193 protein-coding genes, 8 tRNA genes, 1 pseudogene and 1 riboswitch (1 of these 203 only partly in view) are annotated in these 216947 nt (G+C 62.7%); of the genes and pseudogenes, 146 read left to right on the top strand and 56 right to left on the bottom strand.

What is annotated here, in order from left to right:
• The 3 genes and pseudogenes from H8S34_RS15530 to H8S34_RS02620 form a co-directional block, all read right to left on the bottom strand.
• A pseudogene (locus H8S34_RS15530) lies at nt 1–146 on the bottom strand (UxaA family hydrolase); the annotation flags it as partial.
• Between the two features lie 134 nt (nt 147–280).
• A complete protein-coding gene (locus tag H8S34_RS02625; RefSeq protein WP_101693930.1) occupies nt 281–1591 on the bottom strand; it encodes a nickel pincer cofactor-dependent isomerase, group 22 in 1311 nt (436 codons plus the stop codon).
• A gap of 84 nt (nt 1592–1675) precedes the next feature.
• The gene (locus tag H8S34_RS02620) at nt 1676–3031 is read right to left on the bottom strand and encodes a GntP family permease (protein WP_243207879.1); all 1356 of its coding nucleotides are present in this window, start codon (nt 3029–3031) and stop codon (nt 1676–1678) included.
• A 273-nt stretch (nt 3032–3304) separates the two neighbouring features.
• On the opposite strand from H8S34_RS02620, the gene H8S34_RS02615 reads away from it, so the two are divergent.
• The 8 genes from H8S34_RS02615 to H8S34_RS02580 all read left to right on the top strand — a co-directional run bounded on the left by H8S34_RS02615 (nt 3305) and on the right by H8S34_RS02580 (nt 16608).
• Complete coding sequence (locus tag H8S34_RS02615; RefSeq protein WP_186962951.1) at nt 3305–5089, top strand: sigma-54-dependent transcriptional regulator; 1785 nt, start codon at nt 3305–3307, stop codon at nt 5087–5089.
• A gap of 185 nt (nt 5090–5274) precedes the next feature.
• A complete protein-coding gene (locus tag H8S34_RS02610; RefSeq protein WP_186962950.1) occupies nt 5275–7746 on the top strand; it encodes an S-layer homology domain-containing protein in 2472 nt (823 codons plus the stop codon).
• 140 nt (nt 7747–7886) lie between these two features.
• Nucleotides 7887–9275 carry an undecaprenyl-phosphate glucose phosphotransferase gene (locus H8S34_RS02605; RefSeq protein WP_186962949.1) on the top strand — a complete coding sequence of 463 codons (1389 nt, stop codon included), beginning with the start codon at nt 7887–7889 and terminating at the stop codon, nt 9273–9275.
• A gap of 16 nt (nt 9276–9291) precedes the next feature.
• Nucleotides 9292–11739, top strand: coding sequence for an O-antigen ligase family protein (locus H8S34_RS02600; RefSeq protein WP_186962948.1), 2448 nt, complete (start codon nt 9292–9294; stop codon nt 11737–11739).
• A 132-nt stretch (nt 11740–11871) separates the two neighbouring features.
• Nucleotides 11872–12957 (top strand): hypothetical protein, encoded by a 1086-nt coding sequence (locus H8S34_RS02595; protein WP_186962947.1) that lies wholly within the window; start codon nt 11872–11874, stop codon nt 12955–12957.
• Nucleotides 12958–13133: 176 nt separating this feature from the next.
• Nucleotides 13134–14270: a glycosyltransferase gene (locus H8S34_RS02590; RefSeq protein ID WP_186962946.1), complete on the top strand. Its 1137-nt coding sequence runs from the start codon at nt 13134–13136 to the stop codon at nt 14268–14270.
• 78 nt (nt 14271–14348) lie between these two features.
• Nucleotides 14349–15023 (top strand): response regulator transcription factor, encoded by a 675-nt coding sequence (locus H8S34_RS02585; RefSeq protein WP_101693922.1) that lies wholly within the window; start codon nt 14349–14351, stop codon nt 15021–15023.
• Nucleotides 15013–16608 (top strand): sensor histidine kinase, encoded by a 1596-nt coding sequence (locus H8S34_RS02580; protein WP_186962945.1) that lies wholly within the window; start codon nt 15013–15015, stop codon nt 16606–16608. Before H8S34_RS02585 ends, H8S34_RS02580 begins: the two co-directional genes overlap by 11 nt.
• Nucleotides 16609–16695: 87 nt before the next feature.
• On the opposite strand, the gene H8S34_RS02575 is transcribed toward H8S34_RS02580, so the two are convergent.
• On the bottom strand, nt 16696–17637 hold the full coding sequence (locus tag H8S34_RS02575) for an immunoglobulin-like domain-containing protein (protein WP_186962944.1): 942 nt from the start codon (nt 17635–17637) through the stop codon (nt 16696–16698).
• Between the two features lie 214 nt (nt 17638–17851).
• Here H8S34_RS02575 and H8S34_RS02570 point away from each other — a divergent pair, with 214 nt between their 5' ends.
• From H8S34_RS02570 to H8S34_RS02555, 4 genes are read left to right on the top strand one after another with little or no spacing between them, the layout of a single operon-like run.
• Complete coding sequence (locus H8S34_RS02570) at nt 17852–19291, top strand: AAA family ATPase (RefSeq protein ID WP_186962943.1); 1440 nt, start codon at nt 17852–17854, stop codon at nt 19289–19291.
• The gene (locus H8S34_RS02565) at nt 19284–21569 is read left to right on the top strand and encodes a DNA internalization-related competence protein ComEC/Rec2 (protein WP_186962942.1); all 2286 of its coding nucleotides are present in this window, start codon (nt 19284–19286) and stop codon (nt 21567–21569) included. The genes H8S34_RS02570 and H8S34_RS02565 overlap by 8 nt, the downstream gene beginning before the upstream one ends.
• Nucleotides 21570–21587: 18 nt before the next feature.
• Nucleotides 21588–22631: a DNA polymerase III subunit delta gene (gene holA / locus H8S34_RS02560; protein ID WP_186962941.1), complete on the top strand. Its 1044-nt coding sequence runs from the start codon at nt 21588–21590 to the stop codon at nt 22629–22631.
• A gap of 27 nt (nt 22632–22658) precedes the next feature.
• On the top strand, nt 22659–23288 hold the full coding sequence (locus H8S34_RS02555; protein ID WP_101693916.1) for a ribonuclease M5: 630 nt from the start codon (nt 22659–22661) through the stop codon (nt 23286–23288).
• 51 nt (nt 23289–23339) lie between these two features.
• Here H8S34_RS02555 and H8S34_RS02550 read toward each other — a convergent pair whose 3' ends face one another.
• Nucleotides 23340–25214, bottom strand: coding sequence for a heavy metal translocating P-type ATPase (locus H8S34_RS02550; protein WP_186962940.1), 1875 nt, complete (start codon nt 25212–25214; stop codon nt 23340–23342).
• A gap of 142 nt (nt 25215–25356) precedes the next feature.
• Entirely contained in the window at nt 25357–25632 is a 276-nt protein-coding gene (locus H8S34_RS02545) for a metal-sensing transcriptional repressor (protein ID WP_101693914.1), read from the bottom strand.
• Between the two features lie 237 nt (nt 25633–25869).
• Here H8S34_RS02545 and H8S34_RS02540 point away from each other — a divergent pair, with 237 nt between their 5' ends.
• Nucleotides 25870–26412 (top strand): NADH peroxidase, encoded by a 543-nt coding sequence (locus tag H8S34_RS02540; RefSeq protein WP_101693913.1) that lies wholly within the window; start codon nt 25870–25872, stop codon nt 26410–26412.
• A gap of 613 nt (nt 26413–27025) precedes the next feature.
• Here the strand turns inward: H8S34_RS02540 and clpB are convergent.
• Together clpB and H8S34_RS02530 are read right to left on the bottom strand one after the other, a co-directional pair.
• Nucleotides 27026–29653, bottom strand: coding sequence for an ATP-dependent chaperone ClpB (clpB, locus tag H8S34_RS02535; RefSeq protein WP_101693896.1), 2628 nt, complete (start codon nt 29651–29653; stop codon nt 27026–27028).
• 44 nt (nt 29654–29697) lie between these two features.
• Nucleotides 29698–29892 carry a helix-turn-helix domain-containing protein gene (locus tag H8S34_RS02530; RefSeq protein WP_101693895.1) on the bottom strand — a complete coding sequence of 65 codons (195 nt, stop codon included), beginning with the start codon at nt 29890–29892 and terminating at the stop codon, nt 29698–29700.
• A gap of 94 nt (nt 29893–29986) precedes the next feature.
• On the opposite strand from H8S34_RS02530, the gene H8S34_RS02525 reads away from it, so the two are divergent.
• Nucleotides 29987–30202, top strand: coding sequence for a hypothetical protein (locus H8S34_RS02525; protein ID WP_186962939.1), 216 nt, complete (start codon nt 29987–29989; stop codon nt 30200–30202).
• A 21-nt stretch (nt 30203–30223) separates the two neighbouring features.
• On the opposite strand, the gene H8S34_RS02520 is transcribed toward H8S34_RS02525, so the two are convergent.
• Together H8S34_RS02520 and H8S34_RS02515 are read right to left on the bottom strand one after the other, a co-directional pair.
• A complete protein-coding gene (locus tag H8S34_RS02520; protein WP_101693893.1) occupies nt 30224–30652 on the bottom strand; it encodes an Hsp20/alpha crystallin family protein in 429 nt (142 codons plus the stop codon).
• 230 nt (nt 30653–30882) lie between these two features.
• Entirely contained in the window at nt 30883–32199 is a 1317-nt protein-coding gene (locus H8S34_RS02515) for an MATE family efflux transporter (protein WP_186962938.1), read from the bottom strand.
• A 298-nt stretch (nt 32200–32497) separates the two neighbouring features.
• On the opposite strand from H8S34_RS02515, the gene H8S34_RS02510 reads away from it, so the two are divergent.
• Nucleotides 32498–33874: an MATE family efflux transporter gene (locus H8S34_RS02510; protein ID WP_101693891.1), complete on the top strand. Its 1377-nt coding sequence runs from the start codon at nt 32498–32500 to the stop codon at nt 33872–33874.
• A 49-nt stretch (nt 33875–33923) separates the two neighbouring features.
• Here H8S34_RS02510 and H8S34_RS02505 read toward each other — a convergent pair whose 3' ends face one another.
• Nucleotides 33924–34496 (bottom strand): ECF transporter S component, encoded by a 573-nt coding sequence (locus tag H8S34_RS02505; RefSeq protein ID WP_101693890.1) that lies wholly within the window; start codon nt 34494–34496, stop codon nt 33924–33926.
• A 226-nt stretch (nt 34497–34722) separates the two neighbouring features.
• Between H8S34_RS02505 and H8S34_RS02500 the strand changes: the two genes are divergently transcribed.
• A complete protein-coding gene (locus H8S34_RS02500; RefSeq protein WP_186962937.1) occupies nt 34723–35979 on the top strand; it encodes a diaminopimelate decarboxylase in 1257 nt (418 codons plus the stop codon).
• A 73-nt stretch (nt 35980–36052) separates the two neighbouring features.
• On the opposite strand, the gene H8S34_RS02495 is transcribed toward H8S34_RS02500, so the two are convergent.
• The gene (locus H8S34_RS02495) at nt 36053–36358 is read right to left on the bottom strand and encodes a hypothetical protein (RefSeq protein ID WP_186962936.1); all 306 of its coding nucleotides are present in this window, start codon (nt 36356–36358) and stop codon (nt 36053–36055) included.
• A gap of 169 nt (nt 36359–36527) precedes the next feature.
• Here H8S34_RS02495 and pyrE point away from each other — a divergent pair, with 169 nt between their 5' ends.
• The 6 genes from pyrE (at nt 36528) to uvrA (ending at nt 43942) form a co-directional block, all read left to right on the top strand.
• A complete protein-coding gene (pyrE, locus tag H8S34_RS02490; protein WP_101693887.1) occupies nt 36528–37202 on the top strand; it encodes an orotate phosphoribosyltransferase in 675 nt (224 codons plus the stop codon).
• 3 nt (nt 37203–37205) lie between these two features.
• Nucleotides 37206–37883: a JAB domain-containing protein gene (locus H8S34_RS02485; protein WP_186962935.1), complete on the top strand. Its 678-nt coding sequence runs from the start codon at nt 37206–37208 to the stop codon at nt 37881–37883.
• 132 nt (nt 37884–38015) lie between these two features.
• On the top strand, nt 38016–39983 hold the full coding sequence (uvrB, locus tag H8S34_RS02480) for an excinuclease ABC subunit UvrB (protein WP_101693885.1): 1968 nt from the start codon (nt 38016–38018) through the stop codon (nt 39981–39983).
• A 39-nt stretch (nt 39984–40022) separates the two neighbouring features.
• Complete coding sequence (locus H8S34_RS02475) at nt 40023–40295, top strand: hypothetical protein (RefSeq protein WP_186962934.1); 273 nt, start codon at nt 40023–40025, stop codon at nt 40293–40295.
• 15 nt (nt 40296–40310) lie between these two features.
• The gene (locus H8S34_RS02470; RefSeq protein WP_186962933.1) at nt 40311–41075 is read left to right on the top strand and encodes a hypothetical protein; all 765 of its coding nucleotides are present in this window, start codon (nt 40311–40313) and stop codon (nt 41073–41075) included.
• 38 nt (nt 41076–41113) lie between these two features.
• Nucleotides 41114–43942, top strand: coding sequence for an excinuclease ABC subunit UvrA (gene uvrA, locus H8S34_RS02465; RefSeq protein ID WP_186962932.1), 2829 nt, complete (start codon nt 41114–41116; stop codon nt 43940–43942).
• On the opposite strand, the gene H8S34_RS02460 is transcribed toward uvrA, so the two are convergent.
• A complete protein-coding gene (locus tag H8S34_RS02460) occupies nt 43939–44169 on the bottom strand; it encodes a hypothetical protein (protein WP_101693881.1) in 231 nt (76 codons plus the stop codon). The genes uvrA and H8S34_RS02460 overlap by 4 nt on opposite strands.
• 103 nt (nt 44170–44272) lie before the next feature.
• Here H8S34_RS02460 and H8S34_RS02455 point away from each other — a divergent pair, with 103 nt between their 5' ends.
• The 10 genes from H8S34_RS02455 to H8S34_RS02410 all read left to right on the top strand — a co-directional run bounded on the left by H8S34_RS02455 (nt 44273) and on the right by H8S34_RS02410 (nt 54354).
• Nucleotides 44273–44494, top strand: a complete 222-nt coding sequence (locus H8S34_RS02455) for a hypothetical protein (RefSeq protein WP_186962931.1) — start codon at nt 44273–44275, stop codon at nt 44492–44494.
• A gap of 113 nt (nt 44495–44607) precedes the next feature.
• A complete protein-coding gene (locus H8S34_RS02450) occupies nt 44608–46014 on the top strand; it encodes a copper amine oxidase N-terminal domain-containing protein (RefSeq protein ID WP_180956905.1) in 1407 nt (468 codons plus the stop codon).
• A gap of 187 nt (nt 46015–46201) precedes the next feature.
• Nucleotides 46202–46681, top strand: a complete 480-nt coding sequence (locus tag H8S34_RS02445; protein ID WP_186962930.1) for a COG2426 family protein — start codon at nt 46202–46204, stop codon at nt 46679–46681.
• 45 nt (nt 46682–46726) lie between these two features.
• Entirely contained in the window at nt 46727–47071 is a 345-nt protein-coding gene (locus H8S34_RS02440; RefSeq protein ID WP_101693878.1) for a hypothetical protein, read from the top strand.
• 44 nt (nt 47072–47115) lie between these two features.
• A complete protein-coding gene (recD2, locus tag H8S34_RS02435) occupies nt 47116–49323 on the top strand; it encodes an SF1B family DNA helicase RecD2 (RefSeq protein ID WP_366485574.1) in 2208 nt (735 codons plus the stop codon).
• 135 nt (nt 49324–49458) lie between these two features.
• Nucleotides 49459–49635, top strand: a complete 177-nt coding sequence (locus tag H8S34_RS15285; RefSeq protein WP_145996911.1) for a type II toxin-antitoxin system antitoxin — start codon at nt 49459–49461, stop codon at nt 49633–49635.
• Nucleotides 49632–50285: a ComF family protein gene (locus H8S34_RS02425; RefSeq protein ID WP_186962928.1), complete on the top strand. Its 654-nt coding sequence runs from the start codon at nt 49632–49634 to the stop codon at nt 50283–50285. The genes H8S34_RS15285 and H8S34_RS02425 overlap by 4 nt, the downstream gene beginning before the upstream one ends.
• 158 nt (nt 50286–50443) lie before the next feature.
• A complete protein-coding gene (locus H8S34_RS02420) occupies nt 50444–51466 on the top strand; it encodes a rod shape-determining protein (protein WP_101693875.1) in 1023 nt (340 codons plus the stop codon).
• Between the two features lie 88 nt (nt 51467–51554).
• Nucleotides 51555–52733, top strand: coding sequence for an iron-containing alcohol dehydrogenase (locus H8S34_RS02415; protein WP_186962927.1), 1179 nt, complete (start codon nt 51555–51557; stop codon nt 52731–52733).
• A 178-nt stretch (nt 52734–52911) separates the two neighbouring features.
• Nucleotides 52912–54354, top strand: a complete 1443-nt coding sequence (locus H8S34_RS02410; RefSeq protein ID WP_186962926.1) for an aspartate ammonia-lyase — start codon at nt 52912–52914, stop codon at nt 54352–54354.
• Between the two features lie 62 nt (nt 54355–54416).
• Here the strand turns inward: H8S34_RS02410 and H8S34_RS15280 are convergent, their stop codons facing one another.
• Nucleotides 54417–54908 (bottom strand): BclA C-terminal domain-containing protein, encoded by a 492-nt coding sequence (locus H8S34_RS15280; protein ID WP_145996910.1) that lies wholly within the window; start codon nt 54906–54908, stop codon nt 54417–54419.
• Between the two features lie 292 nt (nt 54909–55200).
• Here H8S34_RS15280 and H8S34_RS02400 point away from each other — a divergent pair, with 292 nt between their 5' ends.
• Entirely contained in the window at nt 55201–55575 is a 375-nt protein-coding gene (locus H8S34_RS02400) for a serine proteinase (RefSeq protein ID WP_186962925.1), read from the top strand.
• A 101-nt stretch (nt 55576–55676) separates the two neighbouring features.
• On the opposite strand, the gene H8S34_RS02395 is transcribed toward H8S34_RS02400, so the two are convergent.
• The 3 genes from H8S34_RS02395 to H8S34_RS02385 form a co-directional block, all read right to left on the bottom strand.
• On the bottom strand, nt 55677–56582 hold the full coding sequence (locus tag H8S34_RS02395; RefSeq protein ID WP_186962924.1) for a C40 family peptidase: 906 nt from the start codon (nt 56580–56582) through the stop codon (nt 55677–55679).
• Between the two features lie 84 nt (nt 56583–56666).
• Nucleotides 56667–56957 carry a hypothetical protein gene (locus tag H8S34_RS02390; protein ID WP_101693870.1) on the bottom strand — a complete coding sequence of 97 codons (291 nt, stop codon included), beginning with the start codon at nt 56955–56957 and terminating at the stop codon, nt 56667–56669.
• Between the two features lie 224 nt (nt 56958–57181).
• Nucleotides 57182–58537, bottom strand: coding sequence for a putative hexosyltransferase (locus H8S34_RS02385; RefSeq protein WP_243207878.1), 1356 nt, complete (start codon nt 58535–58537; stop codon nt 57182–57184).
• 388 nt (nt 58538–58925) lie between these two features.
• On the opposite strand from H8S34_RS02385, the gene rpoB reads away from it, so the two are divergent.
• From rpoB to H8S34_RS02340, 9 genes are all read left to right on the top strand, one after another.
• On the top strand, nt 58926–62636 hold the full coding sequence (gene rpoB / locus H8S34_RS02380; protein WP_186962923.1) for a DNA-directed RNA polymerase subunit beta: 3711 nt from the start codon (nt 58926–58928) through the stop codon (nt 62634–62636).
• Nucleotides 62637–62661: 25 nt separating this feature from the next.
• Nucleotides 62662–66483: a DNA-directed RNA polymerase subunit beta' gene (gene rpoC / locus H8S34_RS02375; protein WP_243207877.1), complete on the top strand. Its 3822-nt coding sequence runs from the start codon at nt 62662–62664 to the stop codon at nt 66481–66483.
• 286 nt (nt 66484–66769) lie between these two features.
• Entirely contained in the window at nt 66770–67018 is a 249-nt protein-coding gene (locus H8S34_RS02370; protein WP_101694023.1) for a ribosomal L7Ae/L30e/S12e/Gadd45 family protein, read from the top strand.
• Between the two features lie 66 nt (nt 67019–67084).
• Nucleotides 67085–67519 (top strand): 30S ribosomal protein S12, encoded by a 435-nt coding sequence (rpsL, locus tag H8S34_RS02365; protein ID WP_101693868.1) that lies wholly within the window; start codon nt 67085–67087, stop codon nt 67517–67519.
• Nucleotides 67520–67729: 210 nt separating this feature from the next.
• A complete protein-coding gene (gene rpsG / locus H8S34_RS02360; RefSeq protein ID WP_180956904.1) occupies nt 67730–68200 on the top strand; it encodes a 30S ribosomal protein S7 in 471 nt (156 codons plus the stop codon).
• Between the two features lie 15 nt (nt 68201–68215).
• The gene (gene fusA, locus H8S34_RS02355; RefSeq protein WP_101693866.1) at nt 68216–70324 is read left to right on the top strand and encodes an elongation factor G; all 2109 of its coding nucleotides are present in this window, start codon (nt 68216–68218) and stop codon (nt 70322–70324) included.
• A 106-nt stretch (nt 70325–70430) separates the two neighbouring features.
• The gene (tuf, locus tag H8S34_RS02350) at nt 70431–71630 is read left to right on the top strand and encodes an elongation factor Tu (protein WP_186962922.1); all 1200 of its coding nucleotides are present in this window, start codon (nt 70431–70433) and stop codon (nt 71628–71630) included.
• Between the two features lie 161 nt (nt 71631–71791).
• On the top strand, nt 71792–72730 hold the full coding sequence (locus H8S34_RS02345) for a mechanosensitive ion channel family protein (RefSeq protein ID WP_186962921.1): 939 nt from the start codon (nt 71792–71794) through the stop codon (nt 72728–72730).
• A gap of 4 nt (nt 72731–72734) precedes the next feature.
• The gene (locus H8S34_RS02340; RefSeq protein ID WP_186962920.1) at nt 72735–73337 is read left to right on the top strand and encodes a hypothetical protein; all 603 of its coding nucleotides are present in this window, start codon (nt 72735–72737) and stop codon (nt 73335–73337) included.
• A 47-nt stretch (nt 73338–73384) separates the two neighbouring features.
• On the opposite strand, the gene H8S34_RS02335 is transcribed toward H8S34_RS02340, so the two are convergent.
• Nucleotides 73385–73861 (bottom strand): DUF4830 domain-containing protein, encoded by a 477-nt coding sequence (locus H8S34_RS02335; protein WP_101693862.1) that lies wholly within the window; start codon nt 73859–73861, stop codon nt 73385–73387.
• Between the two features lie 120 nt (nt 73862–73981).
• On the opposite strand from H8S34_RS02335, the gene H8S34_RS02330 reads away from it, so the two are divergent.
• The 15 genes from H8S34_RS02330 (at nt 73982) to trmFO (ending at nt 91775) form a co-directional block, all read left to right on the top strand.
• Entirely contained in the window at nt 73982–74719 is a 738-nt protein-coding gene (locus H8S34_RS02330; RefSeq protein ID WP_186962919.1) for a pseudouridine synthase, read from the top strand.
• Nucleotides 74720–74871: 152 nt separating this feature from the next.
• The gene (locus H8S34_RS02325) at nt 74872–75963 is read left to right on the top strand and encodes a PucR family transcriptional regulator (RefSeq protein ID WP_186962918.1); all 1092 of its coding nucleotides are present in this window, start codon (nt 74872–74874) and stop codon (nt 75961–75963) included.
• Between the two features lie 157 nt (nt 75964–76120).
• Entirely contained in the window at nt 76121–76810 is a 690-nt protein-coding gene (ftsE, locus tag H8S34_RS02320) for a cell division ATP-binding protein FtsE (RefSeq protein WP_101693859.1), read from the top strand.
• Nucleotides 76797–77684, top strand: a complete 888-nt coding sequence (gene ftsX, locus H8S34_RS02315; protein WP_101693858.1) for a permease-like cell division protein FtsX — start codon at nt 76797–76799, stop codon at nt 77682–77684. Before ftsE ends, ftsX begins: the two co-directional genes overlap by 14 nt.
• Nucleotides 77685–77703: 19 nt before the next feature.
• Nucleotides 77704–78972, top strand: coding sequence for a murein hydrolase activator EnvC family protein (locus tag H8S34_RS02310; RefSeq protein ID WP_243207876.1), 1269 nt, complete (start codon nt 77704–77706; stop codon nt 78970–78972).
• A gap of 79 nt (nt 78973–79051) precedes the next feature.
• Nucleotides 79052–80236, top strand: coding sequence for a S41 family peptidase (locus tag H8S34_RS02305; protein ID WP_186962917.1), 1185 nt, complete (start codon nt 79052–79054; stop codon nt 80234–80236).
• Between the two features lie 40 nt (nt 80237–80276).
• The gene (locus H8S34_RS02300) at nt 80277–80999 is read left to right on the top strand and encodes a hypothetical protein (RefSeq protein ID WP_101693854.1); all 723 of its coding nucleotides are present in this window, start codon (nt 80277–80279) and stop codon (nt 80997–80999) included.
• A 114-nt stretch (nt 81000–81113) separates the two neighbouring features.
• Nucleotides 81114–81593: a transcription elongation factor GreA gene (gene greA / locus H8S34_RS02295; protein WP_101693853.1), complete on the top strand. Its 480-nt coding sequence runs from the start codon at nt 81114–81116 to the stop codon at nt 81591–81593.
• Between the two features lie 20 nt (nt 81594–81613).
• Entirely contained in the window at nt 81614–83554 is a 1941-nt protein-coding gene (lysS, locus tag H8S34_RS02290; RefSeq protein ID WP_186962916.1) for a lysine--tRNA ligase, read from the top strand.
• 261 nt (nt 83555–83815) lie between these two features.
• Nucleotides 83816–85192, top strand: a complete 1377-nt coding sequence (locus tag H8S34_RS02285) for a TrkH family potassium uptake protein (protein ID WP_243207875.1) — start codon at nt 83816–83818, stop codon at nt 85190–85192.
• A gap of 16 nt (nt 85193–85208) precedes the next feature.
• The gene (locus H8S34_RS02280; RefSeq protein ID WP_101693748.1) at nt 85209–85859 is read left to right on the top strand and encodes a potassium channel family protein; all 651 of its coding nucleotides are present in this window, start codon (nt 85209–85211) and stop codon (nt 85857–85859) included.
• A gap of 11 nt (nt 85860–85870) precedes the next feature.
• The gene (locus H8S34_RS02275; protein WP_186962915.1) at nt 85871–86635 is read left to right on the top strand and encodes a TrmH family RNA methyltransferase; all 765 of its coding nucleotides are present in this window, start codon (nt 85871–85873) and stop codon (nt 86633–86635) included.
• A 62-nt stretch (nt 86636–86697) separates the two neighbouring features.
• Nucleotides 86698–87930, top strand: a complete 1233-nt coding sequence (dprA, locus tag H8S34_RS02270) for a DNA-processing protein DprA (RefSeq protein WP_186962914.1) — start codon at nt 86698–86700, stop codon at nt 87928–87930.
• 185 nt (nt 87931–88115) lie between these two features.
• Complete coding sequence (gene topA, locus H8S34_RS02265) at nt 88116–90455, top strand: type I DNA topoisomerase (protein ID WP_101693745.1); 2340 nt, start codon at nt 88116–88118, stop codon at nt 90453–90455.
• Nucleotides 90456–90464: 9 nt separating this feature from the next.
• Nucleotides 90465–91775 (top strand): methylenetetrahydrofolate--tRNA-(uracil(54)-C(5))-methyltransferase (FADH(2)-oxidizing) TrmFO, encoded by a 1311-nt coding sequence (gene trmFO, locus H8S34_RS02260; protein WP_186962913.1) that lies wholly within the window; start codon nt 90465–90467, stop codon nt 91773–91775.
• Between the two features lie 7 nt (nt 91776–91782).
• Here the strand turns inward: trmFO and H8S34_RS02255 are convergent, their stop codons facing one another.
• Nucleotides 91783–91995 (bottom strand): hypothetical protein, encoded by a 213-nt coding sequence (locus H8S34_RS02255; RefSeq protein ID WP_186962912.1) that lies wholly within the window; start codon nt 91993–91995, stop codon nt 91783–91785.
• 87 nt (nt 91996–92082) lie between these two features.
• On the opposite strand from H8S34_RS02255, the gene H8S34_RS02250 reads away from it, so the two are divergent.
• From H8S34_RS02250 to rsfS, 14 genes are all read left to right on the top strand, one after another.
• Nucleotides 92083–92313, top strand: coding sequence for a helix-turn-helix domain-containing protein (locus H8S34_RS02250; RefSeq protein ID WP_101693742.1), 231 nt, complete (start codon nt 92083–92085; stop codon nt 92311–92313).
• Nucleotides 92314–92395: 82 nt separating this feature from the next.
• Nucleotides 92396–92626: a helix-turn-helix domain-containing protein gene (locus H8S34_RS02245; protein WP_186962911.1), complete on the top strand. Its 231-nt coding sequence runs from the start codon at nt 92396–92398 to the stop codon at nt 92624–92626.
• A 41-nt stretch (nt 92627–92667) separates the two neighbouring features.
• The gene (plsX, locus tag H8S34_RS02240) at nt 92668–93708 is read left to right on the top strand and encodes a phosphate acyltransferase PlsX (RefSeq protein WP_101693740.1); all 1041 of its coding nucleotides are present in this window, start codon (nt 92668–92670) and stop codon (nt 93706–93708) included.
• Between the two features lie 135 nt (nt 93709–93843).
• On the top strand, nt 93844–94074 hold the full coding sequence (locus tag H8S34_RS02235; RefSeq protein WP_101693739.1) for an acyl carrier protein: 231 nt from the start codon (nt 93844–93846) through the stop codon (nt 94072–94074).
• 77 nt (nt 94075–94151) lie between these two features.
• The gene (gene rnc, locus H8S34_RS02230) at nt 94152–94826 is read left to right on the top strand and encodes a ribonuclease III (RefSeq protein ID WP_101693738.1); all 675 of its coding nucleotides are present in this window, start codon (nt 94152–94154) and stop codon (nt 94824–94826) included.
• Nucleotides 94827–94959: 133 nt separating this feature from the next.
• Nucleotides 94960–98538, top strand: coding sequence for a chromosome segregation protein SMC (smc, locus tag H8S34_RS02225; RefSeq protein WP_186962910.1), 3579 nt, complete (start codon nt 94960–94962; stop codon nt 98536–98538).
• 56 nt (nt 98539–98594) lie between these two features.
• On the top strand, nt 98595–98858 hold the full coding sequence (locus H8S34_RS02220; RefSeq protein WP_101693736.1) for a hypothetical protein: 264 nt from the start codon (nt 98595–98597) through the stop codon (nt 98856–98858).
• An 18-nt stretch (nt 98859–98876) separates the two neighbouring features.
• Nucleotides 98877–99785 (top strand): signal recognition particle-docking protein FtsY, encoded by a 909-nt coding sequence (gene ftsY / locus H8S34_RS02215; RefSeq protein ID WP_186962909.1) that lies wholly within the window; start codon nt 98877–98879, stop codon nt 99783–99785.
• Nucleotides 99786–99844: 59 nt separating this feature from the next.
• Nucleotides 99845–100564 (top strand): ribonuclease PH, encoded by a 720-nt coding sequence (rph, locus tag H8S34_RS02210; protein ID WP_101693734.1) that lies wholly within the window; start codon nt 99845–99847, stop codon nt 100562–100564.
• A gap of 1 nt (nt 100565) precedes the next feature.
• Nucleotides 100566–101156 (top strand): RdgB/HAM1 family non-canonical purine NTP pyrophosphatase, encoded by a 591-nt coding sequence (gene rdgB / locus H8S34_RS02205; protein ID WP_186962908.1) that lies wholly within the window; start codon nt 100566–100568, stop codon nt 101154–101156.
• 31 nt (nt 101157–101187) lie between these two features.
• Nucleotides 101188–101511, top strand: coding sequence for a ribosome assembly RNA-binding protein YhbY (gene yhbY / locus H8S34_RS02200; RefSeq protein ID WP_101693732.1), 324 nt, complete (start codon nt 101188–101190; stop codon nt 101509–101511).
• A gap of 38 nt (nt 101512–101549) precedes the next feature.
• On the top strand, nt 101550–102752 hold the full coding sequence (gene nadD / locus H8S34_RS02195) for a nicotinate (nicotinamide) nucleotide adenylyltransferase (RefSeq protein ID WP_235964160.1): 1203 nt from the start codon (nt 101550–101552) through the stop codon (nt 102750–102752).
• A 5-nt stretch (nt 102753–102757) separates the two neighbouring features.
• Complete coding sequence (locus H8S34_RS02190) at nt 102758–104317, top strand: LCP family protein (protein WP_186962907.1); 1560 nt, start codon at nt 102758–102760, stop codon at nt 104315–104317.
• A gap of 30 nt (nt 104318–104347) precedes the next feature.
• Entirely contained in the window at nt 104348–104710 is a 363-nt protein-coding gene (gene rsfS, locus H8S34_RS02185; RefSeq protein ID WP_101693730.1) for a ribosome silencing factor, read from the top strand.
• A 54-nt stretch (nt 104711–104764) separates the two neighbouring features.
• Here rsfS and H8S34_RS02180 read toward each other — a convergent pair whose 3' ends face one another.
• On the bottom strand, nt 104765–105202 hold the full coding sequence (locus tag H8S34_RS02180) for an iron-sulfur cluster assembly scaffold protein (RefSeq protein ID WP_101693729.1): 438 nt from the start codon (nt 105200–105202) through the stop codon (nt 104765–104767).
• Nucleotides 105203–105419: 217 nt separating this feature from the next.
• Here H8S34_RS02180 and H8S34_RS02175 point away from each other — a divergent pair, with 217 nt between their 5' ends.
• Together H8S34_RS02175 and H8S34_RS02170 are read left to right on the top strand one after the other, a co-directional pair.
• Nucleotides 105420–106553 (top strand): AI-2E family transporter, encoded by a 1134-nt coding sequence (locus H8S34_RS02175; RefSeq protein ID WP_186962906.1) that lies wholly within the window; start codon nt 105420–105422, stop codon nt 106551–106553.
• A gap of 99 nt (nt 106554–106652) precedes the next feature.
• On the top strand, nt 106653–106922 hold the full coding sequence (locus H8S34_RS02170) for a hypothetical protein (RefSeq protein WP_186962905.1): 270 nt from the start codon (nt 106653–106655) through the stop codon (nt 106920–106922).
• A 32-nt stretch (nt 106923–106954) separates the two neighbouring features.
• Here H8S34_RS02170 and H8S34_RS02165 read toward each other — a convergent pair whose 3' ends face one another.
• Nucleotides 106955–107464, bottom strand: a complete 510-nt coding sequence (locus H8S34_RS02165; RefSeq protein ID WP_186962904.1) for a hypothetical protein — start codon at nt 107462–107464, stop codon at nt 106955–106957.
• A gap of 198 nt (nt 107465–107662) precedes the next feature.
• Here H8S34_RS02165 and leuS point away from each other — a divergent pair, with 198 nt between their 5' ends.
• The 3 genes from leuS (at nt 107663) to H8S34_RS02150 (ending at nt 113362) form a co-directional block, all read left to right on the top strand.
• Complete coding sequence (gene leuS / locus H8S34_RS02160; RefSeq protein ID WP_101693724.1) at nt 107663–110086, top strand: leucine--tRNA ligase; 2424 nt, start codon at nt 107663–107665, stop codon at nt 110084–110086.
• A 179-nt stretch (nt 110087–110265) separates the two neighbouring features.
• Nucleotides 110266–110448: a 30S ribosomal protein S21 gene (gene rpsU / locus H8S34_RS02155; protein WP_101693723.1), complete on the top strand. Its 183-nt coding sequence runs from the start codon at nt 110266–110268 to the stop codon at nt 110446–110448.
• Between the two features lie 244 nt (nt 110449–110692).
• Nucleotides 110693–113362 carry a tetratricopeptide repeat protein gene (locus H8S34_RS02150; RefSeq protein WP_186962903.1) on the top strand — a complete coding sequence of 890 codons (2670 nt, stop codon included), beginning with the start codon at nt 110693–110695 and terminating at the stop codon, nt 113360–113362.
• A gap of 3 nt (nt 113363–113365) precedes the next feature.
• Here H8S34_RS02150 and H8S34_RS02145 read toward each other — a convergent pair whose 3' ends face one another.
• Nucleotides 113366–114142, bottom strand: a complete 777-nt coding sequence (locus H8S34_RS02145; protein ID WP_186962902.1) for a hypothetical protein — start codon at nt 114140–114142, stop codon at nt 113366–113368.
• 121 nt (nt 114143–114263) lie between these two features.
• Between H8S34_RS02145 and H8S34_RS02140 the strand changes: the two genes are divergently transcribed.
• From H8S34_RS02140 to H8S34_RS02090, 11 genes are all read left to right on the top strand, one after another.
• Nucleotides 114264–114767, top strand: coding sequence for a YqeG family HAD IIIA-type phosphatase (locus H8S34_RS02140; protein WP_328821007.1), 504 nt, complete (start codon nt 114264–114266; stop codon nt 114765–114767).
• Between the two features lies 1 nt (nt 114768).
• Complete coding sequence (locus H8S34_RS02135; RefSeq protein ID WP_101693720.1) at nt 114769–115629, top strand: TIM barrel protein; 861 nt, start codon at nt 114769–114771, stop codon at nt 115627–115629.
• Nucleotides 115630–115664: 35 nt separating this feature from the next.
• On the top strand, nt 115665–116729 hold the full coding sequence (locus H8S34_RS02130; RefSeq protein WP_186962901.1) for a M24 family metallopeptidase: 1065 nt from the start codon (nt 115665–115667) through the stop codon (nt 116727–116729).
• Nucleotides 116730–116828: 99 nt separating this feature from the next.
• Complete coding sequence (gene efp / locus H8S34_RS02125; protein ID WP_101693718.1) at nt 116829–117398, top strand: elongation factor P; 570 nt, start codon at nt 116829–116831, stop codon at nt 117396–117398.
• A gap of 109 nt (nt 117399–117507) precedes the next feature.
• A complete protein-coding gene (locus H8S34_RS02120; protein WP_101693717.1) occupies nt 117508–117963 on the top strand; it encodes a CD1247 N-terminal domain-containing protein in 456 nt (151 codons plus the stop codon).
• 172 nt (nt 117964–118135) lie between these two features.
• Nucleotides 118136–120577 carry a ferrous iron transport protein B gene (feoB, locus tag H8S34_RS02115; RefSeq protein ID WP_186962900.1) on the top strand — a complete coding sequence of 814 codons (2442 nt, stop codon included), beginning with the start codon at nt 118136–118138 and terminating at the stop codon, nt 120575–120577.
• A 12-nt stretch (nt 120578–120589) separates the two neighbouring features.
• Entirely contained in the window at nt 120590–120748 is a 159-nt protein-coding gene (locus H8S34_RS02110) for a FeoB-associated Cys-rich membrane protein (RefSeq protein WP_186962899.1), read from the top strand.
• A 132-nt stretch (nt 120749–120880) separates the two neighbouring features.
• Nucleotides 120881–121615 (top strand): NAD-dependent protein deacylase, encoded by a 735-nt coding sequence (locus tag H8S34_RS02105; protein ID WP_186962898.1) that lies wholly within the window; start codon nt 120881–120883, stop codon nt 121613–121615.
• Between the two features lie 539 nt (nt 121616–122154).
• Entirely contained in the window at nt 122155–122733 is a 579-nt protein-coding gene (locus H8S34_RS02100) for a DUF2975 domain-containing protein (RefSeq protein WP_186962897.1), read from the top strand.
• A 12-nt stretch (nt 122734–122745) separates the two neighbouring features.
• Nucleotides 122746–122955: a helix-turn-helix domain-containing protein gene (locus tag H8S34_RS02095; RefSeq protein WP_101693713.1), complete on the top strand. Its 210-nt coding sequence runs from the start codon at nt 122746–122748 to the stop codon at nt 122953–122955.
• Nucleotides 122956–122980: 25 nt separating this feature from the next.
• The gene (locus tag H8S34_RS02090) at nt 122981–123577 is read left to right on the top strand and encodes a hypothetical protein (protein ID WP_186962896.1); all 597 of its coding nucleotides are present in this window, start codon (nt 122981–122983) and stop codon (nt 123575–123577) included.
• A gap of 27 nt (nt 123578–123604) precedes the next feature.
• On the opposite strand, the gene H8S34_RS02085 is transcribed toward H8S34_RS02090, so the two are convergent.
• Together H8S34_RS02085 and H8S34_RS02080 are read right to left on the bottom strand one after the other, a co-directional pair.
• The gene (locus tag H8S34_RS02085) at nt 123605–124174 is read right to left on the bottom strand and encodes a xanthine phosphoribosyltransferase (protein ID WP_101693711.1); all 570 of its coding nucleotides are present in this window, start codon (nt 124172–124174) and stop codon (nt 123605–123607) included.
• A gap of 12 nt (nt 124175–124186) precedes the next feature.
• Nucleotides 124187–124870, bottom strand: coding sequence for a gamma-glutamyl-gamma-aminobutyrate hydrolase family protein (locus tag H8S34_RS02080; RefSeq protein ID WP_101693710.1), 684 nt, complete (start codon nt 124868–124870; stop codon nt 124187–124189).
• Between the two features lie 148 nt (nt 124871–125018).
• On the opposite strand from H8S34_RS02080, the gene H8S34_RS02075 reads away from it, so the two are divergent.
• Nucleotides 125019–125107, top strand: a tRNA-Ser gene (locus tag H8S34_RS02075).
• Between the two features lie 127 nt (nt 125108–125234).
• On the opposite strand, the gene H8S34_RS02070 is transcribed toward H8S34_RS02075, so the two are convergent.
• Nucleotides 125235–125396: a hypothetical protein gene (locus H8S34_RS02070; RefSeq protein ID WP_180956893.1), complete on the bottom strand. Its 162-nt coding sequence runs from the start codon at nt 125394–125396 to the stop codon at nt 125235–125237.
• Nucleotides 125397–125487: 91 nt separating this feature from the next.
• On the opposite strand from H8S34_RS02070, the gene H8S34_RS02065 reads away from it, so the two are divergent.
• The 6 genes from H8S34_RS02065 (at nt 125488) to H8S34_RS02040 (ending at nt 131901) form a co-directional block, all read left to right on the top strand.
• Nucleotides 125488–125691 carry a helix-turn-helix domain-containing protein gene (locus tag H8S34_RS02065; protein ID WP_101694014.1) on the top strand — a complete coding sequence of 68 codons (204 nt, stop codon included), beginning with the start codon at nt 125488–125490 and terminating at the stop codon, nt 125689–125691.
• 135 nt (nt 125692–125826) lie between these two features.
• On the top strand, nt 125827–126252 hold the full coding sequence (locus H8S34_RS02060) for a MarR family winged helix-turn-helix transcriptional regulator (RefSeq protein WP_180956892.1): 426 nt from the start codon (nt 125827–125829) through the stop codon (nt 126250–126252).
• 65 nt (nt 126253–126317) lie between these two features.
• Nucleotides 126318–128069 (top strand): ABC transporter ATP-binding protein, encoded by a 1752-nt coding sequence (locus tag H8S34_RS02055; RefSeq protein WP_186962894.1) that lies wholly within the window; start codon nt 126318–126320, stop codon nt 128067–128069.
• Nucleotides 128070–128076: 7 nt separating this feature from the next.
• Complete coding sequence (locus H8S34_RS02050; RefSeq protein ID WP_243207874.1) at nt 128077–129945, top strand: ABC transporter ATP-binding protein; 1869 nt, start codon at nt 128077–128079, stop codon at nt 129943–129945.
• Between the two features lie 64 nt (nt 129946–130009).
• A complete protein-coding gene (locus H8S34_RS02045; protein WP_101693692.1) occupies nt 130010–130684 on the top strand; it encodes a response regulator transcription factor in 675 nt (224 codons plus the stop codon).
• Nucleotides 130681–131901 (top strand): sensor histidine kinase, encoded by a 1221-nt coding sequence (locus H8S34_RS02040; RefSeq protein WP_186962892.1) that lies wholly within the window; start codon nt 130681–130683, stop codon nt 131899–131901. Before H8S34_RS02045 ends, H8S34_RS02040 begins: the two co-directional genes overlap by 4 nt.
• Before the next feature lie 86 nt (nt 131902–131987).
• On the opposite strand, the gene H8S34_RS02035 is transcribed toward H8S34_RS02040, so the two are convergent.
• The 9 genes from H8S34_RS02035 to H8S34_RS01995 form a co-directional block, all read right to left on the bottom strand.
• A complete protein-coding gene (locus H8S34_RS02035) occupies nt 131988–133718 on the bottom strand; it encodes a sensor histidine kinase (RefSeq protein WP_186962891.1) in 1731 nt (576 codons plus the stop codon).
• A 13-nt stretch (nt 133719–133731) separates the two neighbouring features.
• Nucleotides 133732–134400 carry a response regulator transcription factor gene (locus H8S34_RS02030; protein ID WP_101693689.1) on the bottom strand — a complete coding sequence of 223 codons (669 nt, stop codon included), beginning with the start codon at nt 134398–134400 and terminating at the stop codon, nt 133732–133734.
• Nucleotides 134401–134422: 22 nt separating this feature from the next.
• Entirely contained in the window at nt 134423–135067 is a 645-nt protein-coding gene (gene phoU, locus H8S34_RS02025; RefSeq protein WP_101693688.1) for a phosphate signaling complex protein PhoU, read from the bottom strand.
• 348 nt (nt 135068–135415) lie between these two features.
• Nucleotides 135416–136177, bottom strand: a complete 762-nt coding sequence (pstB, locus tag H8S34_RS02020) for a phosphate ABC transporter ATP-binding protein PstB (protein ID WP_101693687.1) — start codon at nt 136175–136177, stop codon at nt 135416–135418.
• A gap of 11 nt (nt 136178–136188) precedes the next feature.
• A complete protein-coding gene (pstA, locus tag H8S34_RS02015; RefSeq protein WP_101693686.1) occupies nt 136189–137052 on the bottom strand; it encodes a phosphate ABC transporter permease PstA in 864 nt (287 codons plus the stop codon).
• A 45-nt stretch (nt 137053–137097) separates the two neighbouring features.
• On the bottom strand, nt 137098–137952 hold the full coding sequence (gene pstC / locus H8S34_RS02010) for a phosphate ABC transporter permease subunit PstC (protein ID WP_235964190.1): 855 nt from the start codon (nt 137950–137952) through the stop codon (nt 137098–137100).
• Nucleotides 137953–138197: 245 nt separating this feature from the next.
• On the bottom strand, nt 138198–139064 hold the full coding sequence (locus H8S34_RS02005; protein ID WP_186962890.1) for a phosphate ABC transporter substrate-binding protein: 867 nt from the start codon (nt 139062–139064) through the stop codon (nt 138198–138200).
• Between the two features lie 247 nt (nt 139065–139311).
• Nucleotides 139312–139962, bottom strand: a complete 651-nt coding sequence (locus tag H8S34_RS02000; RefSeq protein WP_101693683.1) for an HAD family hydrolase — start codon at nt 139960–139962, stop codon at nt 139312–139314.
• A 74-nt stretch (nt 139963–140036) separates the two neighbouring features.
• On the bottom strand, nt 140037–140354 hold the full coding sequence (locus H8S34_RS01995; protein WP_243207873.1) for a sigma-70 family RNA polymerase sigma factor: 318 nt from the start codon (nt 140352–140354) through the stop codon (nt 140037–140039).
• Nucleotides 140355–140607: 253 nt separating this feature from the next.
• Between H8S34_RS01995 and H8S34_RS01990 the strand changes: the two genes are divergently transcribed.
• From H8S34_RS01990 to H8S34_RS01980, 3 genes are all read left to right on the top strand, one after another.
• Nucleotides 140608–140683: transfer RNA gene (locus H8S34_RS01990), tRNA-Thr, on the top strand.
• Between the two features lie 31 nt (nt 140684–140714).
• Nucleotides 140715–140798: transfer RNA gene (locus tag H8S34_RS01985), tRNA-Tyr, on the top strand.
• 135 nt (nt 140799–140933) lie between these two features.
• Nucleotides 140934–141299, top strand: coding sequence for a DUF6483 family protein (locus H8S34_RS01980; RefSeq protein WP_101693682.1), 366 nt, complete (start codon nt 140934–140936; stop codon nt 141297–141299).
• Nucleotides 141300–141377: 78 nt separating this feature from the next.
• Here H8S34_RS01980 and H8S34_RS01975 read toward each other — a convergent pair whose 3' ends face one another.
• The gene (locus tag H8S34_RS01975) at nt 141378–141755 is read right to left on the bottom strand and encodes a metallopeptidase family protein (protein ID WP_101693681.1); all 378 of its coding nucleotides are present in this window, start codon (nt 141753–141755) and stop codon (nt 141378–141380) included.
• Nucleotides 141756–141803: 48 nt separating this feature from the next.
• Nucleotides 141804–143963, bottom strand: a complete 2160-nt coding sequence (locus H8S34_RS01970) for a Tex family protein (RefSeq protein WP_101693680.1) — start codon at nt 143961–143963, stop codon at nt 141804–141806.
• Nucleotides 143964–144112: 149 nt separating this feature from the next.
• On the opposite strand from H8S34_RS01970, the gene H8S34_RS01965 reads away from it, so the two are divergent.
• From H8S34_RS01965 to H8S34_RS01955, 3 genes are all read left to right on the top strand, one after another.
• Nucleotides 144113–145084 (top strand): hypothetical protein, encoded by a 972-nt coding sequence (locus H8S34_RS01965; protein ID WP_186962889.1) that lies wholly within the window; start codon nt 144113–144115, stop codon nt 145082–145084.
• Nucleotides 145085–145139: 55 nt separating this feature from the next.
• Entirely contained in the window at nt 145140–146852 is a 1713-nt protein-coding gene (locus tag H8S34_RS01960; RefSeq protein ID WP_186962888.1) for a copper amine oxidase N-terminal domain-containing protein, read from the top strand.
• 201 nt (nt 146853–147053) lie between these two features.
• A complete protein-coding gene (locus H8S34_RS01955; protein ID WP_101693677.1) occupies nt 147054–148754 on the top strand; it encodes a C69 family dipeptidase in 1701 nt (566 codons plus the stop codon).
• Nucleotides 148755–149024: 270 nt separating this feature from the next.
• On the opposite strand, the gene H8S34_RS01950 is transcribed toward H8S34_RS01955, so the two are convergent.
• On the bottom strand, nt 149025–149444 hold the full coding sequence (locus H8S34_RS01950; RefSeq protein WP_101693676.1) for a hypothetical protein: 420 nt from the start codon (nt 149442–149444) through the stop codon (nt 149025–149027).
• A 243-nt stretch (nt 149445–149687) separates the two neighbouring features.
• Here H8S34_RS01950 and murI point away from each other — a divergent pair, with 243 nt between their 5' ends.
• From murI to rsmI, 10 genes are all read left to right on the top strand, one after another.
• The gene (murI, locus tag H8S34_RS01945; RefSeq protein ID WP_186962887.1) at nt 149688–150500 is read left to right on the top strand and encodes a glutamate racemase; all 813 of its coding nucleotides are present in this window, start codon (nt 149688–149690) and stop codon (nt 150498–150500) included.
• Nucleotides 150501–150600: 100 nt separating this feature from the next.
• Entirely contained in the window at nt 150601–151035 is a 435-nt protein-coding gene (locus H8S34_RS01940) for a YwiB family protein (protein WP_101693674.1), read from the top strand.
• A 62-nt stretch (nt 151036–151097) separates the two neighbouring features.
• Complete coding sequence (argS, locus tag H8S34_RS01935; protein WP_101693673.1) at nt 151098–152846, top strand: arginine--tRNA ligase; 1749 nt, start codon at nt 151098–151100, stop codon at nt 152844–152846.
• A 279-nt stretch (nt 152847–153125) separates the two neighbouring features.
• Entirely contained in the window at nt 153126–154400 is a 1275-nt protein-coding gene (locus tag H8S34_RS01930) for a glycosyltransferase family 2 protein (protein WP_366485557.1), read from the top strand.
• Between the two features lie 397 nt (nt 154401–154797).
• On the top strand, nt 154798–156042 hold the full coding sequence (locus tag H8S34_RS01925) for a homocysteine S-methyltransferase family protein (RefSeq protein ID WP_101693671.1): 1245 nt from the start codon (nt 154798–154800) through the stop codon (nt 156040–156042).
• A 322-nt stretch (nt 156043–156364) separates the two neighbouring features.
• A complete protein-coding gene (locus H8S34_RS01920) occupies nt 156365–157198 on the top strand; it encodes a methionyl-tRNA formyltransferase (RefSeq protein ID WP_101693670.1) in 834 nt (277 codons plus the stop codon).
• Nucleotides 157195–157836 (top strand): CatA-like O-acetyltransferase, encoded by a 642-nt coding sequence (locus H8S34_RS01915; protein WP_101693669.1) that lies wholly within the window; start codon nt 157195–157197, stop codon nt 157834–157836. The genes H8S34_RS01920 and H8S34_RS01915 overlap by 4 nt, the downstream gene beginning before the upstream one ends.
• Complete coding sequence (locus H8S34_RS01910) at nt 157833–158453, top strand: NUDIX hydrolase (protein ID WP_186962885.1); 621 nt, start codon at nt 157833–157835, stop codon at nt 158451–158453. Before H8S34_RS01915 ends, H8S34_RS01910 begins: the two co-directional genes overlap by 4 nt.
• Nucleotides 158440–159096 carry a methyltransferase gene (locus H8S34_RS01905; RefSeq protein ID WP_366485554.1) on the top strand — a complete coding sequence of 219 codons (657 nt, stop codon included), beginning with the start codon at nt 158440–158442 and terminating at the stop codon, nt 159094–159096. Before H8S34_RS01910 ends, H8S34_RS01905 begins: the two co-directional genes overlap by 14 nt.
• 23 nt (nt 159097–159119) lie before the next feature.
• Nucleotides 159120–159971 (top strand): 16S rRNA (cytidine(1402)-2'-O)-methyltransferase, encoded by an 852-nt coding sequence (gene rsmI, locus H8S34_RS01900; RefSeq protein ID WP_186962884.1) that lies wholly within the window; start codon nt 159120–159122, stop codon nt 159969–159971.
• 174 nt (nt 159972–160145) lie between these two features.
• Here rsmI and H8S34_RS01895 read toward each other — a convergent pair whose 3' ends face one another.
• Entirely contained in the window at nt 160146–160388 is a 243-nt protein-coding gene (locus H8S34_RS01895) for an AbrB/MazE/SpoVT family DNA-binding domain-containing protein (protein ID WP_101693666.1), read from the bottom strand.
• A gap of 281 nt (nt 160389–160669) precedes the next feature.
• Between H8S34_RS01895 and H8S34_RS01890 the strand changes: the two genes are divergently transcribed.
• From H8S34_RS01890 to H8S34_RS01855, 8 genes are all read left to right on the top strand, one after another.
• Nucleotides 160670–161293 (top strand): spore maturation protein A, encoded by a 624-nt coding sequence (locus tag H8S34_RS01890; protein WP_328821012.1) that lies wholly within the window; start codon nt 160670–160672, stop codon nt 161291–161293.
• Complete coding sequence (locus H8S34_RS01885) at nt 161278–161802, top strand: spore maturation protein (RefSeq protein WP_101693664.1); 525 nt, start codon at nt 161278–161280, stop codon at nt 161800–161802. The genes H8S34_RS01890 and H8S34_RS01885 overlap by 16 nt, the downstream gene beginning before the upstream one ends.
• A 111-nt stretch (nt 161803–161913) precedes the next feature.
• Nucleotides 161914–162918: an ATP-binding cassette domain-containing protein gene (locus H8S34_RS01880; protein WP_101693663.1), complete on the top strand. Its 1005-nt coding sequence runs from the start codon at nt 161914–161916 to the stop codon at nt 162916–162918.
• A 76-nt stretch (nt 162919–162994) separates the two neighbouring features.
• The gene (locus H8S34_RS01875) at nt 162995–163684 is read left to right on the top strand and encodes a methionine ABC transporter permease (RefSeq protein WP_408004142.1); all 690 of its coding nucleotides are present in this window, start codon (nt 162995–162997) and stop codon (nt 163682–163684) included.
• Nucleotides 163685–164135: 451 nt separating this feature from the next.
• A complete protein-coding gene (locus tag H8S34_RS01870; RefSeq protein WP_101693661.1) occupies nt 164136–165005 on the top strand; it encodes a MetQ/NlpA family ABC transporter substrate-binding protein in 870 nt (289 codons plus the stop codon).
• Between the two features lie 156 nt (nt 165006–165161).
• Nucleotides 165162–166088 (top strand): cysteine synthase A, encoded by a 927-nt coding sequence (cysK, locus tag H8S34_RS01865; RefSeq protein ID WP_101693660.1) that lies wholly within the window; start codon nt 165162–165164, stop codon nt 166086–166088.
• A gap of 273 nt (nt 166089–166361) precedes the next feature.
• Nucleotides 166362–167381: a 3-deoxy-7-phosphoheptulonate synthase gene (aroF, locus tag H8S34_RS01860; RefSeq protein WP_186962882.1), complete on the top strand. Its 1020-nt coding sequence runs from the start codon at nt 166362–166364 to the stop codon at nt 167379–167381.
• 3 nt (nt 167382–167384) lie between these two features.
• Nucleotides 167385–168257, top strand: a complete 873-nt coding sequence (locus H8S34_RS01855) for a prephenate dehydrogenase (protein WP_101693658.1) — start codon at nt 167385–167387, stop codon at nt 168255–168257.
• 238 nt (nt 168258–168495) lie between these two features.
• Here the strand turns inward: H8S34_RS01855 and H8S34_RS01850 are convergent, their stop codons facing one another.
• The gene (locus tag H8S34_RS01850) at nt 168496–169521 is read right to left on the bottom strand and encodes an LCP family protein (protein ID WP_186962881.1); all 1026 of its coding nucleotides are present in this window, start codon (nt 169519–169521) and stop codon (nt 168496–168498) included.
• A 131-nt stretch (nt 169522–169652) separates the two neighbouring features.
• Entirely contained in the window at nt 169653–169835 is a 183-nt protein-coding gene (locus H8S34_RS01845; protein ID WP_186962880.1) for a hypothetical protein, read from the bottom strand.
• 164 nt (nt 169836–169999) lie between these two features.
• On the opposite strand from H8S34_RS01845, the gene H8S34_RS01840 reads away from it, so the two are divergent.
• The 11 genes from H8S34_RS01840 (at nt 170000) to hpf (ending at nt 182791) form a co-directional block, all read left to right on the top strand.
• The gene (locus tag H8S34_RS01840) at nt 170000–171031 is read left to right on the top strand and encodes an ABC transporter substrate-binding protein (RefSeq protein ID WP_186962879.1); all 1032 of its coding nucleotides are present in this window, start codon (nt 170000–170002) and stop codon (nt 171029–171031) included.
• A gap of 353 nt (nt 171032–171384) precedes the next feature.
• Entirely contained in the window at nt 171385–172170 is a 786-nt protein-coding gene (locus H8S34_RS01835) for an ABC transporter permease (protein ID WP_101693655.1), read from the top strand.
• Nucleotides 172154–172735, top strand: a complete 582-nt coding sequence (locus tag H8S34_RS01830) for an ATP-binding cassette domain-containing protein (RefSeq protein WP_101693654.1) — start codon at nt 172154–172156, stop codon at nt 172733–172735. The genes H8S34_RS01835 and H8S34_RS01830 overlap by 17 nt, the downstream gene beginning before the upstream one ends.
• Before the next feature lie 98 nt (nt 172736–172833).
• A complete protein-coding gene (locus H8S34_RS01825; RefSeq protein ID WP_346728020.1) occupies nt 172834–174741 on the top strand; it encodes an LTA synthase family protein in 1908 nt (635 codons plus the stop codon).
• A 393-nt stretch (nt 174742–175134) separates the two neighbouring features.
• Complete coding sequence (locus H8S34_RS01820; RefSeq protein ID WP_186962878.1) at nt 175135–176304, top strand: cation diffusion facilitator family transporter; 1170 nt, start codon at nt 175135–175137, stop codon at nt 176302–176304.
• A 122-nt stretch (nt 176305–176426) separates the two neighbouring features.
• Nucleotides 176427–177119, top strand: a complete 693-nt coding sequence (locus tag H8S34_RS01815; protein ID WP_101693652.1) for a response regulator transcription factor — start codon at nt 176427–176429, stop codon at nt 177117–177119.
• The gene (locus H8S34_RS01810; RefSeq protein WP_101693651.1) at nt 177116–178549 is read left to right on the top strand and encodes a sensor histidine kinase; all 1434 of its coding nucleotides are present in this window, start codon (nt 177116–177118) and stop codon (nt 178547–178549) included. The genes H8S34_RS01815 and H8S34_RS01810 overlap by 4 nt, the downstream gene beginning before the upstream one ends.
• Before the next feature lie 31 nt (nt 178550–178580).
• Nucleotides 178581–179888, top strand: coding sequence for a S1C family serine protease (locus H8S34_RS01805; RefSeq protein ID WP_186962877.1), 1308 nt, complete (start codon nt 178581–178583; stop codon nt 179886–179888).
• A 187-nt stretch (nt 179889–180075) separates the two neighbouring features.
• Nucleotides 180076–181230: an amidohydrolase gene (locus H8S34_RS01800; protein WP_101693649.1), complete on the top strand. Its 1155-nt coding sequence runs from the start codon at nt 180076–180078 to the stop codon at nt 181228–181230.
• Between the two features lie 29 nt (nt 181231–181259).
• Entirely contained in the window at nt 181260–182102 is an 843-nt protein-coding gene (locus tag H8S34_RS01795; RefSeq protein WP_101693648.1) for a fumarate hydratase, read from the top strand.
• A 146-nt stretch (nt 182103–182248) separates the two neighbouring features.
• Nucleotides 182249–182791, top strand: coding sequence for a ribosome hibernation-promoting factor, HPF/YfiA family (gene hpf, locus H8S34_RS01790; RefSeq protein WP_101693647.1), 543 nt, complete (start codon nt 182249–182251; stop codon nt 182789–182791).
• A 407-nt stretch (nt 182792–183198) separates the two neighbouring features.
• Here the strand turns inward: hpf and H8S34_RS01785 are convergent, their stop codons facing one another.
• Both H8S34_RS01785 and H8S34_RS01780 read right to left on the bottom strand, forming a co-directional pair.
• Nucleotides 183199–184143: a hypothetical protein gene (locus H8S34_RS01785; protein ID WP_186962876.1), complete on the bottom strand. Its 945-nt coding sequence runs from the start codon at nt 184141–184143 to the stop codon at nt 183199–183201.
• A gap of 15 nt (nt 184144–184158) precedes the next feature.
• On the bottom strand, nt 184159–184629 hold the full coding sequence (locus H8S34_RS01780) for an RNA polymerase sigma factor (RefSeq protein ID WP_366485549.1): 471 nt from the start codon (nt 184627–184629) through the stop codon (nt 184159–184161).
• A gap of 165 nt (nt 184630–184794) precedes the next feature.
• Here H8S34_RS01780 and H8S34_RS01775 point away from each other — a divergent pair, with 165 nt between their 5' ends.
• The 10 genes from H8S34_RS01775 (at nt 184795) to H8S34_RS01730 (ending at nt 198375) form a co-directional block, all read left to right on the top strand.
• Nucleotides 184795–185529, top strand: coding sequence for an ABC transporter ATP-binding protein (locus H8S34_RS01775; protein ID WP_328821014.1), 735 nt, complete (start codon nt 184795–184797; stop codon nt 185527–185529).
• On the top strand, nt 185519–187981 hold the full coding sequence (locus H8S34_RS01770; protein WP_186962875.1) for a COG1361 S-layer family protein: 2463 nt from the start codon (nt 185519–185521) through the stop codon (nt 187979–187981). Before H8S34_RS01775 ends, H8S34_RS01770 begins: the two co-directional genes overlap by 11 nt.
• Nucleotides 187978–189315, top strand: a complete 1338-nt coding sequence (locus H8S34_RS01765; protein ID WP_186962874.1) for an ABC transporter permease — start codon at nt 187978–187980, stop codon at nt 189313–189315. Before H8S34_RS01770 ends, H8S34_RS01765 begins: the two co-directional genes overlap by 4 nt.
• Before the next feature lie 259 nt (nt 189316–189574).
• Entirely contained in the window at nt 189575–193999 is a 4425-nt protein-coding gene (locus H8S34_RS01760) for an S-layer homology domain-containing protein (RefSeq protein ID WP_186962873.1), read from the top strand.
• Nucleotides 194000–194165: 166 nt separating this feature from the next.
• Complete coding sequence (locus H8S34_RS01755) at nt 194166–194699, top strand: helix-turn-helix domain-containing protein (RefSeq protein ID WP_186962872.1); 534 nt, start codon at nt 194166–194168, stop codon at nt 194697–194699.
• Nucleotides 194689–196086, top strand: a complete 1398-nt coding sequence (locus tag H8S34_RS01750; RefSeq protein WP_186962871.1) for a replicative DNA helicase — start codon at nt 194689–194691, stop codon at nt 196084–196086. The genes H8S34_RS01755 and H8S34_RS01750 overlap by 11 nt, the downstream gene beginning before the upstream one ends.
• Nucleotides 196083–196964 carry a hypothetical protein gene (locus tag H8S34_RS01745; protein WP_186962870.1) on the top strand — a complete coding sequence of 294 codons (882 nt, stop codon included), beginning with the start codon at nt 196083–196085 and terminating at the stop codon, nt 196962–196964. The genes H8S34_RS01750 and H8S34_RS01745 overlap by 4 nt, the downstream gene beginning before the upstream one ends.
• Nucleotides 196965–196974: 10 nt before the next feature.
• The gene (locus H8S34_RS01740) at nt 196975–197316 is read left to right on the top strand and encodes a hypothetical protein (RefSeq protein ID WP_186962869.1); all 342 of its coding nucleotides are present in this window, start codon (nt 196975–196977) and stop codon (nt 197314–197316) included.
• Nucleotides 197313–197447 (top strand): XkdX family protein, encoded by a 135-nt coding sequence (locus H8S34_RS01735; RefSeq protein WP_101693637.1) that lies wholly within the window; start codon nt 197313–197315, stop codon nt 197445–197447. Before H8S34_RS01740 ends, H8S34_RS01735 begins: the two co-directional genes overlap by 4 nt.
• A gap of 82 nt (nt 197448–197529) precedes the next feature.
• Nucleotides 197530–198375, top strand: a complete 846-nt coding sequence (locus tag H8S34_RS01730; protein ID WP_186962868.1) for an N-acetylmuramoyl-L-alanine amidase — start codon at nt 197530–197532, stop codon at nt 198373–198375.
• Between the two features lie 381 nt (nt 198376–198756).
• On the opposite strand, the gene H8S34_RS01725 is transcribed toward H8S34_RS01730, so the two are convergent.
• Complete coding sequence (locus H8S34_RS01725) at nt 198757–199542, bottom strand: hypothetical protein (protein WP_186962867.1); 786 nt, start codon at nt 199540–199542, stop codon at nt 198757–198759.
• Nucleotides 199543–199773: 231 nt separating this feature from the next.
• Between H8S34_RS01725 and H8S34_RS01720 the strand changes: the two genes are divergently transcribed.
• A complete protein-coding gene (locus tag H8S34_RS01720) occupies nt 199774–200907 on the top strand; it encodes an IS3 family transposase (RefSeq protein ID WP_186962866.1) in 1134 nt (377 codons plus the stop codon).
• A gap of 207 nt (nt 200908–201114) precedes the next feature.
• Here H8S34_RS01720 and H8S34_RS01715 read toward each other — a convergent pair.
• From H8S34_RS01715 to H8S34_RS01685, 7 genes are all read right to left on the bottom strand, one after another.
• Nucleotides 201115–201190 (bottom strand) — tRNA-Lys (locus H8S34_RS01715).
• A gap of 14 nt (nt 201191–201204) precedes the next feature.
• Nucleotides 201205–201279: transfer RNA gene (locus tag H8S34_RS01710), tRNA-Gln, on the bottom strand.
• A 66-nt stretch (nt 201280–201345) separates the two neighbouring features.
• Nucleotides 201346–201422: transfer RNA gene (locus H8S34_RS01705), tRNA-His, on the bottom strand.
• Between the two features lie 40 nt (nt 201423–201462).
• Nucleotides 201463–201539 (bottom strand) — tRNA-Arg (locus tag H8S34_RS01700).
• A 3-nt stretch (nt 201540–201542) separates the two neighbouring features.
• Nucleotides 201543–201616: transfer RNA gene (locus tag H8S34_RS01695), tRNA-Gly, on the bottom strand.
• 152 nt (nt 201617–201768) lie between these two features.
• Entirely contained in the window at nt 201769–203124 is a 1356-nt protein-coding gene (locus tag H8S34_RS01690) for an MATE family efflux transporter (protein ID WP_101693635.1), read from the bottom strand.
• A 208-nt stretch (nt 203125–203332) separates the two neighbouring features.
• Nucleotides 203333–204007 (bottom strand): C40 family peptidase, encoded by a 675-nt coding sequence (locus H8S34_RS01685; RefSeq protein ID WP_279287823.1) that lies wholly within the window; start codon nt 204005–204007, stop codon nt 203333–203335.
• Nucleotides 204008–204128: 121 nt separating this feature from the next.
• Here H8S34_RS01685 and H8S34_RS01680 point away from each other — a divergent pair, with 121 nt between their 5' ends.
• Nucleotides 204129–204407, top strand: coding sequence for a FeoA family protein (locus tag H8S34_RS01680; protein ID WP_101693633.1), 279 nt, complete (start codon nt 204129–204131; stop codon nt 204405–204407).
• Complete coding sequence (feoB, locus tag H8S34_RS01675) at nt 204398–206539, top strand: ferrous iron transport protein B (protein ID WP_186962955.1); 2142 nt, start codon at nt 204398–204400, stop codon at nt 206537–206539. The genes H8S34_RS01680 and feoB (H8S34_RS01675) overlap by 10 nt, the downstream gene beginning before the upstream one ends.
• A gap of 66 nt (nt 206540–206605) precedes the next feature.
• On the opposite strand, the gene H8S34_RS01670 is transcribed toward feoB (H8S34_RS01675), so the two are convergent.
• Together H8S34_RS01670 and udp are read right to left on the bottom strand one after the other, a co-directional pair.
• On the bottom strand, nt 206606–206878 hold the full coding sequence (locus H8S34_RS01670) for a hypothetical protein (RefSeq protein ID WP_101693632.1): 273 nt from the start codon (nt 206876–206878) through the stop codon (nt 206606–206608).
• Between the two features lie 90 nt (nt 206879–206968).
• The gene (gene udp / locus H8S34_RS01665) at nt 206969–207742 is read right to left on the bottom strand and encodes a uridine phosphorylase (protein WP_101693631.1); all 774 of its coding nucleotides are present in this window, start codon (nt 207740–207742) and stop codon (nt 206969–206971) included.
• Between the two features lie 232 nt (nt 207743–207974).
• Here udp and H8S34_RS01660 point away from each other — a divergent pair, with 232 nt between their 5' ends.
• From H8S34_RS01660 to metK, 4 genes are all read left to right on the top strand, one after another.
• On the top strand, nt 207975–208673 hold the full coding sequence (locus tag H8S34_RS01660) for a hypothetical protein (RefSeq protein ID WP_186962864.1): 699 nt from the start codon (nt 207975–207977) through the stop codon (nt 208671–208673).
• Nucleotides 208674–208924: 251 nt separating this feature from the next.
• A complete protein-coding gene (locus tag H8S34_RS01655) occupies nt 208925–211048 on the top strand; it encodes a sodium-translocating pyrophosphatase (protein WP_235964170.1) in 2124 nt (707 codons plus the stop codon).
• A gap of 115 nt (nt 211049–211163) precedes the next feature.
• Entirely contained in the window at nt 211164–212408 is a 1245-nt protein-coding gene (locus tag H8S34_RS01650; RefSeq protein ID WP_186962863.1) for an adenosylhomocysteinase, read from the top strand.
• Nucleotides 212409–212493: 85 nt separating this feature from the next.
• A riboswitch (SAM riboswitch) is annotated at nt 212494–212609 on the top strand.
• Nucleotides 212610–212707: 98 nt separating this feature from the next.
• Nucleotides 212708–213892 carry a methionine adenosyltransferase gene (gene metK, locus H8S34_RS01645; protein WP_101693627.1) on the top strand — a complete coding sequence of 395 codons (1185 nt, stop codon included), beginning with the start codon at nt 212708–212710 and terminating at the stop codon, nt 213890–213892.
• 270 nt (nt 213893–214162) lie between these two features.
• On the opposite strand, the gene H8S34_RS01640 is transcribed toward metK, so the two are convergent.
• The 4 genes from H8S34_RS01640 to H8S34_RS01625 all read right to left on the bottom strand — a co-directional run.
• Nucleotides 214163–215218 (bottom strand): BMP family lipoprotein, encoded by a 1056-nt coding sequence (locus H8S34_RS01640; protein WP_186962862.1) that lies wholly within the window; start codon nt 215216–215218, stop codon nt 214163–214165.
• 476 nt (nt 215219–215694) lie between these two features.
• Nucleotides 215695–216111 (bottom strand): 4Fe-4S dicluster domain-containing protein, encoded by a 417-nt coding sequence (locus tag H8S34_RS01635; RefSeq protein WP_186962861.1) that lies wholly within the window; start codon nt 216109–216111, stop codon nt 215695–215697.
• A complete protein-coding gene (locus H8S34_RS01630; protein WP_101693624.1) occupies nt 216092–216415 on the bottom strand; it encodes a (2Fe-2S)-binding protein in 324 nt (107 codons plus the stop codon). The genes H8S34_RS01635 and H8S34_RS01630 overlap by 20 nt, the downstream gene beginning before the upstream one ends.
• Nucleotides 216412–216947: the final stretch of an NAD(P)/FAD-dependent oxidoreductase gene (locus H8S34_RS01625; RefSeq protein ID WP_186962860.1), read on the bottom strand. It continues 544 nt past the right edge of the window; 536 of the gene's 1080 nt are visible here — the last part of the coding sequence; its start codon lies off the right edge, out of view; its stop codon occupies nt 216412–216414. Before H8S34_RS01625 ends, H8S34_RS01630 begins: the two co-directional genes overlap by 4 nt.

Here is a 216947-nt window from a genome sequence, read left to right as displayed (position 1 = left end):
TCGCAGACAGCCAGCTTGTGATAGATGGTGATGTCCTGCCGGGCGGTGAGGGTCTTCTCCTCGTTGCCGCTGAGGTAGGTGACCGTGTCGCCGCTCTGAATGGCCTCAATGGCCACGGCTACATTGTCCTTTGGATCAATGATCATTGCATTACGCATAGTAACCTCCAGGCGCTCAAGCGCGTAAAATCAGAATAAAAGCTCCCGCTGCCGCATTTGGGTGGCCTGCTGCAACCATCCCCAAATGCGGCAGGGGAATGGAAAGGGAGCCGCAAAAGAAATTACCAGAGATTTCCCTTTTCATCAAAGGGCCATTCCTCCGGTTCGCCCTCCAACTCCATGTTGGGATGGGCCTTAACCTCGTCGATCAGCGCCTCGGAGACCCAGATGTGACCGATCTCCATGGTGTTGGCGATACGAACGATACGGGGGTGAGCCTTGTCGATCTCGTTGCAGATCCGGACAGCCAGCCGGATGGCACCCTGGTCGCTGTGGGAGAAGATGGGCATCTTTACCATGTTGACCAGAGTAGAGGTGAGGGCGTTGGGATATGTGATGTCCACGTCGGTCTTATCGACCAGACGCTTGGTGGTCACGTCGGCCACACCGATGCCGTTGGCATTGCCGTGGCTCTCATCCGTCAGGTCCAGAACCACCGTGCGCTGAGCGCAGATGGGACCGGGGACTTCATTGCGCTGACGTCCGGGGCTGCCGAAGGTACCGGAGACGTTGGGGTCCATGCCGTCGCCGGAGATGTTCTTGCCCAGACGGTCCACGACCAGGACGTCGGTCTTTTCGATCCAGAGACGACCCATCATACGATTGGCCTCCTGAAGCAGGGCGGGCTCCTGCTCCCAGATCTCCTGGGCGTCCAGCGCGGCGATCTTGTAGGTCTGGTCATAGGCGTTCTCGATGATACCGACGCCGGCCAGAATGTTGGTGTGGTCAAACACAACGCGGGCAAACTGGGGCATGATGCGGCCCATGTTCTGGAAGCCGGACTCATGGACCGACTCCGCGCCGTGCTGCTTGCCCATGCCGATCACAGCCATTTTCAGCAGGCCGCTCTCGTAGGGGCCGCGGAAGGAGGTGTGGGGCTTGATGCGGCCGCAGAGGATCACGCCGTCCGCCTCATGGGCATACTTGTCGCTGAAAACGGGCTTGCCTTCCACGGTATCGCCCAGGTAGACCGTCTCCATGGTCGCACGGATGGGGCAGCCCATGGTCTCCTCGGTCACATGATAGCTGCGCAGAACTTCCAGCTGGCCCTCGGGGGTGGCGCCGCCGTGGCTGCCCATGGCGGGGAAGACGAAGGGATTTGCGCCGCACTCCTTTACAAAGTCAACAATGGCGCGGACAATGATGGCAATGTTAGCGATGCCGCGGCTGCCGCAGGTGATAGCGATGGACATGCCGGGACGGATCTGCTTGCGGATGTTTTCCCGCTCCAGCTGGGCGTGAACTACCGCGGGGAGTTCCTCCGGCTCAAAGTGGGTAGAGTCAAACTTCTGGTGAACACGCACCATCTTGGGAAGGGAGACACTCTGACAGAGCTGTTCCACAACACTGTTCGGATTGCTTTCAAAGGCCATGATAAAGCTCCTTTCTGAAATCGTGGAGGGCGAGGGGCAGATTCGGCCACCTCCAAAGAGAGGTGGCCGAATGGAGGTAAATGATTATACCATGGGGAGCAGAAGAGCGCCCACAATGGCGGCAATCAGGGTAAACACGGTCACGGTGAAGATGGGCCAGGTGTAAGTCTTCAGACCGCCGGTGACGGTGAAGCCAGACAGGTTGGTGCAGACCCAGAAGCCGGAGTCATTGACATGGCCGATGGAAATACCGCCGGCCAGGCAGGCCATGGCGATCCACACGGGATGCACGGGCACGGAGGGGGCGATGGTGGACATGATGGTCATGGCAGTGATGCCGGCCACGGTACCAGAGCCCTGCGCCACACGGAAGATAAAGCCGATGAAGTAGGCAAAGAGCAGCACGCTCACCACGGAGCCGGTGCCGATGTTCAGGGCGCTGATGAGGGCGTCGCCGATGTTGGTGGCGGCGATCACGCTGCCAAAGGATCCGCCCGCGCCGGTGATGGCCAGCGCCACGCCAGCGGTACCCAGGGCGTTGTTGGCGGAGGCCTCAGCCTTCTTGCGGCCGATGTACTTCCAGGCCACGACGTAGGCCACCAGAACGGCCATGAGCAGGGTGAAGATCTTGTTGCTCAGCAGGGAGACCGCCAGAGAATCGGCGGGAGCACCGGTGGCCTGAAGCACGGAGCTGATCAGAATGAGCACAACGGGCAGCAGCAGAGGCACCATGGACAGAGCGAAGGAGGGCTGGGGCAGATCCTTGCGGTTGGCCTCGTGCTCCGAGAGGTTCTTGAGCACATCCACCTCGTGGTTGACGTCCTTCTCATCATTAAAGAGGCCGGCGTCCAGGGCCTTGGTGGTGATGAGCATGGAGGGGATCAGCACAATGACACCCACAATCAGGCCGACCACCATCTGGGTACCCAGGCTGTAGCCCAGCAGGTCGGGCGCGGCCAGCGGATTGGGCGTGGGGGGGATGTAGGTCTGGGCGATCACGTCGCCGATGATGAGGGCGGTGCTGACATAGGCCATGGGCTTATTGATCTCTTTGGCCACGGCGATGCCGATGGGGATCAGGATGATAAAGGTGATATCAAAGAACACGGGAATGGCGAGCAGGAAGCCGGCGCCAGCCAGAGCCCACATGACGAACTTGGAGGGAACGGCATGGACCAGGGTGGTGGCGATTTTCTGGGCCATACCGGTGTCGCTCATCAGCTGACCCAGCAGGACGCCCAGGCCGATGGGAAGGCCGATGCTGGTCATCATGCTGCCGAAGCCGGAAGCGATGGTATCCATAGTGGTGAGAACGCCAAGACCACAGGAAATACCCATGTAGGCACTGGCGATGACCAGGCTGACCATGGGGTTGAGCTTGGGGATGAGAATCAGGCCAATGATCAGCGCAATGGAGATGGCCAGATTCACAACTAACATAGTGCTATTCATTTACTTCTCTCCTCTTTGTAGTGATAGTGGGTACTTAGTTGATCAAAAAGGCAATCCCCTCCTTGTGTCCAGTCCCAACTGTGGAGACGTGGAAAATCTCAACAGTTTGATCAAGTCTATTGTAACGAAAACTGTCTATTCTTGCAATTGGAGCTAAACCGATATTTTGTTTCTTTTTGAAACGAGCGGAAAAAATATTGTCTCTATTTTGGTTATGTGGTAAAATTGATTTCAAAAAGAAACGGTGTAGGGGGGACATTGATGGAACAAAATGTACGGGTACTTGGAGTCGTACCCTATGAGGGAATGAAGACGCTCCTGTACAACCTGGCCGAGGAGTATCCGCAGGTGAGCATGGATGTATTTGTGGGGAACATGGAAAAGGGTGTGGAGATCGCGGAGCACTATTTTCACACCGACTATGATGTGATCCTCTCCAGAGGCGGTACGGCCAGTATTCTCCAGGGGAAAGGACTGCCTGTGGTAGAGGTGGAGATCTCGCTCTATGATGTGTTTTGCGCACTGCGCCTGTCCAACGGCATCCGGGGGAAGGTGGCCATGGTGGCCTATGCCAACATTACCATCAGTGCAAAAGTCCTGTGCGACCTGCTCAACTACCACGTGGATATTTTCACGGTGGAATCCCTGGATGCGCTGGAGCCAAAGCTGCGGGAATTGCAGACAGAGCAGTATGATACCGTGCTGTGCGATATGACGGCCAGTATCATTGCCCGGCGGCTGGGGTTCAATGCGATTCTGATCACGTCCGGGATCGAAAGTCTGCGAAAGGCATTGGAGCAGACGCTGAGCCTCTGCCGCAGCCATGAGCGCCTGCGGCAGGAAAACAGCTTTTTCCGGGAGATCCTGCGGGGACAGGCGGGAAAAATTGTGGTGCTGGACAACCAGAACGGCGAGGTGTTCTTTTCCACCATGGAGAATCTGGCACCGGAACTGCTCGAAGTATTGCGGGGGGCCCTCCTGCTGCCCGGCATGGAGGAGGAGCGGGGACTGACCAAGCACATCAACGCCATGCGCTACTCCATCCAGGCCAGACGTGTACTCTTTGGAAGCAAAAGCTATACCGCTTTCTTTGTGGAAGAGCGCCGGATTCCCCTGGGGCCGGCACAGATGGGGATCTCCTATCTCTCCCGGCAGGAGGCAGAGGATGCCATTGCCGAACGCATGCAGTGCCTGCCCGGCCATGAACTGCGGGAGCAGATCCGGTATTTTGCCGGGAATACCGCGCCGCTGGTTCTCTGCGGGGAAGATGGGACCGGAAAAGAGACCGTCGTCCACCTGCTATATGTGCAGGGACCCTATCGGGGAAGCGCGCTGGTATCCATCCACTGCGGTCTGCTCCATGAAAAGGGTTGGAATTTCCTGTTAGAACATCACAATTCCCCGCTGTTGGACAGCGGACATGTGATCCACATCGCACATGTCCAGTCCCTCTCTCCCGAGCGGAGAGACCAGCTGATCGGTGTGCTGAAGGAGACCGATGTGTGCCGGCGCAATCATGTCATCATTTCGTGTGTCTCGCAGGAGGGAGAGCAGATCTCCGCCGAGGGCGCACAGTGGCTCAATGGGTTGGGCGCACTCTCGCTGTATCTTCCGCCTCTGCGTATGATGCGCGGTGAGATTCCCACCATGCTGCACCTGATTCTGGGGCGGCTGAATGCCAATGCACCCCATCCTGTCCTGGGGGCGGAGGAGCGGGCCATTGAACTGCTTCAGGAATTTCATTGGCCCCATAACTACATCCAATTCCAGCGGATCGTGGAAGAGGCGGCCACCACTGCGCCGGGGCAGACCATCCGGGCCGAGGATATTCGGCGGGTTCTGCAAAAAGAGCGGTATGAGTGTGTGCTCTCGCCTGCCACAAAGGGGGTCTGTGCACCGCTGGACCTGAACCGCACACTGGCCGAGATCGACCAGGACATCGTATTCCGCGTCCTGGAAGAGCTGGACGGGAATCAGACCGCCGCCGCCAAGCGTTTGGGCATCAGCCGCACCACACTCTGGCGCTTGACCCGCACAGCCCACTGATACCTTATATATAAGGAAACACAGGGGGCAGGAGGAAATAAAACCGGATTCTGTTAGAAAGATTACGCTTGTGTTACGGATGCGGGAAATCTATTGACCTTTTTTTCTTTGACGTGTATAGTAGGAACGAACCCAAGGGAGAGCATTGCCTCTCCGAGGGAAAATGTTTAAAGGAGGAACTCCACATGAACAACCTGAAGCGAGTGCTCAGTGTTGGTATGGCTTCTACCATGGTTCTTGGTATGATGGCTACCGCCAGCGCTGCTAGCTTCAACGATTTCACCGATAAGGATGAGATCGTCAACAAGGACGCCGTGTCCATGGTCACCGAGCTGGGCATCATTGCCGGTCTGCCCGATGGCTCCTACGGCGCCACTCAGAACATCGACCGCGCTTCCTTCGCCCGCCTGATCTGCGTGACCCTGAACGGCGGTAAGGAGCCCACCCTGGGCAACCTGACCACCAGCTTCACCGACACCAAGGGCCACTGGGCTGAGAAGTACATCGCCTACTGCGTGCAGCAGGGCATCATCGCCGGCAAGGGCAACAACACCTTTGCTCCTTCCGCTCAGGTGACCGGCTCCGAGGCTGCTAAGATGCTGCTGGTGGCCGTGGGCTACAACACCACCTACGAGGGAATCGGCGGCGCCACTTGGCAGGTCAGCACTGACGTTCTGTCCAACCAGGTCGGCCTGTACAAGGGCCTGGAGACCATCAACACCTCCGCTGCCCTGACCCGTGACCAGGCTGCTCAGATGATCTACAACGCTCTGAACGCTGAGATGGTGAAGTACGAGATCGTTCCCGGTGTGAGCACCAACGGTCAGATCGTGGCTAACACCCAGCGTCAGGAGACCGGCGAGACCCTGCTGGAGAAGGCTTTCAAGGCCGTCAAGGTTGAGGGTGTCGTTCTGGCCAACGAGTACGCTGCTCTGAATGGCGCCGGCGTGCAGGACGAGGGCAAGACCTATGTCCAGCTGAACGACGCTCCCAAGGGCCTGAACAGCACTGGCGCCTTCAAGGTGTCCACTGATCTGGACATGGTTGGTAAGACCGTGACCATGTTCGTGCAGCCCGATGCCAACAGCACTCAGACCTCCAAGGCCGTCGTGCTGGGCAACGCTCTGGAGTCCGATACCAACAACGTGGCTGTCCTGACCGCTGGTAAGGACTCTGCGAAGAAGATCGCCGACTACCTGGACGACAACAACCTGAAGACCAACAGCAGCACCGAGTGGTATGTCAACTATGCCATCCGTACTACTGGCTCCGGCGACAGCACCAAGAACGATCCTCTGACCACCAACGAGGCTGGTAAGGAGCTGACCTTCATCGACAACAACGATGACGGTGTTGTGGATTATGCCCTGCAGCTGGTCAAGACCTTCGGTAAGGTCACCAGCTACAACGACAGCAAGGACGGCACCATCAACGTCAGCGCTGTCAACCCCGCTGATAGCATCACCTACAAGAGCCTGAGCAGCACCAAGGCTGCCAAGGACATCAACGGCTTCGCTGACGTGAAGAAGGACGACTATGTCTTCTTCTATAAGATCGGCAACAAGGAGTTTGTTGAGCCCGCCAAGTCCGTCGAGGTGACCGTCTCCTCCATCAAGGGCAACAAGGTCACTGCCGACGACACCACCTACGAGCAGTCTGGCCTGGTGAAGGGCGTCAACGAGGATGCCAAGAACCTGAACGAGGCTGTTGAGCTGGGCGACAAGGTTACCTTCTACCTGGACAACGCTGGCTACGTGGTTTACACCGACGCCGAGGCTGCTGCCGACGAGTACCTGAAGGTCCTGGCTGTGGATAGCTTCAGCAGCGTCAGCGGCTACGCCAACACCAAGATCCTGAAGACCGACGGCACCACCGAGGTTGTCAACGCCTACTATGACAACGCTGGCACCAAGGAGAAGCCCGACAACGGTAAGATCTACGCTTACAGCGTCAACTCCAAGGGCGTCTACAAGCTGGTTCTGACCGACCTGACCGAGAAGAGCATCAACAGCACCACCATTGAGAAGGGCAAGACCCAGATCAAGAGCGATGTTCTGGCCAATGCTCAGACCGTGTTCGTGATCGACCGCGGCAACGACGTCTACACCGTCTACACCGGTATCGCCAACGTGCCCAAGGAGATCACCGTTAAGACCGGTAGCGCTATTGTTGACAAGAACAACATCGCCAAGGCTGTCTTCATCAGCGACAGCGATATGACCGGTTCCACCGAGGGTGTCTATGTCCTGGACAAGAACCCCACCGTGACCGGCACCTCCGATGACAAGACCTACACCTACGATGTCATCTACAAGGGTGAGAAGACCACTCTGACCTCCGAGGACGGCAAGCTGTTTGCCTCCAAGGGCTACTATGACAACGTGTCCATCAACGGCACCGAGATCACCAAGGTCACCGGTTCCGCCATCCAGCCCAGCGAGGCCACTGTTGCTTCCAAGGGTCTGGTTGCCAACGCTCAGGGCACCTTCAGCTACAGCGATAGCACCAAGGTCCTGTACGTGGACGGCACCGACGTGTCCGAGTCCTCCATCGGCGCTATCACCGTGAAGGACGGCGGCATCAAGGGTGACAACATCCTGGTCATCAAGGACAGCGACAACGAGAACATCGCTGCCTACGTCCTGATCTGCAAGTAATTGCTGATTGACAGATCGCTGAAAAAACAATAAGTTTCACCCCCGGGGATTTCCCCGGGGGTGTTTTTATTTGACAGAACAGGCGGAAACGGGGTAAAATAGAACACTGTGATACCCAATGAAATGGACGGGAGTATGCCATGATCAAGGAAAATCAGGTTCTGCTCAACCGCCTGAATGTGATTTCTGACGGACTTATCATTTTTTTCACGCTGCCCATTGCCTTCTGGCTGCGTTTCTATGTGCTGCCCGGCGGTGTGATCAGTGTTCCCTTTTCTCAATATCTGATTTTGGCCGGCGTGTTGGTGGCGGTGCATCTGTTCACCTATGCCGCCTTCGGTCTGTACCGCTCGTTCCGGCAGACCAGGCTGCTGCGGGAGCTTCCAAAGCTCTGGTGGGCCAGTATTCTGGATATGACGGTGCTGCTCAGTGTGCTCTTTGTGCGGCATGATATCCATGTTTCCCGGTGGACACTGGCCATTTTCTTTGCCCTGAATCTGTTTTTGCTCAGCGCCAAGCGGGTACTGCTGCGCAGTGTCCTGCGCCATGCCCGGCAGCAAGGGTATAACCAGAAACATGTGATTCTGCTGGGGAGAGGCCCCATGGCCCGCCGCTATCTGGAGACCATCCGGCGGGAGCGGGAGCTGGGCTATCATCTGGTGGGGTATGTGGCCGCCGAGCATGAAAAAGCCTGGCAGGAGCTAAGTTATCTGGGGGATTATGAGGCACTGGAGTCGATTCTGGACCTCTACCGTCCGGATGAGGTGGTCTCGGCCGTGGATCTGGAGGATTATCCCCAGACCCCCCACATCATCGCTGCTTGTGAAAAGACCGGGACCAAGCTCTCCATCATTCCCTTTTATGCGGAATATATGCCCTCCCATCCCCAGTTTGATGATCTCAACGGAATTCCCATGCTCAACATCCGGCGTATCCCTCTGGACAATTGGGCCAACGCCTTTTGTAAGCGTGCCATGGATGTGGTGGGTTCGCTGGTGCTGCTGGTATTTACCTCTCCCATCATGCTGGTGGCTGCCATCGGGGTGAAGCTATCCTCCCCGGGACCGGTGATTTTCCGTCAAAAGCGCATCGGGCGGAATAAAAAGCCCTTTTATATGTACAAATTCCGCTCCATGCGGGTGAATGACCGGCAGGAGACCGGATGGAGCAGCTCCACCGACGACCGCAAGACCCGCTTCGGTGCACTGCTGCGGAAATGCTCCATTGATGAGTTCCCCCAGTTTTTCAATGTGCTCCGGGGAGATATGAGCCTGGTGGGCCCCCGTCCAGAGGTGCCCTACTACGTGGAGCAGTTCAAAGAGGAAGTTCCTCTTTATATGGTCAAGCACCAGGTGCGGCCCGGCATCACCGGATGGGCCCAGGTCAACGGCCTGCGGGGTGATACTTCCATTCAGGCCCGGATCGAGCACGATATCTATTATATCGAGCACTGGAGTCTGCTGTTTGATATTAAGATCTTGTGTTTGACGCTGGTGAAGGGATTCATCAACGATGAGAAATTACACTGATTGAGGAGATGGATGAATGGGTAAGCATAATACATCCACCCGCCGGACGGGGGTCGTTCCACGATCCAATGGGCTGTTTGCGCTGATCGGGATCGGATTCTTTTTCCTGTTGGCGGCCCAGGCGGGTGGTTCAGACAAGCATATTGCTGTGGCTGCAGTCGTGCTCTTTTTGGCCTGCTCCATCGGCCGCGCTCCGGCCCAGCGTCTGGGAGAGCGGCTGAGCATTCCGGTACTGGCGGTATTCGCCTATCTGCTGCTCAATGGGGCGGCCAGCCTATATAGCCGTTTCGGCAGCTTCGCAGGGACGGAGTTTTCCAAGATCCTGGCGGCGCTGTGTGTCTACGGTGTGGTACTGGTGCGCGCCAAGCGGGAGGACGCCCCCAGGCTGGCAGCCATGACCGCGTCGGTGACGGCGGCCTTTTCCCTGCTGAGCCTGGACGCCGCCGCGGGCAAGCTGCTGGCAGGCCCCTTCTTCCGCCTGATGGACGCGCTGGGCTGTCAGTTCCAGTATATGTCCACCGGATATGAGGAGGGTGTGCGTATCACCGGTATTTTGGGGAACCCCAACGTACTGGGCGGAATGCTGGCGCTGGGCGTGCTGCTCTCCTTCTATCTGGCTATGACGGCCCGGACCACCCGGAGCCGTGTGGGGACGAGCATGCTGCTGGGGATCAATACCCTGGGCTTTTTGCTGGCCTTCAGTATGGGCGCCATCGCGATGTTTATGGTGTCCGTGCTGCTCTATCTGCTGGCCGCCCCGGCCGGGAAGCGGCTTTCCCTCTTCCTGCTCATGGCCCAGGACGCGGTCGTGTCCCTGGTGATGATGTTTGTGGCCTTCCAGGGCCTGGGGAAGAGCGGAGCGTTGGGTATGCTTCCGGTCCTTGCTGCCGTGGCGGCGGGCGGACTGCTCTATGGGGTGCAGCGTCTGGTGGGGGACCGGTTGACTACGGTCCTCGCCTCCCACGGAAAGGCTGCCGGGATCACGGTGGCGGTGCTGGCGGTCCTGGCGGTCTCCTATGTGGTGCTGGGGTATCAGCTCTCCGGCGGGATCTCCCTGAACGCGGGTGAGGATCTGCGCCGTTCGGTCTATCCAGCCCCCGGTACCTATACGCTGGAGGGAAGCTGGGAGGGACCGGTCTCCGTTGTGGTGGAGAGCCAGAATGCTTCCCAGACCATCATGCACACCAGCACGGTGCTCTACTCCGGAGATCTGGAGGGGGCCTCCTTCACTGTGCCGGAGGATTCCAAGGTGGTCTACCTGAATCTCAGCGCACCGGAGGGGGCGAATCTGGAGAGCCTCTCCCTCTCCAGCGGAGAAAAGGTCCGGCTGGGTTACCTGCTGCTGCCCGAGTTTGCGGCAAACCGTATTCAGGGCCTCTGGGCCAACCAGAACGCCATCCAGCGTGTGGAATTCTGGCGGGATGGTCTGAAGATCTACCAGGAGAGCCCCATCATCGGAAACGGTCTGGGCTGTGTGGAGGGCATGGTCACCCAGGTCCAGAGCTTCTACTACGCCAGCCGCTATGTGCACAACCACTATATTCAGGTGCTGGCTGAGATGGGCATTCCCGGACTGCTGGTGTTCCTGACCATGCTGGGCAGCAGCGCCGTGATGCTGCTGCGCCGCCGCCGGGAGGGAGAGGAGGATCTGCTCCTGTCCACCCTGCTGGCCTGTCTGGCTATGCTGGCCCTCCACGGGGCGGTGGAGGCAGTCTGGTCCATCAGCGCCTATCAGGCCCTTGCGCTGCTGCTGCTGGGCGTGATGGCGGTCTGCTATGGCCGGCCGGTCGCCAAGCTGAGCGGAAAAGCGGCCGGATGGATCGCGCTGGGCGGACTGTGGCTCTTCCAGCTGGTCTTTGGCTGGTTTGTGTTCAACTATATTACCGCCAGCCGTCAGTATGAGGAGATCCAGGCTGGAGTCCGGGAACAGACCCCCTATACCATGAGCAATCTGGCCGCCCGGGATCACTACGGCTGGGCCCAGTACAAGCTGGATATGGCAGTCAACGCGGCCACATCTGAGGTGCCTGAATTCCGGGAGCGGGCGGCAGAGTATGCCCGGGAGCTGCGCCGCCTGAAGATCCATTCCGTCAATTACAGCCTGGAGAAGTACCACTATGCCGACCTGGGACAGTACGAGGAGCTCTTTGCAGCCTCACGGGAGGGCATTCCCCAGAAGGCGTCGGTGGTCGAGACCTGGCAGGAGGAATTTGACCTCTATCGGGAGATATTCCCCTGGAGTGCTGAGGAGGACAAAGACCGGATCGGACAGATCGACTGGTATGTGGACCAGATCCTCCTTACTTGGCAGATGCTGGAGGAGTACAATGCCGGACGCCTGGAGCAGATCACGCTCAGTGAGGAGAACCAGGCCTTTGTGGAGCAAATGAAAGCGCTGGATGAGACAGGAGTCACCGGAGAGGCGGCTCTGGCGCTGCTTGCGGCCATGGGCGCCCAGCCCTGAGCCCTGTGAAAATCATCGCTATACCGGATCGGCGGGCCCCTTTTTGGGGCCCGCCGATTTTTTCTGCCCGTTCCGTGTACGGAAACGTACAACATTCTGCCATGGGGAGGGATAGGGTAAGGAGGGATTTTGATGGCAAACGCATATACGCCCGGATTTCACCTCAACCAATGGGCAGCGGAGGACTCCTTTCTGCGGGAGGAATTCAATAACGACAATCGCATTCTGGATGAGACGCTCCTCGGTCTGACCGGTCGGACCGACCTGCTGGAGCGGCAGGTGAAGCCGCTGGGACTGGAGGTCTATAACCTCATGCTGCAAAACTACTATGAGGGGAAAGAGACCGGATATCGGCAGGCCCTGGCCTTTGACGGCTTTCAGGACGATAGCTTCCTCGCGTCCGTGACCCCGGGCGCCTACCATGATGCAGCCCAGAAGCAGATCCGGATTTTACCGGATGTCCCCAATTTCAGCACGGGATTTGCGGCGGAGCCTGGGTACGATGACAGGGGAGATTCGAACCGGGAGCGGTTTGTCTTTGTCAGCTGGCCCGGACCGCAATATGAAACCGAAGAGACAAGCTTTATCCCAACCGGCTTTGGTACGCTGCAGCAGATCAAGATGCGTCTGGCCTGCGGCAGCTATTCTTCCGAAAATCAGAATTTGCAGACCCGGGTGGAGATCAAGCTGGGGGAGGAAACGCTGGGGATCAGCGACATTCAGGTAGTCCCCAATACTGCGGTGGTTGAGCTGACCTACCAGTTTTCCGGCGGGATACGGGTCCAGCCCTATCAGAGTTATACGTTGGTTCTGCGCAATGTGGGGGGAAAATATTATATCAAAGCCACCCGGATCAAGGCGGACAATAACAGTGATATGGGCTATACCTGTATCTATACCCCGGACAGTCTGGCCAGCGGAACGGTGACCAGCAAGGACATCACGCTGACCCAGGATTACCGGAAGGCCATTGCCTGGGTGCGTCATACGGGAACGGTGGGCATCAAGGTACGAGACTCCGCCGGAGGCTATACGGATCTGGTACAGGAGAGCGTACGCAATACAGAGGAACTGAACGGGAACGCCTGCCAGGAGAGTACCTTCTCCGTTTTGCTGCCGGATGGGACCAAAAACACATCCACAGCGGTACAGATGGTCCTGACCCGGGGAAGCGATGGGACGGGCGTGCTCTACGACTACGGTGTGGCCTTCCTTTAACCGATTCCATAGAGCAATGAAAATCAGGGATACAGCAGGGACAGCGCCTGTTGTATCCCTGATTTTTTGATCATCATCGGTTGCTTTTTGCCGTTCCCTGTGGAAAAAGACGTCCTTTTCCAGTAGACGGGAGAGGGGAGGGTATGATATGCTGTGTGAAAAGAAGGTGATCGCATATGGGCCAGAAAGTACTCTTTACGGCCTCTACATATTCCCATATTCTGCATTTTCACCGCCCCTACCTGCGCCGTTTCCGGGAGGAGGGGTGGGTGGTCCATGTGGCCTGCGGCGGAGCACCGGCGTCCATTCCAGAGGCGGATGAGGTGATCCACCTGCCCCTGGAGAAAAAGATGACGGCGCCCGCCAATTGGGCCGCCGCCCGGATGTTGCGCCGGAAGATCCGGGCGGAGCGCTATGCCCTCATTGCCACGCACACCTCCCTGGCCGCTTTTTTTACCCGTATGGCGGTGAAGGGGATGCGGGAGCGGCCCAAGGTGATCAACATGGTGCACGGCTATCTCTTCGATGACGATATGGCGCCGGTGAAGCGGACCATTCTGCGTACGGCGGAGCAGCTGACGGCAGGAGAGACCGACCTGCTCCTCACGATGAACCGAGCGGACCTAAATCTGGCCCACCGGTACCACCTGGGAAAGGAGATCGGCTCGGTTCCCGGCGTGGGGGTGGATTTTTCCCGCCTGGATGGGACCTCCAGGGAGCAGGGACTGGCGCTCCGGGCCCAGTATGGGCTGAAGGAGGAGGACTTTGTACTGGTCTATGCCGCAGAGTTCTCCCAGCGGAAGAGTCAGGCCGTGCTCATCCGGGCCATGGCGGAGCTGCCGGAGCGGGTGCATCTGATTCTCCCGGGTGAGGGCGCACTGCTGGAGGAATGCCGGACGCTGGCGGCGGAGCTGGGGGTAGGGGAGCGGGTCCTGTTTCCAGGATACTGCACCCACATGGCGCCCTGGTATGCCGCCGCGGATGCGGCGGCTGCGGCCAGCCGGATCGAAGGGCTCCCCTTCAATGTGATGGAGGCCATGTATCTGGGGCTCCCGGTGGTCGCCAGCGCGGTCAAGGGACATGTGGATCTGATCGAAGAGGGCCAGAACGGATTGCTCTACCCCTATGGGGACAGCAAGGCCTTTGCCCGACAGGTGCGGCGTCTCCTGGAGGAGCCAGGGCTGCGGGATGGGATGGCGGCACGGACACGGGCATCCGTTTTGCAGTATGGCCTGGAGCAGGTGTTGCCTCAGGTCTGGGACTGCTATACCGCGCTGTTCCAGGAGAGCCGGGAGAAATATCCGGTCCGGTAAGACCGACCGTAGACAGAGTGGACTTTTTGCAGTTCAATTAGTATTTATAGATAAAAAAATAACAAGGAGGAATCGAATATGGGGCCTTTGATCCTCATTGCCGAGGACGATGCGGACATCCGCAGCCTGTTGCGCCTCTACCTGGAGGGGGAGGGGATGCGGGTACTGGAAGCGGCCGATGGGAATACTGCGCTGGAGCTGGCACGGGAGCACACTCCGGATATGGCCATCCTGGATGTCATGATGCCGGGACTCAACGGCTTTGAGCTGACCAGGGCCCTGCGGCAGTACAGCGATCTGCCCATTCTGATCCTCTCAGCCAAGAGTCAGGACAACGACAAGATCCTGGGACTCAATTTGGGGGCGGACGATTACATTGCCAAGCCCTTCAATCCGGTGGAGATCGCGGCGCGGGTCAAGGCCCAGCTCCGCCGGACCGCGCGGCGCAGCGGGAATGTGCTCACTGTGCGGGACCTGGCGCTGGATACCGCCAGCTTCCAGCTGACCAAGCGGGGAGAGCCCATCCTCCTCACACCCATGGAGTACAAGATCCTGGCCATGCTGATGCGCTCTCCCGGACGGATCTTTACCAAGATCCAGCTCTACGAAGGGGCCATCGGCACGTATTTTGAGGGGGATGACAACACCATGATGGTGCACATCTCCAAGCTGCGGGACAAGCTGGAGGATGATCCCAGACACCCGCAATACATCATCACCGTACGTGGATTGGGGTATAAGCTTGAAAAATAGAAGGGAAAGGGGCGGCCTCTTTGGACTCCTGGCCCGGAATTATCTGCTCTTCACCCTGGTGCTGCTCCTGCTGGCCGGCGGCGTCTTTGCCCTCTGGAATGCCTGGCTGCTCAACGTGTATCAGCCGGCCGACTGGCCGGGGCTGCTGGGGGATCATGCTCTGAGCGAGGGCAGCTATGAACGCCTGAGGCATTATTTGAAGGGCGCAGGAGATGCCTTTGCCGTGTATGGAGCGGACGGTAGACTGGTGTACGCCACGGAGGAGAACTTTGATCCACACTGCCCGCCAGAGGTTTTGGAGACCGTGGTACCCTATGGAAGCTCGGTGGAGACACAGGCCTTTGAGAAGCTTGCAGAGGACGGCAGCCGCCGCTTTCTGGTCATCCGACATTCCTATGGAGAGGGGGCGGACGGCCAGGAGGAGCGCGTGGATGCCGCCCTGCTGGACCAGGAGTACCGGGTCATCTTCGGCGGGCTGGGGGACGGACGCAGCCGTTATACCCCGGAGGAATATGCCTATCTCTCCGGCCGTCGTTTTCCCGAGGACCAGCTGATCCGGGCGGAGTTTACCGACACGCAGGGGGAGCACAGGACCATCCTGATGCGGGAGAAGCGGATGGGGACGGAGGAGTCCTACCAGTCCTATCTGGCGGCCCGATGGATCTGGCTGCTCTTTCTCCCACTCTATCTGGCAGCGGCGGGAGCCTTTATCGCCTGGATGAGGCGCAAGATCGGCCGTCCCCTCCGGCGGCTCAATGAGGCGGTGGAGGCGCAGGCCCGAGGGCAGACCGTACGGGTGGGAGACTGCGGCGGCCCCCGGGAGATCCGGCAGATCGGGGAGAGCTTTGACCGCTTCGCCGACCGCCTGGCCGAGAGTGAGGGGGAGCGAAAACGGCTGGATGAGGGACGACAGAAGCTCATCGCCGATATTTCCCATGACCTCAAGACCCCGATCACCGTGATTGCAGGCTATGTGGACGCCATCTGTGACGGCAAGGTGCCGCCCGGAGAACAGGAGCCCTATTTGCGGGCCATCCAGAGCCGGGCTCAGGGATTGACGGAATTGATCAATGCCTTCCACGAGTACAGCAAGGTGGAGCATCCGCAGTTTGTACTTCAACTGGAACGGACCGATCTGTGTGAATATCTGCGGGCCTATCTGGCGGGAAAATATGATGAGATCGATCTGGCGGGCTTTACGCTGGAGATATCCATTCCAGAGAGGGCGGTCTTCTGCGCACTGGACCGGATGCAGTTCCGGCGGGTACTGGATAATCTGCTCTCCAATGCGCTGCGGCACAACCGGCTGGGAACCATCTTGTTCTTTGATCTGACACAGGAGGAAAAAACGGTCCTCCTGCGCGTGGGGGACAACGGGGACGGCATCCCGCCCGAGCGGGCCCAGACCATCTTTGAGCCCTTTGTGGTGGGCAGTGAGGCACGGTCCGGAAAGGGAAGCGGCTTGGGTCTGGCCATCACGCGCCGGGTGATGGAGGGCCACGGAGGAGAGATCCGGCTGGAGCCTCATCCCCGCCCGGGGCGGAGCACGGAATTTGTTCTCACCCTGCCCCGTATGGAGGGATAGCAGGAAAAGCGATTGACAAGGAAAAAGATGCGGCCAGCCCTTTCACGGGGCTGGCCACATCTTTTTCTGTCAACAAAATCGAAACCGTTATCCGCTGCACCGAACGATACAGGTGAGTTCCTTACCGTCCACCTTGCAGATGAGGGTGGTGGTGCCTTTCCCCACCATGGAGACCAGGCCGCTGCTGTCCACCGTGGCCACAGCGGAATTGGCGGTGGACCAGGAGGGCGTGGACGTGGTGCCCGATACGCTCATCTGCACCGTGGTACCCTTGGGCATGGTGAAGTCGGTCTTATTCAGCACCGGATTGCTGGTGGAGGTGGATGTGCCGGGCGTGGAGGAGGGAGCAGTGCTCGCTCCGGCACCGGCCGGGGCATCAAAGCTGCACCGGACGATGCAGGTCTGGAAGATCTGCGTTCCCTTGAGGGTGGCCGTAATGGTCACGCTGCTCACGCCGCCGGACTTGCCCAGTCCCTTGACTGTGCCGTTTTCATCCACGCTGACCACATCGGGATTGCTGCTGGTCCACTCCAGATAGCCCACGCTGTCGCCGGGAGAGAAGGTGGCGTGGATGGTGTGGACCTGGCCGTAATTCTGCAGCGTGAAATCGCTCTGATCCAGCGTAAAGCCTGTGGCCGTCTGATCGGGAGGCACTGTGGGCGAGGGAGAGACCTCCGGCGAGGGGGAGACCTGCGCGCTCGCCGAGGGAGCGGGGGTGGCCGAGGTAAGGGGCGTGGTGTTGCCCCGGTCGATCATGGGCTTGACGATGGAGACCACGATGCAGACCGCGGCCACGATAAAGGCCAGGGAGACCACCGTGCTGATGATCTTCGCAGGGGTGGGGCCGCTGGAATAGCCGCCGCCCCGGGTGTTGGTGGCCATGCGCCGTCCCGCCCGGCGGGAAGGACGGCCATCCTCCTCCTCCGGCGGACGACCATCACAGAAGGGGCAGCGTTTATAAGTAGCGGCATAATCTTCGCCGCAGATATCACAGTGGATCATTTGATTGCGGGTGGGAGTCCGCGCCATAAAAAATCCCTCCGATTGACAAGTTTTATCCTCTCAGAACTTTATTTTACACGGGAATACAGGGTGCGTCAACGGTCGTGGGGAAATGTTCGGGAAAATTTAATAATCTGGGAGAATCCCAAGAGAGCGCCGGGAGAAAGGGCTCCCTCCTTGCATCTGACGGGGGATTCCAGTATAATCAAAAGATACGATAACCACGGAAGAGGTGGAGCAGATGAAGGGTTCCATGACCGCCGCGGCGGTACACAGACAATATGTGGATGGATTAAATGCGTTTTCCAGGCAGATCACCGATCCGGTCTTACGCGTGCGGCTGGGACAGGAGGCCGATGTGTTTTTCCGGGCCTGCGCCCTGGGGGTGTGGCAGAGGGATGGCGGAGCCCTATCTCCGCGGCATGTGGAGTACTACAATGCCATTTACCAGCCGGGAAAACCCGTCCCCTCCATCCTCTTCTGGGAACTGAGTACTGCCGTGAGCGAGTACCCCGGCTTCCGTCCCCTGGACTGCTTTGTGCGGATGCGCTCCTGTGACAAGGTGTCCGGCACTTCTCTGGCCAGAAGCTTTGTGGATCTGGTCACCCTGATGATCCTGCTCTTTGCGGCGGTGGACGACTGTGTCAGCCCGGAGGAGGCGTCCTTTGCCAAGGCCTGCGCCGATACCCTCTCCGCCCTGTGTGAGGGGGATGGCCTCAAAGCGGGGAAGGCGCCCCTGGACCCGATGGAATTTGTCACCCGCCATCCGGCGGAGGAAAAGCCGGCGTCTTCCCAGCCCGTCCCCCCACCGCCGCCGGAGGAGAAGAAGCCGGAGACGGAGGAGAACCTCCCCACCGTGGAAGAGCTGCTGGCGGAGCTGGACAGCCTGTGCGGCCTGGAGCAGGTCAAGGCCGATGTCAAGAGCCTGATCAACCTGGTCAAGGTGCGCAAGCTGCGGGAGGAACACGGCCTGCCGGTGCCTCCCATGTCCCTCCATCTGGTCTTCCTGGGCAATCCGGGCACCGGAAAGACCACGGTGGCCCGCCTGCTGGCCCAAATCTACCGGGCCATCGGGGTGCTCTCCAAGGGACAGCTGGTGGAGGTGGACCGGTCCGGCCTGGTGGCAGGATTTGTGGGGCAGACCGCCATCAAGACCCAGGAGGCGGTGCAGCGGGCCCTGGGCGGGGTGCTCTTTATCGACGAGGCCTATGCGCTGGCCGCCTCCGACCAGGCCAGTGATTTTGGGCGGGAGGCCATCGAGGTCCTGCTCAAAAACATGGAGGATCACCGAAAGGATCTGATCGTGATCGTGGCCGGGTATACCGAGGAGATGGGACGGTTCATTCACGCCAATCCCGGACTGGAGAGCCGCTTCAACAAGTATTTCTATTTTGACGATTACAGCGCCGACCAGCTGGTGGAGATTTTTCAGTCCATGTGCCGGAAAAATGGATACACGCTGGACGAGGACGCCCAGGCCTATGCAAAAGAGCTCTTTCAGGCCCTCTATGCCGAGCGGGATGAGAATTTCGGAAATGCCCGTGAGGTGCGCAATGTCTTTGAAAAAGCAGTGGCCCGGCAGGCCGACCGGGTGGCGCAGATGGAATCCCCCAGCCGGGAGGAGCTGATGGCCCTGTGCCGGGCCGATCTGGAAGAGGAGCGGGAGCGCGAGGGTGCGTAAGCTGGCCTCCTTTGCAGCACCCTGCTCAGGGGCCATCCTGCTCGCCGTTTTGCTGCTGCCGGAGCGATGGCTGCTGCCGCTGGGGATCGGGTGTCTGTGTCTGGGCCTGGGTCTGCTCCTGCGGGAGGGGAAGGGACGCATGCTGCTGGTCCGGCTGAGCTGTTTTGGACTGGCAGCCGGGTTCCTGTGGACGGCCCTCTATCAGGGCCGCACTCTGGCGCCTGCCCGGCAGATGAGCGGAAGCGCGCATACGTTCACGGCTGTGGTGACCGACTGGCCTGCCGCCACGCGGTATGGCGCATCGGTGGAGATTGCCCTCCCGACGGAGAACGGAACGGTGCTGGGGGCGGTGCTCTATGGAGATGAGTCGCTCCTGACCCTGCGGCCGGGGGACACGGTGCGGGGCAGTGCCGCGCTGGAACTGGCCCACACCGTGGGCGGAGAGGAGAGCGATACCTTCTATGCCAGGGGGATCTTTCTCACCGGCAGCCTCCGGGGTGCGCTGGAGGTGGACAGTCCGGAGCGGGTTCCCTTCCGGTACTGGCCCGCCTTCTGGGCGCGGCATCTGAAGGAACAGATCGCCCGCTCCTTTCCGGCCGATGTGGCAGGGCTGGTCTCCGGTCTGGTGACCGGGGACAAGAGCGGCCTGGATGATGCCACCTACACCGCTTTTCAGCGGACCGGGACGGCCCATGTGGTGGCGGTGTCCGGCCTGCATGTCTCCTTCCTGGCCGGGGTGGCCCTGCGCCTGCTGGGCCGGGGACGCCGCCGCACGGCGGTGCTGACCATTTTGCTCATGGCGGTCTTTGCGGGGATCGCGGGCTATACCCCCTCGGTGCTGCGGGCCGCGTTCCTCCAGACCATGCTGCTGATTGCACCCCTGGTGGAGCGGGAGGGAGATGGACCCACCTCCCTGTCGCTGGCCCTCCTCCTTCTGCTGCTCCAGAATCCCTATGCCGGAGCCGGGATCGGATTGCAGCTCTCCTTCGCCTCGGTGGCCGGGATACAGCTGTGCGCGCAGCGGCTCTATGAGTGCTGGACCTGGTGGCTGCCCCGCCGGGTCCGGGGACTGCGGCGCTGGGGAAAACAGGTCTTCCGGGTACTGGCGGCCTCACTGGCCACCACGTTGGGGGCCCTGCTCTTTACCACGCCGCTGCTGGTGATCTATTTTGGGGAACTCTCGCTGGTGGCGCCGCTGGCCAATCTGATGGGGCTGGGCGCGGTGGCGGTGTGCTTTGCGGGCGGCTTGGGTGTGGCGGTGCTGGGGACCTTTGCACCTGCCCTGGCCGGTTTTCTGGGAGAGGTGTTCGCGCTGCCCGGGCGGTATGTGCTGTGGGTGGTGCGTGGAATGAGCCGCTTCCCACTGGCCGCGGTGCCCCTGGACAGCGTCTATCTGCGGGGATGGCTCATCCTGCTCTATACCATGTTGATTTTGTGGGCGATTTTGCGGAGAGGGCCGGGGAGATACATCCGTCCGGTCATTCCACTGTGTACCGGAGTCCTCTCCCTGTGCGCTGCCCTGATGTGCGGCGCGGCCGAGCTGCGACTGGCCGGACTGACCCTCTCGGTTCTGGATGTAGGACAGGGGCAGAGTGTGGCCCTCTTCTCCCAGGGGCGCGCCGCGCTGGTGGACTGCGGCGGCAGCGGCTGGGACAACAGCGGCGATGTGGCTGCCGACTACTTCCAGAGCCGGGGCGTGACGCGGCTGGATGCACTCATCCTGACCCATTTTCACGCCGACCACACCAACGGAGTGGAGCAGCTGCTGGAGCGCATGGAAGTGGAATTGCTGATTGCACCCGATGTAGAGGAGGAGAGCCCGGAGCGGCAGGCGCTGCTCTCCGAGGCAGAAGCGCATGGGACCCAGGTTCTGCTGCTGGACGAGAACGCACAGCTCACCCTGGGACAGGCCGACATACAGATCTACCGTCCCATGGGAGACGGGGGAGGCAACGAGGAGGGGCTGTCTCTGCTGGCCTCCACGGACACCTTTGACGCCCTTCTGACCGGGGACATGAATACGGTCCTGGAGGAGCGGCTGGTGAAGTACGGCGCGCTGCCCGATGTGGATGTGCTGATCGCAGGACACCACGGCTCCAAATACGCCTCTTCGGAACGCCTGCTGGAGGCGGTCCGGCCGGAGTACGCCGTCCTCTCGGTGGGATATAACTCCTATGGACACCCCGCGCCCGAGACCCTTGCCCGGCTGGAGGCGGCGGGATGTGCCATTTACCGCACGGACTGGATGGGTACCATCACCTTCCGGGCACGGGAATAACAGAAAGGAGGGCGGCCCATGGCCCCCAAAGCAAAGGCGGACGACACCGCCTATAAACAGCTGAAAAAGGATATCGCCGCCGGGACCATCGGCTCCCTCTACGTGTTCCACGGGGAGGAGTCCTACCTGCGGGATTTCTATCTGGGGAAGATGCGCCAGAAGCTCCTGCCGGCGGGGATGGAGGAGTTCAACCTCCACACCCTGACGGGGAAGGAATTTGACGTAAAAAAGCTCCAGGAGATGGTGGACTGCCTGCCCATGATGAGCGAGCGCACCCTCATCGTGGTCAACGACTACGACATCTATAAGGGAGACAAGGAGGGCCTGATTCGGGTCCTCTCCGACCTGCCGGAGTATGTGTGCCTGGTCTTTGTCTATGACCTGATTGAGTACAAGGCCGACGCCCGCACCAAGCTGGCGGGGCTGCTCAAAAACCGGGGGAGCGTGGTCCCCTTCAACCGGCAGGGACAAAACGATCTGGTGGACTGGATCTCCCGCCGGTTCCGGGCGCTGGACCATGACATCGGTACCGAGGACGCCAAGTATCTGATGTTCCTCTGCGGGGATCTGATGAACGGCCTGATTTCGGAGATCGGCAAGATCGGGGCCTATGCCAAGGGTCACCGGGTCACCCGGGCCGACATCGACGCAGTGGCCACCCCCCAGCTGGACGCGGTGGTCTTTCAGATGACCGACGCCATCGCCGCGGGGAACTTTGACCGGGCGGCATCGGTGTTAGGGGACCTCTTCCACATGCAGGAGGCCCCCATCAAGCTGCTGGCTGTGCTGGGCAAGCAGATCCGGCAGCTCTACTCGGCCCGGCTGGCCCTGGAGCACCGGAAGGGGACCGCTTACCTCATGGAGCAGTGGGGCATGCGCAACTCCTATCCGGCGGAAAAGCTGATGAACGCGGCGCGGAAATTCTCCCTCTCCTGGTGCCGCCGGGCGGTCATCCGGTGCGGCGAGGTAGATCTGGCCATGAAGTCCACCGGCGCGGACGGAGAGGAGTTGCTCATCGGGCTCCTGATGGAGCTGGCTATGCCCGCCCGGGACCGGCGATAGGAGAACCCACAGAGAGGAGAACCAATTATGCTGCATATCCGGGAGGCCATCGTGGTGGAGGGCCGCTATGACAAACATACCCTGTCCCAGGTGGTGGACGCGCTCATCGTGGAGACCTCTGGCTTTGGCATCTTCAAGGACGGGGAACAGCTGGCCTTCCTGCGGAAGCTGGCAGAGGAGCGGGGGCTCATCATCCTGACCGACTCGGACGGCGCGGGATTTGTCATCCGGAATTTCCTCAAGGGGAGCATTCCGCCCCATCAGGTCAAGCACGCCTATATCCCGGACCGGTACGGCAAGGAGCGGCGCAAGCGCCAGCCAGGAAAAGAGGGCAAGCTGGGCGTGGAGGGGATGCGTCCCCAGGTCCTGGAGGAGGTCCTGCGCCGGGCGGGCGCGACCTTTCTGGACGGGACGGGAGAGGCTGCCCCGGCCGGGCGGCCGGTCACAAAGGCCGACCTGATGCGGGATGGGCTCACCGGGGGCGCCGGATCGGCCGAGCGGCGCCGTGCCCTCCAGCGGGCGTTAGACCTGCCTGAGCACCTCACCGCCAACGCGCTGGTGGAAGTGCTCAACCGACTGTACGGCTATGAGGCCTACCGCCGGGCGGTAGAGGCGCTGGACCGGGAGGGGCAGGAGAATCCTCCGAACGAGATATAAAAGACTGAGGGACGCGTACCAAACGCGTCCCTCAGTTGTTGTAAGAGGAGATTATTGGTCCGTTCCGTGCCACGGGAGGAGCAGGGAGGAGTTGAGGATCACCAGCACCGAGCCGGCGTTGTGGACCAGAGCGCCCACCACCGGGCTGAGATCCCCGTGGATGGCAAGGGCAATGGCAACAAAGTTCAGCGTCATGGAGAGAACCAGATTCCACCGGATCGTGCGCATCATGCGCCGGGAGAGGCGCAGCAGATGGGGGAGCTCATGGATGGCGTCATTGACCAGGGCGATGTCGGCGGCCTCCACGGCCAGGTCGCTGCCCACGCCGCCCATGGCAATGCCCACCAGGGCGGTTTTCAGGGCTGGGGCGTCGTTGATGCCGTCTCCCACCATACACACCGGCTGCCCGCTGGACTGATAGGCGCGGATCTGGCGGAGCTTGTCCTCCGGAAGACAGCCGGCGTGGACCTCCGTGATGCTGAGCTGGGCTGCGATTGCGTGGGCGGCCTCCGCGTGGTCGCCGGTGAGGAGCACAGGAGTACTGCCCGCCTGGCGGAGCCGGGAGATGGTATCCGCCGCATCCGGGCGGAGGGTATCGGACAGGGCCAGGAAACCAAGGACCGTCTGTCCGGAGGCCACATAGATGACGGTGCAGCCGGTCTGCTGCATCGCATGGGCTTCGGAGAGAAGGTGAGGCGGAAGGACACATCCGGCCCGTTCCAGAAGGAGCTGGTTACCGGCCAGGATTTCCTGACCGTCTACTGTGGCGCGGACTCCCTGACCCAGGACCATCTCAAAGGCGGCAGGAGGCGTGGGGAGGGGATTGCCGCGGGCCATCCACCCCTGTACGACGGCCTTGCCAAGGGGGTGTTCGGAGCGGCACTCCGCCCGGGCACAAAGGGCATAGAGGGCCTCTTCAGAGCAGGCATCGTCCAGCGGGCGGACCGCCGCCACAGAGAGGGTGCCGCGGGTCAGGGTGCCCGTCTTGTCAAAGGCGACCCGGGTGACGGTGGAGAGGCGTTCCAGCGCGTCGCCCTCCCGCACAAGAAAGCCGTGCCGGGTGGCGTTGCCAATGGCAGCCATAATGGCAGTGGGGGTGGCCAGCACCAGGGCGCAGGGGCAGAAGACCACCAGAATGGTGACGGCGCGGATGGCCTGACCGGTCAGTGCCCAGGTGAGGGCGGCTGCGGTCAGGGCGATCACCACGATCCAGGTGGCCCAGCGGTCGGCCAGCCCAACGATCTTGGCCTTTCCAGCGTCGGCAGACTGGACCAGGCGGACCATACGCTGGATGGAGCTGTCCTCGCCCACCCGGGTGGCAACCATGTCAAAGGAGCCGAATTGATTGACGGTGCCGCTGGAGACCGGATCGCCCGGTCCCTTGTCTACCGGGAGCGATTCTCCGGTCATGACCGCCTGATTGACCGCCGAGGCGCCGGAGAGAATGGTGCCGTCCAGGGGGATGGTTTCCCCGGGCAGGACCCGGAGGTGGTCGCCGATGCGCACCTCCTCCGCAGGGAGGATCTCCTCGGAACCGTCCAGGATTCGGCGGGCAGTGCGGGGGGTGAGATGGACCAGCTTCTCGATTCCGGCCCGGGCTTTGGCTACGGTGCGCTCCTCCAAAAGAGAGCCGATCTGCATGATAAAGGCCACTTCTCCTGCGGCAAAGATCTCGCCGATCAGGACGGAGGCGATCAGAGCCAGGGAGACCAGCAGGTCAGCCTTAATGTCAAAGCGGGTAAAGAGCCCCTCGGCGGCCTCTTTGAGGATGGGAATGCCGCACAGAAGGATGGAAAGCCAGGCGGGATCGATGGGGAGTGCGCCGGGAAACAGAAAGCTGACCAACAGAGCAGCGCCGGACAGGAGGAGAAAGAGAAGGGCACGCTTGCTCTCATCCAAGAGGATCGAAAGGGGAGAGGAACGCATATAAAATCGTCCTTTCTGAAAAGAAATGACCCGGGATGCCCTTATTATACCCATAGGGGTATGGGTAGTCAAGAAAAAAGAAGAGAGCCAGTCCGTTTGGACTGGCAGTCTCTCTTGAAAATGGGTATAATAGAAGGGAGCATCAGCTCATACGGGAGAAATGCTCGATGGCTTTGGCAAATTCCGCAATGGTCTTATCGGCATCTCCATGTTCGATGCCGTCACGCACACAGTGGTTCAGATGTCCCTCCAATACGACCTGCCCGACTTTGTGCAGAGCACTTTTGGCGGCATTGATCTGGACCAGGACATCCTCACAGGGAACATCCTCGTCCACCATTTTATCAATGGCCTGGAGCTGACCGATGATTTTTTTCAGCCTGCGGTGTAAATTGGCGGAGTCCATACATTGTTTCATGCGCTTACCTGCTTTCTGTCCGCGAAGATGATTCATTTTATCATAGAAAAAAGAAGGATGTAAAGAGATGGGCTGGCAAAGGACAGACGGGCATAAAAAATATTTTGGCAAAAAAGAAAAAAACACTTGACGAATGGGCAATTGCGTGGTATCTTAATAACTGTAAATGATAATCATTACTGATTATAAAGCACAACTGTTTTGGAGAAATAGAATTTTATTTAGGAGGAACATTTTATGAAGAAGTTTGTTTGCTCTGTCTGCGGTTACGTCCACGAGGGTGAGTCCGCTCCCGACATCTGCCCCATCTGCAAGGCCCCCAAGGAGAAGTTCGTTGAGCAGGCCGGCGAGAAGAGCTGGGCTTCCGAGCACGTGGTGGGCGTGGCTCAGGGCGCTCCCGAGGAGATCATGCAGGGCCTGCGTGAGAACTTCCAGGGCGAGTGCACCGAGGTCGGTATGTACCTGGCTATGGCCCGCGTGGCTCATCGCGAGGGTTACCCCGAGATCGGCCTGTACTGGGAGAAGGCCGCCTATGAGGAGGCCGAGCACGCCGCTAAGTTTGCTGAGCTGCTGGGCGAGGTCGTGACCGCTTCCACCAAGAAGAACCTGGAGATGCGTGTGGACGCCGAGAACGGCGCTACCCAGGGTAAGACCGACCTGGCTAAGCTGGCCAAGCAGCACAACCTGGACGCCATCCACGACACCGTGCACGAGATGGCTCGCGACGAGGCCCGCCACGGCAAGGCTTTCGAGGGCCTGCTGAAGCGTTACTTCGGCTAATCTATGAAGCAAGGGTTCCCCGGTCCAATGGACCGGGGAACTTTTTTGTCGTGGCGGGCCTCGTCACCGAGCGTTTTGGCGAAGCCAAAACCTCGATGCCGGGCGTATTCACTCCGCCCGAGCAAATGAAATCATTGGGGTCCCCATGGGACTTGTCCCATGGGGATTGCCCGCCACGGCAAGGCTTTCGAGGGCCTGCTGAAGCGTTGCTTCGGCTAATCCAAACCGGATAATCAAGCACTTTTCGAGAGGGAATCGGGAAACCGGTTCCCTCTCTTTTTGCGCTTGCGATGCCGAAGTGTGCAACTTGGTGTGCAACTTTTCCTCTCTTCACACTTTTTTGACATTCACAGGTGCAATTTACCAGACTTGTGTCAAGTTCTTATCTGAAATGTATGGCCTCTCACAGAGACAACGTAAAATCACAGCTTACTGTCCATAAATGGTAAAAAAAGTAAAAACAAAGCGAAAAATACCGTATTTTGAGACTGCGAAAATTTACAATACTATATCATGTGGAAAACATGGTGGACAATGTGGACAAGTGCAAAAAAACGGGAGACCGTACAGAGCGGTCTCCCGGGAGAGGGTATTTGCTTCAAATAGGAAAATATTAGGATACGATCTCGCCAGTGAGGATGGTTTTGCTGTCCACTTCCAGCGCGCCGTCCCGGACATCCACCGTGAGGGTGTCGCCGGGCAGGACCTGGTCGGCGATGATCTTGCGGCTGATGAGGGTCTCCACCGTATGCTGGAGATAGCGACGCAGGGGACGGGCGCCGTAGATGGGATCGTAGGCGGCGTCAATGATGAACTGCTTGGCCGCGTCGGTGAGGGTGCAGGAGAGCTGCTTCTCGTGCAGACGGTCGTTGAGCTCGTGGACCATCAGGTCGATGATGTGGGTGATGTTGTCCTTGGTGAGGGGCTTATAGAACACGATCTCGTCCAGACGGTTGAGGAACTCCGGCCGGAAGGAGCGCTTGAGCAGCTCGTTGACCTGCTCTTTGGCGGTCTCATTGATCTCGCCGTCGGAGCCGATGCCGTCCAGCAGGTACTGGGAGCCCAGGTTCGAGGTGAGGATGATGATGGTATTTTTGAAATCCACGGTGCGGCCCTGGCTGTCCGTAATGCGGCCGTCGTCCAGGACCTGGAGCAGGACGTTGAAGACGTCGGGATGGGCCTTCTCCACCTCATCGAAGAGGATGACGGAGTAGGGCTTACGCCGCACCGCCTCGGTGAGCTGACCGCCTTCCTCATAGCCGACATATCCCGGAGGGGCACCGATGAGGCGGGAGACCGAGAACTTCTCCATATACTCGCTCATGTCGATGCGCACCATGTTCTTCTCGCTGTCAAAGAGGGCCTCGGCCAGGGTCTTGGCCAGCTCGGTTTTACCTACGCCGGTGGGGCCCAGGAAGAGGAAGGAGCCAATGGGACGGTTGGGATCGGCGATGCCGGCCCGGCTTCTCAGGATGGACTCGGAGACCAGACGCACGGCCTCGTCCTGTCCCACCACCCGCTGGTGGAGGATGTCCTCCAGGTGGAGGAGCTTCTCCCGCTCGCCCTCCATGAGCTTGCTGACCGGGATACCGGTCCAGCGCTCGATGATGCGGGCGATCTCTTCCTCTGTGACCTTGTCCCGCAGAAGGGAGGCCTCCCGACCCTGCTGAGCCACGGCCTCCTCGGCCTCGAGGGCACGGCGGAGCTCGGGGATGCGGCCGTACTGGAGCTGAGCGGCCTTCTCCAGATCATACTCCCGCTGGGCCTTCTCCAGCTGGGCGTTGGCCTCCTCCAGCTCGGCCCGGAGCTGCTGGACCTTGCCGATGGCGTTCTTTTCGTTCTCCCACTGGGCCTTTTTCGCATTGAACTCGTCCCGCATCTCGGCCAGTTCCTTCTGGATCTCCTCCAGATGTTCCCGGGAGAGAGCGTCATCCTCCTTCTTGAGGGCGGCCTCCTCGATCTCGTGCTGGATGATCTTGCGCTGGATCACATCCAGCTCGGTGGGCATGGAGTCGATCTCGGTGCGGATCATGGCGCAGGCCTCGTCGATGAGGTCGATGGCCTTGTCGGGGAGGAAGCGGTCGGTGATATAGCGGTTGGAGAGGGTGGCGGCGGCGATGATGGCGCCGTCCTGGATCTTCACGCCGTGGAAGACCTCGTAGCGCTCCTTCAGGCCGCGGAGGATGGCGATGGTGTCCTCCACCGTGGGCTCGTTGACCAGTACGGGCTGGAAGCGGCGCTCCAGAGCGGCGTCCTTCTCGATATACTGGCGGTACTCGTTGAGGGTGGTTGCGCCGATGCAGTGGAGCTCACCCCGGGCCAGCAGGGGCTTGAGCAGGTTGCCCGCGTCCATGGCGCCCTCGGTCTTGCCGGCGCCCACGATGGTGTGGAGCTCATCGATGAAGAGGATGATGCGTCCCTCGCTCTTCTTGACCTCGTTGAGGACGGCCTTGAGCCGCTCCTCAAACTCGCCGCGGTACTTGGCGCCGGCGATGAGGGAGCCCATGTCCAGAGCGAAGATGGTCTTATCCTTCAGAGAGGTGGGCACATCGCCCTTTACGATCCGCTGGGCCAGCCCCTCGGCGATGGCAGTTTTGCCTACGCCGGGCTCGCCGATGAGGACGGGGTTGTTCTTGCTCTTGCGGGAGAGGATGCGGATCACATTGCGGATCTCGTCATCCCGGCCGATGACCGGGTCCAGCTTGTTCTGCCGGGCCCGCTCCACCAGGTCGGAGCCGTATTTCTTCAGGGCGTCGTAGGTCTCCTCCGGGTTGTCCGAGGTGACGCGCTGGTTGCCGCGGACGGCCGAGAGGGCCTGCAGGATCCCCTCCTTGGTCACGTTGTAAATGCGGAAAAGCTCCTTCAGAGCGGCGTTGGGGTGCTCCGCCAGCGCCAGGAGCAGATGCTCCACCGAGACATATTCATCTTTCATGGAGGCGGCGATGGACTCGGCGCTATTGAGAGCCTGGTCCACGTCCTGGGCCACATAGACCTTGCCCTGCTCCCGGCCGGAGCCGGTGACACGGGGCAGCTTTTCCACCTCGGCCTTGACCGCGGCGGTGAGAGAGGGGACAGTCAGGCCCATGTGGGTGAGCAGCTGGGGGATCAGACCGTTTTCGGCCAGCAGAAGGGCGAGCAGGATATGGGGCTGCTCGATCTGCTGATTGGCGTATTCGGTGCAGATGGCCTGGGCGTTCTGGATGGCCTCCAGGGATTTCTGGGTATATTTCTGAGCGTTCATAACGCAGTTCACATCCTTTCAAAAGAAACGGTGTTCCATTGGGGTCATTCCCGCCCCAATAGATAATCGGTGGTAACATGATAGTAGTCAGCCAGTACAGCCAGATGGCGCAGGGGCAATTCCCGCTTTCCGGTTTCGTATGTGCTATACACCCGTTGGTCAATCCCGAGCACTTCGGCTACCTGGCGTTGGGTCAAATCAAAATCTTCGCGCAATTCTCGCAGACGTGGTAGATACATGAAGCGTCACCTCATCTGCATTATATGCTACTATCATTTGATAGGGTTGATTCTACTATCAAACAATAGTAGAATAATAAATGAGGTGATAAATATGAAAACCACGCGCTACTACATGGTGGAGGCGGAGATATGTGGGACGTGCAAATATTACCACCAGCACTTCGTGCTGGGACGGGGCGAACGCTTTCACCCCCTCTGGTATGGGCACTGCGGCCGACGGGGAATGCCCCATCCCCAGCCGGGCGAGGTCTGCCCCCACTGGACCCCCGCGCTGAAAACGGAAGAGGAGCCGGCCAGTGTGGACTGACCGGCTCCCCGTCTGCGAGGTTTAGTCGATGGCGATGCGCTTAGCCTCGGGCACAACGGGGCGGGCCTTGGGGAGCCGGAGCTCCAGGATGCCGTCCTTATAGGCGGCGGTGATGCCGCTCTCGTCGATGCCGGTCACGTCAAAGCTGCGGGAGAAGGTGCCGTAGCGGCGCTCCCGCCGGATGTACTGGCCCTTCTGCGCCTTGTCCTCCTCACTCTCGCTGCGCTGGGCAGCGATGGTGAGGATGCCATCCTTCAGATCCAGTCGGATGTCCTCTTTGCGGAAGCCGGGCAGCTCGCATTCTAAAATAAAGTGCTCGCCGGCGTCCCGAATGTCGGTGCGGAAGGCGGGCATATTGGCGCCGCTCTCCCCGAAGAATTTGCGCTGGAAATTATCAAAGGTGTCGAAAAAGTTGTCATTTGTGCGCTCAAACGGAAGCATACCAAACATAATGAAGGTCTCCTTTCAGATTTACGGCGGAGAACAGAGATTAGCAATGAAAGAAAAGGACTGCTATTTCAGCGGTTTTCTCTCTGGTCTGAGCCGCTGTGAGGAGGTCCGGAGAACACCGGTTTGCCTTCTCACCTTGTTTTGTTGCCTCTAGTATAGAGCGAGTTTGTGAACAAATATACAATAAATTATGTCTAAATTGTAAACTTAGCACTCTGACATTAAGAGTGCTAATTCTGGGTTCGAAGGAATTCCCGGCGCTGGACGGCCGCACCGGCCAGGGCGGTCAGCAGCTCGGCGGCGGGGAAGGCCAGCCATACGCCGGTCAGACCGAAGAGCAGGCCGAAGCAGAGGGCCAGCACCACGATCCCCACAAAGCCCCGGAAAAAGGAGAGAAGGGAGGAGGGGAGGGGCCGCTCCGTGGCGCCCAGATAGGATGCGGTGATAAGGTTGAAGCCCACAAAGAGGAATCCGAGGAAGTACAGGTGCATCCCGCCCTCGGCCAGGGACTGGAGGGCCGGGTCCCCGGCGGAGTTGAAGAGGGCCACCAGGGGCGGGGAGGCAAAGAGACCCAGCGCGGTGATTCCCACGCCGAACACGGTGGCCAGGATCAGGGCCATGCGGTAGAGGGTGCGCTGCCGGGGCAGGTCCCCCCGGCCGCAGGCCTGGCTGACCAGGGGCTGGGTTCCGTTGGAGATACCGTTGAAGATACCCAGCATGACGAAGGCCAGATTGGCCACGATGCTGTACGCGGCCACCCCCAGGTTTCCGGCCAGGTGGAGGATCAGGAGATTAAAGACCACGAGCACCACACTGGTGGAACACTCGTTGAGGAAGGCCGCGCCACCCAGCGCGGAGAGGGAGAAAAGATGGCGGGGGCGCATGGGCTCACGGACCAGGCGGAAGCGGCTGCGCCCGGTGAGAATGTGGAGGGAGGAGAGGAGCAGACCCACCACTGGGGCCACGCCGGTGGCAAAGGCCGCACCGAAGATCCCCATATCCAGGGGATAGAGGAACACATAGTCCAGCACGATGTTGGTCAGGCTGCTGGTGAGCATGGCCGCCATGGCCAGCTTGGGGTTGCCGTCGTTGCGGACAAAGGCGGTCATGACCTGGTTGAGGATGAAGAAGGGCGCAAAGGAGAGCGCGGTGCGCAGATAGGTGGCGCACATGGGCAGGATATGCCCCTCGGCCCCCAGCAGCGCGGCCAGCGGGCGGGCAAAGAACAGTCCGCACAGGGCAAAGAACAGTCCAAGACCCGCGCCGGTCAGAAAGGCGATGGTAAAGGTGCGGTTGGCCTCCCGCTCCATGCCCTGGGCCTGAAAGATGGAGTAGCGCGCGCCGCCGCCGATCCCCAGCATCATGCCAAGACCGTTGAGAAGCCCGAAGACAGAGATGGCCAGATTGAGGGCGGTGAGTCCGTCGGCCCCCAGACGGCTGGCCACAAAAAAGGTATCGGCCAGAATATAACATGAGAGGCCCAGGGAACCCAGAATATTGAGGGTCACATAGGTGGTGAATTCTCGGTACAGAGCAGATTGTCTCATGGCGGCACATCCTTTGTTCAGAGAAATCGGACCGGGAGGGAGTATCCCGGACACAAAAAAAGCGCCTGCGGCATATCCCTTCAAAGACCTACGGGATATGTACAGGCACTCGGTCTCCAGACATCCGGTGATGCGCTGGAGCGAGGATTGACTTGACGCTGTCCAAGATACCAGATGGAATCCCAAACGTCAAGACTTTTTTGTGGTATTTGCGTTGGGTTTGACTCTTTACGCTCTCTGGAAAAAAGACTATACTATTCCCCATATGTACCACATTTAGAGAAAGGAGAAGGAGAGTATGAGACGGACCAACGACTTGGGACGTGACCCGGTAGGGAAGCTGGTGCTTCGCCTGGCCATTCCCACGATGCTGGCCCAGCTGGTCAACGTGCTTTACAGCATCGTGGACCGGATGTATATCGGAAATATCCCCGACATCGGGGGACTGGCACTGGCAGGGGTGGGTGTATGCGGACCCATCGTGACCCTGCTCAGTTCGTTTGCCAGTCTGGTAGGACTGGGAGGCAGCCCCATCATGGCCATGCGCATGGGAGAGGGCCGGAAAGAAGAGGCCCGGCGCATCCTGAACAACTGCTTTCTCATGCTGCTGGTTCTGTCCCTGGTGCTGACGGTGAGCTTCCTGCTGGCCAAGGACCATCTGCTCATGTGGTTTGGCGCCAGTGAGATCACCTTCCCCTATGCCAACACCTATATGACCATCTATACGGCGGGAACCTTTTTTGCCCTGATGGCCAACGGCATGAACAACTTTCTGATCTGCCAGGGATTTTCCGGGCTGGGCATGGCCACCGTGATGCTGGGCGCGGTGCTCAACATCATTCTGGACCCCATCTTTATCTTTGGACTGAAAATGGATGTGGCCGGTGCGGCACTGGCCACCGTGATCTCCCAGATGGCCTCCTGTGCCTTTGTGCTGGGAGCTCTGCTGCGTAAGCGCATGCCGGTGCGCCTGGGGTGGGGCGGCTTTGACGGGGCCATCATGCGCCGGGTACTGGTCTTTGGACTGTCCCCCTTCCTGATCATCGCCACCGACAGTGTGCTGCTCATCATCCTCAACACGGTGCTCCAGCGCTATGGCGGGCCGGGGCTGGGCGATACGCTGGTGACCTGCGCCACCATTGTGCAGAGCTATCTGCTCCTCATCACCATGCCCATGGGCGGGATGACCCTGGGGACCCAGCCGGTGGTCAGCTTCAACTTTGGGGCGGGTGCCCCTGAGCGGATCAAAAAGGCCATTCAGACCATCGTGATCCTGTGCCTGATCTTCTGCGGTGTGATGATGGTGGTCACCTATACGGTCTCTCCGCTCTTTGTGCGCCTCTTTACCTCAGACGGAGAGATCGCCGCCCGGTCGGTGCGCTACATCAAGATGTTCACCTGTATGATCATCCCTCTGGCGGTACAGTATCCGCTGGTGGACGAGACCACGGCCCTGGGCCGGGTGCGGCGGGCGCTGTTCTGCTCCCTGTTCCGCAAGAGCGTCTTTTTGGCGGGCCTCCTGCTGTTGCCCTATTTCTTTGGGGCGGAGGCCACCTTCTTCTCGGAGCCCATTGCCGATCTGGTGGCGGCCACTGTGACCACGATCCTCTTTGTGCGGGGCTTCCCCCAGGTGCTCCTGGAGTGCACCCATGGCGGAGAGCGGCGTGTCATATAAATCAAACAGCCCGGAGCGTCTTTCAAAGACGCTCCGGGCTGTTGCATGTTCAGGGCATCATCACGCCGGCGCGAAGAAGTGGGGGGCGGATCATCTCCCACAGGGGGACGGCTACCGCCACGGCCAGAATGGCGTTGATGGTAGAGGTCAGGCACTTGGTGGCCAGGAAGATCAGCATGGGCGAGCCGGGGGAGAGGCTGAACACAAAGGCGCCCATAAGCCAGCTCTTGCAGAAATAGAGGACCACATAGACCAGGGAGCCCACAATGGCGCCGGACAGGTTCCAGCGGAAGGAGAGGCTTTTGCGTCCATGCCAATGGGCGATCAGACCGGTGAAAAAGCCGATGAAAAATTTGTTGATAAAGGTGATCCAGGCCTCGGGGGCGTACATCGGGTTGGTCAGGTCGTAGAGGGCGGAACCGATGGCGCAGGAGAGGCCGCCCACGGGGCCCAGCAGCAGGCCGGAGAGGACGCACATGATGTTGCCCAGCTGGATGGCGGCGTTGTCCACCGAGATGGGGATCAGGATCCGGAAGCCGGAGAAGATGAGCACCAGGGCGGACATGAGGCCGATCAGCACGATTTTATGGGTGGTAAAGCGGGAGCGGGTAGAGATCTTCATAAGCAGACACTCCAATCAAGATAACAGACATGTCCCTCATTATAGCGCGCCGGGCTCCGGGATGCAAGCGGCCCAGAGTCGTGGAGAGGTTCTCCGGCGATGCTTGACGAGGGAAGGATGAAAAGAAAAAATGCTGAAACAGGCGGACTCCATTGACACAGGCCTGTCGATTTAGTAAGATAAAGCGACAGAATTTTTTATTCCAAAGAAATCAGGTGAGTCCACAATGAAGAAGCCCTTTGTCACCCAGGAGCAGCTCCAGAACATTGCCGCGCAGTATCCCACGCCCTTTCATCTCTATGATGAGCGGGGCATCCGGGAAAATGCCCGCCGGCTGAAGGCGGCTTTTTCCTGGAATCCCGGATTCCGGGAGTATTTTGCCGTCAAGGCCACGCCGACGCCCGCCATTCTCAAGCTCCTGCGGGAGGAGGGGTGCGGTGTGGATTGCTCCTCTCTGACCGAGCTGATGATGTCGGAGCGCTGCGGCTTTGGGGGAGAGGAGATCATGTTTTCCTCCAACGACACTCCGCCGGAGGAGTTTTCCATGGCTTACCGCCTGGGAGCCACTATCAATCTGGACGATATTACCCATATCGACTGCCTGAAGGAAACCTTGGGCACCCTGCCCGAGACGGTCAGCTGCCGGTTCAATCCGGGGGGCGTGTTCTCCATCGGGGCCTCCAAGGAGGGGTTCCAGGTCATGGATAACCCGGGCGACGCCAAGTATGGCTTTACCCGGGAGCAGCTCTTCGAGGGCTTCCGCCGGCTGAAGGAGCTGGGGGTGAAGTACTTCGGCCTCCACTCTTTCCTGGCCTCCAACACCCTGTCCAACGAGTACTATCCCACTCTGGCGGGCATCCTATTCCAGCTGGCCGCCGACCTGAAGCGGGAGACCGGATGCCACATCCGCTTCATCAACCTCTCGGGCGGCGTGGGCGTGCCCTACCGCCCGGAGCAGACCGCCAACGACATCTTTGCCATCGGCGAGGGGGTGCGCAGACAGTATGAGTCCATTCTGGTGCCGGCCGGGATGGGGGATGTGGCCATCTTCACCGAGCTGGGCCGGTTCATGCTGGCCCCCTACGGCTGCCTGGTGACCCGGGCCATCCACGAGAAGCACACCTACAAGGAGTACATCGGGGTGGACGCCTGCGCCGCTGATCTGATGCGCCCGGCCATGTACGGGGCCTATCACCACATCACCGTCATGGGGAAGGAGGACGCCCCCTGTGACCATATCTATGATGTGACCGGCTGCCTGTGCGAGAACAACGACAAGTTTGCTGTGGACCGCGCCCTGCCGCGGATCGACATGGGGGACCTGCTGGTCATCCACGACACCGGCGCCCACGGTCACGCGATGGGCTACAACTACAACGGCCGCCTGCGCTCGGCGGAGATCCTCCTGCGGGAGGACGGCTCTACGGAGCTGATCCGCCGGGCTGAGACGCCGGAGGACTATTTCGCCACCGTGGTGTGGTGAGCAAAAGCCGCCCTCCGTCCCTGCTGCACCGGCAGAGGACGGAGGGCGGCTTTTCCCATTCCGGAAAGAGAACTCAGGAACGGCGGGAGTCTTTGCGCTCCTGCCGCTTTCCAAAGTAGACGGCCAGGAAGATCACTGTGATGATGTTGACCGAGAAGAAGCCCAGCAGGCCCATGAGGAGAAGCTGGGCCCCTGCCTCACCGCCGGCGGAGGACTGGGCGATCAGTACCCCGGCCACGCCCAGAGAAAAGAGGAGGGAGAGGACGGGCAGGATGAGCCCCGGCCACCGGCTGGGGAGCGCGGACAGGACGCTTTGAAGGGCACACAGGGCGGCAAAGCAGGCCGCCAGCAGGACAAAACCCAGGACAAAGGGCAGCATGGAGACACTCCTTTTCACATAAAAACTGGATTGGAGATATTATAATGCCGGAAACAGGGAATTGTCTACCCTTGGAGCGGGAAAGAGGGGGCCCGGACTTGTAAGAATGGCCCGAAAATGGTATAATAATACGACTTTACAGCAACCGATTGAAGGAGAGAAGAGAGTTATGACTTACAAGGAAGAATTTATCACCTTCATGGTGCGCTCCGGCGTGCTGACCTTCGGCGACTTCACCACCAAGTCCGGCCGCAAGACCCCCTATTTCATCAACACCGGCAACTACAAGACCGGCGCTCAGGCTGCCAAGCTGGGCGACTACTACGCCGCCTGCATCCAGGAGAACCTGCCCGAGGGCGTGACCTGCCTCTTCGGGCCCGCCTACAAGGGTATCCCGCTGGCCGTAGCCGCCGCTTCCTCCCTGTACCGCAATTATGACCGGGATCTGCCCTACTGCTTCAACCGCAAGGAGGTCAAGGACCACGGCGAGGGCGGCTCCATGGTGGGCTACAAGCCCCAGGACGGGGACGACGTGGTCATCGTGGAGGACGTGGTCACCGCCGGTACCGCCGTGCGGGAATCCATCGAGCTCTTCAAGCACGTGGCCAAGGTGAACATGAAGGCCCTCATCGTCTCGGTGGACCGCATGGAGCGGGGCACCAAGGACTGCTCTACTCTGGATGAGCTGCGCCAGGACCATGGCATCGCGGTCTATCCCATCGTCACTGTGCGGGAGATCATTGCCTTCCTGCACAACCGGGAGATCGACGGCAAGGTCTACATTGACGACGCCATGAAGGCCCGCATGGAGGCCTATCTGGCGGAGTACGGCCCCCGGGCGTAATCCATGGGGATCCACGACGGACACCGGCAGCGGCTGAAACGCGAATTTCTGGCCCGGCCGGAGTCCTTCCCCGACCACAAGGCGCTGGAACTGCTCCTCTTCTATGCCAATCCCCGGAGCGACACCAATCCGCTGGCCCACGACCTGATCGAGCGTTTCGGTTCCCTCTCGGGGGTACTGGACGCCGCGCCGGAGGAGTTGGAGAAGGTCAAAGGAGTGGGAGAGCACGCCGCCGTGCTCCTCAAATGCGTCAAGGAGCTTTCCGGCCGCTATCTCACCTCCCGGGCCAGTCTGGACGGGATCGTGGAGGACACGCGGACGGCCTGCGCTCTGCTGCGGCCCTACTTCTTCGGGGCCAGGAATGAGCGCGTGTGCGTGCTGTGCATGGACGGCAAGCGCAAGGCGCTGGGCGTGCGGCCGGTGGGGGAGGGCAATGTGAACGCTGTGGAGGTCACCAGCCGCCGCATTGCAGAGGCCGCGCTGGCCCTCAATGCCACGGGGCTGATTCTGGCCCACAACCATGTCTCCGGCCTGGCCTTTCCCTCGATGGAGGACAAGCTCACCACCCGGCAGCTGGCGGAACTGCTGGCCCGGCTGGGGGTGGAGCTGGTGGACCACATCATCTTTACCGATGATGACGCAGTATCCCTGCGGGACAGCGGCTTTTTTGCCGTCATCTGACACTTGAATTAGAACGTGCGTTCTGATACAATGGACGTGCGGCGACCGCGGGGGGATGTGGATGCACGTCGCCCCGCGCCCTTTTTCCGGGGGAGAACACCCGGCAGATCACAAGAGCAAGGAGGAGGAGACATGCCTGATTTTCAGGTGGTATCGGAATACCGGCCCGCGGGCGATCAGCCGGAGGCCATCGAGGCCCTGGCCCGGGGCGTGGAGATGGGCTTGCAGGAGCAGACCCTGCTGGGAGTCACAGGCTCGGGCAAGACCTTCACCATGGCCAAGACCATTGAGCGCATCCAGCGCCCCACCCTGGTCCTGGCCCACAATAAGACCCTGGCCGCCCAGCTCTGCGCCGAGTTCCGGGAGTTTTTTCCCCACAACGCGGTGGAGTATTTTGTCTCCTACTACGACTACTACCAGCCGGAGGCCTATATCCCCCATACCGACACCTATATTGAAAAGGATGCCGCCACCAACGATGAGATTGACCGCCTGCGCCTCTCGGCCACCTGCGCCCTGCTGGAGCGGCGGGACGTGATCGTGGTCTCCTCGGTTTCCTGCATCTACGGCCTGGGCGAGCCGGAGGATTTCGCCAAGATGATGGTCTCCCTCCGGGTGGGCAGCACCCTGGAGCGGGACGAGCTCCTCCGGCGTCTGGTGGAGATCCGATATGAGCGCAACGACATTGCCTTTGAGCGCAATATGTTCCGGGTGCGGGGGGATACCGTGGAGATCTTCCCGGCCTACTGGAAGGACACCGCCATCCGGGTGGAGTTCTTTGGGGACGAGATCGACCGCATCAGCGAGATCAATGTGGTCACCGGGGCCGTCATCCGGAACCTAAATCACATCCCCATCTGGCCCGCCACCCACTATGTCACCCCGAAGGAGAAGATGGATGCCGCCATCGGGGAGATCTACCGGGAGCTGGAGGAGCGGCTCAAGTTCTTCCAGGACAACGAGCAGCTGGTGGAGGCCCAGCGCCTCAAGCAGCGGGTGCTCTATGACATCGAGATGATGCAGGAGCTGGGATACTGCTCCGGCATCGAGAACTACTCCCGGGTCATCGAGGGGCGGCCGGTGGGTTCCCCGCCCCATACCCTGCTGGACTATTTTCCCAAGGACTTTGTCCTCTTCATCGACGAGAGCCATGTGACCCTCCCCCAGGTGCGGGCCATGTACAACGGAGACCGGGCCCGTAAGACCACGCTGGTGGACTACGGCTTCCGCCTGCCCTGTGCATTTGATAACCGCCCGTTGAAATTTGAGGAATTTGAACAGAGAGTAAACCAAGTCATCTATGTCTCGGCCACGCCCGGGGAGTATGAGCGCACCCGCTCCGGCCAGATCGTGGAGCAGGTCATCCGGCCCACGGGACTCCTGGACCCCCGGATCGAGGTCCGGCCGGTGGAGGGACAGATCGACGACCTCATCGGCGAGATCAACGAGCGCACCGAGCGGAAGGAGCGGGTGCTGGTCACCACCCTCACCAAGAAGATGGCGGAGGATCTGACCACCTATCTCCAGGGAGCGGGCATCAAGGTGCGCTATATGCACCACGACATCGACACCATGGAGCGCATGGAGATCATCCGGGACCTGCGCCTGGGGACCTTCGACGTGCTGGTGGGCATCAACCTGCTGCGGGAGGGGCTGGACCTGCCCGAGGTGAGTCTGGTGGCCATCCTGGACGCGGACAAGGAGGGCTTCCTCCGCTCCGAGACCTCCCTCATCCAGACCATTGGCCGGGCGGCCCGCAACGCCGATGGCCTGGTGGTCATGTATGCCGACACCATCACCCCCTCCATGCGCCGGGCCATCGACGAGACCGAGCGGAGACGGGCCAAGCAGGACGCCTTCAATCAGGCCCACGGCATCGTGCCCAAGACCGTCATCAAGTCGGTGCGGGAGCTCATCCGCCTCTCGGAGGAGGAGAAGAAGGACCGGGAGGCCAAGCACGCGGGCAAGATGACCCGAAGCGAGCGGGAGGCCGCCATCAAGAAGCTGGAAAAGGAGATGAAGGAGGCCAGTTCCCGATTGGAATTCGAGTACGCCGCCGTCCTGCGGGACCGGATCATCGAACTGCGGGGGCAGTCCTGACACCGATCACACCGACCAAACGAGAAAGGGCGTGTTTGTATGAAAAAGAGAAAGGAATTCCTCTGTACCACCGCGATCTTCTCTGGTATTCTTCTCCTGCTGTTGGGCATCCTGTTTGCGGCGGTGCTCTCAGGGGACCCGGGCGCGGGCGCCTCGGTGGAAGAACAGGCCGCCGCACTGGGCTGGATGCGGGCCGGACAGGTCAACGCCGTGGTGGGAGCGATTCTCTTTGCCGTGGGTCTGGGCCTGCGGCTGTGGATGGGCCGCCAGCCCCGGCAGCGCCGCCGTCCCCGGGGAACCGGGCGCTCCTGAGAGGGGGGAGCGGGGATGAACCGTTGGAGAGCCCTTACCCCCTTCCCGCGGATCATGCTGTGCATCCAGGCCGGTCTGCTGGTACTCTTCACCATTCTCTATCCGCTTCTGGGGATGCAGCGGGGGATTGACTTCCAGGGGGAGTTCCTCCGCCAGGTGGAACGGGGAGAGGATACGGTCTATACCGGCACGCTGGACGGAAAAACAGTGGAGCTTACCTATACCCCATCGGGCGCCCTCTTCTACCGCTGGGGAGATGTGGAGTACGGCCCCTATACCTTGACCGAGGACCCTACCGCCCTTCCCCCGTCGGAGACCATGGGGCGTGTGACCGGCGTGGAGCTCCGCCTGGACGGGGAGATTCTCTTCCGGGGCGGCTACGGCGGGGACGGATTCTATCTGGTGAATGAGAACGGCACCAAGCTGAATGGTCTGGAAATCGTCACAAATGGGACGGCCTACGGCTTGGACGGAAGCCGGCAGATCTATGAAGAGGGCCTGTCCATCACCCAGGCCATCGGCCTGCTGCTGGAGCCGCCCGCGCTCCGCAGCCGTGTGGATGGAGAAGGATATTTCCTGGGGACCCTGGTGGTGGTCATCAATGCCGTCGCCATCCTCTTTGCCGATGAGCTCTTCCGCTGGAATCTGCGGTGGTCCATCCGCCACCCGGAACGGGCGGAGCCCTCCGAGTGGGAGCTCTTCAGCCGGGGCTTCAGCTGGGTGCTGCTGACCATTGTAGCTCTGATTGGATATATGATGGGACTGTCCGGCTCAGCGTAGCACTATTTTTCGCAACGAACAAAGGAGAAGCAAACACTATGCTCGACCATATTTTTGTCAAAGGCGCACGGGAAAACAACCTGAAAAACATTGACGTGGACATCCCCCGGGACAAGCTGGTGGTGCTCACCGGCCTCTCGGGCAGCGGCAAGTCCTCCCTGGCCTTTGACACCATCTACGCCGAGGGACAGCGGCGGTATGTGGAGTCCCTCTCCTCCTATGCCCGGATGTTTTTGGGGCAGATGGAGAAGCCCGATGTGGACTACATCGACGGACTCTCCCCCGCCATCTCCATCGACCAGAAGACCACCTCGAAAAACCCCCGCTCCACGGTGGGTACGGTGACCGAGATCTACGACTACCTGCGCCTCCTCTGGGCCCGAGTGGGCACGCCACACTGTCCCAAGTGCGGCAAGGAGATCATGCAGCAGACCATCGACCAGATCATCGACCAGGTCCTCACGCTGCCCGAGGCCACCCGCATCCAGGTCATGGCCCCTGTGGTGCGGGGGAAGAAGGGCACCCACCAGAAGCTGCTGGAGGACGCCCGCAAGTCGGGCTATGTCCGCTGCCGGGTGGACGGCTCCCTCTATGATCTGAGCGAGACCATCGAGCTGGACAAGAACAAGAAGCACTCCATCGAGATCGTGGTGGACCGCCTGGTCATCAAAAGCGACATCACCCGCCGCCTCACCGACAGCGTGGAGGTGGCCTCCAATCTGGCGGGGGGACTGGTGGTCATCAACGTGGTGGGGGAGGACCGGGACATCCTCTTCTCCCAGAACTACGCCTGTGAGGACTGCGGCATCTCCATCGAGGAGCTCTCGCCCCGGATGTTCTCCTTCAACAACCCCTACGGGGCCTGTCCCACCTGTACGGGCCTGGGCTCTCAGCGGAAGGTGGACCCCGACCTCATCATCCCCAACAAGGACCTCTCCATCCTGGAGGGGGCCATCACGGCCAGCGGCTGGAACAACATCAAGGGGGACGGCATCTCCCGGATGTACTTTGACGCCCTGGCCAAGCAGTACAAATTTAAACTCTCCACCCCGGTGAAGGATCTGCCCCCCGAGGTGATGGACGTCATCCTCTACGGCACGAAGGGGGAGAAGCTCAAGCTCACCTATGAGCGGGAGAACGGCAAGGGCACCCTCATGCAGGCCTTTGAGGGCATCTGCAACAATCTGGAGCGGCGCTATCAGGAGACCCAGTCGGACGCGGCCCGGCGGGATCTGGAGGAGTGCATGAGCGACCGGCCCTGTCCCGACTGCGGCGGACGCCGCCTGCGGAAGGAGGCACTGGCTGTCACGGTGGGGGGCATCGACATCGACACCTTCTGCCGCAAGTCGGTGACCGACGCCCTGGACTTTGTGGAGCACCTGGAGCTGAGCGAGCAGAAAATGCGCATTGCCGCGCGGATTCTGAAGGAGATCAAGTCCCGCCTGGGCTTCCTCCAGAGTGTGGGCCTCCAGTACCTGACCCTCTCCCGCTCGGCGGCCACCCTTTCGGGCGGCGAGAGCCAGCGCATCCGCCTGGCCACCCAGATCGGCTCCTCCCTGATGGGGGTGCTCTACATTCTGGACGAGCCCTCCATCGGATTGCACCAGCGGGACAACGACATGCTGCTGGCCACCATGAAGCGCCTGCGGGACCTGGGCAACACCCTGTTGGTGGTGGAGCACGACGAGGACACCATGCGCGCGGCCGACTACATCGTGGACATCGGCCCCGGGGCCGGGGTCCACGGCGGACAGGTGGTGGCGGCGGGCACCGCGGAAGAGGTCATGAACACCCCCGGCTCCATCACCGGAGACTACCTCTCGGGCCGGAAGAAGATCCCGGTCCCCGCCCAGCGGCGAGCGGGCAGCGGACAGTTCCTCACCGTCCGGGGGGCGGCCGAAAACAACCTGCAAAATGTGGATGTCTCCATCCCCCTGGGTACCTTTACCTGTGTCACCGGTGTGTCCGGCTCGGGCAAATCCTCCCTGGTCAATGAGATCCTCTATAAGCGCCTGGCGGCCGACCTGAACCGGGCCAAGACCCGGCCGGGCAAGCACGCGGGCATCGAGGGGGAGGAGTTTTTGGACAAGGTCATCGACATCGACCAGTCCCCCATCGGGCGCACGCCCCGCTCCAACCCGGCCACCTATACCGGACTCTTCAACGATATCCGGGAGCTCTTTGCCTCCACCCAGGACGCCAAGGCCCGGGGCTATGGCCCGGGGCGGTTCTCCTTCAACGTGCGGGGCGGCCGGTGCGAGGCCTGCTCCGGAGACGGCCTCATCAAGATCGAGATGCACTTCCTCCCCGACATCTATGTGCCCTGCGAGGTCTGCAAGGGCAAGCGGTACAACCGGGAGACCCTGGAAGTGAAGTACAAGGGCAAGAATATCCACGAGGTGCTGGAGATGACGGTGGAGGAGGCGCTGGGCTTCTTTGAAAACCTGCCCCGCCTCTACAACAAGATCCAGACCCTCTACGAGGTGGGACTGGGCTACGTGAAGCTGGGCCAGCCCTCCACCACACTTTCGGGCGGCGAGGCCCAGCGGGTGAAGCTGGCCACCGAGCTGGCCAAACGTTCCACCGGGAAGACCATCTATATCCTGGACGAGCCCACCACGGGCCTCCACACCGCCGATGTGCACAAGCTCATCGAGGTGCTCCAGAAGCTGGTGGATGTGGGCAACACGGTGGTGGTCATCGAGCACAACCTGGACGTGATCAAGACGGCCGACTATGTGATCGACCTGGGGCCCGAGGGCGGCGACGGCGGCGGAACTGTCGTTGTGACCGGCACCCCGGAGGAGGTGGCGGACTGCCCGGCCTCCTACACGGGACGGTACCTGAAACGGATGCTGGAGGGTTAATCCGGGTCCGATCGGAAGCTCTCGGCCAGACCCAGGCCGGTGCGGAGACCCAGCAAAAAGGCCTGAAGGGAGAAAAACTCCCGGCTCTTGGCATAGTTCCTCCGGTCCTCCGGGACCAGGTTGGACTCCAGAAGGGAGAGCTCCATCTCATAGCCGCTCCCCAGAACGTGCTCCTCCTGGTAGGGGTAGATGTAGCGGGTGTAGAGCCAGGGCAGAAATTCTTCCATTGAAATCACCTCGAAAAATATTTTAGCATATTCAACGATAATGTCAATATGGATAATTTGAGACAAAATATTGCGATTGATTTTTTGACTGGAGGACGAAGGTGTGGCAACTTCTCAAAATGCAGTAAATAAATATCGCCAGAAGAATTACTATACCTTCTCTGTTTCTGTGCCTGCACAGTACCGGGAGACCATCAAAGCTGCCGCGGCGGCCCGGGGGGTATCGGTGTCCCGGCTGGTGTGCGATCTGCTGGGGAAGGAGCTGGGGCTGGACCTGACGCTGGACGGCATTTTTCCCGGCGGAAAAACGAAAGAGAATTCTTAAACTTTCCTTAAAAAGGTATCTTTTGCATTGACATTTCACCGGGTGGATGGTGTAACATGGTGCTATGGAAAAGTGCCGGGATTCCCACCGGCGCTGGAAAAGGAGGTTTCTGTATGAATCGAATCTGTAAACGTCTGGGCGCGGTGGGCAGCGCTGCGGCTCTTGCGGCCACCCTGGCCGTCCCCGCCCTCGCCGCGGAGAACACCGCCGGCATCGCCGTCCAGCTGGACGGCCAGAATGTGGCCTTCACCGACGCCGCCCCTGTGGCCAAGAGCGGACGCACCTTCCTGCCCTTCCGGGCCGTCTTTGAGGCCATGGGCGTTCAGGTGACCAGTGAGGGAAAGGAGATCACCGCCGTCCGGGGGGACACCACCCTGCATATGACCATCGGTTCTTCCACCGCCACCCTCACGCAGGGGGATAAGACCTCCACCATTTCCATGGATGTGGCGCCCTATGTGGACAGCGCCACCTGGCGGACCTATGTGCCCGTCCGCTTTGCCGCCGAGGCCTTCGGCTGCAACGTGGGCTGGGATCAGGACGACCAGACCATCCTGATCGTGGATGTGGATAAGCTCCTGGGGGATGCCACCTTTACCAAGATGGACCAGTATATCTCCAATCTCTATGAGAAGCAGGCGGAGCAGAACCAGGCCACCGACGGCACCTTCTCTATGGGGCTGACCATGGATTCCAGCCTCACCGGGACCGAGAAGGACGTGGAAATGAAGGTGGACGGCACCGTCACCGGCGTGAGCAGCATGACCGCCGCCCAGCTGGCCATGGAGATGGACCTCTCCGACCTGGCTACCCTGATCGCCTCTGACCCCGCCGCCATGACTGCGGAGCAGCTGGCCGAGCTGAAAAATTCCCTGGCCAAGACCGAGCTGGAACTGCGCATGGATCTGGAGACCGGCATGTACTACATCTACGCCCCCATCCTGGCGCAGCAGAACGGCGGCAGCGGCTGGTACTCCATGGATCTGAACAACCTCTTCCAAATGAGCGGCATGGACCTGTCCCAGCTGATGGGCCTGTACAAGGACTTCAGCCTGGAGGACACCCTGCGCTCCACCCTGGCCTCCATGCCTCTCAGCGACCGTGACACCGCCTATTCCATGCTGACCATGAGCGCGGACAGCTATGTGAAGCTCTTCAGCGACGGCGCCCTCAAAAAGGACGGCGATACCTACAAGGCCACCTACACCCTGAATGAGGGCGGCGTGGAAAACATCACCTACACCACCGTGCTTACCGAGCGGGATGGGGAGATCGTCTCCATGCAGGTGGACATGGCGGTCGCGGCCAGCGCCGAGGGCGTGAATCTGTCCACCACCGCTAAGATCTATGCCGACAGCACCAAGAGCACCATCGACATGAAGATGGATCTGCCCGGTATGATGAACCTGACCCTCCAGATGGACCTGGGCTACAAGCCCACCGACAAGGAGCCTGAGACCGGTCTGCCCGCCGGCGTCACCGCCACGCCCCTGGATATGGGAATGACGGTCATGCCCTAACGGGATCGGAGCGGCTCTGACCTGTTTCAATACGCTGCGGCCCCCCGCTTCGGCGGGGGGCCTTTTGCACATGCGGTGGGAAAACAGTTCTGTTTTCTTTTGACCGAATATGTTACAATCATAGAGATAGAAACCGGACAGATCCGGTTTCAAACGAATGAATCGGAGGATTTTAAGATTGGATCTTATGTCGTGGCTTACCGGGAACCAGGCGGGTGAGGTGGTCTTCACCATGCTGGTATCCATGCTGCCCATCATCGAACTGCGGGGCGGCATCCCCTTCGGCGTGGCCCTGGGACTGAATCCCTGGGTGGCCTTCGTGGCCAGTGTGGTGGGCAATCTGCTCCCGCTCCCCTTTATCGTGGTCTATATCCGGCGGATCTTTCAGTGGATGCGCCGTCATATGCCGCGGCTCAACGCCCTGGTGGACCAAATGGAGAAAAAGGCCCACCTGAAGGGCCGGAAGGTGACCCGGTACAAATATCTGGGTCTGATGATCTTTGTGGCCATTCCCCTGCCGGGGACCGGCGGGTGGACCGGCGCGCTGGCTGCCGCTTTCCTGAACATGCCCCTGCGCAAGGCCATGCCCGCCATGACCGCCGGGGTGTTCATCGCGGGATTTTTGGTGACCTTCCTCACGTATGTGGTGAAGATGACCATGATCTGAACCATTTTTCCATTTCCGCATAGGATGCTCTGGAGGTGAGCGGGAATGGAATCTTTTCTGCAGGCGATGGTGGCCCTTCTGGCCGCCACGGGACTTTTGGCTCTGGCATGGCTGTGCTTCGGCAAGCTGCTCCTGCCGGTGAGCGGCGGAGCAGGGGGCGGGGCAGTCTACGCGGTGCTGCCCGTCCAGGGAGAGGCCGAGACGCTGGAGCACGATGTGCGGGGCCTGTGCTGGCTCCGGGGCGGGCAGGCCGCCCGGTTTACCATCATCATCGCCGACGCGGGACTCACGCCCCGGGGCCGCGCGGTGGCCCTTGCTCTGATGGGAGAGCAGGGAGGAATGGTGCTCTGTCCGCTGGAGCGGCTGGGGGAATACCTCCGCCAGCCGTGAGCGGCCGATGAGATTGAGACAAAAGGGTGATTCCGGTGGAACAGGTGGAAGAACAGCTCCTGATCGAGGGGACGGTGGATGCGGTCATCTACCAGAATGAAGAAAATGGATATACGGTCCTCCGGGTCGACGCCGGAGAGCAGGGCGGCATCACCGTAGTGGGCTGTATGCCTGCCATCGCCCCGGGAGAGAGTCTCTCGGTCCAGGGCCGGTGGATGCGCCATGCCTCCTACGGCGAGCAGTTCAAGGCCGAGGTCATCCAGCGCCGGATGCCCGCCGGGGAGAAGGCCATCTTCGAGTATCTGGCCTCCGGCGCGGTCAAGGGCATCGGCGCAGCCACCGCCCGGCGCATGGTGGAGGAGTTCGGAGAGGACGCCCTCACGGTCCTGGAGGAGCAGCCCGAGCGCCTGACCCAGATCAAGGGGATCACCCGCAAGCGGGCGCTCGCCATGGGGGAGGCCTTCCGGCTCCAGATGGGGATGCGCCGCCTGCTGGACTTCCTGGGGGAGCACGGCGTGGCCCTCCAGCTGGCCATGCCCCTCTACCGGCGCTACGGGGACCGGGCTCTGGAGGTCATCCGGGGCAACCCCTACCTGCTGGTGGACGAGGAGCTGGGGGTGGAGTTCGCCGTGGCCGACCAGCTGGCCCTGGAGATGGGCATGGACGGGGAGGACCCCCAGCGCATCGAGGCCGGGATCCTCTTCGAGCTCTCCCACAATCTGATGAACGGGCACACCTTTCTGCCCCGGAAAAAGCTGCTCCTGGCCACTGCCCAGCTCATCGGGGTGGAGGCCGAGAGCCTGGAGGACGGGCTGGAGGCCCTCCTCGAGCGGGGCGAGGTGGTGCAGGAGGAGGTGGCCGGGGAGACCGCCTGCTACCTCGCCGAGCTCCAGGAGGCGGAGGAGTATGTCTCGGCCCGGATGACCGAGATGGCCTGGCAGGAGCTGCTGCCCCCCGACGGCCTGGAAGAGATTTTGGAGCAGATCCAGCGGGAACAGGGCATTACATACGCCCCCCAGCAGCGGGAGGCGGTGCTTCTGGCGGCCCGGCGGCAGGTGATGCTCCTCACCGGCGGCCCGGGCACCGGAAAGACCACCTCCCTGCGGGGAGTGCTGGCCCTCTTTGACGCCCTGGGGCTGGAGACCGCCCTGGCCGCCCCCACCGGCCGGGCGGCCAAGCGCCTGGGGGACCTGTGCGGGGTGGAGGCGGCCACCATCCACCGCCTGCTGGAGACCCAGTTCGATCCCGGCACCGGGCGGTTGGTCTTTGCCCACGACGAGAGCGAACCCCTGCGGGCTGACGCCGTCATCGTGGATGAGACCTCCATGGTGGATATCGCCCTCATGCGGGCGCTGCTCTCCGCCCTGCGGAGCGACTGCCGCCTGGTGCTGGTGGGAGACCCGGACCAGCTGCCCAGCGTGGGGCCGGGGAACCTCTTCTCTGACCTCATCCGCAGCGGGGCCATCCCCACGGTGCGCCTCACCGAGATCTTCCGGCAGGCCGCCCAGAGCGGCATCGTCATGAACGCCCACGGGGTCAACCGGGGGGAGCTCCCCGACCTGCGCAACCGGAGCTCCGACTTCTTCTTTCTGCGCCGGAAGGAGCCCGCCCGGCTGGCCGACACGGTGGTGGAGCTGATCTCCCACCGTCTGCCCGAGAACATGGGTATCCCGCCCGAGCAGATTCAGGTGCTCTGTCCCACCCGCAAGACGGTGGCGGGGACGGCCTCCCTCAACCGGGCCATTCAGGAGGCCATCAACCCGGCGGTCCCCGGCAAGGGCGAGCGGCGCTTCGGGGAGTATATCTTCCGGGAGGGAGACCGGGTCATGCAGGTGCGCAACAATTACGACCTGATGTGGAAAGACCGGGATTCCCTCACCTCCGGCATGGGGGTGTTCAACGGGGACATCGGCCAGATTCTGGAGGTGGACAACCGCAACGAGCTCATTACGGTGGATTTTGAAGGCCGCATCGTGGAGTATTCCCCCGATATGCTGGGGGAGCTGGAGCCCGCCTATGCCGTCACCGTCCACAAGGCCCAGGGCAGCGAGTACCGGGCGGTGATCCTGGCGGTGAGCAAGGCCACGCCGCTCCTGCTCACCCGTGGGGTGCTCTATACCGCTATCACCCGGGCCAGAGAGCTGCTGGTGCTGGTGGGGGACGAGGAGGCGGTGGCCCAGATGACCGCCAACAACCGTCAGCAGCGGCGCTATTCCGGCCTGCGCTGGCGTCTGGCCCAAAATAATGGATAAAAGTCAGAGATTTGACCGAAAGCAGAGAATCCCACAGAACAAAATATCTTGCACTGATAATGCACTAAGTTTAAACTAAAAATAAGTGAAAACGGATATGCTCTACTCACCATAAAGATGGAGTGTAGAGCATAGATGGAAGAGAAAAAGCATCTGAGTATCCGTATGGACGGGGAACTGCACAATAAACTGCAATTTGTTGCGGCTTATGAGGGGCGTTCCATGAGCCGTCAGATACTGTACCTCATTAACCAATGTGTCCGCGAGTTTGAAAAGGAGCACGGCCCCATCCGGCCGGAGGACCTGGATTGAGCCGGTGGAGGCAGGTCCTTCTGGATCTCCTCTTTCCGCCCCGCTGCGTCTTCTGCGGCAGGCTGCTGGAAGAAGGGGAGGGCATCTGTCCCCACTGCGTCCGGGCGCTGCCCTATACCCATGGGACGGGGGCGGAGCAGCGGGGCGAGGGGATCACCCTGGCGGTCTCGCCCCTCCGGTACGAGGGGGAGGTGCGCCAGTCCATCCGCCGCTACAAGTTCGAGGGACGCAGATGGTATGCCCGGACCTATGGCGGGCTGATGGCCGCGTGCGTCCGGGAGCATCTGGACGGGCGCTTTGACGCGCTGACCTGGGTGCCCCTGTCCCAGCGCCGCCGGAAGGAACGGGGCTACGACCAGGCCCTCCTCCTGGCCCAGGCCGTGGGGGAACACCTGGGGATGGAGCCGGAGGAAGTCCTGTGCAAGGTACGCCACACCCGGGCCCAGTCCGGCCTCTCCGATGGGGAGGAGCGGCGGGCGAACGTGCGGGATGCCTACCGGTGCATCCGGCCCGAACGGGTGGCCGGGCGGCGTTTTCTGCTGGTGGACGACGTGATCACCACCGGCTCCACACTGGCCGCCTGCGCGGCGGTATTGCGCCAGGCGGGTGCGGCCGATGTGGTCTGCGTCACGGCGGCCCGTGCCCATTGACGGAAGAGTGGTTGAAATATCCGAAAAACTTATGAAAAATCCTGTTGAAATACGGGGGAAATGTCTTTATAATGTTAGACAGACTTTAAATAGGTGATTTAGGAATGGAATTTTGGGCAAACTTAAAAGAAGAGTTCAAGAGACTTCGAGGTGTGGGTATGTTCAGCAAGGATATCGGCATTGATTTGGGTACTGCGTCTATTCTGGTATATGTGGCCGGCAAGGGCGTTGTGCTCCGCGAGCCCTCTGTGGTGGCCCTGCACAAGGACACCGGCAAGCTGCTCAAGGTGGGCACCGAGGCTCAGCAGATGCTGGGCAAGACCCCTGGCAATATTGTTGCCATCCGTCCCCTGCGGGAGGGCGTCATCTCCGACTATGATATGACCGAGCGGATGCTCAAGGAGTTTATCCGCAAGGTGACCTCCTTCCGGCTCTTCAAGCCCCGTATCGTCATCTGCGTGCCCTCCGGCATCACTGAGGTGGAGGAGCGCGCCGTCATCGACGCGGGCATCCAGGCCGGTGCCCGCCGGGTCTACCTCATTGAGGAGCCGGTGGCTGCTGCCATTGGCGCGGGCATCGACATCACCCGTCCCGACGGCCATATGATCGTGGACATCGGCGGCGGTACCTCCGATATCGCCGTCATCTCCCTGAGCGGCATCGTGGAGTCCACCTCCATCAAGATCGCCGGCGATCAGTTTGACGAGGCCATCATCAAGTATATCCGCCGCAAGCACAACGTCCTCATCGGCGAGCGCACTGCGGAGGAGCTGAAGATGAAGATCGGCTGCGTGTTCCCCCGTCCCGAGGAGCAGTCCATCGAGATCAAGGGCCGCTGCCTGATGACCGGCCTGCCGAGAGTGTTCACCGTCACCTCCAGCGAGATGATCGAGGCCTTTGAGGAGCCCGCCACCCGCATTCTGGAGGCCATCCACGGTGTGCTGGAGCGCACGCCCCCCGAGCTGGTGGCCGACATCGCCACCAACGGCATCGTCATGACCGGCGGCGGAAGCCTGCTGTGGGGCTTTGACAAGCTGATCGAGTCCCACACCGGCATCGAGACCTATGTGGCGGACGACGCCATCTCCTGCGTGGCCTACGGCACCGGCAAGAGCCTGGAGACCATCGGCGACATGCAGGACGGCACCATCAACCTGTCTCGCCGCAAGCAGATGAACTAAAACTGACCAGAAAGGGCGCCGTACAGGGGTATGGCGTCCTTTTTGCCCTTTCAACACATACCGTCCAGATCAAAGGAGGAACGCCATCATGCAAAACTTTACGTACTACACCCCCACCCGAGTGGTCTTTGGCAAGGGAGAAGTGGAGCGAGTCGGGGAGCTGCTGCGCGCCGAAGGGGTCCGCAAGGTCCTCATCCACTACGGCGGGGAGAGCGCCCGCCGCTCCGGTCTGCTGGAGCGCGTGGAGCGGGCTGTGAAGGATCAGGGGATCGACTTTGTCTCTCTGGGCGGCGTGGTGCCCAATCCCCGGCTCTCCAAGGTGCGGGAGGGCATCACCCTGGCCCGGGCGGAGGGCGTGGACTTCATCCTGGCTGTGGGCGGCGGCAGCGTCATCGACTCGGCCAAGGCCATCGGCTACGGCATCCCCTACGAGGGGGACGTGTGGGACTTTTACAGCGGTACGGCTCAGCCGGAGCGGGTCTGCCCGGTGGGTGCGGTGCTCACCCTCTCGGCCGCCGGAAGCGAGATGAGCAATTCCTCCGTCATCTCGGACGAGGAGAATGGGCTCAAGTGGGGGCTCAACAACGACATCTGCCGCTGCCGCTTCGCGGTGATGGACCCGGAGCTCACCTATACTCTGCCGCCCTATCAGACGGCCTGCGGCGTGGTGGACATCCTCATGCACACCATGGAGCGCTACTTCACCCATGAGAAGGATACTGCCCTTACCGACGAGCTGGCCGAGGGTCTGATGCGCACTGTGATGGACTGTGGGCGCAAGGCCCTCCGGGACCCGAAGGACTACAATGCCCGCGCCCAGATCATGTGGGCGGGCAGCCTCTCCCACAATGGCCTGACCGGCTGCGGCACCGTGGGGGACTGGGCCAGCCACCGCATGGAGCACGAGCTCAGCGCCCTGTTCGACGTGGCCCACGGCGCGGGACTGGCCGCCATCTGGGGGAGCTGGGCCCGGTACGTCTACCGGGAGGAGCCCGAGCGCTTCGCCCAGTTCGCGGTCAAGGTGATGGGCTGTCCCAATGACTTCCGTGACCCGGAGAAGACCGCCCTGGCCGGCATCGAGGCCATGGAGCAGTATTACCGGGAGATCGGCATGCCCACCTCGGTGCGGGAGCTGGGACACGACCTCAATGAGAGCGAGATCCAGCTGCTGGCCGAGAAGTGCGCCCGCCGCAACCCCCATCTGGGTGGCTTCAAGACCCTGAGTCAGGACGATATGATCCAGATTTTCCGCATGGCCCGCGGATAAATCGGTTACAATACCATCGTTTCCCTGGAGTTTTTCCGGGGAAACGATTTTTTTCTTGCGTATGGTGGAAAACTTGCAAAAATAGCTTGCATTTTGCAAGTGAACGTGCTAGATTAGAGGCAACGAAAGAAAACCTGCATCTGAAGTGCAGGAAAACAGGAAGAGGAGCGAGTATTCCATGACAGATAAGCAGCGTGTGGAGTTCGAGCATGGGCCCTACCGTTCGGAGCATGACTCCATTGGCGAGCGTGCGGTCCCCCGGGATGTGTACTACGGCGTGCAGTCCCTGCGGGCAGTGGAAAACTTCCCCATCACCGGACTGACCATGCACCGGGAGATCATCAACTCCATTGCCGAGATCAAGAAGGCATCCGCCATCACCAACTATGAGATCGGCCTGCTGGACAAGAAGGTGGCCGACGCCATCGTCCGGGCCTGTGAGGAGATCGTGGAGGGAAAGCTCCATGAGGAGTTCATCGTGGACCCCATCCAGGGCGGCGCGGGCACCAGCCTGAACATGAACGCCAACGAGGTCATCGCCAACCGGGCCATTGAGCTGCTGGGCGGGGAGAAGGGTGACTACACCCTGGTCAACCCCAACGACCACGTAAACTGCGGCCAGTCCACCAACGACGTGTTCCCCTCCGCCGGAAAGCTGGCAGTGCTCAAACTGCTGGTCCGGGCTCAGATCCAGCTGGAGCGTCTGTACACCGCTCTTCTGCAGAAGGCGGAGGAGTTTGACGACGTGATCAAGATGGGCCGCACCCAGATGCAGGATGCCGTGCCCATCCGCCTGGGCCAGGAATTCCGGGCATACAGCGAGGCCATCCGCCGGGACATCGCCCGCTTCGAGCGGGCCATGGACGAGATGCGCTGCCTGAATATGGGCGGCACCGCCATCGGTACCGGCCTGAACGCCGACGAGCAGTATCTCCGCCGCATCGTGCCCAACCTCTCCAAGGTGTCCGGTCTGCGGCTGGTCCAGGCCTTCAACCTGATTGACGCCACCCAGAACCTGGACGAGTTTGTGGCGGTCTCCGGCGCGGTCAAGACCTGCGCCGTGAACCTCTCCAAGATGTCCAACGACCTGCGGCTCATGTCCTCCGGTCCCCGCTGCGGATTCGGGGAGATCAACCTGCCGCCCCGCCAGAACGGCTCCTCCATCATGCCCGGCAAGGTCAATCCGGTCATCCCCGAGGTGGTCAATCAGGTGGCCTTCAACATCATGGGCAACGACCTGACCATCACCATGGCCGCCGAGGCCGGCCAGCTGGAGCTCAACGCCTTTGAGCCCATCATCTTCTGGAACCTGACCCACGCGGTGGAGTTCCTGACCTATGCGGTGAGCACGCTGGTGGACAACTGCATCCAGGGCATCACCGCCAACCGGGATCGGTGCCGGGAGATGGTGGAGAACTCGGTGGGCATCATCACCGCCATCTGCCCCCATGTGGGCTATGAGGCGGCCGCCAATGTGGCCAAGAAGGCCATCCAGACCGGCCGCAGCGTCCGGACCATCACCATTGAAGAGGGCCTGCTGGACGAGGAGACCCTGAACAAGATCCTGGATCCCTACGCCATGACCGAGCCCGGCATCCCCGCCAAGGAGCTGCTGGACTAAGCGTCTCTCATTGGAACAAACGAAGCGCCTCCCCAGCCGGGGAGGCGCTTTTGTGTCTTGGCTCAGCTCAGCTTGTGAATCAGGATGGAGCCGTTGGTAAAGGTGGTGTTGGCCGTGTTGGTGACCAGAGTCAGCGTGGTAGTGCCGGGGATGGTCAGGGCCGTGGTATTGGCGAGCAGTACCGGGTTTCCGCTGGTGGCAATGGAGTTGGTCGCCAGGGAGCCCGGGACAAGGGTGCCGTTGGCATTGAGCTGTACACTGGCCAGCGTGGGGGCGTCCGAAGAAGCCGCGTTGACCGTGTAGTGCACCTCATAGCTGCCAGGCTGGGTGAGGATGAAGTCACCGGAGCCGGCCGTATGGGTGATCTCGGTCCCCAGAACCATCTGGTTGGTGGGGAAAGTGAGGGAAGAGCCGGCGGAGGCCGGCGTCTGAGCCGCCGGCGCGACGGCGTAGAGGGCCTGAGGCGCTGGCGCGGTTCCGGTGGGACCGGTAGGCCCGATGGGGCCGGTGGGGCCCGTGGCGCCGGTAGGACCGGGAACCGGAACGATGCTCACCGTGCACGGCTCCGGCCCGGGACAGGGACAGGGCGGAGGACAGCACGCGGGCGGACAGACAGGGGGAGGACATCCGAAACGGAAGTCTTTGTTCTGGTATACATTCATTGGGCATAACCTCCGCAGTATCCTATGCTCCGGTGTGCAGAGAGGTGCCAGCCGGGAAAGGGGGGCGGTATGACCGGTCCGGGAGGAGGCTTAAATATTCCTTAAATCCAGAGGGAGCTACTTGCGCAGATAGGGCAAAAGGTATAAAATGGAGCCAGTTTAAGGGAACAGGAGGTCATGATATATGGCGCTTTTGGATGATTTGAAGGTAAAAGCGGTGGAATTGACCCAGGTTGGCATGGCCAAGTCCAAGCAGCTGGCGGAGATCGCCCGGCTGAGCCTGGCCAACACTGGCGAGGAGGACAATATCCGCAAGGCTTATATTGAGATCGGAAAACTTTACTATGCAGAGCGGGGAATGGCGCCGGAGGCCGCTTACAAGTCGCTGTGTGAGAAGATCACCGCGGCCAAGATCAACATTGAGGAAAACAAGGCCCGGATCGCCCAGCTGAAGGAAGAGGGGAGCATCAAGGACAGCGAGGTCGCCGCCGTGGTGGAGACTGAGATTCCCGCGGAGGAGCCTGTCATGACGGCAGAGCCCGAGAAGGAAGAGGAGTAAGCACCCTTCCAACAGCCAAGAAGAATTCATAGAAAAAGCGCCTGATGGAGTACCATCAGGCGCTTTTTAAACAGATTCAGACGGAATGGAAGAAGAGGATGTTACAGGATGTGGCGGCCGTAGACATAGACGCGGCTGTAATAGCCGGAATTCAGGTTGTCGATCTTGACCGTGTATGTATTGGTGGAGGCGTGGATGAACTGGCCGCCGCCAATGTAGATGCCCACGTGGGAGACCGGCTTGGTGGTGTTGGCCTTGAAGAAGACCAGATCGCCGGGCTGAAGCTGGCTCTTGGAAACGGCAGTGCCGTTGGCCAGCTGATCGGTGGCGGTGCGGTTGAGGGTCACGCCGAAGTGGGCATAGACATACTTGGTGAAGCCGGAGCAGTCAAAGGAGTTGGGGCCGTTTCCACCGTACACATAGGGGGTGCCCAGGAACTGCTTGGCATAGGCCACCACCTGCTCTCCCATGCTGGAGGAGGAGGTCGCCGTGGTTTCATTGCCGCGGGAGGTGGTCTCCTTGGTGGTGATCATATACTCACTGCTGACATAGCCGGTCTTGCCGTTATAGTCGACCTTATACCAGCTGCCATCCACACCGATGATCTTGACGACGGTGCCGTCAGCCAGAGAGGCGACCTTGGAAGCAGAGGTGGAGGGCGCGCTGCGCATATTCAGGGTAGAGCCGCCGGCGCTCACCTTGCCGTAACCGATGGCGGCGTCCGCCTTCTGGGAAATGGTGAGGTATTCGCCGGACATATAGCCCTGCACAGATTCATAATCGACCTTGTACCAGTTGTTCCCGGCGTCTTCCAGCACGATGACGGCGTCGCCCTTGGAGGCGGTGGCCAGGATCGCGGAGTCGGTGCTGGCGGCGGAGCGCAGGCGGAGTGCGTCGGCCTGAACGGTGCCGACACCCATGCTGGCGGCGGCAGCGCTGACCAGACAGGCACAAGAAACCGCCACGGTGACGGCCATAACGCGCAGGAACTTCACAGGCTGTATCATCGGTATAATCCTCCATTCAGTCAAATGCTGCCCGAAGGCAGTCCGTTTATCTTCTCATTCGTTTGGCATTTGGGTGGGTGGGGGTTATTTGTTGGAGAGGGCACGCTCCAGCCAGACGGCGGCCACATCCATGGCGGCGTAGAGGCTGTCCTTCTCGCTCTTCTTGACGACGCGGTCCCGGCTTTTCAGGTCGGGATCGGTGAGCTGGAGCTGGACCACGACCTTGTTGGCCACATCCAGATCCTTGACCTTTTTGGTGCTCATGACCTGCATCATGATGATATATTTATCGGCCATGCTTCCGTAATAGATCAGATTATCTTTCCGGCGAAGGGGATGGCCCTTGTAGACCAGAGGAAACTTTTCGTCTGCCATTCTGTGCCTCCTGAAAATAAATTAAAAATTAAAAACTGTAACCGAATTGTAACACATTGTTTCCGAGTTGTCAAATTCTTATTTTATGTCAAGCATACCGGTAGGAGAACAGACATTACTTGAAGACCCAGCAGAAGCGGGAAAAAAGGCGAAATATTATGTCAATAAAAAAAGAACGCGGCCTCTTCCCAATTGGGCGGAGCCACGTTCTTTTTGGGGCAAAGTCAGCGCCTGAAATCGTCCCTCCGGCGGAGCAGAGCGCCCAGCGACAGGAGCAGGGCGGCGAGGATACACAGCGCTTCCAGCGCCATGGTCCAGGTCTGTCCGAAGAGGTGGACGGGCATTGTGTATTGCAGGCGCAGATACACGCAGTAGGAGCTGAGGGAGGCCAGTTGGGTCAGCAGGGCGATGGGAATACGCCGGCGGTCCCACACCGCCCAGACCAGGGTGACCACGTCGGCCAGGAAAAAATAGCGCTCGTGCATATAGGGGAGAAGAAAGGGGACCCCCAGTGCCAAAACGGCGGCAGCCGCCAGAAATTGTGCACCGGAGAAGCGGCTGCGGTGGAAAAAGAGCCATCCCAGCACAAAGAGACACAGGGCAAAGGCCGCCAGAATCCCGGCCCGGGCCAGGGGCTGCTGCGCCACATCCACCCCGTAGGGGATCAGGGCGAAGAGGGAAGGGGCGTTGAACACCAGAGCATAGCTGTACTGTCCCGCCTGCTTGAAATAGACCCCCAGGATGTCGGCCAGCGGCTTGCCCAGCAGCAGGGCCGGGAGGACAGCCACCGCATAGGCGGCCGGAAAGACCAGCAAGTGGGAGAAGCGGAGCTTCCGCACCAGCCACAGCCCGCCCCAGAGGGGGATGAGGAAAATGGTCTGGAGCTTGAAGGAGAAGGCCACGGCCAGCAGTGCCACCGAGGTCTTGGGATGGTCCTCCCAGGCGGAGGCCATGGCGTGGAGGACCAGCGCGCCGTACAGGGCGTCGCACTGTCCCCAGAAGGAGCCGTTGAGGACCACCGTGGGGAGGAGCAAAAGGAGAAGATAGGCCGTCAGGGGGGCGGGACCATCTTTCCGGCCGGACAGAGCCCCGACCAGCCGCAGGCCGCCCCAGGCCAGAATCCCGTCAAACAGGATGGAAAAAAGCTTGATGGCATAGAGATCCGGGAAGGGGAGATAGGAGATGGCGGCCATGAAGTAGAGATAGGGCGCGTTGTAGTCGCCCACAGGTTCTTTGATCGCGGCAAAGCCGCCGTTCTCCCGGAAAAAGGCGGCCCACTGGGAGAGAAAGTCCCGGTAGTCATAGGTGATATGATCCAGACACATTGCCCGCAGCAGCGCCGCCAGCGCCAGGACCAGAAAGGCCAGAGCCAATTTATTTCCCCCATACCCCGCCCGGCGGAGGGGGAGAAGGGCCAGCCCGGTCCACAGGAGCAGACAGAGACCAGTGATCCATCCGACGGCCGGTCCGCCCAGTGCCAGGGAAGAGCAGCGCCAGAGGACTCCGGCCAGCAGGAGCGCACCCGGGAGCCAGGGGAAAAGAAGCTGTGCCCGGGGCGCGGGAGAGGGGATTTTCGGCATAATATCACCTCAAAAACAGAAAAAAGTCCGGAATTTCTCCGAACTTTACAGATATAAAAATTGACTCTTTTGTACATCCGTGGTATAATAGAGCGCTATTACAAATAGAGCATCCGATTTCGATACCATCCCATGTTATAGTGAGTATAACAGTTTCCACGGTGCTCCGCAAGGGGCGGTGGAACACAATTCGCCAACAACTCCGTGTGTGTCATTTTGGAGGCGGGGCCTCCGCTTTGGCGGAAATGACGGAGTGAGGACGAGAAAAATCGGAACCTGACGCAGAAACAGGGCTCTCCGGTCCTCTGGGGCGGGGAGCAGGTACGAAAAGTTTGGACGGCTGTCCGAACGACCGCCAGATGCTAAGGGAAAGGAATGGTCATTCAGAATGGTCACAGACAGGATCAAAGACGTCTACTATGGCAAGACCCTCCGCAAGAGCTTTGCCCGCCACAAGGAAATCCTGGAGATGCCGAATCTGCTGGAGATCCAGAAGAAGTCCTACCAGTGGTTCCTGGACAAGGGACTGCGGGAGGTCTTCAAGGATGTCTCCTGCATTACCGACTATGCCGGTAATCTGGAGCTGTCCTTTATCGACTACTCCATGGACGAACCCCCCAAGTACAACGTGGAGGAGTGCAAGGCCCGGGACGCCACGTACGCCGCTCCCATCAAGGTCCGTGTGCGCCTGCGCAACAAGGAGACCGAGGAGATCAAGGAGCAGGAGATCTTCATGGGTGACTTCCCCATCATGACCCAGGGGGGCACCTTCGTCATCAACGGCGCCGAGCGCGTCATCGTCTCCCAGATCGTCCGCTCCCCCGGCATGTACTACTCCCGCACCGCCGACAAGGCCGACAACGTCACCTACGCCACCACCGTCATCCCCTACCGGGGCGCCTGGCTGGAGTATGAGACCGACCTGTCCGACGTGTTCTATGTCCGCATCGACAAGAACCGCAAGCTCCCCATCACCTGCCTGATCCGTGCCGTGGGTCCCAAGACCGACGCCGAGATCATCGAGATGTTCGGCGAGGATCCCCGCATCCTGGCCACTCTGGAGAAGGACACCTGCAAGACCTATGAGGAGGCCCTGCTGGAGATCTACCGCAAGCTCCGTCCCGGCGAGCCCCCCACGGTGGACTCCGCTGAGAGCCTGCTCAACGCCCTCTTCTTTGACCCCCGCCGCTACGACGTGTCCGCCGTGGGCCGCTACAAGTTCAACAAGAAGATGTCCATGGGTCCCCGTCTGACCAACCAGAAGCTGGCCCTCCCCGTGGTGGATCCCACCACCGGCGAGATCATCGCCGAGCCCGGCGAGGTCCTCACCCGTGAGCGGGCCCATGAGCTGGAGGACAAGGGTGTCAACGAGGCCGTGGTGGATGTGGACGGCACCATGGTGCGCGTGTTCGGCAACCACATGGTGGACATGTCCAAGTTCGTGGACTTTGACCCCGAGGAGTGCGGCGTCACTGAGCGGGTGCGCTACACCGTGCTCATGGAGCTGATGAATCAGTTCTCCGGCGAGGAGCTGAAGGACGCCATCAAGGATCACCTGGACGACCTGATCCCCAAGCACATCATCGTGGACGACATCATGGCGTCCATCAACTACCTCAACGCCCTGGCCTTCGGCGTGGGCACCCCCGACGACATTGACCACCTGGGCAACCGCCGCCTGCGCTGCGTGGGCGAGCTGCTCCAGAACCAGTTCCGCATCGGCTTCAGCCGCATGGAGCGCGTCATCCGTGAGCGCATGACCATCCAGGATCTGGACATCGTCACCCCCCAGTCCCTCATCAACATCCGTCCTGTCACCGCCTCCATCAAGGAGTTCTTCGGTTCCTCCCCCCTGAGCCAGTTCATGGACCAGACCAACCCCCTGGCCGAGCTGACCCACAAGCGCCGTCTGTCCGCTCTGGGCCCCGGCGGTCTGAGCCGTGACCGCGCCTCCTTCGATGTGCGAGACATCCACTACTCTCACTATGGCCGCCTGTGCCCCGTTGAGACCCCCGAAGGTCCCAACATCGGCCTGATCTCCTACCTCTCCGCCTATGCCCGGGTCAACCGCTTCGGCTTCATCGAGGCGCCCTACCGCAAGGTGGACAAGGAGACCGGCCGGGTCACCGACGAGATCCACTATATGACCGCCGATGTGGAGGACGAGTTCACCATCGCCCAGGCCACCGAGCCCATGGACGAGAACAACTGCTTCATCAACGAGCGTATCACCTGCCGTCACCGCAACGAGATCGTCTCGGTGGCCGCCAACCAGGTGGACTACGTGGACGTGTCCCCCCAGATGATGTTCTCCGTGGCAACCGCCATGATCCCCTTCCTCCAGAACGACGACGCCAACCGTGCTCTGATGGGCGCCAACATGCAGCGTCAGGCCGTGCCTCTGCTGACCACCCAGGCCCCCATCGTGGCCACCGGTCAGGAGCACAAGAACTGCGTGGACTCCGAGGTCGCCATCCTGGCCGAGGAGGACGGCGAGGTCGTGAAGGTCTCCGCCCAGTATGTCTCCGTGCGCTATCAGAACCTGGGCCTCAAGGAGTATAAGCTCATCAAGTTCCTGCGCTCCAACCACGGCACCTGCATCAACCAGCGTCCCATCGTCAAGGCCGGCCAGAAGGTCAGCAAGGGCGAGGTCATCGTGGACGGCCCCTCCACCTGCAACGGCGAGATCGGCCTGGGCAAGAACATCCTCATGGGCTTCATGACCTGGGAAGGTTACAACTACGAGGACGCCATCCTGCTCAACGAGCGCATGGTCAAGGAGGACGTCTTTACCTCCATCCACATCGAGGAGTATGAGACCGAGTCCCGCGACACCAAGCTGGGCCCCGAGGAGATCACCCGGGACATCCCCAACGTGGGCGAGGACGCCCTGAAGGACCTGGACGAGCGCGGCATCATCCGCGTGGGCGCCGAGGTCCGCTCCGGCGACATCCTGGTGGGTAAGGTCACCCCCAAGGGCGAGACCGACCTCACCGCCGAGGAGCGCCTGCTGCGCGCCATCTTCGGTGAGAAGGCCCGCGAGGTCCGTGACACCTCCCTGAAGGTGCCCCACGGCGAGAGCGGCATCATCGTGGACGTGAAGGTCTTCACCCGCGAGGCCGGCGACGAGCTCTCTCCCGGCGTCAACGAGGTGGTCCGCGTCTACATCGCCCAGAAGCGTAAGATCAGCGTGGGCGACAAGATGGCCGGCCGCCACGGTAACAAGGGTGTTGTCTCTCGCATCATGCCCCAGGAGGATATGCCCTTCCTGCCCGACGGCACCCCGCTGGACATCGTTCTGAACCCCCTGGGCGTGCCTTCCCGTATGAACATCGGTCAGGTGCTGGAGGTCCATCTGGGCTACGCCGCCAAGACCCTGGGCTGGAAGGTGGCCACCCCCATCTTCAACGGCGCCGACGAGAAGGACATCGCCGAGGTCCTGACCATGGCCGGCCTGTCCCCCGACGGCAAGAGCTGGCTGTACGACGGCCGTACCGGCGAGCGGTTTGACAACCGCGTCACCGTGGGCTATGTGTACTTCCTCAAGCTCCACCACCTGGTGGATGATAAGATCCACGCCCGTTCCACCGGCCCCTACTCCCTGGTCACCCAGCAGCCTCTGGGCGGCAAGGCCCAGTTCGGCGGCCAGCGCTTCGGCGAAATGGAGGTGTGGGCTCTGGAGGCGTACGGCGCGGCCTACACCCTGCAGGAGATCCTCACCGTCAAGTCGGACGACGTCACCGGCCGTGTGCGCACCTACGAGGCCATTGTCAAGGGCCACAACGTGCCCAAGCCCGGCGTGCCCGAGTCCTTCAAGGTTCTGGTCAAGGAGCTGCAGTCCCTGTGCCTGGATATGAAGGTGCTGGACGAGAACGGCGCTGAGATCGAGCTCAAGGATGACGAAGAGGACAACTACCAGCCCGATCGCATCCGGGACGACGACGACTTCTACAGCTACCGCGAGGGCGACGCTGAGTCCGAGTTCGCGGCCGCCGGCTTCACCCTGAAGGCCGAGAGCGACGACGACGACCTGGCTGTGAGCGACGACGAGAGCGTCGCGTCTGACGACGACGCGTTCCTGGACGACCAGGACATGTAAGAGAGAGGGAGGAACGATCTATTCTATGAGTTACGCTGAGTTTGACGCCATCCAAATCGGCATTGCCTCCCCGGAGAAGATCCGTGAGTGGTCTTACGGCGAGGTCAAGAAGCCGGAGACCATCAACTACCGCACCCTCAAGCCCGAGCGCGACGGCCTGTTCTGCGAGCGCATCTTTGGCCCCACCAAGGACTGGGAGTGTCACTGCGGTAAATATAAGAAGATCCGCTACAAGGGCAAGATCTGTGACCGCTGCGGCGTCGAGGTGACCCGTGCCAAGGTCCGCCGTGAGCGCATGGGCCACATCGAGCTGGCCGCCCCTGTGTCCCACATCTGGTACTTCAAGGGTATCCCCTCCCGGATGGGCCTGCTGCTGGACATCTCTCCCCGTATTCTGGAGAAGGTGCTCTACTTCGCCAGCTATATCGTCACCGATCCCGGCTTCTCTCCTCTGGCCAAGAACCAGATCCTCTCCGAGAAGGAGTACCGCGACATGCGGGAGAAGTACGAGGACGACTTCGAGGCCGGCATGGGCGCCGAGGCCGTGAAGAAGCTCCTGCAGGACATCGATCTGGAGCAGCTCTCCGAGCAGCTCCGGGCCGAGCTGAAGGACGCCTCCGGCCAGAAGAAGATGCGCATTGTCAAGCGCCTGGAAGTGGTGGATGCCTTCCGGATCTCCGGCAACAAGCCCGAATGGATGATCATTGACGTGCTGCCCGTCATTCCCCCGGAGCTGCGCCCCATGGTGCAGCTGGACGGCGGCCGCTTCGCCACCTCTGACCTGAACGACCTGTATCGCCGGGTCATCAACCGCAACAACCGCCTCAAGCGCCTCATCCAGCTCAACGCGCCCGACATCATCGTGCGCAACGAGAAGCGGATGCTCCAGGAGGCGGTGGACGCCCTCATCGACAACGGCCGCCGCGGCCGTGCCGTCACCGGCGCCAACAACCGCGCCCTCAAGTCTCTAAGCGACATGCTCAAGGGTAAGCAGGGCCGCTTCCGCCAGAACCTGCTGGGCAAGCGCGTGGACTACTCCGGCCGTTCCGTTATCGTGGTCGGCCCCGAGATGAAGATCTACCAGTGCGGTCTGCCCAAGGAGATGGCCATTGAGCTCTTCCGTCCCTTCGTCATGAAGAAGCTGGTGGAGGACGGCGTGGCCAACAACATCAAGTCCGCCAAGAAGATGGTGGACAAGGGCAAGGCCGAGGTGTGGGACGCCCTGGAGTTTGTCATCAAGGAGCATCCCGTCATGCTCAACCGCGCCCCCACGCTGCACCGCCTGGGCATCCAGGCCTTTGAGCCCGTGCTGGTCGAGGGCCGCGCCATCAAGCTCCACCCCCTGGTGTGTACCGCCTTTAACGCCGACTTCGACGGCGACCAGATGGCCGTTCACGTCCCCCTGTCCGCCGAGGCCCAGACCGAGGCCCGGGTGCTCATGCTCTCGGCCAACAACCTGCTGCGGCCCCAGGACGGCGGCCCCGTCACCGTGCCCACCCAGGACATGGTGCTGGGTTCCTACTACCTGACCTTTGAGCGCTATCCCGCCCACGACAGCGAGGAGGTCTATGAGGACTGCGCGGCTGTCCGCGCTGCCCTGGCCGAGGGGAAGATCACCGTGGCCGACATGGTGTGGGTGAAGAATCCCGGCTCTCTGGACGACATCCCCACCGTGGCCGACATCGCCGCCAACACCCCCGACGGCGAGCTCCCCCGGGAGTGCCTGCCGGTGTACGGCAGCGACAATGAGGCCCGCCTGGCCTATGACGAGGGCGAGCTGGAGCTGCACGTGCCCATCATGGTCCGCCGCAGCATGGAGGTCGACGGCGTGGAGCAGCACAAGATGGTGCGCACCACCGTGGGCCGCCTGATCTTCAACGAGGGCATCCCCCAGGATCTGGGCTTTGTGGACCGCACCAACCCCGAGACCATGTTCGAGCCCGAGATCAACTTCATCACCGGCAAGAAGCAGCTGGGTAAGATCATCGACAAGTGCATCACCAAGCACGGCTTCACCGTTTCCGCCGGCGTGCTGGATACCATCAAGGCCAAGGGCTACAAGTTCTCCACCCGCGGCTCCCTGACCGTCTCCATCTACGACATGACCATCCCCGAGAAGAAGTACGGCATGATCGCCGATACCGAGAAGGAGATCGTCAAGATCGAGCGCCAGTACAAGCGCGGCTTCCTGACCAACGAGGAGCGCTACCGCCTGGTGGTGTCCGCCTGGGAGAAGACCACTGCCGACGTGTCCAACGCCCTGATGGAGGGCCTGGACCGCTACAACCCCATCTGGATGATGGCCGACTCCGGCGCCCGTGGTAGCTCCGCTCAGATCCGTCAGCTGGCCGGTATGCGCGGCCTGATGGCCGATACCTCCGGCCGTACCATCGAGATCCCCATCAAGTCCAACTTCCGTGAAGGTCTGTCCGTGCTGGAGTACTTCATCTCCGCTCGAGGCGCCCGTAAGGGTATGGCCGATACCGCTCTGCGTACCGCCGACTCGGGTTACCTGACCCGCCGTCTGGTGGACGTGTCCCAGGAAGTGATCATCCGCGAGCACGACTGTGGTACCGACGACGGCATCATGGTCTCCGAGATCAGCGAGAACGGCCAGGTCATCGAGACCTTCGGCGAGCGCCTCAAGGGCCGCTATCCCGTGGAGGACATCTGCGATCCCAAGACCGGCGAAGTCCTCATCTCCAAGGACCGCATGATGGTGCCCGACGACGCCGCCATGCTGGAGGAGCACGGCATCCACGCCGTGAAGATCCGCTCCGTGCTGACCTGCCGCGCCCGCAGCGGAGTATGTTCCAAGTGCTACGGCATCAACCTGGCCATCGGCGAGCCGGTGGGCGAGGGCGAGGCCGTCGGTATCATCGCCGCTCAGTCCATCGGTGAGCCCGGTACCCAGCTGACCATGCGTACCTTCCACACCGGCGGCGTCGCCGGCGGCGATATCACCCAGGGTCTTCCCCGCGTCGAGGAACTCTTCGAGTCCCGTCGGCCCAAGAAGATGGCCCAGCTGGCCGAGATCGGCGGCCGGGTATCCATCGAGGAGACCAAGCGCAATTCCATGTGCAACCTGAGCATCACCGCCCCCGACGGCGAGGTGGTCACCTATCCGCTGCCCTACAGCGCGGGCATCCGCGTGAAGGACGGCGAGACCGTGGAGAAGGGCTTCGCGCTCACCGAGGGCGCCCTCTATCCCCAGGACGTCATCCGCATCCGGGGCGTCCACGCGGTGTACGACTACCTGATCCGCGAGGTCCAGAAGCCCTACCGTCAGCAGGGCGTTGACATCAACGACAAGCACATCGAGGTCATCTGCCGTCAGATGATGCGCAAGGTGCGGATCGAGGACGCCGGCGATTCCAACCTGCTCTCCGGCTCCACCGTGGAGCTCATCGAGTTTGAGGACGCCAAGGAGGCGGTCCAGAAGCGTATCGACGCCGGCGAGACCAACGACGGCATGGAGCTGCGTCTCCCCACCGCCACCCGCCTGCTGATGGGTATCACCAAGGCCTCTCTGGCCACCGAGTCCTTCCTGTCCGCCGCCTCCTTCCAGGAGACCACCAAGGTCCTCACCGAGGCCGCCATCAAGGGCAAGGTGGACCACCTGCTGGGCCTGAAGGAGAACGTCATCATCGGTAAGCTCATCCCGGCCGGCTCCGGTCTGTCGGTCTACCGCAAGTATGACAAGATCGAGGACGAATGCACCTGCGGCTGCGAGCATGAGCACAGCCACGAGGAGAGCGTCCCCGAGCAGGCCGATGAGATCGTCGGCATCGCCCCCAAGGAGGAGGAGATCCTCTCCATCACCATGGATGAGGGCGCGGAGGACTGATCGCACAGCCCATTGATCTGACTGTTTATCAAAAGGCTCCGGAGCCATGCTCCGGGGCCTTTTGTCCGTCTTGAAAAGACGCATGGGTCGCCCAAAGAGAGAAAGAACACTCCATCCGGCGATTTGACGGGGAAAAGCGTGGAAAAAGGAGAAAAAAACAGAGCTTTTTTGCTTGACGGATGGGGTTTCCTATGCTATAATTCAAAATCGCGCAGGTGTACCTGCCGCAGACAGGAAATACCCCTTTGTGCGGTGTTTCCAAGTGCAACGACAGGAGGCGTGCATGGTGCTGACTCAACTGAAAACAGGCCCCAAGGTCGTGGGTGTGAAGCAGACCAAGCGCGCGCTGGGCGATGGCAGAGCGGCCAGAGTTTTTCTGGCAGAGGACGCCGATCCCCGTGTCATTGAACCGGTAGAGACCCTCTGCCGGGAGCGCGGTGTACCTGTGGAGCGCGTGCCCCATATGAAGGAACTGGGCACGGCCTGCGGCATTGCGGTGGGTTCCGCCGTGGCCGCACTATTAACTGGGTTTTAACGGAATCATCTTCGGAGATTCGGTTAAAATAATACAATCAACCCATTAAGAAAGGAGGAACTACTCATGCCTACTTTTAATCAGCTCGTGCGCAAGGGACGTCAGGCTGCGACCTACAAGTCCAACTCTCCCGCCATGCAGTACGGCCTGAACACCCTGAAGAATCGTGAGACCGATCTGCCCTCTCCCCAGAAGCGAGGTGTCTGCACCGCGGTCCGTACGGCTACTCCTAAGAAGCCTAACTCCGCTCTGCGTAAGATCGCTCGTGTGCGTCTGACCAACGGCTACGAGGTCACCGCCTACATTCCCGGTGTCGGCCACAACCTGCAGGAGCACTCCGTGGTCATGATCCGCGGCGGCCGTGTTAAGGACCTGCCCGGCGTTCGTTACCACATCATCCGCGGCACTCTGGATACCCAGGGCGTCAATGGTCGTATGCAGGCCCGTTCCAAGTACGGCGCCAAGCGTCCCAAGGCCGGCAAGGGCGGCGCGAAGAAGTAATCTTCCGCAGGGATGCATGCACACCGGCGCGGAATGCGCCACATTTGAATTGCATTGTGCGCTTACGCGCAAGGCAAATCGCCTTGCCGAGCGTTTACCATATAGGGGTAGACCTCGGACAGGCACTGGACAAGCAGGCACTTGTCTTTACACGGGCCGCATGAGCGGTTCGAGTACCTATGAAATCATACTATGAAGGAGGGAAGCAAAGTGCCCAGAAGAGGTAATGTACCCAAGCGGGAGGTTCTGCCTGATCCGCTTTATAACTCCGTCCTGGTGACCAAGCTCGTCAACAGCATCATGCTGGATGGCAAGAAGGGCGTGGCCCAGAAGGTGGTCTACAGCGCTTTCGATATCATCAAGGAGAAGACCGAGAAGGATCCTCTGGAGGTCTTCACTGCCGCTCTGGAGAACATCATGCCGTCCCTGGAGGTCAAGGCCCGTCGTGTCGGCGGCGCCACCTATCAGGTGCCCATCGAGGTTCGTCCCGAGCGCCGTCAGACCCTTGGTCTGCGCTGGCTGACCAATTACTCCCGCGCCCGCAGCGAGAAGACCATGAAGGAGCGTCTGGCTGGCGAGATCATGGACGCCGCCAACAACCTGGGTTCCGCTGTCAAGAAGCGCGAGGACACCCACAAGATGGCCGAGTCCAACAAGGCCTTCGCTCACTACCGCTGGTAAGGAGGGTAACAGCATATGGCTAGAAAGGTTACCCTGGAAAATACCCGCAACATCGGCATCATGGCTCACATCGATGCCGGTAAGACCACTACCACCGAGCGCATCCTGTTCTACACCGGTGTTAACTACAAGATCGGTGAGACCCATGATGGTACCGCCACCATGGACTGGATGGCTCAGGAGCAGGAGCGCGGCATCACCATCACCTCCGCTGCTACCACCTGCTACTGGAAGGGTTCCAAGGATCAGTTCCCCCAGACCCGTATCAACATCATTGATACTCCGGGTCACGTGGACTTCACCGTCGAGGTGGAGCGCTCCCTGCGCGTGCTGGACGGCTCTGTGACCGTTATGTGCGCCAAGGGCGGCGTTGAGCCCCAGTCTGAGACTGTGTGGCGTCAGGCCGACCACTACAAGGTCCCCCGCATGATCTACGTCAATAAGATGGACATCATGGGCGCTGACTTCTACAACGTGCTGAACATGATCCACGACCGCCTCAAGTGTAACGCCGTGCCCATTCAGCTCCCCATTGGCTCCGAGGATACCTTCAAGGGCATCATCGACCTGGTGGAGATGAACGCCGACATCTACTACGATGATCTGGGCAAGGATATGCGCGTGGAGGAGATCCCCGCTGACATGCTGGAGCTGGCTCAGGAGTACCGCACCAAGCTCATCGACGCTGTCGCTGACATCGACGACGAGATCATGGAGCTGGCCCTGGAGGAGCAGCCCGTCCCCGTGGAGAAGATCCGCGCTGCCCTGCGCCACGGCACCATCGAGAACCTGCTGGTTCCCGTGACCTGTGGTACTTCTTACAAGAACAAGGGTGTGCAGAAGCTGCTCGACGCCATCGTCGACTTCATGCCCTCCCCCCTGGACATCCCCGCCATCAAGGGCGTGGATCCCGACACCGAGGAAGAGGACGAGCGTCCCGCCGACGACTCCGCCCCCTTCTCCGCGCTGGCCTTCAAGATCATGACTGACCCCTATGTGGGCCGTCTGTCCTTCTTCCGTGTGTACTCCGGTACTCTGAGCACCGGTTCTTCCGTGCTCAACTCCACCAAGAAGCAGAAGGAGCGCATCGGCCGCATCCTGCAGATGCACGCCAACCACCGCGAGGACATCGAGGTTGTGTACTCCGGCGACATTGCCGCCGCCGTGGGTCTGAAGAACACCACCACCGGTGATACCCTCTGCGATGAGAAGGCTCCCATCATTCTGGAGTCCATGGAGTTCCCCGAGCCCGTTATCCGCGTCGCCATCGAGCCCAAGACCAAGGCTGGTCAGGAGAAGATGGGCCTGGCGCTGGTGAAGCTGGCCGAAGAGGACCCCACCTTTAAGACCTACACCGATGAGGAGACCGGTCAGACCATCATCGCCGGCATGGGCGAGCTCCACCTGGAGATCATCGTCGACCGTCTGCTCCGCGAGTTCAAGGTCGAGGCCAACGTGGGCGCGCCCCAGGTTGCCTACAAGGAGACCATCAAGAAGTCTGTCGAGCAGGATACCAAGTATGCCCGTCAGTCCGGCGGTAAGGGCCAGTACGGTCACGTCCGCATCAAGATCGAGCCCAACGAGCCCGGCAAGGGTTACGAGTTCCTCAACGAGATCACCGGCGGCGTCATCCCCAAGGAGTATATCCCCGCGGTCGACGCCGGTATCCAGGGCGCCATGCAGGCGGGTATCCTGGCCGGTTACCCCGTTGTGGACGTGAAGGTCCACCTGACCTTCGGCTCCTACCACGAGGTCGACTCCTCTGAAATGGCGTTTAAGATCGCCGGTTCCATGGCCTTCAAGGAGGCCTGCCGCAAGGCTGACGCCGTGCTGCTGGAGCCTGTGATGAAGGTTTCCGTCATCGTGCCCGACGAGTATCTGGGCAACGTGATCGGCGACCTGACCAGCCGCCGCGGCATGATCCAGGGTCAGGAGAGCCGTCCCGGCGCCACCCAGGTGGATGCCCTGGTGCCTCTGGCCAGCATGTTCGGCTACGCTACGGACCTGCGTTCTTCCACTCAGGGCCGCGGCCAGTACTCCATGGAGCCTCACAGCTATGTGGAGATTCCCAAGAGCATTGCTGAGAAGATCATTGCTGAGCGCGGCCGCAAGGACGCTGAGTAAGCAGGTCTAAAAATGAGGTTGCATTTTATCCATTCCTAGGATAAAATAGCATCATCATCCCATCTTTTTCAATGTATTTGATTTGAATTTAAGGAGGATATCAAACATGGCTAAGCAGAAGTTTGAGCGCACTAAGCCCCATGTCAACATCGGCACCATCGGCCACGTTGACCACGGCAAGACCACCCTGACCGCCGCCATCACCAAGTACCTGGCTCTGAAGGGTCAGGCTCAGTACGAGGACTACTCCAGCATCGATAAGGCTCCCGAGGAGCGCGAGCGCGGCATCACCATCAACACCGCTCACGTTGAGTACGAGACTGACGCTCGTCACTATGCTCACGTTGACTGCCCGGGCCACGCCGACTATATCAAGAACATGATCACCGGTGCTGCCCAGATGGACGGCGCTATCCTGGTTATCGCTGCTACCGACGGCCCCATGGCTCAGACCAAGGAGCACATCCTGCTGGCCCGTCAGGTCGGCGTGCCCGCCATGGTCGTGTTCCTGAACAAGTGCGACCAGGTCGACGACGAGGAGCTGCTGGAGCTGGTTGAGATGGAGGTCCGCGAGACCCTGTCCAGCTACGAGTTCCCCGGCGATGACATCCCCGTCATCAAGGGTTCCGCTCTGAACGCTCTGACCTGCGAGGGCGGCGTGGACGATCCCGACTACAACTGCATCAAGGAGCTGATGGACGCTGTCGACAGCTACATCCCCACTCCTGACCGTAAGGCTGACCTGCCCTTCCTGATGCCCGTCGAGGACGTCTTCACCATCACCGGCCGCGGCACCGTGGCCACTGGCCGTGTTGAGCGTGGCCAGATCAAGATGGGCGAGGAAGTCGAGATCGTGGGTCTGTCCGACGAGAAGAAGAAGACCACCGTTACCGGCATCGAGATGTTCCGCAAGCTGCTGGACTACGCTGAGGCTGGCGACAACATCGGCACCCTGCTGCGCGGCATTGCCAAGACCGACATCGAGCGCGGTCAGGTTCTGTGCAAGCCCGGCTCCATTCACCCCCACACCAAGTTCGTGGGCCAGGTGTACGTCCTGAGCAAGGACGAGGGCGGCCGTCACACCCCCTTCTTCAACAACTATCGTCCTCAGTTCTACTTCCGTACCACCGACGTGACCGGCGTCATCACCCTGCCCGAGGGCACCGAGATGTGCATGCCCGGCGATAACGTCGACATGAAGGTCGAGCTGATCACCCCCATCGCCATCGAGAAGGGCCTGCGCTTCGCTATCCGCGAGGGCGGCCGTACCGTTGGTTCCGGCGTCGTCATCGACATCGAGGAGTAATTTAAGCTCTTTCAGAGCGGCGGTCCTTAGGGACCGCCGCTCTTTTTTATGGGGCGGCTAGGTGGACAGACTTTGACAGAAACTTGCCCTTTCCATCAAATTATGATACACTGTGTTTCCTGGAAATCAGATTATGAGTCTTTGGAAAGGAGTCGAATCAGATGTCTGCTACACCCATTCCATCGCCCAGTGCAACCGCTGGACCGGTGGATGAGATTTTGGATACCGCAGGAAGTTCCGTCACCGATGTGATCAATGAAGTGGTTGATTCCACCGGACTGGCGCCCATCCTGAAGGATTTTACCGGACTGACCCCTGCAAGGCTGATCTCCTTGGCACTCCTGATCGTATGCTGTCTTGCCGTGATCAAGGTGATCCAGCATTTTCTGAATCGGATTTTGGAGCGCGGGAAGATCGAAAAGAGCCTGCATACCTTTTTGCGGACCAGTGTGAACATCCTGCTCTGGTTCCTGTTTGCGCTGATTGTGGCCAGCGCCCTGAACATCGACGTGACCTCTCTGGTGGCGGTGTTGAGCGTGGTAGGCCTTGCCATTTCCCTGGCCGTACAGGGGAGCTTGTCCAATCTGGCGGGAGGGATCCAGGTCCTGCTGTCCAAGCCCTTTAAAGTGGGGGACTACATCGAGACCAACAGCGTCAGCGGAACGGTGGCGGAGATCAGCATGTCCCACACCAAGCTGGTGACGGTGGATAACAAGATCATTTTTGTGCCCAACAGTGAGATCTCGGCGGCCAAGATCGTCAATTATAACGCTCAGGAGAACCGCCGGGTGGATCTGACCTTCAATACCTCCTATGATGACACCACGGAGGCGGTGATCGGGGCCATTCGGGGTGTGATCGATGCCCATCCGATGGCGCTCTCCGATCCGGAGCCCTTTGTGCGCCTGTCGGCCTTCCGGGACAGCTCGGTGGAATATACGGTGCGGGTCTGGTGCCGGACGGAGGATTACTGGTCTCTCTATTTTGACCTGCTGGAGCAGGTACGTGCGGCCTTTGACCGCGCGGGGATTGATTTGACCTATCCGCACTTCAACCTCCACGTGCTGGAGGGGAAGAGCGGATCGGAAAGGAGTTCATAATCACATGACAAAAAATCGCGCCCTGAACCAGGGATTGCAGCTGCTGCTGGCGGCGGAAGGGCTTCAGCTCCTGCTGGGCCTGGCCAATCTGGTGGGATTGAGCCAGCTGTTCTTCTCCGGATTTTTGAGCCTGGGATGCATGGCGATGACGCTGGCGGGGCTGTACACCCTGCGCAGTGTTGACGGGTCCTATCAGCTGGCTTTCCACTTTTCCATTGCCAATGTGGTTGTGGTCTTTGCCGGTTCGATCGCGGCCTCCATTTTGGGAGTGATGATCACCCTTGAGATCCTTCCGGTACTGGTGCTCCTCCTCAGCTGCATCGCACAGATCCTGGTCTGTCTGGTGGTCCGCTTCTGCTGCCGGGCCACGTGCGGACAGCTGATGGAGCGGAGAGCGGACGGCCTGGCGGCACAGGGAGAGCAGGCGGCGCTGCTCTATATCATCGTAACCGCTGTGGCGGTCTTCAGCTATGTGCTGAGCCTGCTGCCCACGCCGGCCGGCGTCATGCGCTTTGTGACCATCCTGGCCAATGTGCTGCTGCTGACGGCCATGGGAATGTACGTCAAATTCCTCTTTTTGAGCATGAAGACCCTTGCGGTGGAATAGAAAAATGTTCCAGGAACTCGTTCCTGGAACATTTTTTATGGGATTTTTCAGGTGGGCATGGTCAGACCGTGGATAAAGCCGCCCAGTGCGTTGGACAATACGTCCCCGCCGATCACGGTGTTTCGATAGAGGAGCAGACCGGCCTGAACACCGCTCTCTCCCGTTGGGTAGTTGGTGACGGCATACGTATAGCGTTTGACCCGCTTTCCGCGGTATTTGGTCAGGTCAAAGCCCTGTTGTGCCTGAAGATCCAGATATTGGGTGTATGTGTCGTCAAATTCTTCCGGGATCTGCAGTTCCTCCACCGAGATGGGCTCGGGGGAGACCTCCCAGCCATAGGAGGCCAGATAGGCGATCCGATCCTCGTTGGTTTTGATCCCCTTGCCGCTGACCGTGGCGGAGGCCTCCGCATCCTGTGTCTGCAAAGCCGCCACACCTGTCAGCACACAGCCGCAGATCAGCACGGCGGCCGCAACGCCGGCGACGATGCGCCCCCGGCTGAGCCGAGTCGTCCAAATAAACACAGCGCAACGCTCCTTTCCATTCTTTGTCTCTATGGATATGTGCACCCGGAAAAAAATATGATACAATAGCACCGATTGGATCTCGCGCCGGAAGGCGATGGAAGAAACGGAGCAAGGAACATGGAACGACTGGATAAGATCCTCTCTGGCACGGGACGCTGGTCCCGGCGGGAGGTCAAAGAGCTGGTGCGCGCCGGCCGGGTGACGGTGAATGGAAGCAAGGCGCGCTCTGCGGAGGAAAAATACGACCGGGAGGGGCTGGTGCTGGAAGTGGACGGCCTCCCGGTCTCCGGGGAGAAGTATACCTATCTCATGCTGCACAAGCCGGGAGGGGTGGTCTCTGCCACCGAGGACCCACGGCAGAAGACCGTGCTGGATCTGCTGCCGCCCCACCTGAAGCGGATTGGGCTCTTTCCGGCCGGGCGGCTGGACCGGGATACGGAGGGACTGCTGCTGCTGACCAATGACGGGGCCCTGGCCCACGATCTGCTCTCCCCGCGCAAGCATGTGGACAAGACCTACTTTGTGCGGGTTGACGGGGTCCTGAATCAGGAGGACTGCGCCGCCTTTGCCGCCGGGATGAAGCTGGAGGATGGACTGGAATGCCTGCCCGCCGGTCTGGAGCGTCTGGAGCGCCCGGATGAGGGGATCGTCACCCTGCGGGAGGGAAAGTACCACCAGATCAAGCGGATGCTGGAGGATCGGGGGAAGCCGGTGGTCTATCTCAAGCGCCTGACCATGGGGCCTCTGGTGCTTGACCCGTCGCTGGAGAAGGGACAGTGGCGCCCTCTGTCAGCGGAGGAAGTACAGGCACTGCGGGAGCATGGGCCCCGCGCGGGCAGAAAGGAAACGCTGTAGTTCGGCATTTTCCACAAAAAACTTTACACAACCTATTGAAAAGAGAAAAAAAAGCCGCTATAATAGTTCCATATGAGTGAAATGGTAGAAATGCGTGTGAATTTTTGAGAAGGGTTCCCAACGCAAGTACAAAGTTTAGGGGGGCATTGTAAATGTCTAGCAGGATTTTTCAAAGCGTCGTTCTCCAAATGAAGGACAGCACGGACCGGGCCATCGGCGTGATCGACTCCGAGGGAACGGTGGTCGCCTGCAACGAGCTTACCTGCATTGGCGAGCGTTGGCCTGGTGTGGTAGAGGCGGTCAACAGTGGTGAGGGCAACGCCGTGGCCTATGAGGGCCGCACCTTCAAGACCCTGACCGGCTGGGGCTCCCAGTTTGACTATGCCGCCTTTGTCCGTGGAGATGACGCCGAGGCAAAGCTGGTGTGCTCCATGGCGGTGGTGGCCCTCAATGGCGCCAAGACCTATTATGAGGAAAAGCACGACAAGGCGACTTTTATCAAGAATATTATTTCGGACAACATTCTTCTGGGCGATATCTATGTCCGGGCCAAGGAGCTTCATTTTGTCTCCGAGCTGCCCCGGGCCGTGTTCCTGATCCGTCAGGTGGAGAGCAATGATGTGGCCGCCATTGACGTGGTGCAGAATCTCTTCCCCGACAAGCAGACCGACTTTGTGCTCTCCATCAGCGAGACCGACGTGGCCCTCATCAAGCAGCTCAACGAGGGGACCGAGGGCAAGGACCTCTACAAGATCGCCAAGCAGGTGGAAGAGGCCATCACCGAGGAGCTCAACATCAAGGTGGTCATCGGTATCGGCACCATCGTGGGGCACATCCGGGATCTGGCCCGCGCCTACAAGGAGGCCCAGGTGGCCATCGAGGTGGGCAAGGTCTTTGACACTGAGAAGTCCATCATCAACTATGAGAACCTGGGGATCGGCCGCCTGATTTATCAGCTGCCCACCACCCTGTGTGAGATGTTCCTGCAGGAGGTCTTTAAGAAGAATCCCATTGACGCGCTGGATCAGGAGACACTCTTTACCATCAACAAGTTCTTTGAGAACAACCTGAACGTGTCCGAGACCGCCCGGAAGCTCTTCGTCCACCGGAATACCCAGGTCTACCGCCTGGAGAAGATCAAGAAGCTCACCGGTCTGGACCTGCGGGAGTTCGACGACGCCATCACCTTCAAGGTGGCCCTGATGGTCAAGAAGTACCTCATCTCCCGCGGCATCGACAACTGAGCATGAGAAGTCTGCGGACCGCTGCGGCGTGACAGCGCCCGGGATCCGCGGCAATACCGGCAGAGCCGGATATGGAACGATGCAGAATACAGAAACACAGGAGCACTCTGTATTCTGCATTCTTCTTATACAGTTCCTTTACATAAAAGAGGTAGTTATGATTCGTTTTATCGATATCTATAAGGCCTATGACAATGGGACCAAGGCATTGAAGGGCATTTCCATGCGCATTGACGACGGGGAATTTGTCTTTCTGGTCGGCCCCTCCGGTTCGGGAAAGTCCACCATCATCAAGCTGATCACGGCGGAGGTGGCCCCCACCGATGGACGTCTCATGGTCAACGGCTATAACCTGAACACCATCCGGCCCAGACAGGTGCCCTATATGCGCCGGACTCTGGGCGTTATCTTTCAGGACTTCCGCCTGATCGAGAAGAAGAGTATCTACGACAATCTGGTCTTTGCCATGCGGGCCGTGGGCGCCTCCCCCCGGGAGATCAAGAAGCGCATCGCCTACGTGCTGGAGCTGGTGGGACTGGACACCAAAGCCGACCGGCGGCCGGATGAGCTCTCGGGCGGCGAACAGCAGCGCGTGGCCATCGCCCGGGCGCTGGTCAACAATCCCAGCATGATCATCGCGGACGAGCCCACGGGAAACCTGGACCCCCAGCGCTCACTGGAGATCATGATGCTGCTGGAGAAGATCAATGAGCTTGGCACCACCGTGCTGGTGGTCACCCATGAGAAGGAGCTGGTCAACCGCTTTGCCAAGCGGGTGATCGCCATCGAAAACGGACGGATCATCAGCGACGGAATGGGCGGGTATTACGACAATGAGACGATTTAATATTGGTTACTTTTTTGTAGAGGGCTTTCAGAGCATCTTTACCCATGGACTGATGTCCTTTGCGGCGGTGTGTATGATCATCTGCTGTCTGCTGATCATGGGTTCCTTCTCTCTGGTGGCGGTCAACCTGGACAATATGCTGGGGGACTTCGAGAAACAGAATGAGTTTCTGGCCTACATCGACGAGACCTACACCGAGGAACAGGCCCGTGCCCTGGAGGAACAGATTCTGGCGATACCCAATGTGGCGTCGGCAGAATTTATGAGCCGGGGGCAGGCCAAAGAGGAATTTGCCGCCAAGCAGGAGGAGACCGAACTCTTTGAGAGCCTGCCCGATACGGTGCTGCGGGACCGCTTCCGGATCCATGTGAACGATCTCAACCAGCTTCGACAGACGGTGGAGCAGGTGAAGGGGATTACCGGCGTGGCGGAGACCAGCGCGGCCTATGAGGTTGCGGAGGGCTTCACCGTGGTGCGCAACGTGGCAAGCGGCGTGGCGGTGATTCTGGTGGCCATTTTGCTGCTGGTCTCTCTCTTCATCATCACCAACACCATCAAGCTGGCCACCTTCAACCGCCGGGAGGAGATCGCCATCATGAAGATGTGCGGCGCCACCAACGGATTTGTGCGCTGGCCCTTTGTGTTTGAGGGATTGATCCTGGGACTGGTGGGCGCGCTGCTGGCCTACCTCATCCAGTGGGGCGTGTATACCCTCATCGGAAAGGCCATCAATGCGTCGGACACCATGCAGCTCATCACCATTCTGCCCTTTGAGCAGATGGCCATGATGGTGCTGGGCGTCTTCCTGGGCACCGGTTTTGTGATCGGTGTGGGAGGAAGCTTGATGGCGATTCGTAAGTTCCTTCAGGTTTAATACAAGGAGTAATATGTCTATGGCGAAGCAGACAAGAAAGAAACCGGAAAAGGAGAAGTGGGGCGTTCACCGCGTGGTGGTGGCAGGGCTTGCGCTGCTGATGGCGGCGCTGATGATTCTGCCCATGGTCAGCATGATCGTCAGCGGCACGGCCGGCGCAGTGAGCCAGTCGGAGATCGACAAGCTCAAGCAGGAGCAGCAGGCCTCCAAAGACCGCCAGGAGGAGCTCAAGCAGGAGCTGAACGACCTCAAGAACGATCAGGCGGATGCCCGGGCCAAGCGGAACATCCTTCAGCAGCAGCTGGAGGCCATCAACACGGAGCTGACCAACATCCAGAACCAGATCACCTATTATGACGGCGAGATCGCCCAGAAGGAAGCCGAGCGGGTGGAGGCTGTGGCCCGGGAAGAGGCCCAGTACGAGCTCTTCTGCCAGCGGGTGCGGGCCATGGAGGAGGGCGGAAATGTCTCCTACTGGTCCATCATCTTCCAAGCGGAGGACTTTACCGATCTGCTGGACCGGATCAACATGGTCGATGAGATCATGAGCTATGACCAGGCCGTCATGGACGAGCTGGTGGCCACCCGTAAGCAGATCGAGACCCTCAAGGCCGATCTGGAGACGGCCCGCGCCGAGCAGGAGGCCAAGAAAGCAGAGCAGGAGGCCAAAAAGGCCGAGCAGAAGCAGAAGGTGGCCGAGGCCCAGGCACTGCTGGATCAGATCAACGCCGACGCCGCTGAGGTCAACCGTCAGCTGGAGGCTGAGAGCGCGGCGGCCGCTGAGATCCAGAAGGAGATCGTGGCCAAGCAGAAGAAGCTGGAGGAAGAGCGCAAGCAGAACAACATCGTTCTGGACCCGGGCGGCGACTATCTGTGGCCCCTGCCCGGCTACTATAAGCTCACTTCTGCCTTTGGCTACCGGATCCATCCCATCACCCATCGGCCCCAGAGCCACACCGGCATTGACATCCCGGCGCCCGGCGGCACGGCCATCAAGGCCTGCAAGGGCGGACAGGTGGTCACGTCGGCCTATCACAGTTCCTACGGAAACTATGTGGTCATCGACCACGGCAACGGCAACTCCACCCTCTATGCCCACATGAGCAGCCGGGCGGTGTCCGAGGGACAGATGGTGAGCCAGGGACAGGTCATCGGCTATGTGGGGACCACGGGTTCCTCCACCGGAAACCATCTGCATCTGGAGATCCGGGTCAACTACACCCGGACCGACCCGGAGAAGTGCTTCCCGGGACTGTATAACTCGTTTGTACGCGCATATAACTGGTAAGCTGTCATAGAATAGAGCACGAAGGAGGGGAGCGCGGGATCCGCGCTCCCCTCTGTTTCATCCGGCAAGGAGGTCCGCTATGGAAGAAAGAAGAAAGCAGAAAAAACGCTTTGGCGTGGGCGCTCTCATCGGTACGGCTGCCGTCACGCTGGTGGTGACGCTGATCGGGCTGGGATGCGCGGTATGGCTGGTGCTGGGACGGGATGGACTCTCCCTGCTCCAGGGGATCACGCTGGTCAAGACCCAGTTCGTGGGGGAGAAGACGGAGGAGGTGACCGATCAGGCCCTGTCCGGCATGATCGAGGGCCTGGGAGACCGCTGGTCCTATTATCTGGACGAGGAGGCATACCAGGCCGAGCAGGAGCGCCGGGCCAATGTCTATGTGGGCATCGGCGTCACCGTGGACTACACCAGCGAAGCGGGACTGACCATCCGCGCCGTGGTGCCGGGCGGCTCAGCCGAAGAGGCGGGGCTGGTCGAGGGCGAGATCATCACCGCGGTGGACGGCGAGGATATTGCCGGAGAGGCGCGGTATGAGGCCCCCGACCGCATCGCGGGAGAAGAGGGGAGCACCGTCCGTCTCACCGTCCAGGGCTTCGATGGGAACCGTCGGGAGGTGGAGCTGGTGCGCAAGAGCATCCAGACCGACCCGGTCTCCTACGAGTACCTGGAGAACGGCGTGGGCTATGTCAAGCTCTCCAACTTCTTTGCGGGAAGCGCCGACCGGGTGAAGGAGGCCGTCACCGACCTTCAGAGCCAGGGGGCCACCGCGCTGGTCTTTGATATGCGGGACAACGGAGGCGGCTATCTGGATGAGCTCATTCCCATGCTGGATTTCCTGCTGCCGGAGGGCCCCATCTTCCAGACCCGCAGCCACACCGGCGCGGAAAAGATCTATGAATCGGACGCGGCATGTGTGGACCTCCCCATGGCGGTGCTGGTCAATGAGAATACATACAGCGCGGCGGAGATCTTTGCCGCCGAGCTCCAGGAGGAGGGGGCGGCCGTAGTGATCGGGACCCCCACCAGCGGAAAGGGGTACTCCCAGCAGCTCTTTCCCCTGCTCAACGGGGGCGCTCTGGGGATCTCCACCGCTGAGTATTTTACCGGCAACGGTGTGAGCCTCATCGGAACCGGACTGCACCTGGACCGGGAGATCGCCCTTTCCGAGGAGGATCAGGCCGAGTTCACGGCCGGGGTGCTGCCTCTGGCGGAAGACGAGCAGTTCCAGGCGGCTCTGGAGCTGCTGGGGATCGCGGCATAAGATGAGATTTTGCTGCATACCCTCCCTCTGAGGTGAGGGTATGATCGGTTGGATGGTCCTGGAAGAGCGGCGGGGCTGGAGAAGTACCGTGGAAGAGGTGCGCCTGGAAGGACTGCGGGTATGCCGTGCCGGTATACCCGCGCCCGCCGCGCTCTCCCCCGCGGCCCGGAACCGGCGGGTGAAGCGGGGCGCGCAGCTTCTGCGGAAAGCGGGCTGCCGCCGCTGCCTCACGCCGCCGGGCTTCCCGCTCTGGGACCTTTTGCACGAGAGCGGCTTGCAGGCGGTGGACCCCGGCGGGCTCTGCCAGGCCCTGGCCGCCCGGCTGGCGGGGACCTACCTGGCGGAGCACGGGGTCCCGGAGACCGGGGCCACGGTGGTCCTTCTGGGCAGCCGGGTGGACCGGAGCCTCTTTGACGCGGCCTGCACCCTGGTCCCCCGGGTCCGCCGTCTGGTGATCCGGGCGGGCGAGGAGGGACGGGAGCTGGCCCAGTGGCTGGAGCGGGAGTACGGCATCCCGGTGCTGGAGAACGGAAGGGGCGCCCAGGTGCGCCTCTGGTTCACGCCGCCGGAGGGGGAGACCGGACCGGAGGATCTGGTGCTGTGCGCCCCCGGGTTCTCCCTGGGCGGACTGGAACTCCATCCCGTGCGTCCGATACCGGATGAAGTGGAGGTACACGCCTTTGCGGCGCTGCTCTGGGAAGAGGGGCGGCTTGCGCTGGAGGACATAGAAATATCTTCCAGTGCGGCGGCGCAAATGACTTGACAGGACCGGACAAACTACATATAATGTATAAACACAAAATGATAGTCTGGAGGACTGCGAGCCGGAGACGGCTCATTTCTCATATTTCCGGCGAAAAGAAAGGTGTGCACGGCAATGGCAAAAGAATATAAGCTGAGCCCCGAGCGCTTTGAAAAGCTGAAAGAGGAGCTCAATTATCTCAAGACGGTGCGTGAGAAGGAAGTGGCCGATCAGATCAAGGAGGCCCGCTCCTTCGGCGACCTGTCCGAGAACAGCGAGTACGACGAGGCGAAAAACGAGCAGGGCAAGCTCTACTCCCGCATTGCGGAGGTGGAGAACATCCTGGCCAACTGCATCGTCATTGAGGACGAGCACAGCGACGACACCACCATGGTCCGGCTGGGCAGCCGCATCACGGTGCTGGACAAGGAGTTTGAGGAAGAGGTCCAGTATGAGGTGGTGGGCTCTCAGGAGGCCGACCCCATGAACGGCCTGATCTCCGAGGACTCCCCCTTCGGCAAGGCGCTGCTGGGCAAGGCCGTGGGCGACGAGGTGGAGGTGGAGGCCCCCGCCGGCACCCTGTACTATAAGATCCTGAACATTCAGAAGGCATAAAAGAGAGGAAGAACAGACGCATGAGTGAAGAGAAGAAGAATCCCCAGCAGGAGGAGCCCTCTCTGTCTGAGCTGCTTCAGATCCGGCGCGCCAAGCTCAAGGAGCTCCAGGACGCCGGCGAGGATCCCTTCCAGCAGACCCGCTTTCCGGTAACTGCCCACAGCACCGAGATCCGGGAGAATTTTGAGGCGATGGAGGGCCAGATCAAGGCCATCGCCGGACGTCTCATGTCCAAGCGCGGCATGGGCAAGGCCGTGTTCTGCGACCTGCAGGATGGACAGGGCCGCATCCAGATCTATGTCCGCATCGACGAGCTGGGCGAGGAGGCCTTTGCCAAGTTCAAGAAGGTGGATATCGGCGACATCGTGGGCGTGGAGGGTGAAGTGTTCCGCACCAAGCGGGGCGAGATCTCCGTGAAGGCCCACTCGGTCACCCTGCTCTCCAAGTCCCTGCTGCCCCTGCCGGAGAAGTTCCACGGTCTGACCGACCGGGAGACCCGGTACCGTCAGCGCTATGTGGACCTCATCATGAATCCCGAGGTGCGCCGGGCCTTTGTCATCCGCTCCAAGTTCATTCAGCATGTGCGCAGCTTCCTGGACAACCGGGGCTATATGGAAGTGGAGACCCCCGTGCTCAACACCATCTCCGGCGGCGCCACGGCCCGTCCCTTCATCACCCATCACAACACCCTGGACATCGACATGTACATGCGCATCGCCACCGAGCTGCCCCTCAAGCGCCTGGTGGTGGGCGGCATGGAGCGGGTGTATGAGATCGGCCGCATCTTCCGCAACGAGGGCATGGACCCCAAGCACAACCCCGAGTTCACCACGGTGGAGCTCTATGAGGCCTATGCCGACTTCAACGATATGATGGACCTCTTTGAGGACCTGCTCTCCTCCGCCGCGGACAAGATCCTGGGCACCTACGATGTGGAGTGGCAGGGAGAGAAGATCTGCCTGGCGCCCGGCTGGCCCCGCCTGACCATGGCCGAGGCGGTCAAGAAGTACACGGGCCTTGACTTTATGGCGGTCTCCGACGACGCCGAGGCGGTGGCCATGGCCAAGTCCATCGGTGTGGAGCTGCCCGAGACGGCCGATCCCACCTGGGGCAACGCCCTCTACGAGTGCTTTGACCAGAAGGTGGAGGAGAAGCTGATCCAGCCCACCTTTATCACCATGCATCCCGTGGACGTCTCCCCCCTGGCCAAGCGCTCCCCCAAGGACCCCCGCCTCACCGAGCGCTTTGAGCTGTTCATCTGCCACAGTGAGATGGGCAACGCCTTCTCCGAGCTCAACGATCCCATTGACCAGCGCGGCCGCTTCCAGAAGCAGGTCGAGCTGCGCGCCAAGGGCGACGATGAGGCCGGCATGATGGATGAAGACTATATCACCGCCCTGGAGTACGGTCTGCCCCCCACGGGCGGCCTGGGCATCGGCATCGACCGCTGCGTGATGCTGCTGACCAACAGCGATTCCATCCGGGACGTCATCCTCTTCCCCACCATGAAGCCCCTGGATAAGAAGGACACCTCCGCCAAGGCCGAGAAGCGGGCCGAGCCGGTGGTGGTCACCGACGAGAAGATCGATTTCTCCAAGGTGGAGATCGAGCCCCTCTTCCAGGATTTCGTGGACTTTGAGACCTTTGCCAAGTCCGACTTCCGGGCCGTCAAGGTCAAGGACTGCACCGCGGTGCCCAAGAGCAAGAAGCTGCTGAAGTTCGTTCTGGACGACGGCACCGGCACCGACCGGGTGATCCTGAGCGGCATCCACGACACCTATGAGCCGGAAGAGCTGCTGGGCAAGACCCTCATCGCCATCACGAACCTTCCGCCCCGGAAGATGATGGGGATCGACTCCTGCGGCATGATCATCTCTGCGGTCCATCATGAGGAGGGCGTGGAGAAGCTCCACTGCCTGATGGTGGATCCGCACATTCCGGCGGGCGCGAAGCTCTATTAAGGGTGCGATGATCCGGTCTCTGAAACGGCGGGGGATGGAAACGAATGACGATCACATACGCATAGGAGTACTTCCCACCATGAAGCATCTGGACAGATTCAGAGATTCTGGAGGCCGTGCCCGGTCCCGGGTGCGGCCTTTCGTCGGTATGGGCGCAGGACATGCTCCCATACCGCGACTAAAGCGGCCTGTCGGTGTGTGTGGACAGGCCAGTGCGGTCCAGGCTGTGCCGGACCGGGAGAGAAAGGCCGATCAGATATTATGAGTATTACCATTCGCGCACGCAATCTGCTGCTCAGCAAACGAGGGATGAATCCCACGCGCATCGTGGCAGCATCCTTTGGGTGCATCATCCTGCTGGGCGCACTGCTGCTGACCCTTCCCATCGCCTCGCGCAGCGGGATGAGCGTCGGTTTTTTTGACGCACTGTTTACCGCCACCTCAGCCACCTGCGTCACCGGACTCATTACCGTGGATACCTGGGTCCAGTGGAGCCTCTTTGGGCAGATCATCATCATTATGATGATTCAGCTGGGGGGCCTTGGCTTTATGACCCTCATCACCATGGTGTCCTTTGCGCTCCACCGCCGCATCGGCCTGTCGGAGCGGCTCATCATGGTGTCCACCTTCAACCTCAACGATCTGGATGGTGTGGTGCGCATGGTACGCCATGCGCTCATGGGCACCTTTCTGATCGAGGGGGTGGGGGCGGTGATCCTCTCCATCTGCTTCATTCCAACCTTTGGACTGCTCCGGGGGATCTGGCATGGCATCTTCCACGCCATCTCCGCGTTCTGCAACGCGGGCTTTGATCTGATGGGCGGAGAGTACGGCCCCTTTTCCAGTATGATCGGGGCGAACCATCACCCGGTTGTACTGCTCACCACGGCCGCCCTCATCATCATCGGCGGCCTGGGATTTTTCGTCTGGGAGGATGTGGTGCGCAGCCGGTGCTGGCGCAAGCTCTCCCTGTACAGCAAGCTGGTGCTGGTGATGACGGCGGGACTGCTGCTCTTCGGCACCGTCTTTACCCTGCTGGCGGAATACCACAATCCCGCCACGCTGGGGAACATGCCCCTGTGGCAGAAACTGCTCAACGCCTTTTTCCAGTCCACCACCCTGCGTACAGCCGGCTTTGACGCGCTGGGACAGGGCGGGCTCCACGACAACACCAAGGCCATTTCGGTGGTGCTCATGCTGGTGGGCGGTTCGTCGGGCTCCACCGCGGGCGGTATCAAGACTGTGACGCTGGCGGTGCTCATGCTGGCTCTGCGGGCGGGGCTGAAGGGGAAGGAGCAGGTGACCCTGCGGGGCCGGGCTATCTCCTATCAGCGGGTCATCAATGCCATGACCCTGACGCTGGTGGTGATCACGCTGTTTCTGACCGGGTCCATCATCCTCTCCTCGGTGGAGAGCCTGCCCTACATCGACTGCGCCTTTGAGGTGGCGTCGGCACTGGGTACGGTGGGCCTGACCACCGGCATCACCGCGCATCTCTCCCGTTTTTCCCAGGCAGTGCTTGTCCTGTTTATGTATCTGGGCCGTGTGGGCGTGCTTTCGTTCTCCATCGCATTCCTGACCCGGCGTAAAAAACTGGCCAAGATCCAGTATCCCAATGTGGACATTATGATTGGATAAAAAAGAAGGGGATTGCATGAAAACATTTGTTGTCATCGGTCTGGGCCGATTTGGAAACGCTGTGGCCACCGAGCTGTGCACGCTGGGCCATGAGGTACTGGCCATCGACGCCGACCCGGAGAAGGTGCAGAAGGTGGTGGATCTGGTGACCCACGCTGTCACCGGAGACGCAAGAGATGCGGCGGTCCTGCGGGCGCTGGGCGTGCGCAACTATGACTGCGCCATCGTGGCCACCGGCAATGACGTGGGCAACAGCGCCCTCATCACCCTCAATCTGAAGGAAGTGGGGGTCAAGCAGGTGGTGTGCAAGGCCCAGAGCCATGTACATCGGAAGGTACTGGAGAAGATTGGAGCCGACCGGGTGATCTTCCCCGAGCATGAGATGGGACTGAAGCTGGCCCAGGGCCTCTCCAGCTCCAACGTGCTCAACTTTATTGAGCTCTCCGACGACTTCAGCATCGTGGAGCTGGCGGTGCCCAAGGTGTGGATGGGCAAGAGCATCCGGGAGCTGGACATCCGTGCCAAGCACCATGTCAACGTCATCGCGGTGCGCGGCCCGGAGGGCGTGCTGGACGTGGCCCCCGGCGGCGACTACCGGCTGGTCCAGGGCGGACGGATCGTGGTGCTGGGCCGTACCGAGTATATCAACCTGCTGCATAGCCTGTAAGGAAGATGAAGATGGAATCGATTACCAGCCGGCAGAATCCGCTGGCCGTCCACATCCGCAAGCTGGGGGCGGAGGGAAAGTACCGCCGGAGCCAAAAACAGTACCTCTGCGAGGGCGAAAAACTGGTGGGGGAGGCCCTGCGCTGGAGCGCCGGGGTGGAGACCCTGGTCTACGCCCGGGGAAAGACTCCCCCCGAGGACCTGCCCCAGGAGATCCGTCTGGTGGAGGTGCCTGAGGGACTCTTTGAGAGCCTCTCCACCGTGGAGACCCCTCAGGGCGTCCTGGCCGTGTGCCGCAGACCGGAGACGGCGCTGCCTGAGACCATGGCGCCGGGCGGGTATCTGGTGCTGGACGGACTCCAGGACCCGGGGAACGTGGGCACCATCTGGCGCACTGCCGATGCGCTGGGAGCAGCGGGAGTGGTTCTGCTGCCCCGCTGCGCCGACCCCTTTTCGCCCAAGACGGTCCGCTCCACCATGGGGGCCTGCTTCCGTCTCCCGGTGTGGGAGACCGATCTGGAGCACCTGTGTCCCCGGCTGGAGGCGGCGGAGATCCCCCTGTACGCAACCGCCCTGCGGGAGGATACGGCCGATGTGCGGGAGCTGCCTCTGGAGCGGGCGGCCGTAGTCATCGGCAGCGAGGGCAGGGGCATCTCCCAGGAGGCCCTGGCCCGGTGTGAAAAGACCATCCGCATCCCCATGCGGGAGCGGTGTGAGTCCCTCAACGCGGCGGCAGCTGCCACCGTGGTGCTCTGGGAGATGGCCCGCGGCCACTGAACAAAAGGGAAGAACGGATAGACGGAGTGAGATCCCGGTAGAGAAAGAGAGGGAGAAATTCCATGTCTGTGCTGAAGTATTGGCTGTGGCTCACCACCCGGCCCTCCATCCGGCCGGGGGAGGCGGCCGCCCTGGCCGAGCGTCTGGGCGGGGCCGAACAGGTCTATGTGGCCGACCGGGCGGAGTATGAGCTGCTGGGTCTGCCCTCTAAGCTCCGGGAGGAGCTCTGCCACAAGGAGATGGACTGGCCGGAGCGCATCCTGGAGGACTGCGCCCGGCGGAACATCCGGATTTTGACCATACAGGACGCCGCCTACCCGGAGCGTCTGCGCCAGATCGACGCGCCGCCCGCCCTTCTCTACGTGAAGGGGAAGAACCTCTCCTTTGACGAGCGGGTGGTCATCGGCGTGGTGGGCTCCCGCCGAGCCAGCCCCTACGGGATCGAGAAGGCGGCGGAGCTGGGCCGGGACCTGGCCCGCCGGGGCGCGGTGGTGGTCTCGGGCGTGGCCCAGGGAGTGGACGCCGCCGCCCTGCGCAGTGCTATCCGGGCCGGAGGGACCGTGTGCTCGGTGCTGGGCGGCGGGATCGACGTGGTCTATCCATCCTCCAGCGCGGACCTCTACCGGGTGGTGCCCCAGGTGGGCACCCTTATCAGCGAGTATCCGCCGGGGACCGCCACCGAGGGGTGGCACTACCCCATCCGCAACCGCATCATCAGCGGTCTGAGCCTGGGCGTGGCGGCAGTGGAGGCCAGCGTGAAGAGCGGCACCCTCATCACCGCCCGCACCGCGCTGGACCAGAACCGGGACGTCTTTGCCTTTCCGGGGTTAGCGGGAAATCCCGGCAGTCAGGGGACCAATCTCCTCATCCAGCGGGGGGAGGCCAAGCTCATCCAGTCGGCCGCCGACATCCTGGTGGAGTACGAGGGACTCTATTCGGCCCGCCTGCGGCCCGGCCCACCGCGAAAGCGGGAGAAAAGGGAACCAGGAGCGCAAGAGGCTCCCCAGCATCCCCGCCCCAAAGGGCCGGAGCCGGCCCCCCAGGCGGTTGACAACTCGGAAGGAAGGGCTTATAGTACCTTTCAAGAGCAGACCGGAGAGTTTACGGCCGAAGAGAAGGCCATCCTCCTGGCCCTGGGGGAGGAGCGGCTGCGGCCGGACGACCTGGTGGAGCGTACCGGCCTCCCGGCCAGCGGGGTGCTGGCCAGCCTCACCATGCTGACTATGCGGGGCATCCTGGCCCAGCGGCCGGGCAATTTCTTTGAAGCCCTGATCCTGCTGCGGGAGAAGGACTGAGCACCGGCGGGATCTCCCGCCCAAGGGCGTACCTGAACATCGGCAAACCAAACCCGGAGCGCGGTGGTTTGCCGATGATCAGATCCGCTCTGACGCCCACCAGAGGGCGCAGTTGGTCCGCCCAGGCGCGGACGAGAGAAGGGCCTCCGGAACAGAGACGGAGAGACCCAATTGGAGGTACTATTGTGGCGAAATCGAATCTTGTGATCGTGGAGTCCCCCGCCAAGGCCAAGACCATCGGAAAATACCTGGGTCCCGGCTATCAGGTGAAGGCGTCCATGGGACATGTGCGCGATCTTCCCAAGAGCAAGCTGGGCGTGGACGTGGAACACGGCTTCACGCTGGATTATCAGCCCATCAAGGGCAAGGAAGAGGTCATCGACGACCTGCAGAAGACGGCCAAGAAGAGCGAAAAAGTCTTTCTGGCCACCGACCCGGACCGGGAGGGCGAGGCCATCTCCTGGCACCTCAAGGAGCTGCTGGGGATCCCCGACGACAAGACCTACCGGGTCACCTTTAACGAGATCACCAAGAAGGTGGTCAACGAGGCTATCGCCGCCCCCCGTGCCATCGACCAGAATCTGGTGGACGCCCAGCAGGCCAGAAGAGTGCTGGACCGCATCGTGGGCTACCAGATCTCCCCCCTGCTGTGGAAGAAGATCCGCCGGGGCCTGAGCGCCGGACGGGTCCAGTCGGTGGCCACCCGCCTGGTGGCCGAGCGGGAGGCCGAGATCAAGGCCTTCGTGCCCGAGGAGTACTGGTCCCTGGATGTGGACCTGGAGCGCATCGCCCCCAACCTGGGCCAGTTCCGGGCCGCCTTCTACGGCCGGGAGAAGAAGATGGACCTGCACAGCGAGGAGGAGGTCCAGGCGGTGGTCTCCGCCGTTCAGGCCGACTCCTTCACCGTCCAGGGGGTCAAGCGGCAGGATAAGCAGCGCAATCCCGCGCCCCCCTTCACCACCTCCACCCTGCAGCAGGAGGCCAGCCGCAAGCTGAACATGACCCCCCGCCGCACCATGTCCATCGCCCAGCAGCTCTACGAGGGCGTGGACATCGAGGGCGAGGGGACCATCGGTCTCATCACCTATATGCGTACCGACTCCCTGCGCCTTTCGGACGAGGCCACGGAGGCTGCCAAAAACTTTATCCAGGGCCGCTACGGGGCCGACTACTACCCCGGAAAGCCCCGGGTGTTCAAGACCAAGTCCGGGGCCCAGGACGCCCACGAGGCCATCCGTCCCTCCAACGTGAACCTGACCCCCGAGCAGCTCAAGAAGGACCTGACCAGCGAACAGTACCGGCTCTACAAGCTGATCTGGAGCCGCTTTTTGGCCTGCCAGATGGCCCCCGCCGTCTATGACAGCGTCACCATCGAGGTGGAGAGTGCCGGCTACCGCTTCCGTGCCAACCACTCGGCCCTCAAGTTCTCCGGCTATACCGCCGTCTATGTGGAGGGCAAGGACGAGGACGAGGAGGTCCTCCGCCAGTCCCCCCTGCCCGACCTGCGGGAGGGGGAGGCCCTCGAGCTCCTCAAGAGCGAGCCGGGACAGCACTTCACCCAGCCCCCCAGCCGCTACACCGAGGCCACCCTCATCAAGGCCCTGGAGGAGAAGGGGATCGGCCGTCCCTCCACCTACGCCCCCACCATCTCCACCATCCTGGACCGGGAGTATGTGGTGAAGGAGGGGAAGAACCTGCGCACCACCCCCCTGGGCGAGGTGGTCAACGACCTGATGAAGGAGAAGTTCCCCGACATCGTGGACACCGCCTTCACCGCCCGGATGGAGGAGCTGCTGGACGAGGTGGAAGAGGGGAAGGAGAACTGGAAGGACATCCTCTCCGGCTTCTACGGGGACTTTGAGCGGGAGCTCCAGGCCGCCGAGCAGGACACTGAGCGCATCAAGGTGCCCGACGAGGTGTCCGATGTCATCTGCCCCCTGTGCGGGCGCAATCTGGTCTTTAAGTCCGGCCGCTTCGGCCGCTTCCTGGCCTGCCCCGGCTGGCCCGAGTGCCCCCACACCCAGCCCATCGTCATCGAGATGCCGGGCAAGTGCCCCAAGTGCGGCGGCAAGATTTTGAAAAAGACCTCCAAGCGGGGCTATGCCTACTACGGCTGTGAGAACAACACCAACAAGGATGAGAGCAAGCGCTGCGACTTCATGACTTGGGATGTGCCGGTCAAGGAGACCTGTCCCGAGTGCGGACACACCCTCTTCAAGAAGTCGGGCCGGGGCTTCAAGAAGCCCTTCTGCATCAATCCCGAGTGCCCCAACTTCCTGCCGGAGGATCAGCGGGGCTATAAGAAGAAGACCCCGGAAAACGCCAATCCCGCCGAGGGCGTGCCGCCCGAGGAGGAGAAAAAGACCGTCAAGAAGACCGCCGCGAAAAAGCCGGCGGCCAAGAAAACCGCGGCCAAAAAGACCGAGACCACCAAAAAAGCGGCGGCCAAGAAGACCACCGCCAAGAAGGAGCCGGCCAAAAAGACCACCGCGAAGAAGACGGCCAAGAAGACAGAGGAAGCGTAAGGAGAACACATGGAACCTGTTATCGTGATCGGCGCGGGCCTGGCCGGATGTGAGGCCGCGTGGCAGCTGGCCCAGCGGGGCATTCCGGTGGAGCTGCATGAGATGAAGCCCCGGAAAAAGACCCCCGCCCACCACTCGGACGACTTTGGAGAGCTGGTGTGCTCCAACTCCCTGCGCTCCGACCAGCTGGAGAATGCGGTGGGCCTGCTCAAGGAGGAGCTGCGCCGCCTGGGCTCCCTCATCCTCCGCTGTGCCGACGAGCACCGGGTGGAGGCGGGCGGCGCCCTGGCGGTGGACCGCCACGCCTTTTCCGGGGCCATCACCCGGGCGGTGAAGGAGCACCCCCTCATCACCGTGGTGGAGGGGGAGGTCACCGAGATCCCCGCGGAGGGAAATGTGATCGTGGCCTCCGGGCCCCTCACCTCCGAGGCCCTGAGCGAGCGCATCAAGGCCTTTTTCCCCGAGAGCCGATATCTCAACTTCTACGACGCGGCGGCCCCCCTGGTCACCTTTGAGAGCGTGGATATGACCTCGGCGTGGTTTGCCTCCCGCTACGACAAGGGCACGCCGGACTATATCAACTGCCCCCTCACGGAGGAGGAGTACGACGCCTTCTGGACCGAGCTGTGCGCCGCCCAGGAGGCCGAGGTCCACGGCTTTGAGGACAAACAGGTCTTTGAGGGCTGTATGCCCGTGGAGGTCATGGCCCGCCGGGGGAAGCAGACCCTCTGCTACGGCCCCCTCAAGCCCCGGGGCCTCAAGGACCCCAAGACGGGGAAGGAGCCCTTCGCCGTGGTGCAGCTGCGCAAGGACAACGCCGAGGGCTCCATCTACAATCTGGTGGGCTTCCAGACCCATCTGAAGTGGCCCGAGCAGCGGCGGGTCTTTTCCATGATCCCCGCCCTGCGCAACGCAGAATTCGTGCGCTACGGCGTGATGCACCGGAACACCTACCTGGATTCCCCCCGGATGCTGGACCGCTATTACCAGGTCAAGCATGAGCCCCGGGTGTGCTTCGCCGGGCAGATCACCGGCGTGGAGGGATATGTGGAGTCCACCGCCTCCGGCTTCCTGGCGGCGGTGGAGCTGGCCCGCAGACTTCAGGGCAAGCCCCCGGTGGACTTTCCCCAGGAGACGGCGGTGGGGGCGCTGGCCCTCTACATCAGCAACGAGACGGTGGGTGACTTCCAGCCCATGAACGTGAACTTCGGCATCATCCCGCCCCTGGGCTATAAGGTCAAGGGCAAAAGAAACAAGAATGCCGAGCTGAGCCGCCGGGCGCTGGAGATCCTGGACAAGCTGGACCCGGCAGAGCTGTAACCGCCCCTTACAGCCGGTGGAGGGCCAGTCCCAGCCGCAGGCCCCGGAGAAAGGCCGCCTCGGCGTCCAGCTGGGCGCACTCGTCGGCCGCGTCCCGGAGCTTTTCGCAGAAGGGATTGCCCATTTCCTCCCGGACCCGGCCCAGGTGCCGCTCCCGGAGGGCATAGCAGTCCGGGAGATCCCCGGCGTCCCGGTCCAGCCGGGCAGCGAGTTCATACAAGGCAAAGAGTAAGTTATCCACACCATCACCCCAATAAAACCATGATTGCAATATACACGGTTTTATTGGATATGTCAAGGGGGAGCCATGTACCATAACGAATTATTTGGTTTGCGCTTACGCAAGATGCGCAGTCACAACCATGAGACGCAACGGGAACTGGCGGAGGTTTTGGGTGTAAAGCCAAACCAGATCGGAGAAATGGAAAATGGCCGGGGTGCTACGACCCTTGCAAAATTAGCGCAGCTCTGTGCGCATTACAATGTCACGGCTGATTATCTTTTAGGTTTGACGGATGAGCCACGGCCATTGAGATGAGACAAGGAGTAACCCTGTCAATCAGAAGCAGGACCAAATGCAGTCAAAATGAGATTGTATCTGATCTGTGAGGGGGCAGCGTATGTTTGAGCGCGCTATTTTTTCGGCCCGGCTGAAAGAACTCATTCAGCGGCGGAACATGACCTATGCCGAGCTGGCCCGGGCGCTGGGGGTCTCCACCGCGCAGATCAGCGACATGGCCAACGGAAAAGCCGGGACCTCCATGGAGCGGCTGTATAAGCTCTGCAAGACCTTTGAGGTGTCTGCCGACTACCTGTTGGGTCTGACAGACGAGCCGCGGCCGTTGGCATAGGGCCGGTCCGGATGAGAACACAGAAAGAAGAGGGAAAAGTCATGAAGATCATCGTAGACGCCATGGGCGGCGACAACGCGCCCGCCTCAAACGTAAAGGGTGCACTGGCTGCCATCCGGGAGCAGGGAGTAGAGGTCATCCTGGTGGGCCGGGGGGAGGAGATCCTCCAGGTCCTCAACGAGGAGGGCATGAAGGAGCCCCCGGCAGGGATGGAGATCGTCCATGCCTCCGAGGTGGTGGAGATCTGTGACAATCCGGCCACCGCCTTCCGGGAGAAGAAGGACTCCTCCCTCACGGTGGGGCTCAATCTGCTCAAGGACGGCAAGGGCGACGCCTTTGTCTCGGCGGGCAGCACCGGCGCGCTGCTGGCGGCGGCCACCCTCATCGTCAAGCGCATCAAGGGCATCCGCCGGGCGGCCATGGCCCCGGTGGTGCCCACCGGAAACGGCGGGGCCGTCCTCATCGACTGCGGCGCCACCGCCGAGTGTACCCCCGAATACCTGCTCCAGTTCGCCTTCATGGGCTCCTACTATGCCGAGCGGGTGCTGGGCCGTCCGGAGCCGCGAGTGGGCCTCCTGAACATCGGGGCCGAGCCCTCCAAGGGCACCGAGCTGCAGCAGAAGACCTACGCCCTCCTGCAGGAGGCCGGGGAGCAGGGCCGCATCCACTTCACCGGCAACGTGGAGGGCAAGGAGGCGGTCTACGGCGCGGTGGACGTGATTGTCTCCGACGGCTACTCGGGCAACATCTTCCTCAAGACCATGGAGGGGACCGGCGGCTTCCTGGCCAAGCAGCTCAAGGCCATGTTCAAGAAGAACCTGATCACCAAGCTGGCGGCCCTTCTGGTCTCGGGCGGCATCCGCTCCTTCAAGAAGATCCTGGACGCCGGAGAGGTGGGCGGCACCGCCTTCATCGGCATCTCCAAGCCGGTCATCAAGGCCCACGGCTCCTCTGACGACTATGCCATCAAGAATGCCATCCGGCAGGCCGCCAAGTTTGCCGCCTCGGGCATCATTGAGGACATCACCGAGAATGTGGAGCACATGCGTCTCCCCGTGCAGGCGAAAAAGGAAGAGGGCTGATTGTGGGTTTTCCACGATTTTCCCACGGGGAGAGAAAAAATCAAAAATCCTATTGACAGCTTGCCTTATCTTGCCTATTATTTTAGTGCAATTACCGTTCCTGAATACAGAACGATATGATAGGAGAAGATAGATATGATTTTTGAGAAAATCGTGGCGCTGCTGTCCGAGCAGCTGGGCGTGGACGCCGAGAACATCACCATGGACACCTCCTTTGAGGAGCTGGGCGCCGACTCCGTGGACGTGGTCGATCTGACCATGGCGGTGGAGGAGGCCTTCAACCTGGAGGACCTGGCCGATGAGAACCTGTCCGACATGACCACTGTGGGAGACTTCGTCCGTTTCCTGCAGACCAAGCTGGATTGATCGTTTGCCTGCAAGCCCCGCCCACGGCGGGGCTTGCGTTTTGAATCGTATGGAACTGGAGAAGAGGAGGAACCACCATGCGCCATCTGGAAGAGACCCTTGGATATACCTTTCACGACCGTTCCCTCTTAGAGAACGCGCTCACCCACAGCTCCTATGCCAATGAGAACCGGTTCAAGGGCTGCCAGAGCAATGAGCGTCTGGAGTTCCTGGGGGACTCGGTGCTGGGCATGGTGACCGCCGACTATCTGTTCCGCACCCACCCCGACCTGCCGGAGGGGGACCTGACCCGCACCCGGGCCGCCCTGGTGTGCGAGGAGAGCCTGGTGGAAGTGGCTAAGGCCTGGGGACTGGGGGAATACCTCCGCCTGGGCAAGGGAGAGAACGCCGGCGGAGGCCGCCGCCGTCCCTCCATCCAGGCCGACGCGGTGGAGGCCGTGCTGGCCGCGGTCTACCTGGACGGCGGCATCGGCTCGGCCCGCAAGATCATCCAGAAATACATTCTGGACCGGGAGAGCGAGAAGGCCCGCAACCGGGACTACAAGACCGCCCTGCAGGAGCTGGTGCAGCGGGAGAGCGGCCAGGTCCTGCAGTACCGTCTGACCGGCTCCAGCGGGCCCGACCACGCCAAGATCTTCACGGTGGAGGTGGACCTGAACGGCGCCACCATCGGCCAGGGCGAGGGCCACAGCAAAAAAGAGGCGGAGCAGAACGCCGCCCGGGCCGCCATCGGCCATCTGGAGCATCCATAAACCAAAACACGCCGCGGAGGGGCTGCCGCGGCGTGTTTTTTGTGGGAAAGCGTTTGCAATGGCAGGGGGAAATTGATATAATACTTTATTACCATGTGATTTTGTGCCCTGTGGGGCGGTCGACGACTGAGAGGTGTCCGGTTTGTACTTAAAAGCGCTCGAGATCCAGGGGTTCAAGTCCTTTCCGGACAAGACCGTGCTGACCTTTGGGGAGGACATCACCGCCATCGTGGGCCCCAACGGCTCGGGCAAATCCAATCTGTCGGACGCCATCCGCTGGGTGATGGGGGAGCAGTCCACCCGGGCGCTCCGGGGCGGCAAGATGGAGGACGTGATCTTCGGCGGCACCGAGAAGCGCCGTCAGGTGGGCTTTGCCGAGGTCAGCCTGGTGCTGGATAACCAGGACCACGCCCTCTCCCTACCGGAGGACGAGGTCATGGTGACCCGCCGCTACTACCGCTCCGGAGAGAGCGAGTACTATATCAACCGCCGCACCGTCCGCCTCCGGGACGTGAACGAGCTCTTCATGGACACCGGACTGGGGCGGGAGGGCTACTCCATCATCGGCCAGGGCAAGATCGACGAGATCCTCTCGGTCAAGAGCGCCGACCGCCGGGAAATCTTTGAGGAGGCCGCGGGCATCTCCCGCTTCCGCCACCGGAAGGAGGAGGCCGAGCGCCGTCTGGAGCGGACCGAGGAGAACCTGGTGCGCATCCGGGACAAGATCGACGAGCTGGAGCTCCAGGTGGGGCCCCTCCGCCAGCAGGCGGAGAAGGCCCGGCGCTTCCTGCTCCTGCGGGATGAGATGCGCGGGCTGGAGATCTCCCTCTGGCTGGAGCAGCTGGACCGGGTACGTACCGCCGCCATCAAGACCAACGCCGCCTGCGAGCAGGCCCTCCGGCAGAAGGAGGAGGAGCAGCGGGAGCAGGAGCGGCTCTATGCCGAGGCTGAGGCCCTGGCCGGGGAGATGCGGACCCGGGAGGTGGAGGCCGAGGCGCGCCGGGCGGCCGTCATGCAGGGACAGAGCGAGGCCAACACCTTAGAGAGCGCCATCGCCGTCCTGCGCAGCGGGATCGCCCACAATCAGGAAAACGAGGGGCGTATCCGGCGGGAGCTGGAGCAGCAGACCGGGCGGGACGACGCCCTGTCGGCCCAGATCGCGGCCCGCCGGGCGCGTCTGACCGCCATTTTGCGCGACGGGGAAACCATTCGCGGGGAATTGGCGTCTAAAGAAAAAGAAGCCGGGGCGGCGGCCGGACAGGCGGGCGCTCTGGCGGCGGAGCTGGAGGCTCTGCGGCAGCAGGAGCGCTTGGACAGCGCCTCGGCCGCCGAGGCCCGTGCCCTCCTCTCCGCCCTGGCGGCGGCTGCCCAGGAGCTGCTGGACCGGGAATCCACCCTGCGCCGGGCCCTCGCCGAGGAGGAGGAGAGCCTGGGCAATCTGGAACAGGAGGCCGGGGAGAACGATACGGCCCTGAAGAGCGCCCGGTCCGACCGGGACGCCCTGGAAAACATCATCCAGGGCCATGTGCTGCGGGTGGAGGCCCGGGAGAAGAAGGCCGCCGCCGCCCGGGAGCGCGAGCGCGCGCTGGAGCTGGAGGACCACACCCTCCGCTCCCGCATCCACATGCTCACCGAGTTGGAGCGGTCCTATGAGGGCTATTCCAGAGCGGTCAAGCTGGTGATGGGGGAGGCCGAGCGGGGCCGCCTGAAGGGCGTACGGGGTCCGGTAGCCAGCCTCATCCGGGTGCCGGCCCCCTATGCCGTGGCCATCGAGACCGCCCTGGGCGGCGCCATGCAGCACCTGGTGGTGGAGCGGGAGGAGCACGGAAAGGCGGCCATCCAGTGGCTGAAACGCCGGGAGGGCGGCCGGGCCACCTTCCTGCCCATGGACACCATCCGTCCCGTCCCCTTTCGGGAGAGCGGGGTGGAGCAGTCCCCCGGCTTTGTGGGCATGGGGGACGCCCTGGTGGAGTGCGAGGCGGCCTATGGAAAGATCTGTGCCAACCTGCTGGGGCGCACGGTGATCGCGGAGGATCTGGACGCCGCCGTGGCCATCGCCGGTGCCTACGGCCACCGCTTTAAGATTGTCACCCTGGACGGACAGGTGCTCAATCCGGGCGGCTCCATGACGGGCGGCTCGGTGAGCCGTTCGGCGGGGATCCTGAGCCGCTCCAACGAGCTGCAGCAGCTCTCCGCCCAGGAGCAGGAACTTGCCGCCGCCCTGGAAGAGGCCAAGGCGCGGCAGTCCGAGACCGAGCGGGAGGCCACCGCCGGGCGCTATGAACTGGAGAGCGCCCGGGGGGAGCTGCGCCGGCACGAGGACCGCATCCTCCAGCTGGAGGAGCGGGCGGAGCGCCAGAAAGAACGCCTGGGTGAGCTGCACGCCCGCCTGGACGAGCGAAAGGAAGAACTGGCCCAGCTGCTCCGGCGGCAGGAACAGACCGAGGCGGACACTGCCCAGGCCCGCTCGCGCATCGAGACGCTGGAGGGCGCGGCCGAGGCCCTGCGCTCCGAGGCGGCCGGAAAAGAGGCGGGACAGGCCGCCGTCCGGCAGCGGGCGGAGGAGATCCGCACGGCTATGGACGCCCTCCACCGGCGTCTGGCCGGACTGGAGGCCGAGCGGGAGACCACCGAGAGCAGCCTCCGGGAGCTGGAGGCCCTGCGGAAGGAGCTGGCCGGAGACCGGGAGCAGCAGGCCGAGCGCCTGCGGGAATATGCCGGACAGAACGAGGCCATGGAGGCCGAGATCCGGGAGAAGGAGGCCGCCCTCCAGACCATCCGGGAGGAGAAGGAGGCCGCCGAGGCCGACATCCTCCGGCTCAACCAGGAGAAGCTGGAGCTGGAGGCCAGGCGCAACCGGGCCGACCGGGACAGCCGGGAGAAAAACGCCCAGCTCCTCCAGCTGGAGCGCACGGCCGCGGGCCTGGAGCAGAAGAAACAGGCCCACGCTATGGAGGAAAAGGGCCTTTTGGACAAGCTCTGGGAGAGCTATGAGCTCACCCACCAGGCGGCTCTCCAGCAGCGGGTGCCCCTGGAGAGCACCGCCCAGGCCCAGCGCCGGGTGGCCGAGCTCAAGCGGGGCATCGCGGGGCTGGGGAACATCAATCTGGACGCCATCGAGGAGTTCGAGCGGGTAAACGAGCGGTATACCTATCTGACCGAGCAGCGGGACGACGTGGAAAAGGCCAAGGCGGATCTGGCCGGGATCATCGCCGGCATCACCGCCGAGATGAAGCGCCTCTTCGGGGAGCAGTTCGTCCTGCTCAACGAGGCCTTTCAGACCACCTTCCGGGAGCTCTTCGGCGGCGGTCAGGCGGCCCTGGAGCTGGAGGACGCGTCGGACATCCTCAACTGCGGCATCGAGATCCGGGTCCAGCCGCCGGGCAAGGCGCTGAAGGTGCTCTCCCTCCTCTCGGGCGGGGAGAAGGCCTTTGTGGCCATCGCCCTCTATTTTGCCATTTTGAAGGTCCGGCCCACCCCCTTCTGCGTCATGGACGAGATCGAGGCGGCGCTGGACGACGCCAATGTGACCCGCTTTGCCCGCTATCTGCGCAGCGTGTCCAACAAGACCCAGTTTATCGTCATCACCCACCGCCGGGGCACCATGGAAGAGGCCGATGTGCTCTACGGCGTGACCATGCAGGAGCGGGGCGTGAGCCGGATGCTGACCATCAACCTCAACGATGTGGAGCGGGAGCTGGGCATCGAGTAAATTCCACAGGACCTACCGCGGAACGCAACCGATAAGAAAGAGAGAGGAAACAAGAGATGGATTATAAGAAAGCCTGGAAATACTCCAACCGGCTGACCGTGCTGGCGGTCTTCATCGTCATGCTGGGCGGCTACTTTGCCACCCGCTCCCAGATCCTGTTCTGGGGACTGGTGGGACTGGCGGTGGTGCTGGCGGCAGCCGGCTTTGTGGTGCACTTCAAGTGGTGCCGCTGTCCCCACTGCGGGGACCGGCTGCGGGTGACCGACTGGCTGATGCGTATGCCCAAGATGTGCCCGAAATGCCACAAGGAACTGAATTAACGAAAGGAACAGAAGGATATGGGCTTTTTTGATAAGATCAAGGCGGGCCTGACCCGCACAAAGGATAATATCTCCAACATCGGCCACTCCTTCGACCAGCTCTTTGCAGGGGAGCTGGACGATGACTTCTATGATGAGCTGGAGGAGACCCTCATCCTCTCCGACATGGGAGTGGAGACCGCCATGAAGGCGGTGGAGGAGCTGCGCCGCCGGGCCAAAGCGGAGAAGATCAAGAACGCCGAGGAGGGCCGGGAGTGCCTGCGCGCCATCCTCACGGAGTTTTTGGAGGTGGGGGACCTCTCCCTCAAGCTGGATACCAAGCCGTCGGTGGCCCTGTTCATCGGGGTGAACGGCGTGGGCAAGACCACCACCATTGGCAAGCTCTCGGCCCACCTGAAGGGAGAGGGCCGGCGGGTGCTCATGGCCGCCGCCGACACCTTCCGGGCGGCCGCCGCCGACCAGCTGGAGATCTGGTCCCAGCGCTGCGGGGTGGACATTGTCCGCCAGCACGAGGGGGCCGACCCGGCGGCAGTGGTCTTTGACGCACTCTCGGCGGCCAAGGCCAGAGGAACCGACGTGGTGCTGGTGGACACCGCCGGCCGGCTCCACAACAAGCAGAATCTGATGAACGAGCTCAACAAGATCAGCCGCATTCTGGACCGGGAGCTGCCGGGCGCCGACCGGGAGACCCTGCTGGTGCTGGACGCCACCACCGGGCAGAACGGGCTCATCCAGGCCAAGCAGTTCAAGGAGGCCGCCGGGATCACCGGCATCGTCCTCACCAAGCTGGACGGCTCGGCCAAGGGCGGCATCGTCATCGCCATCGCCCAGGAGCTGGGCGTGCCCGTCAAGTTCATCGGCGTGGGCGAGGGCATCGACGACCTGATGCCCTTTGAGCCCGCCGAGTTTGTGAAGGCATTCGTATAAAAGGGACCATTCGGAACAAACGGCCGCCCCGGCGGCCCACAGTCAGGAGGTTTTATACCATGGAAAGAATCGACGGCCGCCGCCCGGACCAGCTCCGGCCGGTGGAGATCATTCCCGGCATCAACCGGTTTGCGGAGGGCTCCTGCCTGATCCGCTGCGGCAACACCCATGTGCTGTGCACCGCCAGTGTGGAGGACCGCACCCCGCCCCACGTCCCCGAGGGGGAGGGTTGGGTGACCGCGGAGTACTCCATGCTCCCCCGGGCCAACCGGGAGCGCTCCAAGCGGGACATCGCCAAGCTCAAGCTCTCTCCCCGTTCGGCGGAGATCCAGCGGCTCATCGGCCGGGCGCTCCGGGCCGTGGTGGACCGCAAGGCCCTGGGCGAGCGCTCCATCACCGTGGACTGCGATGTGCTCCAGGGAGACGGCGGCACCCGTACCGCCTCGGTCACCGGCGGATTTGTGGCCCTGGCCCTGGCCTGCCGGAAGCTGATGGAGGAGGGCGTGCTGGAGCAGATGCCCCTGCGGGGCTATGTGGCGGCGGTCTCGGCCGGGATCGTGGGGGACACCCCCCTGCTGGACCTGTGCTATGAGGAGGACTCCTCCGCCCAGGTGGACCTGAACTGCGTCATGGACGGCAGCGGCCGCCTCATCGAGATCCAGGGCACCGGCGAGGGCCGCCCCTTCACCATCGAGGAGCAGCGCGCCCTGGTGGACCTGTGCGGCAAGGGCATTCAGGAGCTCCAGAAGCTCCAGGCCGACATCGTGGGGGTGCTGTGAGATGAAAATGGTATTAGCCAGCAAGAACCCCAAAAAGCTCCTGGAATTGCAGGCCATCCTCTCCGCCCAGGGGATCGAGGTGGTGCTGGAGTCCCAGGTGGGCATCGACGTGGACGTGGAGGAGACCGGCACTACCTTTGAGGAGAACGCCTTCCTCAAAGCCCATGCGGTGATGGAGGCCAGCGGACTTCCCGCCGTGGCCGACGACTCGGGCCTGTGCGTGGACGCCCTGAACGGCGCTCCCGGGGTCTACTCCGCCCGGTACGGCGGGCCGGGGCTGGACGACGTGGGCCGCTACCGGCTCCTGCTGGAGAACATGCGGGGCCAGCTGGACCGGCGGTGCCGGTTCGTCTCGGCCATCTGCTGCTGCTTCCCCAACGGGGACCGGGTGGAGGCCCGGGGCGAGTGCCCGGGCACCCTGGCCTATGCCCCCAAGGGGAGCGACGGCTTCGGCTATGACCCCATTTTCTTCCTGCCCGAGCGGAAAAAGACCTTTGCCGAGCTGACGGCGGAGGAGAAGAACGCCATCTCCCACCGGGGCAGGGCGCTGGAGGCCTTTGGCGAGAAGCTCAAGGCCTACCTGGAAGGCTGAACAACAAATCAAACACAAAGGAGATAGAACATTGGATCTGACAAGCAAGCAGCGGGCCCAGCTTCGGGGCCTGGCCAACAGCATCGACACCATCGTACAGGTGGGCAAGGACGGCATCGGGGAGAACCTGCTCAAGCAGGTCAACGACGCCCTGGAGGCCCGGGAGCTCATCAAGGGCCGGGTGCTGGAGAACTCCATGCTCTCCCCCCGGGAGGCCGCCGAGGAGCTGGCCGTCAAGGCCCGGGCCGAGGTGGTGCAGGTCATCGGTACCAAATTTGTCCTCTACCGGAAGAGCCACCGCAAGGATCTGAAAAACCCCATCGTGCTGGTGAAGGACACCAAAAAGCGGGGATAAACAATTAGGCCGGAATCCCGGCGCGGAAAGGGTGCGGTATGATGAAAATCGGTATTTACGGAGGAACCTTCAATCCGCCACATCTGGGCCATATGGCAGCGGCCCGCTTCGCCATGGACGCCCTGGGCCTGGACAAGCTGCTCTTTGTCCCGGCGGCCCTCCCGCCCCATAAGACGCTGCCGGAGGGGACGCCCCCTGCGGCGGAACGTCTTGCCATGACCGAATTGATGGCGGACAATCTCCTGCGCCCCGGACAGGTGGAGGTGGACGACCTGGAGCTCCACCGGACGGGGAAGAGCTATTCCTCCGACACCATCCGGGCGCTCCATGAGCGCTATCCGGAGGATGAGCTGTGGTTCCTCATGGGGACCGATATGTTCCTCACCCTCCAGAACTGGCACGAGCCGGAGGTCATCCTGCGCTACGCGGGGGTGGCGGCCTTTGCCCGCACCCAGTCCGACTGCGGGGAGATGCTGGAGATCCAGAGCAAGTATCTCCACGACACCTACGGCGCGCGGGTGTGCACCGTGCAGCTGCCCGAGATCGTGGAGGTCTCCTCCACCGAGCTGCGGGGTATGCTGGCCCGGGGAGAGGGGGGGACCTATCTGTGTCCCGCTGTGTACGGCTATATCCTGATGCACGGGCTGTACGGCACCCACGCGGATCTGACCAGGCTCACCGACGAGCAGCTGCGGGCCTGCTCCTATTCCATGGTACGGGCTAAGCGGATCCGGCACATCCGCGGGACGGAGGAGGAGGCGGTGCGCCTGGCCCTCCACTGGGGCGCGGATGCGGAGCTGGCCCGCAAAGCGGGCATCCTCCATGACTGCACGAAATATTTGGAGTTGGACGAGCAGTTGCATTTATGCGCGAAATATGGTATCGTTTTGGACGAATTGGAGCGGCGCGCGGTCAAGCTGCTCCACTCCAAGACCGGCGCGGCCATCGCCCGGGAGGTCTTCGGCATGCCGCAGGAGGTGTATGACGCCATCTACTGGCATACCACCGGCAAGGGGAATATGACCCTGCTGGAGAAGATCCTCTACGTGGCCGACTATATGGAGCCAAACCGGGATTTTGAGGGAGTGGAGCGGCTAAGGGAGCTGGCTTACAGCGACCTGGACGCCGCGGTGCTCCTGGGGTGTGAAATGAGCATCCAGGATATGGAGGAGCGGGGACAGCCCGTCCACTTCCGTACCCAGGAGGCCTATGATTGGTTGCGGAACAGAAAGCGAGACTAGACGGAATGGAAACAGATAAGAGAGAACACCGGCGGGGCGGCGCGCGGCTGCAGCATACTGCCTCCGGTCCCAGCAGGAAAGAGCCGGGCAAGCCCCGGAAAAACCGGTCCAAAGGGCCGAAAAAGCCATGGAAGCAGCTCAGAACGCAGGAGAAGGTCCTCCGGGTCCTTCTGATCGTGGCCGCGGTGCTGGCCGCGGTGCTGCTGGCAGCCTTCCTCTTTCTGCACTTCTTTATTCAAAAGCCCACGCTCCCCACGGAGCCCAAGGTCCCCATGCCGCAGGAGAGCGGGGAGCTGCTGGCCACAGACCGGCCCGGCCGCACCTCCGCCGACCGGAAGGAGGATTTCTTCACCTTCCTGGTGATCGGCCGGGATACCGGCGGCGGCGGCAACACCGATACCCTCATGCTGGCGGCCTACGATGTGCCCAATCAGAAGCTCAATGTCATGAGCATCCCCCGCGACACCATGGTCAATGTGCCCTGGGATATTAAAAAGATCAATTCGGTCTATAATTTCTACGGCGGCGGGGATGAGGGCATCCAGGCCCTGTACAAGGAGATCAGCCAGCTGGTGGGCTTTGTCCCCGACTACGAGGTCATCGTGGAGTGGGAGGCCGTGGGCGAGCTGGTGGATGCCCTGGGCGGCGTGTATTTCGACGTCCCCATCGACATGAACTATGACGATCCCACCCAGGACCTGCACATCCACATCAACAAGGGCTATCAGAAGCTCAACGGCGAGCAGGCCATGGGCGTGGTCCGCTACCGCCACGACAATATGGTCAACGGCAAGATGAAGGGCTACCCCAACGGGGACCTGGGCCGGATCGAGACCCAGCAGGCCTTCCTCACCGCCGTGGTGGAGCAGTGCCTCCAGATCCAGAACGTGACCCGCATCAATGAGCTGGCCAAGGTCTTTACCAAGAATGTGACCACCGACCTCACCGTCAACAACCTGGCGTGGTTTGCCCAGCAGGCCATTTTCGGCGGCTTGCAGATGGAGAACGTGAACTTCTGCACCATGCCCAACCAGGGAGAGATGGTGTGGAGCCGCAGCTACCACAACTACCAGTCCTATGTGACCCCCATTGAGGACGAGCTGGTGGATCTGGTCAACGAGTGCTTCAATCCCTATAAGGAAGATCTGGACCCCAGTGAGCTGGACATCATGAGCGTGGACGACAACGGCCGCCTCCATTCCACCACCGGACGGGTGGAGGACACCAAGGCCAACAGCTCCGGCGGCGGAAGTTCCTCTTCCAGCAGCCAGAGCGGGAGCAGTACCTCCAAGCCCTCCAGCACGCCCAAGCCCTCTGCGACCCCCAAGCCCGAGGTGACGGCCACTCCGACAACCAAGCCCAGCGAGGCCCCCACCGAGAGCGCGCAGCCCTCTCAGCCGGTGGAGAGCGCGACCCCCGCGCCCAGCACCCCGGTTGAGACAACTACCCCGGCGCCCAGCGCAGAACCCACTCCGGCGCCGACGGCCGCTCCCACGGCAGCGCCCACCGCTCCGCCCGCAGATGGCGGCGGAGAGGTCGTGCTCCCGCCCGAGGCGGTCAGTTAATCCACAAAAGAGAAAAAAGGAGAATCGTCTATGACGCCCAAAGAACTTGCGTTGGCCGCGGTCAAGGCCCTGGACAGCAAAAAGGGCCAGGACATCAAGGTCCTGGAGACCGGACACCTGACCACCCTGGCCGACTATTTTGTCCTGTGTACCGCCACCTCCACCACGCAGGTCAAGGCCCTGGCCGACACCTGTGAGAAGATGCTCAAGGATCAGGGGGAGATGCCCCACCATGTGGAAGGCCACCGGGACGGCGGCTGGATCCTGCTGGACTTCTCCTCCGTGGTGATCCATGTGTTCATGGAGGAGTCCCGGAAGTTTTATGATCTGGAGCGGCTCTGGTCCGATGCCACCGAGGTGGACATCAGCGACATCGTGCTGCCCAACGGCTAAAGAAAACGCCCCATCTCCGCATCGGAGATGGGGCGTTTTTGTGTACGGAGGAGCTCAGACCTCCTCGTCCGGAGTATCCTCCCCGTGGGGGTCGTCATAGACCTGGACCTCGTCCGGGGAGAGGATGCCCTGCCGGACATAGTAGTCCCCGATGGCGGCCTTGATGGCCTGTTCGGCCAGTACGGAGCAGTGCATCTTGTGCAGGGGGAGTCCGCCGAGGGCCTGGGCCACCTGGTCGTTGGTCAGGGTGAAGGCCTGCTCCACCGTGCGGCCTTTGATGAGCTCGGTGGCCATGGAGCTGGTGGCCACAGCGGCGCCGCAGCCAAAGACCTTGAATTTGGCGTCGGTGATGATGCCGTCCTCCACCCGCAGGGTGATCTGCATGATGTCGCCGCACTTGGGGTTTCCGGCCACGCCGACCGCGTCGGCATGCTCGATGGTGCCCAGATTGCGGGGATGATAAAAATGGTCCATGACCTGATCGGTATACATAGCAGGATCCTTTCCGGGCGCCCACAGGCGCACCAAACAGTTTAAAAGTCCTAATATGAATTATAAGAAGCAGGGTGGGAAAAGTCAAGACAGGGGCTTTTCATTGACGAACGGTTCGGGGAATGGTATAGTGGACAAAAAGCGGCATATTCTGCGAAGGGAAGGGCCGCACAGAAACCTGCTCCCGCCGGAATGGAGGGGCAGGAAAGGAGAACGTATGGATAAAAAATTACTTCGGAGCATTCTTCTCATCATCACCTATACCGTGTTGCTGGTGCTGGTGGTCATCAAGTTTGATGAGCTGATGCGGCTGTTTTCCTATCTGGTGGGGCTGCTCAAGCCGGTCTATATCGGGTTTGCGCTGGCCTTTATCCTCAACCGGCCCTGTCAGGCCCTTTACCGGCTCTATCACCGAGGGCTTGGCCGCACCAGAGCCGACGGACTCAGCCGCCCCCTGGCGGTGGCCTCCTCCTATGTGCTGCTGATCGCGGTGGTGACCGTCATCACCTCTTTCATCACGCCCAAGGTGGTGGAGAGCATCCAGATCTTTGCCTCGAACCTGAGCGGATACCTCTATAATCTGCAAAAGATATGCTGGGAACTCTCTCAGTATCTGCATCTGGAGAATCTGGCCCAGAGTCTGCCCAACATTCCCCAGCTCAGCACCTATCTGAAGGACATCCTGGATAACCTGGCTCAGGGACTGAGCAGCACCCTGCTGGGCGTGGTCTCCCTGACCAGCAGCCTGATCTCTATGGTGGTGACCGGCGTACTCTCCATCATTTTCTCCATCTACATGCTGGGCGGCCGGGAGAAGCTGCTGCCCCAGTGCCGGCGGCTGCTCCAGGCCTACACCCGGCCCCGCACGTCGGCGGCGGTGCTGGATGTGGTCCATCTGACGGCGGACACCTTCACGAATTTTGTCACCGGACAGCTCATCGAGGCCTGCATCCTGGGCGGTCTGTGCGCCGGGGGAATGCTCTTCATCCAGGCCGATTATGCCCCCCTGGTGGGCGTCATCATCGGCGTCTCCGCCCTCATTCCGGTGGCGGGCGCCTATATCGGGGCCATTCTGGCGGCCTTTCTGCTGGTGATGGTCTCTCCCCTCAAGGCCCTTATTTTCCTGATTTTCCTGTCCATCCTCCAGCAGATCGAGGGCAACGTCATCTATCCCCGGGTGGTGGGCACCTCCATCGGCCTGCCCGGCATCTGGGTGCTGACGGCGGTCACGGTGGGCGGCGGTCTCTTCGGCCTGCCGGGCGTGCTCCTCAGCGTTCCCGTGGCCTCGGTGCTCTATGCGCTGCTGAAAAAGGATGTGCGCAAGCGCCTCGCCGAAAGACATGATCTGTGATACACCCATTTCCCGGTCCAGTCGGACCGGGAAATTTTTTTGGAAAGACCGGTAACCTTTTCACGCCATAGGCCGTGTTATGAGTAGAAGGGCCAGGAGGTGACGGTCAACTGCGCGGGGGATCTGTTCCGCGCTCCGTGGCGCAGGCACAGCCGCCCGCTGGATGACGCGGATGGCCTCACCGCCCCGGAGCGGGAGGAGAGCGGCGTGCTGGACGCGGTGCTCTCCCTGCCCGAGCGGTACCGGGCGGTGGTGCACCCTGCAATACTGGTACATCCCCATCGGCTCCGAGGATACCGCTGGGCCGGGACACTGGCTGGAGCAATTGCCGAAATAGAGACAGAAAGCGCCGCTCCCGGACTGCTGTGATGGTCCGGGAGCGGCGCAGTTTGTGGAAAAGATCAGTCGTCGACCTGGAAATCCGGGTCAGCGGGACTTCCGGGCAGAAGTTCCAGCGAGAAGGATCCGCTGGTCTCATAGGCAGCCAGGACCACCCGGGTCTCCCCGGCAGGGAGCGTGAGGGTATTGTCCCCCGGCTCCAGATCGGTGAGGCCGCCCTCCGGATCGGAGAGGACCAGACGGTAGCCGGTACCAGGGTCCTCCACCGTATAGCGCAGGGTACAGGTCCCACCCTCCGGCAGGGAGAGGGTGCCCAGGGTGTCCCACCCGGTCATGGAGTGCCACTGAGCGGCATAGCCGCCGGGTAGGGTGTGGCCCATCCAAAAGGTCTGGCGATAGGAGCTGCTTCCCCCGCGCAGGTCCTCATCGGTAATATCGGCAAGACTGTGGATCGGATGGAATCCAAAGCTGTGGAGAAGGAAAAACAGGAGAGCCGCCGCAGCTGCCAGCAAAACCGCCGGCACGGCCAGAGCAATCACAAGGGCGTGGACTGAGATGCCCCGTTTTTTCATATGGGACCACCTCCTTTTGCCTCATTTTAGCATGGAGGGACGGATCAGGCAAGAAAAACACCCGCTCCGCCCGCTTTTGACGGGAGCCCCTTGCAATCCCGGCACTTTTTCGGTATAATAAAACAGATTCCGTAAAAAGCCGGTCCAAGGGCGTCAGCTGGGGCCGGAACCGATATTTTCTAGGAAAGCGTGATAGCGTTGAAGTACGATTTCGCATCCATTGAGCCCAAGTGGCAAAAGAAGTGGCAGGAGGCCGGCGTCTACAAGACGCCCGACCACAGCGACAAGCCCAAGTTCTACGCCCTGGTGGAGTTCCCCTATCCCTCCGGACAGGGCCTGCACGTGGGCCATGCCCGCCCCTACACCGCCATGGACGTGGTGGCCCGCAAGCGGCGCATGGACGGCTATAACGTTCTCTTCCCCATGGGTTACGATGCCTTCGGCCTGCCCACCGAGAACTATGCCATCAAGAACCACATCCACCCCGCCAAGGTGACCCACGACAACATCGAGAATTTCCGCAAGCAGCTCCAGATGCTGGGCTACTCCTTCGACTGGGACCGGGAGGTCAACACTACCGACCCCAGCTACTACAAGTGGACCCAGTGGATCTTCCTCCAGCTGTGGAAGAAGGGCCTGGCCTACAAGACCACCATGCCCGTGAACTGGTGCACCTCCTGTAAGTGCGTCCTGGCCAATGAGGAAGTGGTGGAGGGCGTGTGCGAGCGCTGCGGCTCCCCCGTCATCCGCAAGGAGAAGAGCCAGTGGATGCTCAAGATCACCGAGTACGCCCAGCGCCTCATCGACGATCTGGACGGACTGGACTTCATCGAGCGGGTCAAGACCCAGCAGAAGAACTGGATCGGCCGCTCCACCGGCGCGGAGGTCACCTTCAAGGCCACCACCGGGGAGGAGATCGTGGTCTTTACCACCCGTCCCGACACTCTCTTCGGCGCCACCTATATGGTGCTCTCCCCTGAGCATGCCCTGGTGAAGAAGTGGCTGGAGAACGGCACCCTCACCAACGCCGCCGAGGTGAAGGACTACCAGGCGGCCGCCGCCTCCAAGTCCGATCTGGAGCGCACCGAGCTCAACAAGGAAAAGACCGGCGTGTGCCTGGCCGGCGTGAAGGGCGTCAACCCGGTCAACGGGAAGGAGATCCCCATTTTCATCTCCGACTACGTCCTCTCCACCTACGGCACCGGCGCCATCATGGCCGTGCCCGCCCACGACGACCGCGACTGGGAGTTTGCCAAGAAGTTCGGCTGTGAGATCATCGAGGTGGTCTCCGGCGGCGAGGACGTGCAGAAGGCCGCCTTCACCGCCAAGGACGAGACCGGCATCCTGGTCAACTCCGAGTTCCTCAACGGCATGACCGTGAAGGACGCCATCCCCGTCATCACCAAGTGGCTGGAGGAGAAGGGCATCGGCCACGCCAAGGTCAACTTCAAGCTGCGCGACTGGGTCTTCTCCCGTCAGCGCTACTGGGGCGAGCCCATTCCCATGGTCTACTGTGAGAAGTGCGGCTGGCAGCCCATTCCCGAGGACCAGCTCCCCCTGCTCCTGCCCGACGTGGAGAGCTATGAGCCCACCGACGACGGCGAGAGCCCCCTCAGCAAGATGACCGACTGGGTCAGCACCACCTGCCCCTGCTGCGGCGGTCCCGCCCGGCGGGAGACCGACACCATGCCCCAGTGGGCCGGTTCCTCCTGGTATTTCCTGCGCTATATGGACCCCCACAACGACAAGGCTCTGGCCTCGCCCGAGGCCCTGAAGTACTGGTCCCCCGTGGACTGGTACAACGGCGGCATGGAGCACACCACCCTGCACCTGCTCTACTCCCGCTTCTGGCACAAGTTCCTCTACGACATCGGTGTGGTGCCCACCAAGGAGCCCTATCAGAAGCGCACCAGCCACGGCATGATCCTGGGCGAGGGCGGAGAGAAGATGTCCAAGTCCCGCGGCAACGTCATCAACCCCAACGACGTGGTGGCCCAGTACGGCGCCGACACCATGCGCCTGTATATCATGTTCATCGGCGACTTTGAGAAGGCCGCCGCCTGGAGCGACAACGCCGTCAAGGGCTGCAAGCGCTTCCTGGACCGGGTGTGGAACCTGGCCGAGCAGTGCGCCGACTCCATGGAGTACTCCAGCGCCAACGAGAGCGCCATCCACAAGGCCATCAAGAAGGTCTCCGCCGACATTGAAGCCATGAAGTTCAACACCGCCATCGCCGCCCTCATGGCGCTGGTCAACGACTTCTATCAGAACGGCTGCTCCAAGGGCGACCTGAGCGCCCTGCTGCTCATGCTCTCTCCCTTTGCCCCCCACATGGTGGAGGAGATGTGGGAGAACCTGGGCCTGGCCAAGGAGCGCGGCATGGCCTGCACCCAGAGCTGGCCCACCTACGACGAGAGCAAGACCGTGGCCAGCGAGGTCACCATGGCCGTGCAGGTCTCCGGCAAGCTCCGCGGCACCATCACCGTTCCCATGGACAGCGGGGAGGAGGCCGTGGTGGCCGCCGCCCTGGCCGATCCCAAGGTGCAGAAGTTTGTGGAGGGCAAGCAGATCGTCAAGACCATCCTGGTGCCCAACAAGCTGGTCAACCTGATCGCGAAGTAAGACGGCGCCCCGGTCTGAGCAGGATTTTTCCACTGCGTCCCGCCGGGATGTGGACAAAGGAAAATTTATAGCTTGACAAAAACAGAAAATTTGCATATAATATCTTATTGTTAAAGCCATAACTATCAGTATGTGGCCCTTTGGCGGCGTGACCGCCGCTTCGGAGGGAGGGGAAATCAATGTCGGAAGTCCGTGTGAAGGACGGTGAGTCCTTGGAGAACGCGCTCAAGCGCTTCAAGCGCAGCTGCGCCAAGTCGGGCGTCCTGGCCGAAGTGCGCAAGCGTGAGCACTACGAGAGCCCGAGCGTCAAGCGCCGCAAGAAGTCTGAGGCTGCCCGTAAGAACCGCAAGAAGTTTTATTAAAAGCAAGCTGGGCCCCGCACCACATCGGTGCGGGGCTTTTCTTGTCCGCAGACGGCGGGAAGGATGCCGGATTCTTGCAATGGGACGGGAAAAATGGTAGACTGGACCTGTTACGATGGAACTTTGGTTCCAGTTCAGCGGCGTCCCAGCCAGATCCGGGCGGGGGACGCTTTTCCATGAAGTACGGATCACAGAGACAGGGCGGGCCTGGGTGCTCTCCCCGAGAAGGAGGGCGGTTCACGCCATGATTTATCGATGCAGCCATCCGGGATGCTCCATGATCCTGGAACAGGAGGAGAACGGCGCGGTATGTCCGGAGTGCGGGCATTCCATGGCGGCGGTGAGCGAGGCCGCCCTCACCGGAAAGGACTGGGCCCTGCTGGGCAGCTGGTGGATCGAGGGTCCCCGGCGGGACGAGGCGCGGGCCTATGCCTGCTTCCGGCGCTCCGCCCAGGTGGGGGATCCCTGCGGCATCAGCAATCTGGGCTGGTGCCTGGAAAACGGCATCGGGGTGAAGGCCGACCCCAGACAGGCCGCGTGGCTCTACGAGCAGGCCGCCCTGCTGGACTACGTCCCGGCCATGTGCAATTTCGGCTTCTGCCTGCAAAACGGCATCGGCACCGGACGGGACCCGGAGCGGGCGGTGGAGTGGTACCGCAAGGCCGCGGAGATGACCTTTCCCCGGGCCCAGATCCTGCTCTCCCGCTGCTACCACGAGGGCATCGGGGTAGAGCGGGACGAGGCGGAATCCCTGGCCTGGCTGAAGGCGGCGGCCTTTCAGGGGGACCCGGGCGGACAGGCCGAGCTGGGCCGCCGGTATGAGTTCGGCGACGGGGTGGAGCAGTCCGCCGCCATCGCCGTGCGCTGGTACCGGGCCGCTGCCGAGCAGGGCCATGCGGACGGCATGTGCTGCCTGGGGGTGTGCTATGAGTACGGGGTGGGCGTGCCCGCCGACCGTGCCCGGGCCGCTCAGTGGTACCGGGCCGCCGCTGAGGCCGGAGACGTGCGGGCCATGGGAAACTACGCCTGGTGCTGTGAGACCGGCTCCGGAGTCCCCCAGGACCTGGAGACGGCCGCCCGCTGGTATCGCGCCGCCGCCGAGCGGGGCAATCCCCGGGGCATGTGCTGCCTGGGCTGGTGCTATGAGTATGGCACTGGCGTCCCAAGGGATATGAGCGAGGCGGTGCGCTGGTACCGTGCCGCCGCCGCCCTGGGCTATGCCCGGGCCCAGTGCAACCTGGGCGTGTGTCTGGAGCGGGGCGAGGGGACGAAGGCCGATGTGCCGGGGGCGGTGGCCCTCTACCGGGCCGCCGCGGAGCAGGACTATGCCCCCGGGCAGTGCTGTCTGGGCTTTTGTTACTACATGGGGATCGGTGTGGAGCAGGACTCGGAGGAGGCGGTGCGCTGGTACCGTGCCGCCGCCGAACAGGGCTATCCCCGTGCCATGCGGGAGCTGGGGGTGTGCTGTGAGACCGGCTCCGGCGTGCCCAAGGACCCGGCCGCCGCTGTGGAGTGGTACCGCCGGGCCGCCGAGCTGGAGGATGTGCCCGCCATGTGCAATCTGGGCTGGTGCTATGAGTTCGGCTCCGGCGTGCCCCAGGACGACGCCCAGGCCGTGGCGTGGTATGAGAAGGCGGCGAAGCAGAACTATCCCCGGGCCATGACCAATCTGGGGGTGTGCTATGAGCAGGGCCGGGGCGTCCCACAGGCCGACAGCCGGGAGGCCATGCGCCTCTACCGTGCCGCCGCCGAGCAGGACTATGGCCGGGCCCAGTGCTATGTGGGGATCAACTACTACTACGGGGACGGCGGCGTGGAGCAGGACGACGCCCAGGCGGCAGACTGGTTCCGCCGCGCCCTGGACAGCGGCTATGAGGAGAGCGCCTACTGGCTGGGTCTGTGCGCCTGGAACGGACGGGGCATGGCCGAGGACCGTACCGCCGCTGTGGACTGGTTCCGCCGTGCCGCCGAGGCCGGCGTGGTCCGCGCGGGCTTCTACCTGGGCCTGGCCGCCGAGCGGGGCTGGGGCGCGGAGCAGAGCGGAGAAGAGGCCGCGCGCTGGTACCGCTGGGCCGCGGAACAGGGGGACGCCTCCTCCCAGTACAATCTGGGCTGGCTCTACACCCGGGGCGAAGGGGTCCCGGCGGAGGAGGAGCAGGCCGTGGCCTGGTTCCGCCGTGCCGCCGAGCAGGGCGATCCCGACGCCATGTGCGTGCTGGGCCTGCGCTATGAGCGGGGCGAGGGCGTGGAGCAGGACTGGAGCACCGCTGTGTCCTGGTACCGCCGCGCCGCCGACCGGGGCAGCCTGACCGGCATGTGCAATCTGGCCTGGTGCTGCGAGCGGGGCCTGGGGATGGAGACCGACTATCCCCAGGCGATCCACTGGTACCGCCGGGCCGCCGAAGAGGGCAGCCTGCGCGGGATGAACAACCTGGGGGAGCTCTACCGGAAGGGAAAGGGCGTGGAGCGGGACTATGACGCCGCCCTGGCCCTTTACCGCCGTGCCGCCGAGCGGGAGGACGACACCGCCCTCTACAACCTGGGCGAGTGCTATGAGCTGGGGCAGGGGGTGGAGCCCGATCTGGAAAAGGCCCTCACCTACTACCGCCATGCTGCCAAGCTGGGGGAGGGCAGCGCCCTGTGCGCCCTGGGCCGGTTCTATGAGAAGGGCGTCCAGGTGACGGCCGATCCGGCCAAGGCCCTCTCCTATTACCGACAGGCGGCCGACCGGGAGGACGCCGAGGGGATGTACCGCCTGGCCCTGTGCTATCTGGAGGGGAAGGCGGTGGAGACCGACCCGGCCGCCGCCCGGGAGCTGTGCCGCCGCGCCCTGGAGAGCCAGGACCTGGAGAACGAGGGGGACGCCCATCTCCGGGAGGCACTAGAGGGCCTCATGGAGCGGCTGAAGGGCTGAGGGCTATTCCAGCAGCCCGGGCAGCAGGTCGTCCACCTGTGCGTAGGGAACAAAGGCATGGGAGATGCCCATCCGGGCGCCCAGCTGACATTTTTTCCGGATGGAGCCCGCATCGTCGAAGAGGACGAAGTGGGCTCCATCTGTTTTGGTCATGTAGGTGAAGTAGTGAGCGCACAGCTCGTGGGAGAAAAAGACCGAGCCGCCCCGCTCCTCCAGCTGCTCGGCCAGCGCCGGACGGGAGAGGGGGACCCCCTCTCCCGTGGGGGAGGGGAGGAGGAAATCCTGGGCCAGCCGCTCGATCCGGAGGGCCAGACGGGAGGGGCCGTACTGCTCGGCCGCCTCGGCCAGGCGCTGCTCCAGGGAGCCGCCCGACAGAGCCGTGGGGATGAGCACGCAGGCGTAGTCCGAGGCCGCCCCATAGCGCTCGGGCACATAGAGGGGCCAGCCCCGGCGCTGGAGTGCCTCCCCCAGCTCGGCCACCGCCCGCTGGAGCACGGGGATGGGCCGGTCGGGAAAGGCGCAGTATACCCCCTGAAAGCCCCGGGCCGAGCACTCCCGCAGGACCTCCTGGCAGAAGGCGGAGGGCTCCCCCCGGCCGTCGAAGCCCTCGCAGTCCATGGCCAGGATCCCGCCCCGGGCGGCCACGGGCAGATTGGCCCGGAACAGGTGGGGCCCGCCGCCCACCCGGTAGGCCAGATGGGCCGCGGGCAGGTTCTGTTCCCGGGCGGACCGCTCCAGGGCGGGCGGCGTGAGAAAAATGAGTTTGCAATCGGTAACCATGCTGAGGTACCCCCTTGTATCCATGGTGGAGCAATGTTATAATGCAAATTACGGCGTAAGCCGGTATAATGGACTCTATGCAGGGCAAGTTGGAAACAGTCCTGCGGAAAGGCGGTGGACCGTGGCGCTTTCCCTGCTGGCGGACCGGGTATTCCCCTCCGTACAAGCCATATCGCCCCGGTGGCTGGCGCAAGAGGGCATCACCCTCCTGCTGGCCGATCTGGACAATACCCTTTCAGCCTATGGCGTGCCCGAGCCGGACGAGCCGGTGCGGGCCTGGGAAAGGGCCCTGCGGGAGGCGGGCGTGACCCTCTTCATCCTCTCGAATAACCGCAAACCCGAGCGGGCCAGGCGCTATGCCCAGTCCCTGGGCGTGCCCTACATCGGACACGCGGGAAAGCCCAAGCCGGGCTCCTTCCACCGGGCCATGGAGCAGATGGGCGTGGGCCCCGGGCAGACTGCCATCGTGGGCGATCAGATCTTTACCGATATTCTGGGCGGGAAGCGGGCCGGGGTGCGCACCCTTTTGGTGGAGCCCATCCGGCTGGCGGGCAATCCGGGCCGCTATCTGCGCTACGCGGCGGAGTGGCCCTTCCGCGCCCTGGCCAAGCAAAGGAGCAAATAGCATGAGCGTATCATTTGGGCCCGCGGGCAATTCCGACTCCTTCTCCCGGGCGCACAAGTCCTCTCTGGCGGCCCCCGGCTGGATCCGGGCCTTTGGCCTGGACGCCTATGAGTACCAGTGCGGCAAGGGGGTCAACGTGGGGGAGGAGACCGCCCGCAAGCTGGGGGAGAACGCCCGGAAGGAGGGCATCCGCCTCTCCCTCCACGCCCCCTACTTTATTAACCTGGCCAATCCCGACCCGGAGAGCCTGCAAAAGACCATCGGCTATATCACCGCCGCCTGCCGGGCCGCCGACTGGATGGGGGCCGAACGGGTGGTCATCCACTCGGGCGCCCTCATGAAGCGGACGCGGCGGGAGGCGCTGGACATCGCGCTGCGCTCCCTGGAGGAAGTGGTGAAGGCCTGCGACGCCGCCGGATACGGACACATCACCCTCTGTCCCGAGACCATGGGCAAGATCAACCAGCTGGGCGATCTGGACGAGGTGCTGGAGCTGTGTCAGGTGGATGAGCGATTGCTCCCCACGGTGGACTTCGGCCATCTCTATGCCCGGAGCTTGGGCGAGGAGCAGGGGGAGGAGGCCACCGAGCGGATGCTGGACAAGCTGGAGCGCGCCCTGGGTGAGGACCGGGCCAGCCGCTTCCACAGCCATTTCTCCCGCATCCAGTTCACCCCCAACGGGGGCGAGAAAATGCACCTCACCTTTGAGCAGGACGAGTTTGGGCCCGACCATCTCCCGCTTATGCGGTCCCTGGCCCGCCGGGGGTGGAGCCCCACCATCATCTGTGAGTCGGCGGGGACCCAGGCGGAGGACGCCCTGACCATGAAGCGGGCTTATGAGCATTTTCTGGGGACGGACTGAGGGCCGCCCCCACGGATAGAAAGGAAGTCAGAACCATGAATCATCTGGAGAAGATCGCATCCAAACTGGATGCCTACGGTCTGGACGCCATGCTGGTGACCAGCGAGCCCGGCGAGTTCTACGCCATCGGCTTTCACGGCGAGGGCGCCGTGGTGGTGGGCAAGCAGGAGACGCGGTATTTCACCGACTCCCGCTACATTGAGGCCGCTGAGCATCAGGTGACCGGTGCCAAGATCACCATGACCACCCGCACCGTGAGCCAAAAAGCCATGGTGGTCCAGGCGGTGGAGGAGATGGGCATCCGCAAGCTGGGCATCGAAGAGGGCTACATGACGGTGCAGGACTATCAGAGCTATGAAAAGGCGCTCTCCTGCCAGCTGGTGCCCGCCCAGCAGCTGCTCACCGATCTGCGCGCCGTGAAGGACGGGGAGGAGCGGGAGGCCCTCATCCACGCCCAGCGCATCTCGGAGAAGGCCTTTGAGGAGATCCTCAAGTTCATCCGCCCCGGCATGACCGAGAAGGAGATTGCCGCCCGGCTGGTGTACGACATGCTCCGCTTCGGCGCGGAGAAGATGTCCTTTGACCCCATCGTGGTCTCCGGCCCCAACGGGAGCCTGCCCCACGGTATCCCCAGCGACAAGAAGGTGCAGGAGGGCGAGTTCATCACCATGGACTTCGGGTGCAAGTACCAGGGCTACTGCTCCGATATGACCCGCACCGTGGCGCTGGGAGAGCCCAGCGAGGAGATGAAGAAGGTCTACTACACGGTGCTGGAGGCCCAGAAGGCCGGCATCGCCGCGGCCAAGGCGGGGGTGCGGGGCTGCGACATCCACAACGCCGCGGCCAAGGTCATCGAGGACGCCGGCTACGGAGCGTACTTCGGCCACGGCTTCGGACACAGCGTGGGCATTGAGATCCACGAGTCCCCCAATGCCAATCACAGCAATCAGGACCCCATGCCCGAGGGGGTCGCGGTCTCCGCTGAGCCGGGGATCTACCTGCCGGGAAAATTCGGCGTGCGCATCGAGGATGTGATCCTTCTCACCCAGGATGGGTGCGAAGACATCACCCTGGCGCCGAAAGAGCTCATCGTTCTGTAAAAAACCTGAAAAACCCTTGCAAATATGGGGATAATGGAGTAAAATAGCTTAGCTAAAGTTCCATTCATATGAAATACCTTGTTTGGAGGATGAATACCAATGCCTACGATTACTGCCAGTGATTTCCGCAATGGCGTGACCTTTGAGATGGACGGCCAGGTCATGCAGGTGGTGGAGTTCCAGCACGTGAAGCCCGGCAAGGGTGCGGCCTTTGTGCGCACCAAGATGAAGAATGTCATCACCGGCGGCGTGACCGAGACCTCCTTCAACCCCACCGCCAAGTTTGAGCAGGCCTATGTGGAGCGCAAGGACATGGAGTACAGCTACAACGACGGCGATCTGTACTACTTCATGGACCCCGAGACCTACGATCTGGTGCCCATCGGCGCCGAGATGCTGGGCGACAACTTCCGCTTCGTGAAGGAAAACATGCCCTGCAAGATCAACAGCTACAAGGGCAAGATCTTTGCCGTGGAGCCCCCCACCTTCGTGGAGCTGGAGATCACCGAGACCGACCCCGGCTTCCGCGGCGATACGGCCACCAACGTGACCAAGCCCGCCACCCTGGAGACCGGCGCTGAGATCAAGGTGCCCCTGTTCATCAACCCCGGTGACAAGATCAAGATCGACACCCGTACCGGCGAGTACCTGGAGCGCTGCAAGGGCTAAGCGCTGAGCGCCTGAGAGCAGGCGCACAGCGAACCGCGCAAAGCGTGATACGCCAAGCGCCGTCCCTACCACAAGGCCCTTCGTGGCCGCCTGTAAAAAGGAGATTATTATGACTATTTCTGAGAAGGTCGCGTACCTGAAGGGTCTGGCCGAGGGCCTGAACATCGACACCGAGAAGTCCAAGGAGGGCAAGCTCATCTCCGTGATGATCGGCATCCTGGAGGAGATCGGCATGTCCATCGAGGACCTGGAGGAGAACACCGTGGCCCTGGGTGAGGAGATCGACGCCATCTCCGACGACCTGTCCGACGTGGAGAAGGTCGTGTTCGACGAGGACGACGAGGATGAGGATGACGAGTGCTGCTGCGACGAGGACGACGACTTCTTCGAGGTCGAGTGCCCCAACTGCAAGGAGACCCTGGTCATCGACGAGGACGTGCTGGAGTCCGGCGTGATCCAGTGCCCCAGCTGCAAGGAGAAGTTCGCTCTGGATCTCTCCGACGACTGCTGCTGTGAGGACGACGAGGACGAGTGCGGCTGCGGCTGCCACCACGACCACGAGTAAACCGAACATGGAAACAGCCGGCGGCCATAGGCCGCCGGCTGTTTTTGCGTGCGGAGCCGGTCCGTACGCTGCGCAGAGGTGCGGGCCGCTTGACAGGCCCCACAGGGCGATATATAATAGGCAGGCGTGTTAGTTACGACTAACAAATCAGCCGGTATAGGATGAATGACAGATGAAAACCGAGACAAAACGCGTACAGGGCACGCTGGAGGCGCTGGCTCCGGGGGAGCACGGCGTGATCCTGCGGGTAGGAAATGAACGAGGGCCGGTCAAACGCCGGCTGGTGGATATGGGACTGACGCCCGGGACGGAGATCTTGGTGCGCAAGATCGCCCCCTTCGGTGACCCCATTGAGGTCAACCTCCGGGGATATGAGCTCTCCCTGCGCCGGGAGGACGCCCGGCAGATCACCATGGCCATCGGGGAGGAGGCCCAGGCGGCCAGCCTGATCCGCAAAAAGCGGGTGGGCATGGTGCAGCGCATCCCGGATGAGGAGACCCTGCGCCGCATGAGCGACGACCACGACCATGAGAAGCGGGAGCACAGCGGGGTACCGGACTACGCCAGCCACGACACCCGGGAGATGAAGCTGGCCCTGGTGGGCAATCCCAACTGCGGAAAGACCACGCTCTTCAACGCGCTCACCGGTTCCAACCAGTATGTGGGCAACTGGCCCGGCGTGACGGTGGAGAAGAAGGAAGGACGGGCCCAGGTGGACGGAAAGCCGGTGACGGTGGTGGATCTGCCGGGCATTTACTCCCTCTCGCCCTACTCCATGGAGGAGATCGTGGCCCGGGACTTTATCGTGGGGGAGCATCCCGACGCCATCATCAACATCGTGGACGCCACCAATATGGAGCGCAACCTCTACCTGACCGCCCAGCTGCTGGAGCTGGAGCGCCCCATGGTCATCGCCCTGAACTTCATGGACGAGGTGGAGAAGCACGGGGACAAGATCGACGTGGAGGCCCTCTCCCGTTCTCTGGGCGTGCCGGTGATCCCCATCACCGCCCGCACCGGGAAGAATATCCAGACCCTGCTGGAGGTGGCCCACCGGCAGATGCACGTGGGCGTCACGGTGGAGCCCGACGATCTCTACGACGACTTTACCCATCAGATCCACCACAAGATGGGCGAGCTCATTCACGACAAGGCCTATGCGGCCGAGATCCCCGCCCACTGGGCCTCCATCAAGCTCATCGAGGGGGACCGGCTGGTGGAGCAGGCCCTGGGACTGGACGAGGCGGAAAAGGCGCGGGTGGAGTCCATCTGCTCGGAGTATGAGGGGGCCTATGTCCTGGGCGACCGGGAGACCCTGGTGGCCGACAGCCGCTATCAGTTCATCCAGTCGGTGGTCCACGCCTCCGTGCGGAAGGGACAGAAGCAGGGAAGCCTGACCCTGTCCGACCGGATCGACTCCATCGTGACCCACAAGTGGCTGGCCGTGCCCATGTTCCTCCTGATGATGCTGGGGATGTTCGCCCTGACCTTCGGGCCGGGGCAGGCCCTGTCCGATCTGGTGGAGAGCTTCATCAGCGGCCCGGTCTCCGACGGCATCCGGGCAGGGCTGGAGGCCGCGCAGGTGGCTCCCTGGGTGGAGTCCCTGCTGGTGGACGGCGTGGTCTCCGGCGTGGGCGGCGTGCTGGTCTTCCTGCCCCAGATCGCCCTGCTCTTTCTGGTGCTCTCCTTCCTGGAGGACTCGGGCTATATGGCCCGGGCCGCCTTCATCATGGACCGCCTGCTGCGGCGGTTCGGCCTGTCCGGCAAGGCCTTTATCCCCATGCTGATGGGCTTTGGCTGCACCGTTCCCGCCGTTATGGGAGCCCGCACCATGGAGAATGAGAAGGACCGCCGCATGACCATCATGCTGGTGCCCTTCATGTCCTGCTCGGCCCGGCTGCCGGTGTACGGCCTGCTGGCGGGGGCCTTCTTTGCCCAGTACAGCGGCCTGGTGGTCTTTTCCCTGTATGTGATCGGACTGTGCTTCGCCATCCTGTCCGGCATCCTGCTGCGCAAGACCATGTTCCAGGGAGAGCCCGCCGCCTTCGTGCTGGAGCTGCCCCCCTACCGTCTGCCCACCCTCAAGAATATGGCCATGCACGTGTGGGAGAAGGTGCGGGGCTTCCTGGTCAAAGCCGGTACCCTGATCCTGGCCATGAGCGTGGTGCTCTGGTTCCTCCAGTCCTTCGGCTGGTCGGGCGGCTTTGTCATGGTGGAGGACGCCTCCCACTCTTTCCTGGGCGCCATCGGCGGGGCCATCGCCCCCGCGCTGCGCCCCCTTGGCTTCGGCACCTGGCAGGCCGCCGTGGCCCTGCTCACCGGCCTGGTGGCCAAGGAGGCGGTGGTCTCCTCCATGAGCCTCTTCTACGGCTTCTCGGCCAGCGCCAGCGGCGCCACCGTGGCGGCGGCCCTCTCCGGGACCTTCCAGACACCGGTGGCCGCCTATGCCTTCCTGGTCTTTGTGCTGCTCTATGTCCCCTGTGTGGCGGCGGTATCCACCATCTACCGGGAGATGAACAGCCTGAAGTGGACCCTCCGCTCCATCCTGTGGCAGATCGGCGCGGCCTATCTGGGGGCGCTGGTGGTCTATCAGGTGGGTTCCCTCCTGTTCTGAGAAAGGAATGCTATGAAATACATCATCTATGGGGCCGTCGCGGCCCTGACGGTGTGGGCGGTCTGGTATGTGGTCCGCCAGATCAGCCGTCAGATCCGGGGGAAGGGCGGCTGCGGTTGTGGCTGTGGCTGCTCCTCCTGCGGGAAGGACTGCGCCCAGCGGAAAGAATGAGAAAAGGGCGTGTGCCGGAGGTTTTGTTCCGGTGCGCGCCCTTTTGCGCTGGGTCTTGCGGGTTTGGGACAGGGGGGTACAATGAGGAGGAAGGAACCAGATCCACGATTCATGGAACAGGGAGGCGCGCACATGGAAACAAGCAAGCTGGAAACACTTCAGGACTGGATCGACGGGAGCAGCCGCATCGTCTTTTTCGGCGGCGCGGGGGTCTCCACCGAGTCGGGCATCCCGGACTTTCGCAGTGTGGACGGGCTCTACAACCAGAGCTACCGCTATCCGCCCGAGACCATCATCAGCCACAGCTTTTTTGAGCAGGACCCGGAGGAGTTTTTCCGCTTCTACCGGGAGAAGATGCTCTGGCCCCAGGCCCAGCCCAACCCGGCCCACCGGAAGCTGGCCGAGCTGGAGCAGGCCGGGAAGCTGGACGCGGTGGTGACTCAGAACATCGACGGCCTGCACCAGGCGGCGGGGAGCCGGAAGGTCTATGAGCTCCACGGATCGGTCCACCGCAACTACTGCATGAAGTGCCACCAGTTCTACGGGCTGGAGGAGATGGTCCAGGGCACGGGCGCCCCCCGCTGCAAGGTGTGCGGCGGCATCATCAAGCCCGATGTGGTGCTCTATGAGGAGAGCCTGGACCAGCGCACCATCGAAGGTGCGGTGGAGGCCATCCGGAAGGCAGACCTTCTCATCATCGGCGGGACCTCTCTGGCGGTCTATCCCGCGGCGGGACTGATCCAGTACTACCGGGGGAGCCGCCTGGTCCTCATCAACAAGAGCGCCACCCCCTACGACCGGCAGGCCGACCTGGTGATCCAGGCCCCCATCGGCGCGCTGCTGGAGCAGATCCAGGTCCGTCCCTGATACAGCCAAGTCCCCGGGAGTACTCCCGGGGACTTGCGTGTCGAAAAATTTCAACACGCTTCTCAAAAATGCAAGCATTTTTTCGAGGGAAATGCAGGCCGCTGCGCGCACTTCGTCGGGTCAAAGTCCGCACCGTTCGCCCCGGCCTGACGGCCAGGGTTCACTCCGCTCCCTTGCCCCTCCTCTCCCAAACAAACCCGCTTCGCTGGGCTTTGTTTGGGTTCCCGGTTCGCACACTTGCAGCCTGAGAGGTGTGTTTTCCGACGTACACGCCGCCGGAAAACACACTTTGACCCTCTTCCGCCGTCTGCGAACGGCGGAACGCTGCGAGGCGTTTGCGGCAAAGAGTGCCGGAGTAAATAGTAGCGGTAGCTGAAATCCCCGGGAGTACTCCCGGGGACTTCTTACATGCTGCTATTTATTGAAAAGCAATAAATATAAATTGACTTTCAATAAGTGCGGCGCTATAATCAGAAAAAAGAGAGGGGAGAGCGGGGTGCGGAAGCAGGCGCCCGGAGAGAGACGAGGAGGTATGGAAGATGGACGTGGAAAAGCTGGCCCGGATCCTGAAACGATTGGTGAGCATCACCTTTGTATGTAATCTGCTGGTCCTTCCCCTGCTGGCCGGGCTGGCCCGGCTGCGGGGACTGGGGGAGCTGACCGGGGGAATCTCCTATTTCTCCATGCAGGGGGAGGGAGCGGCGGAGATCGTTCTGCGCCTGACCGGCTATTTTCTGGCCTCCTGGTGGGAGATCTGGCAGTTTGGAGAGCGGTATGCCCAGGTTCTGGCCCTCTTTCTCTTCTTCTGCGGCGTGTGTACCGCTGTCATCCTGTGGCAGGGGCGGCGGGTGCTGGACACCGTCCTGCGGGGGGAGACCTTTACCCGGGGCAATGCGGCCAACATGGGGCGGGCGGCGGTGTGCTGCTTCCTCATCTCGGGCGCGGCCCTTCTGCGGACGGTGTGGGGGCTCTTCCACTATGGGAGCATCGGGCCGCTGTTCACCTACAACACCCTCTTCATCCCCGTGTTTTTCATGGCGGGGCTGCTCTGCCTGATCCTGTCGGCCCTGGTCCGGCAGGCGGCCGAGCTGAAGGAAGAGAACGATCTGACCATATGAGGAGGGGATTGCGTGCCCATCGTAGTCAATCTGGATGTGATGATGGCCCGGCGCAAAATGAGCCTGAGCGAGCTGGCCGCCCGGGTGGATCTGACGCTGGCCAATCTCTCCATCCTGAAAAACAACCACGCCAAGGCGGTGCGCTTCACGACCCTGGAGGCCATCTGTAAGGCCCTGGACTGCCAGCCGGGGGATATTCTGGAGTACGTGCCCGAGGAATGAGACAGCCGGACAGGAGGGACGGAATATGAATCAGGGGAAGCTGAGGACCACACAGACCCGGCGTTTTTGCGCCTTTGCCTTAAACCATTTTCTCATTTCGGTGGTGAGTGCTCCGCTGGGCTTGCTTCTCTTCGTGGGATGGGTGGAGCTTCTGGAGACGACGGAGGCGGCCTGGTGGATCGCGATCGCATTTGACGCCTGTCTGATGCTCGCCTACGCGCTGGCGGGGGCCTGGGTGGCCCGGAAACAGCGGTGGGAGCCGCCCCGCTCCATCTGGGCTGCCCTCTGGTCACTGGTGGCCCCCATGCTGGTGGCCTGGGCCTGGGAGGCCCTGGTCCTGGTAGGGGCCGATCTGGAATGGGTGACGGTCTCCTACTATGCGCTCATGGTGGCCGTACCGCTGGCCTTCCCCTCCTTTCTGTTCGTGCTCCTCGGACTCATGGGCGGCATCTGGTGGGGAGAGGGGGGATGGGAGTTTTACCTCATGGCCTTTCTGGCCGGTGGATTGCCTCCGCTGCTGTTCTGGCTGGGCAGCCTGTGGGGGGCTAAAAACCGCCGGGAAGGGGAGGACGGGACAAAAAAAGATCCCTCTCTCCCGCAGAAGCGGGAAGAGGGATCGTAGCGGATCGGTATGAACCGGGGAAGGAGATCAGGCCAGGATAATCCGGCCGTCCTCCACGCCCTCCACGGTCTCCAGAGCTTCCACCCGGACGCCCATGCGGCGCAGGACCTTTCCGCCCTCGCGCATGGCCTTTTCGATGGCCACGGCTACGCCGGCCACCTCGCCCCCGGCCTTGGAGACCAGCTCCAGCAGGGCCAGGGTGGACTGCCCGTTGGAGAGGATGTCGTCCACCACCAGGACCACGTCGTCCTCCTCCAGGTATTTCTTGGACACCCGGATGGTGTAGGATTTCTCCAGCGAAAAGGAGTGGGTCTCCGCGGTGTAGACATTGGGATCGATGTAGCCGGTCTGAAATTTCTTGGCGTAGATGACCGGGACCCGCAGCGCCCGGCCCACAAAGCAGGCCAGGGCAATGCCGGAGCTCTCCACCGTCAGGACCTTGGTGATCTTGTCGCCCTTGAAGCGGCGGGCAAGCTCAGTCCCGGCCCGTTCAATGAGCTCCACATCCATGCAGTGATTGAGAAACATATCCACGTGGATAATGTCTCCCTCGCCCACCTGGGCTTCTTCCAGAATGCGCTGTCTTAATTCCTTCATGATGATCCTCTCTCAACGTCCTTCCAAACGATTGCGGCATTGTTCGATCAGCCACTGAAACACCGGCGCGCCGTCCACGGTATCCATCCGCCGGTGGGCGCCGGTCATGCGCTCGGGATGATATTGCAGGGCGAGAACGGGCAGGGCCGTGTGCTCCACCGCCTCCACCAGACCGGACTCCGAGCGGGCGGTGACGGTGAGTCCCTCCCCGATGCGGTCCAGCGCCTGGTGATGGGCGCTGTTGACGGAAAAGACCGGGCCATACCACCGCTCCAGAAGAGAGCCCTCCTCCGCGTGGACGGCGTGGACCTTATCCTCAGAGCTCCCCGGGGCATGGGTGTGGAAGCACACCTGGGTGGAGCCGATGTCCTGCAAGAGGGTGCCCCCCAGAGCCACATTCAGGATCTGGAGTCCGCGGCAGATTCCCAGCACCGGCTTTCCGGCGGCCAGGTAGGAGGCGGCCAGCGCCAGCTCCGATGCGTCCCGCTGGGGATCGATCTCACTGCTGGCCCAGTTTTCCTGCCCAAAGCGGCAGGGGTCGATATCTCCGCCGCCGCACAGCAGGAGACCGTCATACTCGGTACGGTCGGCGGGGCAGTAGGCGGCGTGCGGGATTCCTCCGGCGGCAAGGACTGCGGCCTCGTAGTTCTCCGCGCCGGAAGAGGAGGCAGAGACCAGAATATGAACTTCCATCATACACCTCAGAACCGTTATTAGACTGATTATAGACTATTTTACTTTCCTCTGCAATATTGACAAGTAAATAAAAATAGGGTATCCTATTAAAGATTCCGGACAGAGCGGTCCGGAGGAATCTGCCTGTACGGGCAGGGAAATCGAATATGCAGCGGTATCGAAGTGGTCATAACGGGGCTGACTCGAAATCAGTTTGCGGGCAACCGCACGTGGGTTCGAATCCCACCCGCTGCGCCAGCGTCGGAGCAAGCGTTTTATCGTTTGCTCCGACTTATTTTTTCGGACGGGTCAGCATGGAGCGATGTCTCTCCTGGCTCTTTTCAGAAAGTAGAAGCAGCGGCACGGAAGATTCCATGCCGCTGCTTTAGGTTTCCTCTGTGTCCTGACTTTGGGAAAGGACAATCAAATCGCCCTGGGGTGCGTTCATATATAGCTCCTCACACTGCTGCTGGGCGGCGATCAGGGTGTTGATCGCCTGCTCGGTGGCGCGAAACAAAGTCAGATACATTTCTTTGTAGTCAGGCATAGTATTCACCTCTTTACAACAGAATAGGACATATTGTCCTAAATGTCAATAGGACGATATGTCCTTTGTTATAGTAACTTTGGTGATGCATATGAATCTAAGGATTCGAGACTTGCGAGAGGATGCCGATTTGACACAGACACAGGTGGCTGAAATTCTCCTCTGTGACCAGTCACTTTACTCAAAATATGAGCGTGGCGAGCGAGATCTGCCTTTGGAATTAGCGGTTAAATTGGCAGACTTTTATCAAGTATCTCTGGACTATTTGATTGGGCGAAGCGATAAGAAATCATGAGGAATATAGAGAGCGGCACGGAATCTTCCGTGCCGCTGTTTTTGTGCCGAGGATCACAGAAGGGGAAATGAGGCTTGACAGAGGACCATTTGCTGTCTATAATATGTAGCGCGCTACATGTTTGGAGGTGAGCGATTGCAGTTGGAACAGAAAGAAATTGGGTATCTGCTGAAACAGATCACAGAGAAGATCAAAGTGGATGCAGATTCCTCCCTGAAAGCCCGCAATTTGACCCTTTCGCAGGTGCGGGTGCTGGAATGTGTGTTTGCCGCGGGCGGTTCCGCCACGCAGAAATTCATTGAGGAATCTCTGGATGTATCGCATCCTACCGTGGTGGGACTGATCACCCGCATGGAGAAAAACGGGTATCTGCACTGCTATGTGGATGAGCGGGATAAGCGCAACAAGATCGCCGCGCTGACCCCCCGGGCCGAGGCGGCTTTTGTGGAGATACGCCATGATATCGCCTCGCTGGAAGAAAAGCTGGTCAAGGGCATGGATGCCCGGAGCAGAAGCGAGCTGCACCGGCTGCTGGAGCAGATCTACCATAACCTCACCTGAAACGCCGCCAGGCGGCGTTTTTTTACCCGAAAGTGTAGCTAGCTACAAAATAAAAGGAGAAGCATATGATCAAAACCCTTTGGAAAAGCCTGCGTGGGTACAAAAAGACATCCCTGCTCACCATCGGCCTGACCCTGTTTGAAGTGGTGTTTGAAATTGTGATCCCCCTGTGCATGGCCGAGCTCATCGACCGGGGCGTGGAACAGGGGGAGATGAACCTGGTGCTGAAGTATGGTCTGGCGCTGGTGGTGTTTGCCCTGCTTCAGCTCATGACCGGAATGGGCTCCGCCCTGGCGGCCGCAAGATCGGCGGCCGGCTTTGCGGCCAACCTCCGGCAGGACATGTACGACAATGTCCAGACTTTTTCCTTTTCCAACATCGACAAGTTCTCCACCTCGTCCATTGTCACAAGACTGACCACAGACGTGACCAATGTACAAAACGCCTATCAGATGCTCATTAAGCTGGCCATGCGCGGCCCATTCATGATTCTGTTTGCCATGGTGGTGTCCTTCCGGATCAACCGGGGGATCTCCCTGGTGTTCCTGGCGCTGATCCCGGTGCTGGGCATTGGCCTGATCCTGATCGTCCGCACCGTACACCCGATCTTTCAGAAAGTGTTTGAAAATTACGACCGGCTCAACAATGTGGTGCAGGAGAATCTGCGGGGCGTGCGGGTGGTCAAATCCTTCCACCAGCAGAGCAAGGAGATTGAGAAGTTTGACCGGGTTTCCGAGCGGATCTATCAAGATTTTGCAAAGGCGGAGCGCCTCATCTCGCTCAATACGCCGCTGCTCCAGTTTTGCCTGTATCTGAGCATGCTGCTGATCTCCTGGCTGGGCGCGAAGGCCATTGTGGCAAGCGGGAACAACGCAGCCCTTGGACTGACCACCGGAGACCTGACGGCCCTGTTCAGCTACGCCATCCAGATCCTGATGAGCCTGATGATGCTCTCCATGGTGTTCGCCATGATGACCATTGCCCAGTCCTCTGCGGAGCGTATCTCGGAGCTGCTGCAGGAGACGTCGGACATTCAGAATCCGAAGGATCCGGTCCGCCAGGTGCGGGACGGAAGCATCTGCTATCAGAATGTGGACTTTGTCTATGCCTCCAAGGCGGGGAAGAAGGTCATTGACCAGGCAAACGTGACCATCCAAGCGGGCCAGACCGTGGGGATCATCGGAGGAACCGGCTCCTCCAAGAGCTCCTTTGTACAGCTGATCCCCCGGCTGTATGATGTGAGCGCCGGGGCGGTGCTGGTCGGCGGCGTGGATGTGCGGCGCTATGACCTGGACACCCTGCGCAACGCGGTGGCCATGGTGCTGCAAAAGAATGAGCTCTTCTCCGGGACCATCCGGGAGAACCTGCGGTGGGGCAATGAGAACGCCACCGAGGAGGAGATGCAGGAGGCCTGCCGCCTGGCCTGTGCGGACGAGTTCATCTCCGCCATGCCCAAGGGATATGACACCCATATCGAGCAGGGCGGTACCAACGTATCCGGCGGACAGAAGCAGCGCCTATGCATTGCCAGAGCCCTGCTGAAAAATCCCAAGATCTTGATCCTGGACGACTCCACCAGCGCGGTGGACACCAAGACAGACGCGTTGATCCAAAAGGCCTTTGCGGAATATCTCCCCCAGACCACCAAGATCATCATTGCCCAGCGGATCTCCTCCGTGCAGCACGCCGACCAGATCATCGTCCTGGATGACGGAAAGATCTCCGCCATCGGAAAGCACGAAGAGCTGCTGAAGGAGAGCGCCATCTATCGGGAAGTATTTGAATCCCAGCAGAAAGGAAGTGGGTGCCATGCTTAGGCAAGGAATGGATTGGAAAACCGCAAAACGAATCCTCTCCTATTTGAAGCGCTATCAGAAGCAGATGGCGGTGGTTACGGTCTGTATCATACTCTCGGCGGTGGCCAGTGCGGCCTCCTCGGTGTTCATCCAGACCCTGATCGACGGCTACATCGTGCCGCTGCTGGGACAGACCTCCCCGGTCTTTGGGCCCCTGCTCAAGGCGCTGGGGGTGATGGCGGTGGTCTATCTGGTGGGCGTCCTGGCCACCTGGATCTACAACCGGACCATGGTGACCATCGCCCAGGGGACCCTGAAGCAGATCCGGGACGAGATGTTCGCCAAGATGCAGGACCTGCCTGTATCCTATTTTGACACCCATACCCACGGGGATATCATGAGCCGGTATACCAATGATACGGATACCCTCCGGCAGATGATTGCCCAGTCCCTGGCCCAGCTGGTCTCCTCGGTGTGCACCATTGCGGCGGTCTTTTGCTGCATGCTCTACCTGAGCGTGTATCTGACCGCCATTGTGGTGGCGGCGGTGGCGGTGAGCCTGTTTCTGATCAAGGGGATCGTGGGGAAGAGCGGATACTACTTCATCCAGCAGCAGATGTCGCTGGGCGATCTGAACGGCTACATCGAGGAGATAGTCCACGGGCAGAAGGTGGTCAAAGTATTCTGCCACGAGCGCCAGGCCAAGGAGATCTTCCGGGAGAAGAATACGGCCTGGGAGCACAGCTCTGCCAGCGCCAACGGATACGCCAATACCATGATGCCCATGATGAACGCCCTGGGCTACCTGCAATATGTGATCGTTGCGGTGGTGGGAGCCTGGATGGCCATTGACGGCGTAACCAACCTGAGTATATTCGGAGTCAAAACGGTGACGCTGGGCATGATCGCCTCCTTCCTCACCCTGTCCCGCAGCTTTACCAGCCCCATCTCCCAGATATCCAACCAGTTCAACTCCATCGTCATGGCCCTGGCCGGTGCGGCGCGGATCTTTGCCCTGATGGATGAGCAGCCGGAAGAGGATCTGGGCCGTGTGACCCTGGTCAATGCCACGGAGCGGAACGGGGTTCTGGAAGAGACACGGGAGCACACCGGCACCTGGGCCTGGAAGCAGCCCGGCCGCGGCGGCTCCTCCCTGACCAAGCTGGAGGGCAGGATTGTTCTGGATCATGTGGACTTCGGCTATGTGCCCGATAAGCCGGTTTTGCAGGACATCAGCCTGTACGCGCAGCCCGGGCAGAAGATCGCGTTCGTCGGGGCGACCGGCGCGGGAAAGACCACCATTACCAACCTCATCAACCGATTCTATGAGATCGACCGGGGCCAGATCTGCTACGACGGAATCGAGATCGGCCAGATCAAAAAGGCGGACCTCCGCCGCTCGCTGGGGATCGTGCTGCAGGATGTGAACCTGTTTACCGGAACGGTGATGGAAAATCTGCGATACGGCAACCCGGACGCCTCCGATGAGGTGTGCATCCAGGCGGCCAAGCTGGCAAACGCGCACAATTTCATTATGATGCTCCCGGACGGCTATCAGACCGTGCTCCAGGGGGATGGCGGCGGCCTGTCCCAGGGACAGCGCCAGCTGATCTCCATCGCCCGGGCGGCTGTGACCGATCCCCCGGTCATGATTTTGGACGAGGCCACATCCTCCATCGACACCCGAACGGAGGCCCTGGTACAGAGCGGCATGGACCGCCTGATGGAGGGGAGGACCGTGTTCGTGATTGCCCACCGGCTTTCCACCATCATGAATTCCGACGTCATCATGGTGCTGGATCACGGCAGGATCATCGAGCGCGGCACCCATGAGAGCCTCTTGGAGAAGAAGGGCGTATATTATCACCTCTACACAGGCGCCTTTGAACTGGAGTAAACTCCTTTAGGCTATTTTAAGGCAGGTGTGCTATACTGGAGTAGAAAAACGGGGAGGTGGACCTATGAGACTGCTGGTAGCAGAGGATGACCCCAAGCTGCTCAAGTCGCTGGTGCATATATTCGAGAGCAACAAGTTCTGCGTGGACGGAGTCCCCAACGGAGAGGACGCGCTGGCCCACGGGCAGTCCCAGGAGTATGACGGGCTGATCCTGGATATCATGATGCCGGGCCTGGACGGTTTGAAGGTGCTTCAGACCCTGCGGAAGGAGGGGGTCACCACCCCAGCCCTCTTTTTGACGGCGCGCACAGAGGTATCCCAGCGGGTGGAGGGGCTGGACGCCGGCGCGGACGACTATCTGCCCAAGCCCTTTTCCACCGCGGAGCTGCTGGCCCGGGTGCGGGCCATGCTGCGCAGAAAGGACACCTATCTGCCCGACCTGCTCTCTCTGGGTCCGGTGACCCTCAACCGCTCCACCTATCAGCTGGGGTATCAGGAGCGGGTGCAGTCCCTCAGCGGCAAGGAGTTCCAGCTGCTGGAGATGATGATGCAGGCCCCCAACACCATCCTGCCCACCGAGCGGTTCATCACCCACCTGTGGGGGTGGGACACCAATGTGGACACCAGCGTGGTCTGGGTACATATCTCCAACCTGCGCAAGAAGATCGCCGCCCTCCAGGCCCCGCTGGAGATCCGCTTTGTGCGCAACGCGGGCTATGTGCTGGAGGTCAAGGCATGATCCGGAATCTGCGCCGGCGGTTCATTCTCATCAGCGCCGCCTCCATCTTTGTGGTGTTCTTTGGCATCTTCCTGCTGATTCTCATTTTCAGCCGGGTGCAGATGAAGCGCACCATGGACACCCTCACCGACGCCATTTCCTCCAATGACGGCGTCTTTCCCAAGTTTGATCCCCTGGAAAAGCGCCCGCCCTCCCAGTTCCCCTACTCCGACGTCATTACGGCCGAGACCCAGTTCAGCACCCGCTTTTTTACGGTCTGGCTGGATGACCGGCAGGAGATCGACCGGGTCAACATCGACTCCATTTCCTCCATCTCGGAGTCGGAGGTGGAAAACTATGTCAAGCGCGCCGTGAAGGAGCGCGCCGAGCGGGGCTGGATCGCGGATTACCGCTACAAGGTGGTCCGGACCGACACGGGCTCCACCATGGTGTTCGTCAACGGGGCCATGAATCAGAACGTGACCAACCGTCTGCTCTTCACGGCCTTTCTGGTCCTGCTGGGGAGCGCCGTCCTCATTCTGGGGCTGACCATCATCATCTCCAAGCGGGCGGTGCGCCCCATCGCGGACAGCTATGAAAAGCAAAAGCAGTTCATCACCGACGCCAACCACGAGCTGAAAACGCCCCTGACCCTGATCTTGTCCAATCTGGACATCGTGGAATCGGAGGTGGGAAAGAACGAGTGGCTGGACGACATCCGCAGCGAGGGAGAGCGGATGGGCCTGCTCATCAACCAGATGGTCACCCTGTCCCGGATGGCTGAGAGCGACACCCCGCTGGAGTGCACCGCCTTTGATCTGAGCGGCGCGGTGACCGATACCGTCTCGGAGTTCCAGAGCCTGGCGGCCGAGCGGAACAAGACCCTCACGGCGGCCTTTGAGCCCCGCGTGACCTACTGCGGGGACGAGGCGCTCATCCGGCGCTTGACCGCCATCCTGCTGGATAACGCCCTGAAATACTGCGACCCGGGAGGGCGGATTCAGGTGACCCTCTCCCAGCGGCGGCACCCGGTCCTCACGGTGGAGAACACCTATGCGGAGGTGGGAACGCTGGAGCTGGACCGCCTCTTCGACCGGTTTTACCGGGCGGACAAGGCCCGGACCTTTTCCGGCAGCTTTGGCGTGGGCCTGTCCATCGCCCAGTCCATCGCCAAAAAGCACCGGGGGAGATCACGGCCTACCAGAAGGGCACCACCATCGGATTCCGGGTGGCCCTGAAATAGCCATACCACAAAAAAGAATGCCCGGAGGAAGTCTAAAAAGACTTCCTCAGGGCATTTGTTATGCCGTCGGGAGAGAGGGGCTCACACCGCTTTCGGCAGGGTGATGGAGAAGGTGGAGCCCACGTCCACCTGGCTCTTGAGCTCGATGGAGCCATGGTAGAGGGCCACGATGTGCTTGACGATGGCCAGCCCCAGGCCGGTGCCGCCGTCCTTGCGGCAGCGGCCCTTGTCCACCCGGTAGAACCGCTCAAAGACCCGGGCCTGATCCTCGGCGGGGATGCCCAGTCCGGAGTCGGCCACCTGCAGGGTCACCTGGTTGGTTCCGGGCGTGACGGTGATGGTGAGGCGTCCGCCGGGGCGGTTATACTTGAGGCCGTTTTCCGCCAGGTTGAGGATGACCTCCTTGAGCCGGGGGGCGGAGATGGCGGCGGAACACTCCTCGCCCTCCACGGTAAAGGTGATGTCGGACTCTTTGGCCTTGAGGTCCAGCAGCTCCCGCACCTCCTGGGCGGTGGCCAGGACGGGGGCGGATTCCTCCCCCTGCTCCATGGTGAGGGACTCCAGCTCGGAGAGCTTGAGGATGTCGTTGATGAGGGCGATGAGGCGGTCCACCTCCACCCCGATGAGGGAGGAGAAGCGCTTCTGATCCTCCGCCGAGGTCACCATCCCGCTGGAGAGCATGTCGGTGAAGCCCTTGATGGAGGTGAGAGGGGTCTTGAGCTCGTGGGAGACGTTGGCGGTGAAGTCGGCCCGGATGCGCTCGGCGGCCTTGATCTCGGTCACGTCGGAGATGAGGATGGAGGTCCCCACATTCTCCCCCTCATACTGCCGCCCGGAGACCGGGGAGAGGAAGAAGCGCAGGCTGCGCCCGGGCAGGGGCAGGTCGTCCACGTCCAGCATGACGGGGCTCTTCTGCCGGTGGCACTGCTCGGTGGCCTCCCGCAGGCGGCGGCTGCGGGTGAGTACCAGGAGCCCGGCCGCGTCGCTGGAGTCCTCCGGAACGCCGAAGAGGTTCCGGGCGGCCCGGTTGCTGGCCAGGAGCCCGCCGTCCTCGTCCAGGAGGAGGAAGCCCTCGTCCATGCAGTCCAGGATGAGATTGACCTTGTCCCGCTCCACGGTGAGGTTGTGGATGGAGCCGCTCAGCCGCTCCACCAGCTTGTCGATGTAGCGCAGGATGGGGTGCAGCTCATCGTCCCCCTGGAAGGCGTCCAGCGTGGTGGTGGACGCGCCCGAGAGCACGCCGGTCAGGGCGCCGCCCACGGCGTTGAGGGGCTCCAGCACCTTCTGGGCCATCCGGCGGGCCAGCAGGAGGGAGAGCAGGAGGGCCACCACCGAGGCGATGAGAAAGCCGGTGACGCTCTGCCAGACCAGACTCTCGATGGAGGAGAGCGGCATGGAGGCCCGGCCGATCATGCCGTCGGTGAACTTCTTGGCCACATAGAGCATGGGCACGCCCACCGTGTCGGAGGAGCGCACGTCAGCGCCCCAGCCGGTGGAGAGGGCCGTGATGACCTCGGGGCGGTTGGCGTGATCCTCCAGCTGATCGGCGTCCGCCTTGGTGTCTACCAGGACGGTGCCGTCGGGGGTGATGATGGTCAGGCGCTTGTCGGGCGCGGCCTGGTGGAACTGCTCGGCGGCGCTGTCGGCATTGGTGATCTGGCTCTGGCTGTCCATGAGGATGAGCAGCTCCCGCAGGGACTGGGTGGAGTCCCGCCGCTCCTGCTCATAGAGGAACCAGCACCCCGCCGCATTGGAGACCAGAAGAGCGGCCAGTACAATCAAAAGTGTGGAAAAAATCAGCTTTTTTTTCATCTTCCGCCCTCCTCTAGTTCAGCTTGTAGCCCACGCCGCGGACGGTGGCGATCACATCGTCCCCCAGCTTCTGGCGCAGGGCCTTGACGTGCATATCCACGGTGCGGGTCTCGCCGGTGAAGTCGTAATCCCAGACGGTGCGCAGGATCTCGTCCCGGCTGAGTACCGCGCCCCGGTGGACAGCCAGCAGGCGCAGCAGCTCAAATTCCTTATAGGTCAGCTCCACGGGCACACCGGCGCGGAGCACGGTGCGGGCGGTGGTGTTGATCTCCAGGTCGCCGCAGCGCAGGACGGGGGATTCCCGCTGGGTGCGGCGGAGCACCGCCTTGATGCGGGCCTGAAGCTCCATCAGGCCGAAGGGCTTGACCACATAGTCGTCCGCGCCGCTCTCCAGCCCGGCTACCCGGTCCATCTCGGCGGTGCGGGCGGTGAGCATGATGACGGGCACATCGGCGGTGGTCAGACTGGCGCGCAGGCGGCGCAGGATCTCCAGGCCGTCCATGCCGGGCAGCATGATGTCCAGCAGGTAGATGGAGGGAGCGGGGCGGCCCTGCTCGGCGGCGAAGAACTCCTCGCCGCTCTCATAGGTGCGCACCTCGTTGCCGGTGGATTGGAAATAGTAGCGCAGCATCTCCCGGATGCTGCTGTCGTCCTCCACGACGACGATGGTATTGGTGGACATGGGGTGGCAGCCTCCCTCGGGTTTAATTGGTCTCGACCAGGGTACCGGTGACGCAGTAGATGGCCCACTGGGCGATGTTCACGGCGTGGTCGGCGATGCGCTCCAAGTATTTGGCGATGATGATGAGGTCGATGGCCGGGTCGGCGTTCTCCCGGTCCTCCCGGATGAGGGCCACCAGATCGCCCTTCACCGACTGGAAGAGCTCATCCACCGCGTCGTCCAGGCCAATGACCTCCCGGGCGGCGGTCTCCTCCCGGTTGACGTAGGCAAAGATGGCGCGCTTGACCATGCCGCTGGCCTTGCTGCTCATCTCCCGGATGTGGCTGGGGACGGGCTGGCGCTTATCCAGCAGCAGGGAGATCTCGGCGATGTTGGCGCACTGGTCGCCGATGCGCTGGAGATCGGTGACCATCTTCAGGGCGGCCGAGATGGTACGCAGGTCCCGGGCCACGGGCTGCTGCTGGAGCAGCAGGCGCAGGCAGCGGTTTTCGATGTCCCGCTCCATCCGGTCCATGCTCTGGGTCATATGGATGGCCTCTTTGGCCTGCCGGTCGTCGGGGGCGGCCAGGGAGGTGGTGACCAGGTCGATGGCGTCCTCGGCGGCGGCGGCCATGTCGATCATTTCCGCGCCCAGCTCCTGGAGCTCGGCGTCAAAGGTTTTACGCATGGTGGGGTTCCTCCTTGTGAGTAAGAATGGGGACGCGGCGCGTCCGCATGGGAAAACGCTCCCCAAAGCGGGGAGCGGAAGGGCGTGTCGAGAAACCTCGACACGCTTCTCAAAAATGCAGGCATTTTTTCGAGGGGATGCAGGCCGCCGCATGCACTCGCTGACGCTCGCACACTTGCGGTCTGAGAGGGGTGTTTTCCGACGTGCATGCCGCCGGAAAACACGATCCCACTCTCTTCCGCCGTCTGCGGACGGCGGAACTCTGCGAGGCTCTTGCAGCACAAACCGCAGAAATGCACTTTATCGACACGCTTCCGCTCCCCAAAGCGGGGAGCGGAATAGGCGGGATTAACCGAAACGGCCGGTGATGTAGTCCTCGGTGCGCTTGTCCTTGGGCATGGAGAAGAGGTCGGTGGTGTTGCCGAACTCGATCAGCTCGCCCAGCAGGAAGAAGGCGCACTTGTCTGAGACGCGGGTGGCCTGCTGCATGTTGTGGGTCACGATGACGATGGTATACTTGTCCTTCAGGTCGGAGATCAGGTCCTCGATCTTGGAGGTGGAGATGGGGTCCAGGGCGGAGGTGGCCTCGTCCATGAGGAGGACGTCGGGCTCCACCGCCAGGGCGCGGGCGATGCAGATACGCTGCTGCTGGCCGCCGGAGAGGCCCAGGGCGGACTTCTTGAGGCGGTCCTTCACCTCGTCCCAGATGGCGGCGCCCCGGAGGGACTGCTCCACGATGTCGTCCAGCTGGCTCTTGTTCTTGATGCCGTGGGTGCGGGGACCGTAGGCGATGTTGTCGTAGATGGACATGGGGAAGGGGTTGGGCTTCTGGAAGACCATGCCGATCTGCTTGCGCAGCCAGGTCACATCCACGGACGGGGCGTAGATGTCCTGTCCCCGGTAGGAGACGGTTCCCTCGATGCGCACGCCGGGGACCAGGTCGTTCATCCGGTCCAGGGTCTTGAGGAAGGTGGACTTGCCGCAGCCGGAGGGACCGATGAGGGCGGTGACCTGCCGCTCGGGAATGGCGATGTCCACATCCTTCAGGGCGTGGGCGGCGCCGTAGTAGAGATTCAGCTTTTCCGCGGAGAGAATGGTAGTTTCGTTCATGGGGGACCTCCTTATTTGTGGCGGAGCTTGCGGCCCACCAGCTTGGCGGACAGATTGATCAGCAGGGTCAGGAGCATCAGGATGGCGGCGATGCCAAAGGCCACGTCAAACTCGGCCCGCTCCTTGGCGTAGACGTACAGGGCCACGGTCAGGCTGGCCCCGGAGCTGTGGAGAAAACCGTCGGCGGTGAAGAAGTTGTTCAGGGTCATGCCCATGCCGGCCGTGAAGAGCAGAGCGGCCGACTCGCCCACGATGCGGCCCACCGCCAGGATGCATCCGGTGACGATGCCGTCCACCGAGGAGGGGAGCACGAGGGTGCGGATCATGTGCCACTTGCCCGAGCCCAGGCCCAGCGCGCCCTCCCGGTAGCTCTGGGGCACGGTCTTGAGGGACTCCTGGGTGGTGCGGATGATGGTGGGCAGGGTCACGATGACCAGGGTCAGGGAGCCGGCCAGCAGGGACTTGCCCAGAGAGAGAAAATTACAGAAGAAGAGCATGCCCACCAGACCGAAGATGATGGAGGGGATGCCCGTGAGGGTCTCGGTGGCAAACTCGATGGCCGAGACCAGCCGGCGGTTCTGGGCATATTCCGTGAGGTAGACCGCCGCACCCACGCCCAGGGGCAGGGTGATGATGAGGGTGACGGCCACAATAAAGACGGTGTTGAGGATGTTGGGCAGAATTCCGATGGTGTCCCGGATGTAGCTGGGTTTGGTGGAGAGCAGCTCCCAGGTCACATGGGGGAGACCCTTGATAAAGATATAGCCGATGATGAACAGCAGCAGCGCACAGGTGAGGAAGGCGGAGAAGTAGAGCAGAAAGCGCAGTGTGCGGTCATAGGCCTTCCGGGCGCCGGAAAGAGTCTGGAGTTCCATTTAGTATATCATTCCTTTCCGTAAAATCCAAGCCGGGGGACCGGATCAGGCTTCCCGCTTCCACTTGAGCAGGAGGTTGAGGATCACATTGATTAGCATGATGAACAGGAAGAGCACCAGCGCAATGGAGAAGAGGGCCTGCTGCTGGAGGGAACCCACAGCGGCATAGCTCATCTCACTGGCCACGGCGGTGGTGAGGAAGCGGACCGAGGAGAAGAGGGAGGGCATATTGGCCACGTTGCCGGCCACCATGATGACGGCCATGGCCTCGCCGATGGCGCGGCCGATGCCCATGACGATGGAGGCGGCGATGCCGCTCTTGGCGGCGGGGACCGAGACGCGGAAATAGGTCTCGATCTCGGTGGCGCCCAGGGCCAGGCTGGCCTCCTCGTACTCCTTGGGAACCGCGTGGAGCGCGGTCTCAGAGACGCTGACGATGGAGGGCAGGATCATGATGGCCAGCACGATGATGGCGCAGAAGAGGCTGGCGCCGTCGGGCAGGTTGAAGAGCTCCCGCACCGCGGGGACCAGCACCATCATGCCGATCAGGCCGTAGACCACCGAGGGGATACCGGCCAGCAGGTCGATGGCGGGACGCACCACGGCGGCCACCTTCCGGGGGGCCACCTTGGCCAGGAACACGGCGGTGAGGAAGCCCACCGGCACCCCCAGCAGGATGGCCCCTGCGGTGCCGTAGATGGAGGTGAGGATGAAGGGCAGGATGCCGAACTGCGGCTCTGCGGCGGTGGAGGCCCAGGTCTGGCCGAAGAGGAACTCCGTCAGTCCGATGGTGCGGATGGCGGGCAGCCCGGAGAGGATCAGATAGAAGCTGATAAAGAGCACGAAAGCAATGGCAATGAGGCCGCACAAGAGGAAGAGAGCATGCATCACGCACTCCATGACGCGCAGGGGGCTTCTATGCTGCGGCTTGGGCGCGGTCTGCTCCGCGCCGGGCACATAGCTGAGATGTTCGTCCATTTGGATGGGTTCCACCTTTCTTCAAAATCCGGCCGGAGGCCGGAAGACATTCAAAAAACTCTCTCCGGGTGCCGCGCGCGGGGAGACCGCGGGGCGGGGTCACCCGCCTCGCGGTCGCTCCACAGTGACACTCCGACGGAGGGAGTTCATCAGGATCGGGGTATGGATCAGGCCAGAGGCACGGCGCCGGCACCGGTGATCAGGTCGGAGGCATCGGCGGAGGTAGCGAAGTCCACGAAGGCCTGGGCCGCCTCAGACAGCTCCTTGTCGCTGTTGATGATGAAGTTGAAGTTACGCTGGATGGCGTAAGTACCGTCGAGCACGGTCTCCTCGGTGGCAGCCACGCCGCCCACAGTGATGGCCTTGATGGTGTCATCCACAGCGGAGAGGGAGGCATAGCCGATGGCGTTGGGGTTGGAGGCCACGTTGGCGATCACCTCGCCGGTGGAGGTCAGCTCGTTGGTGTACTTGCAGGCGTCCTCGGTGCCGGTGATGGACTCGAAGCCGTCGCGGGTGCCGGAGCCGGCCTCACGGCCGATGGGCACCACGGTGCCGTCGTTGCCGCCCACCTCGGACCAGTTGGTGATCTCACCGGTGAAGAGCTGAGCGATCTGCTCGATGGACAGGTCGGAAACGGGGTTCTGGGGGTTGACGATGATGGCGATGCCGTCCTTGGCCACGGTGATGGCCTCGACGCCGGTCTCGGAATCCTTCAGGTCACGGCTGGCCAGACCGATGTCGGCGGTGCCGTCCAGAGCGGCGGTGATGCCGGCGCTGGAGCCGGTGCCGCTGTAACCCACGGTCACGTCGGGGTTGAGCTCCATGAAGGCCTCGCCCAGAGCGCCCATGACGCTCTCCATGGAGGTGGAGCCGTCGGTGTTCACCACACCGGAGAGGGTGGTGGTCTGCTCAGCGGAAGGAGCGGCGCTGCTCTCGCCGTCGGGAGCGGGGGTGGTGGCAGTGCCGGAGGAGCATCCAGCCAGCAGGCCAATGGAAAGAGCGCCGGTCAAAGCAAGAGAAAAGAGTTTATTCATGTTCTTCGATCTCCTATCCAAACAATCTAACGTTTTGTTTCCTTTTTTCAGGACGCTGTCAGTATAACGGATTTTTTGTAAAGGAGTCCTGCAAACATCAGTAAAGAGTTTGTAAAGAAAAAGGGGGAGGTGTATTTGATAGAAAGACAAAACTGGGTGGTTTGTCGTCGAAATGTCCGCCGTATGCAAAAAAACACAGAGGCCCGCCGGATCGGGGCCTCTGTGTTGTGCACTGTGGACGAAGGGATCAGAGCCCCAGCCACTGCCGCAGCTCCACCAGGTCGGGAGCGATGTGGACGCTGGGGAAGGCGCCGAAGGCATCGGCGGGGGTGGTGCCGTTGAGAACGGCGCAGAAGGGGGCGCCGGCGCGCTGGGCGGCCTCGGCGTCGATGACGGTGTCGCCGCAGTAGAGGACCTCACCAGGGGTGAGTCCCAGAGCGGCGATGGCGTTGAGAAGTCCCTCGGGGTGGGGCTTGTGATGGGTGACGTCCTCGCCGCCGGTAATGGAGGCCAGCAGGGGGAGCAGCTCCCGCGCGCCCAGCACCTCCCGCAGGGTGGAGGCGCGCTTGGTGCTGACGATGGCGGCGGGGATGTGGGCCTCGTGCAGGGCGCGCAGCAGCTCGGCGGCGCCGGGGAACATCCGGGTCACCTTGATCTGCATGGGGACGGCCACCTCGGAGAAAAGGGCGCGGAACCGGGCCCGGGCCTCGGGATCGGCCTGACCGGTGAGCTGGGTGTAGGCGTCCTCCAGCACCAGGCCGATGGTGCGCCGGACCGCGGCAGGATCGGGGGCGGGATGGCCCATCTGCCGGAAGGCGTGCTCAAATCCGGCCACGATGGCCTCCGAGGCGTCGGCCAGGGTAAAGTCAAAGTCAAAGAGTACGGCTTGATAGGACATGGGGATTCCTCCTGTGCATTCCTGAGATAGACGGTGTTCCCTCTGATTGTAACACAGACCGGGGGCTGGGGCAATCACCCGCTCCGGGCCAGCAGGGCGGCCGCCCCGTAGCGCAGGCACCGGCGCAGGCGCTCCTCCCCCCGGTGGATGGTGCGGGAGACGGTGGAGCGCTCTACGCCGAAGCGGTCGGCGATCTCCCGCATATTGAGCCCCTCACTATAATAAAGAAGAAGGTATTTCCGCTGGAGGGGGGTGACCTCCTCCTGAAGGGCCCGGATCAGATTCCGCTTGAGGCGCTGGTGCTCCGCACCGTTGTCCGAGCTGATGGTGCGGGTGTAGACCGCCATATCGGACGCAAAGGCCCGGCCCCGGCGGTAACGGGGTTCTCCCATATCCATTCCTCCTTTTGGGGTCGGCAGGCGGGACAGAGCTCCCGCTCCTCGCCGTAGAGCTCCGCGCCGCACCGGCGGCACCAGTCCGCAGGGGGCTGGCGCTGCAGGTCCCGCAGTGGGTCGAGCCGGATGGGGACGGGCATAAAACCCCCTCCTTTCCCTGTGTGAAAAAAATTTTAAAAAATTTGAAAAAGACTGTTGACAAATCGGGATTCGTCTGGTAAACTAAGCATCGTTGTGGACGAGCTGATTTGCTGGTGTAGCTCAGTTGGTAGAGCAGTTGATTTGTAATCAACCGGTCGGGGGTTCGAGTCCGTCCACCAGCTCCACCGTCCTAATGAGGGGCTGAAAAGTTCATATGGAGGAGTTCCCGAGTGGCCAAAGGGGGCAGACTGTAAATCTGTTGCGTTAGCTTCGGTGGTTCGAATCCACCCTCCTCCACCAAAAGCGTCCTGCCAATCGGCGGGGCGTTTTTTCATAGCTGGAAAGAACAAATGTTCTTGACTCTTAGTAAGATACCATATACGAAAATAAAAGTCAAGTATCTTTTTAAGATAATTTCAAGAGAGGAGCATAAGGATGCTGAAGGACGATTATCTGGTGCGCTCCACCGATGCGCTGGCCACTACCATCGCACACCTGGTCCTGCGCAAGACCGGGACCGACTACACCCCCAGCGGACTGGAGGCCGACGCCAAGGCGGACGGCCTGTGGTTTGCCCTGGATCAGCTGCTCAAGGAAAACCGCCTCAACGAGGCGGAGGATCTGCTCTATGAGGAGGCAGACCCCTCCGATCTGCGCTATCTGGAGATCGCGGTGGACTTCTATGTCCACCTGAACCGCTTCTCCGACGCCGATCTGAAGGCAGGCGGCTTTGAGCGGGAAGAAGTGGGGGAGGGCCTGCGGGATATGGCCCGGCAGTTCGGCGTGGATCTGGCGCTGTAACGGTTTCATACAAATTCATACAAATAGAGAGCGCCGTGACCGGTTTGGTCACGGCGCTTTTGTGCGTTTTCGGAGAATTCAGGAGAGTTGACCGCGCAGTTCCTCCAGAAGGGCGGCGTCCTTGCGGTCCAGGCCGTTTTCTCCGGCCAGACCCTCCAGGTGGTGGGTGAACTCGTGGAGGAGGGTGGTATAGAGCTCCTCCTCCCAGTCCTCCTGCGTCCAGCCCTCCGCCCGGGCCAGGGCGGCGAAGGAACCGTAATAGAGGTTGATATACCGCCCCATCTGGTCGTGGCAGTATTCCCCTAAAATATAGAGGGCTTCCCCGGGAAATGCCGGGTCGGGCAGTTCCTCGGGCAGGAGGGAGACGCCGCCGTTGAGTTCCCGGTAAAAATCCGGGGGCAGACTGTCGGCCAGCTCGTCCAGAATGGCGCCGGTCTCGTCAAAGGTGAGGATCATGGAAGGCTCCTTTCCGGGGAAATAGCGGGTTTGGGATCAAAGGGGCGGTTATTTGGGCCGGCGCATGGTCAGGGAGATGCGCTTCTTGGCCACATCCACCTCCTTGACCCAGACGGTCACCACGTCCCCCACCGAGAGGACCTCGGAGGGGTGCTTGACCCGGCGGTCCACCCCCAGCTGGGAGATGTGGACCAGGCCGTCCTGGTGGACGCCGATGTCCACGAAGGCGCCGAAGTCGATGACGTTGCGCACCGTGCCGGTGAGCTCCATGCCGGGCTTCAGGTCCTTCATCTCCATCACGTCGGTGCGCAGGATGGGGGGCGGGAGCTCGTCCCGGGGGTCCCGGCCGGGCTTGAGGAGCTCCTTGACCAGGTCCTCCAGGGTGGGCAGGCCCACGCCGCAGGCCGCGGCGGCTTCCTCCCGGCCGTAGGCATCCAGCCGCTCGTTCAGCTGGGAGAGGGTCCCGGCCGCCACGTCGGAGAGGGTGTAGCCGCACAGCTCCAGCAGCTTCTGGGCGGCGGCGTAGCTCTCGGGGTGGACGCCGGTGTGGTCCAGTACGCTCTGGCTCTCGGGCACCCGCAGGAAGCCGGCGCACTGTTCAAAGGCCTTGGGGCCCAGCTTGGGCACCTTGAGCAGCTGCCGCCGGGCGGTGAAGGGGCCGTTCTCCTCCCGGTATTTCACCACATTGCGGGCGGTGGTGCTGTTGAGGCCGGCCACCTGGGTGAGGAGGGGGACCGACGCGGTGTTCACGTCCACCCCCACGGCGTTGACGCAGTCCTCCACCACGCCCCGGAGGGTCTCGTCCAGCCGGGCCTGGGGCATATCGTGCTGGTACTGGCCCACGCCGATGGCCTTGGGGTCGATCTTCACCAGCTCGGCCAGGGGGTCCTGGAGCCGCCGGGCGATGGAGACGGCGCTGCGCAGATTCACGTCATAGTCGGGGAACTCCTCCGCGGCCAGCTGGGAGGCCGAGTAGACGCTGGCCCCCGCCTCGCTGACCACCATGTAGCGCACCTGCCCGGCGGGGAGCTCCTGGAGCATCTGGGCGGTCATGAGCTCGGTCTCCCGGCTGGCGGTGCCGTTGCCGATGGCGATGTGGACCACCCCGTGCCGCCGGATGAGGGTTTTGAGGGTGTCCATGGCCTCCCGCTTCTTCCGCTCGCTGAAGGTGGGATAGACCACAGCGGTGTCCAGCACCTTGCCGGTGCCGTCCACCACGGCCACCTTGCAGCCGTTGCGGTAGCCCGGGTCCAGACCCATGGTGACCTTGCCCTTCACCGGGGGCTGCATGAGCAGGGGCTTGAGGTTGAGGCCGAAGTTGTGGATGGCCCCCTCATTGGCCTGCTCGGTGAGGAGATTGCGCACCTCCCGTTCCAGAGAGGGCTTGAGGAGCCGGTCCCAGGCGTCGTCCGCCGCGGCGCGGACAAAGTCCATGGCCGCCCGGCCGGGCACCACCGCCCGGCGCACCGCGATGCGGGCGGTCTCGCCGTCCAGCTCCACCCCGGCCTTCAGGATGTCCTCCCGCTCGCCCCGGTTGATGGCCAGCACCTGGTGGCCCAGGACCTTGCCCACGGGGGCGCGGAAGTCATAGTACAGCCGGTAGACGCTGTCCTCCGGCTCCTTCTCCGCCGCGCGGGAGACCAGCGTCCCCCGGCGGAGGTACAGGTCCCGCAGGCTCTTGCGCAGGGCGGCGTCGTCCGAGATGACCTCGGCGAGGATGTCGCTGGCCCCCTGGAGGGCGTCGTCCACCGTCTCCACGCCCTTCTCCGGGTTGACATACCCTTCCGCCAGAGCCCGGGGGTCCACGGCCCCGCCCAGGGCGAACAGGGCCTGGGCCAGAGGCTCCAGCCCCTTCTCCTTGGCCACGGTGGCCCGGGTGCGCCGCTTCTGCTTATAGGGGCGGTAGAGGTCCTCCACCTCGGCCAGGGTGGCGGCGGCGTCGATGGCGGCCGAGAGCTCCTCGGTCAGCTTGCCCTGGCCGTCGATGGCGGCGCGGACCTCCTCCCGGCGCTTGTCCAGATTGCGCAGGTACTGGAGCCGGTCGGCCAGGGTGCGCAGGGTGGTATCGTCCATGGCCCCGTGGAGCTCCTTGCGGTAGCGGGCGATGAAGGGGATGGTGTTTCCCTCGTCGATGAGCTGGACCACGTTGGCCACGTGGCCCTCATCCCGGCCCAGCTCCCGGGCCAAAAGAGAGGTGATGGTATCCATAAGAGACTCCTTTGTCAAGAGATACCTCCCATTTTACTCCCAAAAGAGCGGTCCGTCCAGTGGGTGGATATGGACAGATGTTGTCGACTGGCGTATACTGAAAGAGAACAGAGGAGGGCGCGGCCCGCCGGACGGAAGGAGGGAGGACCATGGGGAAGACCTGGCAGGAGCTGGAACAGCAGCTGGCGGACACCCGGGCCGGGATCGCCGCGGCCCAGGGGGCGGAGGACGCCTGGAAGGAGGCCCGAAGCCGCCATGAGGCCCTGGAGCAGGAGAGCAGACGGGCCTGGGACTATGTCCTGCTGCTCTCCGGTCAGCTGGAGGAGCTGGAGGGCTGGGGGCCCTCCGGCCTGCACGCCCGCCTGACCCGGCAGGGGCGGGAGGCCCGGGCGGAGTGCCGCACCCTCCTGGAGCGGGAGCGGGCGAGCTACGAGGAGAAGCGGCGCGTCCAGGAGGAGGCCCGGGAAGAGATGGAGCGCCTGGCCGGTCCCGCGGAAGAGCGGACGCGGCTGGAGCGGCGCTATGAAGAGCTTTTGAGGGAAAAGGCCGACCTTCTGCGGGAGGACCCGGGGGAATTGGGGGAGCGGCTGCGCACCCTGGAGCGGGAGCGCAACGCCCTGTACAACCTGGAGCGGGAGCTGAGCCGGGCCCTCTCGGCCGCCCAGTCGGCCCGGGAATCCATCCGCCGGATGAGCGGCAGCCTGGACCACGCCCGCAATTGGGGCACGGTGGACCTGCTGGGGGGCGGACTGCTGAGCACCATGGCCAAGCACGACCACCTGGATGACGCCCAGCGCGCCGCCCGGTCGGCCCGATATGCCCTGGAGCGGCTGCGCAGCCAGATGACCGCCCTCCAGAAGGCGGTCCATGTGCCCCAGGTGGAGCTGAGCTCCTTTGCGGTCTTTGCCGACTACTGGATGGACGGCCTGTTCGCCGACTGGTATGTGCAGAGCCGCATCAAGGAGGCCCAGGCGGGGACCGCGCAGGCCCTCTCCAATCTGGGGGGCCTCATCTCGGCCTTGGGGAACCAACAGCGGAAGGCAGCCGGGCGGCTGCGCAGCGCGGAGGGAGCACGGCGGCTCTTTTTGGAGGAGCCCCTCCCCGGAACACAGACGGAATAGAGAAAGGAAGGGAAGTACCCTGAAACGAAGGCTGAGTCTTTGTCTGAGCGCCGCTGTGCTGCTGGGGATGGTCCCCGCCCAGGCGGCCGCCGTGGCCGTGCCCGATGTAACGGATGCCCTGGGCGGGACTGGCGTGGTGGTGGTCGAGGCCCAGGGGGGCGCGGATGGCCAGGCACTTTTTGATGCGTACGGCCCCTGGAACACCTGGACGGAGGAGCAGCGCCGGGAGGCCGCCGGCTGGAGCGAGGATGCGTGGTGGAGCTACTGGGGCGCCTACGAGAGCCACGCCTGGGCGCTGGTGGACCAGTATGACACCGACCTGAACGGCTGGTACACCGACTATTACGGGGAGCCCCTGTGGGGGGACGAGGATTCCTATTTGGACGAGCTGCGGGAAGAGCTGGGGCTGCCCTACCCGGACGGGATCAACGTCAACTGGAACGGGACCTGGATGGACTTTGGCTCCTGCGCGCCCCGGGCGGTGAGCGGCCGCACGCTGGTCCCCTTCCGGGGATTCTATGAGGCGGCGGGGGCAAAAGTATCCTATGAAAAGGGAACCCTCACCGCCGCGTGGGAGGACGGGACCACCGTCACCCTGGCCGCCGGGGATACCGTCCTGCGCTGGAACCAGGGGGAGAAGCTGCTGGAGGAAGCGATAGGGGAGCCCTATGCAGAGGACGGGCGGGTCTACCTTCCCGTGCGCGCCGCCGCCCGGACCCTGGGCCTGGAGGTGGAGTGGGACGACTACCTGAGCCTGGTCTATCTGACCGACTGGGAGAGCCTGCGGGAAGAGGTGGACAGCCATTTCACCCATCTCAACGCCCTGCTGGCGGCCGCTTCCGCCTATGAGGCGGACACGGTGTATGAGAGCGAAACCTCCTTCCAGCTCTCGGGGACCCTTTACGGGGAGAAGAAGCACGACACCGCCTCCCTCGCCCTGACGGGAGAGGGGCTCTACCGGGGAGACGGACGGGCCGTGGACGCCTCCATCACCCTGGATCTGGACGCCGGCGGCATGGAGGAGACCCTCTTTTCCCAGCTGCCGGACCAGGCGGCCGATCTGCTCCAGCAGCTCAGCGGCGCCCGGCTAGAGGTGCGCATGGACGCCGATGAGGGGAACCTCTACTTCCGCAGCAGCCTGCCCGAGGCCTATCAGGATACCTGGGTGGCCCTGGAGGGGGACCCCCTGCCCGATGTTGCGGGGGAGCCCCTCACGATCGGAACGCTGCTGACCACGTTCTACCAGAGCGATGGACTGTACAGCTACGGCTATGGTGCGGCCGCCTTGCAGGAGAGCAGCCTGTGGCTCCAGGCCCTCCTGGGAGATGAGAACTTCCGGGTCACCCGCAGCGGGGAGCGCACCGTCTACACCCTGGAGCAGACCACCCTTACGATCGGAAAGCGGGCCGGAGAGCTGGGCCTGCTGGAGGAGGGCTCCCTGCTGGATGCCCTCTCCGCGCTGGGGAGCGCGCCCGATGTGTCCTTCTCCCTGCGGGCCGAGTGCAGCGGGGAGAAGCTGACCTCCGCCGCGCTGGACCTGCGCATCCAGGCGGAGGGGACCAATCCGGTGGAGTTCACCTTGACCGCCCGGCGGGACGGACAGAACGCCGAGGGCACGCTGGCCCTGGCGGGGCGCTATCTGGGCCGGGTGGATGGCGCCTGGAAGGTGGATTCCGTTCCCACCCAGGCCGCCATCCCCACCGCCCCCGGAGAGAAGGATGAGGTCATCCCCCTGTGGACCTGGCTGGAGGAGCTGGACCTGATCTGAGCCCGGTTTCAAAAAGCAGACAACCGCCACCCAAATGGGTGGCGGTTTTTTATGCAAAAATATTTACATTTGGGCTTGACAAATCGGGATGGATATGAAATAATATTCACGAAATCAAGAATAAAGTGAATAAATTCAAAAATAAATCCAAGCTCATTCAGAATTTATTCATCAAAGCGAATTTGAGAGAGGGAACTGATCATGAAAAAGACTGCAAAAGTATTCAGCGCCGCCCTGGCGGCTACCGTAGCTCTGAGCAATGTGAGCGCCCTGGCCTGCACGGGCCTGTATGTCGGCAAAGAGGCCAGCGCCGACGGCACCACCATCATTGCCCGCAGCGAGGACATCAGCCCCTCGGATTATCAGAAGGTCCACAAGGTGGTCCCCCATGTGGAGAACCAGCCCGGCCGGGTGCTGGAGGATATCAACGGCTTCCAGATGCCTCTGCCCGCCACCACCTATCAGTACACCATGATGAGCGACTATTCCACCGCCGGGGACGGCGTGTATCCCGCGGTGTGCAGCAATGAGATGGGCGTGTCGGTCACCGGTACGGTTTCCGCCTCCCCCTGCGCGGCGTGGAAAGAGGCCGATCCCTATGTGGAGAATGGCCTGCGGGAGGCCGTCCTCCCCGCGGCGGTGGCCTGCTGTTCCGCCACCGCCAAGGAGGGCGTGGAGAACCTGCTGAAGATCGTGGACGAGTACGGCTCCGCTGAGGGCAACATCGTCATGATCGCCGACCAGAACGAGGCCTGGATCGTGGAGATCTACGGCGGCCACCAGTATGCCGCCATGAAGATGCCCGCCGATGCGGTGGCGGTCTACGGCAACCAGTTCATGATCGGTCTGGTGGATCCGGCGGCCACCGAGGGCTACATCTTCTCGGATGAGCTCTTCTCCACCATCGACGAGCTGGGCCTGGCGGTGAAGGAGGACGGCAAGTATCATCTGGCCAAGTCCATCACCGACGAGACCCGGAGCGACGGCAACAACATGCGGACCTGGATCGGCCACAAGGTCCTGGCCCCCTCCAGCGTGGGAGCGTACGACAGCGATACCTTCTATGATCTCTTCTACACCCCCGACGAGAAGGTGACGCTGGACGACGTCATGGGCATCTACCGGAACCGGTACGAGGGCACCGAGTATGACGCCGACCTGCCCGGCAACGAGGGCATGCGGGCCATCGCCGTCTCCACCACTCCCGAGACCCACATTGTGCAGATCCACGACGACTATCCCACCCAGAGCGCGGCGGTGACCTGGGTGGCCCCCGGCGGCGCGGAGCACTCCGTGTTCCTGCCTGAGCTGAGCGGCATCACCGATACCGCCGACGCCTGGAAGACCGACAGCGCCATCTACACTGACAACTCCGTCTACTGGACCTTCAAGCAGATCTGCGGCCTGGCGGATACCGACCGGACCCTCTACACCCAGGGCGTGGAGGACTACTGGACGCTCCAGGAGGCCATGATGCAGGCCGAGATGGAGCAGGCGGGCGAGCAGGCCAAGACCCTCTACGCCCAGGACGAGGCCAAGGGCGACGCCTATGTGACCGCGCTGGCCGAGGAGATGGTGGAGGAGCAGATGGCCAACGCCGAGCACCTGTATGCCGAGCTCCTCACCGTGGTGACCCACAACAACGGCCTGAGCAGCGGCAAGACCCCGGTCACCTTTGAGGCCACCACCGCCCTGCGGGAGGCCGCCCAGTTCAAGGGCTATACCGTGGGCTGGAATGCCGCCGACGGCGCCATCACCCTGACCAAGGGCAGCGACAAGATCTCCCTCAAGGCGGGCAGCGCTACGGCCGTCAAGAATGGCCAGGAGGTGGAGCTCTCCGCCGCCCCCTACACCCAGAACGGCGTGACCTATGTGCCCATGAGCTTCGTGCAGGGACTGTAATGGAAACTTCTCAAAAATGCAGGCATTTTTGAGAGGAGATGCAGGCCGCCGCGCGCATGGCCCGAAGGGCCACACACTTGCGGCCTGAGCAGTGTTTTTTCCGACGTACACGCCGCCGGAAAAAACGATTTGACCCTCTTCCGCCGTCTGCGGACGGCGGAACTCTGCGAGGCATTCGCAGCAGAAATACACTTTTATGGATAGAAAGAGCGGACGGAATCGAAAGATTCCGTCCGCTCTTGACATGTCGGGCAAAAAGACCCATGGGGGTTAGGGCAGCGTGTCGCTGTCCACCAGGATGTTGTCGGTGCCGTGCTGGTCGAATTCGGCGATATAGGCGTCGATCCGGCGGTTGAGCTCCTCATAGTTAGACTCGTCAATGGGTACGTCGTCCATATCCCGGCGGGCCAGATCCTCGGCCAGGATGTCGAAAAAGACGTTGTTTTCATATTCCATGATGGCCTCGTGAATGCCGCCCTCGGCAAAGGCGCGGGAGGGGACCACTTCGCCCTTCCAGTCCTCGGCCAGGATGCCCATTCCCTCTTCCCGGGCTTTGGCAAAGAGCAGGCTCTCCACGTCGTCATAGTCTTTGAAGCGGTCGTCGCCCCGGGTAGAGTTGAGGATCCAGTTGCCGATATAGGCCATATCCAACAGACGGCGGAATTGCTTGGTCGTCAGTTCCAGCTTCATGTCAGTAACCTCCTCGCTGTGCGGTGGTGGAGCGGGAGAGCACCCGCTCTTGTCATTATATTATAGTGCTTTTGCGATGGTTGTCAAACGGGTGGGACAGGAATTCACACAAATGAAAAAAAGACTTGTCAGGGCCGGTCCTTTCGCATATGATATTAGAGAAAAAGTATGACCTCGCCGGTCCGCCGCATCTGGCGGGCCGGCGAAATACCGTTGGCCGTGTGCGGCCGGGAGGGATCTGTTTTGGACCAGAAGCCCATTGGGGTATTCGATTCGGGCCTGGGCGGCCTGACCACGGTGCGGGAGCTGATGCGCCTGCTGCCCGGGGAGGATATCGTCTATTTCGGAGACACCGGGCGGGTGCCCTACGGCAGCCGCTCCAAGGAGACCATTCGCAAATATGCGCGGCAGGATGTGGCCTTCCTGCGCACCTTTGACCTCAAGGCCATCGTCATCGCCTGCGGCACCGTGTCCACCACCGCGCTGGACCTGCTGGCCGCCGAGAATCCCATCCCCGTCATGGGCGTGGTGGAGCCCGCCGCCCGGGCCGCCGCCCGGGCCACCCGGAGCGATGCCATCGGACTCATCGGCACCCAGGCCACCATCCGCAGCGGGGCCTATGAGCGGTACATCTCCGCCCTCCACCCGGGGGCGCGCATCCTGTCCAAGGCATGCCCCCTCTTTGTGCCGCTGGTGGAAAACGGGCGCTTCCACCGGGGGGATATCGTCATCGAGACCGTGGTGGAGGAGTACCTGTCCCCCATGAAGGAGGCCGGGGTGGATACCCTGGTGCTGGGCTGCACCCACTACCCCCTGCTGGAGGAGGTCATCTCCGCCTATATGGGGCCGGACGTGACGCTCATCAACGCCGGGGCCGAGGGGGCCCGGGAGGTGGCCCGCAAGCTGGAGGCCCAGGACGCCCTGGCCCAGCGGGAGCAGGGGAGCAGCCGCTATTTTGTCAGCGACAGCGTGGAGGACTTCGCCCGGCTGGCCTCCATTTTTCTCCGTCAGGATGTGACCGGAGAGGTAGCACAGGTGGATATTGGGCAGTTTTGACCCGGTTCGGGGCTTTACAGGTCGGTTTTATCCATAGTATAATAGTGCGACATGCCGTGGGCAGCCGCCCCGGATCATTTTGAGAAGAGAAGGGCCGACCATGAGCGAGAACAACGTGATCATTTCCATCAAGGGAACCCAGTCCTACGAGCAGCAGGAGGACGACGTCATCGAGCTGGTGACCGAGGGCCGGCTGGAGCGGGAGGACGAGGGACATTTTACCCTCAGCTACCAGGAGAGCGAGGTCACCGGGCTGGAGGGGACCCTGACCACCTTCCAGATCGAGCCCGAGCGCATCACCCTGATGCGCCTGGGGGGCGTGAACTCCGAGATGGTATTTGAGCTGGGACGGCGGCATCTGTCCATGTATGACACCCCGTACGGCGCGCTGGCCATGGGGGTCAACACCCGGGAGCTCTCCGCCGCCCTGGACGAGCAGGGGGGCCAGATCCGCATCGTCTATGACATCGAGCTGGACCACGCCCTGGCCGGGCGCAATACCTTTGATATCCAGATCCGCCAGGCCCGGCGGTGAGGCCGGGCGGTGGGGATCACCGTCGATCCATTGAAATTGATACAGATGAGAGGGAATAAGCTATGTCCAATATGATTCAAGCGGCCCGGGAACAGGTGTCCGCACTGACCCAGGCGGCCTATGAGAAGGCCGCCGCCCAGGGTATCCTGCCCGCCGGGGTGGAAGTAAAGGCCACCGTGGAGATCCCCAAGGATGTGAAGAACGGCGACTATGCCTCCTCCTTCGCCATGGCGGGGGCCAAGGCCATGCACATGGCCCCCCGGGCCATCGCCCAGGCCATCGTGGACCATCTGGACCTGGAGGGGAGCTATTTTGAGCGGGCCGAGATCGCCGGCCCCGGCTTCCTGAACTTCTTCATGGGCTCCAAGTGGTACGGCGACGTGCTCTCCGACATCGAGGCCGAGGGCATGGAGTACGGCAAGAGCGACGAGGGCCGGGGCAAGAAGGTCATGGTGGAGTTCGTCTCCGCCAACCCCACCGGTCCCATGCACATGGGCAACGCCCGGGGCGGCGTGCTGGGTGACTCCCTGGCCAACGTCCTCCAGCGCGCGGGCTTTGACACCTGGAAGGAGTTCTATGTGAACGACGCGGGCAACCAGATCCACAAGTTCGCCGAGTCCATCCACGCCCGCTACATGCAGATCCTCCTGGGGGAGGAGGGCTTCCCCTTCCCCGAGAACGGCTATCACGGGGACGACATCAAGGAGCTGGCCCAGGGCTTCTATGAGCAGCACGGGGACGCCTTCAAGGACGCCGACGAGGCCCAGTGGCTGGAGCCCATGAGCCAGTACGGCCTGTCGGTCAACATCCCTAAGATGAAGAGCGACCTGTCCCGCTATCAGATTGAGTACGACGAGTGGTTCTTTGAGTCCACCCTCCACAACAGCGGCTATGTGGCCCAGACCGTGCAGATGCTGGCCGACAACGGCTGGACCTATGAGAAGGACGGGGCCCTCTGGCTCAACACCACGGAACTGCTCAAGAAGAAGTTCCTGGCCGAGGGCAAGACCCAGGAGCAGGTGGACAAGCTGGACCTGAAGGACGACGTGCTCCGCCGGGCCAACGGCTTCTACACCTACTTCGCCGCCGACATCGCCTACCACCGCAACAAGCTGGAGGAGCGCAAGTTCGACGTGGCGGTGAACATCTGGGGCGCTGACCACCACGGCCATGTGGCCCGCCTCCAGGCCGCCCTGGACGGCCTGGGCCTGGACGGCTCCCACCGCCTGGTGGTGGTGCTCATGCAGCTGGTCAACCTCCTTCAGGACGGCAAGCCCGTCCGGATGTCCAAGCGCTCGGGCAAGGCCATCGCCCTGCACGACCTGCTGGACGAGGTGAGCGTGGATGCCGCCCGCTACTTCTTCAACTCCCGCTCCTCCACCAGCCCGGTGGACTTCGACCTGGACCTGGCCGTCCGGGAGGACAGCGAGAACCCGGTGTACTATGTCCAGTACGCCCACGCCCGCATCTGCTCCCTGGTGGGGCGCCTAGCCGAGGAGGGCTCCTGCGTGCCAGCCGCCGCCGCGGTGGACGCCGCCGTCTTCGCCACTGCCGAGGAGAAGGCCCTCATCAAGAACCTGGCCCAGCTGCCCGAGGAGATCCACCTGGCGGTGCGGGACTACGATCCCAGCCGTATCAACCGCTATCTGCTCTCCCTGGCCGGCGACTTCCACCGGTTCTACAACGCCTGCTACATCCGCGGCGAGGCCCCCGAGGTGCTCTCCGCCCGGCTCAAGCTGGCCGACACGGTGCGCCTGGTCATCGCCAACTGCCTGAACCTGATCGGCGTCAGCGCCCCCGAGAAGATGTAATCCCCCCGGGGAAATGTTACAAAAGTGTGAAATGCACCCTCTTTTTTACAAAAGAGGGTGCATTTTTTCGGCGGGAAAACTGGGTAGAAAGTAACGAAAACCGAAGAAATTAAAATGCAATTCGGGCCTTTTATATGAATGAAATAAAAAAAGTTTCTTAACAATTTATTAATTAGTGTGTAAAACACTTGTAATATTTTCAGAAGGTGCTATTATAACACCCCGAAGAAGTGATTGTAGGAAACGGGATCTCCGATCCCACGGATATGAGGAATGGATATGCTTTCATTTGTCAGAGATTTCAATTTGCTGCTGGCGGTGATTCTGACGCTGGCCTATTTCTATCAGCTGGTGTACCTGGTGATCGGCCTGACCCGCCGCAAGCGGTGCGCGCTGGAGCAGGAGGTGCGGCAGCACCGGTACGCCGCGGTCATCTGTGCCCGCAACGAGTCCAATGTCATAGCAGATCTGATTCAAGATCTCAAGAGACAGAACTACCCGGCCGAGCTGCTGGACGTGTACGTGGTAGCCGACAACTGCACCGACGACACCGCCGCCGTCTCCCGGAAGGCGGGCGCCGTCGTCTACGAGCGCTTCAACAAGGTCCAGGTGGGCAAGGGCTACGCCATGGACTACCTGTTCCACCGCCTGAAGGCGGAGGGGCGCACCGGGTACGAGGGCTTCTTCGTCTTTGACGCCGACAACCACGTGGACCCCAATTTCGTCCCCGCCATGAACCGGACCTTTGACTCGGGCAAGTACGACGCCCTGACCAGCTACCGCAACTCCAAGAATTTCGGAGACAACTGGATCTCCGCGGGCTACGGCCTGTGGTTCCTGCGGGAGGCCCGCTTCCTCAGCGGTCCCCGTATGGCGCTGGGCACCAACTGCCACGTGTCGGGCACCGGCTTCCTGGTCTCCGCCCGGCTGGTGGAGGAGAACGGCGGCTGGCCCTTCCACCTGCTGACGGAGGACATCGAGTTCTCGGTCAACTGCGCCATCCAGGGCAAGCGCATCGGCTACTGTGAGGACGCCGTCATCTATGACGAGCAGCCCGTCACCTTCAAGCAGTCCTGGGATCAGCGCCTGCGCTGGTCCAAGGGATTTTACCAGGTGGACTTCAAGTACGGCCTGGGCCTGCTGAAGAACTGCTTCAAGGGCGGACGCCGGGGCTTCTCCTGCTATGACATGCTCATGACGGTGGCCCCCGGCATGCTGCTGACCCTGCTGGGCATCGTCTTCAACGCCATCGTTCTGGTGGCCTGCCTGAATGAGACCACCTATATGGCCAAGCTGGTCATCGACGAGACGATGGGCTTCCTGGGTATGGCGGTGGTCAACTTCTACCTGGGCCTGTTCCTCTTCGGCGTGGTGACCACGGCCACGGAGTGGAAGAAGATCCAGGTGGCACCCGCCCAGAAGGTGCTCTATCTGTTCACCTTCCCCATCTTCATGTTTACTTATGTGCCCATCTCGGTGGCCGCGCTGGTCCGCCGGGTGGAGTGGAAACCCATCTATCACGGCGCCAAGGGCAGCCTGCGCGCCCAGGAATAACGCTCATCGGCCGGAGTCCTCTGTGGACTCCGGCCTTAGTCTGTCCATAAAGTGTATTTCTGCGGTGTTTGCTGCAAGAGCCTCGCAGAGTTCCGCCGTCCGCAGACGGCGGAAGAGGGTCAAATCGTGTTTTCCGGCGGCATGTACGTCGGAAAACACTCTGCTCAGGCCGCAAGCGTGCGCCCCAAAGGGGCGTGCGACGCAGCGGCCTGCATCCCCCTCGAAAGAATGCTTGCATTTTTGAGAAGAGTGTCGAAACACTTCGACACCCTTCCCCCAAGAGGTTGCGCTTGATTTTGAGCGGGGATTTGTATATACTTATCTGCGAATCAAAGCAGCCTATCGCCTTCCCGCCCCGGCGCGGGAAGACGCCTATCTGTGAGGAGGAATTTATTTCATGGACAACATTCCCTTATCCCTGCCCCTTTTGTTGGACGGCGCAACGGGCAGCGAGCTGTTGAAGCGCGGGATGCCCGCCGGCGCCTGTACGGAGCAGTGGGTACTGGAGCACCCCGAGGTACTGGTGGAGCTCCAGCGGGAGTATGTGGCGGCGGGGTCCAACGTGATCCTGGCGCCCACCTTTGGGGCAAACGCCGTCAAGCTGGAGGAGCACGGACTGAGCGGCAAGGTGGACGAGTACAACCGCCGCCTGGTGGCCCTCTCCCGGCAGGCCGCCGGCGGAAAGGCCCTGGTGGGCGGCGACATGGCCCCCACCGGAAAATTCATCGAGCCCTTTGGGGACTACACCTTTGAGATGCTGGTGGCCGTCTACACCGAGCAGGCCCTGGCCCTGGAGCTGGCCGGGGTGGACCTCTTCGTGGTGGAGACCACCATGACCATGCCCGAGGCCCGGGCGGCCGTCCTGGCCATCCGGAGCGTGTCGGATAAGCCGGTGTTCGTCACCTTCACCTGTGACGAGAACGGGCGCACCCTGTCGGGCACCGACGTGCTGGCCGCCCTCATCGTGATGCAGGGCATGGGCGTGAGCGCCTTCGGCCTGAACTGCTCCTCCGGCCCGGACGGGATGCTGGAGCAGCTGCGCCGCCTCACCCCCTACGCCCAGGTGCCCCTGATCGCCAAGCCCAACGCGGGCCTGCCCCATATGGAGGATGGCCGCACGGTCTACGACTGCCCGCCGGAGGAGTTTGCCTCCTACGCCAAGGCCATGGCCGAGGCGGGGGTGCGCATCTTCGGCGGCTGCTGCGGCACCACGCCGGAGCACATCGCCGCGCTGAAGGCGGCCGTGGCGGCGGTGGACTTTGCCGCCCTGCCCGCGGTGGAGCACGACCCCGACGTGATCCCCTGCGCCAGCGAGACCGAGGCCCGCTTCATCACCCCCGACGTGGACGTGGGGGAGACCATCGAGTGCACCAGCGACCTGATGGAGGACATCGTGGAGGCCGAGGAGAACTGCCCCCAGGGCGCGCTGAAGATCGAGATTCTGGAGGAGGACGACGTGGCCCTCTTTGCCGAGAACCAGTATGTGGTCAAGGACGCCCTGTGCATCACCACCGACGTGCCGGAGCTGCTGGAGGGGGCCCTGCGTGCCTTCCAGGGCCGGGCCTTCTGGGACGGCACCGAGGAGCTGGAGGATGCATTTTTGGAGCAGATGCGGAAAAAATACGGTCTGGTGATCCTGTAAAGACCATTCACAGAGAGACCGCGTCCATTTGGGCGCGGTCAGTCTGTTGATAACGTGTATTCCTGCGGCTTATGCGGTAAGAGCCTCGCAGAGTTCTGCCGTCCGCAGACGGCAGAATCAAGTCAAAGAGTGTTTTCCGGCGGCGTGTACGTCGGAAAACACACCTCTCAGGCTGCAAGTGTGCGAGCGTTAGCGAGTGCGCGCAGCGGCCTGCATCCCCTCGAAAAAATGCCTGCATTTTTGAGAAGCGTGTCGAACGTGTTCGACACGCTGGCCGCGTCCGAATGGACGCGGTTTCTTGTATCCGAAACGGGAGGAACCCATGAAAATTGCCTATGCGGGGTTTGACCTGCTCTATCCCTGCCTGGAAGCCCTGGAGGCGGCCGGGTGTGAGGTCATGCGGGTGTTCACCTACCCCACCGACAACGTCTACGAATTCAACCGCCAGGTCACCGGCTTTGCCGAGGCCCGGGGCATCCCCTGGACCGACGCCCGGGTGACCTCCGCCGACCTGAACGCCCTCTGGGAGGCAGGCTGTGAGGCCCTCTTCTCCGCCGGGTATATCTACCGCATCCCGGTGGACACCCCCCTGCGCTGCGCCAATGTCCACCCGGCCCTGCTCCCCCTGGGGCGGGGCCCCTGGCCCATGCCCTGCACCATCCTGCGGGGGCTGAGCGAGAGCGGCGTGACCATCCACAAGGTGGCCGCCGGGCTGGACACCGGGGACATCCTGCTCCAGGAACCCTTTCCCGTCACCGGGCAGGACACCCTGGAGACCATGACCGAGACCATCCGCGCCCTGGCTCCCCGGCTGGCCGCCCAGGTGGTACAGTCCTTTGACCAGCTGTGGGAGAAGGCTGTGCCCCAGGGAGAGGGAGAGTACTGGAAGGAGCCCACGGAGGAGGAGATGACCTTCACCCCCTGGGACAGCCTGGAGCGGGTGGACCGCATCGTCCGGGCCTTCGCCGGGTACGGGAGCTTCCTGCGCCTGGGGGAGGAGACCCTGACCGTGGTGCGGGGAGAGGTCATCCACGGCGGGGCGGAAGCGCCCCCCGGCACCCTGCGCCTGGAACAGGGCATCCCCCAGTACGCCCTGAAGGGCGGCTGGCTGCGCCTCTATGAGAGTCAGACCCACGAAGGAGGAAACCAAGCATGAAGATCATTGATCTGGAACACTGGCCCCGGCGGGAGATTTATGAGCACTATCAGGGCGAGGAGTGGCCCTTCTACGCCATGAGCTTCCCGGTGGACGTCACCGAGCTGAAGGCCTACACCAAGCGGCACGGCCTGTCCTTTTACTACTCCCTCATCTTCCTGGTGACCAAGTCCATGGATGAGGTGGAGAACTTCCGCTACCGGGATCGCAACGGCACCATCATCCTCCACGACCACCAGGTCCCCAGCTTCACCGACATGCGTCCGGGGGAGGAGCTCTTCCACATCACCGACCTGGAGGCCGGAGATGACATGGCCGCCTTCTGCCAGGCCGCCCGGGAGAAAAGCTACGCCCAGACCTCCTTTGTGGACCATGAGGGACCCTGGGACAGCGACCAGCGCATCGAATTCAGCAGTGAGCCCTGGCTCCCCATGACCTCGGTCACCCACGACCGCCGGTTCGACCCCAGCGACTGCATCCCCCGGGTGGCCTGGGGCCGGTATGAGAAGCAGCACGACGGGCGGCTGCGCCTCTCCCTGGCCCTGGACCTGAACCACCGGATGGTGGACGGCATCCACGTGGGGCGGTTCTACGAGGCCCTCAACCGGCGCATCGCCGCCCTGGCGGAGGAGCCATGACCCTGGAAGAGATCCGATCCCGGATGGCCCCCCGGCGCGCCGGGTTTCAGGACGTGACCGGGGAGTATGCGGTGCTGGTCCCGCTGGTGGAGACTCCGGAGGGACTCCAGGTCCTCTTTGAGGTACGGGCGGCCACCCTGCGCCGCCAGCCGGGGGAGGTCTGCTTCCCGGGCGGGCGGATGGAGCCGGGGGAGGAGCCCGAGACCTGCGCCCTGCGGGAGACCTGGGAGGAGCTGGGCATCCCCGTGGAGGGGATTGAGGTCCTGGCTCCCCTGGACAAGGTCCTCCACCAGAGCGGCTTTCTGATGCACCCGATTTTGGGCCGGATCGACCCCGCCTGGCTGGCCCGCCTGCGGCCCCAGGCGGCCGAGGTGGCCGAGACCTTTCTGGTACCGCTCTCCTATTTTCTGGAGGAGGAGCCCCTGTGCCCCTCCTACCCCCTGGTGCCCCAGGTGGGGGAGGACTTCCCCTATGCACAGATCGGCTTTCCCCAGGGCTATGACTGGAAGGGTGCCCGGGTGGAGGTGCCCATCTACACCTGGGAGGGCCGGGCCATCTGGGGCATCACCGGCCGGGTGATGAAGCATCTCGCGGAGGTGCTGCGTGGAAGAGCGTGAGCGCATGGAGCAGCTGGGGCCCTACCGCTATGACCGGGACCCCGCGTGTTTTCCCCTGGGCCGGGACAGCCTGGAGCTGGGGGAGTTTGCCACGGTGAAGCCCGGGTGGCGGGTGTGCGATCTGGGCTGCGGGGGCGGGGTGCTCCTGCTGCTGCTCTCCGCCCGGGCCGATGGGCTGACCCTGGCCGGGGTGGAGTTGGAGGAGGCGGCCGCCCGGGCCGCCCGGGAGAATCTGGCGCGCAACGGCCTGGCGGGGGAGATCCGCGCCGGGGACCTGCGGGAGAGCGGCTTCCCCCCGGGGAGCTGGGACCTGGTGATCTCCAATCCCCCCTACTTTGCCCTGGGAAGCGGGAAGAGCGGGGGAGGGGCGCGGATGGAGGAGCACTGCACCCTCCCGGAGCTGTGCCGCGCGGCGGCGGCGCTCCTGCGCCCCCGGGGCCGGTTCGCCCTGGTCCACCGGCCCGAGCGCCTGGTGGAGGTGCTCACCGAGCTGCGCCGGGCGGGGCTGGAGCCCAAGCGCCTGCGCCTCATCCAGCACGACGCCGCCCACCCGCCCTCCGCGGTGCTGGCCGAGGGGGTCAAGGGGGCGAAAACAGGGCTGGAGATCCTCCCGGCGCGCCTGCTGCACCGGGGAGGCGAATGATACATGGGAATGGAGAAGTGCATATGGCTGGAATTTTATACTTAGTCCCCACCCCCATCGGCAACCTGGGGGACATCTCCCGGCGCATGGCGGACACGCTGGAAGAGGTGGACTTCATCGCCGCCGAGGATACCCGGGTATCCATCAAGCTCCTCAACCATCTGGGCATCCGCAAGCCCATGGTGAGCTATTACCGCCACAACACCGAGGCCGGGGGCCAGGCGGTGCTCCAGCGGCTGCTGGCCGGGGAGAGCTGCGCCCTGGTCACCGACGCGGGCACCCCGGCGGTGAGTGACCCGGGCGAGGAGCTGGTGGCCCTGTGCGCCGCCAACGGGGTGGAGGTAGTGGCCATCCCCGGTCCCTGCGCCCTGGTGACCGCCCTGTCGGTGTCCGGCCTGCCCACCGGACGCTTTACCTTCGAGGGCTTTTTGGCCATGAACAAGAAGAACCGGCGGGCTCATTTGGAGTCCCTGCGGGGGGAAATGCGCACCATGATCTTCTATGAGGCCCCCCACAAGCTCCTCTCCACCCTGGAGGACTTCCAGACCTACTTCGGCGGGGAGCGGCGGCTGAGCCTGTGCCGGGAGCTGACCAAGCTCCACGAGGAGGTCCGGCGCACCACCGTGGGGGAGGCCCTGGAGTGGTACCGGGACAACCCGCCCAAGGGGGAGTTCGTGCTGGTTTTGGAGGGGGCCTGTGCACAGAAAGAGGACATCCCCACCCTGGAACAGGGCCTGGAGCGGGTGGAACACCTGCGGGATGCGGGGCATTCCCTGCGGGACGCGGTGCGGCAGGCGGCCAAGGAGCTGGGCCTTTCCCGCAATGAGCTCTACGACCGGGCGGTCGGAAAAACTGGAAAATCTCTTTCTGACTGAGTAAACTGTGAAAGTAATTTTCTGGGAAAACAGGGGGTGAAGGTACCCTGCCAATTGCATACAAATTTATACAGAACGTATAAACGCCTCTCCGCACCGGACGGCTCCGGGGCGGAGAGGCGCAAAAAGCCTCGGCGGTTCCATGGGAACGGCCGGGTTTTTTCGTTGGGTTCTTTATTTATTCTGGAGTTCCTTGAGGCAATTGGGGCAGATGTTCTTGCCGCGGAAGTTGATGACATCCTTGGCATCATCGCAGAAAATACAGGCGGGCTGGTACTTTTTCAGGACGATGGAGGCTCCATCTACATAGATCTCCAAAGAGTCCTTTTCGGCGATATCCAGAGTACGACGGAGCTCGATGGGAAGTACAATTCGGCCGAGTTCATCGACCTTTCTGACAATGCCGGTAGATTTCATAGCGATACGTCCTTTCTTGCGGCTTCCATGTTTTCCTATCTTTATCTAGAAACTGACATTATTATAACACTTTGTATTGCTATGTCAATTCCATTTTGGAAATTTCAATCGTAAAGTTTCGACTAATGTCGCAAAATTGGAATAAATTGTATTTTAAAAAATGTAGTATAAAAAAGTCCATATTTTGAACCAAACGTTTAAAAAATAAGGCATATTTTCCGGCTTTCCCCGCATATAGTAGTACAAATATTTTTAAATGGAAAGAAGAGGAATATATGGGAATGTCGGTTATCTGGTCGGGGATGGTCGGATGCGCGGTTTTTTGCGGGCTTCTCACCGGGCGGGGGCCCCAGGTGGCGGCGGCCGCCATGGAGGGCGCGGCGGCGGCGGTCGAATTATGTCTATCCATGGCGGGCGTACTCTGCCTGTGGATGGGCGTGATGGAGGTCATGCGCCGTTCGGGGCTGTCTCAGGGGCTCTCCCGGCTGCTGCGTCCGCTCCTCAAGCGGCTCTATCCGGACTTTGCCCGGGACCGGGAGGTGATGGACAGCATCTCGGCCAATGTCTCGGCCAATCTGCTGGGACTGGGCAACGCGGCCACCCCCCTGGGCATCCAGGCCGCCCGCCGGATGAGCCGGCGCACCCCCGGGGTGGCCTCCGACTCCCTGTGCATGCTGGTGGTGTGCAACACGGCCTCCATCCAGCTCATCCCCACCACGGTGGCCAGCGTGCGCGCCGCGGCCGGGTGTGCCGCCCCCTTTGACATCCTGCCCGCCGTGTGGCTGGCTTCGGCCCTCTCGGTGACGGTGGGCATCCTGGCGGCCAAGGTGATGGGGCGGCTCTGGCCGGCAGAGGAGGGGGCCGGACGGCTCCAAAGGAGGCGAGTCGGATGGAACTGGCGCTGACCATGCTGGTGCCCTTCCTCCTGCTGGGGGTGGCCCTGTGGGGCCTGGTGCGGAAGGTGGACGTCTACGACGCCCTGATCACCGGCGCGGCCGAGGGACTGGGCGTGCTCATCAAGATCGTCCCGGCGCTGGTGGCCCTTCTGACGGCGGTCTACATGCTGCGGGCCTCGGGTGCGCTGGAACTGGCCGCCCAGGCCCTGGCCCCGGTGCTGGGCTGGCTGGGCATTCCGCCCGAGACGGTGGGACTGCTCCTCATCCGACCGGTGAGCGGCTCGGCCGCCCTGGGAGTGGGGGCGGAGCTCATCTCCACCTATGGGCCGGACTCCACCATCGGGCGCACCGCCGCCGTCATGCTGGGGTCCACCGAGACCACCTTCTATACCATCGCGGTGTATTTCGGCGCGGCGGGGATCGTCAAGACCCGGTACGCCGTCCCGGCCGCCCTGTGCGCCGACCTGGCCGGATTTACCGCCGCGGCCTGGGCGGTGCGGGTGTGTTTTGGGGGATAGCCCCCGCGCCTTGACAGGGAGGGGGATCTGTCATACAATAAACTCCGTATGACCGGTCGTTGGACCGGCCCAGCGATCCCTTTGAGACGGTTTACAAAGGAGAATCACAGCGTGATCGAATTAAAAGGACTGACCAAGATCTTTCCCACCGAGGAGGGGACCTTCACCGCGCTGGACCACGTGGATATCACCATCCGCGACGGGGCCATCTACGGCATCATCGGCATGAGCGGCGCGGGCAAGTCCACCCTGGTGCGGTGCATCAACCTGCTGGAGCGCCCCACCGAGGGCAATGTGCTCATCGACGGGGAGGACATGACCGCCCTTTCCCCCAAGGCCCTGCGGCAGAAGCGGCGGAGCATCAGCATGATTTTTCAGCAGTTCAACCTGCTCATGCAGCGCACCTGCCTGAGCAACATCTGCTTCCCCATGGAGATCGCGGGGGTGCCCGCCGCCCAGGCCAAGAAGCGGGCCATGGAGCTTCTGGAGCTGGTGGGCCTGCCCGACAAGGCCGACGCCTACCCGGTGCAGCTCTCCGGCGGACAGAAGCAGCGCATCGCCATCGCCCGTGCCCTGGCCAGCGACCCCAAGGTGCTCCTGTGCGACGAGGCCACCTCCGCCCTGGACCCCACCACCACCCGGAGCATCCTGCGCCTGATCCAGGACATCAACAAGCGCCTGGGCATCACGGTCATCGTCATCACCCATGAGATGGCGGTGGTGGAGGAGATCTGCTCCCACGTGGCCATTCTGGACCACGGAAAGGTCATGGAGACCGGCACGGTGGAGGAGGTCTTCTCCAACCCCAAGACCGAGGCCGGCCGGAAGCTGGTCTACCCCGACGGGGTCATTCTGGACCCGGTCAAGACCGCCCGGGTGGTGCGCATCGCTTTCAACGGCGGCTCCTCCTACGAGCCCCTCATCGCCTCCCTGGCCATCGACTGCGGCGTGAAGGTCAACATCCTGGGCGCCGACACCAAGAACATCAACGGACAGGCCTTCGGCACCATGCTCATCGGCCTGCCCGAGAACGAGGCCGAGGCCGCCAAGGCCATCGCCTACATCAAGGGCCAGCCCTATGTGACCATGGAGGAGGTGCGTGATTACCATGGCTGATCTGCTGCAAAATCCCGAGGTGGTCCGCCTGCTGGAGCTGAGCAAGGACGGGCTTCTCTTCGCCATCTGGGAGACCATGTATCTGACCGTGATCTCCACCTTCTTCGCCTACCTCATCGGCCTGCCCCTGGGCGTCATCGCCGTGGTGGGAGAGCCGGGGGGCGTGCGTCCCCTGCCCAGACCCGTGATGACGGTGCTCAACTTTGTCATCAACATCCTGCGCTCGGTGCCCTTCCTCATCCTGATGGTGGTGGTCATCCCCCTGTCCCGGCTCATCCTGGGTACCTCCATCGGCACCGTGGCCACCATCGTGCCCCTGGTCGTGGCCGCCTTCCCCTTTGTGGCCCGGCTGGTGGAGTCCTCCCTGCGGGAGGTGGACGGCGGCGTCATTGAGGCGGCCGAGTCCATGGGCTGCTCGCCCTTCCAGATCATCACCAAGGTGATCCTGCCCGAGAGCCGGCCCTCCCTCATCTCCGGCTTTACCACCGCCTTCATCACCATCCTCAGCTACGGCGCCATGGCGGGCGCCATCGGCGGCGGCGGACTGGGCGCCATGGCCCTCAACCTGGGCTATCAGCGCCGCATGACCATCATCCTGTGGGTCTCCGTGGTGGTGCTGGTCATCCTGGTGCAGATTTTCCAGTCGGTGGGTACCCGGGCCGCCGTGCGCATGGACAAGCGGGTGCGCGGCCAGGACCGGAAGAAGTCCCGGAAGGAGCAGAAAAAGAAGGTCCAGAAGGAGCGCCGTATCCCCGGCGCCATGTAACCAGATCGAGAGACGGGCAAAAAAACGGCTTGCCCGTCTCTCTTTTTTGTCTAAAATGGCGGCTTGACGGCGTGGGGGCAAGGGTCTATACTAAGTGCAACCCAAGCGGAACTGAATAACGCCCCTCAAACGCGAGGAAGAGAAGAGTAGCCAGAGAGATACGGCACAGAGAGCCCGGCATGGTGGGAACGGGTACGGAAGGCTTTGGTGAAGATGGTCTCGGAGCGGCGTAGCTGACTGTACCGGACGGTGCACAGGCTGCGACGGGTGCGCCCGTCAGCGCGCAGGAGTATGACTGTACTCCATAAGGCTTCTGCCGTGAGGCAGAGGTGAAGCAAGGTGGTACCACGAAGCGGAAAGCTCTCGTCCTTGAATTGGATTCAAGGGCGTTTTTTTGTGCCCTGATTTGGGTTGCAGCTCACATTCCATATCAGAAAAGGAGAATGAAACCATGAAAAAGACTGCCTCTGTGTTCCTGGCCGGTGCCCTCACCCTGGGCCTGCTCGCCGGCTGCTCCGGCACTTCCTCCCAGCCCGCCGGCTCTGCCGCCCCCTCCGGAGATCCCGCCCCCGCTGCCTCCTCCTCCCTGGAGGGCACCACCATCAAGGTGGGCGCCTCTCCCGCCCCCCACGCTGAGATCCTGGAGGTGGTGAAGGACATCCTGGCCGAGCAGGGCGTCACCCTGGAGATCGTGGAGTTCAACGACTACATCGTCCCCAACACCGCCGTGGAGAGCGGGGAGCTGGACGCCAACTACTTCCAGCACATCACCTACATGAACGACTTCAACGAGAGCGACGGCACCCATCTGGTGAGCGCGGCCGAGGTCCACTATGAGCCCTTCGGCCTGTACGCCGGCAAGACCGACTCTCTGGACGCCCTGGCCGACGGAGCCCAGATCGCCGTGCCCAACGACGCCACCAACGAGGGCCGCGCCCTGCTGCTGCTGGAGCAGGAGGGGCTCATCACCCTGAAGGAGGACGCCGGCCTCACCGCCACCAAGGCCGACATCGCCGAGAACCCCAAGAACCTGGAGATCGTGGAGCTGGAGGCCAGCCAGCTGCCCAGCCGTCTGGCCGACGTGGACCTGGCCGTCATCAACGGCAACTACGCCATTGACGCGGGCCTGAAGGTGGCCGACGCCCTGGCCGTGGAGGCCGCCGACGGCGAGGCGGCCACCGCCTATGTGAACGTGCTGGCCGTCAAGGAGGGCAACGAGAACTCTCCCGCCATCCAGGCGCTGGCCCAGGCCCTGTGCAGCGACGAGGTCAAGACCTTCATGGAGGAGACCTACGGCGGCGCGGTGGTGCCCGTGTTTTAAAGCTCAGACCGTACATGGACCCTCGACCCCGGCAGCGGAGCATTTGCTCTGCTGCCGGGGTTTTTCTGTTGGGAAAAAATTACTTGAAATACCTATTGAAATACTAGGGAAATGATGGTATACTGTACCCAACTTTCAACCGAGGAGGTCCTTCTTATGAACATCGCCCAACAGCTGACCGATCTGATCGGCGCAACCCCGCTGCTGCGCCTGGAGCGCGTGGCCCCCGGCTGCGGTATCCTGGCCAAGCTGGAGTGCTTCAATCCGCTCTCGTCCGCCAAGGACCGGGCGGCCTGGTATATGATCCGGGACGCGGAGGAGAAGGGCCTGCTCCAGCCGGGGGGCGTCATTGTGGAGCCCACCAGCGGCAACACCGGCGTGGGCCTGAGCTACGTGGCCTCGGTGCGTGGCTACCGGGTGATCCTCACCATGCCCGAGACCATGAGCCAGGAGCGGCGCAGCCTGCTCTCCGCCCTGGGGGCCGAGCTGGTCCTCACCGAGGGCGCCAAGGGAATGGGGGGCGCCATCGCCCGGGCCAAGGAGCTGCTGGAGGAGATCCCCGGCGCCTGGATGCCCGACCAGTTCAACAACCCGGCCAATGCCCGGGCCCACTATGAGACCACCGGCCCCGAGATCTGGGCCGACACCGACGGCACCGTGGAGGTCCTGGTGGCCGGGGTGGGCTCCGGCGGCACCATCACCGGCGCGGGCCGCTACCTGAAGGAGCAGAATCCCGCCGTGAAGGTGGTGGCGGTGGAGCCCGCCGAGTCCCCTGTCCTGTCGGGTGGAAAGGCCGGTCCCCACAAGATCCAGGGCATCGGCGCGGGCTTTGTCCCCGGCGTGCTGGACACCGGCGTGGTGGACGAGGTCCTCACCGTCAAGGGGGAGGACGCCATGGCCATGGTGCGCGCCCTGGCCCGGAAGGAGGGCCTTTTGGTGGGCATCTCCTCGGGCGCGGCGGCCGCCGCGGCGCAGGCGCTCTCCCGCCGGCCGGAGTACCAGGGCAAGAAGATCGTCGTCGTCCTGCCCGACACCGGGGAGCGCTACCTCTCCACCGGCGTGTTCCAGGAGCCCCGGAAATAATCGAAAATTGGGGCTTGACTTTAATGGCAAAAAGTGCTAAAGTTTGAGCAGAATCAAACTAGGAGGGATCTTGCCATGCGCCGGATGTACGGTTATGGATACGGCTATTACCGCTATTTTATGAGCGGTCCCTTTGCCTGCCCATAACCGGCCTGTCAGCATGGAAGTCCCGCCCCCCCGCACCGGAACGCGGGGGAGAGAAGGAACTTGAAACCGCGGCAGCCCAGTGGGGCGGCCGCGGTTTTTTTATCCAGAGAAAGGAAGGACGTTTTTATGGTCGTTATCATGAAACCCAACTTCACCCCCGAGCAGCTCCAGGAGGCCATCCAGGCCATGAAGGCGGGGGGCGTGCAGGTCAACATCTCCAAGGGCTCCGAGACCACCGTGCTGGGGGCCGAGGGCAACGCCGCGGGCATCGACCAGGAGCTGCTGGAGCAGCTGCCCGGCGTGGAGAAGGTCATGCGGGTCACCGAGCCCTACAAGAAGGCCAACCGCAAGTTCCACCCGGACGACAGCGTCATCGACCTGGGCGGCGGGGCGCTGATCGGCGGGAAGAAGCTGGCCGTCATCGCCGGGCCCTGCTCGGTGGAGAGCGAGGCGCAGATCACCGCCGTGGCCCAGGCCGTCCGGGAGAGCGGAGCCTGCGCCCTGCGGGGCGGGGCCTTCAAGCCCCGGACCTCCCCCTACTCCTTCCAGGGGCTGGAGTGCGAGGGCCTGAACCTCCTCCAGAAAGCCAAGGAGGCCACCGGCCTGCCCATCGTCACCGAGATCATGGGCACCGAGTACGTGGAGCTCTTTGAGGAGTGCGTGGACGTGATCCAGGTGGGCGCCCGGAACATGCAGAACTTCGACCTGCTGAAAAAGCTGGGCAAGCGCACCACCAAGCCCATCCTCCTCAAGCGGGGCCTCTCGGCCACCATCGAGGAGTGGCTCATGTCGGCCGAGTACATCATGGCCGGGGGCAACCAGAAGGTCATCCTCTGCGAGCGGGGCATCCGCACCTTTGAGACCTTTACCCGCAACACCCTGGACCTCTCCGCCGTGCTGGCCGTGAAGAGCCTGTCCCACCTGCCGGTGGTGGTGGACCCCTCCCACGCCTGCGGCAAGGCCTGGATGGTGGAGCGCATGGCCATGGCGGCGGTGGCCACCGGAGCCGACGGACTCATCATCGAGGTCCACAACGACCCCAAGAACGCCCTGTGCGACGGGGCCCAGTCCCTCACCCCCGACCAGTTCACCGATGTGATGGGGAAGCTGGCCGCCGTGGCCCCCTGCGTGGGCCGGGAGGTGTGAGCCATGGCCGAAGGGGAGAGAAAACGCATCGTCGTCGTGGGCCTGGGCCTCATCGGAGGCTCCCTGGCCCTGGCCCTCAAGGGCTTTGAGGGCTATGAGATCGTGGGCGTGGACGTGTCCCAGCCCACCCTGCGCTTTGCCGCCGAGCACGGCGTGGGAGACCGGGTGACCGAGGACGCCGCCGCCGTCCTCCCCGGGGCCGACGTGGTGGTGCTGGCCCTCCACCCCCGGGGCATCCTCCGCTTTCTGGAGGAGCACCGGGCGCGGTTCAAGCAGGGGTGCCTGGTCACCGACGTGTGCGGCGTGAAGAGCGCCGTCATGGAGGGGGCGGGGGTGCTGCCCGAGGGGGTGGACTTCATCGGCTGCCACCCCATGGCGGGCACCGAGTTCTCGGGCATCGAGCACGCCTTTGCCGAGATGTTCCAGGGAAGCCACCTCATCCTCACCCCCCGGGAGAGCAGCACCCCCGAGCACGTGGCCCTCATGGAGCGCCTGGGGGCGTACATCGGCTGCCGGGACGTGTACAAGACCACCCCCGAGGAGCACGACGCCATGATCGCCTACACCAGCCAGGTCATGCACATCATCGCCGTGAGCGTGTGCGACGACCCCATGCTCTTTGCCTGCCGGGGATTTGAGGGCTCCTCCTTCCGGGGCTGCACCCGGGTGGCCGCCCTGGACGTGGGGCTGTGGACCGAGCTCTTCTCCCTGAACCGGCCCGCCCTCCTCACGGTGCTGGACCGGCTGATGGAGAACCTGGGGGCATACCGGGAGGCCCTGGCCTCCGGGGACAGCGGGAAGCTGGCCGAAAAGCTGGCCTACTCCGCCGCACGGAAGCGGGAGATGGACCTGCCCGGCCCCGATCTGCTCCAGTAAGTCTCAAAAATGCAGGCATTTTTTCGAGAGGGATGCAGGCCGCCGCATGCACTCGCTTTCGCTCGCACACTTGCGGCCTGAGAAGAGTTTTTTCCGACGTACACGCCGCCGGAAAAAACGATCTCAATTCTTTCCGCCGCCTGCGGGCGGCGGAACTCTGCGAGGCTTTTGTCAAACGTAGCTTATTTAGAAAAAACGGGCTGCCGCAAACAGTGCGGCAGCCCTTCTGTATAATTTCTTATTTTTGAGGCATGTTCACCATGTCCAGGGTGACGGGGGTGGTGTAGGGGTTGATCATCTCGTTGATGATGGCGAGGGATTCCTCCTGCTCCAGCTGGTAGCAGTAGGTCCAGCCCTTGTAGGTGACGGTGCCGTCGCCGGGGAGGGTGGCGGTGGAGAGATTGGCCAGGTCAAAGCCCAGGGCGGGCTCCACAAACCAGAGCATCTCCCCCAGGGAGAGGTCGGTGTCGATGTATTCGGAGAAGATCTCCACATACTCGCCCACCTTCTGGGGCTGGGAGAGGACCTTTTTTGCGATCAGGGTGAGGATCTCCTGCTGGGTGCGGGTGCGGTCCACATCGGTGTAGGCCACCTGGGCCTCGTTGAAGTTGTTGTGCCGGAAGCGGCAGACCTCCATGGCCTCCTGCCCGTCCAGGTGGGTCATGCCCGGCTGGAAGTGGATGTGCAGGTCCTGGGTGGGGTCGTCGTAGCTCATGGGCACCGGGATTTCAAAGTCCACCCCGTCCACGGCGTTTACGATGGCCTCAAACCCGGCCAGGTCGATGGTCACATAGTGGTCCACCGGGATGCCCAGCAGCTCGGAGACCGCCTCCTGCATGCCCTTGGCCCCGTAGTAGGCATAGGTGGAGTTGATTTTATAGTAGTGTCCCCCGTCGGGCCGGGTGCCGTGGTAGATGGTGTCCCGGGGGATGGAGACCAGACCGGCCTTCTGGTTCACCGTGTCGTACATGCCCACCATGATGGTGTCGGCGTTGCCGCTGGCCTGGTCGCTGGCGGCCAGCAGGAAGGTCCAGGTGTCCTTTTTCCGCTCTAAGCCGGTGGGGGTGAGCTCCCCGCTGGGCTGGGCGGAGGGGAGAACGGCGCTGGGAGCCGGACCGGAGGCCTGGCCCGGCTTCTGCCGCAGGAGCTGATAGGCGCAGAAGAGCAGGACCACCAGGACGGAGAGGACCACCAGGAGACGGTATAAGAGCCTGCCCAGCAGAAACAGGCGGGAGGGCTGGTATTTTTGGACGCGCTTTCCCATGGGAGCGATCGGCCCCTTTCTCTCGGAGTGAATCGTTATGTCAACAATCGACAGAGGATAGTATAGCGAATCCCGGCACATTCGGCAAGCGGAAGTTGGGAAAAAGCGAAAGTTTTCTCTCCGGCGGGGCATCAGGTCCGGGTCAAACGGGACAAAATGGCGGTGGTCAGGGCCTGGACGGCCTCCAGGAGCTCCAGGAGGAGCAGCTTCTCCTCCAGCAGGGTCTCCAGGATGCGCAGGTCCACCGGGTCGGGCGCGGGGGGCGCGCCGCCGGAGGGGGCGGCTTCCACTTCGGGAACGGGGGGTCTGACCATTAGGATAGCCTCCTTTCTGTGAGCCTATACCATGGTATGCCATGGAGGCCCCTCCCGTCCCGGAACGGGGGCAAAGCGGCTTGACAGCGGGAGAAAAAGGGAGTAGAGTGCAAAGAGCCCTTCCAAGGGAAGGGCGAGGAACTGGAAAGGAACGTGATGATACCATGAAGAGCAAGCGATGGACGGCCCTGGCCCTGAGCCTGGCCCTGAGCATGACCCTGCTGGCGGGATGCGGCGGGGGAGAGCCCGCTCCCACCGCCACGCCCGCGCCTGAGAGCAGCGCCACCCCGGCGCCCACCCAGGAGAGCGAGCGCACGGAGGTAAGACTGGCCATGCTCAACGGCCCCACCGGCATGGGCGCGGCCAAGCTGATTTCGGATAATCTGGCGGGGGAGACCCGCAATGACTACCAGGTGGAGGTGGCCTCCCAGCCCACCGACCTGACCGCCAAGCTGGGGAAGGGCGAGGTGGACATCGCCGCCCTGCCCACCAATGTGGCGGCCAACCTCTACCAGAAGACGGGGAACATCCAGATGCTGGCCCTCAACACCCTGGGCGTGCTCTACATTCTGGAGAACGGGGATACGGTGCACTCCATGGCCGACCTGGCGGGGAAGACCCTCTACGCCACCGGACAGGGGGCCAACCCGGAGTACGTGCTGCGCTATCTCCTGGAGCAGAACGGCCTGGACCCTGAGAGCGATGTGAACATCGTGTGGAAAACCTCCGAGGAAGTGCAGACCCTGATGGCCTCCGGCGAGGCAGAGCTGGCCATGCTCCCCGTCCCGGCGGCCACGGCGGTGACCATGCAGAATCCCGACGTGCGTCTGGCGCTGGACTTCAATGACGCCTGGGAGGAGAGCGGCGCAGGCGGCACCTTCACCATGGGCTGCGTGGTGGCCCGGAAGGACTTCATCAAGGAGCATCCCCAGGCGGTGGAGGATTTCCTGACCGAGTACGCCGAGTCCATCGCCTTCATTGCCGAGGGGAGCGACGAGGCGGCCCAAATGGTGGTGGACGCGGGCATCGTGCCCAAGCTCCCCATTGCCAAGGCAGCCATCCCCCAGGCCAACCTGGTGTGCATCACCGGGTCGGACATGCTGGACATCAACTCCTACTATGAGGTGCTCTTCCAGGCCGACCCCGCCTCCATCGGCGGCGGTATCCCGGACGACGGATTCTTCTATATCCCCTGACAGCCTTCGGCTTCTCAAAAACGCAGGCGTTTTTGAGAGAAGGATGCAGACCGCCGCATGCACTCGCATACGCTCGCACACTTGCGGTCTGAGAAGTGTTTTTTCAAGGCGCATGTCCTTGAAAAAACGATTACACCCTGTTCCGCCGTCTGCGGACGGCGGAACTCTGCGAGGCGTTTGCGGCTGAGCACAGACCAGACAGCAAACCCAAACTCTGAGGCGCCCCGGCGGACCAGGCGGTCCCCGGGGCGCCCGTTTTGTTCCAGGGGGGAAAGAGGATAAAATGCTTGCCTTTCCCCCGGGGGGTCGGTATACTATCTCTTGTTTGTACGGTGAAGAAGGGAGGGAGAGGGATGAAGCTGCGCCGTCTGGCCAGGCGGGTGCTCCTGCCGGCGCTGTTCTGGCTGCTGCTCTGGCAGGGGGCCGTGTGGTATCTCCTGTGGGCCGAGGAGCTGGAGAGCACCGCCCTCTTCCTGCCCTCCCCCCTCCTGGTGGGGCGCACCCTGCTGGAGCTGATGGGCACGCAGGTCTTCTGGCAGACCGCCCTCGCCAGTCTGGGGCGGATCTTTGGGGGACTGCTGGCGGGGGTGTGCCTGGGGACCCTCCTGGCCGTGTGCACCAGCGCCTGGGGCTGGGCGGAGCTCCTCCTGGCCCCGGCGGTGCGGGTCATCCGGGCCACGCCGGTGGCCTCCTTTATTCTGCTGGTCATCCTGTGGGCCCCCACCGGGCAGGTGCCGGTGGTGGTGTCCGCCCTGATGGTGCTGCCGGTGGTGTGGGGGAACGTGTGCCAGGGCATCGCCCAGACCGACCCCCTGCTGCTGGAGGCCGCCCGGGCCTACCGCTTTGGCCGGTGGAAGCGGGTGCGCCTGGTCTACATTCCCTCGGTGCTGCCCTACTTTGCCAGCGGCTGCCACACCGCCCTGGGACTGGCCTGGAAGTCCGGGGTGGCCGCCGAGGTGCTGTGCGTGCCCCGGCTGGCCATCGGCACCCAGGTGTACTATTCCAAGATCTATCTGGAGACCCCCGCCCTCTTTGCGTGGACGGCGGTGGTGCTGGCCCTGAGCTTCGCCCTGGAGGGCGTGCTGGGGGCCCTCCTGGGCCGCCTGGAGAGGAGGGGGAGCCGTGCTGCGGATTCATGAGCTCACCGTGTCCTTTGGGGAGAAGCGGGTGCTGGATTCCTTCTCCCTCACCCTCCCCGGGGAGGGCATCACCGCCCTGGCCGGGCCGTCGGGCTGCGGCAAGACCACCCTGCTGCGCACCCTGGCCGGGCTGGAGCGGCCCGCCGGGGGGACCTTCACCCTGCCGGGGGAGGCGGTGCTCCTCTTCCAGGAGGACCGGCTCTTTCCCTGGCGCAGGACCGGCGAGCAGATCGCCGACGTGCTCCCCCGGGCGCGGCGGCAGGAGGTGGGGAAGTTCCTCTCCCTGGTGGAGCTGGAGGGGGAGGAGGACCGGCCCATCCAGGTCCTCTCGGGCGGGATGCGGCGGCGGCTGGCCCTGGCCCGGGCCCTGGCCTGCGAGGGCGGGGTGTACCTGCTGGACGAGCCCTTCACCGGCGTGGACAAGGAGCGCGCCGGGCGCATCCTGGAGCGCATCCGGGCGCTGGGGAAGCCGGTGCTCCTCTCCAGCCACGAGGAGGGGGTTCTGGCCCTGGCCGACCGCGTGGTCCATCTGGAGGGGCCGCCCCTGCGCCTCCGGGAATTGTGAAGATTTTATGAAGGATGGCCGATCCGTGCAAAATCCCCTTGCACATCCCGCTTTTGAGGGAGTATGATACAGAAAAAATCAAATTCGAGAGGAGCCGAGTGGAAGAACGGATGAACATGCCCACAAAACCGAAACGTCATACCGGCCGGAAGGCGCGTCCCCGCTGGCCGAAGCTGGCCCTGGAGCCGTCCCGGGCGGCCTGGCTCTCCCGGCTGGCCTTTGCGGTGGGACCTCTTGTCTCGTACAGCCTGGTGGAGGTTCTCAACTATAATCAGCCCTGGGGGAGCTTTACCCCCCTTCAGGTGGCCCTCAACCTGGTGTGGTACTATCTGGGGGCCTTCTTTTTCTACTTTGTCCTGGGCCGCCGGGACCGGGCCACCAAGGTGGCCATGCTCGTGGCCTGGGCCATCGGGATCGTCAACCGCTATGCCATTGCCTTCCGGGGGCGCACCCTCTTCCCGGGGGACATCGTCACCATCCGCACGGCGCTGAATGTGGCGGGCAACTACAACTACACCCCGGACCTCATGATGGTGCTGACCGGACTGTGCGTGGCCCTCTTCATCGGCGTGCTCTCCCTGCTGCCCGCTCCGGCGGAGCGGCAGCGGTTCTCCTGGAAGCTCTTCCTGCCCACGCTGGCCGGGTCCGGGGCCTTCCTCTACTTCTTTTTCTGCACCAACGCGGTCTCGGACGCGGGGATCTCCCCCTCCATGTGGACCACCCGGGGCAATGGGCTGGCCCTGAATTTCAGCCTGTGCCTCCGGTACAGCCGGGTGAAGGCCCCCGACGGGTACGGCAGGGACGCCCTCACCACTCTGGCGGAGGAGCACCCCTCGGAGGAAGCCGCCGTGAGCGCCTCGACCGACGGGATTACCCGCCCGGTGAACCTGATCGTGGTGATGAACGAGTCCCTCTCCGATCTGAGCGTCATCCCGGGGGTGGAGACCAATCAGGACCCCATGCCCTTCCTCCACAGCCTGGAGGAGAACACGGTGAAGGGCTGGGCCTTCTCCTCCGTGTTCGGCGGGACCACCGCCAACTCGGAGTATGAGTTCCTCACCGGCAACACCGTCACCTTCCTGCCCGCGGGCACGGTGCCCTACCACATGTACGTGGGGCAGGGGGATCCCTCCCTGGCCGGGCAGATGGAGTCCCTGGGGTATGCCACGGTGGCCATGCACCCCTACTACTCCTCCGGCTGGAACCGGGTGGCCGTCTACAACGACTACGGCTTTGACGAGCAGTATTTCCTGGAGGACTTCGACTACGACGAGAGCGACATCATCCGGGAATACCTCTCCGACCGGGCCAATTACGAAAACCTCATCGCCCGCTATGAGGCCAAGGAGGAGGGGCAGCCCCTCTTCCTCTTCAACGTGACCATGCAGAACCACAGCGCCTACACCGGCGAGTGGACCAACCTCCCGGAGGAGGTCCACCTCACTGGAGCATATGAGGGCCGCTTCCGCACGGTGGACCAGTACCTCAACCTGGTCTATCAGAGCGACCAGGCCTTTGAGTACCTGATCGACTACTTCTCCCAGGTGGAGGAGCCCACCATGATCTGCATGTTCGGCGACCACCAGCCCCAGGTGGCCACCAACTTCTACACCGAGGCCCTGGGCGGCGAGGTGGAGGCCCTGGACACCGACACGGCGGAGAAAAAGCAGATCGTCCCCTTTGTGATCTGGGCCAATTACGACATCCCGGAGCAGCAGGACGTGACCCTCTCCCTCAACTACCTCTCGGCCCTGCTGATGGAGACGGCGGGCCTGCCCACCACGGGGTATCAGGATTTCCTCCTCTCCCTGTGGGAGGACCTGCCCGTCATCAACCCGGTGGGCTACCTGGACCGGGACGGCGACTGGACGGCCGAGGAGCACTGGGAGGAGCTGCCCGACTACGCCCGGGAGAGCCTGGCCGAGTACCGCATCCTGGAGTACTGCAACATCTTTGACAAGGGGAGCCGTCCGGAGGACTTCTATACCCTGGATACCGGCGAGTAATCTACCACGAAGGCCGCAGGCACTACGGTGTCCGCGGCCTTTTTCTGCCCGGCCGGATGGGAAAACATGGACGGGAACGCATCCTCTGTGCTATAATGATACATTAAGCAAGCAGAAGAAACACAAACAGGCTGACGATAACGTGTATTTCTGTGCTTTGCGCTGCAAGAGCCTCGCAGAGTTCCGCCGTCCCGCAGACGGCGGAAGAGGATCAAATCGTGTTTTCCGGCGGCGTGTACGTCGGAAAACACTCTGCTCAGGCCGCAAGTGTGCGAGCGTCAGCGAGTGCATGCAGCGGCCTGCTTCCCCCTCGAAAAAATGCTTGCATTTTTGAGAAGCGTGTCGAAACATTTCGACACGCTGACATAGAGAACGACTTGGAGTGGAAATGGCATGACAGAACAGTTGCTCCGGCGGTTTGTCCGGGATTATGAGAAGGTACAGGATGCGCAGGTGCGGGAGCGGTACGGGATGCTCTCAGGGGGCGTTGGGATCTTTCTCAACCTGCTGCTCTCGGCGGGAAAGTTTTTCGCGGGGGTGCTGACCGGGTCCATCTCCATCACGGCCGACGCCTTCAACAACCTCTCGGACGCGGGCTCCTCGGTGGTGACCCTGGTGGGCTTCCGCCTGGCGGGGCAGAAGGCCGACGACGACCACCCCTTCGGCCACGGGCGGATCGAGTATCTGGCGGGTCTGCTGGTGTCCATGCTCATTCTGCTGGTGGGCGTGGAGCTGGGCAAGTCCTCCATCGAGAAGATCCTCCACCCCGAGCCGGTGGTCTTCTCCGCCGTGTCGGCAGGCATCCTGCTGTGCTCCATCGCCGTGAAGCTCTGGATGTGCTTCTTTAACCGCAATCTCTCCCGGCGCATCGGCTCGGCGGCCATGGCGGCCACGGCCATGGACTCCCTCTCCGACGTGGTGGCCACCAGCGCCGTGCTTCTGGGCGCGGTGGTGGGCGCCCTGACCGGCGTGTCCATTGACGGCTGGGTGGGCGTGCTGGTGGCCCTCTTCATCCTCCGGGCCGGGTGGGAGGCCGCCAAGGACACCATCGACCCCCTCCTGGGCCAGACCCCCGACCGGGACCTGGTGCGGGAGATCGAACAGACCATCCTGGCCCACCCGGAGGTGGTGGGCATCCACGACCTCATCATCCACGACTACGGCCCCGGGCGGTCCATGATGTCCTTCCACGCGGAGGTGCCCATGAACGCCGACATCATGGAGGCCCACGACGTGATCGACCACATCGAGCGGGAGCTCAAGGAGAAGTTCGGCATCGAGACCTCGGCCCACATGGACCCCATCGCCACCGAGGACGAGGGGGTCAACCGCACCCGGCTGTGGGTGGCCCAGCAGGTGAAGGAGCTGGACGAGCGCCTGACCATCCACGACTTCCGCATGACGGCGGGCCCCCACCACACCAACCTGATCTTCGACGTGGTGGCCCCCCACAATTTCTCTATGGAGGACGAGGCCCTGGCCGCCGCCATCCAGCAGCGCATCCAGGCCCACGATCCCCACTGCTACGCCGTCATCCAGGTGGACCACGCCTACGTGGAGTAGGGCGCGTGTCGGCCTGCGTGGAGTAGGTTTTACAGAATATTCACCCAATCCGGTGGAAAAAGCGCGTACAATAGAGACCATAAAACAGATTTCCCGGCGCGCAGGAAAGGAAGGAATGCCATATGGCCACAAAGGTCCTGATCGTAGAGGACGAAACCAACATCGCCGAGCTTTTGCATCTCTACCTGGAAAAAGAGGGGTTTGAGACCGCAGTGGCGGGGGACGGCGGGAAGGCGGTGGAGCTCTTCCGCTCCTTCCATCCCGAGCTGGTCCTGCTGGACATCATGCTGCCGGTCATGGACGGCTGGTCGGTGCTCAAGAAGATCCGGGAGAGCGACAAGACTCCCGTCATCATGCTCACCGCCAAGGGCGAGACCGACGACAAGGTCAACGGCCTGGAGATGGGGGCCGACGACTACATCGTCAAGCCCTTTGAGATGAAGGAGGTCCTGGCCCGCATCCACGCAGTCCTGCGCCGCTTCGGCGCCGAGGAGAACAGCGAGGAGAAGAAGCTCTCCTTCGACAAGCTCACCATCAACCTGGACTCCTACGAGCTGCTGGTGGACGGCAAGCGGGTGGACACCCCGCCCAAGGAGCTGGAGCTGCTCTACCACCTGGCCTCGGCCCCCAACCGTGTCTTTACCCGCAACCAGCTGCTGGACGAGGTGTGGGGCTTTGACTACTTCGGCGACTCCCGCACGGTGGACGTGCACATCAAGCGCCTGCGGGAAAAGCTGGAGGGGGTCAGCGACCAGTGGTGCCTCAAGACCGTGTGGGGCGTGGGCTACAAGTTTGAGGTCGTGAGCGCGGGATGAAGAGCATCTACGGACGCCAGTTCTCCATGATGGCCGCCATCATCCTCATCTCCTTCACCCTGCTGGGGTCGGCCTTCATCACCCTGACGTACCAGTATACCCTGCGGGAGAAGCAGGAGGCCCTGGAGCGCAACGTGGACTTCATCGCCGACTTCACCAGCGCCATGAAGTCCAACGGAGCCAGCCTGTACGACGCGTCCTACAAGGCCTATGTGGGCTCCATCGCCAGCATCTCGGACGCCTACGTGCTCATCTGCCGCACCGACGGGCGGGTGCTCCTCTACTCCGACGGGGCCATCCGCAGCGGCCTGGCCGCCCCCACGGTGCCCGCCTCCGTGTGCGGTGAGATCGCCCAGAACGGCAGCTATCAGGGGATGACCACCATGGGCGGCCTCTTCCCCGAGCGGCGGTATGTCTCCGGCCGGGCGGTGGTCCAGAGCGACTTCCTGGGGCAGACCCATGAGACCAACCTGGTCTTTGTGGCGGCCAACACCTCCAGCCTCACCGAGCTGTGGCGGGCGGTGGCCACCATCTTCCTCTTCACCTCGGTGGGCGTGCTGTGCATCGCCTTCATCAGCAGCTCGGTCACCTCCCTCCACCAGACCCGGCCCATGAAGGAGATCGCCGACGCGGCCCGGAAGTTCGGCCACGGCGAGTTCGACGCCCGGGTCACCGGCTATGAGAACCGCAAGGACGAGGTGGGCGAGCTGGCCGAGGCCTTCAACGCCATGGCCGAGTCCCTCTCCAAGGCCGAGGCCAAGCGCAGCGAGTTCATCGCCAACGTCTCCCACGAGCTCAAGACCCCCATGACCACCATCGCCGGGTTCGCCGACGGCATTCTGGACGGCACCATTCCCCCCGAGCGGGAGAAGGAGTACCTCAAGACCATCTCCTCCGAGACCCGGCGGCTCTCCCGGCTGGTGCGGCGGATGCTGGACCTCTCCCGCCTCCAGTCCAAGGAGAACGTGACCGCCCAGGAGCAGTTCGACGTCTCCGAGGTCATGCTGCGGGTGCTGGTGAGCCTGGAGACCAAGATCAACGCCCGCCACCTGGACGTGGACACCGCCATCCCCGACGGGCCGGTCACCGTCTGGGGAGACCCGGACGCCATCACCCAGGTGTGCTATAACCTGCTGGACAACGCCATCAAGTTTTCCACCGAGGGCACCACCATGGGCATCAGCGTGACCGCCAAGGGCGGAAAGGCCTATGTGTCGGTGCGCAACACCGGCGAGACCATCCCCCCCGAGGAGCTGGCCCCGCTCTTCGACCGCTTCCACAAGACCGACCGCTCCCGCAGCGAGGACCGGGACGGCGTGGGGCTGGGACTGTACATCGTCAAGACCATTCTGGGCAACCACAAGGAAAATATCACCGTCACCAGCGAGAACGGCGTGACCGAGTTCACCTTCACGCTGACGCTGGCGTAGGGGGTTCTTACCCCCGTGCAGGAGGAGTTGCATGCACAACTATTATTTTGACCGGCCCGACCTGGCCGGGGAGGAGCTTCCCCTCCCCGCCGGAGGGGAGGAGGGCTACCGCTTTCGCCCGGCGGATGGGGAGATGCCGCCCCTCCCGCCCCGCAGGCCACCCAAATACCCCCGGCGCCCCAACCGGATCCGGCGGCGGGCCGTATGGGTGCTGTGCCTCTTTCTGGTGGTGCTGCTGGGGGGGAGCGGGGCGCTCCTGGCCCTGGGGATGAACGGCCTGCTCCCCTGGAGCGGCACGGCCGATCCCCCCGATTACGTCTACTCCCTGCCCGAGGAGGAGCCGGAGTACCCCACCACGGTGGAGCGGGCCCCTCTGGGGGACGGGACCGTCCTCACCCTCCACGCCGCCCCCGGCGGGGCCGAGCTGAGCGCCGAGGAGATCTATGCGAAAAATTCCCCCTCCATCGTCAGCATTGAGAGCACCCGCCCCGACGGGGTCTCCCAGGGGACGGGGATCGTCTTTTCCCAAGACGGGTACATCCTCACCAACCACCATGTGATCGCCGGTGCCTCCGTGGTGACGGTGAGCCCGCTGGAGGGCTCCAGCCACTACAACGCCCTCCTGGTGGGGAGCGACAGCCAGACCGACCTGGCCGTCCTCAAGGTGGAGGGCCCGACCGACTTCACCCCCGCGGAGTTCGGCGTCTCCGACACCCTCCGGGTGGGGGAGCGGGCCTATGCCATCGGCAACCCCCTGGGGGCCCAGCTCCCGGGTACCATGACCGAGGGGATCATCTCCTTCCTGGACCGCTCCATGTCGGTGGACGGGTATGAGATGGAGCTCATCCAGACCGACGCCGCCCTCAACTCGGGCAACTCCGGCGGTGCCCTGGTCAACCGGTACGGACAGGTCATCGGGGTGACCACCCTCAAGATGATGTCCGACTTCGACACCATCGAGGGCCTGGGCTTCGCCATCCCCTCGGCCACCGTCAAGGCCATCGCCGACGAGCTCATCGCCCAGGGCCATGTGGGGGGACGCCCCACCATCGGCATCACGGCGGGCCCCTCCTACTACTACGTGGAGGAGGGATATGACGGGCCGGAGGGCCTGTATGTGGTGAGCGTGGAGCCCCGCTCCGACGCCTGGGCCAAGGGCCTGCGGGCGGGGGACATCATCCTCAAGACCAACGGACAGCCCACCCCCACCATCGAGGCCCTCAACGCCGTCAAGGAGGAGCTGGGCGTGGGGGACACCCTGGAGCTGGAGTTCTACCGGGACGGGGAGTACCGAACCATAACCGTGGCGCTGGTGGAGCAGTATACCCTCCAGCCGTGAGCAAAAAAGGGGGCACTCTCCCTGCGGAGAGCGCCCAAAGCATACATAAGAGAGAATGGAATGTGAGCTTATCCCTCGTGATAAGCCCAGACGCGGGATCGGACCAATTGGCCGAGCTGCAAGTATAAGATAACTCAATTTCCTGAAAATGTCAAATGGAACATTTGTAGAAAGAGGTCGAACACCAATGCTGATCTATAACGGAGTGGTCCATCCCATGGACGGACCGGTCATTCCCCACGGTTATGTGCGCATGGAGGGGGGTATCCTTCAGGAGGTGGGTCCCATGGAGGCCTGTCCCGCCGTGGAGCAGGGGGACCTGGACGCCGCGGGGGGCCACATTATCCCCGGCTTTGTGGACGCCCACTGCCACCTGGGGCTCTTCGGCAACGCCGTGGGCTTTGAGGCCGACGACGGGAACGAGTCCACCGACCCCTGCACCCCCCATCTGCGGGCCATCGACGCCATCAATGTGCTGGACCGCTGCTTTGAGGAGGCCCGTGCGGGGGGCGTGACCACCGTGCTCACCGGCCCGGGCAGCGCCAACCCCATCGCCGGGCAGTTCGCCGCCATCAAGACCAATGGACGCTGGGTGGACGAGGCGGTGGTCCTGGCCCCGGCCGCCATGAAATTCGCTCTGGGCGAAAACCCCAAGACGGTGTACAATGAGCGCAAGGAGACCCCGGTCACCCGCATGGCCACCGCCGCCATCATCCGGGAAAACCTCTCCAAGGCCCTGGAGTACCGGGACAAGCAGGAGAAGGCCGCCCTGGACCCCGATCTGGACGGGCCCGACCTGGACGTGAAGCTGGAGGCCCTGGGGGCCGTGGTCACCGGGACCCTGCCCGCCCACTTCCACGCCCATCGGGCCGACGACATCGCCACCGCCGTGCGCATCGCCCGGGAGTTCGGCCTGCGCTTTGTGATCGTCCACGGCACCGAGGGCTATCAGGTGGCCGATCTGCTGGCCGAGGCCGGGGTGGGGGTCATCACCGGCCCCTGCCTGGGGGACCGCTGCAAGCCGGAGCTGGCCGGCCACACCCTGGAGAACCCGGTGCTGCTGGCCAAGGCGGGGGTCAAGGTGGCCATCTGCACCGACCACCCGGAGACCCCGGTGCAGTACCTGCCCCTGTGCGCCGCCATGGCGGTGCGGGCGGGCATGGCGGAGGAGGAGGCCCTGGCCTGCATCACCCGCAACGCCGCCGAGCTGGGGGGCGTGGGGGACCGGGTGGGCACCCTCACCCCGGGCAAGGACGCCGACGTGGTGGTCACCAGCGCCCATCCGCTGGACTGGAAGAGCCGGGTGGAGCACGTGTTCATCCAGGGCGTGCCCGTGAAATAAGAACAAGAGACAAAAAGGGGAGAGCCGTTATGAGAGACATCAGCTGTGAGGAGATCACCCGCACCGTGCGGGATCTGTGCATCCAGGCCAACTGCCACCTGCCCGTGGACGTGCAGGAGGCCATCGTGAAGGCGGAGGGGAGCGAGCGCTCCCCGGTAGGAAAGGCCATCCTGGGCGACCTGGAGGAGAACTTCCGCTTCGCCGACGCGCGGGAGCTGCCCATCTGCCAGGACACCGGCATGGCCGTGGTCTTTGTGGAGCTGGGGCAGGAGGTCCACATCACCGGGGGCCTCCTCTCCGACGCGGTGAACGCGGGGGTGGCCCAGGGCTATGTGGAGGGACACCTGCGCTGCTCGGTGGTGGGGGACCCCCTGCGCCGGGTGAACACCAACAACAATACCCCCGCCATAATCCACCTGACGCTGGTGGAGGGGGACCGGCTCTCCATCACCGTGGCCCCCAAGGGCTTCGGCAGCGAGAACATGACCGCCCTGCGGATGCTCAAGCCCTCGGTGGGCCCGGAGGCGGTAGTGGACTTCATCGTGGAGGCCGTGTCCAACGCCGGGAGCAATCCCTGTCCCCCCATCGTGGTGGGCGTGGGCGTGGGCGGCACCTCCGAGATGGCCACCCTGCTGGCCAAGCGGGCCCTCCTGCGCCCGGTGGACCAGCACAACGAGGACCCCTTCTACGCCGATCTGGAGGCCAAGGCCCTGGCCCGCATCAACGCCCTGGGCATCGGTCCCCAGGGTCTGGGCGGCACCACCACCGCGCTGTCGGTGTGCATCCTCCACTACGGAACCCACATCGCCGGTCTGCCCTGCGCGGTGAACATCGGGTGCCATGTCACCCGTCACGCCAGCGCCGTCTTGTAAAAAATCCTGAAAACAGGGTGGAAATTTTTTGCGGATGTGGTATAATTGTGACAAGGAAATCGCTGGGCGGTTTCTCCATACGGGTCCCATGACCCGTGGGCAACGACAAAAGCCCTCTCATCCAGAGGGCGGAAGGAGCTGACACTATGAAGTTCGTGTTTACTGACAAGAAGGTTAACCTCCCCAACAAGGTGCATGCCTATGCTGAGAAGAAAGTGGGCAAGCTGGACCGCTATTTCAAGGCGGACGCGGAGGCTTCCATTGTCTTTAGTGTTGAAAAAGACCGCAACAACGTGGAACTGACGGTCCGCTCCGGCGGCACCATCATCCGCGTGGCGGAGAGTACGTCCGATATGTTCGCCACCATCGACGCCGCGGTGGCCTCGGTGGAGCGGCAGCTGCGCAAGAACAAGGCCCGCCTGGAAAAGCGCCTGCGCCAGGACGCCTTTGTCCGCTCGGTGGAGGAGGAGATCTCCTCCTTCGTGCCCGAGGTGGAGGAGGATGAGTTCCGCATCGTCCGCACCAAGAAGTTCCCCATCAAGCCCATGACGGTGGAAGAGGCGGTGCTCCAGATGAACCTGGTGGACCACACCTTCTTCGCCTTCAAGGACGTGGACAACGACGGCGCCTTCTCCGTGGTGTATAAGCGCAACGACGGCGGCTACGGCCTGATCGAAGACGCCGAATAACGCCAAATCAAAAAATACCAGACGGCCCCCCGGGAGCAATTCCCGGGGGGCCTTTTTGCATGTGCGGATGCGGGTTTGCTGGTAAGAGCCTCGCAGAGTTCCGCCGTCCGCAGACGGCGGAAGAGAGTTAAATCGTGTTTTCCGGCGGCGTGTACGTCGGAAAACACTCTGCTCAGGCCGCAAGTGTGCGAGCCGGGAACCCAAACGAAGCCCAGCGAAGCGGGGTTGTTTGGGAGAGGAGGGGCAAGGGAGTGAAGTGAGCCCTGGCCGCAAGGCCAGGGGGAACGGTACGGACTTTGCCCCGACGAAGTGCATGCAGCGGGCTGCATCTCCCTCGAAAAAATGCTTGCATTTTTGAGAAGACCCCCCGGGAGCAATTCCCGGGGGGCCTTTTTGCATGTGCGGCCTTAGCGGGCCGGGTGGACGCGGGGAACGGGGGAGGGGGATTCCTCCAGGACGGCGGTGCCCAGGCTCTTGGGCAGCTGCCGCTGGAGGGGTTCCAGGGTAAAGCCGTGCAGAGGGTCTGTCCCGCGGCGGACGATCCCCTTGACCATGGTCTGGGCGGGGTCCAGGTGGCCCGGGGCGTTGCGCCCCTCGAAAAAGACCCCCAGCTGGGAGGTGCGGAAGAAGACCCGGGCCAGGTATCCGGCGGAGCCGTCCGCCTCCTGGGGGGTGAGGGAGTAGCCGCTGACCTCCACCCCGTTTTCCGTCCAGGTGGCATAGCCCTCATAGTGCTCGTTCATGGGAGGGTCCTGTCCGGGGGCCAGGACCAGGGAGAAGGAATCCTCCCCCCGCTCCCCCTGGATCCAGGCCCGCCAGAGGGTCCCGTCGGCCCGGAGGATGTAGCCCCCCGTCAAGGTGAAGCCCTCCCAGCCGTAGGAGATGGCCAGGTCGGTGGGGTCCTCCGTGCCGAACACCGAGAGGATCTGCTCCGCCGTCATGACATACTGGGTGGTATCCGGGGTGGGGATCCCCGTGCAGGTCACCATGCAGGGGGTGCCGGTCAGGTCGGGGAGAGCCAGGGCCTCCTGGGTGAAGGCGTAGCCCTCCGGCAGGGGGGGCACGGTCAGGGTGTCGGCCTGGGGGTCCCAGGAGGGCGCGGGGGTGGGGGAGACCGCTGCCAGGGCGGGGAGGGTGGACTCGCCGGGGAGAAGGGCGGTCCCGGCGGTATTCCCCAGCCAGAGCCCCCAGGCCCCCGCGCACACCAGGGCGAACAGAGCGGCCAGCGCGCCCAGGGGCAGCAGGCGGCGGCGGAGCGGGCGGGCGGGGGGATGCTCCAGCGCCTCCATGAGCTCCAGGTGGGCGATGGGGGAGAGGGTCAGGCGGTCCATATAGGTGCAGTAGTCTTTCATGGAAAAGCTCCTTTCTTACAGCGTGTCGTCCTGGAGCAGGGCGCGCAGCTTCTTGCGGGCGCGGGAGAGCCGGGAGCGGACCGTCCCCTCCCGCTCGCCCAAAATTCCGGCGATCTCCGCCGTGGAGCAGCCCTCGTAGTAGAAGAGGTGGACGGCCGCCCGGTCCCGGGGCGGCAGGGCCTGCACCGCCTCCAGGGCGTCGTGCTCCTCCGGCGTGGCGGCGGGGTAGGTCTCCAGCAGGGGGGCGCGCCGCCTGCGCCAGGGGGAGCGGAGGCGGCTCTTGCAGCCGTTCACCGTCACCCGCAGCAGCCAGGCCCGCTCGTGGGCGGCGTCCGGACAGTTGGGCGTCTTCTCCAGCCAGGCCAGGAAGGCGTCCTGTACCGCGTCCTCGGCCTCGTGGGCGTCCCCCAGGATGGCCGCCGCCGCCCGGTAGAGGGTGTGTTCATGGGTGCGGACCAGATGGTCCAGACGCGTGGGATCGGTCACATCCGATTCCTCCTTTCCTCTCTTCAACCTATAAACGCAGGAGAGGGCCCAAATGCTGCACGGAGCCGAAAAAATTTCTTCTTTTCTTTCCAAATCTTAAACCTGGGCAAAGGGTGTGTAAAGATGCAGGGCGTAAGATACCTCTCGGAAAGGGGGGAGCGTCCTGTGAACGGACCTGACCTGCGCGGCCGCCCCGTCATCGAGGTGAAGGACCTCCGCAAGGAGTATCCCATCGGCGATGAGACGGTAGTGGCCCTGAAACGCATCAACCTGCACGTCATGCGGGGGGAGATCTGCTGCATCTTCGGCACCTCCGGCTCGGGGAAGAGCACCCTGCTCAACCAGCTGGCCGGCATGGAGAAGCCCACCCGGGGAGAGGTGCGCATCGGCGGCGTGCCCATCTCCCGCCTGAGCGAGCGGCAGCTGGCCTCCTTCCGGCAGCAGCACCTGGGCTTCGTGTTCCAGTCCTACAACCTGCTGCCCAACCTGACCGCCACCGAGAACGTGGCCATGCCGCTCATGTTCCGGGGAGTCCCCCGGGCCGAGCGGGAGGCGGCGGCCCGGAAGCTGCTGTGCCGGGTGGGGCTCTCCCACCGGCTGGACCACTTCCCGGGGCAGATGTCGGGCGGCCAGCAGCAGCGGGCGGGCATCGCCCGGGCCTTCATCGCCCGGCCCGACGTGGTCTTTGCCGACGAGCCCACCGGAAACCTGGACTCCAAGACCACCGCCGAGATCATGGAGATGATCTGCGCCTTTGCCCGCCGCTACCACCAGACCATCATCCTGGTCACCCACGACCCGGAGATGGCCGCCTACGCCGACCGCATCGTCACCCTCATCGACGGGGAGATCGTGGGCAACCAAGTCAACCAGAAGGAGAAGAGTCAATATGAAGCGTAATCCATTCCGCCGGGGCGGGGCCCTCCTGCTCCTCCTGGCGCTGCTGCTGGGCGTGCTGCCCGCCGCGGCCGCCGCCGAGGGGGGCACCCTCTATGTGACAGGCTACACCGTCCAGGACTCCGCCGGGCGCACCGCCGCCCGGGTCACCAAGGGCGACACCGTCAACATCGCCGTCACCGTCAAGGACACCGGGGACGGCACCGGCGCCGGCGACCCCGCCGCCCTGGACATCACCAAGCTGGAGGACAGCTTCACCGGCGGGAGCGTCAATGTCCGCCGGGTCTCCGAGGACGGAGCCCCCCTGCGCTACGAGATCCTCCTGAGCGGCGTCACCTACAAGGGCGTGGGGCAGAGCCTGCGCCTCCAGGTGGGCACCGCCGGACAGGCCGACTCCTACCAGACCATGGAGGTGACCGTCACCGAGGCCGTGGTCTACGAGGCCCCCGAGCGGGTCCCCGACATCCCCTCCACCCCGGACGCCGCCCCCGTCCCCCTGGTGACGGTCTCCCGCAATGAGCTCAAGCAGCCCATCCAGGCCGGGCAGGAGGCGGAGCTCACCATCACCTTCCGCAACCTGAGCAACGCCCGGCTGAAATCCCCCGTGGCCGTCTTCACCCCCACCGAGGGCCTGGAGATCCTGGGGGGGAGCAACTCCTTCCCCCTGGACGAGATCGCCGGGAAGAAGAGCGCCACCGTCAAGCTCCGGATCAAGGCGGCCAGCGTCATCCAGAGCCCCGCCCAGTCCCTGGGGGTGGAGCTGCGCTTCAACTACCACAACAACATCTCCCTGGTCCAGGGGAGCATCACCGACAAGATCAGCATCCCCGCCCTGGGCCGGGAGAGCGTGCCCCAGCCCCCGGTGCTGGTCACCCGCTCCCCCCTGGAAAAGCCCGTGGCCCCCGGGGAGACCCGAGAGGTGACCATCTCCTTCCAGAACAGCGGCACCACCAAGCTGGTGGGGGCGGTGGCGGCCGTCACCGCCAGCGAGTCCCTGATGCTCCTCAACGACACCACCACCTTCCTCCTGGGGGACATCGCGCCGGGCAAGACCGGGAGCATCACCGTCCGCTTTCAGGCCGCCCGGGACATGAACTCGGCCAACCAGTCCCTGAGCACCGAGCTCAAGTTCGGCTACGACAACGGCGGCATGCTCACCCAGGCCACCGCCTCCGACAAGGTGGGCATCCCCGCCGTGCCCCGGGAGAGCGTGGCCCAGCCCCTGGTGATCCTCACCCGCTCGGCCGCCCCCAAGCCCCTGGCCGCCGGGGAGAGCCGGAGCGTGGAGCTCTCCTTCCGCAACGCGGGGACCACCAAGGTGGTCTCCCCCATGGTGACGGTGACCCCCTCGGACGCCATCCTGCTTTTGAACGACGCCTCCTCCTTCCTCCTGCCCGACCTGGAGCCGGGGAAGAGCGCCTCCCTCACCCTGCGCATCCAGGGGGCGGCCGAGATCAGCTCGGCCAACCAGTCCCTGAGCACCGAGCTGAAATACAGCTACCACAACGGGGAGACCATGGCCCAGGCCACCGCCTCCGACCGCATCAACCTCACCGCCGTCCCCACCGGGAAGGGGGACAGCCCCCAGCCCAACGTGGTCATCCGCTCCTTCTCCTACGGGGAGGGGTCGGTGGCCTCGGGGAGCTCCTTCCCCCTCTCCTTCACCTTTGAGAACACCGGGCGGCTGGGGATCGAAAACCTGGTGATCACCGTGGAGGGCGGGGAGAGCTTCGCCATGAACGGCAGCACCAACACCTTCTACTACCCCGCCCTGGGCGCCGGGGAGAGCCAGACCCGGGAGGTCCCTATGCGGGCCGTCCCCACCGGCAAGAGCGGCGCCCAGAGCGTCTCCATCGGCTTCAAGTACGAGTATGTGGACGGGGCCAAGCGCGCCCAGGCCACCTCGGACATCAAGGTCTCCATCCCCCTCTATCAGCCCGACCGCCTCCAGATCAACGCCCCCACCCTGCCCGAGACCGCCACCGAGGGGGAGGAGCTGGAGCTCACCCTGGCCTATGTGAACAAGGGCAAGGACGACATCGCCAACGTGGAGGCCACCGTGGTGGGCGAGGGGGTGACCACCCCCGCCCGGACCCAGTACCTGGGCAACCTCAGCGCCGGGAGCAGCGGGGCCATCGGCTTCGCCGTCACCCCCGAGAAGGCCGGGCCCCTCTCCCTGGTCCTCCGGGTCACCTATGAGAACGCCGACCAGCAGCTCCAGACCCGGGAATTCCCCGTGGAGCTCCAGGTGGAGGAGTTCGTCCCCGCCGAGGACCCGGCCCCCGGAGCGGGGGAGGAGGAGGGACAGCCCTTCCCCTGGCCCCTGGTCCTGGGCGGCAGCGGCGGCGGACTGGTGCTCCTCCTGGCCCTCCTCCGGTGGAAGAAGGGCCGCGCCAAGCCCCAGACCGAGGAGGGCGGGGACTGGACCTCCTGGGAGGAGGAGAGTGAGCCTTGAGACGCAAGGACCTGATGCGCATGTGCCTGCAAAACCTGCTGCGGCGGAAATCCCGCACCCTTCTGACGGTGCTGGGGGTGTTCATCGGCTGCTGCTCCATCGTCATCATGGTCTCCCTGGGCATCGGCATGAAGGAGGCCCAGGAGAGCCTGCTGGCCCAGATGGGGGACCTGACCATCATCACGGTCAACGCCCCCCAGGGGGGCAAGGGCAAGACCAAGCTGGACGAGGCCCTGGTCAAGCGCCTGCGCAGTCTGGGGGGCGTGGAGGCCGTCACCCCCAAGCAGAGCCTGGAGGCCGACCGCATCCGCCTTCTGGCGGGCACGGGCAACCGGTACATCGCCGAGTGGACCACCGTGGCCGGGGTGGACATGGACACCCTGGAGCCCCTGGGCTTCCGCCTCACCCAGGGGGCGGCCGCCCACCGGAGCGGGGAGGTCATGGCGGGGGAGTACCTGGCCTATAACTTCAAGGACACCCTGCGCCCCGAGGGGCGGAACATGGTGGACCGCTGGGGCGGGGAGCTGGACGAGAACGGACAGCTCACGGAGTTTCCGCCCCCCTACCTGGACCCCATGAAGGGGAAGATGACCCTGGAGATCGAGCACGACGGGGGCAAGTACACCTTCCCCATCACGGTGGCCGGGGTGACCAAGGAGGACTACGCCAAGGGGAGCGAGACCTCCGACGGGCTGATGATGAGCCTGTCCGACCTGCGGGGCATCTGGGACAAGATCCAGCGGGGGAAGAAGAAGGCCCTCCCCTACACCTCGGTGCTGGTGAAGGTCACGGGCATCGACCAGGTGGAGCCGGTGGAGCAGGAGATCAAGGCCATGGGCTACAACACCGAGTCCATGGAGAGCATCCGCAAGCCCATGGAGCAGGAGGCCCGGCAGAAGCAGATGATGCTGGGCGGCCTGGGGGCCATCTCCCTCTTCGTGGCCGCCCTGGGCATCACCAACACCATGATCATGTCCATCTCCGAGCGCACCCGGGAGATCGGCATCATGAAGTCCCTGGGCTGCTATGTCACCGACATCCGGGTGATGTTCCTGGCCGAGGCGGGGGCCATCGGCCTGATCGGCGGGGTGGTGGGCTGCGTGAGCAGCGGGATCATCTCCCTGATCGTGAACCTGGTCTCCCTGGGGCCGTCGGTGGAGAACCTGCTCCCCGCCCTGCTGGGGGGCGAGGGGGTGCGGCGGCTGTCGGTGATCCCCCTGTGGCTGCCGGTGTTCGGCATCTTCTTCTCGGTGCTCATCGGCCTGGCCTCCGGGTACTATCCCGCCAACAAGGCGGTGCAGATCCCGGCGCTGGAGGCCATCAAAAGCGAATAGGATCTCCCTCTCACGGGGCTCTCCGCACACAGGGCGGGGGGCCCCGTTTTGGCGCGGAGCAGGGGGGTTGACCGAAATGACAAAGCGCAAAACACTATGCAGCCAGGATATTGTATCTTGTGACAAAATGGGATAGAGTTATCCCAGAAAGGTTTCCTTAATTTGACTTTCGTTCGGGAAACACAGGAGAGGAGTGGTATTTGACCCTGTTTTTCATTGCTCGGATACCCAAAATCAGAAGAAGGAGTGATACAAGATCATGACCAGAATCAAGCGCCTGCTGTCCTCGCTGGTGGCGTGCTGCATGGTGCTGATGCTTCTGCCGGTCTCGGCGCTGGCGGCCAATACGGCCAACCGGGACAACTTTATCACGGACTTCCAGAAGATGGACCACAGCGGATGGACCGCCGTGTCCACAGCGGAGGACCTGAAGAACATCAGCAGCGATCTGAGCGGCGCCTACTACCTGACCGGGGACATCGATCTCTCCGGGGAGGAGTGGGTCCCCCTCGGCAGCCAGAGCAAGCCCTTTACCGGCACGCTGGACGGCTGCGGGTATGTGATCCGCAATCTGACCATCACCGGGCGGAACGGACGGAACGACTTCGGTCTGTTCGGCGCGGCCAGAAATGCCCAGATCTTTGACCTGGGCCTGGAGAACGTGAACATCAAGGTGAACAGCGACTCCCAGGGCAGCACCACCGCCTCCAACGTGGGCGGCCTGGTGGGCTATGCCACCAGCACCGCCGGAGGGGCCACGGTCCTCATGAACTGCTATGTGACCGGCACGGTCTCCTTCAATTCCTCCGGCGAGTCGGCCGGCTACGTGGGCGGCCTGGTGGGCCGGGCCGAGACCAACCGCTACAGCAGCACCTACGGCAGCAGCGTGATGGTGTCGGCCTCCTACAACCGGGCCAAGGTGACGGGCAGCGGATACAGCTGCGCCGTGGACGCCGGCGGCCTGGTGGGCTATGCCCACTCCAAGGACGAGTACGGCCGCCTGGGGATGCAGTACTGCTTCAACACCGGCGCCGTGACCGCCTATGCCTCCACCGCCTACACCACGGCCGGCGGCCTGGTGGGCAGCAACTATTCCAGCAGCTCCATCCATGTCTGCTACAACGCCGGCGACATCTGGAGCACCGGCGGACAGGGGATGGGCGGCATGTACCGCTCCTCCTTCCTGGCCGGCGGCCTGGTGGGTGACAACGGCAATGCCGTGCTCATCCACGGCTCCTACAACTACGGCGACGTGACGGCCGAGAACACTGACTCCACCAACGACTGCGACGTGGTCGCCGGCGGCCTGGTGGGCCAGGGCAACTACCAGACCGGTGTGGAGCAGAGCTACAACGCCGGTGAGGTCAGCGCCGAGGGCAACTACGGCGCCGCCCGGGCGGGCGGTCTGGCCGGCCTCATCCACGCCATTCGGGAGGACTACAACCTGCGCAGCGGCGCCTACTTCACCGACAGCTTCGTCCTGTCCGACTCGGTGGCGGTCTACGGCCGCGCCGACGTGAGCAAGGCCGCCCTGGTCTACACCACCGACGCCGAGCCCGGCAAGTGGGTGGACAACGGCTTTGGCAACATCTGGCAGGAGGGCACCAAGGACACCGTCACCAAGAACACTGCCCTGGCCGTGGACGACATCAGCGGCAACGCCGAGGACAACGCCAAGGGCGGCAAGATCACCCGCGCCCAGGCCAGCCAGTGGAGCACCTACGCCGCCGAGGGCTGGACCAGCGATTATTGGCAGTCCGTGAGCGATTGCCCCTATCCCCAGCTCTTCTTCCAGAACGAGACTCTGGGCTACACCGGCGGCGCCGTGCGGGGCGAGCTGGGCGGCACCGTCACCATCGACAACCCCGCGCCCCGGATGGGCGACACCCTCACCGCCGTGACCACCGGCCTCACGGTGACCCCGGATGAGGCCGAGATGGGCACCCTCTCCTACCAGTGGATGCGCTCCGGCTCGGCCATCTCCGGCGCGGTGGGCGCCTCCTACCAGCTCACCGCCCAGGACGTGGGCCACACCATTCGCGTGGCGGTGCAGGCCTCCAACTGCACCGGCACCGTGACCTCCGACCCCACCGCCAGCGTGGGCAAGGGCATCTACTCCGGCACCGCCCAGCTGACTCAGAACATCCGGGTGGGCGAGACCGGCGGCTCGGTGGACGTGAACCTGAACCGCCTGGTGCCCGACGCCCTCAACCCCAGCTATACCTATGTGGGCATGACCGACACCGACGGCATCCTGAGCGGGGAGCCCGCCATCTCCGGCTCCACCATGACCGTGACCTACAACCCGGTCTATGAGGTGGACAAGACGGCCTCCATCGACCTGAAGATCGCCTCCGACACCTACGAGGAGATCAACGCCGTGGTGACCATCCGCTCGGCCAACAAGGACGTGCTCCCCGAGGGGGCCATCCTGTGCGGCGACGTGAGCGTCCCCTACAGCGGTGAGAGCCAGGGCGTGGGCCCGGCCAGCGTCACCGGCGAGTATACCGGCGGGGAGTTCACCTTCACCTACCAGTATCAGGGCCAGGGCTATGACAGCATGACGCCTCCCACCGACGTGGGTACCTACACCGTCACCATCACCGCCGAGAATGACGACTACCTGGGTACCGCCACCGCCGCCCTGACCATCACCCCCAAGGCCCTGAGCGCCGAGATGGCGTCGGTCTCCCGGGTGACCTATGACGGCCAGGGCCACACCCCCGCCCTCCTCGTGGAGGACGGCGGCAGCACCCTGGTGCAGGATCGGGACTACACCGCCGCCCTCACCGAGCGCACCGCCGCGGGCACCTACCCCGTGGAGATCACCGGTATGGGCAACTACACCGGCACCGTCACCGTGGACTTTGTGATCGAGCCCAAGGACATCGCGGGCGCCGCCGTGACCCTGCCCCAGGACGGCTTCGTCTACACCGGCAGCCCCGTGGAGCCTGAGGTCACCTCCGTGACCGTGGACGGCCTCACCCTGAGCCAGGGCGATTACACCGTAAGCTACACCAACAACACCGCCGTGGGCGTGGGCACCGTGACCGTCACCGGTCAGGGCAACTTCACCGGCACGGCGGAGAAGGACTTCGTCATCACCGAGTCTGACTACTACTTCTCCATCACCGCCCCCAAGACCATGGTGGTGGGCCAGAACGCCTCCGCCTCCGCCGCCCTGGTGGGCCTGGAGAGCGCGTCTGCCTATGACCACGCCCTCATCCAGATCACGGTGGAGGGTCCCGAGGGGGCCAAGCCCCAGATCCTGGCCACCGACACCACCGGTCAGGAGCACAACCTGGCCGAGGTGGGCCAGTGGGGCCCCGACGGCGGCTTCCATGTGGAGGCCGGCTACCGGGCCGACACCCCCCTGAAGCTGGTCTTTGATCAGCCGGGCACCTACAAGGCCACCTTCCAGCTGGTGGACCTGGACCAGGACCGCGCGGTGCTGGGCGGCGGGTCCTTCCAGATCACGGTGGGCCACGCCTACACCTTTGACATCGAGGCCCCCGACACCCTGCGTCCCAACCAGAGCGGCCAGGGCAGCGCCACCCTGAAGGGCGATCCCAACGCCCCCGCCTATGCCCACGCCCTCATTCAGATCGCGGTGGAGGGTCCCGAGGGGGCCAAGCCCCAGATCCTGGCCACCGACGAGACCGGCAAGGAGTACAACCTGGCTGAGGTGGGCCAGTGGGGCCCCGACGGCGGCTTCCCGGTGAGCGCCAATTACAGCGCCAAGACCGACCTGAAGCTGGTCTTTGACCAGAAGGGCACCTACAAGGCCACCTTCCAGCTGGTGGATCTGGACTCCGGCAAGGTCATCGGCGCCGGGGAGAAGACCATCGAGGTCCGCAATCCCAGCTCGGGCGGCTCCTCCAGCACCTACGCCATCAAGGTGGAGGAGAGCGAGCACGGCAAGGTGACCAGCAGCAGCACCTGGGCCTCCCAGGGCGCCACGGTGACCCTGACCGTCCAGCCCGACGAGGGCTATGTGCTGGACACCCTCACCGTCACCGACCGGGACGGGGAGGAGCGCAAGCTCACCGAGAAGAGCGAGAACAAGTACACCTTCACCATGCCCGACACCTCCGTCACCGTGGAGGCCACCTTTGTGGAGGAGGGCGCGGTGACCCTGCCCTTCACCGACGTGAAGGAGGGCGACTGGTACTATGAGGCCGTGTGCTACACCTATGAGCACCACATGATGACGGGCACCAGCGACACCCAGTTTGCCCCCGCCGCCAACCTCACCCGCGGCATGATCGCCCAGGTCCTCTACAACCTGGAGGAGAAGCCCGCCGCGGCCGGCACCTCCTTCGTGGATGTCCCCGCCGACGCCTGGTATGCCAAGGCGGTCAACTGGGCGGCCTCCGCCGGCATCGTGGACGGCTACGGCAGCGGCAAGTTCGGCCCCGAGGACCCGGTCACCCGGGAGCAGATGGCCGCCATCCTCTACCGCTACGCCCAGTACAAGGACTACGACGTCACCGCCACCGCCGACCTGAGCGCCTTTGCCGACCGGGACAAGATCTCCGGCTGGGCCGAGCACGCCATGTCCTGGGCGGTGGGCGACGGTCTCCTGAACGGCAAGACCGCCACCATCCTGGATCCCACCGGCACCGCCACCCGGGCGGAGGTGGCCCAGATCCTCATGAACTTCGCGGAGAACACGGCGAAATAAACCGCATTCATTTCCACCTTTTCGTAGCCAACGGGCGCTCTGAAACAGAGCGCCCGTTGGTCTTTTTTTACGGAAACTTGTCTTTCAAAAATATCTTGACAAGATACTAGAACGGGTGTATGATATCCTATAAGGAGATTATAGAACATTAGTACGAGGATATGCCATGGAACAGAGGAGACAGAGTGCATCGGACTGGGTCCGGATCCCGGCCGCCCTCCGGTATGACCGGCGGCTGTCCGCCAAGGCCAAGCTGCTGTACGGGGAGATCGAGGCCCTCGCCTGCCGGACGGGGTACTGCCACGCCCACAACGGCTATTTCTGCGCCCGCCTGGGGATGAGCGACCGGACCGTCACCCGGCTGCTGGCCGAGCTGGTCCGGGAGGGATACCTGCGCCTGGAGGTGCGCCGGGGGCCGGACCGGCAGGTGCTGGAGCGGCGGATCTTCCCCGGCCGGGCGGGGGAGGAGCGGGTACCCCCTCCCGACAGAAATGACGGGACCCCTCCTGACAAAATTGACGGGACCCCTCCCGACAAAAATGGCGGAGAGAGTAAGTCAAGAAAAGAGAATATACCCCCTGAAGTCCCCCAGGAGGGGGACGGTGTGTTCCACAGGAGCGGGAGGCGGAAGACGCGGGGGGCGCGCAGGTATCACCTGGAACTGATCGACGGGGAGGAGGTAGTGGTCTATGATGACTGACGGCCTGGAGGCCGAACAGGCGGTGGTGGGCTCCATCCTGCTGGACGGGCAGTGCCTGCCGGTGGTGGAGGGGCTGCTCCGGCCGGAGGACTTCGTGCTGGAGGCCGACCGGGCCATCTACCGCACGGCGGTAGCCCTGGCCCGGGCCAACCGGCCGGTGGACCCCCTGACCATCCTGGAGGAGGCCCGGACCCGGCACGCCGACGTGAGCCGGGAATACCTGATGCAGCTCATGGAGATCACCCCCACCGCCGCCAATGTGGAGCTCTACGCCAGGCAGGTGCGGGAGCAGTCGGTCCGCCGGGCCATCCGGAGCCTGGGGGAGGAGCTCCAGCGGCGGGTGGACGGGCACGACGAGACCGCCGCCATCCTGGCCCAGGCCGGGCGGCGGGTGGAGGAGCTCCAGACCGGGGGCGTGGGCGGGGACCTGCTGGCCCCGGAGGAGTCCCTCCTGGCCTTCTTCGACCACCGGGGGAAGGTGGACGCCGGGACGGCCTGCCGCTTCGTGCCCACCGGCTTCCGGGACATCGACCTGCTGCTGGGGGGCGGGATGCTGGCGGGGGGCATGTACATCCTGGCGGCCCGGCCGGGCATGGGCAAGACCACGGTGGCCCTCAACATCGCCGACCGGGTGGCCGAGCGGAGCGGGCCGGTCCTCTTCGTGTCCCTGGAGATGGACGAGGAGCAGCTCACGGCCAAGCGCCTGAGCCGCCTGGCCGGCATTCCGGGCAGCCGCCTGCTCATGGACCAGCTCACCGAGGAGGAGTATCAGAAGCTGGCCCAGGCCAGCGCCAAGCTCAGCCGCCTGCCCCTGCACATCAACCGCAGCCCCTCGGTCACGGTGGACGACATCGCCCTCCTGGCCCGGCAGGTGAAGGACCTCCGGCTCCTGGTGGTGGACTACATCGGAAAGATCTCCCCCGGCCGGGAGGGGCGGCGGAAGGACCGCATCGAGTACATGACCGAGATCTCGGGGGCCCTCAAGACCCTGGCCCGGACCCTGCGCATCCCGGCCCTGGTGCTCTGCCAGCTCAACCGCCAGACCGAGGGCCAGCGGGACCGGGTGCCCCAGCTCTCCCACCTGCGGGACACCGGGGCCATCGAGCAGGACGCCGACGGGGTGCTCTTCCTCTACCGGGCGGACTACTACGACCGGCACAGGCCCGGCGGCTTTGCCCCCTCCCCGCTGGAGATCATCGTGGCCAAGAACCGCCACGGCGGGACGGGGACGTGCGAGATGGCGGCCTGCCTGGCCCTGAGCAAGCTCCACCCGGTGAGCAACGATCCCCGGCGGGCCTGGCAGAGGGCCTGCGCGGCGGAGGGGGTGGGGAGGAAGGAGCATACCCCGGCGGAGAATGAGAAGCGTTCGGAGGAGAGGACAGGATGACCAATACGACCAACTATGGGCTGCGAAAGCCGGAGAAACAGGATCCCGTGGACATTGCGGACCTGAATTACAACGCCGACGCCATCGACGCGGCCATGCACGAGAACCGGACGACACGGGCCGACCTGAAATTGTCCAACCTGGACACGGCCCAGGAGGCACTGGCCAACCTGGGGGCGGAGGTGCGCAGGAACCTGCTGTGCAACGGCTGCTTTACCGGCGGGGGCAGCCAGAAGGGGGAGGGAGCCCTCCCCATCAATCAGCGGGGGGCGGTCCTCTATACGGGGGGCTACACCATGGACGGCTGGAAGCTGAGCGGGGGCACGCTGGCCATAAAGGAGGACTGCGTCGAGGTGGAGGCCCCGGCGGAAGCCCTGGTTACGCTGGAGTGCGCCGTGGAAGCGCCCGCCCAATACAGCGGCAGGACCCTCACGCTGTCCGCGCTGGCCGAGCGGGTCAGCGGGACGGAGTACTGCTATATCACGAACATCTTTGACACCTATAAAAAAGATGCGGCCATTCCGGACGAAAAGGGGGTCTGCGCCCTGACGGATACCGCCGGGACGCTGAGCGCCGCCCTGAAATTTGTGTTTGTGTGCGGCAAGGGGTGCAAGATCCGGCTGTACGCCGCAAAGCTGGAGGAGGGGGAGGTCCAGACGCTGAGCTGGAGAGATGCGTCTGGCAGGCCGCAGCTCTTTGCCGGGCCGGAATACGGGAAGGCGCTGGCCGCCTGCCAGCGGTATTTCCAGCTCTATTCCGCGGCGGACCAGCGGCCTGAGCGAGCGGTCGACTGCCGCCCGGTCATGCGGATCGACCCCACCCCCGGAACGGTCCGGATCGGGGAGGTCACTTATTACACGAATTCGGCGGAACTGTAAAGGAGGGGCTATGCTTTACGAAGAGAAGAGCACCGTGTACGTCCGGTTGGACGGCGACAGGATCACAGACATCAACAGCTCCGCGTTTCTGGGCGACACCCGCGGATGGACGGCCATCGACGCCGGAACCGGAGACCGGTTTCGGCACGCATATCGGCACTATCTCCCGGGCCGGCCGCTGGACGGCGACGGCATATCCCTGTGGAAGCTGGCGGGCGGCAAGCCGGTGGAGCGCACAGCGGAGGAGATGGAGGCCGACCGGGCGGCGCTGGTCCCGCCCGCGCCCACCGCGCTGGAGCAGCTCCGGGCGGACGTGGATTTTCTGGCCATCATGCAGGGGGTGGAACTGTGAATGTGGAGGAACTGGCCCGGAAATACTATCCCCGCCTCTGGGACAAGCGGCGCATCGAGGCGCTGGTGGCGGCGGGCCGCCTGAGCCGGGAGGCGGCGGAGGCCATCCTGCGCGAAGCGGAGCAGGCCTGAGAGGCAAACGAGCGGAAAATCCCCGGAGCAGAGACCGCCGCGGGCTGGCGGGCCGACCCGGGAGGGAGACAAGGAGGACACCATGAGCAGACAGTACACCGTCACGCCCGCCGTGGGCGTGAACATCCGCAGCGGCCCGGGTACGGGCTATGGAAAGACGGGAGCCTATCCCTGCGGAACGGTGGTCACCGTCCTGGAGGAGAAGGAGGGGTGGGGACGCACCGACAAGGGCTGGGTCTCCCTGGACTACCTGGAGCCGGTAAAGGCCCCTCAGCGGACCACTGACAACGGCATTGCCATCCAGACCGACTACATCCCCCAGGGCCGGAAGAACCGCCCCGGCGGAGCAAACCCGTGCAGCTACCTCACCATCCACGAGACCGGAAACGCCGCCCGGGGGGCGGACGCCGCGGCCCACGCCTCCTACCTGAAGGGGGACAGTGCCGCCAACGCCCTGGTGAGCTGGCACTACACGGTGGACGACCACGCCATCGTCCAGCACCTGCCGGATACCGAGACGGCCTATCACGCCGGGGACGGGGCCAAGGGCCCCGGCAATGCCCAGAGCATCGGCATGGAGCTCTGCGTGGACGCGGGCGGAGACTGGGAAAAGGCAAAGCAGAACGCGGCCGCTTTGGTGCGCCTCCTGAGGGCGGAGCACGGCATCCCCCTGGAGCGGGTGGTGCAGCACCACCATTGGAACGGCAAGGACTGCCCCCATACCATCCGGCACACCCCCGGCGGCTGGGAGGAATTCCTGGGGCTGTGCGAGGGGGCCCCGGCCGCCGATCTGGACGCCGATGTGGAGGTGCTGGCCCAAGCCGGGATCGTGAAGAGCCCGGACTACTGGAAGAGCGGCGGCGGCTACGCGGATGCCAACGTGGTGTGCCTCCTCCACGCCATGGCGGCCTATGTGAGGGGGAAGTGACCCGGCGGGGAGAGGAAACAGGGGTAAGATTTCGTGTAACTGTTTTTGTATCTTTTGAAAGCAATTGAGACAGCTGTTTTGAGTCGATATTTTCCCTGGACTGTTGCAGCTCCAGGACTTTTTAATAGAAAGTATGAGCGGCTTTGAGGACACGCAGCCACGGGGCCCCGCACAGCGGGGCGGCGCTTTTGTGCCGTACAAGCGTTTTGGGCCTTTGGTCCAAAACCTTGGCGCAGGGGCAATTCATTTGCCCCGAGCATTTTAAGTAAGAGGGTGGAGGCGGATTTCAGCCGCCGAAACCCAAAAAGAAGGACACGCCGAAGCGTGTCCTTCTTTTTGGAACATCGCAACAGTATAGATGTCGCACAATATGTGAAAGGATTATTTTTCTCTCAACCTCATGGTGTGCTGTATCCACAAGTCTGTGTAAGTTTTTGACAAGCGGTCACTTTCTTCTTTGGTCACTACGCCATTTGGAAATAAGACGCCACAGAAAAAGGCAATTTTACTTTGCGGATCATATATGCGTTCTTCCATTGGCCTATTAATACTTTCATGAGTTTCAGAATTTATCCATTTCAAAAAAAGTTGATCCATCAAATCTAATGCTTTGTTTTTTCCGTACAAGGCGTTTGCTATAAGTACGCCATAAAACGCTGTTGCATGTTCTCTCTTCAGAAAATGACAATTTTGCATTAAATAGTTTATGTAGTCATCATCTTCTTTCGCCTTTCGACTATTTACCATCTCTGTTAATAGGAGCTCAATATCCTGCGTTTTTAATGAAAAGTATTTATTTAATTCCGGACAGCTTACTTTAATACTGTTTAATAGTGCCTCGCTTCTGGGCTTTAGCTCGTCAAGTAGTGGCTTAATCCCATTCATAAAGAAAAGTGCTTCTGTCTGTTCCATACCAGAATACTTTTCGTAAGGAGCGATCTGGTTAAAAATTCCGATTATTATGGCAGCTTCCTCATAGTAACCTGTCAAATCTAATTCCATATTTGTCCGGCATTTCTGCAAGCATTGAAAAAGAGAATGCACAGCGCTAAATTGATTACTTGAGAGATTGCGTTTTGCGTCCGGCAAGTTAATAATAAGGTTAGTAATATCTGCAATAGAAAGAAGTTCCTTGCCACCAGCCTTTATCTTCTCCACTTTTTTCATGGCCTTCAGTCCAGAAAACAATCCCATAATTCAGCTCCCTACTTTAATATTTTGTTGTCATTCCAACAAATATTGAATAGACTGCTTTTCCACTATTTCCATTAATAGATTAGCATATTAGGGATAATTTGTATATAGTTTAATTTTCCAGGGAAACTTGCAGTATTCTGTGAACTCTCTATACACTTAAATTGCCGTAAACAGCAAAATAAAGTGAAAGGAGATCACATAATGCGTTACGATGAGAAAGAAAAACGTACATTGGTCAGTCTATATTACAACGGAAAATCGGTTACTGAGATCTGCCAAGATCACCAGATTCCCAGAAGCACTTTTTACAGTTGGATTCAAGCCTATCGGCCTGTTGAATCTAAGGACAGTTCCCGCACCATTACCCCAAAAGATTTTGATACCCTTCTCCGCCGCTGTGGAAAGCAGGAACAAATTATCGCGGTTTTGAAATCCATTCCTGCGATCACCAACGCGACAACTCAGGAGAAGCTTGCAGTACTGGAACCGCTCTATGGCCAGTTTAGTGTCCATGTTCTCTGCAAAGCCTTAGATGTTCCGAGGGGAACCTTTTACAACCACATCAAGCGGAACAAACGGGATAACAGCTCCTATGCCAAACATCGGGAAGAACTGCGAACGGCAATTCAGGAAATCTTTGAGGAAAGCCGACAGACGTTCGGGAGTGAAAGAATCTGTGCTGTGCTTCATGAGCGCGGTTATCGAGCTGGCACAACATTGGTACGGGAACTTATGACTGAGATGGGGCTGAGCAGCGTATCCACCACTTCTAAACGACAGTGGAAAAAATCCAACAGCTATGAGCGGAAAGCTAACATTTTACAGCGGCAATTCCATGTAGATGCACCGAACTGCATCTGGATCAGTGATGTTACCTGTATGAAACTGAAGGATCGGTATTATTACCTCTGTGCCATTGTTGATTTATATTCCAGGAAAGTAATTGCCCATAAGGTATCCACTCGGAACAGTACACAGCTAATCACGGCGACGCTCAGGATGGCCTACGATTCCAGAATGCCGGGAGAAAATTTGATCTTTCACAGCGACCAGGGGAGTCAATATACTTCCCATGCCTTCCGTCAGCTACTGAAGAAATTAAAAATCACACAGTCGTTCTCCAATGCGGGAACGCCCCATGACAACGCCGTGATGGAATCCTTCTTCGCTATGTTCAAGAAGGAGGAGTTTTACCGCAGTACTTACCGCTCCGAGGCTGAACTGCGAAAGAAGATTGACGAATACATTGCCTTTTATAATCAAAAACGCCCGCATACCACTCTGAACCTTCAAACGCCAGAGCAATATGAGGACGCATTTTTTAACGAACAATAGAAGTTCTGTTTCTGGAAAGCGGGGTTCGGATTTCAGATTTTTTGCTGCTTCTGCCGCTGTTTTCAACTGTTTGGATTTTAATGTCCAGATTCGCACGGACCGCTGATCACGGCAAAACCCTTGAATAGCAAGGCTTTGAGGATAAAACAAGGGCCGACTTTTGGGACAGTCCAAACAATCTGTTCCAAAAGTCGACCCTCGTTCATATGGTGACCCGTCGGGGATTCGAACCCCGGACCCACTGCTTAAAAGGCAGTTGCTCTGCCGACTGAGCTAACGAGTCATATTCAGATAAAATGGCAGGGATGGCTGGGTTCGAACCAGCGAATGCGGGAGTCAAAGTCCCGTGCCTTACCACTTGGCTACACCCCTACATTACGCAAGCCCAAAAGGGAAGGGCCGGAGCGGACGCTCCGGCCCTTCCGCCTTGAGTTGTTATGGGGTGGGTAATGGGACTCGAACCCACGACCCTCGGAACCACAATCCGATGCTCTAACCAACTGAGCTACACCCACCATATGTACAACCGCTGGACACCACCACGCCGTGTGGTAATGGCACGCCTGAAGGGACTCGAACCCCTGACCCACTGCTTAGAAGGCAGTTGCTCTATCCACCTGAGCTACAGGCGCATATGGAGCGGGTGATGGGAATCGAACCCACGCGACCAGCTTGGAAGGCTGGGATTCTACCATTGAACTACACCCGCATGGGCTTGCGGACGCCTTAGCGATGTCAGCTCAGTTATAATAGCATGGGTCTGTCCAAATGTCAATTACTTTTTTTGAAAATTTTGAAAAAAGCGGGATGGGAAACAAAAGGTCCCTCCCGCGCCCGGAGGCAGGGGAGGGACGGAGTACATCAATTCTCGGCCTCCAGGGGCTGGATGACCCGCTGGTAGAGATGCCGCAGATAGAAGATACACAGCAGGAAGGCCACCAGCTCCGCAATGGGGAAGGACCACCAGATCAGGGTCAGGTTCCCGCTCAGGGAGAGGAGGTAGGCCGCCGGCAGGAGGACCACCAGCTGACGGATGATGGAGATGACCATGCTGAGGAAGCCGTGGCCCAGGGCCTGAAGGGTGGAGGACACGATCACGTTGAACCCGGCGAACAGGAAGCTGATGCAGATGATCTTCAGGGCGGGCACGCCGATGGCCAGCATGTTCTCGGAGGCCTTGAAGAGCATCAGGATCTGGGCGCTGAAGAACTGGATCACCAGGAGGCCGGCCAGCATGATGAGCACGGCCGCGATGATGCACAGCCGGATGGCCTGCACCATGCGCTCCTTCTTCCGGGCGCCGTAGTTGTAGGCCACGATGGGGACCATGCCGTTGTTCAGGCCGAAGATGGGCATGAACACGAAGCTCTGGAACTTGAAGTAGATGCCCAGCACCGCCGTGGCCGTGGCCGTAAAGGCGCCCACGATCTGGTTGAGGCCGAAGGTCATCACCGAGCCGATGGAGTTCATCACGATGGAGGGGATACCCACCGAGTAGATCCGCAGGATGATGTGGCCGTCCGGGCGGAAGCCCCGCAGGGAGAGGTGAATATCATGGTTGCAGGCGGCATTGAAGAAGAACGCCAGGATGCCCGCCACGATCTGTCCGGTCACGGTGGCGATGGCCGCGCCGGCAATGCCCATCTGGGGGAAGGGTCCCAGGCCGAAGATCAGGATGGGGTCGAGCACGATGTTGATGACCGCGCCCACGCCCTGGGTGATCATGGTATAGAAGGTGCGCCCGGTGGCCTGCAGGAGCCGCTCCATGGTGATCTCAATGAAGATGCCCACACAGCCCAGGGAGCAGATGCGCAGGTAGAGGGTGCCGTACTCCACGATCTGGGGATCGGTGCTCTGCACGGCGAAGAAGACCCGGGCGGCCAGGGTGCCCAGGACGGTGAAGACCAGGCAGCTGATGACGGCCAGAAAGACCGCGTTCTCGGCGGCCCGGTTGGCGATGTCGTAGTTTTTCTCGCCCAGGCTGCGGGAGAGCAGGGCGTTGACGCCCACGCCGGTGCCCACCGCCACGGCGATCATCAGGTTCTGAATGGGGAAGGCCATGGAGACGGCGGTGAGGGACTCCTCATTGATCCAGGAGACGAACACGCTGTCCACCACATTGTAGAGGGCCTGGATCAGCATGGACAGGATCATGGGCAGGGACATGGTAAAAATGAGCTTGCCCACCGGCATAACGCCCATTTTATTTTCGGTCATAGACGCACCTCCAGCAAAATTGGAGCCGCAGCACGAGGCTGCGGCCAGAGTAGAACGGATTTACAAATCCTATTCTACCGAGATTTGGAGGAAACGTCAACTATGAAGCACGAATTTTGTTAGAAAAAACGAAAAAGCGGCAGAACCCAGGGAGAGGGGGGCTCCCTTTGCACAAAAGGGAACCTCAGCATGCCAAAAAAGGAGCGGCCTAGGAGGCGGGGAGCCAGCCGGGCCGGGCGGCCAGGGCAAACCCGGCCCCCGCGGCGTCGGCGGTGATGACCACGCCCCCCAGACTGCGGGAGCAGTGGAGCACCGGCACCGTGCCGTCGGGGGCGGGCGTCAGGGCCAGCCCGATGTGGGAGAGGTCGGGGAAGCAGAGAAGGTCCCCGGGCAGGAGGTCGGACCAGTCGATGGGGGTGCTGGCGGCATACTGGGCCCGCACCCCGTCCCCCACCAGGGCAAGGGCGTCGGAGTCCTCCAGGGTGTTGGCCGCGGCCCAGGAGACCAGGCCGGAGCAGTCCAGACCGTAGGGGAGGCGCTTGCCCGAGTCGGCGCAGCCGGGGGCGGTGACCTGCCGGAGCTCTCCCCAGGCCGGGTCCCAGCCGGGGGCGGCGGACTTTCCGCCCCAGAAGTAGGGCACATGGCCCACCAGGGTGCAGGCGTGCTCCAGGAGGGCCCTGCGCTGGGGGGAGAGGGAGGCGGGCAGGGCCTCCAGGGCGGCGCGGGCCGCGGGGACCATGGCGGGGGCGGAAGGGGTCTCCCGCCCGGGGGAGCGGAGGGGGAAGAGCAGGGCCAGGCACAGGCACAGGAGGACCGCCCCCCAGCACAGGGGGATGGCGGCGGCTCCGGTGGGCCGGGCGGGACGGACAGCCGGACGGGGCATCCTCTCAGACTCCTTTCGGGGGCACGCCGGGGGCGCGAACACCATAGGATAGGAGGAGGAAACTCCCTTTCCTCCTGGCAGAGACTGCCAACATCATCCATATGTCCGGAGGGTTTCATATATGAGAGAACAACCACGACTGAGCGCCCTGGGTGTGGGCGAGGAGGCACGGGTGTGCCGGGTGGAGGCCGCCTCGGCCCTGAGGCGGCGGCTGATGGATCTGGGGTTGGTCCCCGGCACCCGGGTGACCTGTGTGGGCAAGAGTCCGGCGGGGGACCCGGCGGCCTATGCCTTCCGGGGAGCGGTCATCGCCCTGCGCCGGGCGGACGCGGAGGAGGTCTGTCTCTTTGCGGGGGCGGAGCTCCCCCTGGAAGAGGAGGCGGTGGGCGCATGGGACTGACCGCGGCCTCCACCGGTACGGGCGCGGTGGAGGGGAAATGGGTCCTGCGCCGGGAACACCCGGAGGACCGGGTCATCGCCCTGGCGGGGAACCCCAACGTGGGGAAATCCACCCTCTTCAACGCCCTGACCCATCTGCGGCAGCACACCGGCAACTGGCCGGGGAAGACGGTGGCGGCCGCCCAGGGGCGGTGTGAACACAAAGGGCGGGGCTATCTGCTGGTGGATCTTCCGGGGACCTACTCCCTCCTGGCCCGCTCGGCGGAGGAGGAGGCGGCCCGGGATTTTCTCTGCTTCGGCGGGGCGGACGCGGCGGTGGTGGTGTGCGACGCCACCGGGCTGGAGCGCAACCTGAACCTGGTCCTCCAGACCCTGGAGCTCCACAGCCGCACGGTGGTGTGCGTCAATCTCCTGGACGAGGCGGAGCGGAAGGGGATCTCGGTGGACCTGGCGGAGCTCTCCCGGCGGCTGGGGGTCCCGGTGGTGGGGACGGCGGCCGGCCGGGGGGAGGGGCTGGAGGAGCTCCTGGCGGCGGTGGAGGACGTGATCGCCCATCCGCCCCAGGCAAAACTCCCCCGGTATCTCCCGCCCATCGAGCGGGCGCTGGAGGTGCTGACCACCCAGGTGTCCGGGCGGTGCGGGGCCCTTCCGCCCCGGTGGACGGCCCTGCGCCTGCTGGACGGGGAGAGCTCCGCGCTGGCGTCCATCACACAGGCCCTGGGCCGGGACCTGCGGGAGGAGCCGGGCATCGAGCGCTGTCTCACCGAGGTGCGCGCCGAGCTGGCCAGGGCGGGCCTGGAGGGGGAGCTGCTCCGGGAGCGGCTGGTCTCCTGCCTCATCTGGCGGGCCGAGGACATGGCCCACGCCGTGGTCTCCTCGGTTCAGCCGGACAGCAACCGCCGGGACCGGCGGCTGGACCGGATCTTCACCAGCCGTCTGACCGGGATCCCGGTGATGCTCCTGCTGCTGGCCGGGGTGTTCTGGCTGACCCTGGCGGGGGCCAACTACCCCTCTCAGCTCCTCTCCCAGGGGCTGTTCTGGCTCCAGGACCGGCTGAGCGGGCTCTTTACTTACCTGGGCGCGCCCCAGTGGCTCCACGACATGCTGGTGCTGGGGGTGTACCGGACCCTGGCCTGGGTGGTGGGAGTCATGCTGCCCCCCATGGCCATCTTCTTCCCCCTCTTTACCCTGCTGGAGGACTTCGGATACCTGCCCCGGGTGGCCTTTGTGCTGGACCACGCCTTCCAGAAGGCCCACGCCTGCGGCAAGCAGGCCCTCACCATGGCCATGGGCTTCGGGTGCAACGCGGCGGGGGTGACCGGGTGCCGCATCATCGACTCCCCCCGGGAGCGGCTCATCGCCATGCTGACCAACAGCTTTGTGCCCTGCAACGGCCGCTTTCCCACCCTGATCGCCCTGATCTCCATGTTCTTCGTGGGGACCGCCGGGGGATGGGGGGAGAGCCTGGGGGCGGCGGTCCTCCTGACGGGGCTCATCGTGCTGGGGGTAGTCCTGACCTTCTGGGCCTCCCGGCTCCTCTCGGCCACCGTGCTGAAGGGGACCCCCTCCTCCTTTACGCTGGAATTGCCCCCCTACCGCCGGCCCCGGGTGGGGCAGGTGATCGTGCGTTCGGTACTGGACCGCACCCTCTTCGTGCTGGCCCGGGCGGCGGCGGTGGCCGCTCCGGCGGGGCTGGTGATCTGGCTGTGCGCCAATGTGGAGGTGCAGGGGGGGAGCATCCTCCAGCACTGCACCGCCTTTCTGGACCCCCTGGGGCGGCTGATGGGGCTGGACGGAGTGATCCTGATGGCCTTTCTCCTGGGCTTTCCGGCCAACGAGATTGTCCTGCCCCTGATTCTGATGACCTATCTCTCCTCCGGGAGCCTGCTGGAGCTGGGGGAGCTGGAGGAGATGCGGGCTTTGTTGGTGGAGCAGGGCTGGACCGGACTGACCGCGGTGTGCATGATCCTCTTCTCCCTCTTCCACTGGCCCTGCTCCACCACCTGTCTCACGGTGCGGAAGGAGAGCGGCAGCTGGAAGTGGACGGCGCTGGCCTGGCTTCTGCCCACGGCGGTGGGGATGGGGCTGTGCATCCTGACGGCCGCCCTGGCCCGCCTGTTGGGTCTTGTGTGAGCATAAGAAAAGAGGGGGAGAGCGCCATAGGGCGCTCTCCCCCTCTTAAAAATGCCTGCATGTTTTTTAGTCGCGGAAAACCAGGTGCAGCTTCCGGTTGGTGTTGGCGGCCTGGGTCAGGACGCCCAGCAGCTGCTTTCCCCAGCTGCTCTCCCGCATCAGGTCGGCCCCGATGAGCACCAGACCCAGGGAGGTTTCCCCGTCGCTGAGGGTGTCCGACAGGCAGGAGAGGACGTCGTCCCCCTCGGGCAGGGACAGGGCGCGGCAGAGATAGGGCGCCCCCCGCTCCTCATCCAGCAGGTGCCAGGCCTCCAGCCGCACCACGGTGGTTTCTTCCATTGGAAAGGACCTCCTTACATTTGAGAATCAAAATCGGCTGCCGCGCCGGCAGTTCGGTCCGGCGCGGCAGCGTTCCAAGGGGGCGTGGGATCACGCCTGTCTGGCCCGGTCGGCCAGGATGAGTTTTTTCAGGGCCTCAATGCCCACCTCGATGGCGGCGGAGAGATCGTGGCTCTCGGTCTGATCGAGGCCGGCCAGCTCCCGCTCCTGGTTCCAGATCACGTGGAAGCAGGAGCCGCAGCGCACCCCCAGGGCGGCGGCGCAGCAGAAGAGGGCGGCCGATTCCATCTCGGAGGCCAGCACGCCCAGGCGCTTCCAGGCCTCCCACTTGTGGAGCAGCTCGTAGGACACGGGCATGCGGCTGGGGTCGTGCTGCCCGTAGAAGGAGTCCTTGCACTGGACCACGCCGGCGTGCCAGGGCTTGCCCAGGTCCTTGGCGGCGGCCACCAGGGCCTCCTGGACCTCGTAGTCGGACACGGCGGGGAACTCGATGGGGGCGTACTCCCGGCTGGCCCCCTCGTGGCGGATGGCGCCGGTGGCGATGACCACGTCGTCGCTCTTGACCTTCAGGTTGATGCCGCCGCAGGTGCCCACCCGGATAAAGGTGTCGGCGCCGATCTTGTGCAGCTCCTCCATGGCGATGACGGCGGAGGGGCCGCCGATGCCGGTGGAGCACACGCTCACCTTTTCCCCCAGCAGGGTGCCGGTGTAGGTGGTGTACTCCCGGTTGGACTGGACCTTGACCGGGTTGTCGAAGTAGGCGGCGATCTTCTCGCAGCGGCCGGGATCGCCGGGCAGGATGCAGTAGCGGCCCACGTCGCCCTGCCCACACTGGATATGGAATTGCAGTTCATGCTCATGCATACAAAATCACCTCATGTTTCCAAATCAGAATCCGTTCAGAAGGAGAGCGCGGCGCGCAGCGGGGCGAAACCGCGCTCTATGTGCGGTTTGGAACAGCTTTATTATAGAACAGATCGAACAAAGTCGCAAGAACATTTGACATCTGCGCCGGTTTTGTAACCATTTGTTGTTGTTTTTTTGATCATATTACAGTACAATAGGGAAGCCGTATCCCATGGAAGCGAGGTGTCCTATGAAAAAGGCCGTTTCCCTGTGCGTGCTCGTCCTGTGCTGCTGCGTTGCGATCGGAAGTCTGTGCACCAGCAGTTTTTTCTTTGGGAGAGAACTGCCCGTGCGCAATACGATGCGCACCGCCTCCTCCGCCGCACTGCCCAGCCGCGGTGCCGCCCCGTCCCGCGAGACGGCGCGCCCTCCCCTGGACACAGGGGACGACGCCCTCCTGCTGGAGCGGGCCAAGGAAGTGCTGACGAGCCTGTCAGAGGAAGACTATGCCGCATTGAGTCAAATGGTCCATCCGGTCAAGGGTGTGACCTTCACCCCCTACTCCACCGTGGACCCGGAGAGCGATCTGTGCTTCCTGCCCGACCAGATCGCCGATGCCGCGGAGGACAAGACCCGGTATCTCTGGGGATTCCGGGACGGTGTGGGCGACCAGATCAGTCTGACCATACCGGAGTATATCTGTACCTATGTGTACAATGCCGACTATCTCTATGCCCCCGAGCAGGCGGTGGACCAGGTGCTGGCCAGTGGCAACGCCCTGGAGAATGTCCGGGAGATCTTCCCGGAGGACCGCTTTGTGGAGTGCTACTTTCCCGGCCTGCGGCCGGAGAAGGAGCAGTTCGACTGGTGCTCCCTTAAGCTGGTGTTTTCCGCCTATGAGGAGCAGTGGTATCTGGTGGGGCTGATCCACAGCGAGTGGGTCATTTAAGCCGGCGGTAAAAGCGCTCTCTGTCTGCGGACAGAGGGCGCTTTTTGATGGGTTTGATTTGGTAATAATGGATGAAAAGAAAAGGATAAAATCATATAAATTGTGTAAAGAGTAAAAATGATATTGTCAGTACAATTATGGAACAGGAAGAGCTTGCAAAATGCAGTGGATTTGCGCTAAGATTAAGGCATCAAAGAGAGAAGGAAGCCGCCCCTTAGCGTGGTTTCCACATGATTAAAGGAGTTGGGAAAATGAACGCACAGAACCTCTTCTGGATCGGGCTGGTGGGCGCGGTGATCGCGCTGCTCTTCGCCGTGGTCCAGAGCCGCAAGGTGCTCAAGTTCTCCGAGGGCACCGAACTGATGCAGAAGATCGCCTCTTCCATCCGTCAGGGTGCCAACGCGTATCTGAAGCGCCAGTATTCCACCGTGGCAAGGATCTTTGCCGTGGTCTTCGTGATCCTGCTGATCCTGGTGGCCACCAATCAGCTGGACAACTGGTTTATTCCCTTTGCTTTCCTGACCGGCGGCATCTACTCCGCCCTGGCCGGCTTCATCGGCATGAAGATCGCCACCTCTTCCAATGCCCGCACCGCCCACGCCGCGCACGAGAGCCTCAACCGCGGCCTGAACGTGGCCTTCTCCTCCGGCGCGGTCATGGGCTTCACCGTGGTGGGCCTGGGCCTGCTGGACGTGTCCGTCTGGTTCCACATCCTGAAGTATGTGGCCGGCTATGACGCCACCAAGATCGCCCAGACCATGGTTATGTTCGGCATGGGCGCCTCCTTCATGGCTCTGTTCGCCCGTGTGGGCGGCGGCATCTTCACCAAGGCCGCCGACGTGGGCGCCGACCTGGTGGGCAAGGTAGAGGCCGGCATCCCCGAGGATGACCCCCGCAACCCCGCCACCATCGCCGACAACGTGGGCGACAACGTGGGCGACGTGGCCGGCATGGGCGCCGACCTCTATGAGTCCTACGTTGGCTCCATCCTGGCTACCTTCGCCCTGGGCGCCTCCGCCTATGCCGGCGCCGACAAGGCCTGGAACGCCATGCTCCTGCCCGTGGCCATCGCCGTGGTGGGCGTGATCTGCTCCGTCCTGGGCACCTTCCTCATCCGCACCAAAGAGGGCGCCAGCCAGCGCGACCTGCTGGGCACCCTGCGCAAGGGCACTTACACCGCCGCCATCCTGGCTGCCATCCTGGCCGCTCCTCTGACCTACTTCATCCTGGGCAGCATGGGCGTCTATGTGGCCATCCTGGCCGGTCTGGTGGCCGGCTGCGCCATCGGCTACTTCACCGAGTACTACACCTCTGATACTTACAAGCCCACCCAGAAGCTGGCCGACTCCACCGAGACCGGCGCCGCCACCACCATCATCGGCGGTATCTCCCTGGGCATGATGTCCACCGCCGCTCCTGTGGTCATCGTGGGCATCGCCATCATTGTCTCCTTCCTGGCCGCCGGCGGCTCCCTGTCCACCTCTTCCGCCGACTATGCCGAGCTCTTCAATAAGGGCCTGTACGGCATCGGCATCGCCGCGGTGGGCATGCTCTCCACCCTGGGCATCACTCTGGCTACCGACGCCTACGGCCCCGTGGCCGACAACGCCGGCGGCATCGCTGAGATGAGCGGCCTGGGCGAGGAGGTCCGCAACCGCACCGACGCCCTGGACTCCCTGGGCAACACCACCGCCGCCACCGGTAAGGGCTTCGCCATCGGCTCCGCCGCCCTCACCGCTCTGGCCCTGCTGGTCTCCTATGTGGACGTGGTCAAGGGCAAGATCGGCGGAGAGATCGACCTGGCCCTCACCAACCCCGCCGTGCTGGTGGGCATCTTCGTGGGCGCCATGCTCACCTTCATCTTCGCTGCCCTCACCATGAGCGGCGTGCAGCGTGCGGCCCAGTCCATCGTGGTGGAGGTCCGCCGTCAGTTCAAGGAGATCGCCGGCATCATGGAGGGCAAGACCGATCCCGACTACGCCTCCTGCGTGGACCTGTGCACCCGCGGCGCCCTGCATGAGATGGTGGTTCCCTCTCTGCTGGCCATCGTGGTGCCCATCGTCACCGGCTGCATCCTGGGCGTGGAGGCCGTTGTGGGCCTGCTGGGCGGCGTGACCGTCACCGGCTTCGCCATGGCCGTGTTCATGTCCAACGCCGGCGGCGCCTGGGACAACGCCAAGAAGTACATCGAGTCCGGTAAGCACGGCGGTAAGGGTTCCGACTGCCACAAGGCCGCCGTCATCGGCGACACCGTGGGCGATCCCTTCAAGGATACCTCCGGCCCCTCTCTGAACATCCTCATCAAGCTGGTCTCCACCGTGTCCATCGTGTTCTGCGGTCTGGTCATCAGCGTCAGCCAGTTCTTCCTGGGCTAATCGGACACACTCTGCCCCGCGGACCCTCCGGTCCGCGGGGTTTTCTTTTGACGGGCAGTCTGCTATAATCATTCCAAAGGAAAACATACCATCACAAACAGGAGGTCATGTCCCCATGAGCATCGTAAAAGACAGGTCCCTGGCCGAGTCCGGCCGCCGGAAGATCCAGTGGGTGCGGGATTTCATGCCCGCCCTGGGCGGGATCGAGGCCCGCTTTGAGCGGGAGCGCCCCTTTGCGGGATTGCGGGTGGCCGTATCCGTCCATCTGGAGGCCAAGACCGCCAATCTGGGCTATGTGCTCCAGAAGGGCGGGGCGGAGGTGCGCCTGACCGGCTCCAACCCCCTCTCCACCCAGGACGACGTGGCCGCGGGGCTGGACAGCATGGGGGTGGAGACCTTCGGCATCCACGGCGCCACGGCGGAGGAGTATGAGGCCCATCTCATCGAGACCATGCGCTTCAAGCCCCACCTGGTGGTGGACGACGGGGGCGACCTCATCCACCTGCTGGGCGGGAAGTGCGCCGATCTGGGGGAGAACCTGATCGGCGGCTGTGAGGAGACCACCACCGGCATCCTCCGCCTGCGGGCCCGGGAGCGGGAGGGCATCCTGCCCTGCGCCATGATGGCGGTCAACGACGCCAAGGCCAAGCACTACTACGACAACAAGTACGGCACAGGCCAGTCGGTGTGGGACGCCATCATGCACACCACCAACCTGGTGGTGGCGGGCAAGACCGTGGTGGTGGCCGGATACGGCTGGTGCGGCAAGGGCGTGGCCATGCGGGCCAGCGGCATGGGGGCCAACGTCATCGTCACCGAGGTGGACCCCTTCAAGGCCCTGGACGCCACCATGAACGGCTTTAGGGTCATGACCATGGACGAGGCCGCCGCCCTGGGCGACGTGTTCGTCACGGTCACCGGCTGTAAGGACGTCATCACCCCCCGCCACTTTGAGAAGATGAAGCACAACGCCATCCTCACCAACGCCGGCCACTTCGACTGCGAGGTGGACGTGGCCTCCCTGGCCGCCATGGCCGTCAAGCGGGAGGTCCGCCGGGACTCCATCGAGGGCTACACCCTGCCCGACGGACGGGTGCTCAACGTCATCGGAGAGGGCCGCCTGGTCAACCTGGCGGCGGGCAACGGCCACCCGGCCGAGATCATGGACATGTCCTTCTCAGTCCAGGCCCTGGCCCTGGAGTGGCTGGTGAAGCACCGGGACGAGCTGGAGAAGAAGGTCTACAACGTGCCCGACTCCATCGACGACGAGATCGGCCGGGTCAAGCTGGCCGCCATGGGATTGCACATCGACGCCCTGACCGAGGACCAGCGGGCCTATCTCAACGGCTGGAAGGCATAAATGCCATAAATCCCAGCAATATAGTTGGAATTGACTCTTGACAAGTTTCGGCAAAGAGGATAGAATACCTTGTACCAACTGAATAGCCTTATCGAGAGAGGTGGAGGGAACGGCCCTATGAAGCCCGGCAACCTGCCTGAACGCCGTAACACGCGGGAAGGAAAGGTGCCAAATCCGGCGGTGTAAATCGAAAGATGAGGATGGACAACAAGACTCCATGCGCTCCGCCGTCCGGCGGAGCGCTTTTTTGTGGTTCCCGTTCTCGGCAAGGCGTGTATTTTGGAAAGGAAGGAATCAAATTGGCAAAGCGACTTTTTACTTCGGAATCCGTGACCGAGGGACATCCCGACAAAATCTGCGACCAGATCTCCGACGCGGTGCTGGACGCCATTCTGGAGCAGGACCCCATGGGCCGCGTGGCCTGTGAGACCACCGTCACCACCGGTCTCGTCAACGTGATGGGCGAGATCACCACCCACTGCTATGTGGACATCCCCAAGATCGCCCGGGAGGTCATCCGGGAGATCGGCTACGACCGGGCCAAGTACGGCTTTGACTGCGACACCTGCGCCGTCATCACCTCCATCGACGAGCAGTCCGCCGACATCGCCCTGGGCGTGGACCAGTCCCTGGAGGCCAAGGAGGGCGGCCAGGGCGAGGACCTGACCAACGGCGCCGGCGACCAGGGCATGATGTTCGGCTATGCCTGCGACGAGACCCCCGAGCTCATGCCCCTGGCCATCTCCCTGGCCCACAAGATGGCCATGCGCCTGACCGCGGTGCGCAAGGAGGGCCTGGTGGACTACCTGCGCCCCGACGGCAAGACCCAGGTCACCGTGGAGTATGACGAGAACAACAAGCCCGTCCGGGTGGACGCGGTGGTCCTCTCCACCCAGCACGGCCCCGAGGCCAGCCTGGAGCAGATCCGCAAGGACATGATCGAGCTGGTCATCAAGCCCACCATCCCCGCTGAGCTGCTGGACGAGAACACCAAGATCTACGTAAACCCCACCGGCCGCTTCGTGATCGGCGGTCCCCAGGGCGACTCCGGCCTCACCGGCCGCAAGATCATCGTGGACACTTATGGCGGAAGCGCCCCCCACGGCGGCGGCGCCTTCTCCGGCAAGGACCCCACCAAGGTGGACCGCTCTGCCGCCTACGCCGCCCGCTGGGTGGCCAAGCACGTGGTGGCGGCCGGTCTGGCCAGCCGCTGCCAGGTCCAGCTGGCCTACGCCATCGGCGTGGCTGAGCCGGTCTCCATCCGGGTGGACACCTTCGGCACCGGCAAGGTCTCCGACCTGGCCCTGGAAGAGGCGGTGGAAAAGACCTTCGACCTGCGTCCCACCGCCATCATCCGGGACCTGGAGCTGCGTAAGCCCATCTACCGGAAGCTGGCCGCCTACGGCCACTTCGGCCGCACCGACCTGGATCTGACCTGGGAGCGCACCGACCGGATCGACGCCCTCAAGGCCAACCTGAAGTAAGAATTTTATCTCGTGTGAGGAAAAATCCCCCGTTCCGCCGACTGGCGGAACGGGGGATTTGCGTGTCGAACCAGTTCGACACGCTTCTCAAAAATGCAAGCATTTTTTCGAGGGGATGCAGGCCGCCGCATGCACTCGCTGATGCTCGCACACTTGCGGCCTGAGAGGAGTGTTTTCCGACGTACACGCCGCCGGAAAACACGATTAAACTTTGTTCCGCCGTCTGAGGACAGCGGAACGGGGGATTCTGTTTTGCGGCAGGGTTCAAGCTCAGAAAGAAATCTGATCCTGCTCAAATTCGTTGGGCACCTGGATCTCGCCGGATTTGATGGCCAGGAAGGTGTCCTCCACCGCCTGGACCGCCTCGGTGGAAAGCTGGGCCTTGACGGCGTCGTTCCAGTAGAAGTTCACGCAGCCGTTGCCGGTGGTCATGAACATGGGGGCGGACTCGGTGATGGTGCCGGCCATGATGGCCTCGGTGGCCTGGCGGTAGGCCTCCACGTAGTCACACAGGACGTTGCCCATGAGCTGCTCCGGGGCGTACTCGGTGTAGTTGCCCAGCATGCCGAAGGCGCGGGCTTTGCCGTTCTCCTGGACAGCCTGGAGGGCGGAGGGCTGGGCCTCGTTGGTGTTGCTGAAGATCACGTCCGCGCCGGCGGCGAGCTGCTCCTGCACGGCGGCATAGGCGGCCTCACCGTCGGGACCGTCCAGAACGGTCTCCAGGATCTCCACCTGGGGGTTGACGCTCTTGGCGCCCAGGATGAAGCCGTTGGTGGTCTTGTTGATGGCGGGATAGTCGGCGCTGCGGCTCACGCCCAGAATGCCGCTCTCGGTGGTCAGACCGGCCAGGACGCCGGCCAGATAGGCCCCCTCCTCGGCGCACATGGTGATGGGGAAGAGGTTGTCCTTCACCTGGTCGCCGCCCACGGTCACGAACCAGGTGTCGGGGTACTGCTCACACAGGGCGGCAAAGGGGGCGGCGCACTGGCCGCCGTGGCCGTAGATGATGGCGAAGCCCTCCTCGGCCATGGCCTGGGCCGCGGCGGAAATGGCCTCGTCGGTGGAGGCGGTCTCCACCTTCACGCTGTATCCGTAAGTAGCCTTGATTTCCTGGGCGGCCTTGTCGGCCACGCCGGAGAAGCGGTCCTCCGCCGGGTCGCCGGGCAGCAGGAAGCCCACCTTGGTCTGGGAGGGGTACTCCACTCCGGCAGAGGGGGAGGCGGGACGCTGGGAGGACGTGGGGGAGGGCGCGGCAGAGCCCGCCGTACAGCCCGCCAGACCGGCCCACAGGAGGGCCGCCAGGAACAGGGTCAGAACTTTCTTCATAAATCTTTCTCCTTTTTTCTCATGTAACCGATTTCCTGAAACATATTAGCACAGAGAATGGAGAAGAGTCAAACGCAGGAATAGACAAAAAGCGCCCTGGGAAGCCCGCAGGCCTTTGGGCCAGATGCGCAAAAAGAGAGCGCCCCGGCACCGACCGGGGCGCTTCTCAAAAACGCAGAGCGTTTTTTCGAGGGAGATGCAGGCCGCCGCAAGCACTTCGTCGGGGCAAAGTCCGTACCGTTCCCCCTGGCCTTGCGGCCAGGGCTCACTTCACTCCCTTGCCCCTCCTCTCCCAAACAAACCCGCTTCGCTGGGCTTCGTTTGGGTTCCCGGCTCGCACACTTGCGGCCTGAGCGGAGTGTTTTCCGACGTACACGCCGCCGGAAAACACGATCTTGACTCTCTTCCGCCGTCTGCGGACGGCGGAACTCTGCGAGGCGCTTGCGGCAACCCGTCTGACGAGAAGCCCGCGGGTGTTATCCCCGCCAGGGCTTCATGCCCCGGACCTGCTGGACCAGGTCCTTGGGGACGGCCATGCGCACCAGATTGGTGTGGTCGTAGGCGGGGACCGAGAGGACCTTGACCACCCGCCCGGTGCACAGGGTCTCGCCCAGGTTGTTCCGGGCCTCCACCTCCAGCCCCACCGGGGGGAGGGGAAGATACTCATAGGGGAAGTCGATGGTGGCCTCGCTCTCGCTGAAGTCGGGGTCGATCAGGAAGCAGGCCTGACCGGGGCAGGCGGCCACGCAGGCCCCGCAGCCCACGCACTTCTCCGGGTCGGCGTGGGGGAGCTCCGTGATGTCGTCTCCCACCACGATGGCGTGGGTGGGACAGGCGAACTGACAGGGATTGCAGGGGATGTGCTCCTTACAGTCAATGAGAATCCGGCGCATGGACCTCTCCTCCTTCCTCGCTCTCCACCGCGCCGTCCACGGTCTCGGCCAGCAGACTCAGGCGGATGGGCATGATGGGCAGACGGATGCTGCCGGGGAGAAACTGGTCCACCGGCAGGTGGTAATAGGCGCTTAAAATCTGGGCGATGAGGCGCTTGCAGGTGCGGCCCTGACAAAAGCCCATGCCCGCCCGGGTGCGCTTCTTGATGGCGTCCAGGGAGTCATCTCCCAGCCGGATGGCCTCCATGATCTCCTCCCGGGTCACCTCTTCGCAGCGGCAGACGATATCGCGTTCCTGTTTCATGCCTTCCAGACCTCCTCTTTCGCGCGGCGGCGTTTTTCTCCAAAGGGTCCCTGGCGCAGCCGGTCCAGGCGGCCCTGGATCTCGGCCCGGCGGCCCTCGTAGGTCCCCTCGTCCAGCAGGCCCAGGCGGTAGGCGGCCCGGGTGCCGGCCAGGCGGCCCTCGTCCAGAGCGGTGCTGGCCTCCTCGATGCCGGCCAGGTCGCCGGCCACCAGGATGTTGGAGCGGCTGCTCTCCATGTGCCGGTTGTGGCGGGGGAGCTTTCCGCCCAGGGGTCCGGACCAGACCAGGTCGCACCCGCTCACGTCGGCCAGCTCCACCCGGGGGGTGAGGCCCACGGCCAGGCAGAGGGTGTCGCAGGGGATGACCTGCTCGGTGCCCGGGATGGGGGCGAAGTGCTCATCCACCTGGGCGATCTCCACGGCCTCCAGGGAGCCGTCGCCCATGGCCCGGGTGACCGTGTGGCTCAGGAGGACGGGCACGCCCGCCCGGCGGACCTTTCCGGCGTGGACGGCGTAGCCGGAGAGCTTGGGGG

The organism is Pseudoflavonifractor hominis, from assembly GCF_014288125.1.
GTDB classification, from domain to species: Bacteria; Bacillota; Clostridia; order Oscillospirales; family Oscillospiraceae; genus Pseudoflavonifractor_A; species Pseudoflavonifractor_A gallinarum.
The sequence above is the reverse complement of the archived record's forward strand: the minus strand, read 5'-3'. Positions and strand labels throughout refer to the sequence as shown.

Excerpts from the sequence above, each read along its gene's own strand:
- H8S34_RS02120 (WP_101693717.1), top strand. The coding sequence starts at position 117,508 with ATGACTATTTCTGAGAAGGTCGCGTACCTGAAGGGTCTGGCCGAGGGC.
- dprA (WP_186962914.1), top strand. The coding sequence starts at position 86,698 with ATGTCTGTGCTGAAGTATTGGCTGTGGCTCACCACCCGGCCCTCCATC.
- uvrA (WP_186962932.1), top strand. The coding sequence starts at position 41,114 with ATGCTCGACCATATTTTTGTCAAAGGCGCACGGGAAAACAACCTGAAA.
- H8S34_RS02610 (WP_186962950.1), top strand. The coding sequence starts at position 5,275 with ATGAACAACCTGAAGCGAGTGCTCAGTGTTGGTATGGCTTCTACCATG.
- H8S34_RS02080 (WP_101693710.1), bottom strand. The coding sequence starts at position 124,870 with ATGATGGAAGTTCATATTCTGGTCTCTGCCTCCTCTTCCGGCGCGGAG.
- H8S34_RS02285 (WP_243207875.1), top strand. The coding sequence starts at position 83,816 with ATGAGTATTACCATTCGCGCACGCAATCTGCTGCTCAGCAAACGAGGG.
- H8S34_RS01920 (WP_101693670.1), top strand. The coding sequence starts at position 156,365 with ATGAAAATTGCCTATGCGGGGTTTGACCTGCTCTATCCCTGCCTGGAA.
- pstC (WP_235964190.1), bottom strand. The coding sequence starts at position 137,952 with ATGGAGTGCGTGATGCATGCTCTCTTCCTCTTGTGCGGCCTCATTGCC.
- aroF (WP_186962882.1), top strand. The coding sequence starts at position 166,362 with ATGGTCGTTATCATGAAACCCAACTTCACCCCCGAGCAGCTCCAGGAG.
- H8S34_RS02275 (WP_186962915.1), top strand. The coding sequence starts at position 85,871 with ATGGAATCGATTACCAGCCGGCAGAATCCGCTGGCCGTCCACATCCGC.
- H8S34_RS01975 (WP_101693681.1), bottom strand. The coding sequence starts at position 141,755 with ATGATCCTCACCTTTGACGAGACCGGCGCCATTCTGGACGAGCTGGCC.
- H8S34_RS02615 (WP_186962951.1), top strand. The coding sequence starts at position 3,305 with ATGGAACAAAATGTACGGGTACTTGGAGTCGTACCCTATGAGGGAATG.
- H8S34_RS02415 (WP_186962927.1), top strand. The coding sequence starts at position 51,555 with ATGCAAAACTTTACGTACTACACCCCCACCCGAGTGGTCTTTGGCAAG.
- H8S34_RS02280 (WP_101693748.1), top strand. The coding sequence starts at position 85,209 with ATGAAAACATTTGTTGTCATCGGTCTGGGCCGATTTGGAAACGCTGTG.
- H8S34_RS02030 (WP_101693689.1), bottom strand. The coding sequence starts at position 134,400 with ATGTCCACCAATACCATCGTCGTCGTGGAGGACGACAGCAGCATCCGG.
- rsfS (WP_101693730.1), top strand. The coding sequence starts at position 104,348 with ATGACGCCCAAAGAACTTGCGTTGGCCGCGGTCAAGGCCCTGGACAGC.
- H8S34_RS02385 (WP_243207878.1), bottom strand. The coding sequence starts at position 58,537 with ATGCCGAAAATCCCCTCTCCCGCGCCCCGGGCACAGCTTCTTTTCCCC.
- H8S34_RS02600 (WP_186962948.1), top strand. The coding sequence starts at position 9,292 with ATGGGTAAGCATAATACATCCACCCGCCGGACGGGGGTCGTTCCACGA.
- H8S34_RS02175 (WP_186962906.1), top strand. The coding sequence starts at position 105,420 with ATGGATAAAAAATTACTTCGGAGCATTCTTCTCATCATCACCTATACC.
- rdgB (WP_186962908.1), top strand. The coding sequence starts at position 100,566 with ATGAAAATGGTATTAGCCAGCAAGAACCCCAAAAAGCTCCTGGAATTG.
- udp (WP_101693631.1), bottom strand. The coding sequence starts at position 207,742 with ATGCATGAGCATGAACTGCAATTCCATATCCAGTGTGGGCAGGGCGAC.
- H8S34_RS02250 (WP_101693742.1), top strand. The coding sequence starts at position 92,083 with ATGTACCATAACGAATTATTTGGTTTGCGCTTACGCAAGATGCGCAGT.
- H8S34_RS02515 (WP_186962938.1), bottom strand. The coding sequence starts at position 32,199 with ATGAGACAATCTGCTCTGTACCGAGAATTCACCACCTATGTGACCCTC.
- H8S34_RS01740 (WP_186962869.1), top strand. The coding sequence starts at position 196,975 with ATGCTTTACGAAGAGAAGAGCACCGTGTACGTCCGGTTGGACGGCGAC.
- H8S34_RS02165 (WP_186962904.1), bottom strand. The coding sequence starts at position 107,464 with ATGAAAAAACGGGGCATCTCAGTCCACGCCCTTGTGATTGCTCTGGCC.
- rnc (WP_101693738.1), top strand. The coding sequence starts at position 94,152 with ATGCGCCATCTGGAAGAGACCCTTGGATATACCTTTCACGACCGTTCC.
- H8S34_RS02070 (WP_180956893.1), bottom strand. The coding sequence starts at position 125,396 with ATGCCTGACTACAAAGAAATGTATCTGACTTTGTTTCGCGCCACCGAG.
- H8S34_RS01730 (WP_186962868.1), top strand. The coding sequence starts at position 197,530 with ATGAGCAGACAGTACACCGTCACGCCCGCCGTGGGCGTGAACATCCGC.
- H8S34_RS01855 (WP_101693658.1), top strand. The coding sequence starts at position 167,385 with ATGGCCGAAGGGGAGAGAAAACGCATCGTCGTCGTGGGCCTGGGCCTC.
- H8S34_RS01680 (WP_101693633.1), top strand. The coding sequence starts at position 204,129 with ATGAGAGAACAACCACGACTGAGCGCCCTGGGTGTGGGCGAGGAGGCA.
- H8S34_RS02440 (WP_101693878.1), top strand. The coding sequence starts at position 46,727 with ATGGAATCTTTTCTGCAGGCGATGGTGGCCCTTCTGGCCGCCACGGGA.
- H8S34_RS02110 (WP_186962899.1), top strand. The coding sequence starts at position 120,590 with ATGAAATACATCATCTATGGGGCCGTCGCGGCCCTGACGGTGTGGGCG.
- pstA (WP_101693686.1), bottom strand. The coding sequence starts at position 137,052 with ATGGAACTCCAGACTCTTTCCGGCGCCCGGAAGGCCTATGACCGCACA.
- H8S34_RS02190 (WP_186962907.1), top strand. The coding sequence starts at position 102,758 with ATGGAAACAGATAAGAGAGAACACCGGCGGGGCGGCGCGCGGCTGCAG.
- ftsX (WP_101693858.1), top strand. The coding sequence starts at position 76,797 with ATGAGACGATTTAATATTGGTTACTTTTTTGTAGAGGGCTTTCAGAGC.
- H8S34_RS15285 (WP_145996911.1), top strand. The coding sequence starts at position 49,459 with ATGGAAGAGAAAAAGCATCTGAGTATCCGTATGGACGGGGAACTGCAC.
- H8S34_RS01980 (WP_101693682.1), top strand. The coding sequence starts at position 140,934 with ATGCTGAAGGACGATTATCTGGTGCGCTCCACCGATGCGCTGGCCACT.
- H8S34_RS02220 (WP_101693736.1), top strand. The coding sequence starts at position 98,595 with ATGGATTATAAGAAAGCCTGGAAATACTCCAACCGGCTGACCGTGCTG.
- H8S34_RS01925 (WP_101693671.1), top strand. The coding sequence starts at position 154,798 with ATGGACAACATTCCCTTATCCCTGCCCCTTTTGTTGGACGGCGCAACG.
- cysK (WP_101693660.1), top strand. The coding sequence starts at position 165,162 with ATGAACATCGCCCAACAGCTGACCGATCTGATCGGCGCAACCCCGCTG.
- H8S34_RS01630 (WP_101693624.1), bottom strand. The coding sequence starts at position 216,415 with ATGAAACAGGAACGCGATATCGTCTGCCGCTGCGAAGAGGTGACCCGG.
- greA (WP_101693853.1), top strand. The coding sequence starts at position 81,114 with ATGGCAAAAGAATATAAGCTGAGCCCCGAGCGCTTTGAAAAGCTGAAA.
- H8S34_RS02625 (WP_101693930.1), bottom strand. The coding sequence starts at position 1,591 with ATGGCCTTTGAAAGCAATCCGAACAGTGTTGTGGAACAGCTCTGTCAG.
- H8S34_RS01650 (WP_186962863.1), top strand. The coding sequence starts at position 211,164 with ATGAGCATCGTAAAAGACAGGTCCCTGGCCGAGTCCGGCCGCCGGAAG.
- H8S34_RS02245 (WP_186962911.1), top strand. The coding sequence starts at position 92,396 with ATGTTTGAGCGCGCTATTTTTTCGGCCCGGCTGAAAGAACTCATTCAG.
- H8S34_RS02135 (WP_101693720.1), top strand. The coding sequence starts at position 114,769 with ATGAGCGTATCATTTGGGCCCGCGGGCAATTCCGACTCCTTCTCCCGG.
- H8S34_RS02555 (WP_101693916.1), top strand. The coding sequence starts at position 22,659 with ATGCTGCATATCCGGGAGGCCATCGTGGTGGAGGGCCGCTATGACAAA.
- H8S34_RS02495 (WP_186962936.1), bottom strand. The coding sequence starts at position 36,358 with ATGCTGCCCTTTGTCCTGGGTTTTGTCCTGCTGGCGGCCTGCTTTGCC.
- H8S34_RS02420 (WP_101693875.1), top strand. The coding sequence starts at position 50,444 with ATGTTCAGCAAGGATATCGGCATTGATTTGGGTACTGCGTCTATTCTG.
- H8S34_RS01835 (WP_101693655.1), top strand. The coding sequence starts at position 171,385 with ATGAAGCTGCGCCGTCTGGCCAGGCGGGTGCTCCTGCCGGCGCTGTTC.
- nadD (WP_235964160.1), top strand. The coding sequence starts at position 101,550 with ATGATGAAAATCGGTATTTACGGAGGAACCTTCAATCCGCCACATCTG.
- phoU (WP_101693688.1), bottom strand. The coding sequence starts at position 135,067 with ATGCGTAAAACCTTTGACGCCGAGCTCCAGGAGCTGGGCGCGGAAATG.
- H8S34_RS02000 (WP_101693683.1), bottom strand. The coding sequence starts at position 139,962 with ATGTCCTATCAAGCCGTACTCTTTGACTTTGACTTTACCCTGGCCGAC.
- H8S34_RS01805 (WP_186962877.1), top strand. The coding sequence starts at position 178,581 with ATGCACAACTATTATTTTGACCGGCCCGACCTGGCCGGGGAGGAGCTT.
- H8S34_RS02470 (WP_186962933.1), top strand. The coding sequence starts at position 40,311 with ATGAACCGTTGGAGAGCCCTTACCCCCTTCCCGCGGATCATGCTGTGC.
- H8S34_RS01655 (WP_235964170.1), top strand. The coding sequence starts at position 208,925 with ATGAACGCACAGAACCTCTTCTGGATCGGGCTGGTGGGCGCGGTGATC.
- H8S34_RS02540 (WP_101693913.1), top strand. The coding sequence starts at position 25,870 with ATGAAGAAGTTTGTTTGCTCTGTCTGCGGTTACGTCCACGAGGGTGAG.
- H8S34_RS01955 (WP_101693677.1), top strand. The coding sequence starts at position 147,054 with ATGAAAAAGACTGCAAAAGTATTCAGCGCCGCCCTGGCGGCTACCGTA.
- ftsY (WP_186962909.1), top strand. The coding sequence starts at position 98,877 with ATGGGCTTTTTTGATAAGATCAAGGCGGGCCTGACCCGCACAAAGGAT.
- H8S34_RS02590 (WP_186962946.1), top strand. The coding sequence starts at position 13,134 with ATGGGCCAGAAAGTACTCTTTACGGCCTCTACATATTCCCATATTCTG.
- H8S34_RS01895 (WP_101693666.1), bottom strand. The coding sequence starts at position 160,388 with ATGAAATCTACCGGCATTGTCAGAAAGGTCGATGAACTCGGCCGAATT.
- H8S34_RS01660 (WP_186962864.1), top strand. The coding sequence starts at position 207,975 with ATGAAAAAGGCCGTTTCCCTGTGCGTGCTCGTCCTGTGCTGCTGCGTT.
- rph (WP_101693734.1), top strand. The coding sequence starts at position 99,845 with ATGGAAAGAATCGACGGCCGCCGCCCGGACCAGCTCCGGCCGGTGGAG.
- H8S34_RS02410 (WP_186962926.1), top strand. The coding sequence starts at position 52,912 with ATGACAGATAAGCAGCGTGTGGAGTTCGAGCATGGGCCCTACCGTTCG.
- H8S34_RS02330 (WP_186962919.1), top strand. The coding sequence starts at position 73,982 with ATGGAACGACTGGATAAGATCCTCTCTGGCACGGGACGCTGGTCCCGG.
- H8S34_RS01690 (WP_101693635.1), bottom strand. The coding sequence starts at position 203,124 with ATGACCGAAAATAAAATGGGCGTTATGCCGGTGGGCAAGCTCATTTTT.
- H8S34_RS01930 (WP_366485557.1), top strand. The coding sequence starts at position 153,126 with ATGCTTTCATTTGTCAGAGATTTCAATTTGCTGCTGGCGGTGATTCTG.
- H8S34_RS01785 (WP_186962876.1), bottom strand. The coding sequence starts at position 184,143 with ATGAAAGACTACTGCACCTATATGGACCGCCTGACCCTCTCCCCCATC.
- H8S34_RS02585 (WP_101693922.1), top strand. The coding sequence starts at position 14,349 with ATGGGGCCTTTGATCCTCATTGCCGAGGACGATGCGGACATCCGCAGC.
- H8S34_RS02390 (WP_101693870.1), bottom strand. The coding sequence starts at position 56,957 with ATGGCAGACGAAAAGTTTCCTCTGGTCTACAAGGGCCATCCCCTTCGC.
- H8S34_RS02445 (WP_186962930.1), top strand. The coding sequence starts at position 46,202 with ATGTCGTGGCTTACCGGGAACCAGGCGGGTGAGGTGGTCTTCACCATG.
- rpoB (WP_186962923.1), top strand. The coding sequence starts at position 58,926 with ATGGTCACAGACAGGATCAAAGACGTCTACTATGGCAAGACCCTCCGC.
- H8S34_RS01815 (WP_101693652.1), top strand. The coding sequence starts at position 176,427 with ATGGCCACAAAGGTCCTGATCGTAGAGGACGAAACCAACATCGCCGAG.
- H8S34_RS01640 (WP_186962862.1), bottom strand. The coding sequence starts at position 215,218 with ATGAAGAAAGTTCTGACCCTGTTCCTGGCGGCCCTCCTGTGGGCCGGT.
- H8S34_RS02050 (WP_243207874.1), top strand. The coding sequence starts at position 128,077 with ATGGATTGGAAAACCGCAAAACGAATCCTCTCCTATTTGAAGCGCTAT.
- uvrB (WP_101693885.1), top strand. The coding sequence starts at position 38,016 with ATGCCTGATTTTCAGGTGGTATCGGAATACCGGCCCGCGGGCGATCAG.
- H8S34_RS01760 (WP_186962873.1), top strand. The coding sequence starts at position 189,575 with ATGACCAGAATCAAGCGCCTGCTGTCCTCGCTGGTGGCGTGCTGCATG.
- H8S34_RS02100 (WP_186962897.1), top strand. The coding sequence starts at position 122,155 with ATGGACGTGGAAAAGCTGGCCCGGATCCTGAAACGATTGGTGAGCATC.
- H8S34_RS01720 (WP_186962866.1), top strand. The coding sequence starts at position 199,774 with ATGCGTTACGATGAGAAAGAAAAACGTACATTGGTCAGTCTATATTAC.
- H8S34_RS02085 (WP_101693711.1), bottom strand. The coding sequence starts at position 124,174 with ATGAAGGAATTAAGACAGCGCATTCTGGAAGAAGCCCAGGTGGGCGAG.
- H8S34_RS01995 (WP_243207873.1), bottom strand. The coding sequence starts at position 140,354 with ATGGGAGAACCCCGTTACCGCCGGGGCCGGGCCTTTGCGTCCGATATG.
- feoB (WP_186962955.1), top strand. The coding sequence starts at position 204,398 with ATGGGACTGACCGCGGCCTCCACCGGTACGGGCGCGGTGGAGGGGAAA.
- H8S34_RS01745 (WP_186962870.1), top strand. The coding sequence starts at position 196,083 with ATGACCAATACGACCAACTATGGGCTGCGAAAGCCGGAGAAACAGGAT.
- H8S34_RS02180 (WP_101693729.1), bottom strand. The coding sequence starts at position 105,202 with ATGTATACCGATCAGGTCATGGACCATTTTTATCATCCCCGCAATCTG.
- H8S34_RS02310 (WP_243207876.1), top strand. The coding sequence starts at position 77,704 with ATGGCGAAGCAGACAAGAAAGAAACCGGAAAAGGAGAAGTGGGGCGTT.
- H8S34_RS02505 (WP_101693890.1), bottom strand. The coding sequence starts at position 34,496 with ATGAAGATCTCTACCCGCTCCCGCTTTACCACCCATAAAATCGTGCTG.
- H8S34_RS02460 (WP_101693881.1), bottom strand. The coding sequence starts at position 44,169 with ATGGAAGAATTTCTGCCCTGGCTCTACACCCGCTACATCTACCCCTAC.
- H8S34_RS01810 (WP_101693651.1), top strand. The coding sequence starts at position 177,116 with ATGAAGAGCATCTACGGACGCCAGTTCTCCATGATGGCCGCCATCATC.
- pstB (WP_101693687.1), bottom strand. The coding sequence starts at position 136,177 with ATGAACGAAACTACCATTCTCTCCGCGGAAAAGCTGAATCTCTACTAC.
- holA (WP_186962941.1), top strand. The coding sequence starts at position 21,588 with ATGGCCCCCAAAGCAAAGGCGGACGACACCGCCTATAAACAGCTGAAA.
- H8S34_RS02055 (WP_186962894.1), top strand. The coding sequence starts at position 126,318 with ATGATCAAAACCCTTTGGAAAAGCCTGCGTGGGTACAAAAAGACATCC.
- H8S34_RS01885 (WP_101693664.1), top strand. The coding sequence starts at position 161,278 with ATGGAACTGGCGCTGACCATGCTGGTGCCCTTCCTCCTGCTGGGGGTG.
- H8S34_RS01840 (WP_186962879.1), top strand. The coding sequence starts at position 170,000 with ATGAAGAGCAAGCGATGGACGGCCCTGGCCCTGAGCCTGGCCCTGAGC.
- H8S34_RS02450 (WP_180956905.1), top strand. The coding sequence starts at position 44,608 with ATGAATCGAATCTGTAAACGTCTGGGCGCGGTGGGCAGCGCTGCGGCT.
- H8S34_RS02530 (WP_101693895.1), bottom strand. The coding sequence starts at position 29,892 with ATGTATCTACCACGTCTGCGAGAATTGCGCGAAGATTTTGATTTGACC.
- H8S34_RS02325 (WP_186962918.1), top strand. The coding sequence starts at position 74,872 with ATGTCTAGCAGGATTTTTCAAAGCGTCGTTCTCCAAATGAAGGACAGC.
- H8S34_RS01965 (WP_186962889.1), top strand. The coding sequence starts at position 144,113 with ATGGGGAAGACCTGGCAGGAGCTGGAACAGCAGCTGGCGGACACCCGG.
- fusA (WP_101693866.1), top strand. The coding sequence starts at position 68,216 with ATGGCTAGAAAGGTTACCCTGGAAAATACCCGCAACATCGGCATCATG.
- H8S34_RS02035 (WP_186962891.1), bottom strand. The coding sequence starts at position 133,718 with ATGAAAAAAAAGCTGATTTTTTCCACACTTTTGATTGTACTGGCCGCT.
- H8S34_RS02545 (WP_101693914.1), bottom strand. The coding sequence starts at position 25,632 with ATGAAACAATGTATGGACTCCGCCAATTTACACCGCAGGCTGAAAAAA.
- H8S34_RS01890 (WP_328821012.1), top strand. The coding sequence starts at position 160,670 with ATGTCGGTTATCTGGTCGGGGATGGTCGGATGCGCGGTTTTTTGCGGG.
- H8S34_RS01910 (WP_186962885.1), top strand. The coding sequence starts at position 157,833 with ATGACCCTGGAAGAGATCCGATCCCGGATGGCCCCCCGGCGCGCCGGG.
- trmFO (WP_186962913.1), top strand. The coding sequence starts at position 90,465 with ATGGAACCTGTTATCGTGATCGGCGCGGGCCTGGCCGGATGTGAGGCC.
- H8S34_RS02595 (WP_186962947.1), top strand. The coding sequence starts at position 11,872 with ATGGCAAACGCATATACGCCCGGATTTCACCTCAACCAATGGGCAGCG.
- lysS (WP_186962916.1), top strand. The coding sequence starts at position 81,614 with ATGAGTGAAGAGAAGAAGAATCCCCAGCAGGAGGAGCCCTCTCTGTCT.
- tuf (WP_186962922.1), top strand. The coding sequence starts at position 70,431 with ATGGCTAAGCAGAAGTTTGAGCGCACTAAGCCCCATGTCAACATCGGC.
- H8S34_RS01635 (WP_186962861.1), bottom strand. The coding sequence starts at position 216,111 with ATGCGCCGGATTCTCATTGACTGTAAGGAGCACATCCCCTGCAATCCC.
- H8S34_RS02510 (WP_101693891.1), top strand. The coding sequence starts at position 32,498 with ATGAGACGGACCAACGACTTGGGACGTGACCCGGTAGGGAAGCTGGTG.
- H8S34_RS02395 (WP_186962924.1), bottom strand. The coding sequence starts at position 56,582 with ATGATACAGCCTGTGAAGTTCCTGCGCGTTATGGCCGTCACCGTGGCG.
- efp (WP_101693718.1), top strand. The coding sequence starts at position 116,829 with ATGCCTACGATTACTGCCAGTGATTTCCGCAATGGCGTGACCTTTGAG.
- H8S34_RS02475 (WP_186962934.1), top strand. The coding sequence starts at position 40,023 with ATGAAAAAGAGAAAGGAATTCCTCTGTACCACCGCGATCTTCTCTGGT.
- hpf (WP_101693647.1), top strand. The coding sequence starts at position 182,249 with ATGAAGTTCGTGTTTACTGACAAGAAGGTTAACCTCCCCAACAAGGTG.
- H8S34_RS01970 (WP_101693680.1), bottom strand. The coding sequence starts at position 143,963 with ATGGATACCATCACCTCTCTTTTGGCCCGGGAGCTGGGCCGGGATGAG.
- ftsE (WP_101693859.1), top strand. The coding sequence starts at position 76,121 with ATGATTCGTTTTATCGATATCTATAAGGCCTATGACAATGGGACCAAG.
- rpoC (WP_243207877.1), top strand. The coding sequence starts at position 62,662 with ATGAGTTACGCTGAGTTTGACGCCATCCAAATCGGCATTGCCTCCCCG.
- H8S34_RS01845 (WP_186962880.1), bottom strand. The coding sequence starts at position 169,835 with ATGGTCAGACCCCCCGTTCCCGAAGTGGAAGCCGCCCCCTCCGGCGGC.
- H8S34_RS02105 (WP_186962898.1), top strand. The coding sequence starts at position 120,881 with ATGGAAACAAGCAAGCTGGAAACACTTCAGGACTGGATCGACGGGAGC.
- rpsL (WP_101693868.1), top strand. The coding sequence starts at position 67,085 with ATGCCTACTTTTAATCAGCTCGTGCGCAAGGGACGTCAGGCTGCGACC.
- H8S34_RS01685 (WP_279287823.1), bottom strand. The coding sequence starts at position 204,007 with ATGCCCCGTCCGGCTGTCCGTCCCGCCCGGCCCACCGGAGCCGCCGCC.
- H8S34_RS02605 (WP_186962949.1), top strand. The coding sequence starts at position 7,887 with ATGATCAAGGAAAATCAGGTTCTGCTCAACCGCCTGAATGTGATTTCT.
- H8S34_RS01755 (WP_186962872.1), top strand. The coding sequence starts at position 194,166 with ATGGAACAGAGGAGACAGAGTGCATCGGACTGGGTCCGGATCCCGGCC.
- H8S34_RS02130 (WP_186962901.1), top strand. The coding sequence starts at position 115,665 with ATGAATCATCTGGAGAAGATCGCATCCAAACTGGATGCCTACGGTCTG.
- H8S34_RS02550 (WP_186962940.1), bottom strand. The coding sequence starts at position 25,214 with ATGCGTTCCTCTCCCCTTTCGATCCTCTTGGATGAGAGCAAGCGTGCC.
- H8S34_RS01950 (WP_101693676.1), bottom strand. The coding sequence starts at position 149,444 with ATGAAGCTGGAACTGACGACCAAGCAATTCCGCCGTCTGTTGGATATG.
- H8S34_RS01915 (WP_101693669.1), top strand. The coding sequence starts at position 157,195 with ATGAAGATCATTGATCTGGAACACTGGCCCCGGCGGGAGATTTATGAG.
- H8S34_RS02345 (WP_186962921.1), top strand. The coding sequence starts at position 71,792 with ATGTCTGCTACACCCATTCCATCGCCCAGTGCAACCGCTGGACCGGTG.
- H8S34_RS01725 (WP_186962867.1), bottom strand. The coding sequence starts at position 199,542 with ATGAAAAAAGTGGAGAAGATAAAGGCTGGTGGCAAGGAACTTCTTTCT.
- plsX (WP_101693740.1), top strand. The coding sequence starts at position 92,668 with ATGAAGATCATCGTAGACGCCATGGGCGGCGACAACGCGCCCGCCTCA.
- H8S34_RS01870 (WP_101693661.1), top strand. The coding sequence starts at position 164,136 with ATGAAAAAGACTGCCTCTGTGTTCCTGGCCGGTGCCCTCACCCTGGGC.
- H8S34_RS02145 (WP_186962902.1), bottom strand. The coding sequence starts at position 114,142 with ATGGTTACCGATTGCAAACTCATTTTTCTCACGCCGCCCGCCCTGGAG.
- H8S34_RS01750 (WP_186962871.1), top strand. The coding sequence starts at position 194,689 with ATGATGACTGACGGCCTGGAGGCCGAACAGGCGGTGGTGGGCTCCATC.
- H8S34_RS01800 (WP_101693649.1), top strand. The coding sequence starts at position 180,076 with ATGCTGATCTATAACGGAGTGGTCCATCCCATGGACGGACCGGTCATT.
- H8S34_RS02065 (WP_101694014.1), top strand. The coding sequence starts at position 125,488 with ATGAATCTAAGGATTCGAGACTTGCGAGAGGATGCCGATTTGACACAG.
- H8S34_RS01850 (WP_186962881.1), bottom strand. The coding sequence starts at position 169,521 with ATGGGAAAGCGCGTCCAAAAATACCAGCCCTCCCGCCTGTTTCTGCTG.
- clpB (WP_101693896.1), bottom strand. The coding sequence starts at position 29,653 with ATGAACGCTCAGAAATATACCCAGAAATCCCTGGAGGCCATCCAGAAC.
- H8S34_RS02005 (WP_186962890.1), bottom strand. The coding sequence starts at position 139,064 with ATGAATAAACTCTTTTCTCTTGCTTTGACCGGCGCTCTTTCCATTGGC.
- H8S34_RS02340 (WP_186962920.1), top strand. The coding sequence starts at position 72,735 with ATGACAAAAAATCGCGCCCTGAACCAGGGATTGCAGCTGCTGCTGGCG.
- H8S34_RS02520 (WP_101693893.1), bottom strand. The coding sequence starts at position 30,652 with ATGTTTGGTATGCTTCCGTTTGAGCGCACAAATGACAACTTTTTCGAC.
- H8S34_RS02620 (WP_243207879.1), bottom strand. The coding sequence starts at position 3,031 with ATGTTAGTTGTGAATCTGGCCATCTCCATTGCGCTGATCATTGGCCTG.
- rsmI (WP_186962884.1), top strand. The coding sequence starts at position 159,120 with ATGGCTGGAATTTTATACTTAGTCCCCACCCCCATCGGCAACCTGGGG.
- H8S34_RS01875 (WP_408004142.1), top strand. The coding sequence starts at position 162,995 with ATGTATCTGACCGTGATCTCCACCTTCTTCGCCTACCTCATCGGCCTG.
- H8S34_RS01820 (WP_186962878.1), top strand. The coding sequence starts at position 175,135 with ATGACAGAACAGTTGCTCCGGCGGTTTGTCCGGGATTATGAGAAGGTA.
- H8S34_RS02575 (WP_186962944.1), bottom strand. The coding sequence starts at position 17,637 with ATGGCGCGGACTCCCACCCGCAATCAAATGATCCACTGTGATATCTGC.
- H8S34_RS01795 (WP_101693648.1), top strand. The coding sequence starts at position 181,260 with ATGAGAGACATCAGCTGTGAGGAGATCACCCGCACCGTGCGGGATCTG.
- H8S34_RS02150 (WP_186962903.1), top strand. The coding sequence starts at position 110,693 with ATGATTTATCGATGCAGCCATCCGGGATGCTCCATGATCCTGGAACAG.
- H8S34_RS02400 (WP_186962925.1), top strand. The coding sequence starts at position 55,201 with ATGGCGCTTTTGGATGATTTGAAGGTAAAAGCGGTGGAATTGACCCAG.
- H8S34_RS02485 (WP_186962935.1), top strand. The coding sequence starts at position 37,206 with ATGGGGATCCACGACGGACACCGGCAGCGGCTGAAACGCGAATTTCTG.
- argS (WP_101693673.1), top strand. The coding sequence starts at position 151,098 with ATGTCCAATATGATTCAAGCGGCCCGGGAACAGGTGTCCGCACTGACC.
- H8S34_RS02090 (WP_186962896.1), top strand. The coding sequence starts at position 122,981 with ATGAATCAGGGGAAGCTGAGGACCACACAGACCCGGCGTTTTTGCGCC.
- H8S34_RS02045 (WP_101693692.1), top strand. The coding sequence starts at position 130,010 with ATGAGACTGCTGGTAGCAGAGGATGACCCCAAGCTGCTCAAGTCGCTG.
- pyrE (WP_101693887.1), top strand. The coding sequence starts at position 36,528 with ATGACTTACAAGGAAGAATTTATCACCTTCATGGTGCGCTCCGGCGTG.
- H8S34_RS01670 (WP_101693632.1), bottom strand. The coding sequence starts at position 206,878 with ATGGAAGAAACCACCGTGGTGCGGCTGGAGGCCTGGCACCTGCTGGAT.
- feoB (WP_186962900.1), top strand. The coding sequence starts at position 118,136 with ATGAAAACCGAGACAAAACGCGTACAGGGCACGCTGGAGGCGCTGGCT.
- H8S34_RS02300 (WP_101693854.1), top strand. The coding sequence starts at position 80,277 with ATGATCGGTTGGATGGTCCTGGAAGAGCGGCGGGGCTGGAGAAGTACC.
- H8S34_RS02570 (WP_186962943.1), top strand. The coding sequence starts at position 17,852 with ATGAAGGGTTCCATGACCGCCGCGGCGGTACACAGACAATATGTGGAT.
- H8S34_RS01940 (WP_101693674.1), top strand. The coding sequence starts at position 150,601 with ATGAGCGAGAACAACGTGATCATTTCCATCAAGGGAACCCAGTCCTAC.
- H8S34_RS02040 (WP_186962892.1), top strand. The coding sequence starts at position 130,681 with ATGATCCGGAATCTGCGCCGGCGGTTCATTCTCATCAGCGCCGCCTCC.
- rpsU (WP_101693723.1), top strand. The coding sequence starts at position 110,266 with ATGTCGGAAGTCCGTGTGAAGGACGGTGAGTCCTTGGAGAACGCGCTC.
- H8S34_RS02305 (WP_186962917.1), top strand. The coding sequence starts at position 79,052 with ATGGAAGAAAGAAGAAAGCAGAAAAAACGCTTTGGCGTGGGCGCTCTC.
- H8S34_RS01770 (WP_186962875.1), top strand. The coding sequence starts at position 185,519 with ATGAAGCGTAATCCATTCCGCCGGGGCGGGGCCCTCCTGCTCCTCCTG.
- H8S34_RS02525 (WP_186962939.1), top strand. The coding sequence starts at position 29,987 with ATGAAAACCACGCGCTACTACATGGTGGAGGCGGAGATATGTGGGACG.
- H8S34_RS02500 (WP_186962937.1), top strand. The coding sequence starts at position 34,723 with ATGAAGAAGCCCTTTGTCACCCAGGAGCAGCTCCAGAACATTGCCGCG.
- H8S34_RS02235 (WP_101693739.1), top strand. The coding sequence starts at position 93,844 with ATGATTTTTGAGAAAATCGTGGCGCTGCTGTCCGAGCAGCTGGGCGTG.